Annotated in this window: 205 protein-coding genes, 5 tRNA genes and 12 pseudogenes (2 of these 222 only partly in view); 104 read left to right on the forward strand and 118 right to left on the reverse strand. The window is 59.5% G+C overall.

The annotated features are described in order from the left end of the window. From KI237_RS10560 to KI237_RS10585, 6 genes are all read left to right on the forward strand, one after another. Positions 1–636, forward strand: partial view of an O-succinylhomoserine sulfhydrylase gene (locus tag KI237_RS10560; RefSeq protein ID WP_212799762.1) — the 3' portion only. It extends 576 nt beyond the left edge of the window; 636 of the gene's 1,212 nt are visible here — the last part of the coding sequence; its start codon lies off the left edge, out of view; it ends in the stop codon at positions 634–636. Then, positions 633–1,406: an SDR family oxidoreductase gene (locus KI237_RS10565; protein WP_003203835.1), complete on the forward strand. Its 774-nt coding sequence runs from the start codon at positions 633–635 to the stop codon at positions 1,404–1,406. Before KI237_RS10560 ends, KI237_RS10565 begins: the two co-directional genes overlap by 4 nt. 103 nt (positions 1,407–1,509) lie before the next feature. Continuing rightward, positions 1,510–1,585: transfer RNA gene (locus KI237_RS10570), tRNA-Val, on the forward strand. A gap of 58 nt (positions 1,586–1,643) precedes the next feature. Beyond that, positions 1,644–1,720, forward strand: a tRNA-Asp gene (locus tag KI237_RS10575). Between the two features lie 89 nt (positions 1,721–1,809). Continuing rightward, positions 1,810–1,886 (forward strand) — tRNA-Asp (locus KI237_RS10580). A 128-nt stretch (positions 1,887–2,014) separates the two neighbouring features. Further along, on the forward strand, positions 2,015–2,173 hold the full coding sequence (locus KI237_RS10585; protein WP_249410717.1) for a CopG family transcriptional regulator: 159 nt from the start codon (positions 2,015–2,017) through the stop codon (positions 2,171–2,173). Between the two features lie 60 nt (positions 2,174–2,233). On the opposite strand, the gene KI237_RS10590 is transcribed toward KI237_RS10585, so the two are convergent. Beyond that, positions 2,234–3,517: an NAD(P)/FAD-dependent oxidoreductase gene (locus tag KI237_RS10590; RefSeq protein ID WP_212799763.1), complete on the reverse strand. Its 1,284-nt coding sequence runs from the start codon at positions 3,515–3,517 to the stop codon at positions 2,234–2,236. A gap of 183 nt (positions 3,518–3,700) precedes the next feature. Between KI237_RS10590 and KI237_RS10595 the strand changes: the two genes are divergently transcribed. Next, positions 3,701–3,777 (forward strand) — tRNA-Val (locus tag KI237_RS10595). A gap of 515 nt (positions 3,778–4,292) precedes the next feature. Further along, complete coding sequence (locus tag KI237_RS10600; protein WP_212799764.1) at positions 4,293–4,667, forward strand: DUF2513 domain-containing protein; 375 nt, start codon at positions 4,293–4,295, stop codon at positions 4,665–4,667. Between the two features lie 905 nt (positions 4,668–5,572). Here the strand turns inward: KI237_RS10600 and KI237_RS10605 are convergent. The 6 genes from KI237_RS10605 to KI237_RS10630 all read right to left on the reverse strand — a co-directional run bounded on the left by KI237_RS10605 (position 5,573) and on the right by KI237_RS10630 (position 10,221). Further along, a complete protein-coding gene (locus tag KI237_RS10605; RefSeq protein ID WP_212799765.1) occupies positions 5,573–5,923 on the reverse strand; it encodes a hypothetical protein in 351 nt (116 codons plus the stop codon). A gap of 612 nt (positions 5,924–6,535) precedes the next feature. Beyond that, positions 6,536–7,999: a DEAD/DEAH box helicase gene (locus tag KI237_RS10610; RefSeq protein ID WP_212799766.1), complete on the reverse strand. Its 1,464-nt coding sequence runs from the start codon at positions 7,997–7,999 to the stop codon at positions 6,536–6,538. Further along, complete coding sequence (locus KI237_RS10615) at positions 7,986–8,273, reverse strand: hypothetical protein (protein ID WP_212799767.1); 288 nt, start codon at positions 8,271–8,273, stop codon at positions 7,986–7,988. Before KI237_RS10615 ends, KI237_RS10610 begins: the two co-directional genes overlap by 14 nt. Continuing rightward, the gene (locus tag KI237_RS10620) at positions 8,273–8,683 is read right to left on the reverse strand and encodes a hypothetical protein (RefSeq protein ID WP_212799768.1); all 411 of its coding nucleotides are present in this window, start codon (positions 8,681–8,683) and stop codon (positions 8,273–8,275) included. Before KI237_RS10620 ends, KI237_RS10615 begins: the two co-directional genes overlap by 1 nt. A gap of 9 nt (positions 8,684–8,692) precedes the next feature. Next, positions 8,693–8,962, reverse strand: a complete 270-nt coding sequence (locus KI237_RS10625) for a hypothetical protein (RefSeq protein WP_103894148.1) — start codon at positions 8,960–8,962, stop codon at positions 8,693–8,695. 302 nt (positions 8,963–9,264) lie between these two features. Further along, complete coding sequence (locus KI237_RS10630; RefSeq protein ID WP_212799769.1) at positions 9,265–10,221, reverse strand: tyrosine-type recombinase/integrase; 957 nt, start codon at positions 10,219–10,221, stop codon at positions 9,265–9,267. Positions 10,222–10,425: 204 nt separating this feature from the next. Between KI237_RS10630 and KI237_RS10635 the strand changes: the two genes are divergently transcribed. Beyond that, the gene (locus KI237_RS10635) at positions 10,426–11,070 is read left to right on the forward strand and encodes a hypothetical protein (RefSeq protein ID WP_212799770.1); all 645 of its coding nucleotides are present in this window, start codon (positions 10,426–10,428) and stop codon (positions 11,068–11,070) included. Positions 11,071–11,245: 175 nt separating this feature from the next. Next, on the forward strand, positions 11,246–11,995 hold the full coding sequence (locus tag KI237_RS10640; protein ID WP_212799771.1) for a hypothetical protein: 750 nt from the start codon (positions 11,246–11,248) through the stop codon (positions 11,993–11,995). A 319-nt stretch (positions 11,996–12,314) separates the two neighbouring features. Here the strand turns inward: KI237_RS10640 and KI237_RS10645 are convergent, their stop codons facing one another. Next, the gene (locus KI237_RS10645) at positions 12,315–13,400 is read right to left on the reverse strand and encodes a type I restriction endonuclease (protein ID WP_212799772.1); all 1,086 of its coding nucleotides are present in this window, start codon (positions 13,398–13,400) and stop codon (positions 12,315–12,317) included. A 717-nt stretch (positions 13,401–14,117) separates the two neighbouring features. On the opposite strand from KI237_RS10645, the gene KI237_RS10650 reads away from it, so the two are divergent. Together KI237_RS10650 and KI237_RS10655 are read left to right on the forward strand one after the other, a co-directional pair. Further along, positions 14,118–14,735 carry a hypothetical protein gene (locus tag KI237_RS10650; protein ID WP_212799773.1) on the forward strand — a complete coding sequence of 206 codons (618 nt, stop codon included), beginning with the start codon at positions 14,118–14,120 and terminating at the stop codon, positions 14,733–14,735. 734 nt (positions 14,736–15,469) lie between these two features. Then, positions 15,470–16,015: a DUF4410 domain-containing protein gene (locus tag KI237_RS10655; RefSeq protein ID WP_212799774.1), complete on the forward strand. Its 546-nt coding sequence runs from the start codon at positions 15,470–15,472 to the stop codon at positions 16,013–16,015. Positions 16,016–16,106: 91 nt separating this feature from the next. On the opposite strand, the gene KI237_RS10660 is transcribed toward KI237_RS10655, so the two are convergent. Continuing rightward, entirely contained in the window at positions 16,107–16,445 is a 339-nt protein-coding gene (locus KI237_RS10660; protein WP_212799775.1) for a YceK/YidQ family lipoprotein, read from the reverse strand. A gap of 230 nt (positions 16,446–16,675) precedes the next feature. On the opposite strand from KI237_RS10660, the gene KI237_RS10665 reads away from it, so the two are divergent. Then, positions 16,676–16,876 carry a hypothetical protein gene (locus KI237_RS10665; RefSeq protein ID WP_013693816.1) on the forward strand — a complete coding sequence of 67 codons (201 nt, stop codon included), beginning with the start codon at positions 16,676–16,678 and terminating at the stop codon, positions 16,874–16,876. 593 nt (positions 16,877–17,469) lie between these two features. On the opposite strand, the gene KI237_RS10675 is transcribed toward KI237_RS10665, so the two are convergent. Together KI237_RS10675 and KI237_RS10680 are read right to left on the reverse strand one after the other, a co-directional pair. Next, complete coding sequence (locus KI237_RS10675) at positions 17,470–17,685, reverse strand: DUF6434 domain-containing protein (RefSeq protein ID WP_212799776.1); 216 nt, start codon at positions 17,683–17,685, stop codon at positions 17,470–17,472. A gap of 29 nt (positions 17,686–17,714) precedes the next feature. Next, on the reverse strand, positions 17,715–18,572 hold the full coding sequence (locus KI237_RS10680) for an AraC family transcriptional regulator (protein WP_212799777.1): 858 nt from the start codon (positions 18,570–18,572) through the stop codon (positions 17,715–17,717). Positions 18,573–18,855: 283 nt separating this feature from the next. Between KI237_RS10680 and KI237_RS10685 the strand changes: the two genes are divergently transcribed. Further along, positions 18,856–20,025, forward strand: coding sequence for an alpha/beta hydrolase (locus KI237_RS10685; RefSeq protein WP_249410718.1), 1,170 nt, complete (start codon positions 18,856–18,858; stop codon positions 20,023–20,025). Between the two features lie 145 nt (positions 20,026–20,170). Here the strand turns inward: KI237_RS10685 and KI237_RS10690 are convergent, their stop codons facing one another. Then, complete coding sequence (locus KI237_RS10690) at positions 20,171–21,055, reverse strand: LysR substrate-binding domain-containing protein (RefSeq protein WP_212799778.1); 885 nt, start codon at positions 21,053–21,055, stop codon at positions 20,171–20,173. 106 nt (positions 21,056–21,161) lie between these two features. Here KI237_RS10690 and KI237_RS10695 point away from each other — a divergent pair, with 106 nt between their 5' ends. The 6 genes from KI237_RS10695 (at position 21,162) to KI237_RS10720 (ending at position 24,762) form a co-directional block, all read left to right on the forward strand. Beyond that, positions 21,162–21,611 (forward strand): PACE efflux transporter, encoded by a 450-nt coding sequence (locus KI237_RS10695; RefSeq protein WP_212799779.1) that lies wholly within the window; start codon positions 21,162–21,164, stop codon positions 21,609–21,611. A gap of 116 nt (positions 21,612–21,727) precedes the next feature. After that, a complete protein-coding gene (locus KI237_RS10700; protein ID WP_212799780.1) occupies positions 21,728–22,096 on the forward strand; it encodes a hypothetical protein in 369 nt (122 codons plus the stop codon). Between the two features lie 217 nt (positions 22,097–22,313). Further along, on the forward strand, positions 22,314–22,985 hold the full coding sequence (locus KI237_RS10705) for a hypothetical protein (RefSeq protein WP_212799781.1): 672 nt from the start codon (positions 22,314–22,316) through the stop codon (positions 22,983–22,985). 8 nt (positions 22,986–22,993) lie between these two features. After that, a complete protein-coding gene (locus KI237_RS10710; protein WP_212799782.1) occupies positions 22,994–23,587 on the forward strand; it encodes a hypothetical protein in 594 nt (197 codons plus the stop codon). A 442-nt stretch (positions 23,588–24,029) separates the two neighbouring features. Continuing rightward, positions 24,030–24,173, forward strand: a complete 144-nt coding sequence (locus tag KI237_RS10715) for a hypothetical protein (RefSeq protein WP_212799783.1) — start codon at positions 24,030–24,032, stop codon at positions 24,171–24,173. Between the two features lie 319 nt (positions 24,174–24,492). After that, positions 24,493–24,762, forward strand: coding sequence for a YceK/YidQ family lipoprotein (locus tag KI237_RS10720; RefSeq protein ID WP_212799784.1), 270 nt, complete (start codon positions 24,493–24,495; stop codon positions 24,760–24,762). A 121-nt stretch (positions 24,763–24,883) separates the two neighbouring features. On the opposite strand, the gene KI237_RS10725 is transcribed toward KI237_RS10720, so the two are convergent. Together KI237_RS10725 and KI237_RS10730 are read right to left on the reverse strand one after the other, a co-directional pair. Continuing rightward, complete coding sequence (locus KI237_RS10725; RefSeq protein WP_204128282.1) at positions 24,884–25,312, reverse strand: DUF2628 domain-containing protein; 429 nt, start codon at positions 25,310–25,312, stop codon at positions 24,884–24,886. 226 nt (positions 25,313–25,538) lie between these two features. Further along, a complete protein-coding gene (locus KI237_RS10730) occupies positions 25,539–25,967 on the reverse strand; it encodes an HD domain-containing protein (protein ID WP_212799785.1) in 429 nt (142 codons plus the stop codon). Positions 25,968–26,125: 158 nt separating this feature from the next. Between KI237_RS10730 and KI237_RS10735 the strand changes: the two genes are divergently transcribed. The 3 genes from KI237_RS10735 to KI237_RS10745 all read left to right on the forward strand — a co-directional run bounded on the left by KI237_RS10735 (position 26,126) and on the right by KI237_RS10745 (position 28,089). Continuing rightward, positions 26,126–26,965: an FRG domain-containing protein gene (locus KI237_RS10735; RefSeq protein ID WP_212799786.1), complete on the forward strand. Its 840-nt coding sequence runs from the start codon at positions 26,126–26,128 to the stop codon at positions 26,963–26,965. 108 nt (positions 26,966–27,073) lie between these two features. Beyond that, on the forward strand, positions 27,074–27,784 hold the full coding sequence (locus KI237_RS10740; RefSeq protein WP_212799787.1) for an AzlC family ABC transporter permease: 711 nt from the start codon (positions 27,074–27,076) through the stop codon (positions 27,782–27,784). After that, positions 27,781–28,089 carry an AzlD family protein gene (locus KI237_RS10745; protein WP_024619494.1) on the forward strand — a complete coding sequence of 103 codons (309 nt, stop codon included), beginning with the start codon at positions 27,781–27,783 and terminating at the stop codon, positions 28,087–28,089. The genes KI237_RS10740 and KI237_RS10745 overlap by 4 nt, the downstream gene beginning before the upstream one ends. A 52-nt stretch (positions 28,090–28,141) precedes the next feature. Here the strand turns inward: KI237_RS10745 and KI237_RS10750 are convergent, their stop codons facing one another. Together KI237_RS10750 and KI237_RS10755 are read right to left on the reverse strand one after the other, a co-directional pair. Further along, complete coding sequence (locus KI237_RS10750; RefSeq protein ID WP_018610898.1) at positions 28,142–28,348, reverse strand: hypothetical protein; 207 nt, start codon at positions 28,346–28,348, stop codon at positions 28,142–28,144. Between the two features lie 233 nt (positions 28,349–28,581). Beyond that, on the reverse strand, positions 28,582–29,793 hold the full coding sequence (locus KI237_RS10755; RefSeq protein WP_212799788.1) for an MFS transporter: 1,212 nt from the start codon (positions 29,791–29,793) through the stop codon (positions 28,582–28,584). A gap of 129 nt (positions 29,794–29,922) precedes the next feature. Between KI237_RS10755 and KI237_RS10760 the strand changes: the two genes are divergently transcribed. Then, entirely contained in the window at positions 29,923–30,432 is a 510-nt protein-coding gene (locus KI237_RS10760; protein ID WP_212799789.1) for an anti-virulence regulator CigR family protein, read from the forward strand. On the opposite strand, the gene KI237_RS10765 is transcribed toward KI237_RS10760, so the two are convergent. Continuing rightward, complete coding sequence (locus KI237_RS10765; protein ID WP_212799790.1) at positions 30,429–31,082, reverse strand: hypothetical protein; 654 nt, start codon at positions 31,080–31,082, stop codon at positions 30,429–30,431. The genes KI237_RS10760 and KI237_RS10765 overlap by 4 nt on opposite strands. Before the next feature lie 431 nt (positions 31,083–31,513). Further along, a complete protein-coding gene (locus KI237_RS10770; RefSeq protein WP_212799791.1) occupies positions 31,514–33,358 on the reverse strand; it encodes a sigma-54-dependent Fis family transcriptional regulator in 1,845 nt (614 codons plus the stop codon). 419 nt (positions 33,359–33,777) lie between these two features. On the opposite strand from KI237_RS10770, the gene KI237_RS10775 reads away from it, so the two are divergent. Genes KI237_RS10775 through KI237_RS10800 form a run of 6 tightly spaced genes read left to right on the forward strand, consistent with a single transcriptional unit; the run spans position 33,778 to position 39,729 of the window. Continuing rightward, positions 33,778–34,872, forward strand: a complete 1,095-nt coding sequence (locus tag KI237_RS10775) for an ABC transporter ATP-binding protein (protein WP_212799792.1) — start codon at positions 33,778–33,780, stop codon at positions 34,870–34,872. Next, positions 34,872–35,981, forward strand: coding sequence for an ABC transporter ATP-binding protein (locus KI237_RS10780; protein ID WP_212799793.1), 1,110 nt, complete (start codon positions 34,872–34,874; stop codon positions 35,979–35,981). The genes KI237_RS10775 and KI237_RS10780 overlap by 1 nt, the downstream gene beginning before the upstream one ends. Further along, entirely contained in the window at positions 35,978–36,844 is an 867-nt protein-coding gene (locus KI237_RS10785; protein WP_030142069.1) for a carbohydrate ABC transporter permease, read from the forward strand. Before KI237_RS10780 ends, KI237_RS10785 begins: the two co-directional genes overlap by 4 nt. 10 nt (positions 36,845–36,854) lie before the next feature. Then, positions 36,855–37,655, forward strand: coding sequence for a carbohydrate ABC transporter permease (locus KI237_RS10790; RefSeq protein ID WP_134925077.1), 801 nt, complete (start codon positions 36,855–36,857; stop codon positions 37,653–37,655). Positions 37,656–37,665: 10 nt separating this feature from the next. Continuing rightward, complete coding sequence (locus tag KI237_RS10795; RefSeq protein WP_212799794.1) at positions 37,666–37,938, forward strand: DUF2160 domain-containing protein; 273 nt, start codon at positions 37,666–37,668, stop codon at positions 37,936–37,938. Positions 37,939–37,986: 48 nt separating this feature from the next. After that, positions 37,987–39,729 carry an ABC transporter substrate-binding protein gene (locus KI237_RS10800; RefSeq protein ID WP_212799795.1) on the forward strand — a complete coding sequence of 581 codons (1,743 nt, stop codon included), beginning with the start codon at positions 37,987–37,989 and terminating at the stop codon, positions 39,727–39,729. Between the two features lie 522 nt (positions 39,730–40,251). On the opposite strand, the gene KI237_RS10805 is transcribed toward KI237_RS10800, so the two are convergent. The 17 genes and pseudogenes from KI237_RS10805 to KI237_RS10885 form a co-directional block, all read right to left on the reverse strand. Beyond that, the gene (locus KI237_RS10805) at positions 40,252–41,190 is read right to left on the reverse strand and encodes an alpha/beta hydrolase (RefSeq protein ID WP_212799796.1); all 939 of its coding nucleotides are present in this window, start codon (positions 41,188–41,190) and stop codon (positions 40,252–40,254) included. Between the two features lie 125 nt (positions 41,191–41,315). After that, entirely contained in the window at positions 41,316–42,110 is a 795-nt protein-coding gene (locus KI237_RS10810; protein ID WP_212799797.1) for a ChbG/HpnK family deacetylase, read from the reverse strand. After that, positions 42,082–43,257, reverse strand: a complete 1,176-nt coding sequence (locus tag KI237_RS10815) for a GNAT family N-acetyltransferase (RefSeq protein ID WP_212799798.1) — start codon at positions 43,255–43,257, stop codon at positions 42,082–42,084. Before KI237_RS10815 ends, KI237_RS10810 begins: the two co-directional genes overlap by 29 nt. Positions 43,258–43,262: 5 nt before the next feature. Further along, a complete protein-coding gene (locus KI237_RS10820) occupies positions 43,263–43,952 on the reverse strand; it encodes a GNAT family N-acetyltransferase (protein WP_212799799.1) in 690 nt (229 codons plus the stop codon). Beyond that, the gene (locus tag KI237_RS10825; protein ID WP_212800585.1) at positions 43,949–45,898 is read right to left on the reverse strand and encodes a hypothetical protein; all 1,950 of its coding nucleotides are present in this window, start codon (positions 45,896–45,898) and stop codon (positions 43,949–43,951) included. The genes KI237_RS10820 and KI237_RS10825 overlap by 4 nt, the downstream gene beginning before the upstream one ends. A 140-nt stretch (positions 45,899–46,038) precedes the next feature. After that, positions 46,039–47,343: an oligosaccharide flippase family protein gene (locus KI237_RS10830; RefSeq protein ID WP_212799800.1), complete on the reverse strand. Its 1,305-nt coding sequence runs from the start codon at positions 47,341–47,343 to the stop codon at positions 46,039–46,041. Beyond that, entirely contained in the window at positions 47,340–48,344 is a 1,005-nt protein-coding gene (locus KI237_RS10835; protein ID WP_212799801.1) for a polysaccharide deacetylase family protein, read from the reverse strand. Before KI237_RS10835 ends, KI237_RS10830 begins: the two co-directional genes overlap by 4 nt. Before the next feature lie 12 nt (positions 48,345–48,356). Next, entirely contained in the window at positions 48,357–49,493 is a 1,137-nt protein-coding gene (locus KI237_RS10840) for a glycosyltransferase family 2 protein (protein ID WP_212799802.1), read from the reverse strand. After that, positions 49,486–50,445 carry a glycosyltransferase gene (locus KI237_RS10845; protein ID WP_212799803.1) on the reverse strand — a complete coding sequence of 320 codons (960 nt, stop codon included), beginning with the start codon at positions 50,443–50,445 and terminating at the stop codon, positions 49,486–49,488. The genes KI237_RS10840 and KI237_RS10845 overlap by 8 nt, the downstream gene beginning before the upstream one ends. After that, positions 50,442–51,811 (reverse strand): annotated as a pseudogene (locus KI237_RS10850) (O-antigen ligase family protein). Before KI237_RS10850 ends, KI237_RS10845 begins: the two are co-directional and overlap by 4 nt. Beyond that, a complete protein-coding gene (locus KI237_RS10855) occupies positions 51,808–52,821 on the reverse strand; it encodes a glycosyltransferase family 4 protein (protein ID WP_212799804.1) in 1,014 nt (337 codons plus the stop codon). The pseudogene KI237_RS10850 and the gene KI237_RS10855 overlap by 4 nt, the downstream one beginning before the upstream one ends. A gap of 85 nt (positions 52,822–52,906) precedes the next feature. Continuing rightward, positions 52,907–54,499 carry a GumC family protein gene (locus tag KI237_RS10860; protein WP_212799805.1) on the reverse strand — a complete coding sequence of 531 codons (1,593 nt, stop codon included), beginning with the start codon at positions 54,497–54,499 and terminating at the stop codon, positions 52,907–52,909. A gap of 15 nt (positions 54,500–54,514) precedes the next feature. Continuing rightward, entirely contained in the window at positions 54,515–55,540 is a 1,026-nt protein-coding gene (locus KI237_RS10865) for a polysaccharide biosynthesis/export family protein (RefSeq protein ID WP_212799806.1), read from the reverse strand. A gap of 20 nt (positions 55,541–55,560) precedes the next feature. After that, complete coding sequence (locus tag KI237_RS10870) at positions 55,561–56,205, reverse strand: CpsD/CapB family tyrosine-protein kinase (protein WP_212799807.1); 645 nt, start codon at positions 56,203–56,205, stop codon at positions 55,561–55,563. Further along, entirely contained in the window at positions 56,206–56,952 is a 747-nt protein-coding gene (locus KI237_RS10875; RefSeq protein WP_212799808.1) for a sugar transferase, read from the reverse strand. Next, on the reverse strand, positions 56,939–58,018 hold the full coding sequence (locus KI237_RS10880; RefSeq protein WP_212799809.1) for an NAD-dependent epimerase: 1,080 nt from the start codon (positions 58,016–58,018) through the stop codon (positions 56,939–56,941). The genes KI237_RS10875 and KI237_RS10880 overlap by 14 nt, the downstream gene beginning before the upstream one ends. After that, the gene (locus KI237_RS10885; protein ID WP_212799810.1) at positions 58,015–59,379 is read right to left on the reverse strand and encodes a UDP-glucose dehydrogenase family protein; all 1,365 of its coding nucleotides are present in this window, start codon (positions 59,377–59,379) and stop codon (positions 58,015–58,017) included. Before KI237_RS10885 ends, KI237_RS10880 begins: the two co-directional genes overlap by 4 nt. A 376-nt stretch (positions 59,380–59,755) precedes the next feature. On the opposite strand from KI237_RS10885, the pseudogene KI237_RS10890 reads away from it, so the two are divergent. Further along, positions 59,756–61,452: pseudogene (locus KI237_RS10890) on the forward strand (sulfatase-like hydrolase/transferase). Positions 61,453–61,845: 393 nt separating this feature from the next. On the opposite strand, the gene KI237_RS10895 reads toward KI237_RS10890, so the two are convergent. Further along, positions 61,846–62,993, reverse strand: a protein-coding gene (locus KI237_RS10895; RefSeq protein ID WP_212799811.1) for an IS3 family transposase whose coding sequence is annotated in 2 segments (ribosomal slippage) — positions 61,846–62,738 and positions 62,738–62,993 — 1,149 coding nt in all. Because the reading frame shifts where the segments join, the coding sequence is not laid out codon by codon here. A 570-nt stretch (positions 62,994–63,563) separates the two neighbouring features. Beyond that, positions 63,564–65,483: an acyltransferase family protein gene (locus KI237_RS10900; protein ID WP_212799812.1), complete on the reverse strand. Its 1,920-nt coding sequence runs from the start codon at positions 65,481–65,483 to the stop codon at positions 63,564–63,566. 244 nt (positions 65,484–65,727) lie between these two features. Here KI237_RS10900 and KI237_RS10905 point away from each other — a divergent pair. From KI237_RS10905 to KI237_RS10925, 5 genes and pseudogenes are all read left to right on the forward strand, one after another. Beyond that, a pseudogene (locus tag KI237_RS10905) lies at positions 65,728–66,395 on the forward strand (ABC transporter ATP-binding protein). After that, a complete protein-coding gene (locus KI237_RS10910) occupies positions 66,395–68,863 on the forward strand; it encodes an ABC transporter permease (RefSeq protein ID WP_212800586.1) in 2,469 nt (822 codons plus the stop codon). Before KI237_RS10905 ends, KI237_RS10910 begins: the two are co-directional and overlap by 1 nt. After that, entirely contained in the window at positions 68,853–69,923 is a 1,071-nt protein-coding gene (locus KI237_RS10915) for a lipocalin-like domain-containing protein (protein WP_212799813.1), read from the forward strand. Before KI237_RS10910 ends, KI237_RS10915 begins: the two co-directional genes overlap by 11 nt. A 65-nt stretch (positions 69,924–69,988) precedes the next feature. Beyond that, complete coding sequence (locus KI237_RS10920) at positions 69,989–70,231, forward strand: hypothetical protein (RefSeq protein WP_212799814.1); 243 nt, start codon at positions 69,989–69,991, stop codon at positions 70,229–70,231. A 31-nt stretch (positions 70,232–70,262) separates the two neighbouring features. Beyond that, positions 70,263–70,436 carry a hypothetical protein gene (locus tag KI237_RS10925; RefSeq protein ID WP_212799815.1) on the forward strand — a complete coding sequence of 58 codons (174 nt, stop codon included), beginning with the start codon at positions 70,263–70,265 and terminating at the stop codon, positions 70,434–70,436. Positions 70,437–70,845: 409 nt separating this feature from the next. Here KI237_RS10925 and KI237_RS10930 read toward each other — a convergent pair whose 3' ends face one another. From KI237_RS10930 to KI237_RS10955, 6 genes are all read right to left on the reverse strand, one after another. Next, a complete protein-coding gene (locus KI237_RS10930) occupies positions 70,846–71,364 on the reverse strand; it encodes an Hcp family type VI secretion system effector (RefSeq protein WP_212799816.1) in 519 nt (172 codons plus the stop codon). A gap of 273 nt (positions 71,365–71,637) precedes the next feature. Beyond that, complete coding sequence (gene hglS, locus KI237_RS10935) at positions 71,638–73,014, reverse strand: 2-oxoadipate dioxygenase/decarboxylase HglS (protein WP_212799817.1); 1,377 nt, start codon at positions 73,012–73,014, stop codon at positions 71,638–71,640. Positions 73,015–73,102: 88 nt separating this feature from the next. After that, on the reverse strand, positions 73,103–74,323 hold the full coding sequence (gene glcF / locus KI237_RS10940) for a glycolate oxidase subunit GlcF (RefSeq protein WP_212799818.1): 1,221 nt from the start codon (positions 74,321–74,323) through the stop codon (positions 73,103–73,105). Between the two features lie 15 nt (positions 74,324–74,338). After that, entirely contained in the window at positions 74,339–75,397 is a 1,059-nt protein-coding gene (gene glcE / locus KI237_RS10945) for a glycolate oxidase subunit GlcE (RefSeq protein ID WP_212799819.1), read from the reverse strand. After that, a complete protein-coding gene (gene glcD / locus KI237_RS10950) occupies positions 75,397–76,896 on the reverse strand; it encodes a glycolate oxidase subunit GlcD (RefSeq protein WP_212799820.1) in 1,500 nt (499 codons plus the stop codon). The genes glcE and glcD overlap by 1 nt, the downstream gene beginning before the upstream one ends. A 153-nt stretch (positions 76,897–77,049) precedes the next feature. Then, positions 77,050–77,979, reverse strand: coding sequence for an alpha/beta fold hydrolase (locus tag KI237_RS10955; RefSeq protein WP_212799821.1), 930 nt, complete (start codon positions 77,977–77,979; stop codon positions 77,050–77,052). A 259-nt stretch (positions 77,980–78,238) separates the two neighbouring features. Between KI237_RS10955 and KI237_RS10960 the strand changes: the two genes are divergently transcribed. Further along, positions 78,239–79,324, forward strand: coding sequence for a diguanylate cyclase (locus KI237_RS10960; RefSeq protein WP_212799822.1), 1,086 nt, complete (start codon positions 78,239–78,241; stop codon positions 79,322–79,324). Positions 79,325–79,409: 85 nt separating this feature from the next. Continuing rightward, positions 79,410–80,648: a M20/M25/M40 family metallo-hydrolase gene (locus tag KI237_RS10965; RefSeq protein ID WP_212799823.1), complete on the forward strand. Its 1,239-nt coding sequence runs from the start codon at positions 79,410–79,412 to the stop codon at positions 80,646–80,648. 185 nt (positions 80,649–80,833) lie between these two features. On the opposite strand, the gene KI237_RS10970 is transcribed toward KI237_RS10965, so the two are convergent. The 3 genes from KI237_RS10970 to xthA all read right to left on the reverse strand — a co-directional run bounded on the left by KI237_RS10970 (position 80,834) and on the right by xthA (position 83,639). Continuing rightward, a complete protein-coding gene (locus tag KI237_RS10970; RefSeq protein WP_212800720.1) occupies positions 80,834–81,130 on the reverse strand; it encodes a DUF6124 family protein in 297 nt (98 codons plus the stop codon). Between the two features lie 135 nt (positions 81,131–81,265). Then, positions 81,266–82,600: a substrate-binding domain-containing protein gene (locus tag KI237_RS10975; RefSeq protein ID WP_212799824.1), complete on the reverse strand. Its 1,335-nt coding sequence runs from the start codon at positions 82,598–82,600 to the stop codon at positions 81,266–81,268. Positions 82,601–82,826: 226 nt separating this feature from the next. Continuing rightward, positions 82,827–83,639 (reverse strand): exodeoxyribonuclease III, encoded by an 813-nt coding sequence (gene xthA / locus KI237_RS10980; protein ID WP_003203684.1) that lies wholly within the window; start codon positions 83,637–83,639, stop codon positions 82,827–82,829. A 177-nt stretch (positions 83,640–83,816) separates the two neighbouring features. On the opposite strand from xthA, the gene KI237_RS10985 reads away from it, so the two are divergent. The 7 genes from KI237_RS10985 to KI237_RS11015 all read left to right on the forward strand — a co-directional run bounded on the left by KI237_RS10985 (position 83,817) and on the right by KI237_RS11015 (position 95,049). After that, the gene (locus KI237_RS10985) at positions 83,817–84,467 is read left to right on the forward strand and encodes a GNAT family N-acetyltransferase (protein WP_212799825.1); all 651 of its coding nucleotides are present in this window, start codon (positions 83,817–83,819) and stop codon (positions 84,465–84,467) included. Between the two features lie 65 nt (positions 84,468–84,532). After that, positions 84,533–86,260, forward strand: a complete 1,728-nt coding sequence (locus KI237_RS10990) for an autotransporter assembly complex protein TamA (RefSeq protein ID WP_212799826.1) — start codon at positions 84,533–84,535, stop codon at positions 86,258–86,260. Continuing rightward, positions 86,257–89,943, forward strand: coding sequence for a translocation/assembly module TamB domain-containing protein (locus tag KI237_RS10995; RefSeq protein WP_212799827.1), 3,687 nt, complete (start codon positions 86,257–86,259; stop codon positions 89,941–89,943). Before KI237_RS10990 ends, KI237_RS10995 begins: the two co-directional genes overlap by 4 nt. Positions 89,944–90,168: 225 nt before the next feature. Further along, positions 90,169–90,651, forward strand: coding sequence for a MarR family winged helix-turn-helix transcriptional regulator (locus KI237_RS11000; RefSeq protein WP_212799828.1), 483 nt, complete (start codon positions 90,169–90,171; stop codon positions 90,649–90,651). Further along, complete coding sequence (locus KI237_RS11005; RefSeq protein ID WP_212799829.1) at positions 90,641–92,110, forward strand: efflux transporter outer membrane subunit; 1,470 nt, start codon at positions 90,641–90,643, stop codon at positions 92,108–92,110. The genes KI237_RS11000 and KI237_RS11005 overlap by 11 nt, the downstream gene beginning before the upstream one ends. 15 nt (positions 92,111–92,125) lie before the next feature. After that, positions 92,126–93,325 (forward strand): HlyD family secretion protein, encoded by a 1,200-nt coding sequence (locus tag KI237_RS11010; RefSeq protein ID WP_212799830.1) that lies wholly within the window; start codon positions 92,126–92,128, stop codon positions 93,323–93,325. A gap of 194 nt (positions 93,326–93,519) precedes the next feature. After that, positions 93,520–95,049: a DHA2 family efflux MFS transporter permease subunit gene (locus KI237_RS11015; RefSeq protein ID WP_212799831.1), complete on the forward strand. Its 1,530-nt coding sequence runs from the start codon at positions 93,520–93,522 to the stop codon at positions 95,047–95,049. Between the two features lie 120 nt (positions 95,050–95,169). On the opposite strand, the gene KI237_RS11020 is transcribed toward KI237_RS11015, so the two are convergent. Together KI237_RS11020 and KI237_RS11025 are read right to left on the reverse strand one after the other, a co-directional pair. Then, on the reverse strand, positions 95,170–95,934 hold the full coding sequence (locus KI237_RS11020; protein WP_212799832.1) for a UDP-2,3-diacylglucosamine diphosphatase: 765 nt from the start codon (positions 95,932–95,934) through the stop codon (positions 95,170–95,172). Then, positions 95,931–96,434, reverse strand: coding sequence for a peptidylprolyl isomerase (locus KI237_RS11025; protein WP_212799833.1), 504 nt, complete (start codon positions 96,432–96,434; stop codon positions 95,931–95,933). The genes KI237_RS11020 and KI237_RS11025 overlap by 4 nt, the downstream gene beginning before the upstream one ends. A gap of 249 nt (positions 96,435–96,683) precedes the next feature. Between KI237_RS11025 and KI237_RS11030 the strand changes: the two genes are divergently transcribed. From KI237_RS11030 to KI237_RS11040, 3 genes are all read left to right on the forward strand, one after another. Continuing rightward, positions 96,684–98,381, forward strand: coding sequence for a glutamine--tRNA ligase/YqeY domain fusion protein (locus tag KI237_RS11030; RefSeq protein ID WP_212799834.1), 1,698 nt, complete (start codon positions 96,684–96,686; stop codon positions 98,379–98,381). A 21-nt stretch (positions 98,382–98,402) separates the two neighbouring features. Further along, a complete protein-coding gene (gene cysS / locus KI237_RS11035; protein ID WP_212799835.1) occupies positions 98,403–99,785 on the forward strand; it encodes a cysteine--tRNA ligase in 1,383 nt (460 codons plus the stop codon). Positions 99,786–99,984: 199 nt separating this feature from the next. Next, entirely contained in the window at positions 99,985–100,440 is a 456-nt protein-coding gene (locus KI237_RS11040; protein ID WP_212799836.1) for a DUF2214 family protein, read from the forward strand. A 190-nt stretch (positions 100,441–100,630) separates the two neighbouring features. On the opposite strand, the gene csrA is transcribed toward KI237_RS11040, so the two are convergent. Beyond that, entirely contained in the window at positions 100,631–100,825 is a 195-nt protein-coding gene (gene csrA, locus KI237_RS11045; RefSeq protein WP_003179932.1) for a carbon storage regulator CsrA, read from the reverse strand. A gap of 248 nt (positions 100,826–101,073) precedes the next feature. On the opposite strand from csrA, the gene KI237_RS11050 reads away from it, so the two are divergent. Continuing rightward, positions 101,074–101,439, forward strand: a complete 366-nt coding sequence (locus KI237_RS11050; protein WP_212799837.1) for an SPOR domain-containing protein — start codon at positions 101,074–101,076, stop codon at positions 101,437–101,439. Positions 101,440–101,596: 157 nt separating this feature from the next. Here the strand turns inward: KI237_RS11050 and KI237_RS11055 are convergent, their stop codons facing one another. Both KI237_RS11055 and KI237_RS11060 read right to left on the reverse strand, forming a co-directional pair. Further along, positions 101,597–102,286, reverse strand: a complete 690-nt coding sequence (locus KI237_RS11055; protein ID WP_212799838.1) for an endonuclease — start codon at positions 102,284–102,286, stop codon at positions 101,597–101,599. A gap of 5 nt (positions 102,287–102,291) precedes the next feature. After that, positions 102,292–102,570, reverse strand: coding sequence for a DUF1654 domain-containing protein (locus KI237_RS11060; RefSeq protein ID WP_033033092.1), 279 nt, complete (start codon positions 102,568–102,570; stop codon positions 102,292–102,294). A 218-nt stretch (positions 102,571–102,788) separates the two neighbouring features. Here KI237_RS11060 and KI237_RS11065 point away from each other — a divergent pair, with 218 nt between their 5' ends. The 8 genes from KI237_RS11065 to KI237_RS11100 all read left to right on the forward strand — a co-directional run bounded on the left by KI237_RS11065 (position 102,789) and on the right by KI237_RS11100 (position 110,330). After that, the gene (locus tag KI237_RS11065; RefSeq protein ID WP_212799839.1) at positions 102,789–103,235 is read left to right on the forward strand and encodes a hypothetical protein; all 447 of its coding nucleotides are present in this window, start codon (positions 102,789–102,791) and stop codon (positions 103,233–103,235) included. Between the two features lie 133 nt (positions 103,236–103,368). Continuing rightward, on the forward strand, positions 103,369–104,325 hold the full coding sequence (locus tag KI237_RS11070) for a sugar ABC transporter substrate-binding protein (protein ID WP_092222647.1): 957 nt from the start codon (positions 103,369–103,371) through the stop codon (positions 104,323–104,325). A gap of 58 nt (positions 104,326–104,383) precedes the next feature. Then, on the forward strand, positions 104,384–105,937 hold the full coding sequence (locus KI237_RS11075; RefSeq protein WP_212799840.1) for a sugar ABC transporter ATP-binding protein: 1,554 nt from the start codon (positions 104,384–104,386) through the stop codon (positions 105,935–105,937). Then, entirely contained in the window at positions 105,934–106,911 is a 978-nt protein-coding gene (locus tag KI237_RS11080) for an ABC transporter permease (RefSeq protein ID WP_003203644.1), read from the forward strand. Before KI237_RS11075 ends, KI237_RS11080 begins: the two co-directional genes overlap by 4 nt. Before the next feature lie 3 nt (positions 106,912–106,914). Continuing rightward, on the forward strand, positions 106,915–107,934 hold the full coding sequence (locus tag KI237_RS11085; protein ID WP_212799841.1) for a LacI family DNA-binding transcriptional regulator: 1,020 nt from the start codon (positions 106,915–106,917) through the stop codon (positions 107,932–107,934). Between the two features lie 23 nt (positions 107,935–107,957). Next, a complete protein-coding gene (gene rbsK / locus KI237_RS11090; protein ID WP_212799842.1) occupies positions 107,958–108,872 on the forward strand; it encodes a ribokinase in 915 nt (304 codons plus the stop codon). Continuing rightward, positions 108,869–109,273 (forward strand): D-ribose pyranase, encoded by a 405-nt coding sequence (gene rbsD, locus KI237_RS11095; protein ID WP_212799843.1) that lies wholly within the window; start codon positions 108,869–108,871, stop codon positions 109,271–109,273. The genes rbsK and rbsD overlap by 4 nt, the downstream gene beginning before the upstream one ends. A 28-nt stretch (positions 109,274–109,301) precedes the next feature. After that, the gene (locus tag KI237_RS11100) at positions 109,302–110,330 is read left to right on the forward strand and encodes a nucleoside hydrolase (RefSeq protein ID WP_212799844.1); all 1,029 of its coding nucleotides are present in this window, start codon (positions 109,302–109,304) and stop codon (positions 110,328–110,330) included. A 54-nt stretch (positions 110,331–110,384) separates the two neighbouring features. On the opposite strand, the gene KI237_RS11105 is transcribed toward KI237_RS11100, so the two are convergent. Further along, positions 110,385–110,582 carry a hypothetical protein gene (locus KI237_RS11105; protein ID WP_212799845.1) on the reverse strand — a complete coding sequence of 66 codons (198 nt, stop codon included), beginning with the start codon at positions 110,580–110,582 and terminating at the stop codon, positions 110,385–110,387. A gap of 129 nt (positions 110,583–110,711) precedes the next feature. Here KI237_RS11105 and KI237_RS11110 point away from each other — a divergent pair, with 129 nt between their 5' ends. Continuing rightward, positions 110,712–111,017, forward strand: coding sequence for a hypothetical protein (locus KI237_RS11110; RefSeq protein ID WP_135846205.1), 306 nt, complete (start codon positions 110,712–110,714; stop codon positions 111,015–111,017). Between the two features lie 163 nt (positions 111,018–111,180). Next, positions 111,181–111,495, forward strand: coding sequence for an I78 family peptidase inhibitor (locus KI237_RS11115; protein ID WP_212799846.1), 315 nt, complete (start codon positions 111,181–111,183; stop codon positions 111,493–111,495). A 68-nt stretch (positions 111,496–111,563) separates the two neighbouring features. Here the strand turns inward: KI237_RS11115 and KI237_RS11120 are convergent, their stop codons facing one another. Further along, a complete protein-coding gene (locus KI237_RS11120; RefSeq protein ID WP_003179963.1) occupies positions 111,564–111,776 on the reverse strand; it encodes a cold-shock protein in 213 nt (70 codons plus the stop codon). 289 nt (positions 111,777–112,065) lie between these two features. Beyond that, positions 112,066–112,368 (reverse strand): hypothetical protein, encoded by a 303-nt coding sequence (locus KI237_RS11125; protein ID WP_212799847.1) that lies wholly within the window; start codon positions 112,366–112,368, stop codon positions 112,066–112,068. Between the two features lie 371 nt (positions 112,369–112,739). Between KI237_RS11125 and thrS the strand changes: the two genes are divergently transcribed. From thrS to KI237_RS11170, 9 genes are all read left to right on the forward strand, one after another. After that, complete coding sequence (gene thrS, locus KI237_RS11130; RefSeq protein ID WP_014337550.1) at positions 112,740–114,662, forward strand: threonine--tRNA ligase; 1,923 nt, start codon at positions 112,740–112,742, stop codon at positions 114,660–114,662. After that, entirely contained in the window at positions 114,662–115,213 is a 552-nt protein-coding gene (gene infC / locus KI237_RS11135; protein ID WP_178084319.1) for a translation initiation factor IF-3, read from the forward strand. The genes thrS and infC overlap by 1 nt, the downstream gene beginning before the upstream one ends. 60 nt (positions 115,214–115,273) lie before the next feature. Continuing rightward, complete coding sequence (rpmI, locus tag KI237_RS11140; RefSeq protein WP_002553160.1) at positions 115,274–115,468, forward strand: 50S ribosomal protein L35; 195 nt, start codon at positions 115,274–115,276, stop codon at positions 115,466–115,468. Positions 115,469–115,498: 30 nt separating this feature from the next. Next, the gene (gene rplT, locus KI237_RS11145; protein ID WP_002553161.1) at positions 115,499–115,855 is read left to right on the forward strand and encodes a 50S ribosomal protein L20; all 357 of its coding nucleotides are present in this window, start codon (positions 115,499–115,501) and stop codon (positions 115,853–115,855) included. 109 nt (positions 115,856–115,964) lie between these two features. Beyond that, positions 115,965–116,981, forward strand: a complete 1,017-nt coding sequence (gene pheS / locus KI237_RS11150) for a phenylalanine--tRNA ligase subunit alpha (protein ID WP_003203624.1) — start codon at positions 115,965–115,967, stop codon at positions 116,979–116,981. A gap of 36 nt (positions 116,982–117,017) precedes the next feature. Further along, entirely contained in the window at positions 117,018–119,396 is a 2,379-nt protein-coding gene (gene pheT, locus KI237_RS11155) for a phenylalanine--tRNA ligase subunit beta (RefSeq protein ID WP_212799848.1), read from the forward strand. 3 nt (positions 119,397–119,399) lie between these two features. After that, on the forward strand, positions 119,400–119,702 hold the full coding sequence (gene ihfA, locus KI237_RS11160; RefSeq protein ID WP_002553164.1) for an integration host factor subunit alpha: 303 nt from the start codon (positions 119,400–119,402) through the stop codon (positions 119,700–119,702). Continuing rightward, positions 119,683–120,039 carry a MerR family transcriptional regulator gene (locus tag KI237_RS11165; RefSeq protein ID WP_003179985.1) on the forward strand — a complete coding sequence of 119 codons (357 nt, stop codon included), beginning with the start codon at positions 119,683–119,685 and terminating at the stop codon, positions 120,037–120,039. Before ihfA ends, KI237_RS11165 begins: the two co-directional genes overlap by 20 nt. Positions 120,040–120,128: 89 nt before the next feature. Next, positions 120,129–120,205, forward strand: a tRNA-Pro gene (locus tag KI237_RS11170). 69 nt (positions 120,206–120,274) lie between these two features. Here the strand turns inward: KI237_RS11170 and KI237_RS11175 are convergent. Beyond that, positions 120,275–120,469, reverse strand: a pseudogene (locus KI237_RS11175) (tyrosine-type recombinase/integrase); the annotation flags it as partial. A 4-nt stretch (positions 120,470–120,473) separates the two neighbouring features. Between KI237_RS11175 and KI237_RS30425 the strand changes: the two are divergent. Then, a pseudogene (locus KI237_RS30425) lies at positions 120,474–120,578 on the forward strand (peptide ABC transporter ATP-binding protein); the annotation flags it as partial. A 32-nt stretch (positions 120,579–120,610) separates the two neighbouring features. On the opposite strand, the gene KI237_RS11180 reads toward KI237_RS30425, so the two are convergent. Then, a complete protein-coding gene (locus KI237_RS11180) occupies positions 120,611–121,189 on the reverse strand; it encodes a TetR/AcrR family transcriptional regulator (RefSeq protein WP_212799849.1) in 579 nt (192 codons plus the stop codon). A gap of 101 nt (positions 121,190–121,290) precedes the next feature. On the opposite strand from KI237_RS11180, the gene KI237_RS11185 reads away from it, so the two are divergent. Then, complete coding sequence (locus KI237_RS11185) at positions 121,291–122,727, forward strand: amidase (RefSeq protein ID WP_212799850.1); 1,437 nt, start codon at positions 121,291–121,293, stop codon at positions 122,725–122,727. A gap of 59 nt (positions 122,728–122,786) precedes the next feature. On the opposite strand, the pseudogene KI237_RS11190 reads toward KI237_RS11185, so the two are convergent. Both KI237_RS11190 and KI237_RS11195 read right to left on the reverse strand, forming a co-directional pair. Next, positions 122,787–123,055 (reverse strand): annotated as a pseudogene (locus KI237_RS11190) (urease accessory protein UreD); the annotation flags it as partial. Further along, positions 123,039–123,929: a LysR family transcriptional regulator gene (locus tag KI237_RS11195; RefSeq protein WP_212799851.1), complete on the reverse strand. Its 891-nt coding sequence runs from the start codon at positions 123,927–123,929 to the stop codon at positions 123,039–123,041. The pseudogene KI237_RS11190 and the gene KI237_RS11195, both read right to left, overlap by 17 nt. Positions 123,930–124,055: 126 nt before the next feature. Here KI237_RS11195 and KI237_RS11200 point away from each other — a divergent pair, with 126 nt between their 5' ends. The 3 genes from KI237_RS11200 (at position 124,056) to KI237_RS11210 (ending at position 127,174) form a co-directional block, all read left to right on the forward strand. Next, a complete protein-coding gene (locus KI237_RS11200) occupies positions 124,056–124,670 on the forward strand; it encodes a DUF1989 domain-containing protein (RefSeq protein WP_212799852.1) in 615 nt (204 codons plus the stop codon). A gap of 14 nt (positions 124,671–124,684) precedes the next feature. After that, entirely contained in the window at positions 124,685–125,587 is a 903-nt protein-coding gene (locus KI237_RS11205) for a LysR substrate-binding domain-containing protein (RefSeq protein ID WP_212799853.1), read from the forward strand. A 168-nt stretch (positions 125,588–125,755) separates the two neighbouring features. Further along, the gene (locus KI237_RS11210; RefSeq protein WP_212799854.1) at positions 125,756–127,174 is read left to right on the forward strand and encodes an APC family permease; all 1,419 of its coding nucleotides are present in this window, start codon (positions 125,756–125,758) and stop codon (positions 127,172–127,174) included. Between the two features lie 45 nt (positions 127,175–127,219). On the opposite strand, the gene KI237_RS11215 is transcribed toward KI237_RS11210, so the two are convergent. Beyond that, on the reverse strand, positions 127,220–128,554 hold the full coding sequence (locus KI237_RS11215) for an amidase family protein (RefSeq protein WP_212799855.1): 1,335 nt from the start codon (positions 128,552–128,554) through the stop codon (positions 127,220–127,222). A 13-nt stretch (positions 128,555–128,567) separates the two neighbouring features. After that, positions 128,568–129,218, reverse strand: a complete 651-nt coding sequence (locus tag KI237_RS11220; RefSeq protein WP_212799856.1) for an FMN-dependent NADH-azoreductase — start codon at positions 129,216–129,218, stop codon at positions 128,568–128,570. Positions 129,219–129,464: 246 nt separating this feature from the next. On the opposite strand from KI237_RS11220, the gene KI237_RS11225 reads away from it, so the two are divergent. Both KI237_RS11225 and KI237_RS11230 read left to right on the forward strand, forming a co-directional pair. After that, a complete protein-coding gene (locus tag KI237_RS11225) occupies positions 129,465–130,016 on the forward strand; it encodes a VOC family protein (protein WP_212799857.1) in 552 nt (183 codons plus the stop codon). A 61-nt stretch (positions 130,017–130,077) separates the two neighbouring features. Then, entirely contained in the window at positions 130,078–130,842 is a 765-nt protein-coding gene (locus tag KI237_RS11230) for a creatininase (RefSeq protein ID WP_212799858.1), read from the forward strand. 259 nt (positions 130,843–131,101) lie between these two features. Here the strand turns inward: KI237_RS11230 and KI237_RS11235 are convergent, their stop codons facing one another. The 4 genes from KI237_RS11235 to KI237_RS11250 form a co-directional block, all read right to left on the reverse strand. Then, positions 131,102–131,515 carry a nuclear transport factor 2 family protein gene (locus tag KI237_RS11235; protein WP_212799859.1) on the reverse strand — a complete coding sequence of 138 codons (414 nt, stop codon included), beginning with the start codon at positions 131,513–131,515 and terminating at the stop codon, positions 131,102–131,104. A 93-nt stretch (positions 131,516–131,608) separates the two neighbouring features. Beyond that, positions 131,609–132,421, reverse strand: a complete 813-nt coding sequence (locus tag KI237_RS11240) for an SDR family NAD(P)-dependent oxidoreductase (protein ID WP_212799860.1) — start codon at positions 132,419–132,421, stop codon at positions 131,609–131,611. Between the two features lie 102 nt (positions 132,422–132,523). After that, entirely contained in the window at positions 132,524–132,820 is a 297-nt protein-coding gene (locus KI237_RS11245; RefSeq protein WP_212799861.1) for a YciI family protein, read from the reverse strand. A 33-nt stretch (positions 132,821–132,853) separates the two neighbouring features. Continuing rightward, the gene (locus KI237_RS11250; protein ID WP_212799862.1) at positions 132,854–133,657 is read right to left on the reverse strand and encodes an SDR family NAD(P)-dependent oxidoreductase; all 804 of its coding nucleotides are present in this window, start codon (positions 133,655–133,657) and stop codon (positions 132,854–132,856) included. Positions 133,658–133,971: 314 nt separating this feature from the next. Between KI237_RS11250 and KI237_RS11255 the strand changes: the two genes are divergently transcribed. Both KI237_RS11255 and KI237_RS11260 read left to right on the forward strand, forming a co-directional pair. Further along, positions 133,972–134,406: a winged helix-turn-helix transcriptional regulator gene (locus KI237_RS11255; RefSeq protein WP_212799863.1), complete on the forward strand. Its 435-nt coding sequence runs from the start codon at positions 133,972–133,974 to the stop codon at positions 134,404–134,406. A gap of 77 nt (positions 134,407–134,483) precedes the next feature. Beyond that, entirely contained in the window at positions 134,484–135,161 is a 678-nt protein-coding gene (locus KI237_RS11260) for a type 1 glutamine amidotransferase domain-containing protein (protein ID WP_212799864.1), read from the forward strand. A gap of 77 nt (positions 135,162–135,238) precedes the next feature. Here the strand turns inward: KI237_RS11260 and KI237_RS11265 are convergent, their stop codons facing one another. Beyond that, positions 135,239–137,260, reverse strand: coding sequence for a DKNYY domain-containing protein (locus tag KI237_RS11265; RefSeq protein ID WP_212799865.1), 2,022 nt, complete (start codon positions 137,258–137,260; stop codon positions 135,239–135,241). A gap of 123 nt (positions 137,261–137,383) precedes the next feature. Here KI237_RS11265 and KI237_RS11270 point away from each other — a divergent pair, with 123 nt between their 5' ends. Next, a complete protein-coding gene (locus tag KI237_RS11270; RefSeq protein ID WP_024617907.1) occupies positions 137,384–137,614 on the forward strand; it encodes a type II toxin-antitoxin system ParD family antitoxin in 231 nt (76 codons plus the stop codon). Between the two features lie 157 nt (positions 137,615–137,771). Here KI237_RS11270 and KI237_RS30940 read toward each other — a convergent pair whose 3' ends face one another. The 12 genes from KI237_RS30940 to KI237_RS11325 form a co-directional block, all read right to left on the reverse strand. Further along, the gene (locus KI237_RS30940) at positions 137,772–137,858 is read right to left on the reverse strand and encodes a small membrane protein YohP (protein WP_442087941.1); all 87 of its coding nucleotides are present in this window, start codon (positions 137,856–137,858) and stop codon (positions 137,772–137,774) included. Between the two features lie 82 nt (positions 137,859–137,940). Beyond that, positions 137,941–138,204 carry a hypothetical protein gene (locus tag KI237_RS11275; RefSeq protein ID WP_212799866.1) on the reverse strand — a complete coding sequence of 88 codons (264 nt, stop codon included), beginning with the start codon at positions 138,202–138,204 and terminating at the stop codon, positions 137,941–137,943. 60 nt (positions 138,205–138,264) lie between these two features. After that, on the reverse strand, positions 138,265–139,371 hold the full coding sequence (locus tag KI237_RS11280) for a glycosyltransferase family protein (RefSeq protein ID WP_212799867.1): 1,107 nt from the start codon (positions 139,369–139,371) through the stop codon (positions 138,265–138,267). Further along, entirely contained in the window at positions 139,362–140,471 is a 1,110-nt protein-coding gene (gene wecB / locus KI237_RS11285; RefSeq protein WP_212799868.1) for a non-hydrolyzing UDP-N-acetylglucosamine 2-epimerase, read from the reverse strand. Before wecB ends, KI237_RS11280 begins: the two co-directional genes overlap by 10 nt. Next, the gene (locus KI237_RS11290) at positions 140,468–142,054 is read right to left on the reverse strand and encodes an FAD-dependent oxidoreductase (RefSeq protein ID WP_212799869.1); all 1,587 of its coding nucleotides are present in this window, start codon (positions 142,052–142,054) and stop codon (positions 140,468–140,470) included. The genes wecB and KI237_RS11290 overlap by 4 nt, the downstream gene beginning before the upstream one ends. Next, a complete protein-coding gene (locus tag KI237_RS11295) occupies positions 142,044–143,324 on the reverse strand; it encodes an NAD-dependent epimerase/dehydratase family protein (protein ID WP_212799870.1) in 1,281 nt (426 codons plus the stop codon). Before KI237_RS11295 ends, KI237_RS11290 begins: the two co-directional genes overlap by 11 nt. 2 nt (positions 143,325–143,326) lie before the next feature. Beyond that, positions 143,327–143,734 (reverse strand): GtrA family protein, encoded by a 408-nt coding sequence (locus KI237_RS11300; RefSeq protein ID WP_212799871.1) that lies wholly within the window; start codon positions 143,732–143,734, stop codon positions 143,327–143,329. Further along, the gene (locus KI237_RS11305; protein WP_249410719.1) at positions 143,731–144,435 is read right to left on the reverse strand and encodes a class I SAM-dependent methyltransferase; all 705 of its coding nucleotides are present in this window, start codon (positions 144,433–144,435) and stop codon (positions 143,731–143,733) included. Before KI237_RS11305 ends, KI237_RS11300 begins: the two co-directional genes overlap by 4 nt. A gap of 74 nt (positions 144,436–144,509) precedes the next feature. Next, positions 144,510–145,532, reverse strand: coding sequence for a glycosyltransferase family 2 protein (locus KI237_RS11310; RefSeq protein WP_212799873.1), 1,023 nt, complete (start codon positions 145,530–145,532; stop codon positions 144,510–144,512). Positions 145,533–145,544: 12 nt separating this feature from the next. Next, positions 145,545–147,953, reverse strand: coding sequence for a phospholipid carrier-dependent glycosyltransferase (locus tag KI237_RS11315; RefSeq protein ID WP_249410720.1), 2,409 nt, complete (start codon positions 147,951–147,953; stop codon positions 145,545–145,547). A 47-nt stretch (positions 147,954–148,000) separates the two neighbouring features. Continuing rightward, entirely contained in the window at positions 148,001–150,295 is a 2,295-nt protein-coding gene (locus KI237_RS11320; RefSeq protein WP_249410721.1) for a glycosyltransferase, read from the reverse strand. 303 nt (positions 150,296–150,598) lie between these two features. Further along, positions 150,599–151,417, reverse strand: a complete 819-nt coding sequence (locus tag KI237_RS11325; protein ID WP_212799876.1) for an ABC transporter permease — start codon at positions 151,415–151,417, stop codon at positions 150,599–150,601. Positions 151,418–151,601: 184 nt separating this feature from the next. On the opposite strand from KI237_RS11325, the pseudogene KI237_RS30430 reads away from it, so the two are divergent. From KI237_RS30430 to KI237_RS11340, 4 genes and pseudogenes are all read left to right on the forward strand, one after another. Then, positions 151,602–152,825: pseudogene (locus tag KI237_RS30430) on the forward strand (ABC transporter ATP-binding protein); the annotation flags it as partial. Between the two features lie 138 nt (positions 152,826–152,963). Then, positions 152,964–154,325 (forward strand): annotated as a pseudogene (locus KI237_RS30435) (polysaccharide pyruvyl transferase family protein); the annotation flags it as partial. Then, positions 154,319–155,005: a 2OG-Fe(II) oxygenase gene (locus KI237_RS11335; RefSeq protein WP_212799878.1), complete on the forward strand. Its 687-nt coding sequence runs from the start codon at positions 154,319–154,321 to the stop codon at positions 155,003–155,005. The pseudogene KI237_RS30435 and the gene KI237_RS11335, both read left to right, overlap by 7 nt. Then, positions 154,998–157,163, forward strand: coding sequence for a glycosyltransferase (locus tag KI237_RS11340; protein WP_212799879.1), 2,166 nt, complete (start codon positions 154,998–155,000; stop codon positions 157,161–157,163). Before KI237_RS11335 ends, KI237_RS11340 begins: the two co-directional genes overlap by 8 nt. A gap of 591 nt (positions 157,164–157,754) precedes the next feature. Here the strand turns inward: KI237_RS11340 and KI237_RS11345 are convergent. The 6 genes and pseudogenes from KI237_RS11345 to KI237_RS30950 form a co-directional block, all read right to left on the reverse strand. Next, positions 157,755–158,084, reverse strand: coding sequence for a hypothetical protein (locus KI237_RS11345; protein WP_212799880.1), 330 nt, complete (start codon positions 158,082–158,084; stop codon positions 157,755–157,757). Between the two features lie 1,105 nt (positions 158,085–159,189). Continuing rightward, positions 159,190–160,071 carry an NAD-dependent epimerase/dehydratase family protein gene (locus KI237_RS11350; protein ID WP_249410722.1) on the reverse strand — a complete coding sequence of 294 codons (882 nt, stop codon included), beginning with the start codon at positions 160,069–160,071 and terminating at the stop codon, positions 159,190–159,192. Beyond that, on the reverse strand, positions 160,052–160,996 hold the full coding sequence (locus tag KI237_RS11355) for a glycosyltransferase family 2 protein (RefSeq protein WP_212800587.1): 945 nt from the start codon (positions 160,994–160,996) through the stop codon (positions 160,052–160,054). The genes KI237_RS11350 and KI237_RS11355 overlap by 20 nt, the downstream gene beginning before the upstream one ends. A gap of 107 nt (positions 160,997–161,103) precedes the next feature. Then, a pseudogene (locus KI237_RS30800) lies at positions 161,104–161,323 on the reverse strand (BamA/TamA family outer membrane protein); the annotation flags it as partial. A 233-nt stretch (positions 161,324–161,556) separates the two neighbouring features. Beyond that, positions 161,557–162,411 carry a methyl-accepting chemotaxis protein gene (locus KI237_RS30945; RefSeq protein ID WP_502937109.1) on the reverse strand — a complete coding sequence of 285 codons (855 nt, stop codon included), beginning with the start codon at positions 162,409–162,411 and terminating at the stop codon, positions 161,557–161,559. Between the two features lie 6 nt (positions 162,412–162,417). Next, positions 162,418–163,500 (reverse strand): annotated as a pseudogene (locus tag KI237_RS30950) (HAMP domain-containing protein); the annotation flags it as partial. Positions 163,501–163,794: 294 nt separating this feature from the next. Between KI237_RS30950 and KI237_RS11370 the strand changes: the two are divergent. Then, positions 163,795–164,838, forward strand: coding sequence for a GlxA family transcriptional regulator (locus tag KI237_RS11370; protein ID WP_212799883.1), 1,044 nt, complete (start codon positions 163,795–163,797; stop codon positions 164,836–164,838). A 111-nt stretch (positions 164,839–164,949) separates the two neighbouring features. Here KI237_RS11370 and KI237_RS11375 read toward each other — a convergent pair whose 3' ends face one another. Continuing rightward, positions 164,950–166,140: a YbfB/YjiJ family MFS transporter gene (locus tag KI237_RS11375; protein ID WP_212799884.1), complete on the reverse strand. Its 1,191-nt coding sequence runs from the start codon at positions 166,138–166,140 to the stop codon at positions 164,950–164,952. Positions 166,141–166,250: 110 nt separating this feature from the next. Between KI237_RS11375 and KI237_RS11380 the strand changes: the two genes are divergently transcribed. Then, the gene (locus tag KI237_RS11380) at positions 166,251–167,126 is read left to right on the forward strand and encodes a LysR family transcriptional regulator (RefSeq protein WP_212799885.1); all 876 of its coding nucleotides are present in this window, start codon (positions 166,251–166,253) and stop codon (positions 167,124–167,126) included. 124 nt (positions 167,127–167,250) lie between these two features. Here KI237_RS11380 and KI237_RS11385 read toward each other — a convergent pair whose 3' ends face one another. Then, positions 167,251–167,973 carry a pirin family protein gene (locus tag KI237_RS11385; protein ID WP_212799886.1) on the reverse strand — a complete coding sequence of 241 codons (723 nt, stop codon included), beginning with the start codon at positions 167,971–167,973 and terminating at the stop codon, positions 167,251–167,253. 310 nt (positions 167,974–168,283) lie between these two features. Here KI237_RS11385 and KI237_RS11390 point away from each other — a divergent pair, with 310 nt between their 5' ends. Both KI237_RS11390 and KI237_RS11395 read left to right on the forward strand, forming a co-directional pair. After that, entirely contained in the window at positions 168,284–169,234 is a 951-nt protein-coding gene (locus tag KI237_RS11390) for a GlxA family transcriptional regulator (RefSeq protein ID WP_212799887.1), read from the forward strand. A gap of 183 nt (positions 169,235–169,417) precedes the next feature. After that, the gene (locus KI237_RS11395; RefSeq protein ID WP_212799888.1) at positions 169,418–170,908 is read left to right on the forward strand and encodes an ATP-binding protein; all 1,491 of its coding nucleotides are present in this window, start codon (positions 169,418–169,420) and stop codon (positions 170,906–170,908) included. Here the strand turns inward: KI237_RS11395 and KI237_RS11400 are convergent. Beyond that, positions 170,870–173,658, reverse strand: a pseudogene (locus KI237_RS11400) (ATP-binding protein). The gene KI237_RS11395 and the pseudogene KI237_RS11400 overlap by 39 nt on opposite strands. 375 nt (positions 173,659–174,033) lie before the next feature. Between KI237_RS11400 and KI237_RS11405 the strand changes: the two are divergent. The 7 genes from KI237_RS11405 to KI237_RS11435 all read left to right on the forward strand — a co-directional run bounded on the left by KI237_RS11405 (position 174,034) and on the right by KI237_RS11435 (position 180,756). Then, the gene (locus KI237_RS11405; RefSeq protein WP_212799889.1) at positions 174,034–174,855 is read left to right on the forward strand and encodes an alpha/beta fold hydrolase; all 822 of its coding nucleotides are present in this window, start codon (positions 174,034–174,036) and stop codon (positions 174,853–174,855) included. 131 nt (positions 174,856–174,986) lie between these two features. Beyond that, entirely contained in the window at positions 174,987–175,934 is a 948-nt protein-coding gene (locus KI237_RS11410) for a LysR family transcriptional regulator (protein ID WP_212799890.1), read from the forward strand. After that, positions 175,931–176,344 (forward strand): DoxX family protein, encoded by a 414-nt coding sequence (locus KI237_RS11415; protein WP_212799891.1) that lies wholly within the window; start codon positions 175,931–175,933, stop codon positions 176,342–176,344. The genes KI237_RS11410 and KI237_RS11415 overlap by 4 nt, the downstream gene beginning before the upstream one ends. Further along, positions 176,337–176,954: an antibiotic biosynthesis monooxygenase gene (locus KI237_RS11420; RefSeq protein ID WP_212799892.1), complete on the forward strand. Its 618-nt coding sequence runs from the start codon at positions 176,337–176,339 to the stop codon at positions 176,952–176,954. Before KI237_RS11415 ends, KI237_RS11420 begins: the two co-directional genes overlap by 8 nt. A 60-nt stretch (positions 176,955–177,014) precedes the next feature. After that, entirely contained in the window at positions 177,015–178,853 is a 1,839-nt protein-coding gene (locus KI237_RS11425) for an amidohydrolase (protein ID WP_212799893.1), read from the forward strand. A 145-nt stretch (positions 178,854–178,998) separates the two neighbouring features. Continuing rightward, the gene (ycaC, locus tag KI237_RS11430) at positions 178,999–179,628 is read left to right on the forward strand and encodes an isochorismate family cysteine hydrolase YcaC (RefSeq protein WP_030141308.1); all 630 of its coding nucleotides are present in this window, start codon (positions 178,999–179,001) and stop codon (positions 179,626–179,628) included. 249 nt (positions 179,629–179,877) lie between these two features. After that, on the forward strand, positions 179,878–180,756 hold the full coding sequence (locus KI237_RS11435) for a LysR family transcriptional regulator (RefSeq protein WP_212799894.1): 879 nt from the start codon (positions 179,878–179,880) through the stop codon (positions 180,754–180,756). A 56-nt stretch (positions 180,757–180,812) separates the two neighbouring features. Here the strand turns inward: KI237_RS11435 and KI237_RS11440 are convergent, their stop codons facing one another. The 4 genes from KI237_RS11440 to KI237_RS11455 all read right to left on the reverse strand — a co-directional run bounded on the left by KI237_RS11440 (position 180,813) and on the right by KI237_RS11455 (position 183,965). Continuing rightward, entirely contained in the window at positions 180,813–181,289 is a 477-nt protein-coding gene (locus tag KI237_RS11440) for a PA2171 family ribosome-binding persister protein (protein WP_109755564.1), read from the reverse strand. Between the two features lie 274 nt (positions 181,290–181,563). Beyond that, positions 181,564–182,673: an NAD(P)/FAD-dependent oxidoreductase gene (locus tag KI237_RS11445; RefSeq protein ID WP_212799895.1), complete on the reverse strand. Its 1,110-nt coding sequence runs from the start codon at positions 182,671–182,673 to the stop codon at positions 181,564–181,566. Between the two features lie 93 nt (positions 182,674–182,766). Beyond that, entirely contained in the window at positions 182,767–183,297 is a 531-nt protein-coding gene (locus KI237_RS11450) for a DUF2867 domain-containing protein (protein ID WP_212799896.1), read from the reverse strand. 23 nt (positions 183,298–183,320) lie between these two features. Next, a complete protein-coding gene (locus tag KI237_RS11455) occupies positions 183,321–183,965 on the reverse strand; it encodes a DJ-1/PfpI family protein (RefSeq protein ID WP_212799897.1) in 645 nt (214 codons plus the stop codon). 126 nt (positions 183,966–184,091) lie between these two features. Between KI237_RS11455 and KI237_RS11460 the strand changes: the two genes are divergently transcribed. Beyond that, positions 184,092–184,646, forward strand: a complete 555-nt coding sequence (locus tag KI237_RS11460) for a TetR/AcrR family transcriptional regulator (RefSeq protein ID WP_212799898.1) — start codon at positions 184,092–184,094, stop codon at positions 184,644–184,646. Between the two features lie 147 nt (positions 184,647–184,793). Here KI237_RS11460 and nuoN read toward each other — a convergent pair whose 3' ends face one another. The 13 genes from nuoN to KI237_RS11525 form a co-directional block, all read right to left on the reverse strand. Beyond that, positions 184,794–186,257 carry an NADH-quinone oxidoreductase subunit NuoN gene (gene nuoN / locus KI237_RS11465; protein ID WP_212799899.1) on the reverse strand — a complete coding sequence of 488 codons (1,464 nt, stop codon included), beginning with the start codon at positions 186,255–186,257 and terminating at the stop codon, positions 184,794–184,796. A 7-nt stretch (positions 186,258–186,264) separates the two neighbouring features. Continuing rightward, positions 186,265–187,797, reverse strand: coding sequence for an NADH-quinone oxidoreductase subunit M (gene nuoM, locus KI237_RS11470; protein WP_212799900.1), 1,533 nt, complete (start codon positions 187,795–187,797; stop codon positions 186,265–186,267). A 39-nt stretch (positions 187,798–187,836) separates the two neighbouring features. Continuing rightward, positions 187,837–189,690 carry an NADH-quinone oxidoreductase subunit L gene (nuoL, locus tag KI237_RS11475; RefSeq protein ID WP_212799901.1) on the reverse strand — a complete coding sequence of 618 codons (1,854 nt, stop codon included), beginning with the start codon at positions 189,688–189,690 and terminating at the stop codon, positions 187,837–187,839. Beyond that, positions 189,687–189,995 carry an NADH-quinone oxidoreductase subunit NuoK gene (gene nuoK / locus KI237_RS11480; protein WP_003180046.1) on the reverse strand — a complete coding sequence of 103 codons (309 nt, stop codon included), beginning with the start codon at positions 189,993–189,995 and terminating at the stop codon, positions 189,687–189,689. The genes nuoL and nuoK overlap by 4 nt, the downstream gene beginning before the upstream one ends. Positions 189,996–189,999: 4 nt before the next feature. After that, positions 190,000–190,500: an NADH-quinone oxidoreductase subunit J gene (gene nuoJ, locus KI237_RS11485; protein WP_212799902.1), complete on the reverse strand. Its 501-nt coding sequence runs from the start codon at positions 190,498–190,500 to the stop codon at positions 190,000–190,002. Positions 190,501–190,509: 9 nt separating this feature from the next. Further along, entirely contained in the window at positions 190,510–191,058 is a 549-nt protein-coding gene (gene nuoI / locus KI237_RS11490; RefSeq protein WP_003180051.1) for an NADH-quinone oxidoreductase subunit NuoI, read from the reverse strand. Between the two features lie 11 nt (positions 191,059–191,069). Further along, entirely contained in the window at positions 191,070–192,077 is a 1,008-nt protein-coding gene (gene nuoH / locus KI237_RS11495; RefSeq protein WP_003203379.1) for an NADH-quinone oxidoreductase subunit NuoH, read from the reverse strand. After that, on the reverse strand, positions 192,074–194,788 hold the full coding sequence (gene nuoG / locus KI237_RS11500) for an NADH-quinone oxidoreductase subunit NuoG (RefSeq protein ID WP_212799903.1): 2,715 nt from the start codon (positions 194,786–194,788) through the stop codon (positions 192,074–192,076). The genes nuoH and nuoG overlap by 4 nt, the downstream gene beginning before the upstream one ends. A 137-nt stretch (positions 194,789–194,925) precedes the next feature. Then, positions 194,926–196,281 carry an NADH-quinone oxidoreductase subunit NuoF gene (gene nuoF / locus KI237_RS11505; protein ID WP_003203373.1) on the reverse strand — a complete coding sequence of 452 codons (1,356 nt, stop codon included), beginning with the start codon at positions 196,279–196,281 and terminating at the stop codon, positions 194,926–194,928. Then, entirely contained in the window at positions 196,278–196,775 is a 498-nt protein-coding gene (gene nuoE, locus KI237_RS11510) for an NADH-quinone oxidoreductase subunit NuoE (RefSeq protein ID WP_018609201.1), read from the reverse strand. Before nuoE ends, nuoF begins: the two co-directional genes overlap by 4 nt. Before the next feature lie 2 nt (positions 196,776–196,777). Next, positions 196,778–198,562 (reverse strand): NADH-quinone oxidoreductase subunit C/D, encoded by a 1,785-nt coding sequence (gene nuoC, locus KI237_RS11515; RefSeq protein ID WP_018609203.1) that lies wholly within the window; start codon positions 198,560–198,562, stop codon positions 196,778–196,780. Positions 198,563–198,635: 73 nt separating this feature from the next. Beyond that, entirely contained in the window at positions 198,636–199,310 is a 675-nt protein-coding gene (locus tag KI237_RS11520) for a NuoB/complex I 20 kDa subunit family protein (protein WP_013693708.1), read from the reverse strand. Positions 199,311–199,320: 10 nt separating this feature from the next. Next, positions 199,321–199,734: an NADH-quinone oxidoreductase subunit A gene (locus KI237_RS11525; RefSeq protein ID WP_003203367.1), complete on the reverse strand. Its 414-nt coding sequence runs from the start codon at positions 199,732–199,734 to the stop codon at positions 199,321–199,323. Positions 199,735–200,739: 1,005 nt separating this feature from the next. On the opposite strand from KI237_RS11525, the pseudogene KI237_RS30955 reads away from it, so the two are divergent. Both KI237_RS30955 and KI237_RS30960 read left to right on the forward strand, forming a co-directional pair. Beyond that, positions 200,740–201,624, forward strand: a pseudogene (locus tag KI237_RS30955) (methyl-accepting chemotaxis protein); the annotation flags it as partial. A gap of 198 nt (positions 201,625–201,822) precedes the next feature. Further along, positions 201,823–202,527, forward strand: coding sequence for a methyl-accepting chemotaxis protein (locus KI237_RS30960; RefSeq protein ID WP_502937110.1), 705 nt, complete (start codon positions 201,823–201,825; stop codon positions 202,525–202,527). A 109-nt stretch (positions 202,528–202,636) separates the two neighbouring features. On the opposite strand, the gene aceA is transcribed toward KI237_RS30960, so the two are convergent. The 10 genes from aceA to KI237_RS11580 form a co-directional block, all read right to left on the reverse strand. Continuing rightward, positions 202,637–203,962, reverse strand: coding sequence for an isocitrate lyase (gene aceA / locus KI237_RS11535; protein ID WP_212799905.1), 1,326 nt, complete (start codon positions 203,960–203,962; stop codon positions 202,637–202,639). A 455-nt stretch (positions 203,963–204,417) separates the two neighbouring features. Next, a complete protein-coding gene (locus KI237_RS11540; RefSeq protein ID WP_212799906.1) occupies positions 204,418–205,179 on the reverse strand; it encodes a secretin N-terminal domain-containing protein in 762 nt (253 codons plus the stop codon). Between the two features lie 233 nt (positions 205,180–205,412). Beyond that, positions 205,413–205,838, reverse strand: a complete 426-nt coding sequence (locus KI237_RS11545; RefSeq protein ID WP_212799907.1) for a GNAT family N-acetyltransferase — start codon at positions 205,836–205,838, stop codon at positions 205,413–205,415. Further along, positions 205,831–206,997 (reverse strand): ribosomal protein uL16 3-hydroxylase, encoded by a 1,167-nt coding sequence (locus tag KI237_RS11550; RefSeq protein WP_212799908.1) that lies wholly within the window; start codon positions 206,995–206,997, stop codon positions 205,831–205,833. The genes KI237_RS11545 and KI237_RS11550 overlap by 8 nt, the downstream gene beginning before the upstream one ends. An 84-nt stretch (positions 206,998–207,081) precedes the next feature. After that, on the reverse strand, positions 207,082–208,452 hold the full coding sequence (gene purB, locus KI237_RS11555) for an adenylosuccinate lyase (RefSeq protein ID WP_212799909.1): 1,371 nt from the start codon (positions 208,450–208,452) through the stop codon (positions 207,082–207,084). A 124-nt stretch (positions 208,453–208,576) separates the two neighbouring features. Next, a complete protein-coding gene (gene hflD / locus KI237_RS11560) occupies positions 208,577–209,200 on the reverse strand; it encodes a high frequency lysogenization protein HflD (RefSeq protein WP_003203353.1) in 624 nt (207 codons plus the stop codon). Continuing rightward, positions 209,197–210,321 carry a tRNA 2-thiouridine(34) synthase MnmA gene (gene mnmA, locus KI237_RS11565; RefSeq protein ID WP_212799910.1) on the reverse strand — a complete coding sequence of 375 codons (1,125 nt, stop codon included), beginning with the start codon at positions 210,319–210,321 and terminating at the stop codon, positions 209,197–209,199. The genes hflD and mnmA overlap by 4 nt, the downstream gene beginning before the upstream one ends. A gap of 59 nt (positions 210,322–210,380) precedes the next feature. Further along, positions 210,381–210,827: an NUDIX hydrolase gene (locus KI237_RS11570; RefSeq protein ID WP_212799911.1), complete on the reverse strand. Its 447-nt coding sequence runs from the start codon at positions 210,825–210,827 to the stop codon at positions 210,381–210,383. A 210-nt stretch (positions 210,828–211,037) separates the two neighbouring features. Then, positions 211,038–211,910, reverse strand: coding sequence for a hypothetical protein (locus KI237_RS11575; RefSeq protein WP_212799912.1), 873 nt, complete (start codon positions 211,908–211,910; stop codon positions 211,038–211,040). Positions 211,911–212,418: 508 nt separating this feature from the next. After that, positions 212,419–214,644 carry an NADP-dependent isocitrate dehydrogenase gene (locus KI237_RS11580; RefSeq protein ID WP_212799913.1) on the reverse strand — a complete coding sequence of 742 codons (2,226 nt, stop codon included), beginning with the start codon at positions 214,642–214,644 and terminating at the stop codon, positions 212,419–212,421. Positions 214,645–215,126: 482 nt separating this feature from the next. Here KI237_RS11580 and icd point away from each other — a divergent pair, with 482 nt between their 5' ends. After that, positions 215,127–216,383 carry an NADP-dependent isocitrate dehydrogenase gene (icd, locus tag KI237_RS11585; protein WP_018609234.1) on the forward strand — a complete coding sequence of 419 codons (1,257 nt, stop codon included), beginning with the start codon at positions 215,127–215,129 and terminating at the stop codon, positions 216,381–216,383. 79 nt (positions 216,384–216,462) lie between these two features. Here the strand turns inward: icd and KI237_RS11590 are convergent, their stop codons facing one another. Then, entirely contained in the window at positions 216,463–216,732 is a 270-nt protein-coding gene (locus KI237_RS11590; RefSeq protein ID WP_249410724.1) for a cold shock domain-containing protein, read from the reverse strand. Between the two features lie 226 nt (positions 216,733–216,958). On the opposite strand from KI237_RS11590, the gene clpS reads away from it, so the two are divergent. Both clpS and clpA read left to right on the forward strand, forming a co-directional pair. Continuing rightward, positions 216,959–217,321 (forward strand): ATP-dependent Clp protease adapter ClpS, encoded by a 363-nt coding sequence (clpS, locus tag KI237_RS11595; protein ID WP_003180089.1) that lies wholly within the window; start codon positions 216,959–216,961, stop codon positions 217,319–217,321. 29 nt (positions 217,322–217,350) lie between these two features. Next, positions 217,351–219,621: an ATP-dependent Clp protease ATP-binding subunit ClpA gene (clpA, locus tag KI237_RS11600; protein WP_003203340.1), complete on the forward strand. Its 2,271-nt coding sequence runs from the start codon at positions 217,351–217,353 to the stop codon at positions 219,619–219,621. A gap of 248 nt (positions 219,622–219,869) precedes the next feature. Here the strand turns inward: clpA and infA are convergent, their stop codons facing one another. The 4 genes from infA to trxB form a co-directional block, all read right to left on the reverse strand. Further along, positions 219,870–220,088 carry a translation initiation factor IF-1 gene (infA, locus tag KI237_RS11605; protein WP_002553999.1) on the reverse strand — a complete coding sequence of 73 codons (219 nt, stop codon included), beginning with the start codon at positions 220,086–220,088 and terminating at the stop codon, positions 219,870–219,872. Positions 220,089–220,210: 122 nt separating this feature from the next. Next, positions 220,211–220,918, reverse strand: coding sequence for an arginyltransferase (locus KI237_RS11610; protein ID WP_212799914.1), 708 nt, complete (start codon positions 220,916–220,918; stop codon positions 220,211–220,213). 57 nt (positions 220,919–220,975) lie between these two features. Next, positions 220,976–221,656 carry a leucyl/phenylalanyl-tRNA--protein transferase gene (gene aat / locus KI237_RS11615; RefSeq protein ID WP_212799915.1) on the reverse strand — a complete coding sequence of 227 codons (681 nt, stop codon included), beginning with the start codon at positions 221,654–221,656 and terminating at the stop codon, positions 220,976–220,978. 96 nt (positions 221,657–221,752) lie between these two features. Beyond that, entirely contained in the window at positions 221,753–222,712 is a 960-nt protein-coding gene (gene trxB / locus KI237_RS11620; RefSeq protein ID WP_212799916.1) for a thioredoxin-disulfide reductase, read from the reverse strand. A gap of 308 nt (positions 222,713–223,020) precedes the next feature. On the opposite strand from trxB, the gene KI237_RS11625 reads away from it, so the two are divergent. From KI237_RS11625 to serS, 5 genes are all read left to right on the forward strand, one after another. Beyond that, positions 223,021–225,426: a DNA translocase FtsK gene (locus KI237_RS11625; RefSeq protein ID WP_212799917.1), complete on the forward strand. Its 2,406-nt coding sequence runs from the start codon at positions 223,021–223,023 to the stop codon at positions 225,424–225,426. A 57-nt stretch (positions 225,427–225,483) separates the two neighbouring features. Then, entirely contained in the window at positions 225,484–226,107 is a 624-nt protein-coding gene (gene lolA / locus KI237_RS11630) for an outer membrane lipoprotein periplasmic chaperone LolA (RefSeq protein ID WP_003203330.1), read from the forward strand. A gap of 202 nt (positions 226,108–226,309) precedes the next feature. Then, on the forward strand, positions 226,310–227,635 hold the full coding sequence (locus KI237_RS11635) for a replication-associated recombination protein A (RefSeq protein WP_212799918.1): 1,326 nt from the start codon (positions 226,310–226,312) through the stop codon (positions 227,633–227,635). Beyond that, on the forward strand, positions 227,632–228,009 hold the full coding sequence (gene crcB / locus KI237_RS11640) for a fluoride efflux transporter CrcB (RefSeq protein WP_212799919.1): 378 nt from the start codon (positions 227,632–227,634) through the stop codon (positions 228,007–228,009). Before KI237_RS11635 ends, crcB begins: the two co-directional genes overlap by 4 nt. Positions 228,010–228,022: 13 nt before the next feature. Continuing rightward, on the forward strand, positions 228,023–228,523 hold the start of the coding sequence (gene serS / locus KI237_RS11645; RefSeq protein ID WP_212799920.1) for a serine--tRNA ligase. Its footprint extends 780 nt past the window's final position; the window shows 501 of its 1,281 coding nt (coding positions 1–501); it begins with the start codon at positions 228,023–228,025; its stop codon lies beyond the right edge, outside the window.

Below are 228,523 nucleotides of genomic sequence, written 5' to 3' on the forward strand. Positions count from 1 at the left end.
GTCGATAACTGCTTCTGCACCCCGGCGCTGCAACAACCGCTGAAGTTGGGTGCGGATGTGGTGGTGCATTCGGCGACCAAGTTCATCGACGGCCAGGGCCGTTGCATGGGTGGCGTGGTAGCCGGTCGTAGCGAGCAGATGAAGGAAGTGGTGGGCTTTTTGCGCACCGCGGGCCCCACCCTCAGCCCGTTCAACGCCTGGATCTTCCTCAAGGGCCTGGAAACCCTCGGCCTGCGCATGAAAGCCCATTGCGCCAATGCCCAAGCCCTGGCCGAGTGGCTGGAGCAGCAGGACGGCATCGAGAAGGTGCATTACGCCGGCCTCAAGAGCCATCCGCAACATGACCTGGCCTTGCGTCAGCAGCGCGGTTTCGGCGCGGTGGTGAGCTTTGAGGTCAAGGGGGGCAAGGAGGGCGCCTGGCGCTTCATCGATGCGACCCGGTTGATTTCCATCACCGCCAACCTGGGCGACAGCAAGACCACCATCACCCATCCGAGCACCACGTCCCACGGTCGCCTGTCGCCCCAGGAGCGTGAATCGGCGGGTATTCGTGACAGCTTGATCCGCGTTGCGGTCGGGCTGGAAGACGTGGCCGATCTGCAAGCCGACCTGGCCCGCGGGTTGGCGGCCTTGTGATCGAGCTGGCTACGCCGCCGAGCGGCACTCATGGCCGGGTTGCCCTGGTTACGGGCGCCGCACGGGGTATCGGCCTGGGCATCGCTGCCTGGTTGATCTGTGAAGGCTGGCAGGTGGTGCTGACCGATCTGGACCGCGAACGCGGTTCCAAGGTGGCGAAGACCCTGGGTGACAATGCCTGGTTCATCGCCATGGATGTGGCGGACGAGGCGCAGGTCGCCACCGGTATTGCCGAGGTGCTTGGGCAGTTCGGGCGGCTCGACGCGCTGGTGTGCAACGCAGCCATCGCCGATCCGCACAACATCACCCTGGAAAGCCTGGACCTGGCTTATTGGAATCGGGTCCTGGCGGTGAACCTGGGTGGGCCGATGCTGCTGGCCAAGCACTGCGCGCCGTATCTGCGCGCCCACAACGGCGCCATCGTCAACCTGGCCTCGACCCGCGCCGCGCAATCGGAACCCGACACCGAAGCCTATGCTGCGAGCAAGGGCGGCTTGCTGGCCCTGACTCATGCCCTGGCAATCAGCCTCGGGCCGGAGATCCGGGTCAACGCCGTCAGCCCTGGCTGGATCGACGCGCGCGATCCCTCCCAGCGTCGTGCGCAGCCGCTGACCGACGCCGATCATGCCCAGCATCCAGCGGGCAGGGTAGGCACGGTAGAGGACGTGGCGGCGATGGTGGCGTGGCTGTTGTCGCGCAATGCCGGTTTTGTCACGGGGCAGGAGTTCGTCGTGGACGGCGGCATGACCAAGAAAATGATTTATACGTAAGTGCAGTTGTGGGTGCCGTTTGAAACTGTTTTGAAAAAACTTCAACCCTGCTATTGACTTAGCTTCGGTACCTGCGTAAATTTCGCGGCCTCAACGAAGCAAAGGGTGATTAGCTCAGCTGGGAGAGCGTCTGCCTTACAAGCAGAATGTCGGCGGTTCGATCCCGTCATCACCCACCATGTTTTACGAGAGTCTTGTGAAAGCAAGACGGAAGCTGTCAAAAGCCTCCACCGACGCGCAGCGGTAGTTCAGTCGGTTAGAATACCGGCCTGTCACGCCGGGGGTCGCGGGTTCGAGTCCCGTCCGCTGCGCCATATTTTCCGAAACAGGTTCGCCTGGTTCGAGATCCAAACCCAAGGGTTTTGATCAGACGAGTTAACTGGACGCAAGTCCATAGCGATACGCAGCGGTAGTTCAGTCGGTTAGAATACCGGCCTGTCACGCCGGGGGTCGCGGGTTCGAGTCCCGTCCGCTGCGCCATATCTGCTTCGAGGCCCACTGAACGCCTTGAAGCTAGGAAGAAGGCTGAAAAGCTATCTTCTAGTCGATAGCAAAAACCCTGGTCGAAAGACCGGGGTTTTTTGTTTTTGTGGTTTGGAGTTTTTCTGATGAATCGAGACGAGTTGGCCGAGACAGTCCCTGATGACATCAAAACTCAAGAGAAGCGGAGTCGTCTGACCCGCGAAGCATTGGCCGATGTTGGTGCTGGTCGCGTGATTGATCATCAGGCTGTTCAGGCCTGGGTTGAAAGTCTCGGATTGGAATAAGTCCGTGGCGAGGGAGCTTGCTCCCGCTGGGCTGCGTAGCAGCCCTTGTTGTTGGCGGCTTCAGAACCCCAATTTATCCCGCAACCCGTAATACCAAGCCCCCATCGCCGCAAACGGCGTACGCAACAACTGACCGCCAGGGAAAGGGTAGTGGGGCAGGTCGGCAAACGCATCAAAACGCTCTGCCTGGCCACGCAGCGCCTCAGCCAGCACCTTGCCCGCCAGGTGCGTATACGTCACGCCATGGCCGCTGCAGCCCTGGGAATAATAAATGTTATCCCCCAGCCGCCCGACCTGCGGAAGCCGCGACAGCGTCAGCAGGAAATTTCCGGTCCAGGCGTAATCGATCTTCACGTCCTTGAGCTGCGGGAAGGCCTTGAGCATCTTCGGACGAATGATCGCCTCAATGTTCGCCGGATCCCTCGCGCCATACACCACGCCGCCGCCGAAGATCAGGCGCTTGTCACCCGTCAGCCGGTAGTAATCGAGCAGATAGTTGCAGTCTTCGACGCAATAATCCTGAGGCAGCAGGCTATGAGCCAGTTCATCGCCCAGCGGCGCGGTGGCGATCACCTGCGTGCCGCAAGGCATCGACTTGGCCGCCAACTCCGGCACCAGATTGCCCAGGTAGGCATTGCCCGCGACGATAATGAACTTGGCCCTGACCTTGCCTTGCGGCGTATGCACAACGGGACTGGCGCCACGCTCGATGCGTACCGCCGGCGACTGCTCATAAATCACCCCGCCAAGGGACTCCACAGCCGCGGCTTCGCCCAAGGCCAGGTTGAGTGGATGAATATGCCCGCCGCTCATATCGAGCATGCCGCCCACATACTCATCGCAAGCCACCACCTCGCGAATACGCCGCTGATCGAGCAACTCCAACTGGGTATGCCCGAAACGCTCCCATAAACGCTTCTGCGACTCCAGGTGGCCCATCTGTTTAGCGGTGAGGGCGGCGAATACACCGCCGTCCTTCAAATCACATTGAATCTGATATTTCGCCACCCGCTCGCGAATGATCCGTCCACCCTCGAACGCCATGTTGCCCAGCAACTGCGCTTGCTGCGGGCCGACGCTACGCTCGATCACATCAATGTCGCGGCTATAACTGTTAACGATCTGCCCGCCGTTACGACCCGAAGCCCCAAAGCCGACCTTCGCCGCCTCAAGCACGGTGACCTTGAAACCGTTCTCCAGCAAAAACAACGCAGAGGACAGGCCGGTATAACCAGCGCCGATCACGCAAACATCCGTCTCGACGTCATCCTGCAGGGCAGGGCGCGGAGGAACCGGGTTGGCCGACGCGGCGTAATAGGACGCTGGATAGGATGTGTTCGCCATTCTGCAACCTCTGTTTTATATTTTTTACGAATGCAGCGATCCTACCCGAGATAAAAATCGGCCGCCAGCCACCCCCAAATCTTCGTTGCCTTGGCGAAATTAAATATTTTGCATATTCATAGGGTTAGGTGAAAAAAAGGTGTTGACACCCCTTTGGAATTCCGTAGAATGCCGCCTCACAGCAGGCACGTAGCTCAGTTGGTTAGAGCACCACCTTGACATGGTGGGGGTCGTTGGTTCGAGTCCAATCGCGCCTACCAAACAAAATCCGCTCTGCTGGGCGGTGTGAGGGGGAATCCGAAAGGGTTCCCCTTTTTCTTTGCCTAAGAAAACGTTCACAAATTATAGGCTTCGTTCACACAAGGCAATGTGAACGTGGATTCATGCCTGCCTCTGTTCACACTCAGAATCGTGAATGACCATACCTAACCTATTGATGCGTAAGGCTTGAGCCCTTTCTTGTCTAGGTGGTGGTACGTTCGCAAGCTCACTCCCTTGCCCGTTGTTCGTCCCTCACAAGGGCAGGCTTTCTAACCAACTGAGCTACGTGCCTGCTGTGAGGCGATAGACGCATATCGGCCACGCTCTACACCCCAACGCTATGTGTTGAATCATGAACGCCTTGAATGGGCCTGTAGGAATTCCTGTAAGGGTTTGTTTAACGGGGTGGGGAAGGGGGTTGGGGGTGGGGTGCTTATGTATGCAATGTGGCTCATCAATTTCTAGCAAAAATGCTGGCTTTCTGCTATCCATTTAGAAAATAGCAGAGGTTCCTATGAAACGTGATCTAGATCTTGTTCGTGAAATTCTTATCCATTACGAAGAAAAAGATAATGACGCTATGGATAAGGAGCTATCTTTAGACGGCCATGCTCAGTCTAAAATTAACTATCATTTATTGCTCATGGACGAAGCTGGATTGCTGCGCTGCGAAAAAACCTACTCTAGCACTACACCTACTAGAGTTATAAAGGTCTATCCATTTTCCATGACCTGGAAGGGGCACGAGTTTCTAGATGCTGCCAGAGATAATAAAGTTTGGGCTAAAGCTAAGTCTGTCTGCGTTGAAAAATCTGGTGTATTGACATTTGAGATAGTCAAAGACCTACTTATTCTAATGGCAAAAGATAAGCTTGGATTGCCGCAATAGCGTGTGTGTCGCGAGTGCGAATTCACTTATTCTCAGAGCGGGATAAATTTCAAATGAAATGGATTGCAGCTTCAATTGTTTTTTCTGCTTTGATTCTCTCATACGCTATTAGCATGCCGTTTCGTGATTGTGTAGCGGGCTATATAACCCAAGCAAAGAATGCTGGGGCATCAACACGAGCGTTGGCAGCTATGACATGTCAAGTTCAGCGAGGCTAGGTCTTGACTTTCAGTTATAGGCAAGCGTATAAATATGCTCTTAGGCAAACGGGCCTAGTAGATGCTGAACTGTACGTCTCAGAGAGTGAGACGCTTCAACGTCAGTAGCGTCATAGCGAACCTTCAATGGTGTAGTGATGGTGTGAACGCTCAGAAGACCGAGCCGGTGGTTAGTAGACAGGCCGAGGTGCCACCCTCATAGGTGGAGCGCTTACCCCTTCTGGCGTGGTTAGGAGGGCAGATTACTGGTAGCTGAACTATCAGGCACAGAAGGCGCTAGCCCCTGTGAAGAACGGCCAATGTGGTAACACATTGAGCACCCCTAAGGGGCACTAGGTGAGTACCTAGAACCGAGCGTAAGGCACTCTATGTCATAGCTATATCAAAATGGATGGCTGCAATGGATAGCGATCAGTCACGCTTGACCTCAATGATAAAAATGACTGCGTTGTATCACCCCATTGGTTTGCTATGTAATGTGCTCATGACTTCTGTCTTGATTTCTGCGTTGTGTATAGCGGTATTCAAGGGCAAGATCATAGGTGCTTTGATTCTTGTGGCTGTAGCTTTGATTGTCCGATTTATTATAATGGCGCTGCTAAGATTCTACCTTGCTAGAAAGTATCACTAATCTGGTCAGTAGCGTTGGGCACCATTACATCCCCTCTGTTTTAATAAATAATTATTCTATTTGCCGCTCACAAGACTGAGTCTTTGCACGTCAGCTTCATACTCGTCAGCAATCCGCTTGCTAATCGCTACTTCACGCTCTACGTCTGTTTTCCTTGGGCGTCCTACTGGTCTTGCGCTACCAGTTACCTTAAGCATCTCCTTAACCGCTGCTATATTCCCGTTGACAAGTTCCTGTTTTAATATCTCAATCGACTTATCATGCCAGTAAATACGGTGTTCCTCTTTCCATCCCTGCTCTTCAGCGTAAGTATCTAAGGTGAGCATGGTTACGCCTAAGCGTTTAGCCAGGTCACAGTGTGAGTTGGTCTCAATGTATTCGGTCTTGTCTTTCTCTGTAAGGTTCATGGTGCTCTCTGTCTTGTGTGTTTGATTGTGATTATTAAGGTGAGTGAATAGCAGATGATGTTTAGGGCTATGGCTAGAATGCTGTAGTTTTGCATTATCTGTAAGATTAATAGCTGAGTGTATTGAAGGCATAGCAGGAGGGTTAGAAGGTAAGTCACTGTCTGATTGCTGGCGCTTCCTGAATTTCTTTTAGGTCGCATCGCGAGATATAACCTACGGCTTGTAAGGTGAGGCGATTGTTAAGAGAAATATTGTATAGCGCTTGATGGTCATTGCGATTATGAACTATCTCTTTGGCTAAGCCTCTAGAAATAACTATATTTTTGATTGCGAATGAGGTGAAGCTAAGTATTCTGATTGTGTCTAAATCTGACATTCTTGTTATCCATTGGAATGTATGTCTTAATGTCACTGCGTGACAGGAGCAGAAGCAAAAGCAAGAGCACGCCACGTAGTGGCATACGCATAAAGAAGATCAAGAGCGATGCACTAATAGGCGCTTTGCTTTTGATTCTCTCTTTAATGCGTGCTCTTTGTCGGCTGTGCCGACGTTGCTCTTGAACTTCTAAGGCTAAAAGTGTGTAAAATCTCTTAGAGTATCTTTAAGGAAAATTACACAGTCTGCTTTAGCCACAAGCTCACGGTTCTATTGCTGACTCCCATTAAGCTAGCAATTTTCCTTGCTGATAAACCTTCTGATGACAATTCTTTAGCAATCAAAATGTTGTCTTCTTGCTTGCTTCTTGAACTTGTGAGTGGAGCTGGTCGAGTAAGGTCTTTTAGGATTAGATGGTTACCCCTAAGGTCAAATGCTAGGTGTCGTGCTGATTCCTCTGTAGGTACAAAGTGAACTGTAGGCCTATCGTTGCTGAAGGTCCTGATACTGCTACGTGTAGCAGCTTGAAATATCAGCTCTCTGTAGCGTTCATTACGCAAGGCTTGTTTACCTAAAATCGAAGAGATATCCATCTTCTCCAGCATCTCAGAGTTGTTCTGGTCATCAATAGGGTTAGGGTTACCATGAATCAACGAAAGTGTGTGGTGTACGTCTGAATAGCCATTCAAACCCCTTGCATCAAAGGGAATGCGTATTACATTAGGATGGTCGTCAAATGGGTACTTGCACCACTCATGAACTTGTACAAGGATGGGTTCGCCTTGCACGAACTCTATAGCATCACGTAACAGCGTATGCCCGTAGACACTATCGCTCCAGTCTTCAGCTACAGCCCCATCAGGGAGCGTAAGGAGCATGGTCTTGCTAACCTTGCTGCCCCCAATCAATGGGTAGATGTAGCTCTCAAATTTATAGCGTCTGTATTCTGGTGTGAATTTAGACTCTGCAATGGTATAGCCCTTGGTGAGGGCATGTTGATATGCAAGGGTGCCTGTAACGTTAGCTCCGAGGATGTGTGTCTCAGAGGCGTGCTCATAGATCCCACTCAAGTCAAAGTAATCAATCACTCTAACTTGCCACTTCCACTTGCTTTCCTTCTTGCTCAGATATTCCTTAATGAATACATCCGCTTTGCCCCTGAGCAATGCTCCTAAGCAAGTGGTGATTGTTGACATTCCCTTGTCATCGATTACATCTGAATAGATCGCTCGTGCTTCCTTGGTCATTCCTTGCTTGATAGATGCTTTTGTCGAGACGCTATCAATTTCAATGAATTTTTCTAGGAAGTTTGTATAGGCGTGGTCGCCAATATCTCGGGTGAGATTGTTAGCGACAGATGGGACTTCATCAATGACCACAATCCAATCTTGCAGGTAGCAAGGATCAAGGTCTAGTAAGGTCTTGTGCGTGATGATAAGAACCTTGGGGTCATCTTCTAGGAGCGTACATTCTACGGTGTCAGTGACATGCTTGTGGGTGTCACTATTGATTACGCAAATGTGATTGATGCCAATTGCTTGGATACGCTTAACGACATCTTTTGACAGTACCTTGGTAGGTACAGCATAGAGATAGCGTTTGTAGGGATCGTAGTCTAGCTCTCTGATGAATTGTTCTGTCTTGCCTGTACCCGGTGTGGCCTCTGCTACGTATATGACCCTTGACTCACTTAGGCTCAATCAGTTTTCCTTCTTTAAGTAGGCTGTCTACTAGTTTGATGATGTAACTCGGATGAGTGAAATTACCTGTTAGCTCGTGAGGTATTTTGTTTCCCTTGATTTTCAGAACCTGATAGTAGCCGTACTGGCTCATCCCATATTCGACAAACTTGTAGTCCCGTATACCTGTGATGAGTCGGTTCTTCTGTTCAATGCTACAGTCCATTGCTCCTAGCTCAGAGCGTCGTTCTTGTAGTGCTCGCTGTTCAGCTTCTGTTAGATAAGTATTGCCCATTAGTTCTCTCCTTGTTTGTAAGTGGCACGGATAGCGGCCATTAGCTCAGCTTGCTCTTTCATTGTGGCGCCTGTGAGCATGCTCTTAGAGGTGCCTGTCACGTTACCTTGTTCATCACGCTGAAGGATGCTTTTCTGGGATTGAGGAGCGAAGCTTTTAGACGCGTTGTCAGCGTCCATTAGCTGTCGAACCAAAGGGTCTCCCGCATACATTTCCTGAGCTACACGTTGCTTAGACTCTTTCCATTGTGAGAGTGCGTCTTTAGCAGAGCTAAGAGGTTTACCTTTTGTTTGAGGGGCTTCCTCTGTTAGTTGATAGCCTTGCTCAATCAATTCTGTGAGGACTCCCATAGGAGTGTTGCCTGTACGTCGAGCAAGCTCATTAACGTCTGTCATAGTGATGGTTTTCATAGGGTTTCCTTAAGCTTCGATTACACGATATTGGTAGGTGGCATTAACATGTTCTGCTGATTTGCGTCTTTCAATTAGGCCAACGCTCATTAGGTGCTTTGTTACGTAGTCAACGCTTCGGCGAGGTAGTGCAGTTGCGCTAGAGAATGAACCTCTAGAAATTGTGGCCCATCCTGTCGCGTCTTCACCATTACGGATCATCAGATAGATAATCTTTCGTGGTAGCGTATTTAATGCTTGGTGCTGGACAGCAATAATCTCTTCCAGTGTGATAGTCATAGTTTTCTCTCAATTGATTGCGTGTTGTGGCATTACTTTTCAAGAGACAGCACAGCCCATTCCCTCAGACTCAAGAAGTGGGTGTTTGTCAGGTGGAAATTTAACGCCTCTATATACTACTACTTAATTTTGAGAGGAAAGACTACAACGGTTCTCTAAATTATTTTCTAAGGGTAACTCTCGCTACTCATCATCCCATTACTCATTGTCGCCATAAGCCCCTGTGAAGGGGCTATTAGGCTGCATTGCTATGTTGATGGGAACTCGCTATGTATCGTCGCTCCAATGAGCTTGCAGGGCCTTTAATCAATAAGATGAAGCACATCCTTAGCATTCAAATGAGAGTATCTAGCGACAGACCTTGTATCCCTATGTCCCGACACAATCATTATCTGAGCATTGTTAAATCCTTTCTTGGCTACGTTGGTGATGCGTGTATGTCTTAACTGGTGAAGCCTGACGCTATTGTCTAAGCCTGCTTTGTTCCTTGCCAATCTGACAGCCTGAGAGACGCTATGAGGCGTGACAGTGAAGAGTCTTCCTTTATGTGCTCGGTCTGCTAATGCCAGACGCTGAGCCTCTTTCAATAACTCTATGGCTCTGATGGTTAGGGGCACAGATCTAGTGCCGTTCTTCCCATCAATCACATCCGCAATTCGTTCATCCAGGTGAAGACAGTGAGTTGTGAGCTTGAGTATTTCTGATCGTCTCATAGCGGTTTCATAGGCAAGCTCCACGATGAGAGCCATGGTAGGGGATAGCTTGTTGAGCAATTGTCTAAGCTCGCCAGCACTGATTACCTTGTCACTCGACTTGTCGGGCTTGGGTAGGGCTATGTCACTTACGGGGTTGTGTATGTCGATTAGCAGGCCACGCTTAGCGAACCTGAAGAAACGGGACATGAACGCTAACTGAATGCGACAGGTAGCAGGCTTGACCGTCTGTAGACGCTTCAGCTTGAAGTCATTGACTAGCTGAGGGGTGATGTCATGGATTGACTGAGGGAAGGCAGCATAGAGCTGGTCAACAATCTTGATTGCATGGTCATAGCTACCCTTACCCTTGAGTAAGGTTTCACAGTAGGTCATGCCCAAGGTGTAGAGCGTATGGGTTTGGTGTTCCTTGGTGACGGCTTCAAGCTGGTCAGCCCATGCTTGGGCCAGTGCTTGAGTAGGGAAGGTTTTGGACTGAGCAGGTTTCCCTTTCAGACGTACCTGAGCGTTCCAGTTACCAGAGGGAAGGGAGCGGATGTTAGCCATTGTTGACGCCTCATAATGTGAATGGGCGTTCTCTCAGGGCCTTGAGCTTCCTAGCTCTACGTCTAGCATGGTGGCTCTTGACATGGTGGGGGTCGTTGGTTCGAGTCCAATCGCGCCTACCAAACAAAATCCGCTCTGCTGGGCGGTCTAGAAGGGCTCACCGAAAGGTGGGCCCTTTTTTGTTGCGCACATAAGGACATGGTCATGCGGGTTGTCACTTTCCTAACTTTTCTTTCTATAGCACTGGCTGGTTGCTCTGGAATACCTTCAGTTCCATACGAAGAGCCTGCTCAATCAGAGGGAATGGCGCGTGTTCGCGTTATCACGAACTCCGATGTGTATGGCGATAGCATCGTTGGCAGTTGTGCTCCTGCTACCCGGCATAAGATGGCTGAAGCCGGACGTTTCGGGCGGGACGGGACAGCGAACATCAACTATCCGCAGTATCCCCTGAAGTCGGCGAGCATTGGCGTACCGAAAAGAGTCTGGCCCAGTCTTATCCAGTACATCCCTGCCATTCGGATGGGGGAAGGGGCTTACCAAGAGGTCGTAACCGAGTATCGCGTCAGGACGGATCTGCCATTCCAGATTGCGACCCGGGGCGCGACCATTGCGGGCAACGGCAGCTCTTATCGGACCTGTGGTGGCCAGGCGCTGGTTTACAAGCTGGAACCAGGGAAAGACTACGAAGCGGTGGTAGGGGTGGATGGCAGACCAAGCAAAGATGGCGAGCCAGCGCTAATTTGCATGTTGGCGGTTCTCGAACTTACCACTTTGCCTGGCACTTCGATTGTGATTCCCCAAAAGCTGACGCATGCTGCGGCTCCGCAGGTGGTCTGCAAGAACTAACTAAGCACAGCACGTCGTCGAGCGCAGGGAAAAGGGGATAGATTTATTTTTGCTTCGCTGCGCTGAGAGTTTTCATCGAATGGATTTGCTTGGATCAACTGGCAGCGGGCTAGAAAAATACACTGTCCCTTTTTCTCGTTACTACTTTTTAAAGTTTTTGAATGAGGGGGATTGAATGCGGCGAGGACCTGATTGGGTAGTGTGGTGTGTCAGTTTTGGACTGTTTATAGCAGGAGGTATTTTTTTTAAAATTATCCCTGGCAAAATAAGTATGACCGATTTTGTGGGAATAGTTTCTGCTATAGGAACATTTGCTGCGGCGGTAGCAGCTTGGCAAAGTGCAAAAATTTCGAAGGACGCAGCAATCCATAGCCGCAGTGCGACGAGATTTAACGAGTTGACCTCCCACAAAAAACACTTCGATGAGCTCCTTCAGCAGGTTGAGCGTGATTTGGGGGTTGTTTTCTATAATGGTGCAAAGCTCTATGATGATATTTTTCCCAATAATAGAGATTTAACTAAGCCATTCTCAATTATAGGTACTGGAGAGTGCTTGCATTCTTGGGAGAGTACTTATGTTGCTTTGGGTGATTTTTCTCATGGGGGTTATAAAAATTCAATAGGGATTCATCGGTGGGTCATAACTGCTATGCAGTTGTCAGGTAGTATGCAGATGCGTAATTTACAAGGCGATTGTAAGCAAATATATTTGGACGGTTTTACTCCTACGGGTTTTGATGAGGAACATCCTGCCAAATATATGATTAAAGTCTGTGATGTTTTGAATAGAATTTATCAATTCAGCTTTGTTGATATTTCTGTAAGTGTATTTCCTGTTTCAGGTGTTTTCGAAAAAGCATTCAAAGAGTATTTTTTATCCATCGTGAGTGGGGATGCAAATCATCAGTTTCGCGGGCCTCGATAAATTTTAGATGCCCTGTACTGTTTCAGCAGCGAAACAGGAAAAGCCGGGACAGACCACGATTGTGAGACGGGTCGATTACAGGTGAACTCAGAATTGCGGTGTTTCTCTATTCCCGGTAATTATGTCGAGTATGAAAACGAGCACTTGTTAATCGCTGTCGTGTCGTCGAAAAAAGGTCAACCAACGGAAACAGCTCGCTCGCGAGCTAGCCGCGTTTCTGGGCGAGGAAACAGGGGGCGGAGCACGATTATGGGTTCATCTGAAATTAGTGCATCCCATAATCGTGGTCTGTCCCCGGTTTTCCCCGGTTTTACTTATTTCAAACCTGCCCATGATAAAAAGTAATTGTCTCTTTTAAGGAATCTGAGAACTCATAAATTTCATCAAGCGAACTGATAGGGTGCCGAGTTTCGTTCTTGTCTTTATCAAAAACGCCCAGATATTTTTGGGTTCTATTGAAGTGAAGCCTTGCGATTGGCTTTCGATTGTTATCGTCTAATAAGATTCCAAAGTAGCTCTGGGTGTCTCGGTGTGCGATTCGTTTGGAGTCGATTACTGTACGCACTATCGCCTTTATGATATGGAAGCCTTCTAACTCTTCCATCGTAGTAAGGACTCTATCCTCTGGCGTTTCATTTGTATCGGGCTGGCTCTCGGATACAACCCGTTCAGCTGGAGTCGGTAGCGGAACGCCGCTAATTGCGGACTTCAAACGGTCGTTAATTTGATCGTTTAGGAACTGAGACGCGGCTTTTTTGGTGAGTAACGCGAACTGCTCTCTTACTTTTTGAGTGATCACACCTTCATAGATTCGAGAGGCAAAGAAACGTGCGAAGTCGTCGTCGGGCTGGGTGAACTGAGAGGCCATTTCCCTTTTTATTTGCCCTACGTACTTTAATTCACCTGCTGCGTTAATGATTGATTCAACATCAAATGCTGATTTTGTGAGCTTCTGCAGCTCTGGTATCACATGTTCGTCGATATCTAAAAGGTCTATCTCCAAAAATGGTTTTTCATCCATTTTGTTGGGGGCATCTAAGTCGGTGAAGAACCTGTAGAATCTGCCGTTAGTTAAGATTGATATTCTGGCGGTAGTGACATGGAAGTATCTGAATAACTGGCTAGCGTGATTTATATTCAACGACTCTCCAATTTTTTTGGTCTCGATAAGGATCTGAATCTGGCCATTCTTTAAGATGGCGTAGTCAATTTTTTCGCCTTTTTTTGTACCTATGTCACATATATATTCGGGCACGACTTCGGATGGGTCGAAAACGTCATAGCCAAGCACTGTGTGAATGAATGGCATTACAAAAGCGGTCTTAGTTGCTTCCTCAGTTTGGATTGTTGATGCTAACTGATTCACCTTCGCCGACATTGCGTTCAAGCGTTCTATAAATTCCATTTCCTAGCTCCGTAGCCATTTTCCCGAATGGGCCAATAGAGGCTTAACGCTACTACTTGTTAGCTACGCTCGATACTGGATTTTTGTCCACGCTGGATGCTCAAACAGCTTGAGCGAGATAGGGACATCCGAGGCAGGGTTTAAAATCAAGGTACGTAGAACGCTCCGATGCCATGCCTCAGCCGTCCTTATAGTCCTTGTGTAGGAAAGTTCTGAAAATTCTACCAAAATCACTATTCTGCTAAGCCCCTCGCCGGAGGTTTTTTGTGGCGTTACGCTATGAATGTCGCTGCACATTCAGCGGCTGGGCTTGGTAACCCGGTGGAATAAGGCGCGGAAAAACCGGGACAGACCACGATTGTGAGACGGGCCGATTACAGGTGAACTCAGAGTCGTGGTGTTTTTCTGGTTCCCGGTAATTATGTCGAGTATGAAAACGGGCGCTTGTTAATCGCTGTCGTGTCGTCGAAAAAAGGGTCAACCAACGGAAATAGCTCGCTCGCGAGCTAGCCGCGTTTCTGGGCGTATTTGCATACGTCGATGATGGCTCTGGAAGGCTGAAGAGATCAGCCGGCCAACGATGAGGTTCCCTGTGCAACCAAGCAAACGAGGCCCTGTTCATGGCGCGTACCCGCGCATTGCGGGCCAAGCCCTATAAGTTAGCGCTCTGTGAGTGATAACCTACGAGTTCTTCTCAAAATGGTCTTGGATGCAGTTATGAATAGCTGTTTGAGGACGCTCGGAGCTAGCCTCGTTAACAGTATCGTGATCCCCGCCGCTTGGGTATCGGGGCTTGCGACGATAGGATTCTTGTGGGGCATGATAGTGTTTTGGCCCGACAAGTTTACAGTCGAAGGACGTCAGCTCTTCCTGGCTTCTTTTTCTATTTTTTTCCTTACTATATGGCACTTGATACGGCGCAAGAGACGAGCAAAAGCGCTTGTAGCCTCCATCAACCTAAAAGAAGGCCTGAGCCTTGATGATACTCAACTGCTCGGTTTTCCAAATCCCATATTTTTTGTCTTTGACCTCTCCAGCAAAAAACTCGCTCAATGCCAAAGCGCCACCGGCGAATATCAAATTCGAGACTTCACGTGGGTAACAGGCTGGCAGTGTGAGTGGCTACAGATCGACCGCAGGGTGTCGGGCGGCGTTTTTCAAATAATCGGTGGGGCGGGCATGAGCGTTCCAGCCGACGAGATTCGGCGTCAATACACGAAATTCTCACTGGTGTTGACGGTTGCCGATACAAGTCATCCGCTCCTGCGTTTTCCCATGAACCGGAGCGCAGCTGATGGGTGGTGTACCCGGTGCAATGTGCTTTTCAAAGGCTAAACAGGAAGCATCGCAGCAGAGGATAATTATCTTTAGAGCTCGCGACAGCGCTGATGCTAACGGAATGAATGCAGGCGCCTATTGATGCGGAAGAGGGGAAACGGGGGCTGCGAATGGCCAAACCATGTGTGTTAGAAAATAAATCCGTCCGCTTTTCCCGCCTTTCCCGCTGCTGCCAAAGTGAACAGCCTAGGTTCTGTCACCGTCCGCGCGGCATGGGAGATCTACGAGTGTGTCCGCCGACCCCCTACAAATTGATTGGGATTTATATGAAAAAGGTGGTTTTGGCACTCTCGCTCGTCACACTGGTCGCTTGCATGCCTTATCAATCAGTGAGCTCGCCAGATCCAAATTGGATGCGTCTGGGTGGAGATGAGCCTGAAGGCTATCCGAGGACGTTCGTTGAGAACCTGAACGGCAATTGCTCCTTGGTTACCGAGTCATGGTCTGAGGGAAGAATCAACGGTCGTCTTCTGTGGACCAAGAAGCAGTCTCGAAAGGCTGTCGCCTGTCCGTAGGCGCCTCTGAAAGGGCTGATTGCGCGCCAACGAATATGAGACTGCCAAGTCGTTGTACGTAGTATCGTGGTGTGCCCCCAGTCTTTGCTGACCTACCCTTGGCTCGTCGCATCGAAGTAATGGTGCTAAATTCTGCGCGTCCAGCGTCTGGGCCCATCTGGCTCGACGGGGATATGCAACTCCTCTCTCAACCGATTTTGTGGATATGGAAATTCAATGAACACCTCCAAGCTTTCGATTGCGCTGTCCTGCGCTATTGCTGTTCTGATGTTGAGCGGATGCGCTGCCTCTGTAAAAAGCGGCGGGACTGAAACGCTCGCCATCCAGGAGTCAGCCAAGCAAAACCTGGTCGTAAACTTTCAAGGCAATAGCAAGGTTCAACAAAACGAGGACTGGCCTCGCTTGAAGCAAGAGTGGAATGACGCCCTGCGAGTCGAAGCGACTCGCGCCGGCTACAGCCTTACAGAGGCTCAGGCATCAAGCCTCGACGGCAAAGACGGTGTCGGTATCAAGATTAACGTGACCAATTTCCGTTACCTGACCCCCGGCGCACGCTATGGAGCCGGGGTCATGGTAGGGAATGCGTGGGTCAATTCCAGTGCAGATTACTCAGATTTGAAATCAGGCCGCCTGATTGGAACTCGCACCTATGACACCTCCTCGTCTGCTTGGGAAGGCGTTATGTCGGCTATGACTCAAGAGCAGGTTCAGGCTATTTCTCAGAAAATCATCAGTGACATCAAGAGCGCAAAGGCCAAGTAATGCAATCCGGCTAACCGGCGTCGGTGATCGAGGGGGGCGATCTAATGAACGCTGCTGTCAGATGAATTTAGAATCGTGGCCTATCCCCGGATTACTCGAAACTGGCTTTCTTGATATCGCCATGCTTGTTCTGCAAATAGAGGGTGTAAGGCAATAAAAGCGTATCTGTGGCCGCTGAGACTCCCATGTCCAGAACGATTAGGGTTGGAGCAGGGTGTCCGTCAAAACCTGTGCTTTGGCGTGGTTCCGCGTCCAGGGTGCAGTAATCAAAGACGGCACCGCTGTAAACCCGCGGTACCGTGTCACAGTGGGAGTGCCAGCGAGCCAGTTTATTGCTGGCCACGGCATCGTCCCGAAAGGTTGTAGTGATCGTTCCGCATCCCGACGCTGCAGCCGCTACGAGTATCAACAGAATGTCTCTGAAATTCATTGAGTCGACTCCTTTCGAAAAATGTGAAGTGTAGTCGAGGACGAAAACGGGGACAGGCTACGGTTAGGAAACGGTCAGCTTACAAGTGAATTCAACATGATCGTGACATGGCAAATCAGGGATTGGGGGGCATCGACAGTGGAAGGTGTATGGAACCCTGCATAGCGTTCTGCCGTGCGATGTATTCGCGTCGAAGCTGATGAAGCAACGCGCCCGAGGACAATTAATCAATGCCCAAGAAACTTCAGGAAAGCAAAGCAGCGACGGCTGCTGACATTGAGCGTTCCATCCAGGCACTGAACAAAATGGCTGAGCGCCTTTGGGGCGATGGTCGGGAGGCTGAGGCGAAAGCCCTGCTCGATGCCTTGGATGCTTTAAACAGGGCGCTCGACAGGATCAGGATTGGGGAGAGTCGCAGGGTTCTTCATTGAGGCGTGAGGATACATGGGCACACCCACGATATAAAACGGGCCGATTACAAGGGGCCAAAATCGTGGTCTTGTCCCTGGTTTCACTCGGCTACGGATTTAGAACTGGTGCAGCGCCACCATGATCGCAATCACCACAGCAGCAATTCCTAATCCCATCGTCCAGTTCGACTCGGGCGTATCCTTGAACCACATACCTTTACCTTTACTCGGGTAGCGACCCCAACTGATGAGCTTGACTATCGGCCAACCGATTGGATAAAAATTGCCCGCACCACAGGTTCGAGAACGAATTCCAATAATGAGTCCAGCATCGTAGCTCCACCTCGCGATCCTCGGTAAGCGTACCGCAAGCACGCCTTGCGTAGTTAAACGGATGCCGACTTATGAAACTGCAACTCCGCAATTTCAGTCGTCCACTGCGCCGGTAGACGAGTCAGGGGCAAACAGAGACAGACCACGATGGTGAGACGGGTTGATTACAGGTGAGCTCAAATCGTGGCCTGTTCCCGATTCAATCCCCGGTTCTAATCCTGCCGCACACGTGTACGCCCATTTGAATGTCCAGAGTGCTTGGCCTGATGCCCATGGGACGTTCAGTGGGTATCGCGATTGCGCAGCAGCCACTCATCGACGGCTTCTCCGAGCGTTTTAGGTACGCCATTACGTATCCAGGCCATAAAGCCTCTATCAAACTTAAAGTTCGCGCCGCAGTGCTCCACCATGAATCTGCGGACGTTTTGGGTGTTTCGGTAATTCTTGCAAACTGTCGTATTTCTTGTGAGCTGATCACTGTGCCAATTAAAACTCATGGTGTGGGCTCCATGCTTAGTGGTCTCATTTATACATTGATGGCATGGGATGCCCGGTGTCTTGCAAGCGGTATCCACACTTCCACATAACCCTTCCCTCGGGCGGGTTCGAAATCAGGACTGTACTCTTCGAACTCAGGCGCGTCGGCAAGCTCATATTCGGATTCAGGCAGCCAGTGATTGAAAATGGTGAAGAAAGTCTGATGGATCGTCGAGATGTGGCCTTGGTGCCGAAACACGACATAGTTTTGCTGCGGCACCCTGAAGTACCGAAAAGCCGGAGGAAGACCTTTTACGCAGGACACCTCGGTGCCGGCAATGTACTCAAAACTACCATCCGGTTCAGGATTACAGCACAGGCCATAGCTCCCGTTGTTTACCTGATTGGGTACCTGTCCCAGGTAGGGAGAGAACGCTTGCCACAAGCCGACGATGCCTTCGTTCTTCTCAAAGGTAAAACGATTCCCCAGACCGGCGATGAAAAACTCTGCTCTAGTTTCAAAGCGAGGTTCAGAGAGTGTTATGAGCTTCCTTTCTTTCATACGTAAAGGTTCCACCAGCGAGAGATGTTCATCTTCGTGCCCACGCACCTGCTTTGGAGTGAACCCAAACAGATCACAGAAGGCGCGTGTAAAGGCTTCATGGGAGCCGTAGCCAGCATCCAGCGCTACTTGCAGGATATCCGGCGCACCTCGACGCAAGGTCAATGCCGCTTGGCTCAAACGCCGTGCGCGGATGTAACGCATCACCGACCAGCCCGTCGACAGCGCAAACAAACGGGCCAAGGCAAAGGGAGACATGTTGCAATGGCGCGCGACACGTCCCAGATCGAGATGGGATCCCAGCTCCAGCTCGATATACCACAGGGCCCTTTCGATACTCAGCATGACGAATCTCCATGAATGCTGAAGCAACGTTATCAAATGGATGGGGCTAGGATTTGATCGTTCTTGCGGTTTGTGCTTTAGACTCCTTTTTGAAACCGCCGGTTACCGCATCCGCACCGTGACCCCAGTCCTGGAAAATTAGTCGCCAAATCACTTGGTTAATGGCAAATTGACGCTATTGGGTTTTGTGAGGTTTGAGGTGGGCGGTCTTTTTTACTGAAAAAATGTGGATTGCTTTCTGTTTTGGTGCTCGCGTTAAATGAAATCAAAGGATGGAAAAATAATGAAGTTTTCTTTGTTGGGTGGTATCTGGCTTCTATCATTTAGCGTGTTTTTTGCCGGGTGTGCATCTTCAGTTTCGTATCCGACTCCAACTTCCAGTTCTGAGCCGTTACCTTATCCCATGCCGGAATATACTGAAGCGGCACAGAGGGCTGAAATTTTTGCGCCAGTGAAGGTCAGCTATGCAACAAATAGAAAGAAAGCGCCGGATGGCAGTCTATTGCCTGAGTTGAATGTGTCCGGTGACCCCCTGTCTTACGGTCAGGAGACCGTTTTGATTCCTTCTAAAAGGGAGGTGGGGAGTTTTAAAGATTCACATGACTCCGCATTTAAAATATTAATGAAGTTTGGGCTCGTGGAAGAGCAGGATGACCCCATCATTACCTTGCTGAATGCTAAGTCAATAACGTTGTCAGAGGCTGACTTTTTTAAGCAGTTCAAGTCAGCGAAAGATCTTAAAAGCGGTGATGTGTTGCTTTTCGTACATGGCTTTAATGTGAAATTTGAAGACGCTGTGAAGCGTGCAGCTCAAGTTTCTTATGATATTAATCCTGATTTGCAACCGGTGGTGTTCAGCTGGCCTTCTATTGGGGATCCGTTAAAGTACAATCGCGATTTTGGTAGGGCGTTGGACTCCGTTGATGACTTCGAAAAGTTCATGTTAAAGCTGATGGCCTCTACGCAGGGAAAGAGAATTCATATCCTGGCGCATAGCATGGGGTCAAAAGTTGTCATTCCTGCACTGGCTAAGCTCTATACTACTCATTCAAAACTACTGGATAAGAAGCTGGGTAATATTATACTGGCTGCGCCTGATTTTCCCAGGGAGACGTTTATCTCGAAGTATAAGGCCGCGTTCAGTAAATTTGGTCGCGCAACCATTTATATGTCGTCGGAAGATAAGGCGCTCAAGTTATCCTCTGGCACCTATCTTGCCGATCGGGAAATGCTTGGCTTTAGTGGCTCTGAAGGTTTTTTCTCTCCCGGAATAGACTCTGTTGATATCACTCGTGCGGGGGGTGTTGATGATCTGCTTGGGCATTCAAAGTATGGTAGTTCGGCGCGTGTGCTAGTGGATATGCATGATATGATCGTCAGCAATTTGAGGGCCAACAAAAGAAAAGGATTTATCGTCGAACCCCCTTATAAGTATTTTTTTCTACAGCCGTAGTGCTTTTGGGTCCTGGAAAGTCTGGGTAGACGACATTGATGATAAATTCAAATGTCTGGACTCGCAGAGTCTAAACAGTGCACTGGCTAACGACGCACCCAAGGCTGCAAGTGTCCCGATTCGTCGGGACGTCGACAGAACCCTTTCAGCCAAGACGCTGTCCCAGCAACCACTCGCTAAAACACCGTACCAGCGCCTGCCGCTCCCGCCCCGGCACACACACCACCGTATACCGCGCACCCGCCAAGCGAATCTCAGGGCGATACTCAACCAGCTCCCCACGCCCGACAACCTCAGCAACCAGCACATTGCTGGCGAGCACCAGCCCGTGCCCGGCAACCGCTGCCTGCAGTGCATGCTGCTCCTCGTCATAACGCCGGAATCGCGCGCTATCGAGCCAGCCCAGAGTGCCGGCCTTGGCGCACCAGGCAGGCCAGTCAATCGCGACGCTCGCGCTACTCAGCCACGGCACGTCGATCAGTTCGATGGGCGAGCCTACTGCGGGCGGTTGCCAATCGGGACGGCAATAAACGCCAAAGTACTCGTCCAGCAAAGGCTGTTCGAACAGCAGTGGGTCAGGCGTGAACAGGGCGCGGATCGCCAGGTCGATGCTGGCGTCTCGCTGCAGGTCGACCACGTCGTTGCTGGTATGCAGCCTGACGCCGATCTCCGGGTACAACCGATGAAAGTCCCCGAGCCGAGGTATCAACCACAGGCTGGCGAACGCCGGCGTAGTACTCACCACCAGCGACTGCGCAGCACAAGGCGGCGACAACACCTGCAGGCCGTGCTGGATATCAAGCAGGGCACGGTGCATGAAAGGGTGAAGGCGCTCGCCGTCGGCGCTCAGGCGCACGTTTTGGCTGGAGCGTTCGAACAGAAGCACGCCAAGGAAGGCTTCAAGGCTTTTGACTTGATGGGAGATGGCCGCCGGGCTGATGTTCAGTTCCTGGGCTGCCGCTTTGAAGCTGCCCAGTCGTGCGGCGGACTCGAAGCCGCGCAGGGCGGTGAGGGGCAGTTTAGCGAACATGGGCGGGTAGGTTACTCAGGTTGAGCGTGGCTCAATTTAGCTCAATTGTGCGCGCTCGCTCAACTTGCCAGGCTGTGGTCTGCGATACCAACCCAGGAGCACAGCGATGCAAGGCACGCCCCGTAAAATCCTTCAGGCCATCCTCTACGAAGCTGGCGGTGTGCTGTTCGTGGCACCGGCGCTGGCGCTGACCTACGGCCAGGGTATGGGCTATTCAACCCTACTGTCGCTGGTGATTTCTGCTGTCGCGCTGGCCTGGAACATGCTTTTCAACGGCCTGTTCGAGTGGTGGGAGCGCCGCCAACCCAGTCGCCATCGCAACTGGCAGCGACGACTGCTCCATTCCCTGGGATTTGAAGGCGGCTTGACGCTGATTCTTACCCCTGTGATCGGGGCGTGGTTGGGCATCAGCCTCTGGCTGGCGCTGGTGACTAACCTGGGGCTGTTTGTGTTTTTCTTTTTTTACGCGCTGGTTTTTCAATGGGTGTTTGATCGGGTGTTTGATGTTCCGCTTTCGGCGCAGGCCGATCAGGGTTCTGTATCCAACGCCCGTTGAATCAGTTGCATGAATCAGGCGTCTACTCATTGGTTCGAGCCTGTTTGATCTTGCGTGAATAAATGATGCTGGTATGGTGGCGCCTCGTTTAAATCAGCATTCCAGAGGGATCTCTTATGCACTCATTTTTCGCCAAGACTTTTGGCGGTCTTACGACCAGTTACTACATCCGCCAGTTTCTTTTTGGGTTGGTGTTTACAGTGATGATCATCGCCCTGGCGGCTAACAGCCCCGCAGGAATCGGTGCGAAGCCTGGGTTGATCGTGTTGGCGATCATCAACACATTGCTTTATCCGTACTCTCGGTTCGTCTACGAAAGCGTTGTCGGCTACATCATGGGCAACAATGTTTTTTTCGTGAATGCGCTGTTCATGCTGATGGTGAAGGCTTTCACCATGGCCATGTGCTGGTCGTTCGCGATTTTCGTAGCGCCGGTGGGGTTGGCGTATCTGTTCTGGCGCAATAGCCGTTCGGTCGTTGAATAGATCAATAGCTCAACGCGTTTGCAATTGAAAATTGGCGTGAACAGGGCAAACCTGAACAGACCACGATTATAGGTCAACTTTAATTGTGGTTTTTGCGCATTTCCCTCTGGATGGTCTGTTCGAGTGGTAGGAACGCAAACAGCGCGACCGAAGGCCGCAGCTCTCCCAGATAGTGGCGATTAAATGGCATGATTAGCGCTCACCTAAGGAGCGACGCATGCAATTTTTACAAAAGGAAAAACGCCATTATCTGACTGACGAGTTCATCGGCACGGAGCAGGGGTGTGGCATATTCATACCGGCCAACAAAGCGCTCTACAGTTTCGTGCAAGAAAATCCCAGCCACACCGATCACGCGCAGGTGGCTTCAAAGGCGCTGATCATTGGTCGCAGTCTGGCGGCATCGGTCGAGCGTCGTACCAAGGATGAGGAGGATGGCTATGAGGGCTCCACAGGAGGCTTCTATTCGCGGTTGGCTAAATCTATTTGCAGCTCAGATGTAGGTTTGGAAGCGTCCCTTCTTCCAGTCGGGGAAAGGCTTACCGGATCTGTCTGTACCGCCGTGGATAAGGTGCATTCCCGGCTCTGCGAGGCCATCAGTGCCGTCACTAACAAGGACGCGAGTAGCTTCGCTTCGAAGTACCTGCACTTCCACTATCCGACTTTGTTTCCAATGGTTGATTCGCGAGCCAGGGAAGCGCTGAAGTGGATTGCGGATGAGGAGGGGCTGGTTTTTGCTCCGACCACGGCGGGCATGTCAAAAAACTACGCGACCTACGTAGATTTCTACATACGCGTTCGTAGTCTGTTTGAAGAAGAACTTGGCCGGGAAATCAGCCTTAGGCAGATGGATAATATTTTGCTTAATCGCTACGACAATTGGGTTTAGGGGACCGTATGAAATGGACTGTGATCGTTGCGATCGCAATCGCGATTCTGAGCGGGTGCACGACGGCGCCCGCCTGGAAGATATCCAGTGACAGTGATGTAGTCCCCAAAAGAACCAGTTTGATCGTCACGACTGGAAATTACACAGCGGGTAACTCGCTTCTTAATACGTTGAACGTATTTCCAGTTGTACGTAAAGAGGGCGAGGAGATCTACGTCGGACTGATGTCCAATGGAGATGTTCGGATTCCGATCGTAACGGCTCAAATATGGATTGATCAGAACGAGGTATGGACAATCTCGTCTCAGGAGACCCCCATGATCTTGGCGAAGCCATCTGTGGAATATATGTTGGGGCTACGTCCGGAGCTCACAAGGCAAGCCCAGGCGCAGGGTTTGAATATTCATAAAATATTGGGCGGTTACGCAGTGACTGGAGGGGACAAAGCCAAGGCGATTCTTAAACAGATGCTCAGGGGCAGCGTTTTAAGATTCAGGACGATTGGTATCGATAAAAGCGTGTCTGCGACCCAGGAAGTCGTCTTGGACGAGACGTTTTCTCAATCGCTCGGATGGAGTGGGATTGATCAGAAGAGTTTATAAACCTCTGCATTGCGTCTGGCGTGGGTTGTATCTAGCGTCAGCACTAGCGGTCCCGATGGTGATTAACCGATTCCAATCGAATGCGTAGACCGAGAGGGGATGGATTCTAGTGCTGTGCTGACGCTTTCCTGAAAGGGAGGGCGGTTTTGCTTGGATCAGTTGAGACTGCCTGGGAAATAAATCCCCCCTTGTTTCAGTGCTTGATTCGTCCTGGGTGTTCACCACCGCTCCTTGAAGGGGCTGGATCGACCGTTATGAAACCACACATTGGCCCGCCGGGCAGGGGGTCATGGGGCTTCGACTCGTCTAGACCGGGGCTTTATGCCGGGCTAAGGGTTGCCACACAGGTTGTTGGCGACTACCCTGAAAATGTTTGGATTGTTACTAGAAGTTTCAATCGTGGCGATTTTCGATCAACCCACTTAAGGATGAGGTGAATACAATGTTTTCTCATGAAGGTACTGCAATAGAGGTGTTGCTCTTCATCTTTGGCTTTGCCGGCTTTGCCCTGGCACTGTGGTTTGTTCATGCCTATTTTGAGCGAAAGACTAAGAATGGTGTAAAAAAACAACATTCTGGTCGTTAAGGCAGTTGAGCTTCGGCTGGTGTTTCTTTGTAGACGTCTGCCGAACCTGCCTCCCTGATGGCCATTCTCAGGGTGATGGAGATGAGTTGACCCTCGACGGACTGCCAGAGCGGACAAGAGACACCGATGCCCTTGCTGTCAGGCATCGGTGCCGTTACTTCCAGCGTAAGTATCCTCAGAGAGACTGACGTTCGGGTCGTTGTTTCTGACGGGAGTACGGCGCACTGATGCAAGACAGGTAACTTATGTCGCCCGTTTCACAGGGCTTGGAGTAGAGTGCGGATCTCTGTTCTTCCGGCCCGTATTCGTGAGTGATCGCATGAAATTGTTCCTAGGCATATTGGCCGTTGTGCTGCTGGCAGGTTGTTCGACGCTCTCTGAAACCTTCGATGATCGTCCACGTTGTGGTCCCCATCCGTATTGCGGGTCCTCCACCGATATTGAAGTGATCAAGGCCGCAACGGATGAAAACGCCGGAGTGTTTCGTGCCTTGGTGCCATTGGCGTTGATTGACCTGCCGTTCAGCTTGGTCGCCGATACGCTATTGCTGCCGTATACCGTGTTTGCTGAAGAACCGACTCGGAACTGATCGGACCCGCCCGAAGACTTCGCAGGTCCGTAGGCTGGGTTATCCAAATTCCCACGACTCAGAAACAACAAGCCCGCACACTCATGATCAGGTGCGGGCTCTTGATGACCTAAGCCTGCAATCAGAGACGCATGCCTTTGAACGGGTTCCAGCCTTGCTCGCCTTTCACTTCCTTGAGGTAGTAGGCGTAGTTGGCCATGAGTGCGTACATCATCGACAAGGCGATGCTCAGGCCCGTGCTCAAAGGCCGGGGAAACTCCATGCCGATGATTGCGAAAATCACGCTCAATGCGATATTGATCGCCAGGAAAATACCCAGTAGGGCGAGGTTTTTCTTCCAGAGCCCCAAGACGAACAGGTAGATAGGGCCGAAGAAAAACGCAATCACGTTGGCGTTGATCAGGATTTTCTTCTTGACGCCAGGCAGTGTCTTGACGGCTTCCTTGTAGCGCGGGTCGTTTGGTGCACCGTAGGTGTCAAAGAAGTCGAAGCGTTCCTGCCATTTGGCGCTGTATTTACCCGTGCTTTGTACTTGTTCAGTTGTGCTCATTTTGCAAGGCTCCTGCTTTCCATTAGTAATTTTTCTTTCTTCCAAGAAATCCTGTGCTCTGTTTCTAGCGCATTGATTGCTTTGATCTTTGACGAAGGGCGCGAGTGAATCGCCCGAGGTGCTTATTTTGCCGTTTTATGGCCGTTGGTGTGGAACATTGCGCACTGGCCGCTTGAGCGGTCGCTTGGTCTGTGACGTGCTTCACTCTATTTTTCCAATGGGGTTCCTATTGCTCCAAGGCCGTCAGATAGTCAGTCGCCTTGCGGTACTTTTCAATGCGGTCCAGGTCTTTCTGGCTTGGTTCGTTTATGCGAGATAAGTCGCTGTTTTCCGCAAGATCCGCCAGCTTCACTCGACGCGCTATCGGGTCGCGCGCAGCACGCTCGATGAAGGCCTGGTAAGTCTCACCCTCGCGCTTGGTGAGGGAGTCGACGGCGCCCAGCACCGCCTCGCTGAACCCCTCATTGCGCAGGTCGGTGAGGGTGATCGCGGTATCTTCGACTACGTCATGTAACACCGCCACTATGCGCTCTTCGTCTTGGGTTAGGCGCAGCATGACCTTCAGCGGGTGCAAAACATAAGGGGAGCCGCCCTTATCCACTTGCCCTTCATGAGCCAGCGCGCAAATCGATATTGCTCTTTCAAGGGTACTCATGACATTCACCTGTAGCGTAGTGGCAATTTGATGCTGTTTCGGGTTGAATGACGCCGTTTTGAATCGCAAATGGGCCAAGGTACGCGTTTGGCGCGGGCTTTACGATTATTTGCCTCTGGCAGGTGAGTGGTTGACTTTTATTCAGGGAGTGAAGTGTTGTGTATAAAACCACGGTTGTTGTGTCGAGTCTGACGGAGTACATCGACGCAGTTAAGAAACTCAATAAAGAATCCGGTACGGTCCACGGCTCGGTTTATCGAGGCCAAGGCAACGCGAACTGGGGATTGATGACTTCTCTGGCCCGCAGCCCCAAAACCAGGTCAGGGGATTTGATCTCCAGGGCCACCAAGGCCTTCAGAAAATTCAACGCTGAACGTCACGCCTATCATCAACTGTCCTCCCACAATGATTGGGATGTGCTCGCGCTTGCGCAGCACTACGGTATGCCCACTCGCTTACTGGATTGGTCGTTGTCACCCTTGGTTGCGCTTTTCTTCGCACTGGACGGCGTGAGGTACAAACGGATTCCATTGATCGAAAGCGTTGGCTTGATGGCTGATTACAATGAAAACGATACGATTCCTGTCGATACGGATGACAGGGTTGGGGTCGTTGAAAATGACGTGGCGGTGTATGTGGTGACACCTCGCGGACAAGGAGGTGAGCATACTTGGGTGGAAACCAACGCCTTGCCGGAAGACGTTTTTTCGACCGTCCCCGAGGCTCGTGAAGACGGGTTCTGTTTTTACACACCGAACTATATGAATGACCGGCTCCGGTCTCAAAGCGGGTTGTTTAGCATCGGCTATGAGGTAGAAGACAGTTTTCCAGCGTCTGAGGCGCACAAAATCATCATAAAGAAACAGAGCGTGGCAACGCTGTTTTCCGAGCTGTTGCTGATGAATGTTGGTTCAAAGCTCGTTTATGGCGACCTGGAAGGGCTGTGCAAGGATTTGACGTTTTCCAGTTTTGGCGGTTTTGCCACGCGCAATCTCTAGGGCTCGGCGGGTTGAGTTGCCCATTGACCCGCCAAACAGTTTTCGACATGCAGATTCAGCCTCATACTCTCGGTTTTTGCACCGTAGATATTCAGAAGAGGCCCTGTTTTGTCGAATGTTGAATCCCACCTGCACGCGCTGACGTTGAATCACATCTACGACGGTTTCAAACAGCTGATCCCAATCTCTCTTTTCGTCGTCGTGTTCGGCGTCGCTTTTGGCCTCGCGGCTGCGCAAACGGGCTTGAGTGATACGTCTGCCGTGCTCATGAGCACGCTGGTTTTTGCCGGCGCGTCTCAATTTGCCGCACTGGATCTGTGGGGACAGCAAGTGCCGGTCGTTCCGCTGATGATTACCGTCTTCGCCATCAACGCCCGGCACTTGTTGATGGGTGCGACGCTTTACCCGTGGCTGCGGGAGCTGCCCGTTGCCAAACGCTACGGTGTCATGCTGGTTGTTTCGGATGCGAACTGGGCCATGGCGATGCAGGCGTTGAGTCGTGGCAAGCCCGGGCTCGGGCTTTTGTTCGGCGGTGGCATTGCACTCTGGGTCGCGTGGATCCTGGGCAGTTGGCTGGGGCTTCATTTTGGCAGCGCCATCGAGAACCCGGTCAGTTTCGGGCTCGATATGGTGATGGGCTGTTTCTTGTTGGCGATGGTCGTGGGCGGGAAGAAAAACCTGCGCATGTTCATCATCTGGACCGTGGCGGCCTGCGCATCGCTGTTGGCCTACTGGTACTTGCCGGCGAACAGTCATGTTGTGGTCGGCGCTTTGGCGGGGGGCATTCTGGGCGCGCTGTGGATGGAGAAAAAACAATGAGTATTGAAACGGCGGGTTATGGCACCTTGGTGGTCATATTGATCATGGCCGCGGTGACATTGGCGACTCGGTGGGGCGGTGTTTTCGTGATGTCGTTCGTGCCGATCAACTATCGGGTACAGCAGTTCATCACGGCCATGTCCGGTTCGGTGTTGGTGGCGGTGTTGGCTCCGCTGGCGGTTAAAGGTGACAACGGCGCACGCCTGGCTTTGCTGGCCACGGCAATCGTCATGCTGACACTGAAAAAACCGCTGCCGGCCATTGCGGCTGGCATACTTGCAGCGGCTTTAGCCAGGCAGTTCTGAAGGTTTCGTCGCCCGCGAGCAAGCGGACGACGGAACTCCATCAGCACCCGGGTCAAAAACTCAGCGCCGCCGCTTCCCCGAACGAGTGGTCCTGTACCCCCGCCATAAAGTGCAGTGACATCTCCTGTGGCGCCTCGATGGGTGGAATTTCAAAACTCCCCACCACTTGACCCTGAAGCGCGCTCAGCCGCATCGACTCTTCTTCCTTTAACTTTGCCATTCTCGCGTGATTCGCTGCGATTTCGTTGAGAGTTGACACGGTACATCTCCGTTTGCTGACCAAGCATTGATTAATTTGCCGCCGCGTCAGAATTACGTCGTTCTGGGCTGCTGAGACTGGCCAGTGCAAACCCTGAGCCAGGCATGATCGCCCGTTGGCCCCGACCTTTAACAGGTGACGAATGGTGGGGCAGACGTGCATCGACATCGGCAACGTTTCAACCATGCCTCAATAATAAGTCACTGATAATACAAACCGACTCTCCGGCAGGGTCAGTCGGTATCGGTGTGGTAGACGCTTGCCCCGTGTGTTGAATGCCTGTTCACCACGACCACTGCCGCTCCGATTAGACTGGCGGCAACCGCCAGCAGCAGGATCACCGCCTGCGTTCCAATAGGCGCGGCCAGCACCGCGACCAACAGGCCCGCGAACGGTTGCGACAAGTTGTTGAGCAGCGTAATGACGCCGACAGTCTTGCCGAAGTCCTGTGGGGGAATGACTTGTTGACGGGTGCTGCGCATGTACACGTTGAACATCTTGTCGAAACCGACGATCAGCAGAAAGCCGACGACATAGCCCCAAATGTTCGGGCTGAATGCGGTGCTGAAGGCGCCGACGGTAATCAGGGTATAGGAGAGGGCGCCCAGTAGCTTCAAGGGCAAGGTCACCCGCGCGAGGAGGAACAAGATGAGGATGGTGGTCACGGCGCCGACCGCCTGTAAGCCTGCGTAGTCATCTTTGCCGGCGCCGTAGTGGCCGATGACCATGGCGGCCGAGGTGGCGAGGGTGACGCCGATGATCAGGTTGACGCCCACCGCCAGGCTGATGATCTTTTTCAGTTCCGCCAGGCTGCGAATGTGGCCGAAGGCAATGCGCAGCGGGTTCAGCCAGAGGTCGTGATGTTGCTCGAAGGTTTCCAGGGTGACCGAACTGATGCGTTGCCAATACAGCATCGCCAGGTCCGCCAGCAGGAACAGCCCGGCAATCGCCAGCACCACCCAATGCCATGCCCATGCCTCAAGCAGCAGTGCAGCGACCAGCGGGCCCAGTACCAAGCCGGTCTGGTCGGCGATTTGCGAGTAGGACAGGGTCTTGGTGTAGGTGTAGTGCTTGAAGATGTACGGCATCAGCACTTCGCGGGCCATGATGCCCTGGGTGGTCAGCACGCCGCACAGGGCCGAGAGCACGACGAGCCAATAGATACCGCCGAAGATGCCATAAAGCACGACTGCCACCCCGCAGGCCACGGCGCGGTAGACCTGGCTGATGTGCAGGATGCGAATCGGCGAGAACTTGTCGCACAGCGCGCCACAGATCGGGAACGACAGGTAACGTGGCAAGGACTCGACGAAGAAGGCCAGGCCTGCCCAGGAGACGCTGTTGGTGGTCTGGAAAACAATCAACGGGACGATGAACAGCAAAATCTGATCGGCCAACCGGGAGAGGAACATCGAGACGAAAAAAGCCAGGTAATCCTTGCGCATGAAGCTCCTTGATTGCCGTGTTCAGGTGGTATCCGGTCCAGGCAAGCGACGCGCAGCGTGATATGGAACTAATATCACCGCTAGTCTCTATATCTTTACAGGGACCATCCCTTTTTTGAGAGAACTGCCATGTTCAAGTCGCGCTCGTTGATTGCTGCAGTGACCTGTTTCGCTCTGGCGGCTGGCCCAGGCATTGTTGTCGCGGACCCGGGTAACGGCAAGGGAAATGCTCAATTCGATCAAGGCCCTGGCCACGGGCAGGGAGGCAAAGGCGGACAGGGCAACAAGGGTGGTCAAGGAAATCCCGGTAACAAGGGCAACCAGGGCGGCAAAGGCTACCAAGGTGGCGGTGGCGATTGGCATAACGGCCCGAGCCTCGACCGCGGCGGCATCCTGGGTGTGATTGGCGGCTATCGCGATTATTGGAACCCCGGCCCGGCGTTGCCGCCAGGCATCCAGAAAAATCTTGCCCGGGGCAAGCCGTTGCCACCCGGTATTGCCAAGAAGCTCGACGGTCGGTTGTTGGGGCGATTGCCGCACTATGACGGTTATGAGTGGCAACAGGTCGGCACGGACTTGATCCTGGTGGCGATCGCCACTGGCATCATCTATGAAGTGCTCAATGGCGCGTTCGACTAAGTCGGAGCAATGCCAGTCAGTTGAGCAAAACGCCGTGGGAGCGAGCTGCTCGCGAAAGCGGTGTGGCATTCAACATGGATGTTGGCTGATCCGACGTCTTCGCGAGCAAGCTCGCTCCCACAGTTTTTTCCGAGTTGTTCTCGGGTACCGCATTCGCCAAAAATCCCCCTGTGGGAGCGAGCCTGCTCGCGATGAACGATGACTCGGTCTTGCAGTTGAACCGTGTCGCCTGCATCGCGAGCAAGCTTTGCTCCCACAGTTTTTTCCGAGTTGTTCTCGGTATCGCATTCACCAAAAATCCCCCTGTGGGAGCGAGCCTGCTCGCGATGAACCATGACTCGGTCTTGCAGTTGAACCGTGTCGCCTGCATCGCGAGCAAGCTTTGCTCCCACAGTTTTTTCCGAGTTGTTCTCGGGTACCGCATTCGCCAAAAATCCCCCTGTGGGAGCGAGCCTGCTCGCGATGAACGATGACTCGGTCTTGCAGTTGAACCGTGTCGCCTGCATCGCGAGCAAGCTTTGCTCCCACAGTTTTTTCCGAGTTGTTCTCGGTATCGCATTCACCAAAAATCCCCCTGTGGGAGCGAGCCTGCTCGCGATGAACGATGACTCGGTCTTGCAGTTGAACCGTGTCGCCTGCATCGCGAGCAAGCTTTGCTCCCACAGTTTTTTCCGAGTTGTTCTCGGGTACCGCATTCGCCAAAAATCCCCCTGTGGGAGCGAGCCTGCTCGCGATGAACGATGACTCGGTCTTGCAGTTGAACCGTGTCGCCTGCATCGCGAGCAAGCTTTGCTCCCACAGTTTTTTCCGAGTTGTTCTCGGTATCGCATTCACCAAAAATCCCCCTGTGGGAGCGAGCCTGCTCGCGATGAACGATGACTCGGTCTTGCAGTTGAACCGTGTCGCCTGCATCGCGAGCAAGCGTTGCTCCCACAGTTTTTTCCGAGTTGTTCTCGGGTATCGCATTCGCCACAAATCCCCCTGTGGGAGCGAGCTTGCTCGCGATAGTGGTGTGTCATTCAACATGGATGTTGGCTGATCCGACGTCTTCGCGAGCAGGCTCGCTCCCACAGGTTTCGTATCAGCTTTCAAGTTGCCGCAGGCGTTTGTACAAGGTATTGCGGCTGACCCCCAGCCGTCGCGCCAGGTGTGAAATATTGCCGCCCACCGCCTGCAACTGACGGTTCAGGTCCTCGGCATCGTTCAGGTCCACCGTCAGCGGCTCAGGTGTTTCCACCGGTTCCATTTCAAGGTCGACAAAGAAGTCGTCGGGCAGGTGTTCCGGGCGGATCGGTTGTTCCTCGGCCATCGCCAGGGCCACTTGCAGCACGCTGCTGACCTGCCGCAGGTTGCCTGGCCATGGATGGCGTTCGAACAGGTCCAGTACCTCGCGGCTCAGGCCGGCCCATTGGGTCGGTTCGCGGTGGTGTTCCCAGAGACGTTTGAACAGGGCCTGTTTGTCGCTGCGTTCGCGCAGCGGTGGCAGTTCCAGGGTCAGGCCGCCGATGCGGTAGTACAAGTCTTCGCGAAACCGCCCCAGTTGCACCTGCTCGCGCAGCGAGCGGTTGGTGGCGGAGATGATGCGGATGTCCACCGGGAACAGCTCGGCGCTGCCCACCGGCTGTACGCAACGTTCCTGCAAGACCCTCAGCAACCGGGCCTGGGTTGGCAGGGGCATGTCGCCGATCTCGTCGAGGAACAGCGTGCCCCGGTCGGCCTTGCGGATCAGGCCGATGCTGCCTTTCTGGTTGGCGCCGGTGAAGGCACCTTTTTCATAACCGAACAGTTCCGACTCCACCAATTCGGCGGGGATCGCTGCGCAGTTGACGGCAATGAACGGCTGCTTGCAGCGCGAACTGGCCTGGTGCAGGGCTTTGACGAAGACTTCCTTGCCGACGCCGGTCTCGCCGTGGATCAGCAGTGGAATGTCCTTCTCCAGCAAACGCTCGGCCTGGCGCACGGCTTTCTCCACGCGGCTGTCACCGAAGTGCAGGGTATTGAGGCTGATAGCGTTGCTGGCGAGGGCCGGCGCAGGTGCTGTTTCGGTGAACACGCGAGCCTTGATCGACACTTGGCTCGGGCGCCTGAGCAAGCACTGGAAACGATTGCTGCCGGATGCTTGTAGGGCGAACGGCAAGCCGTCGGGTTGGTTCAGCAGTTCCAGCAGCGAGACCTTGAACAGGCTTTCGATGCTGACCCGCGACAGGCTCAGGCCCAGCAGGTTGTCGGCCCGGCGGTTGGCGGACAGGACCTGGCCGCTCTCATCGAAAATCAGCAGCCCGGCCCATTGGCTGTCGAGGTTGTTCAGGCCGGTGTTGAAGGTCAGTTGGAAGTGTTCACCGCGAAACAGGTTGAGGATCAGCCGGTTCTCCACGGTCTGGCTCATCATCTTGACCATGCCCAGTGTGTGGGAGGGCGGCAGATAGCTGTCGCTGGAGACGTCCAGCACCGCGATGACCTTGCGCTCGGCATCGAAGATCGGCGCTGCGGAGCCGGTCATGAAGCGATTGGCCTTGAGAAAGTGTTCATCGTGTTCGATGTGTACCGCTTGTTCGCAGGCCAGCGCGGTGCCGATGGCGTTGGTGCCGGTGCAGCGTTCCATCCAGCTCGCCCCGGCGCTGAAGCCATGGGCCAGTTTCGGTTCGATAAAGCGCTGGGTGCCCCAGGAGGTCAGCACTTGGCCCTGGTTGTCGGCCAGCATGATCAGGCAATTGGAGTTGCTCAGGATGTTTTCGTAGTACGGCAAGACTTCCTGGTGGGTGGTCTGCACCAGCGAATGCTGGCTCTCCAGCAACTGGGCGATGCCTTGGGCGGGCAACGGGTCGAAGGCCGGCACGCTTTGATGGTTCAGACCGAAGGCGCGGCAACGGGACCAGGAGGCCTGGATGATGGCCTCGTGGGACAAGGCTGGAGCAGGTGCGGCCATGGGGCACTCTCGCAGGAGCTGTTTTTATTGTTGTGGTGAGTTTCGCACAGACTCCTTGTGCCGTGGCAAGCCTGAATATCACTTAATACGCCACCCTTGTGGGAGCGAACTTGCTCGCGATAGCGGTGGATCAGCAGCATTGATGTGACTGACACACCGCAATCGCGAGCAAGCTCGCTCCCACAGGAGGCACGGCCGGGCTAGCCGAAAACGTTCTTTCAGTGTTGTTCAAAATTGTTCATTGTCAACCCGCTCGTTGTTCAGTTGTTCATTCCTGATTGTTCACTTGTGTTCATCAACGAACGTCTTTTTCCTGCATATAAATAGAAATTTCAAGCGGATCAAAGGCTTGTGATTTCTGGCACGGCTTTCGCTTTTAGCCTCGGGTCGCTTGACTCCAAAAATAAAAAGGCCGAGCCATGTCATTAACGCTTGAGCACATCTGTCGCACCGTCGAAGGCCAGACCTGGATCGACGATGCCAATCTGAGTTTCGAACCCGGATCCTTCAACGTCCTGTTGGGCCGCACGCTGTCCGGAAAGACCAGCCTCATGCGGCTGATGGCCGGTCTGGACAAACCCGACAGCGGCCGCATCCTGATGAACGGCGTCGACGTCACCAAGCGCCCGGTGCGGCTGCGCAACGTGTCGATGGTTTACCAGCAGTTCATCAACTACCCGACCATGACCGTTTTCGAAAACATCGCTTCGCCATTGCGCCAGGCCGGCGTGTCCGAGGAGATCATCCAAGGCAAGGTCCTGGAAACCGCCAAAATGCTGCGGATCGAGAAATTCCTCAAACGTCATCCGCTGGAGTTGTCCGGCGGTCAGCAGCAGCGCACCGCCATGGCCCGGGCGTTGGTCAAGGACGCCGAGCTGATTCTGTTCGACGAGCCGCTGGTGAACCTGGACTACAAACTGCGTGAAGAGCTTCGCCAGGAAATGCGCGAATTGTTCCAGGCGCGCCACACCATCGCCGTCTACGCCACCACCGAGCCCAACGAGGCGTTGGCCTTGGGCGGTACCACCACGATCCTGCATGAGGGCCGGGTAATCCAGAGCGGCAAATCGTCCTCGGTGTATCACCAGCCGCAAACCGTGTTGGCCGCCGAATTGTTCTCCGAACCTCCGATCAACCTCATGCCAGGGCGCATCGTCGGTAACGAGGTGAGCTTCGCCAATTTCGTGCATTTCCCGCTGAACGTCGACCTGCGCCCGGTGGGCGAGGGTGAGTTCCGTTTCGGCGTACGCCCCAGCCATATTTCCCTGGTGCCGAGCAACGACGACGACCTCGAACTGGCGGTGACCGTCGAGGTGGCCGAGATCAGTGGCTCGGAGACGTTCCTGCACGTGCGCAACGAACATTTCCTGCTGGTGCTGCACTTGTCGGGGGTGCATGAGTACGACGTGGATGCGCCGATCCGCATCTATATTCCGACCCATAAACTGTTTGTCTTCGATGCCCAGGGCAAGCTGGTCCAAGCCCCAGGGCAGCGTATCGCGAGGGTTGCCTGATGGCCGAAATTCGTTTGCAGAACCTCGCCCACAGCTACACCAGCACCCCGGCGGGCCCCGAGGACTACGCGATCCGCGAGATGAACCACATCTGGGAACAGGGTGGTGCCTATGCGCTACTCGGACCTTCGGGCTGCGGCAAGTCCACCTTGCTCAACATCATTTCCGGCTTGCTCAGCCCCTCCGAAGGGCAGGTGATGTTCGACAGCAAAGTCGTCAACGAGCTGACCCCGGAGCGGCGCAACATCGCCCAGGTGTTCCAGTTCCCGGTGGTGTACGACACCATGACCGTGTTCGACAACCTGGCGTTCCCGCTGCGTAACCAGGGCATGGCCGAGGCGAGAGTCCACACCAAGGTGCAGGAAATCGCCGAGGTCCTCGACCTGCAGAACCTGCTGGACAAAAAGGCCCGCAACCTCACCGCCGACGAAAAACAGAAAGTCTCCATGGGCCGCGGATTGGTGCGCGACGACGTGTCGGCGATTCTGTTCGACGAGCCGCTGACGGTGATCGACCCGCACCTGAAATGGAAGCTGCGGCGCAAGCTCAAGCAGATCCACGAGCAGTTCAACATCACCATGGTCTACGTCACCCACGACCAGTTGGAAGCCTCGACTTTCGCCGACAAGATCGCCGTGATGTATGGCGGCCAGATCGTGCAGTTCGGCACGCCCCGGGATTTGTTCGAGCGCCCCAGCCACACCTTTGTCGGCTACTTCATCGGCAGCCCGGGGATGAACCTGATCGAGGTCACGGCGCAGCCCGGTGGCGTCGGCTTCGGCTCGACCCACTTGCCCCTGTCCGACACCCTGCAACAACGCGTTGCCCAGGCCCAGGGCAAAACCCTGAAGGTTGGTATTCGTCCTGAATTCGTACATGTCTGGGACGGCCCTTACGACGACGCGATGCGGGCTGACGTGGTTCACGTCGAAGACCTGGGCACCTACAAGATCCTGACCCTCAACCTCGATGGCGTACCGCTGAAAGTGCGCCTGGCCGAAGACAAGCCCGTGCCCGAAGGCACTGCGTACATCAGTTTTCCGGGCCAATGGCTGATGGTCTATGCCGATGAATACCTGCTGGAACCATTAAGCGAGGTGCAGCCATGAACAAGGTGCAGAACAACAAGGCCTGGTGGCTGGTGTTGCCGGTGTTCCTGCTGGTGGCCTTCAGTGCCGTGATCCCGATGATGACCGTGGTCAACTATTCGGTGCAGGACATCTTCGACCAATCCAGCCGCTACTTCGTCGGCGCCGACTGGTACAAGCAGGTGCTGCTCGATCCACGGCTGCACGACTCGTTGCTGCGCCAGTTTATCTACTCGGCGTGCGTGCTGCTGATTGAAATTCCCCTGGGCATCGCCATCGCCCTGACCATGCCGACCAAGGGCAAATGGTCGTCCCTGGTGCTGATCATCCTGGCGATTCCGCTGCTGATTCCGTGGAACGTGGTGGGCACCATCTGGCAGATTTTCGGCCGGGCCGACATCGGCTTGCTGGGCTCCACCCTCAACGGCCTGGGCATCAACTATAACTATGCGGCCAACACCATGGACGCGTGGGTCACCGTGCTGGTGATGGACGTCTGGCACTGGACTTCATTGGTGGCGCTGCTGTGCTATTCGGGGCTGCGGGCGATTCCCGACGTGTACTACCAGGCCGCGCGGATCGACCGGGCCTCCAACTGGGCGGTGTTCCGGCACATCCAGTTGCCGAAGATGAAAAGCGTGCTGCTGATCGCCGTGATGCTGCGTTTCATGGACAGCTTCATGATCTACACCGAACCGTTCGTGCTCACCGGCGGCGGGCCGGGCAACGCCACCACGTTCCTCAGCCAGACCCTGACGCAAATGGCCATCGGCCAATTCGACCTGGGCCCGGCGGCGGCGTTTTCCCTGGTGTACTTCCTGATCATTCTGTTGGTGTCGTGGCTGTTCTATACCGCCATGACGCACTCCGACGCCAACCGTTGAGGCCCGCACGATGAGCAAGAGAAAGCTGATACCGCTGCTGATCTACATCCTGTTCCTGCTGGTGCCGATCTACTGGCTGCTGAACATGTCGTTCAAGAGCAACACCGAGATCCTCGGCAGCCTGACGCTGTGGCCCCAGGACTTTACCTTCCATAACTACAAGGTGATCTTCACCGACCCGAGTTGGTACACCGGTTACCTCAACTCGCTGTACTACGTGAGCCTGAACACGGTGATTTCCCTGACCGTCGCGCTGCCGGCGGCCTATGCGTTTTCCCGCTACCGCTTCCTCGGGGACAAGCACTTGTTCTTCTGGTTGCTGACCAACCGCATGGCACCGCCGGCGGTGTTCCTGTTGCCGTTTTTCCAGCTGTATTCGTCCATCGGCTTGTTCGACACCCACATTGCCGTGGCCTTGGCGCATTGCCTGTTCAACGTGCCGCTGGCGGTGTGGATCCTCGAAGGCTTCATGTCCGGGGTGCCGAAAGAAATTGACGAGACCGCCTACATTGACGGCTACAGTTTCCCCAAGTTCTTCGTCAAGATTTTCATTCCGTTGATTGGCTCGGGCATCGGTGTCACGGCGTTTTTCTGCTTCATGTTTTCCTGGGTCGAACTGCTGCTGGCGCGCACGCTCACCTCGGTGAATGCCAAGCCGATCGCGGCGGTCATGACCCGCACCGTGTCGGCGTCCGGCATCGATTGGGGCGTGCTGGCGGCGGCGGGGGTGTTGACCATCCTGCCGGGCATGCTGGTGATCTGGTTCGTTCGCAACCACGTGGCCAAGGGCTTTGCCCTGGGCCGGGTCTGAGGAGTCGATGATGGAATGGATGAACTGGACCGCCCCCACGGCGGCGTTCTTTGCGGTCATTGCCGTGCTGCTGGTAGGCATGACCACGTGGGAATTGCGTTCGCCGAGTATCCCTCGGCGTGGTTTCCTGCCGATTGCCACCACCCGTGGCGATCGGTTGTTTATCGGTCTTCTCGGTAGCGCCTACCTGCATATGCTGGTGATCGGTGCTACTGACTGGAGCATCTGGATAGCGTTCGCGTTGTCTTTGGTGTGGCTGTTGGCAGTGATGCGGTGGGGCTAGTCGCGAGCGTTCGACGATCAGGCTCTTAAACCCAAACAGGAGGTCTCTATGTTCAATAAAAACAATAAGCTGCGACATAGCGTTTCATTGGCAGCCATGCTGGCACTCAGCGGGTTGAGTGCTGCGGCCTGGGCCGACGCCTATGAAGACGCCGCTAAAAAATGGATCGGCAGTGAGTTCAAGCCGTCGACCCTGACGGACGCCCAGCAACTTGAAGAACTCAAATGGTTCATCAAGGCATCCGAGCCGTTTCGCGGTATGAAGATCAACGTGGTGTCGGAAACCCTCACCACTCACGAATACGAGTCCAAGGTACTGGCCAAGGCCTTCACCGAAATCACCGGGATCCAGTTGACCCATGACCTTCTGCAAGAAGGGGACGTGGTGGAGAAAATGCAGACGGTGATGCAGTCCGACAAGAACATCTACGACGGCTGGGTCAACGACTCGGACCTGATCGGCACGCACTTTCGCTACGGCAAGACCGAATCGATCACCGACCTGATGGCCAACGAAGGCAAGAACTTCACCTCGCCGACCCTGGACCTCAAGGATTTCATCGGGACGTCCTTCACCACCGCACCGGACGGCAAGCTCTACCAGTTGCCCGACCAGCAGTTCGCCAACCTGTACTGGTTCCGCGCCGACTGGTTCGAGCGTGCGGACCTGAAGGCCAAGTTCAAGGAGAAGTACGGTTACGAGCTGGGCGTACCGGTGAACTGGTCGGCCTATGAAGACATCGCCAAGTTCTTCAGCGAAGACGTCAAGGAAATCGACGGCAAGCGCGTCTACGGCCACATGGATTACGGCAAGAAAGACCCGTCCCTGGGCTGGCGCTTCACCGATGCCTGGTTCTCCATGGCCGGTGGCGGCGACAAGGGGTTGCCCAATGGTTTGCCGGTGGACGAGTGGGGCATCCGCGTCGAGGACTGCCATCCGGTGGGTTCCAGCGTGACCCGTGGCGGCGACACCAACGGTCCGGCGGCTGTGTTCGCGACCACCAAATACGTGGACTGGCTGAAGAAGTACGCGCCACCGGAAGCGGCGGGCATGACCTTCTCCGAGTCCGGCCCGGTGCCGTCCCAGGGCAACATCGCCCAGCAGATTTTCTGGTACACCGCTTTCACCGCCGACATGACCAAGCCGGGCCTGCCGGTGGTGAACGCCGATGGCACGCCGAAATGGCGCATGGCACCGTCGCCACGCGGTCCGTATTGGGAAGAGGGCATGAAGCTGGGCTATCAGGACGTGGGCTCTTGGACGTTCATGAAATCCACGCCTGAGAAGCAGAAACTCGCCGCCTGGCTCTATGCGCAGTTCGTGACGTCGAAAACCGTGTCGTTGAAGAAGACCATCGTCGGCCTGACACCGATTCGTGAGTCGGACATCAACTCCCAGGCGATGACCGACCTGGCGCCGAAACTCGGTGGCCTGGTGGAGTTCTACCGCAGCCCGGCCCGCGTGCAATGGACCCCGACCGGGACCAACGTGCCGGACTACCCGCGCCTGGCCCAGCTGTGGTGGAGCCACATCGCCGAAGCCGCCAGTGGCGAGAAGACTCCTCAGCAGGCGCTTGATGGATTGGCCAAGGACCAGGACGCGATCATGACTCGCCTGGAACGCTCCAAGGCCCAAGCCACCTGTGCCCCGAAAATGAACCCCGAGCGCGATGCGCAATACTGGTTCGACCAACCGGGCGCACCGAAGCCGAAACTGGCGAACGAGAAGCCTAAAGGTGAAACAGTGAGCTACGCCGAGCTGTTGAAATCATGGGAAGCGGCACGCAAGTAAAGCCCCCAAGCGTGATAACGAACGGCACCGAAAGGTGCCGTTTTTTTTGTATGCGCTTGTACCGCTATCGCGAGCAAGCTCGCTCCCACAGTTTTCCGGGTCGTTCACAGACCTCGCATATGCCACGAAATCCTCTGTGGGAGCGAGCCTGCTCGCGATAGTGGTGGGTCAGCTTGCATCGAGTTGACTGGGCTGACGCTATCGCGAGCAGGCTCGCTCCCACAGTTTTTTCGGGGCGCTCACAGACCTTGCATACGCCACGAAATCCTCTGTGGGAGCGAGCCTGCTCGCGATAACGGTGGGTCAGCTTGCATCGAGTTGACTGGGCTGACGCTATCGCGAGCAGGCTCGCTCCCACAGTTTTTTCGGGGCGCTCACAGACCTTGCATACGCCACGAAATCCTCTGTGGGAGCGAGCTTGCTCGCGATAGTGGTGGATCAGCTTGCATCGAGCTGACTGGGCTGACGCTATCGCGAGCAGGCTCGCACACAGGGGATTGTGGTGATCTGAAGGGAGAGTGATCAGCCCGCTTTGGCCGGGCTGGGTAAGGTGTTTCCGGCCATGGGCGATGGTGGGCTTTTCATCAGGGCATCCAATGCCTGCCGGTAGTTTTTGCCCGCCAGGCTCATGCTGTTGTTATGCGTCGCCCCCGGCACCAGCAGCAGGCGCTTGGGCTCGCGGGCTGCGTTGAACAGTTGCTCGCTGAAGCGCGGTGGGACGTAACGATCGGCGGAGCCATGCACCACCAGCAGCGGCATGTTGATCTCGCCGATTTTGTCGATGGAGTCGAATTTCTGCGACAACAACCAGCGCACCGGCAGTGACGTATTCGCCATCGCGGTGGCGACGTCGCCCAGGGAGGTGAACGTGGATTCGATGACCAGGCCTCGGACCTGGGCAGCGCCATTCTTCGCCGCCTCCTGGCCCAACTGCGCAGCAAGGTCCACCGCGACGGCACCGCCCAGTGAATGACCGTAGATCAGCCGCAGGGCCGGGTCCGGTTGCAGTACCTTGAGGCGTTCCCAAGCGATGCGTGCATCTTCATAGACGCTGGCTTCCGACGGCAGATCCCCACGGCTTTTGCCAAAACCCCGGTAGTCGATAGCCAGCACCGAATAGCCCAGCGCCCTCAGTTGCTGGATACGAAACAACTGGCCGGTCAAATTCCAACGCACACCGTGCAAGTACAAGATGGCCGGCGCATTCTTGCGTTCGGCCGGCCACCACCAGCCGTGGATATTTTCCCCGGCCTTGAAGCTCTTGGGTTTGAGATCGAATTCCTGCACGCCGCTGGGAAGCCCACTGAACCAGCTCGCCGTCCCCGGCTCGATGCGAAAGACCAGCTCGCGTTCCTTATGCTGCAGCACTGCACAGCCCACGGGCAGGCCAACCACCAATGCGCTCATGCACAGCCAGGCCAACCAGCGTCGTTTCAGGCCAGAAAGTAAGAGTGAAGGCATCGGTGCAGTTCGCTACTGGAAATGGAAGATGCCTTGTAGCAGATTCTCCGCAAGCGACGCAGGGATTTCGGACGGCCGTGGCGAGGTAGCAAACGCCCTCGCCATGGGTACACACCGTGCCCCTGTCAGTGCACATCCCCGTACTCAACCGGCGTCAATGCCTGCGCGGCCCGGCCGTACGCGACCTTGGGCACGCCCGCCAGGCGTTTGTGCAGTACTTGGGTCAACGACTCGCCTGGCCTCAGGCTGGCATCGCCAAAATCCCCGTCCAGTTGCATCGGATGCACGATGACCTCAAGCGAGCCATAGGCCGGTGGCGCGGCGTAGTCCAGGTCGGCTGGGGTGCAGACGTAGTCCGCTGTCGCACCGCACAGGCCGCGAATGCGCCGGTTGAACAGGGTTTTGAAAATGCGCTTGGGCGGGTTCAAGTTCGCCCCCAGGTTGCGCGCGAGGCGCATGGGCACGCCTTGCCTGGCGGCGAAGCGGGCCACCAGTTCGCCGATGGGCCAGATGTTGTGCACATGTTGATGGGAATCGAGATGGCTGGGTCGCAGGCCGTGGTCCAGGCAGTGTTGCCATTGCGCCTGCAGTTCATCTTCCACCGCCGCCAGATCCTTTGAACCCAGGCGCAGGCAATAGCGCGACAGGTTCAGGTCGAACTGGCCATTGGCGTCGCAAAAAACCGGTCGCGAGGTGATCGCCTGGCCCAGCGGCGGGCCGTAGCTAAGGTTGAAATGCAGGCCAACGTGGCCGTTGAGCAGCGGTTGCCGGGCCATTTCACACGCCTGCTCGAACCCCGGCATGTTGGCCATGGCCGTGGCCGAACTGATCACGCCGGTCTCGAAGGCCCGCAGGATCAGCGCGTTTTCACTGAGGCTGAGCCCGAAGTCGTCAGCGTTGACGATCACTTGACGAGGCATTCGTATTCTCCTGGTTCTTGGGGGAGGACGATGCCGTCGTCGCGGTCGGTTTGCTTCGGCGTTTGCCAAACCATGGCTTCAAGCTTTTCCATAGTCGCAGGGCAAACCCCAGGAGCAAGCCACCGGGCTGCCATGAATAAAAACTCCAGCGCCAGTGTTCCAGTTGGCCGGTCATGCGTTCGTGTAACTGATGGCTGGAGTTCTCCAGGCTGACCCGTGATGCGTCGATCCAGCGCCAGTTCTCGTCCAGCCCCCAGCGAATCCACTCATCGAGCAACACCCGGCCGCTGCCCAGGTCGGCATGTTGCGGCAGGAACGCCAGGTTGTAGTCGTACAGCCGTCCCTGGTCCAGCAGGCCGAGGCGATAGCTGATGCATTCGCCGTTCAGCTCCAGCATCACCACCCGCACCATGCCTTGGGCAGCGAGGGCGGTAAAGGCATGGGTCATCCATTGCCGGCGAATGGGGGTGGTGAAGATGCCGACACCTTCCTCGCCTTTCCAGCTGGCGTCCTCGACATAGGCCAGGGCTCGCAACAATGACCCCATGCTGATGGCGTCTGGGGTTATGCGGCGGATCTCGGCACCACAAGCAGCGATTCGCTTGCGTGCTCGACGCAGCTTGTAGCGGGGATCACCGGAGATCTCTTGATGATCGCTCTCGCTGATCAGGTGCACCGGAACCCGGCAACTGACTCGCCGCTCTCCGGTGGAACTCAGCGCCATCCAGGCGCTGAGGACGCTTTGCTCACCGACCGGCTCGATCACTTCATTCAATTGCAGTAACGCGTGAGGCAAGTGTTGACGGATCTGCGTCAGCGCCTGGCCCATGCCTTCGGCGTCCAGGCGTGCCAGCAGGGCGATGCGGTCGGCCATTGGAAAACCCAAGTGATGCAATACCCGGAACCGCAGCCCGCCGATACGTTCAAGTCCTGATATCAGGGGCAGGCAAAGGCACAAGGCCTGGTCCTGCCAGCCCAGCAGCACATGCAATTGCTGCTCGGGCAACAGCGCGAATTCCGCCGCTTGCAGCCAGGCCAGGGTGTTGAACGGTGTTGCGTCGGCCACCTGGGTTCGCAGCTGTTCATAAGCTGATACAGGAAAGTCCGCGGCGCCCAGGGAGCGACACCATTGGAACCGGATCGCCACGGGGGTCAGGTCGCCGAAGTCGAGGCAGCCGGCTGGGCCGGTTTACGAAAGGCCTCCAGTGCCGTGCCGGTGTATGACGTATTGCGCAGAAACCGCCAGCGACCGAACAAGCGGTACAGGTGGGTGATCTGCCCGCGCTCCTGGAAGCCCATGCGAATATGCATCTTGATCGCCTGGATGTTTTGCAAGTCGCAGACATCGACCATTGTGTTGCAACCGTGGTCCGCCATGACTTTCCACACCTCCAACTGCATGTCCGCCGAAATCCTGGAACCCCAGTACTCACGGATCGCCTCGCCACCGAACTGAAAGTACTCGCCAGGCTTGATCGCAAAGTTGCAATGATAGAAATGACGGTCGAAATAGTCCCGTGTACTGGCCCAGGCGAACCCGACGGTGTCGCCCTGATCATCCAGGTACATCAAGCCTGTGTAGCCTTCGGCCGCCAGCTCGCGCATGGTTTCGACACGGTCGCCGAAGTGCCGGGCAAAAGCATCGGCATTGCTGACCGTGATGTGTTCCAGGCGCATGGGTGGGTAGGGTTTGAGGTTATGTGGGGGGAGCGGGATCCGCACATCGTGCTCCAGCCACACCAGTCGGGTATGGGAAAATAGGTAGCGTCTGCATAGCTGCTTTAGAACGGCGTGCAGACCTTTTCTTTGAATGCGATCACGCAATTTTTCCAGAGCGTTCATGGTGCCTCCTGACGGGTGGCAGGGCTGGGGGAAAGGGGAGCCGTCCAACTGAGGGCGAACACGGTTTCCCCTGGCAGGAGAAACCCGACCTGACCGGCCTTGCAATCAAATGCGGCGCTTTGGCTACGGCTGTCCGGGCCGAAATACACCAGGGTCATGCCTGGTTGAGGGCAGGCCGTGCCGTCGAGGCTGACCTGATGGGCTCGCGTGCTTTTGTTTACACCCAGCAGATTGCGTTGCTTGCCGGTGGCCATCGCCAGTACATCGACTTCAAAAGCATCGTTGTCCAGGCGCAGTACTTGATTCAGCCAGTGCTGTTGAATGAACTGCTGAGCCAGGCCCACGGGCTTGAGCTCGAAGTGCTGATCGTCCAGCACCCGCACCATGCCTTTGGGATATTCAGGTTCGTCGGCGAGCATGAACCAGTTGAGCATGTCGAGCCAACCATCCGCGGAGGCGTTGATCGCCACCGATGTCCACCACAAGGCGGCGTAGTGGGTTTCCTGATCGTAAGGGCTCAGGCTCGAACCGCTGGATATGTTGGTCTGGTCCAACAGCAACGCTTTGCGGGGCCGGCCCTGGCGGTCCAGTCCAACCAGGTTGGCGGCCTGACGGACACTGTCGCGGTAGACCCGGGTCGCCAGCAGATCGCGGATCATCCATTGATGCCAGGCGAGGGCATCGATCTGGTCGTCGGACGTCGCGAGCAGGCGCCGTGCCCAATCGATCCCGCGCTTGTCAGCCGCATTTTCGGCGAAGGGGCCGTTGGTGAACTGGGAGCTGGCGGGTATGGCGATGCGCACACCCGCGCGTGCGTTGGCGGGATCGGCGCGGACCTGAGCAGCCATGCTCTGGAACAGTTGCTGGAAACTGGCGAAGTCTGGGTAGTTCCGGTTTGGCTCATCGGCAAAACTGAGGTAATGGATGCCGTTGTTGCCCGAAGCCCGGGTCGACTTGAGCCAGGCTTGCAAGCCGCTGAGACTGGTTCGGTCGGCCTGCAGATCCGCGCGGCGCTGGCTGGCGGCCAGCAGGGTGATATCTTGGCTGATGCCGAAGCGACCCCGGTACAAGCCTCGGAAGGCATCTTCATGATTGGCATTGGCCGCCATTACATCGACTAGGCTGTAGAGGCTGGCTGCCTGGGGTTTGAGGGCATCGAGCATCGCGTAGCTGGAGGGCGGCAGTAACTCATAGGGCAGGTATATGCCCAGCTTGGGGGTCGTGCCGAGCGCCTCGGGGTACAGCGTCAGGTGGGTCTGTCCCGGATCCTGGCGAAGTGGTTGCAGGTGCGCGGGGTCTTGGGCGAACAGGTTGGCGGTGCCGTCCAACCAGAACGCGGCCTTGCCGTTGCCTTGCAGATGCAGACGCCAGATTTGGTCCACGTCCGCTACCGGGAGGGCCACCTGATCGAATTGCCAATAGGCCTGGTATGGCTTGAGATTGAGTTGCAACTGCTTTGCGTCGTCGACGCGCCGGGCTTGCAGCGCACGTACGCCGCCGTGGAACTTGCCTGCCAGCACGGCCCGTTCGCCGGCTGCGACTTTGAAATACAGCTCATCGCCGTCGTGGGTCTCAGCACTGAAATGCACCTTGGCCGGGGCAAACAGGGCGCGGGTGCGCGCGTCGTGTTCAACGCTATAGCGCCGAAAACTGTAGCCGGGAATTTCCAGCCGATAACTGGCTGCCCCCGGCAGCAGCGGCCATTGCTGTTCGCCACGGGTCTGATCCGCCTTGACCAGGCGCTCTCCGGCCAATCGTCCCTGGCCGTCGAGCAGATACAGGTGTTCGGTATTGGCCTCGGCTATCCAGGCGGGCACCCAGCGCACGGTGACAGAGTCCGGGCGGTCGGTTTGCAGATATAGGCTGCCGTCACGGATACCGGTCCATTGCATGGATGCTGCTTGGGCCGAGGTTGCCAAGAGCAGGAAACACAGGCAGCCGCCCATTTTGAGTATGCGCCGCACTGGCCCCATCGCGAGCAAGCTCGCTCCCACAGTAGATCTGCGGTGGATGCAGATGCCATGTCCAACACCGGACCCTGTGGGAGCGAGCTTGCTCGCGATGGCGGTCAGACTGGCGACGGTATTCAAGCGGATTTCCCCAGTAGCATCAGCCGCATTGGCAGCAAATCGCTGGGCAGGATGATCAGCGTCTGCCACAGCGCCACGCCGCTGAGGCGGCAATACAATACAAGCATTGCCAGGGTGACACCCAGGTAGGCGATCGAGGACGCGGCGGCAGCACCGACGATGCCGTAGTGCGGGATCAAAATCAGGTTCAGCGCCAGGTTCAACAGCGCCCCCCCGCCCATCAGCAGCGAAACAGTGCCGGGGCGGTTCTTGCCCAGCAGGTCCAGGCGCAGGATGCTCGCAAAGCACAACCCGAACACCCCTGGCAGCAGCGCCAGCAGGGCCGGGTACGCCGGTTGATAGGCGATGCCGAACAGGGTGACGATCAGCCATTCGCCGACCAGTACCATGCCCAGGCAGGCGCCCAGCATGGCCGTGGAGGTCAGGCGCAAGGCCAGCGGGGTCAGGCGCTTCATATCTGTGTCTTGCTGCAGCAGGCGTTTCATCAGCGGCGTGGTGACCGCTTCCGGCACGATATGCAGCAGTTCGGCCGCCGCGCTGGCCATGGCGTAGTGCCCCAACGCCGTGCTGCCCAGCAGTGCGCCGATGAACAGGAAGTCCGAGCGCAGCATCAGTTGCTGGAACAACAGGTCCGGATGACTGCGGACACCATAACGCAACAGTTCGTTCTGGACGGTGCGATCCCACCGCAGAGTGAACGCATGATCCCGGCGCAACCACATCCAGCCCGCCAGTACTACCAGGCTCAGGCCCGCCAGCCAGCTGATCAGAGCCGCTTCCAGCGCCGCGTCTTTCCACATCCAGAACAGCACCACGAACAGCAGCAGTGGGACCAGGGACTCCATCAGCCGCAAGGCGTTGAACGCGCCGACACCGCCGGATGCATTGTGCAGCGTCAGCAGGCCGCTCTTGAGCACCGCCAGCGGCACGGCCAGCAACAGCAGCCAGGCCAGCAGTCCCAGTTGCGTGGTGACGTCCAGTTCGGCGCCGAACTCACGCACCAGCGCCACCACCAGCAGGGTCAGCAACCCCGCCAGCAGACAACCGAAGACCAGCACGTGGCTGAGCAACAAGCTCATCGAGCGGTGCTGCGCCGCCTGATAACCCACGGCGGAATTCAGGCCGCCACTGGTGATGGCGCTGATCAGGTCCGGCAGGGTGCTGAGTAGCGCCAGAAGCCCGCGTTCGCTGGGTCCCAGGATCCGTGCCAGCAACACGTTGCGCAACAGGCGCAAACCGATCATCGCCAGGCTCGTGCCCATGCTCAACGCCAAGAGCTTCAGATAATGTGCGCGGTTCATGAGCGGGCTCCTTGGCGAATGCGCCAGGCCAACAATTCAGGGTGACAGGCGTTGCGCTGGCTGACGCCAAAACGTGGCAGGTTCAGAGGGTCGCCGTCATGGCGATACAGTCCGGCCTCGGTGCCCAGTGCGAACGCAAAACCGTGGGCCGCCACCTGCTCGCGCACACGGACGTCATTGTCGCCGTTGGGGTAGCAATACACCGGCAGGGGTTGGGCGCAGCCATTTTCCAGGGCTGTCCAACTGCGGGTCAGTTCTTCATGCAGGCGCTGGTCGTCCAGCCTGGTCAGGATCGCGTGGCTGGCGCCATGGGGACCGAAGCGGACCAGGCCGGAATCTTCCAGCATGCGCACCTGGGGCCAGTCCAGCGCCTGGGGCTGGGAACCTTGCGGGCAGGCACTGGTGAGGTCGCTCAAGGTTTTTGGGTCGAGGGCCTTGAGACTCTGCAGATAGTGCAGCAGCGCCAGGCTGCGGCGCTCGTCATCGATGTCGTCGAGCAACACCGGCAACGGCCGACCGACGTGCTGCAACTGCTCGATCAGCGAGTGCCGTGCTACCTGCCCATGGCTGCCCCAGAGGGTTTCGCCGATGCTTTCCCACCAGAAATGCTGGCGACTGCCGACGAAATCGGTGGACAGGAAAATGCTCGCGGGCACCTGGTACTGGCGCAGCAGGGGAAAGGCGTTCATGGCGTTGTCGCGCCAGCCATCGTCGAAGGTCAGGGCTACCCGGGGACGGTTCGGAACGCTTTCAGGATCGGCCAGCAACAAGGTCATCAGGGGCACGCATTCAAAATACCGTTGCAGCCAGATCAACAAGTGTTCGAATGCCTCGGGCCCCACGCACAACTCGTTGCGATGGGGCAGCTCGGCGGCGCGGTCGTTGTTCAGCACACGGTGCAGCATCAGGATGACGCCGGCGCCACGCAAGGGATGGCGACCCAGGGACGTGTTCAGGTACAGCCAACCGCCGGTGCGCTTGAAGACGTATTTGATCGACATCAGCCGTGCTCCTTAGCGATTCTGCTCGGGGTTCCATTGGCTGTAGCGCTGGCCTCGCAGAAACTGCCAGAGCCCGATGCTCATGCCCGCCAGCGTCACCAGCACGAACGCGGCCAGGCGAAACGGTCGGGGCAGGCGGTGGCCAGCGTCCATCAACCCGATCAGCGCCATGGCATAGCCGAGCAGTTGCGCCATCAGGCTCAGGCGATAAAACACCTGCTCGTTCCACAACCAAACGTTGCTCAGCAGTAACGGCAGCAATAAAACCGGCGCCAGGCGGCGGATCAGCTTGTGGCTGATCAGCCCGATGGCATAGAGCCCGTGACGCAGCGGGTTGAGCAACTCACGGCGCTGGGCAAGGCTCTGCAACCCGCCGACGGTGACCCGCTGGCGACGGCGAAACTGCTTGTCGGCTTCATCCACGCCCTGGTCGGTCACCCGCGCCCGGGGGGCATAGACGATGGACTTGCCAGCCGCCGGCGCGCAGGTGCTGAGGAAAAAATCATCGTTGACTTGCGCCGGTATCGGTTGGAACAACGCCCGGCGCAAGGCCAGCAAGGCGCCGTCAGCCGAGACCATGCAGCCGGTACGACTTTCGACCCGGCGCAGCCAGCCTTCGTAGTGCCGATACAGGCTGTCTCCCAGGCTCAGGCCCTTGCCCGGTACGGGAATTTCCATATGGCCTGCGCAGGCACCGACTTCCGGATCTCCCAGCGGCGCCAGCAAATGGCCGAGCGTGTCCGGGAACCATTGGTTGTCGGCGTCGGTGAACACCAGAATTTCCCCGGTGCTGTGGGCCACGCCGGTATTGAGGGCGGCCGCCTTGCCCTGGCGTGGCAGGTCGAAAACGGTGACGCGCGGGTCGATCACTTTGCGCGCGCAGGCCACCGTATCATCGGTGGAACCGTCGCTGGCGAGGATGATTTGCAGCGAGCGTGCCGAGTAATCCTGGGCCAGCAGCGTGCGCAATTTCGCTTCGATGTGCCGCGCCTCGTTATGGGCGGCGATGACAATGCTGACGTTCATAGGCACTGCCGTGGTGTAGCGCCTCACCGGAAACAGGGGGGTGAGCAAGGTCAACAGCACGGGGTAGCCGAGGTAGGCGTACACCGGCAGCAATAGACAGGACCAGTAAAAGAACTCAGCCACGGGCAGGTCTCCTGACATTCCATTGAAAAAGATTGAGTAGCAGCGCGGCGCCCGTCAGGTGCAGGCGCACCCCGTGCAAGGCCCATAACTGCAAGGTCAAATGCGGGTCGCGCTGGCTCTGGCGCAGGCTCTGAACCAGGGCCGGCAACGTGCTGATCAACAGCAGGGTCAGGCCCAGGCGTGCCTGACCCTGGAGCAGGGCGATCAGCGCCAGGACGTCCAGGCCCCAGGCGCCAATTGAAAGCGCCGGGAAGCGCAACAGGCGCAGGCTCGGCCCATGGCTGCGCAACAACTGCCAGTGGCTGCCCTGGCGCCACAGCTCCTTGCTCATCCACTCGCGCCAGCTGGCTTCGTAGCCCCAATGCAGGGCCACGCTTTCGTTGACCAGCAACAATTGCGCGCCGGCTTGACGCAAGCGCAGGGAAAAATCCTTGTCTTCGCCAGTGCGCAGGGTTTCGTCGAAGCCGCCGACCTGTTCGAACCAGCTACGGCGCATCAGCAGGTTGGCGCTGGGCAGCCACTGCACCCGGTGCAAGGGGAGCGAACCCGGACGTTGGTTACGGCGCTGCCAGGCGCGGGCGAACCATGGCGCCGGTCCGGGCGTGTCCAGGTCGAGGCCCAGCACATCGCCTTGGCTGCCTTGCATTTCGATCAGCCGCTTGAACCCGTCGGCGGGCATTTCGATGTCGGCGTCGATGAACACCAGCCATTCACCACTGGCGAGCGCCGCGCCTCGGTTGCGCAGGGCGCCGATGTGCACGCCAGGTACGATCAGCACTCGCGCGCCCAGCTCGTTGGCGATGCGCGGGCCGTGGTCGTCCGAACCGTTGTCCACCACGATCAACTCGCAGTCCAGCTGCGCCTGCCGAGCGGCTTGCTGCGCCGCCCGCAGCGTGCGGCCGATGTGCCGGGCCTCGTTGTACATCGGGATGACGACGCTCAGGCGGCTCATGAGCGGGCCTCCTGCGGTTCGGCTTGTTCGGCGTCGTAGCGCAACAGGCTGGTCAAGGCGAGCATGATCCACAGCAATTTGTGGTTCGGCGCGCTGAGGAACATCAGGAACAACGCCAGCGACAGGAAACTCATGCCCAGGTGCGTCAACAGGTCCGCTTGGGCCCAGTCCCGGCGCTGGAGCCAGAGTTTGCGCGCGCGCATCAGGTTATAGAGGCCCAGCCCAATGGTACCGACAAACATCAAGCCGCCTGGCACGCCGATTTCGCTGAAGATTTCCAGGTAGGTGTTATGGGCCTGGCGGTACAGATCCCCGCGTTTACGATTGGCTGAGAATACCTTGGCGTAGCCGGTGGGCGCGTAGTGCTCCGGAAACGTTCCGGGGCCTGAACCGAGTATCGGTTTCTCGCGGATCATCTGGCTGCCCACCACAATGTACGAGGCGCGGCGACCCAAGGAGCCGTCCTGGTGGGCGTTGGTGCCGGAACTGAGGATGCTCAATGACTGGATGCGTGCCACGTAGCCAGCAGGCATCAAGGCGAATGTCGCCGGGACCATGAGTGCCAGGCCGAGCATCGCGAACCCCAGGTGCCGAGGACGTACGCGTGGCAGCTGCGCCCGATAGTGATACAACCCGATGATCAGACTGAGCGCCAGCACGACCAGCCCTGAACGCGATTCGGTCTTGGTCATGCCGCCCAGCAACAGGATGAGACCGCCCCCCAGAACAACCGGTGCAGCAGGTTTTGGCTGCGTATGGTCAACAACAATGCCAGCGGTATGGTAAACGCAATCAACAGCGCAAAGGCGTTCGGGTCTTCCAGCAAACCTGAGGCGCGGCCTTGATCCTGGTATTTGGCCGAAAACATCGCGAGCACGCAGGTGGTGGCGACGCTCACTGTCATCAGCCGGGCGAATATCTCCAGGTTCAGCTCGCGACCGATCAGCAACGTGATCACGAACAGGATCAGCCCTACTGTGAGTTCACGCAGCTGCGTCAGGGACAGGTCCATGTTTTCCGAAATCAACAAGCTCAGGCCATACAGCATCATGAAGCCGATCAGGGGCTTCCAGATATTGCTGCGCAAGCGTGTCGCGGGAATCTGGCGCAGGGCCAACTGCAAAATCAGGATCAGGATCAGCGCCAGGCCAAAGAACTTGGTGGCGGAAAACGCGCTGTCCTTGAACAGGCCTTCGAACGGCACCAGCGCGGCAATGCCCAGCAGGCCCCAGGCGGGCTTGCGGTACAGCATGGCGACGCCGACCAGGCCGAGCACCGCGCCCGGTGCCAGGAACGGATAAGGGCTGGCCAGCAATGCCAGGCAGACCAGCCCCAGCAGACTGACGATCGAGAGCGGGACGATCATGGCCGGGCCTCCCGTGCGGTGCGGATATAGAGCTGCGACCAGCGTTCGGCCAGCGTGCGCAGGTCGTAGCGGTCGCGTTGGGTGCGGCGTGCGTTGTCGGCGAGGATCTGCGCCAGGGGCGGTTCGCTGAACAGCGTTTCGATCTGGCGGGCCAACTCATCGGCGTCGGTTGGCGTGGCGAGCAGGCCGTTGTGACGATCCTGCAGCACATCGGGAATACCACCGACGCCGAACGCCACCACCGGTACGCCGGCCTGCATGGCTTCGAGCAGGATCATCGGCGTGCCTTCGGTGCGTGAGCTGATCACCAGGACATCGAGGCGGCTCCACCAGACGTTCATATCGGTCTGATAACCGGGCAGTTCGATGCGCGTGGGTAACCCGGCGTCGGCGATGCGCTTGAGCAAGGGCTGGCGTTCCGGGCCGTCGCCGAGCATCACCGCGTGCAGCGATGCATGGCGCTGGCACAGTGGGATCAAGGCGTCGAGGAACAGATCCGGGCCTTTCTCGCTGCTCAAGCGACCGACGTAGCCGACCCGCCAGTGTTGCCTGTCGTCGCGATGGGGCAGCGGCGTGGTGATGGCGGGCAGGCCGTTGGGGATTACGTCGAGCTTTTCCGCTTTCACGCTGGCCTGGCGGTGCAGCGCCGCGATGCTTTCGGCCACGCAAACCACTCGCTTGACCGGCGCGGTGCGGCACAGTTGAAGGCTCAACCACGTATAGAAGCGTTGCTTGGGGCTGCGTGGCGTGAAGCCGTGCTGGGTGATCACCAGCGGCAGGTGCAACAGGGTGGCCGCGGCCCAGCCGAACAACAGGCCCTTGAAATTGTGCGTATTGATCAGCGGGCGCTCGGCGCGCCGTTGCCGCAGATGCTGCAACAGTTCGGCCCAATTGGCGCAATGGTGGCAGTCGACCCCGGCCTGACGGAACCGCGTGATCAAGGTCGGCGGCGCCGCCAGGAACAGCACCTGATGCTGGCCGGGCGTCGCCACACAATGATCGAGCAGCATCCGCTCGGCTCCATAGAAGCCACCGCTGTCGAGCAGATGAATGATCGACAGGGGGGGCTGTGGTGGGACGGGCTGAACGGCGCGTTCAATTTTTCACCCAATGAACAAGACTGGGCACGCTCCAGTTGCGATGCGGGTTGATCTGATCGGGCGTTTGCTCGTTGATCACCAGCAGCACCGGCAGATCCAATTGGTGGCTGATTTGCGCAGGATGCTTGAAGCGATGGTCGAAGAACTCACGTACATAGACCAGGGCGATCGCCAACAGCAGGCCGCTGAACAAACCGAACGCGATGATCAGCATCGGCTTGGGAAACGCTGCGGCGGTCGGTTCGTATGGCGGGCTCAAGACGCGGGCGTTGGACAGGTCGTTGTCCAGTGAACGGACGGAGCTGGCTTCGGCGAACCGCTGCGCATAGGTGGAGAACGCCGCATGCAGGGCATTGATCTCGGTGTCCATCTGCCGCAGCTTGCTCTGGGTTTCCTGGAGCTGATGGATGCGCTCCTTGAAGGCGGCGATACGCTCGACCTTCTGATTGATCACCGAGCTGACCACCGCCAGGTCGGTGGTGCGTTCTTGAATGCGGTTGTTCACCACTTTCAGGAACTGCTGGCGGGTGCGCACGATCTGATCCCGGGCCAGCAGCATGGGTTCGCTGCCGGGCTGGAAGATCGCCAGGTCGTTCATGTAGCGGCTGACCTGGCTGGTCAGTTGCTCGCCCAGTTGCCTGATTTCCCGGTCTTCGAAGGCAATGTTGTCCACGGTGGTGGTGAAGGTGAACGGGAAGGTGTAGTCGTTGAACCGCGTGCTGTTCGCCGCCGCGAGACTGGTCTTCAGGTAATCGAGCCAGCGTTGGCTTTGCAGGAAACGGTCCTGAAACAAGTTCAAGGCCTGCTCTTCGGTGTTGATGGCGTTCAGGCGGAAGGTGATCTCCTCCTTGGGATCGGACGAACTGATGCCTTCAAGCAGTGCCAGGCGGTTGCCCTCCAAGCCATCGAGGCGCGTCTGGTACTGAAGCTTTTTCTGCTCATAGAACGTCTGCGGCAGCTCGATCGATTGCAGGTCCTGACGGCTGCCGAGGTAGTTCTGCAGCAGTTGCGCCACGAACCGGGTGCCCTGGGTCGGGTCACCGAAGCTGTAGACGATGGAGATGACATTGGAGCCGGGCAGGGTCTCGATCTTCAGGTTTTCGATGGCTTCGTCGGTCAACGTATCGAGCACGGTGTCGCGCATCGGATCGACCTCAAGTCCCAGGCTGTCGCGCACCGGGTTGATGACGTACTCGCGCAATGGCTGGGTGACGTAGCGCTTGAACGGTTCGCTCACCCATCTGTTGAGAATGCCTGGACTGGGGGTGTATTCGCCCTGTTCGCGCAGGGTCTTGATGGTTTCGCGAATCAACGCCGGCGAGCGCAGGATGTTGCTCTCGGTTTCCATGTCCGCCAGCGACGGTGGAACAAACGTCGCGTTTTCCTGGTTCAGCGAGGTCGTGGCGTCGCCCTGGGAGAGTTTTTTCGACTGGACGATCACCTGGGCGGTGATATCGAAGCTCTGCTTGAGCATCAACGGCAGCACCAGGGCGATCACGGCGAAAATCAGAAAGACGCGCTTCACCCACTGCTTGTTGGCGAAGAAGATCCTGAAGAACTCGTGCAGATAGTTTTCCTTGGGGTTCATGATCGATCACCTGGGTCAGTTGCTGTTGCTGCTTTTGTTGTCGAGGCGGTAGCCGAAGCTGACGCCAACGCCCTGGAACAACACCACGTCGGCCAGTTGCCTGGCCAGTTCGCCGGCGCTGGCTAGCTTGGTCTTGGGCACGAACAGCATGTCTTCCGGTTGCAGGTAGGCGATCTGCGATGCGTCGCCGCTCAAGGCCTTCTCCACGTCGTAGTGGCGAGCTTCGACCATATTGCCGTTGCGGCGCATGATGACCACCGAGTCGAGCCTTGCCTTGACGTTCGTGCCCCGGGCCAGGGTTAGCGCCTCGAGAACGGAGATCGGCCGGCGGATCGGGTAGGAACCGGGTTGAGCCACTTCACCGAGGACATAGATCTCGTTGCCGGCGGTGGACTTGAGCAGCACATCGACGGTCATGTGCCCGGGCAATTGGGTGTAGCGCTCATTGAGGAAGGCTTCCAGCTGGGTGACCGTCATGCCTTGCAGCGGCACGGAGCCGATTTCCGGAAAACTCGCGTAGCCGTCCCGGCCCACGGTGATTTCCCGGGTCATGCCGGTGCCGGGGTGGTTCAAGGTGTTGCGCAGGCTGTTCTCGCCGGCCAGCGGGCTGGTGACCAGCACCGTCAACTGGTTGCGATTGGGCTGGAAGAGCATCTTCTGGTCGTAGGCCCGTTGCACCGCGAGCCGGGCTTCGTCGGTGGTCAAGCCGCCGACCTTGACCGCGGTGTTGGCGCCCGGCAGTTCGATGCTGCCATCCGGCATGACTTGCTGCGTGCCATTGAGCTGGCTGGCGGCGGTGAAGTTCAGGGCCACCTGGTCGCCCGGCTGCACGCGATAGGTTTGGGGACCGGTGGTGCTGATGTGGAAGATCACATTGAGCACGTCCTGGGGCCGCAGGGTCTGTTCGACCTTGGGCATGTCGGTGGCCTGGGCGTTGGCCGGCTCAGCCGTGAGGATCTGCACCGGCATCGAGGTGGTATCACTGGTGCTGGAGCAACCGGCAAGCGGCAGCAACAGCAGGACAAGCATTCTGGCGTTCATCTCGTCATCCTTTTGCAGGCTTACAGGTTGTTGTAGAGCCACTTGGGCATGTAGTACTTGCGGCGGTTGAACACGCTGCCCACCACTTTCGCGCCGGCCTGGACCAGGCGCTGGCGTGTGGCCTGGGCCACTTCCCAGCGCGTGTCTTCACCGCGCACGACCAGCACCACGCCGTCTACCTGGGTACTGAGCACCAGCGTGTCGCTGGCCGAATACACCGCGTCGGCGTCGATCACCACAAAGCGGTATTGCGCCGCCAGTTGCTTGAACAGTGGGCGCAATCGCTCGGGGCTCAAGCGTTCTGCGTTGTGGCCCAGGCGCCCATGGGGCAATACGTCGAAGGGCAGGCTGGACGCCTGCACCACGCAGTCCTGCAACAGGGGCGGGGCGAGGCTGTTGAACAGCAGGTCGGTAAAACCGCGCTCCTTGTGCAACGCCAGTTGTTGGCTGAGGTTGCGCGGTGACTGGCTGGCATCCACCAGCAGTACGCGACCGTTGCTCATCTGCGCCAGTTGAGCGGCCAGCGCCATCGCGCTGGTGCTGGTTCCGGTGCCAGTGTTGGCGGCCGTCAAGAGCAGGATCCGCAGGGAAGGGTCGAGCACGGTCGAGGTCAGGTTGGTCTCGCTCGGGCTTGCGATGCTTAGGATATTCGTCGAACCGTCCATTTAACTCGCTCCGTGGCCGCTGAAAACTTTGAAGGGGGTAATCATCAGGATCTTCAAATCCAGCCACAGGCTCTGTTCAGCGATATAGCTGAGGTCCAATTCCACGCGCTGGTCGAAGTCGATATTGCTGCGCCCGGAGATCTGCCAAAGGCCGGTCATGCCGGGGTAGATGCTCAGGCGCACAAGATGGTTGTCCTTGTAGCGATAGGCGTTGAACGAGGTCGGCCGCGGGCCCACCAGGCGCATGTCGCCGGCCACTACATTGATCAGGTTCGGCAGTTCGTCGAGGCTGCTGCGGCGCAGGAACCGGCCGATAGGCGTGATGCGCGGATCATTGTCGATCTTGAAGTCGATGGCATCGGCGCCGTGTTTGTTGAGGTGGCGCAGCGACTCCTTGAGCGCCTCGGCGTCAGCAACCATGGTGCGGAACTTGTACATGCCGAAGACTCGGCCGCGATACCCGGTGCGCTTCTGCACGAACAGCACGGGACCGGGGCTGGAGAACTTGACCAGCAGCGCCAGGCCCAGCAGCAGCGGGCAGAACACCACCAGGATCGCCAGTGCGCCGAGGCAGGCCACTACGCGATTGGTGCGCGAGACTGTCCAGGGCCGGCCGCCGTCGCGACCGGTCAACCAGCCACGGCCCTGGCGGTGGATGGCCGCGTCCAGGCGCCTGCGGTGGTCGGGATCTACACGCTTGTCGCGTCCAGGGGCGTTGATCTCGATGACTTGCTCATGTCGGGTCATGGATTCCTCCGCTGAGGTTGGGCCGCAAGCGTTCAGTTGCGAGCGGTGCGTGGGCAGGCCGTGCGTAGTAATCGAGGAACCACTGGATGAAGCGGCCCAGGCCTTCGTCCAGTTCGATACCCGGCTTGAAACCGGTAGCCCGTGCCAGGTCGCTGGCATCGGCGCAGGTGTTGAGCACATCCCCCGCTTGCAGGGGCAGCAGTTCGATGCGGGCGGTTTGTCCCAGGTGCTTTTCCAAAAGTGCGACATAGGTGCGCAGCGCCACCGGGTGCTGCCCGCCGATGTTGTAGATCCGCCAGGGCGCGCGGCTGGTGGCCGGGTCCGGTTGTTCGTGATCCAACAGGGGCGTGACCTGGGGCGCACGGTCGATCAGGCGCGCGATGCTTTCGACGATGTCGTCGATGTAGGTGAAATCGCGTTGGTGCTCGCCGTGATTGAACAGCTGCAGCACACGGTCTTCGACGATGGCGCGGGCAAACTGGATCGGCGACATGTCTGGCCGGCCCCAAGGGCCGTACACCGTGAAGAAGCGCAGGCCGGTGCTGGGAATGCCGAACAGGTGGCTGTAGCTGTGGGCCATCAGTTCGTTGGCTTTTTTGCTGGCCGCGTACAGCGACAGTGGATGGTCGACGTTGTCCTGCACTGAATAAGGCGTGCGCGCGTTGGCGCCGTATACCGAGCTTGAGGAGGCGTAGATCAGGTGCTTGACCGGATAGCGTCGGCAGTTTTCCAGGATGTTCAGGAACCCGGTGATGTTGCTGTCGACATAGGCCTGCGGGTTTTCCAGGGAGTAGCGCACGCCCGCTTGGGCGGCAAGGTGAATCACGACGTCCGGACGCCGGGCCTGGAACAGTTCGTCGATGGCCGGTGCGTCGGCCAGATCGATCCGCGCGAGGGGAAATTCGCCGGCCTGGTCGTTCACCCAGGTCACGCGGTCGTGCTTGAGCTGCGGGTCGTAGTAGTTGTTGAAATTGTCCAGCCCGCACACCCGATGGCCGTCGCGCAGCAGTCGCAGCACGACGTGGGCGCCGATGAAGCCGGCCGCGCCGGTGACCAGGATGTTCACGCTTGTGGCCCTGATGCCGGGGTGCCCGGCACGGTGTGCCGCAGACCGATGCCGCGATACAACAGCCCGGCGGCGGCCAGCTGTTCGGGGTTGTACAGGTTGCGGCCATCGATGATTACCCGGGCGCGCAACTTGCTGGCCAACAGGTCGAAGTCCACCACGCGAAAATTCTTCCACTCGGTGCAGATCACCAGGGCGTCGGCGTCTTCCAGGGTGTCGTCGCGGGTGGCGCAGAGGTTCAGGTCCTTGCGATAGCCGTAAAGGCGCCGGCATTCGGACATGGCTTCCGGGTCATAGGCCTGCACCCGGGCGCCTTCGCGCCACAGCGCTTCCATCAGGTAGCGGCTGGGGGCTTCGCGCATGTCATCGGTGTTGGGCTTGAATGCCAGGCCCCAGATGGCAATCGATTTGCCGGCCAGGCCATCCTGGAACTGCGTCGTCAGTTTCTCGAAGAGGATGTGCCGCTGGCTGTCGTTGACGTCGGTGACGCTGCGCAACAAGCGCAGTGGCATGCCGTTTTGTTCGGCGGTGTGCAGCAAGGCCCGCAGGTCCTTGGGAAAGCACGAGCCGCCAAAACCGCAGCCGGGGTAGATGAAGTGGTAACCGATGCGTGGGTCCGAGCCGATGCCTTTGCGCACCGCTTCGATGTCGGCGCCCAGCCGCTCGGTGAGGTTGGCCAGTTCGTTCATGAAGCTGATGCGGGTGGCGAGCATGGCATTGGCGGCGTACTTGGTCAGTTCGGCGCTGCGGTTGTCCATGAACATCAGTTTTTCACGGTTGCGGCAAAAGGGCGCGTAGAGCTCCGTCATCTGGTCGCGGGCCAGCGGGTCGGCGGTGCCGACGATGATCCGGTCGGGGCGCATGCAATCGGCCAGCGCGCTGCCTTCCTTGAGAAACTCGGGGTTGGACACCACCCGCACGTTCAACTGTTTCAGGCCCCGCCGCGCCAATGCCTGGCGGGCGCATTCGGCGACTTTGTCGGCCGTGCCCACCGGCACCGTGGACTTGATGACCAGGGTGCGGTCGCTGTCCATGAAGTCGGCGATTTGCCGGGTGACGGCCAGCACATGGCTCAGGTCTGCCGAGCCGTCTTCATCGGCGGGAGTACCGACGGCGATGAAAATCAGCTCGCCATGGTTGACCGCGTCGCTGGCCTGGGAACTGAAGGACAGGCGTCCGGCCTTGATAGTGTCTTCGAGCAAACTGGACAGCCCCGGCTCGCTGATGGTCGGTACGGCCTGTTGCAGTTGCCGGATTTTGTTCGGGTCGATATCGACGCACAAAACGCGGTGTCCGACGTCGGCCATTGCGGCCGCCTGGATCAATCCGACATACCCCGTACCAAATACGCTCACGTCCATTTTTGGCGCGCCTCGCAGACCGAATGATGTAACTCGGATGAAACTGTTTAGAGGGGTATAGCGCAGCTTCAGGAAAGCGTGTCAGCAAAATGACAGTTGTCAGTGTTGGCAATTCAAGTGAAATCGGGCCTTTTGATATCAAGTCCTTGACTGTCTTAGTAAAGTGGCTGTTTTATTGGGTATTACGGGAATTTGACAAAGCGATAAACGGTAGTAATCCATAGGTTTTTACATTTTGTGACAGCATTTCGTGTCATTTTTGGGGTAACTTTTTTTTGACGCGTGCTTCGGATGAAGCATTTCTTGCGCTTTGAAAATCGGCTGCTACCGTGCAGGAACGAAGCGTTTTTGACACTGCGATCTGGTCGAGGAAAACATGGTCCGTTACCTCAAGGAACTGCTGCTGGTTCTGTACCTGTTCAAGGGGTACGACTATTACCTCGACCGTCTCAACGCGTTGGGCCTGGGGTTCGCAACGTTGCTGTTCGGCGTCATGTTCGCGGTGCTGGTGCTGGCGCTGTGGATGACTGCCTACATACGCCAGACCCTGGTGAGGCATATGTTTGCCTTGGCGATGTTTGTTTCAGCGGTGTTTTTCGAGGTCTACACCCGCGTCACGGACAGTTACCTGACCTATAGCCAGTTCGTTTCACTGGTGTACTCGGGGGATTTATCCAAGAGGCGGCCTATCAGTACCGTGGCGTGATTATCAGCGCGGCGATCAGCGGCTTGCTGCTGTTGTTCGGCATCGCCCTCAAGCCTCGGCGGGCGGTGCGGTTGCCCGGTTACCTGCCGATAGCGGCGCCCATGCTGGGGGTGTTGTTGCTCAGTGGCGTGTTGTTCGTGCGGGCGGGCGAGGGCGCGCGGGGCCTGCCGATGATGTACACGCCGTTGGTCTATTTGAATCTGTTTGCCTACGAGTCCTTGCACAGCACCATCGGTCCTCGGGAGCCCGTCACCCTGGTGCGACGGTCATCTTTGATCGAGCAGGATATTGTGCTGATCATTGATGAAAGCGTTGGCGGTAATTACCTGGATATCAACGCGCCATTCGGCGTCCACACCGGGCTGAAGGCGCCGCCCGAGGGCGTGGACATCGTCAATTTCGGCTATGCGGCCTCCATCGCCAATTGCAGCTCCGACACCAACGTCACCCTGCGCTATGGCGGCACGCGCGCCGACTACACGCGCATCAACAGCACCCGGCCGTCGATCTGGCAATATGCCAAGAAGGCTGGTTTGCGTACCGTCTACATCGACGCCCAGCGCACGGGTGGCTACCTGCAGAACCTGATGACCGATCTGGAAAAACAGGACATCGACGAATTCATCCAATTCGACCACGCCAGCGTGCGCGACCGCGACATGGCGGCGGCGGCGAAGTTGATCGAACTGCTGGGCGACAACCAGGCCGAACTGGTGGTGATCAACAAGGTGGGGGCGCATTTCCCGGTACACGACAAATACCCCGACGAGTTCATGAACTACCGCCCGGCATTGCCGCGAGGGCAGTTCCAGGAAGTATCCGACACCGGCAGCCGCGACGGCTTCAACGGCCAGAAAGATGACTGGTTGCTGTACCGCAACGCTTACCAGAACACCTTGCTGTGGAACGTCGGCGAGTTCTTCAAACGAATCTTCCAGCAGGGCGATTTGAGCCATGCTGTGTTGATCTACACCTCCGACCACGGCCAGGACCTGCACGAGCGCGGCAACCCCGGGCTCAACACCCATTGCGGCGGTGACCCGGTGGCCGAAGAAGGGTTGGTGCCGTTGGTCATCATCCAGGGCAGCCAATTGCACAGCCTCGATTGGCGCCAGGCCTGGGCTCGGAACAAGGACCGCTCAAGCCACTACAACATCTTCCCTACGCTGTTGCAGCTGATGGGGTACGAGCCGGCTGGGGTCGAAGCGATCTATGGCAAGTCCCTGGACCAACCGACCGATGACGACTTCACCTTCAACTACCGCTTCAACGCGCGGCTGGGGGCGAAACCGGCGTGGAAACACATTGACCTGGACCATATCGTCACACCGCAGCCTGGCCAGGCTGAAATGGCGGTGGGGCATTGATTGGCGGTCCCTATGCGCTGAGCTTTTTGTGGGAGCGAGCTTGCTCGCGATAGCTTCGGCACATCCAACATCACCGCGACTGATACACCGCCTTCGCGAGCAAGCTCGCTCCCACAGGTTTTTTTGTCGCCTGCAAATCCGCGGCCGAACGCCGATCCAATTGTGGGAGCGAGCCTGCTCGCGATAGCGTCGGCACATCCAACATCACCGCGACTGATACACCGCCTTCGCGAGCAAGCTCGCTCCCACAGGTTTTTTTGTCGCCTGCAAATCCGCGGCCGAACGCCGATCCAATTGTGGGAGCGAGCCTGCTCGCGATAGCGTCGGCACATCCAACATCACCGCGACTGATTGTAGTGGTCAACTTTTTCCGGACACCTCAATCGGTGTTTTTCAGGCTGCTTGCCGCTCATACTGATTGGGCGGCAAATAGCCCAAGGATGAGTGCATTCGCCTTTCGTTATAGAACCGCACAATGTAGTCCGTGATGTCCTTGATCGCTTCGCCATGGTTGGCGTAATCCTTCCTCCAAACACGCTCCATCTTCAGATTCAAGAAGAAGCGCTCCATGACCGCGTTGTCCCAGCAGTTACCCCGGCGACTCATGCTGCAGCGCATTCCATGCCGCGTCAGCAAGTCCTGGTAAGCAGTGCCCGCATATTGGCTGCCTCGATCCGAATGCGCGGTCAGACCCGGTTCAGGTTGTCTCTGCGCGATGGCCAGTTGCATCGCACTACACACTAACTCTGCCCGCATGTGCGGTGCCATGGCCCAGCCCACGATCTTGCGTGAGTACAAATCCATGACGGCCGCCAAGTACAACCAACCACTTCGGGTGCGGATGTAGGTGATGTCAGCGACCCATGCCTGGTTGATGCGCCCGGGGTTGAACTGGCGATTGAGTAGGTTCTCAGCCACCGGAAAATTGTGATTGCTGTCGGTGGTATGAACGAACTTACGCTTCCAGATCGGACGCAAATCCTGTTGTTTCATCAGGCGACGGACCTTGTGTCGTCCGATGGACACGCCATCGCCGCACAGTGCTTTCACCAAACGACGGCTGCCGTAACAGTGCTCATAGGACACGAATGCAGCCTTGACCTGGGCCGCAACCGAGCAGGCAGGTTTTGGCTTCAGGCGCCGCTGACGAGCTTCATAGAAGCCCGAACGACTAATCCGCAACACCCGGCAGACACGCGCCACCGGGTAGGCCTTGCATTGTATTTGGTGAACCAGACGATGGATCACTTCAACTCGCGGGCAAAGAAGGCCGTAGCTTTTTTTAATATTTCATTGTCCGTCTTCAGCTCGCGGACTTGCTGTTCAAGCTGGCGAATACGCTGTTGCTCGCTGGTCAATGGCTTACCAATCCCTGCACCGCCCAATTGCTCGGCTTGGTACTGCTGAACCCAGCGGCGCACGGCCGTGTCGCTCAAGCCTAAGTCTGTACAAACTGAATTCACACTGAGGCCTTGATCGACAATCATCTTGCAGACCTTCAGCTTGAAATCGGGGTCGAACTTTCTGTACTTCTTGGTCATGAAATATTCCTCAATAGGTGTAGTTTCACCTATTGAGGTGTCCGGGGTCATTAGACCAGCTCAGATACACCGCTTTCGCGAGCAAGCTCGCTCCCACAGGTTTTTTTGTCGCCTGCAAATCCGCGGCCGAACGCCGATCCAATTGTGGGAGCGAGCCTGCTCGCGATAGCGTCGGCACATCCAATATCACCGCGACTGATACACCGCCTTCGCGAGCAAGCTCGCTCCCACAGGTTTTTTTGTCGCCTGCAAATCCGCGGCCGGACGCCGATCAAATTGTGGGAGCGAGCTTGCTCGCGATAGCGTCGGCACATCCAACATCACCGCGACTGACACACCGCCTTCGCGAGCAAGCTCGCTCCCACAGGTTTTTTTGTCGCCTGCAAATCCGCGGCCGAACGCCGATCCAATTGTGGGAGCGAGCTTGCTCGCGATAGCGTCGGCACATTCAACATCACCACGACTGATACACCGCCTTCGCGAGCAAGCTCGCTCCCACAGGGAAAGTAGCCGTTGCCGCAGAATGGAATACACCCCACGCGACGAGCAAATACCAAGGCCCTGCGGCGCCTACCGGGTCGTGACGATCGGCTCAGGTCGGTCAGGGTCGTGCAGCAGCGTAAAGCCCCGATTCCGCAACGCACGACCAATGAAGCGCGAGCCGATGTCATTCAAGTGTGTGTCATCGCGGTACAGTAACTGCCCTTCAATGACCGGACTGCACAACCCTGCCGGGCAGATTACCTGGTTGGGGTCGATAAAGCGTACCTGGGGCAGCCTGGCGCGTATGCCGTCCCAATAGGGCGCCGTGATGTCCAGTGGGGCGGAGCAGGGACGCTGGGTGGCGAACATCAAGCGACGCACCGGACAGGTCGCGGCTTTATCGATGTTCTGGTTACTCAGGATTACGATGACCTGGCCGGTGTTCTGCGCCACGCGCTTGATGCTCGCTTCGATCGCGTTCCCAGCCGCTGCATCCTTCGGCCAGGCCCCGGCCAGCACGACATAGGGGTAGTGGTTCTGTTCGATCAACCCGAGCACCCGTTCATTACGTTTTCCACAATGGCTGACATACACCGTCGAGAGCCCGCCGGTGTAGTCGAAGATCGGCGGGCAACCGTCCAGGGTGTAGTCCATCAAGCTGATGCCATTGGGTTCGGCGAGGATGTCGACCATGCCCGTGAAATGATTGGCGAACGAATCACCCACCATGATCCCGTCGACTGGCTGCTTGCGCGCCCCAAGCCGGCAATCGGGGTTGGGATCGGCGCTGTACCGGGCATTGGGCATGTGGCAGCCGCTGCGAAGTTTGTTCGGCTCGGCCAGGGTCATTGCTTCGAGCGTCGCCACTTCAGGCGCAAAGCGCTGGGAAAATCCGCCTGATTGCAGGCTGGTCACCGCCAGCACGGCGAGCCCGAGGGCCGGTAGGGTGAATCGCCGCAGGAGCACGCGTGAAAACGGCAACTGCTTCCCGGTCCGTCGATAAGGGACCTCGACATAACGCCAGGACCACCAGGACAGCGCGATCGCCACCGCCACCAGCAAGGCTCCCACGGCAGGCGTAATGGCAATGTCCAGGTAATTCAGGAAAGCGATCAGGGGCCAGTGCCAAAGATAAAGCGAATACGAAATCAAGCCGATGAACACCATGGGCCGGTTGGTCAGCAGGCGCCAGCGAACCTCGCCACTGCCGGCCAGAATCAGCAGCGCCGCGCCCAGGCAGGGGATCAAGGCGTTGAGGCCAGGGAAGGGCGCCGCCGGGCTCAAGGCAAACATGGCAAAACCAATCAGCCCGGCCCCCGCCAGCCCATACCCCAACGCCGCTCTGCGGCCGAGCCTGCGTGGCTGATAGAGATAAATGCCCAGCGCACCGCCCAGCATTAACTCGAAAAACCGCGTGGGCAGCAAATAGTAGGAGGCAGTGGCGAAGACGTTCGTGGCGTACTCCGAAAACCCAACTGCCGCGACAATGCCGGCCCCCAGCACGGGCAGCAGGTAACGTGGCAGCAGGCGATAAAGCGCCAGGATGAGCAGCGGCCAGATCACATAGAACTGCTCTTCGATGCCCAGTGACCAGGTATGCAACAACGGCGCTTCGCTGGCGTCCGCCGCGAAGTAGTTGCCGTACTTCACCCAGATGTAGAAGTTCGAAACGCCCAGCAACGAGAACAGCGCGCTGATGTTGAGCCGGATCAGGTCGACGGGGGAAAGAATGAAGGCGCCGGCGACCACGCTTGCCAGCAAGACTGTGGTCAGTGCCGGCACGATGCGGTTGATGCGTCGCTGATAAAAACGCTTCAGTGAAAAGGTGTTCTGCCTGATCTCGGCAAACACCTGGGAAGTGATGAGAAATCCAGAAATGACGAAGAAAATGTCGACCCCCACGAATCCGCCCGGCAACAGACTGGCGTTGAGGTGATGAATGAACACGGCGATGACCGCAACGGCGCGAAGCCCGTCGATGTCGGGGCGATATTGGGTGTTAGGCATGGCGGCGATCGTCCTTTGATAGGAAGCAACCAGGTTCGTCACGTTTATGACGGTTGCGCCGACAGCCTGAAACGGCGGGTATGACTTATTGATTGATAGACGAAAAACCAAGCCAAGCAAGACTATTGGATCCAATTTATCTGGCAAGTGACAAACGGTAGATCCATTCCATAGGCTCATCCCGGGTGGGGCCGTCACTCAACTCCGCTATCCTGAGCCTCACGTTCATTCATTGAGCCTTTTCATGCTTGAAGTCCGCGATGTCTACAAAAGCTATCCCACCCCCAAGGCCCATTGCCGGTGTTGCAGGGTGTCGATCTGACCCTGATGCCAGGCAGCAGCCTGGCGCTGATGGGGGAGTCGGGCAGTGGCAAGAGCACCTTGCTGCACCTGGTCGCCGGGCTGGACAAGGTCGACCGCGGCAGCATTCGCAGTGGCGAGTCTCGGCTCGATGGCATGAGTGAAAGCCAGTTGGCGAATTGGCGACGCACGGAAATCGGCTTGGTGTTCCAGCAGTTCAACCTCATCAGCAGCTTGTCGGTGGAGGACAACCTGGCGTTCCAGGCGCGTCTGTGTGGCCGCTATGACGTGGCCTGGCAAGCTCACCTGGTGCAGCGGCTCGGGCTTTCTGGGCTGCTGCGGCGTTATCCCGAGCAGCTTTCCGGCGGCCAGCAACAGCGGGTGGCGCTGGGGCGGGCGTTGGCCTCGCGGCCGCCTTTGTTGCTGGCCGATGAACCCACCGGCAGCCTCGACGAAGCCACCAGCGACGAAGTGCTGCAACTGCTGCTGGAACTGCTGGAGGGTAGCCCCACCAGCCTGCTGATGGTGACCCACAGTCCACGGGTCGCGGCTCGCCTGGCCCAGCGCGTGGTGTTGCACGGTGGACAGTTGGCGCAGGTGGCCCAGGGGTGATGATTTTTCGCCAGACCCTCAAGGCCCTGCTCAGCCATTGGCGCCAACACCCGGTGCAATTCTTCAGCGTGCTGACCGGCCTGTGGCTGGCCACCAGCCTGCTCACTGGCGTGCAGGCGCTAAACAGTCAGGCCCGGGACAGCTACGCCCGGGCCAGCCAACTGATCGGCGGCCAACCCCAGGCCAGTCTTAGTGCACCCGGTGGCGGTACCTTCCCCCAGCAATGGTTTATCGAGCTGCGACGCCAGGGCTGGCCGGTGTCGCCAGTGTTGCAGGCTCGGGTGCTGCTCAAGGACCACGAGGATCAGCGCCTGCAACTGATGGGCATCGACCCGGTGTCGCTGCCGCCCGGTGCGGCACTGGCGGGGCAGGCGCGGGAGATGAGCGAGGTGGTGGAATTCTTTACCGACCCCGGTCGCACCTGGGTCGCTGCGCAGACCTTGCAGGCCCTGGGGCTGACCGAGGGCGACCGGCCTCGCACAGTCGATGGGCAATCCCTGCCGCCGCTGCATGCCCAGGTGGACATGGCGCCCGGCGTGTTGTTGATGGACATTGGTTTTGCCCAACAGGTACTCGGGTTGCCGGAGCAACTGTCGCGGCTACTGTTGCCCGCCACGTTCAACGCTGCGTTGCCGGAGGCGTTCAATGGTCGGCTTCAACTCAAGCACGCCGATGAAGAAAACAACCTGTCGCGCCTGACCGAAAGTTTTCACCTGAACCTCGATGCCTTGGGGTTCTTATCCTTCGTGGTGGGGCTGTTCATCGTTCACGCGGCCATCGGCCTGGCCCTGGAACAACGCCGCAGTCTGTTGCGAACCCTGCGCGCCTGTGGCGTCAGTGCGCGGGTACTGGTCACCAGCCTGACCTTCGAATTGGGCGCGTTGGCCTTGCTGGGTGGGATCGCCGGGGTGCTCAGCGGTTATTGGCTGGCGAGCCTGTTGTTGCCCGATGTCGCGGCGAGTTTGCGGGGTTTGTACGGCGCCGAAGTGGCCGGGCAGTTGAACCTCAGCCCGTGGTGGTGGCTCAGCGGCGTCGGCCTTAGCCTGCTCGGTGCGCTACTGGCCGGCGCCGACAGTCTGTTGCGGGCGGCGCGCCTGCCATTGCTGGCGCTGGCCAACCCCCAAGCCTGGCATCAGGCCCATTCGCGATGGCTGCGGCGCCAGGGTTGGGTGGCGACGGTGGCGGTGTTGATTGCCACATCGGCGTTGATCTGGGGCGACAGCCTGGCCAGCGGTTTTGTCCTGATGACCGCCTTGTTGCTGGGCGCGGCGCTGGCCTTGCCGGTGCTGCTCAACAGCGCGCTGAAGCGGCTGTTGAGCCGCAGCCGCTCGGTGCTCGGACAGTGGTTTCTGGCCGATTGCCGTCAGCAATTGCCAACGTTGAGCCTGGCGCTGATGGCCTTGTTGCTGGCGCTGGCGGCGAACATCGGCGCCGGCAGCATGACCGCCGGTTTCCGCCAGACCTTCAGCAACTGGCTCGAACAACGGCTGACCGCCGAGTTGTACATCAACCCGCAAACCCCGGCCCAGGCAGACGAACTGTACGCCTGGCTCAAGCAGCAAGCGGCGATCACTGCCGTCGTTCCCCTTTGGCAAGTCTCGGTCCCGTTGCAGGGCTGGCCGACGGATATCCACGGCATCATCGATCACCCCCACTATCGCCAGCATTGGCCGCTGCTGGAATCGGCCGGCGACAAGCCGTGGGAGCAACTGGCCGCCGCCGACACCCTCATGCTCAGCGAACAACTGGCCCGGCGCCTCAAGGTGAGCATCGGCGATCAGTTGACCCTGGCGACGCCGAAGGGGCCATGGGCACTGCGTATCGTTGGAATCTACGCCGACTACGGCAATCCCAAGGGCCATGTGCTGGTCAACGCCGAGCATTTGCTGGCGCACTGGCCGAACCTGACGCCGAACCGTTTCAACCTGCGCATCGAACCGCCCGCAATCCCGGCGCTACTGACCGCGTTGCAAGGCCGGTTCAGCCTGGACGACAGCCGCATCGTCGATCAGGCCCGGCTCAAGGGTTGGTCGACCCAGGTGTTCGAACGCACCTTCGCCGCCACCGCCGCCCTCAACAGCCTGACCCTGGCGGTGGCCGGGGTGGCGTTGTTCATCAGCCTGCTGACCCAGAGCCAGAGTCGCCTCGGCCAGTTGGCGCCGCTGTGGGCATTGGGCGTGACGCGCCGGCAGTTGATGTTGCTCAACCTCGGCCAGACCTGGCTGTTGGCGCTGCTGACCTTGGTCCTGGCGTTGCCGCTGGGCATCGCCCTGGCCTGGTGCCTGGACACGGTGATCAATGTGCAGGCCTTCGGTTGGCGCCTGCCGTTGCGGGTGTTTCCGTTGCAACTGGTGCAGTTGCTGGCCCTGGCGATGCTCGCCACGCTACTGGCGTCGGCCTGGCCGCTGTATGCGTTGTACCGCACCCAGCCGGCGGATTTGCTGAGGACCTTTGCCCATGAAAATTAAAGTGGGTGTGTTGTTGCTGGCGTTGCTCAGTGGTTGCGATGACTCAGCCCCAACGCAAAAGGGCTTTGCCGGCCTCGGCGACCAGGCTGCCGCGTTCACACCGGTTGTGCCTGGGCGGGTGTTCAGTTTCCCCGCCGACCATGGCCTTCATGAAGGTTTTCGCATCGAGTGGTGGTACGTCACCGCCAATCTCAAGGATGCCCAGGGGCATGAGTTCGGCGTGCAATGGACGCTGTTTCGCAGCGCCTTGAATGCCGCGCCCCAGGCCAGCGGCTGGCGCAACCAGACGATCTGGCTCGGCCACGCGGCGGTCACATCCGCCACGGTGCATCATGCTGCCGAGCGTTATGCCCGAGGCGGGGTGGGGCAGGCCGGGGTGCAGGCGGTGCCCTTCAATGCCTGGATCGACGACTGGCAATTCAATACCCAGGCTTCAGGCACCGAGCCGTTGGCAGAGATGCAATTGAAGGCGCGCGACCCACGCTTCAGCTATGCATTGCGGCTGACGTCGAGCCGACCGCTGGTGTTGCAGGGCGATCGAGGTTTCAGTCAAAAATCCGAACAGGGGCAGGCGTCGTATTACTACAGCCAGCCGTTCTTCCAGGCCAGCGGTGAATTGGAAATCGATGGCCAGCGTTACGCGGTCAGCGGTCCGGCCTGGCTCGACCGCGAATGGAGCAGCCAGCCCCTGACCGCCAGCCAGACCGGCTGGGACTGGTTTTCCCTGCACCTGGACAACGGCGAGCACCTGATGCTCTACCGCATGCGCCGCAAGGACGGCGCGCCTTATCTCACGGGCACTTGGATCGATGCCCAGGGCCGGGCGCAAACCCTGCGCGCCGAGGAAATCAGCCTTGTGCCCCAGGACACCACCAAGGTTGCCGGGCGCTCGATGCCGATAGGCTGGGCCATCAAGATCCCCAGCAAACAACTCGACATCACCCTCCACGCGCTCAATCCCAATGCCTGGATGAACCTGCGCATTCCCTATTGGGAAGGCCCGGTGCAGCTGCGTGGCAGCCAGGGCGGCAACGGTTACCTGGAGATGACCGGCTACTGAAAGTCGCCGGAACTCCCTGCGAACGCCGACCCTCATAGTTTATGAATGTCTCGCAGGAGCCCGTCATGAGCGATGACCTCAAACTTGCGTCGCTGGCCGATTGGCAGCGATTGTTCGACGACAAGGCCTACTGGCAGCAGTCACCGGATGCTCACTTCACCGAACTGATGCGGGTCGCCAATGATTTATTTGGCCTGGGGGCTATCGACCTGGCGCAGTGGCAGGACTTGAAAACCAAGGCTGAACAACTGCACCTGCGCTCCCCGGATGCCAACGTCGCTGAAGAAGTCGCTGACCCCGACGCCTGATCCCAGGCCTGAAAGATTCAAGGAGTTCGCCATGAAGCACAGTCCCGATCAAACACCGCAGAACCCCGACGAACCGGCGTTGCCCGGTGAAGTGGAGCGCGATAACGATGCCTTGCGGCCCAACGACCCGGCCAAACGTAAACAACGGCACGGCGACTCTGATGCGGGGGATACCGATGCGCAGAAAACCGCTCGGAGGGGCTGAAGTGCGACACCCCGACGGGTATTAAAAGAGTTTTTTAATGACTGTTTGTTTTTTATGCAGACAACTTTTGTACTTGTCCATGTTTTGTATAACTGTTTGTACAACTGTCGCATGAGTGCCATCCGGACACCGTGGCAAGCGGGCAGTCCTCAAAGCGTTCGAACAAGTGAGTAATGATCAGTCGTCGGCAGTTACAATAAAGATAAACAATTATTTAAACAGGCTCACGGACATATTCCAAAAGTTCGATTATTATCATGCCCGTTCGCCCAGTGTCAGGCTCTTTACCAGTGCACGGATTGCCGAGGCCATCGCACTGGGCGAACACCTCTCGGGGCCAAGCATAACCTTTTGCTTAAATGCACATCGGCCAGCAGACCTGGCCGGTGCATTGATGCTTGCTCTCGAATTAACTGACGACAGGCACGCGCCAGTCATCGGAACCCGAGGTGCCGCTGACTTCGTGGGTCCAGGTGATCTTGCGATACGAGAAGTGCACATCTTCCAGATGGGTAAAGTGTGCGTTTGCCGGGTCCTGGCAGTTGAACATGTAGTCCTTGATTTCGACGATGGTCGCGTCCCACAGCGTAGTGGTGAAGTAGTGTTGCTGGATCCCTGCGCTCGATGTCCGGAACCATTGGATCACCACTTCTTCCATGCACTCAGCGCTGGTCAGGGCCCCCAGCAGCAGCGGCGTGGACTTATCGAATACCTTGGTGATGATGAGCGGGTGATGAATGCGTTGGCCAGTTGGCTGGCCAGATTGGGGGTCACGCGGGACGCTCACTTGGTGTTGGAAGCCTTGGACCATGATTCTGTCTTCGCGACCTTCCTGATAGATATTGCCAACCGAGTCGGCTGTAAACGCGCCTTTAGTGATCAGACCTTGCTTGATGCCGGTGATGGTCATGTACGCTGGGGTAGCCAATGGATGCTCTCCTTCCTGGATAACTCAAGGGCCTGGGACAGTAGTTGTCCGAGGTGGCCTGAGGGCTATCAAGAGCTATGCCATTAATAAAAAAACTATGTATATCAATTGGTTGTGTTTTTATTTTGAATGTTCCTGCCGAGGGAGAAGCGGAATATGTGTAAGGCGCCGCCCAGTGCCGTGCACTCTCTTGCGCAGCGGGCTCGCGCTACCGGCCCCTCGGCTGTAACGGCTTGATCATTGTGCTTGGCGGCAGGTCCGTAGAGCAACTTCCTACATACCTATCTCAGCCCTGCATTCATCAATGGAGCGCTGTTGTGTCTCGGCGTACAGGCCCAACTCATCGATCGTCGCCCGTCCCAGTGCTTCTTCAAACGACTGGCGATTGGACTGCCCGGCATAGTGACTCTGGGCGGCATCGCCGAGGTTCGACTGGAAGATACCGGCGGCGCTGACCGGTAGGAAATCTTCGTACACCAAGGGTTCGGCGCGCAGGTATTGCTGCTCCAGCAAGTGTTCCAGCGAGGCCGTTTGCTCGACGGTGCCCTTGGCGGCGAGGCCTTTTGGCGTCACGAAGTAACGGAAGTACGCCAGGGCCTGTCTACGCAGTTCCTCGTGGGTGTCAGGGAATTGGGCAAAGTGTTCGCTCATCAGCGTGTTGTAGCGTGCGGCGTTGGCTTCGTTGGGAAACTCTCCCAGCGCGTCGCGCGCCGCGTTCAGCAATTGATCGTAGAGCGCGCGGCCCCTGGGCGTGAGGGCCGCGCCACGTTGTTCGATTTCGCCGAAGCGGGCGCTGTGGCTGCCTTGGGACTGCGACTGGTCGGTGAAGGCGACAGGTTCGTCGAGTGCCTTGAAGCTGGTCTGGCGCAGCAGGATCGGGCATTGGCGACGGGGTGGGCCTTCGATCACGGCTTTGGGGGTAATACCGTGCACGGGCATCCGGGCCTGGACGATGTCGATGTCCAGGGTGCGTGGCGTCAGGTGATTGATGTGCGGGCCCTTGAATGCCACTACATCGGCGATCAGGCGATGTTGGGTGCTCAGTTGCCGGTACTGCTCGGCGGTGACGGTGGCGCTGTGGTGCCAGCGAAAGGTTTCCAGGGCCTGCAGGACGAAGTCCTCAGCCTGGGACTCGCTCAGGCCACCCTGGTATTCGGCCAGCTCTATGAGCTCAAGGGCCCTGGGGGTGAAGATCTGCCGTTTGTCCAACACAGCCTCGGCAAAGGCCCGAAGCTCGGTGTTCTCGATCAGCTCCAGGCGCAGCAGCGAGGTAAACACCCGGAATGGGCTGATCTGCAGCGCGCTTTCGTGCACGGCGCGAAAGGCGGTGGAATGCACCGGCACCCCGGCAGGCGTGAGGTCGTAGTAGCCCACCGGCTGCATGCCCATGACCGCGAACAGACGCCCCAGGGTCGCCAGCTCGGTGGCGGTGCCGACGCGGATCGCACCGTGGCGTTCCAGGTCCAGGCGCTCCAGTTCGCCAGTGCTGCGCAGGTGTGCGGCCAGGACCGGATCTTCGGCCATCACTTGGGCGTTGGTGTGTTCCACCAGCTTCATCAGGGTCCCATACAGCGGCACCTCGTCGCGGTACATGTCGGACATCGCCCTGGAGAAGCGTTGGCGGATCAGGTCGGGGCTGACGAAGCTCATCGTAAGAATTCCTGGCGAGGGCTGTGGGAAAGTTGGACGAAAGATCGCAGCCTTCGCCAGCCCCGGCAAACGAAGAATCTTCAGGACTTCATTCTGCCAGGGACTGATCCACTAGCTCGATCCAGTGCCGCACGGGCGTGCGACCAGCGCCGTCGAGGTGGTTCTGGCAGCCGACGTTGGCGGTGACGATCAGCTCCGGCTGGCCACTTTCCAGCGCGTTTAGGCGGTTGTCGCGTAGCTGCCGCGCCAGGGCCGGCTGGGTCAGCGAATAGGTGCCGGCCGAGCCGCAACACAAATGGCCGTCGGGCACCTCGGTGAGGTTGAAACCCAGCCGCGTCAACAATGCTTCGATGCTGCCACCGAGTTTCTGTGCGTGTTGCAAGGTGCAGGGGCAATGCACGGCGATACGCTGGTTCCTGGCTGCGCAGATCTGTTCCAGCGGTTCCTTGCCGAGCACTTGCACCAGGTCCAGTGCCCGTTCACTCACCTGTTTGGCCTTGGCGGCGTAGGCACGGTCATGTTCCAGCAGATGCCCGTAGTCCTTGATGAATGCGCCGCAGCCGCTGGCTGTCTGGACGATGGCTTCAGCGCCGTTTTCCAGGTGTGGCCACCAGGCGTCGATGTTCTGGCGGGCGCGGTCCAGCCCGGTGGCCTGGGCGTCGAGGTGATAATCCAGCGCGCCGCAGCATCCGGCTTGCGCACAGGGGATCACGCTGATGCCGAGTCGATCCAGTACCCGCGCTGCCGAGGTATTGGTGTTGGGCGACAGGCCCGGTTGCACGCAACCTTCGAGCATCAACACCGTACGCCGATGCCGCAGAGGCGGGCGCTCGCCGTGAGGCGGGGAAGGGCGGGGCAACTTGGCGATCAGGTTCGCCGGCAGCAACGGACGCAAGACCGTCCCAAGACGCAGCAGGGCCTTGAACCGCTCGGGGCTGGCGGCCAGGCTGCGCAACCCCAGGCGCAGCGCGCGTTGGCCGGCGGGGCGCGGCACGGCACGATCGACCACCGCCCGGCCGATGTCCAGCAGGTTGTGATAATCCACGCCGGATGGACAGGTGGTCTCGCAGTTGCGACACGACAGGCAGCGATCCAGGTGCAGTTGGGTGCTGGCCGTCGCCGGCTGGCCTTCGAGCACTTGCTTGATCAGGTAGATGCGTCCGCGCGGGCCGTCCAGTTCATCGCCGAGCAATTGGTAAGTGGGGCAGGTGGCATTGCAGAAACCGCAATGCACGCAACTGCGCAGGATCCGCTCGGCTTCTTCGGCGCGGGGCAGATTTTTGCTTTCCTCACTGAACCGAGTCTGCATAGTTAGCGTCCTGAACTAAAGCTCCGGGTACATCCGCCCAGGGTTGAACAGCCCCAGGGGATCGAGCTGGGCCTTGAGTTGCCGGTGATAGCGCAGCAGTGCCGGGGCCAGCGGTTGGAACGGTGTATCGCAGGCACCCTGACGATAGCAGGTGGCATGGCCGCCCACTTCATGGGCCAGGGTTTGCACGGTATTGGCATCGGTTTTCAACCAGCGTTGCGCGCCGCCCCAGTCGATCAGTTGCGTGCCGGGCAGGGCGAGGGGGCCGGTGTGGTTGGGCAATGACAGGCGCCACAGCGGCAAGCCTTCATCGAAGAATGCCAGCCGGTGCTCATTGAGTGCCGTCCAGTACTGATCGTCGATCACCTCACCACCGAAACGTTGATGAGCGGCGCTGACCGAGCCTTCGCCACCCTCCAGGCGCAGGTGCAGGCAGCCGTCGTCATGGCTGGCGGCGCTGATGGGCAACGGCTGGCGGCCCCATTCGGCGAGTTTCTCCAACGCCTCAGTGCTGTCCAGTTCCAGGCGAATGCTCAGGCTGTGACGGGGCTTGGGCAGGACCTTCAAGGAGACTTCGGTGATCATCCCCAGGCAGCCGAAACTGCCGGTCAACAGGCGCGAGAGGTCGTAGCCGGCGACGTTCTTCATCACCTCGCCGCCGAAACGCAGCAACGTGCCGTGGCCGCTGATCAGGCGCGTGCCCAGGACGAAGTCGCGCACCGAGCCGGCCCACGGGCGACGTGGTCCCGATAGTCCGGCAGCGACCATGCCGCCGACCGTGGCGTCGTCGCCGAACGCCGGCGGTTCGCAGGGCAGCCGCTGCCCGGCGGCGTCGAGGGCGCTGAGCAGCTCGCGCAATGGCGTGCCGGCCCGGGCCGTGATGACCAATTCGGTGGGGTCGTAGTGGACGATGCCACGGTGCACGCGGGTGTCCAGCACTTCGCCGGCCACTTCGTGCCCCAGGAAAGCCTTGCTGTTAGAACCCTGGATGCGCAGCGGCGTGGCGTCGGCCCGGGCGCGATTGACCTGTTCGAGCAGCAGGGCGCTGGCGTCCTGGTCGGCTTGGCGGTTCATCAGAAACGCTCCAGTTCAGGAAACGGCAACTGCCCGCCATGGATGTGCATGGCACCGAACTCGGCGCAGCGGTGCAGGGTGGGAATGTTCTTGCCGGGGTTGAGCAGGCCTCGGGGATCGAACGCTGCTTTTACCGCGTGGAACAGGTTCAGTTCGTCGCTGTTGAACTGCGTGCACATCTGATTGATTTTTTCCCGGCCGACGCCGTGCTCGCCGGTGATGCTACCGCCCACGTGCACGCACAGTTCGAGGATTTTCCCGCCCAGGGTTTCGGCACGCTCAAGTTCGCCAGGCTGGTTGGCATCGAACAGGATCAGGGGGTGCATGTTGCCGTCACCGGCGTGAAAGACGTTGGCGACGCGCAGGCCATGCTCGGCACCGAGGCTGGCGATGCGCTGCAGGACCTCGGGCAAGGCGCGTCGCGGGATGGTGCCGTCCATGCAGTAATAATCCGGCGCCAGGCGCCCCACCGCCGGGAAGGCGTTCTTGCGCCCGGCCCAGAACCGCAGCCGTTCAGCCTCGTCCCGCGCCTGGCGCACCTCGGTGGCACCGGCCTGTTGCAGCACCTGGCGGACCCGTTCGCAATCGTCATGGACATCGGCTTCGACTCCGTCCAGTTCACACAGCAGGATCGCTTCGGCGTCCACCGGATAGCCGGCGTGGATGAAGTCTTCGGCGGCACGGATCGCCAGGTTGTCCATCATTTCCAGGCCGCCGGGGATGATCCCGGCGGCGATGATGTCGGCCACCGCCCGCCCGGCCTTGTCCACCGAATCGAAACTGGCCAGCAGCACCTTGGCGACCTGGGGCCGGGGCAACAGTTTGACCGTCACTTCGGTGATCACCCCCAGCAAGCCTTCGGAACCGGTGAACAGTGCCAGCAGGTCCAGGCCCGGCGAATCCAGGGCTTCGCTGCCCAGGGTCAGGCGTTCGCCTTCGACGGTGAGGATTTCCAGCTGCAACAGGTTATGCACGGTCAGACCGTACTTTAGGCAATGCACGCCACCGGCGTTTTCCGCGACATTGCCGCCGATGGAACAGGCGATCTGCGACGACGGATCCGGTGCGTAATACAGCCCGAACGGCGCCGCCGCCTGGGAGATCGCCAGGTTGCGCACACCTGGCTGAAGCCGTGCGGTGCGGGCGTTGGGGTCGATGTGCAGGATCTGGTTGAACCGCGCCATCACCAGTAACACGCCGCTTGCCAGAGGCAGGGCGCCGCCGGACAGACCGGTCCCGGCGCCCCTGGCGACCACCGGCACATTCTGCCCGTGGCAGAGCTTAAGCAACGCTTGCGCCTGCTCGACGCGCCTGGGCAATACCACCAGCAGGGGCGTGGTGCGATAGGCTGACAAGCCGTCGCATTCGTAGGGCTTGAGGTCTTCCTCGCGGTGCAGGATGTCCAGGTCTGGAATCTGTGCTTGCAAGGCTTGAAGCAGGACCTGCTTGTCCACCTTGGGCAAGGGGCCGTCGAGGTGTTCGTCGTAGAGGATGTTCATGCAGTCGATACCCCTCTGCCGCCACTAATCCCTGTGGGAGCGAGCTTGCTCGCGATGGCGGTGTGTCAGCTTGCATTCATGTTGAATGTGTCATCCCTATCGCGAGCAAGCTCGCTCCCACAGGGGGTTCATTCTGTTATTTTTGCATCGCCGTCACTGCCCCAACCCCTTGAGAAATTCCCGGTACAGCGCCGCGGTTTTTCCCGGTCGTTCGACCATGGGCATATGGCCGATACCGTCCCAGATTTCCACCCGCAAATCGGCGATGCCCTTGCTCCACACCGGCACGCTGCTGACGTCGATCAGCCGGTCCTTGCGCCCCCAGAGTAGCAGCGACGGGGCACGGATGTCGGCCAGGCGCGGTTCCATCGGCGGACTGGCGCGAAAATCGACGAAGATCTCCGCCAGTTCATCGCGGCGCTGTTCGTAACGTTCGGCCATGGCCGCCAGCACCACGCTGGGCACCCAGGGTGGGGAGGCCATGGTCATTGCGTAGAACGGCGCGAAATCGTCCCGCGAGTCGACGAGGAACGGGTTATGCCCGGCGGCCAGGTGGCGTTCCATGTCGCTGGCCTGGGGTGCGGTGACACCGGCCGGATCGATCAGCGCCAGGGTCAGCACGCGCTCGGGCGACGTGGCCGCCAGCCATGCGGCGAGGTAGCCGCCCATGGAATTGCCAATCACATGGACCTTGTCCAGGCCACAGGCGTCGAGCAATTCGATGACCCGCCGGGCCTGGGTCGGGATGTCATAGCCGCCACCGGCCTTGAAGCCGGTTTCGCCGTGGCCGGCCAGGTCGGGCACCACCACCCGGTAGTCGCCGACAAAATGCCGGGCAAAGCGTAGCCAGAGATTCTTGTCGGCGCTGTAGCCATGCAGCATCAGGATGCTGCCGGACGCTTCATAAGGCCCACCTTGCCAGGTCGAGACGGTCATCTCGCTGATGGGGACGATGATCTTGTGCAACCGGTAGAGACGTGCCTCCAGCGCCATGCCCATGTCGTACAGCACATGGCCGATGCCTGGATACGTCAACCAGCTCCAGGCGATAAACACGGCAAGGACTACCCACAACACCAGCATGTTTTGCCCTCCATGGGTCAGATACCGTTAAGTGAAGCTGAAACCCGAGCACATCGCGATGAGATGGCCGCATTTGCTTTGCTACTGGCTATGACAGCCCCCGGATGACTCATGTATAGCCAAAATTCGCGGCAGGGCCCGACATTTAGAAGAGAATAAATACCCCTTCATTCAGTGGTGGCTATTTGATGCTGCCCTGATAGACTCCAAGCGACCCCCCGTCCCAATGACCTGGGAAACCCGCAGTGCAGAGGCTTCTATGCAAAAAACGGGAAAAAAGGGACGGACGTTGGCCAGGAGGCTGTATATATCGCGCATTCTGGGCCTGACGCTGGGGTTGCTGTTGGTGAGTGCTGCCGTCTTTCCCCTCGAGCCGGCGCCGTGGGTCTGGGGTTTCATGCTATTCAACGGCCTGCTCTGGCCGCATCTGTCTTATTGGTGGGCTCGCCGATGCGCGGTGCCGTATCACGCCGAATACCGAAATTTGTTGATCGACGCTTTTCTTGGCGGCTTCTGGGTCGCGGCGATGCAGTTCAATCCGCTGCCCACGGCCGTCACGTTGGCGATGATGGCGATGAACAACGTTGCCATCGGCGGCCTGCGTTTCCTGCTTATCGGGGCGCTGGCCCAAGTGGCAGGCATTGTCGTGGGTGAGCTGATCTTCCCGTTGACCAGCGTGCCCATGACCAGCCCGGCGCAGATCTACGCCTGTTTGCCGTTGCTGTGCCTGTATCCGATGGCACTGGGTTGGTTTTGCTTTCGCCAGGCCTACACCCTGGGCCGGCAAAAGCGCGAGTTGCTGGCCCTGAGTCGTACCGACAGCCTGACCGGGTTGCTGAACCATGGCGCCTGGAAAGATCGCCTCGACGAGGAGTTCCAGCGTTGCTTGCGTCAGCCACCGGAGCAGCTACCCCATGGCGCGATTGCGCTGATCGACATTGACCATTTCAAGGTCATCAATGACACCTACGGCCATGGGGCCGGCGATGTCGTGCTGCGCCAGCTTGGCAAGCTGCTCAGGCAAAACCTGCGCGCCGCCGACGTGGTCGGGCGTTATGGTGGCGATGAGTTCTGCGTGATTCTGCCGGACCTGACGCTGCACAACGCCGTGCAGGCCATGGACGGTTTGCGCGAGCGTTTCGCGACCCTCAGCTACGAGCAGGACCCGGCGCTGAAGGTGAGCTTGAGCATTGGCCTGGCGGCGTTCAACCCGGCCTATGGCGACGCGAGCCTCTGGCTTAGCGATGCGGACCAGGCGCTGTACGCAGCCAAGACCACCGGACGCAACCGGGTCACTTGCCACCGGCATCGGCAGGTGTCGGCGGAGGCCGTCATTTCCCTCTGAGATGGCCACCTGCTGTCTAGAGCCTTGGTTCATTGTCGGGTAGGGTGCCTGTGGCACTCTTTCGATACGGAACAAGGATGAAATCATGACGATGACCGCTCTTCGCACTCGCCTGGCCGTCAGTCTCGGCCTGAGCCTGGCCCTTGGCGCCTTCGCCCCCATGGCCTTTGCGCAGCCCCACCAGCAAGTCCTGACCGACGCCGAACAATACAAGGGCGAAGCCCTCAAACTGTTGGAACGGCTGGTGAATGTCGACTCCGGTTCCGGTTATGTAGCGGGGCTGACCCAGGTCGGTGACATTGCCATCGACGAATTGAAGACGCTGGGCGCCACCATTGAAAAGGTGCCGAATTCAGACGGTACCCAACACATCCTGGCGACCCTCAAGGGCACTGGCAAGGCGAAGATCCTGCTGATGGCCCACATGGACACGGTGTTCAAGGAAGGCTCGGCCGCCGAGCGTCCATTCCACATCAAGGACGGTCGCGCTTATGGGCCGGGGGTGATGGACGACAAGGGTGGCATCGTCGCCGGGATCTATGCGTTGAAGATCCTCAAGAACCTCGATTTCAAGAATTACGCGCAGATCACCTTCCTGCTCGATGCCAGCGAAGAAACCGGCTCGGACCTGGCCACCGACCTGATCAAGAGAACCGCCAAGGCCCATGACGTGACCCTCAACCTCGAGCCGGGGCGCCCGGCCGATGGCTTGGTGGTGTGGCGCAAGGGCAGTGCCACGGCGTTGGTGGAGGTCAAGGGCAAGGTATCCCACGCCGGTGTCGCGCCGGAACTGGGGCGCAATGCGGCGATGGAAGCGGCGCATCAGATTCTGCAACTGGGCAAGCTCGGCGACGCGCAAAAGAAAACCACCATCAACTTCACGGTGCTCCAGGCGGGCGACCGGACCAACGTGATCCCCGACCGGGCCAGCGCCAAGGCTGACGTGCGGGCGGCGGTGCCGGAGGAATTCGACCGCATCGAAAAAGACCTGGCCCGGGTGTCGCAGGACAAATTGATCGCCGACACCGAAGTCACCACCAGCCTCAAGCGCGGCCTGCCGCCGATGCCGCAGACGGCGGAGTCGGACCGGTTGATGGCCATGGCCCAAGGTATCTACGGCGAACTGGGGCGCAAACTCACCGAAGAAGGCAGCGGTGGGGCGGCGGATGCCAGCCTGTCGGCCGGGGTGGGCACACCGACGCTGGATGGCTTTGGCATTGTTGGCGGCAACATTCATACGCCGGAGGAATACGCCGAAGTTGAGAGCGTGGTGCCGCGGATTTATCTGTTGTCGCGGATGATCATGGAGTTGGCGGGGCGGTAACGCGCTGCCCGTTCTTTAAGGATACGCAGGCTCTTGTGGCGAGGGAGCTTGCTCCCGCTCGGCTGCGCAGCAGTCGTAGAGCCGGCTGATGCGGTCTGCCTGAAAGAGCGCGTCAACCCATTTGGGGCTGCTGCGCAGCCCAGCGGGAGCAAGCTCCCTCGCCACAGGGTTTTTGGGTGAGCCAGCTAGCGCGCTTCGACGTTGTCCAGCGCGCGGTTTGCCATCTGCCCACTCAACTCGATCAATTGCTGGATACCCAGCGCAATGTGGCGCCTTGAGCCTTCCAGATCGAAAGCCAGGTCGCTGGGCATGGCATTGGCCGAGGCCAGGGTTTCGCTGAGGTTGGCGAGCAGGGATTCGGTGTGTGGCGAGGGAGCTTGCTCCCGCTCGGCTGCGCAGCAGTCGTAAAACCGGCGGCTGCGGTGTCGCTGGAATACCGGGTCAATCCGTTTTGGGGCGGCTTCGCCACCCAGCGGGAGCAAGCTCCCGCACCGTCCCGCTGTGGGAGCAAGGCTTGCCCGCGATGAAGATGACGCGGTCTCCTGGCGAACTGAGGTGCCTGCATCGCGAGCAAGCTTTGCTCCCACAGGAATTTGTGTTGCGCCGCTTGACCAGGTTCAGTAGACCCAAACCTCCACCCGCCGATTCCGGATCCGCCCTTCGTCTTCATTATTGGCCGCCACCGGCATCAGCGCGCCGAACCCTCGCACTTCGCGCAGCGCCACGCCGTATCTGACCAGTTCACGCCGCACCGCCATGGCCCGTAGTTTGGACAGAAGGTCGGCCCGCGCCGGATCGTCCTTGGCGTCGCCAAACCCCACCAGTGTCACGCGCCGGTCGGTTTTGCCGTGCTGCTTTATATAGTCGAGCACGCGGCCCAGGTCCTGGTGGGCCTTGTTGTCCAGGCTGGCGCTGCCTTCTTCGAAGCGGAAGTTCACGGTCAAGCGTTGGGCGTGGCGGCTCAAGGCCTGGTAACCCTCGGGCATCAGTGCATTCGGCGTGACGGCCATGGCCTGGACGGTCTGGGCGATGAACCCATTGGCCGCGACGATGGCCTGGCCCTGGTCGCTTTGGGTGAACTCAACCAGCGCCGTGGCCCACGGGTTGGTTTCCCGAGGGGGCAAGTAGAAGAACAGCCGACGAGACAAGGGATAGTCTTCGGTGGCGATCAGGTTGTTCAACGGCAACATGGGTTGGGAATCACCGTCGACAATCGCCAGTGCCTTGGCCTGGCGAATGTAGGGCAAACCGATGAAACCGATGCCCTGAGGGTCCTGGCTGACCGCGTCGGACAACTGTTCGCTGGATTCGAAGCGCCGTGCTGAAGGATCCAGCCGTTTGCCCTGTCGGCTGAGGACCAGTTCCTTGAAGGTATCGTAGGTGCCGGATTGTTCATCCCGGGCATAGAGATGAATGGGGCCGCCGAGACTGCCCACGGTTTCCCAGGTTTTCGCCTCGCCACTGAATATTCGCGCCAGTTGCACGGTATCAAGCTGACGCAGCGGGTTCTGCGGATGAAGAATAATCGCCACGCCATCAATGGCGATGACCTGCTCGGCGGTAGGACTTTTCAGGTCGCCCAGGGACGACAGTTCCTTCAGCTCGCTGTCCTTGATTGGTCGCGAAGAGGCGGCCAGGTCGGCGTTGCCCTGCTTGAGGGCGGCGAAACCGGTGCTGGAGCCGTGGGCCGCGATGTCCACTTCCACCCGCCGGCCGTCTACGGTCTGGCCGACGATGCGCTGCTCGTTGTCGCGACCGGTGATTTCGCTGCTGACCCTGAGCAGCCCCTGATCTTCCATCAAGCCCCTGACCAGGGCCGGCCCGAGCGCTGCGCCGATGGTGTTGGAGCCCTGGAGGCGCAGGGCCGGGCCCTGTTCGGGAACGGGCAAACTGCCGGCCGATACCATGAACGGCAGCCAGAGGCCGATGAAAAAGACAACGCGCAGCCGCATGCCGGCACCTTCTGAACCCGAGGAAGTGCCGGAAGATTAAGTCAGTCAGGTTACTGAAAGGTGACAGGGTTGCGACTTGTCAGGCGCAGCAGAGTGGTGCGGGAGCAGTGTGTTGTGGGAGCAAAGCTTGCTCGCGATGAACGATGACACGGTCCCGCCGTTAAACCGGGGCGTCTGTATCGCGAGCAAGCTTTGCTCCCACAGGGTTGGTGTGGATGCCCCGGATTTAGCTCAACTGCAACCAGATCGGCGCATGGTCCGACGGTTTTTCCATGCCGCGCAGCTCATAGTCCACCCCGGCATCCTTGACCCGTGGCAGCAGGCCGTGGGAGGTGAGGATCAGGTCGATGCGCAGGCCGCGCTTGGGCTCGTCTTCAAAACCGCGACTGCGGTAGTCGAACCAGCTGAAGCGGTCGGTGACGTCCGGGTTCAGGTGACGGAAGCTGTCTACCAGGCCCCAGTTCTTCAGGCGGGCCATCCATTCGCGTTCTTCCGGCAGGAAGCTGCATTTGCCGGTTTTCAGCCAGCGCTTCATGTTGTCCGGGCCGATGCCGATGTCGCAGTCTTCCGGGGAAATGTTCACGTCACCCATTACCACCACCGGTTGATCGTTACTGAAGCGGCTTTCCAGCAGTTGCTGCAAATCGCTGTAGAAACGTTCCTTGGCCGGGAATTTGGTCGGGTGGTCGCGGCTTTCACCTTGTGGGAAATAACCGTTCATGATGGTCACCGGCACGCCGTTGGCATCGGCGAAGGTGCCCCAGATGAAGCGCCGCTGAGCGTCTTCGTCATCGCCTTCGAAGCCTTTGTACAGGCTCAGCGGCGCCTGGCGGGAGAGCAGGGCGACGCCGTAGTGACCTTTTTGCCCATGGTAATGAACGTGGTAACCCAGGGCCTGCACCTCGGCCAGGGGGAATTGTTCGTCGTGGACCTTGGTTTCCTGCAGCCCGATCACATCCGGCTGGTGCTTTTCGATCAGCGCCGCCAACTGATGGGGACGAGCGCGCAGCCCGTTGATGTTGAAGGAGACGATCTTCATGGTCGACTGTCCTGGCAAAACTGCGATGCTAGCTGACATGTGGGAAGGGAGCCAGCGTGGCAGTAGGACAAATGCGCTGCTAATGTCCTTTGCATGTAGGAACGATCACGACCCTCTCGGGTTCGTACTCAATAAGAGCAGGGCCTCACCGAGCCTCGCCCCAGGAGAACCAACGCCATGCCTGAAACCGCCACCGCCATCGCCGACATCCATATGCTCGACAGTGGTTATTCCCGTGAAGCCCGTTCGTTGCTGTACCAGGCCTATCGCCACGAGCCGACCTTCAGCTACCTGTTCGAATCCGAGCGCCCCGGCTATGAACAGCGGGTACGGGCCACGGTGCGTGAGCTGGTCAAGCAGCATTTTCTCCAGGATTTGCCGGCCATCGGCTTGCTGGTCAACGACCGCCTGATCGGAATCGCCCTGATCGCCCCGCCGCAGCGGCGCCTGGGCATCACCGAAAGCTGGGCCTGGCGCCTGCGTATGGTCTTGAGCACTGGTTTTCGTTGCACCCGGCGCTACCTGGATTATCACGCGGCGGTGGTGGCTTGCCTGCCGTCGGATGCGGTCCATGTATTGCCTCTACTGGGGGTGCACCCACAGTTTCAGGGCAAGCATTTTGGCGAACAGTTGCTTGAGGCGGTGCATAACTGGTGTGCGGTGGATGAGCACTCCCAAGGCGTGGTACTGGACACCGGCAACCCACGTTACCTTGAGTTTTATAAGCGCCAGGGTTACGAGGAAATCGGCGAAGTGGCGGTAGGACCGATCCGCGAGCATGTGTTCTTCCACGCCAACCCGCAGGTTCTGCAAAGCGCAACGGCATAGTCGGCCGAACTTTTGCGAAATGTCCGGCTCTATCAAGCACCTACGCTCGTGATAGCATCCGCGCCATGAACCTCTCAGGAAGAATGACCAGTGGCGCGCTCTTGCTGTCCCTCAGCTGCGTGGCGCTGGCAAACAGTGAATTGGAAGTACGGGTCAAGCCGTCCAACGATGAACTCAAGGCCAACGTAGAAGGTTACATCGGTGGCGTGGGGGATCGTGACGAGGAGGCCTTGCTGCGCTTCAGCCGTGGCGCCGAGGAGCAGGCGCGCAAGGCTGCCCAGGCGCTGGGCTACTACCAGCCGCAGATCGACAGTGAGGTCAAGGGCGGCAAGGACCCACGCCTGGTGCTGACCATCGACCCCGGCGAGCCTGTGCATTTGCGCAACGTCACCGTGCGCATTGATGGCCCGGCGGCATCGCTCAAAGCCTTTCGCGTACCCAGCAACGCCGCCCTCAAGCCCGGCGCGGTGCTCAATCATGGGCGCTACGAAGACGCCAAGCGAGTCATCCAGAACCAGGCCTCGCGCTATGGTTTTTTCAGCGGGCATTTCACCCGGCAGAAACTCTTGGTGGACCCCCAGGCGGGCATCGCCGACATCGAGCTGATCTACGACAGCGGTCCGCGCTATGCCCTCGGCCCGGTGAGTTTTGAGGGCGACACGCCGTTCGACGAAGACCTGCTGCAGCGCATGGTGCCGTTCAAGGCCGGCACGGCGTACGACTCCGAACTCATTGCAGAGCTCAACCAGGCCCTGCAATCGAGCGGCTATTTCGAAGGCGTGCGCGTGGATGCCGCACCCACCGCCGCCACCGATAACGTGATCCCGGTGGCGGTCAAGCTCGATACGCGCAAGCCGCGCACCATGGGCCTGGGCCTGGGCTTTTCCACCGACGTCGGGCCCAGGGCCAAAGCCAACTGGACGCGCCACTGGGTCAACCCCCAGGGCCACAGCTATGGCTGGGAAGCGGAAGTGTCGGCGCCTCGACAGAACGTCGGCCTGTGGTACGACGTGCCACTGGACCCGCCGCTGACCGACAAGATGCGCTACGCCGGTGGTTATCAATATGAAGAACTGGCCGGCACCGACAGTCTCAGCAAACTGCTCACCCTGGGCCCGGAATGGCACAGCAAGTTGCCCAGCGGCTGGCAGCGGGTGGTGTCGCTCAAATGGCAGCGCGAGGAGTACCGCCTCGGTGATGATGCGGGCTTGAGCACGCTGCTGATGCCGGGCGTGAGTTATTCCTACCTGCGCAGCGACAACCGCATCGACCCGCACAACGGCTACCGTTTGCAGTTCGACACCAAGGTTGCCAAGGAAGGGCTGGGTTCGGACAACAACCTTATCTATGGCACCGCCATGGTCAAGGGCCTGACCACGGTGTTCGACAAGCATCGCTTGCTGGCGCGGGCGCAGATCGGCGGCAGCGCCACCAATGGCTACAAATCCGTCCCGCCGTCCCTGCGTTTTTTTGCCGGTGGTGACCAGAGCGTGCGGGGCTATGACTATCAGAGCCTGTCACCGGAGAACGCCGAGGGCGACCGTATCGGTGGTCGTTACATGGTCGCCGGCAGCCTCGAGTATCAATATTCAATCGCGGAAAAATGGCGGGTGGCGACGTTCATCGACCAGGGCAACTCGTTTAACCGCCTCGAGCTGCCGAGCCTCAAGACCGGCGTGGGCGTCGGCGTGCGCTGGGTTTCGCCGGTGGGTCCGATCCGCCTCGACCTGGCCCATGCGATGGACGACGACGGTGGCATCCGATTGCACTTTTCCATGGGGCCTGAGCTGTGACGCGTGGTTTGAAGATAACGCTGCTGGCGTTCGCCGGGGTGCTGGCGGCGGTCGTGCTGGCCTTGAGCGTTGTGCTGGGCACGGGATTCGGCAGTCGCTGGGCGCTCGGCCTGGTGCCGGGGCTGACCGTGGAGAATTTCCAGGGCCGGTTGGGCGGGCAGTGGAGCGCCGATCGCCTGCTGTGGCAGCAGGACGCCAGTCGGGTGGAGGTGGATCGGCTGATATTCGCCTGGTCGCCAATGTGCCTGGCACGCATGACCTTGTGCATCGAACAGCTCAAGGCCGACCAGGTCGCCTTGCAATTGCCAGCCTCTGCCGATGAACCGAGCAGCGGCCCGATCAGCTTGCCGGACCTGGATTTGCCATTCGCCATCGAACTGGGCGACGTGCAGGTCGGCAGCCTGTCGTTCAACGGCAGCGAGCAGCTCAAGGGCCTGCAATTGGTTGCCCACTGGACCGCCGAGGGCATGCAGATCGATTCGGTGCAATTGCAGCGCGATGAGCTGAGCCTGAAACTGTCCGGCCTGCTGAAGCCGGGCGGCGACTGGCCGTTGAATGCCGAGGGCCGGTTGACCTTGCCGGCGCCGGGCGCCACGCCCTGGGCGCTGGACCTGAAAGTCGACGGCAACCTGCTCAAGACCCTCAACCTCAAGGCCGACAGCAGTGGTTACCTGCAAGGCCAGTTGAGCGGTGAACTGCAACCGCTGGCGGACAACCTGCCCGCCAAGGTGCGCATCAGCGCCGACGGCTTCAAGGCCAGTGCCGAGCTGCCCGACACGTTGTTGCTCAATCAGCTGGAATTGACCGGCGAAGGTGATCTGAAGAACGGCTATCAACTGCTCGGCAAGGCGACGCTGCCCGCCGAAAAAGGGCCGGTGGCGTTGTTGCTGCAAGGCACGGTGGACGCCAATGGCGCTCAGATCGCCGGCCTGGATCTGGATGCCGGCGATCAGCAAAGCCTGAAACTCAGCGGCCAATTGGACTGGCGCGAAGGCCTGCACGCCGAAGCGAAAGTCGCCTGGCTGGATTTCCCCTGGCATCGCCTCTATCCGCTGATCGACGAGCCACAGGTGACGTTGCGCAGCTTCAACGGCGAAGTCTCCTACACCGATGGCCAATACCTGGGTAACTTCCAGGCTGCGCTGGACGGACCCGCCGGAGCCTTCAGCCTGGAGAGCCCGTTCAGCGGCGACCTGACGCAAATCCACTTACCGCAGCTCAGGCTCGCGGCGGGGCAGGGCAAGGCCGAAGGGCACCTGAGCCTGCAATTTGCCGAGGGCATTGCCTGGGACACGGCGCTGCAACTGTCGGCCATCAACCCGGCGTATTGGCTTGGCGAGCTGCCCGGGACCCTCGCCGGGCCGTTGCGCAGCCAAGGGGCGATGAAGAACGACCGCCTCGAGCTCGACGCGGACCTGGACCTCAAGGGCAAACTGCGTGGCCAACCCGCGGTGTTCCAGGCCAAGGCCAGCGGCGCTGGCGAGCAGTGGAAGCTCAGCTCGCTGGATATTCGCCTGGGGGATAACCGCATCAACGGCAGTGCCAGCCTGCAAGAGAAACTGATCGGCCAGATCGACATCAAGCTCGCCCGCCTGGCTCAGCTCTGGCCGCAATTGCGCGGCCAAGTCGTCGGCCGTGTCGATGTGGCCGGCACGCTCAAGGCCCCCCAAGGCAAGCTTGGCCTGCAAGGTACGCAACTGGCCTTCCAGGACAACCGCCTGCAAAGCCTGAACCTGGACGCGACCCTCGACAGCGCCCAGCGCGGCAAGCTCGACCTCAAGGCCAGCGGCATCCGCGTCGGCGAAACGTCGCTGGGCGTGTTGACCGTCAGCGGGCAGGGCGACATCAAGCAGCAAAAAATCAACCTGGACCTGCAAGGGCCGCAGCTCGACACGACCCTGGCCCTCGATGGCGCGCTCGACCAGGGCAATTGGCGCGGGCGCCTGGCCACCGGCGACGTGCAGGCCGGCGGTCAAGCCTGGCGCCTGCAAGCCCCGGCGAAACTGGAGCGCCTGGCCGATGGCACGCTTAATGTCGGCGCTCATTGCTGGCGTTCCTTTGATGCCAGCCTGTGCGGTGAAGACCAACGGCTGATGCCGGAGCCGAAGCTGCGCTATCACCTCAAGCAATTCCCCATCGAAAGCCTGGCCCAGTGGATGCCCAAGGATTTTGCCTGGCAGGGTCGGCTCAACGCGGACCTGCAACTGGACCTGCCGGCCAGCGGCCCGAATGGCCGGGTCCTGGTGGACGCCAGCGGCGGTACTTTGCGGGTTCGGGACAAGGAGGGCGATAAGGCGCAATGGCTGGACTTTCCCTACCAGACCCTCACGCTCAACAGTCGCCTGACCCCCAAGCGCATCGACACCGACCTGAACTTCGTCGGCGCCAAGCTCGGCGAACTGATGCTGCAGGCGCAGATCAACCCGCTACCGGCCAGCAAACCCTTGAGCGGCTCGTTCCGCCTGACCGGCCTGGACCTGTCCGTGGCCCGGCCATTCGTGCCGATGGTGGAAACCCTCACCGGTCATCTGAACGGCAGCGGGACCTTGTCCGGTGGTTTGCTCGCGCCCCAGGTCAACGGCAACCTGGTGCTCAGCGACGGCGAAGTGTCTGGCCCGGAACTGCCGGTCAGCCTCGAAGCCTTGCAGATGCGGGCAACGATTACCGGCGAAGCGGTGCAGCTCAATGGCAATTGGAAAAGTGGCAAGAACGGGCAAGGCAGCCTGAACGGCAACATCGGCTGGGGCGATGCCCTGACCATGAACCTGGCCCTCAAGGGCTCGCAACTGCCGGTCACCGTCGAGCCTTATGCGGTGCTCGACGTGGCGCCCGACCTCAACATCACCCTGCAGGGTGAGCGGCTTTCCATTGCCGGCAAGGTCCTGGTGCCCAAAGGCGAGATCACCATCCGCGAGCTGCCGCCGTCCACGGTCAAGGTCTCGGATGACACGGTGATCGTCGGCCACCAGACCGAAGAGGGCAAGGCGCCGGTGGCCATGGCGATGGACGTCGACGTGATCGTTGGCCAGGACAAACTCGCGTTCTCGGGTTTCGGTCTGACCGCCAACGTGCAGGGCCAGGTTCACATCGGCGACAACATGGACACCCGCGGCGAGCTCTGGCTCAACGACGGTCGCTATCGGGCCTACGGGCAACGGCTGACGGTGCGACGGGCCCGGCTGCTGTTCGCCGGGCCCATCGACCAGCCCTACCTGGACATCGAAGCGATCCGCCAGACCGATGACGTGATCGCCGGCATCCGCTTGAGCGGCAGCGCCGAGCAACCGACCACGCAAATCTTCTCGGAACCGGCCATGAGCCAGGAGCAGGCCTTGTCCTACCTGGTGCTGGGCCGACCGCTGAGCACCACCGGCGAGGACAACAACATGCTCGCGCAGGCGGCGCTGGGCCTGGGCTTGATGGGCAGTTCGGGCGTGACCACCAGCCTGGCCAATAACCTGGGGATCGAGGATTTCCAGCTCGACACCCAGGGCAGCGGTAACGCCACCAGCGTGGTCGCCAGCGGCAACCTGTCGGAAAAACTCAGCCTGCGCTACGGCGTCGGCGTGTTCGAACCGGCCAACACCATCGCCCTGCGCTACAAGCTCAGCAAGAAGGTCTACCTCGAAGCCGCCAGCGGCGTCGCCAGCTCGCTGGACATCTTCTACAAGCGCGATTTCTAGCCCCCCTTCCCCGAATCCCCTGAGAGCTAAGTCTGTGTGGGAGCAAGGCTTGCCCGCGATATAGGCAACCCGGTCTATCAGTCGAACCGGGGTGATGCTATCGCGGGCAAGCCCAGCTCCCACACAACCTATGTGCATAGCAAGCTAACTATTCGATTGACATTTGCTGCCTAAGCAGTAATATCTCGACATACATTCACTGCCTAGGCAGCAAACGGTGGTCAGATGAAGCATTTCACCCCAGACAACTTTCGCAATTGCCATCTCGGCATGCTGCTCGGCCGTACCGCGCTGCTCAAGGACCGGATCATCGACACCCACATGGAACCCGTCGGCATCACCGCCGCGCAGTTCAAGGTGTTGATCATCATGGCCCAGTACGGCATCGAGACGCCGGCCGAGCTGTGTCGTTACCTGTCTTTGGACAGCGGCTCGATGACGCGGATGCTCGATCGCCTGGAGCAGAAAGGTTTCCTGGCCCGTGAACGCTCCGCCCAGGATCGCCGGCAAGTGCGCCTGGTGTTGACCGACGCCGGCCAGGCCCTCGCCGATCGCCTGCCGTTTATCGGTGCCGAGGCCATGAACCAGTTGGCCGGCGCCATCAGCCCCGAGGAGCTGCAAACCCTCGAACAGATCCTCAAGAAAATTCTGCTCGCCGCCGGTGACCCTATCACCGTGTCGCGAATGGGGGAAAAAAGTGAAGCGTAAAACCTTGCGTACCCGATTAAGCCTGGTGGTCCTGGCCATGAGCCTGGCGGGCTGTGCCAGCTACAGCGGCCTGAAGACCGAAGGCGTCAGCCTGGAGGCCCAAAGCCTCAAGGCCGGGCAATCCCTGAACGGCGTGACGCTGTCGCAGGCAGCGTGGCCGAAAAGCGATTGGTGGAAGAGCCTCGGCGACCCGCAACTCGATGGGCTGATCCGGGAAGCCTTGCGCGATAGCCCTGACATGCAGATTGCCAGCGCCCGGGTGCATCAGGCCAGTGCCGCTGCCTATGCCGCCAACGCGGCGCGCCTGCCGACCCTCGATGCCAGCGGCGGCGCCAGCCGTTCGCGCCTGTCCCGTGACCAGGACCCGCAAGGGCAGGGCGGGGCGTACAGCACCCTGCGCACGCTGGGTGTGAATTTCAATTACAACTTCGACCTCTGGGGCGGCCAGCGTGCCGCCTGGGAAGCCGCCCTGGGCCAGGCCCGCGCCGCCGAGATCGATCGCCAGGCCGCGCAACTGACCCTGGCCGCCGACGTGGCCCGGGCCTACAGCGACCTGGGCCAGGCCCACATCATTCATGATCTGGCGGCGGAAGACCTCAAGCGCACCCGGCAAATGCTCGACCTGAGCAAACGCCGCCTCAGCGCCGGGATCGACAGCGAGTACCAGTTCCAGCAGACCGAAAGCCTGGAAGCCAGCGCCGATGCAACGTTGATCGACGCCGAAAAACGCCTGCAAAGCGCCAAGATCGCCCTGGCGGTGCTGTTGGGCAAGGGCCCGGACCGTGGCAGTGAAATCGCCCGGCCCAACGTGCTGCAGTCGAGCGCGGTTGCCTTGCCGTCGAACCTGCCGGCCGAGTTGCTGGGCCGTCGTCCGGACCTCGTGGCAGCCCGTTGGCGGGTCGAGGCGGCGAGCAAGGACATCGAGGCCGGCAAGACCAATTTCTACCCCAACCTCAACCTGAGCGCGGCGGCGGGGGTACGGTCGCTACTGGGCGATGCGATGTTCGGCTCGCCCAGCCGTTTCTTCAACGTGGCGCCGACGGTGTCGCTGCCGATCTTCGATGGCGGCCGCTTGCGGGCGGACCTGGATGCCCGGGACGCCGATTACGACCTGGCGGTGGCGCAATACAACAAGAGCCTGGTCACGGCCCTTGGGGATGTCAGCGACACCATCAACCAATTGCGTGACATCGCTCGCCAGATCGGCGCCCAGCAACATGCCACTGATATCGCACAGAGCTCCTACGACACGGTGGTCCAGCGCTACGGCTCGGGCATCGGTAATTACCTGGACGTGCTGAGCATCGAGCAGCAATTGCTCCAGGCCCAGCGTCAACTGGCGAACCTGAATGCCGAGCAGATCGATTTGTCGATCCAACTGATGCAGGCCCTGGGCGGTGGTTTCGAAGCCCAAACCCTGGCGGCGGCCACGCCGGCCCCAGCCACGCCGAATAACTGATTCGAGGTACTTGTCATGGCGACTGCCGAAACGACTCAATCCGAACAAGCGCAAGACAACGGTAATCCACGCAAGCGCAAGGTCATGCTGTTGGCTCTGGCGCTGATCGTCATTCTCGCGGGCCTGGGTGTGTGGGGTTGGCATGAACTGTACGGCCGCTGGAACGAAAGCACCGACGATGCCTATGTGAACGGTAACGTGGTGGAAATCACGCCGCTGGTCACCGGCACCGTGGTGAGCATCGGGGCCGACGACGGCGACCTGGTGCGTGAAGGCCAGGTGCTGGTGCAGTTCGACCCGAACGACGCCGAAGTCGGGCTGCAAAGTGCCCAGGCCAACCTGGCCCGGACCGTGCGCCAGGTGCGTGGCTTGTACAGCAACGTCGATGGCATGCGGGCGCAGGTCAATGCGCAAGAGGCCGAAGTGCAAAAGGCCCAGGAAAACTACAGCCGACGCAAGAACCTGGCGGACGGTGGGGCGATTTCCAAGGAGGAACTGTCTCACGCCCGGGATGACCTGACCTCGGCGCAGAACGCCTTGGCCAATGCCCGGCAACAGCTCAAGACCACCAGCGCCCTGGTGGACGATACCGTGGTGTCGTCCCATCCCGACGTGCAGTCCGCCGCCGCACAGTTGCGCCAGGCCTTCCTGGCCAACGCCCGCAGTACCTTGATCGCCCCGGTCACCGGGTATGTCGCCAAGCGCACCGTGCAACTGGGCCAACGGGTGCAGCCTGGCGCAGCGTTGATGGCGGTGATCCCGCTGGATCAGCTGTGGATCGACGCCAACTTCAAGGAAACCCAACTGCGCGACATGCGCATCGGCCAGCCGGTGGACATCGAAGCCGACCTGTACGGCAGCGATGTGAAGTACAGCGGCACCATCGACAGCCTTGGCGCCGGGACCGGCAGCGCGTTTGCCTTGCTGCCGGCGCAGAACGCCACCGGTAACTGGATCAAGATCGTCCAGCGGGTGCCGGTGCGCATTCATATCAATGCCCAGGAGCTGACCAAGCATCCGCTGCGCATTGGCCTGTCGACCCTGGTCAACGTCGACCTGCACGACCAGAGCGGCCCGGTACTGGCCCAACAGCCACCGCAGAAAGCCTCGTTCAGCACCCAGGTCTACGACCGGCAACTGGCCGATGCCGACGCGATGATCACGCGCCTGATTCACGACAACAGCGCCGTGGCGAGCAAGACTGCCCAGCGCTGATCACCCTGTGGGAGCCGAGCTTGCTCGCGATAGCGGCATGACAGGCAACAAAGATATTGGCCGTAAGGGCCCCCATCGCGAGCAAGCTCGGCTCCCACGGATTTTGTGTTTTGTTCAATGGTTCAGGTAGTCCTGGAACCTGTGGGAGCAAGGCTTGGCCGCGATTCACCATCGTCGCTTCATAGGATTTCGCAATGAGCAATAACGCGTCTTTCACGCCGCCCAGCCTGTTGCTCAGCACCATCGGGCTGTCGCTGGCGACGTTCATGCAAGTGCTCGACACCACCATCGCCAACGTCGCCTTGCCGACCATTTCCGGCAACCTGGGCGTCAGCTCGGAGCAGGGCACTTGGGTGATCACCTCGTTCGCCGTGAGCAACGCCATCGCCTTGCCGCTCACCGGCTGGCTGAGCCGACGGTTTGGCGAGGTGAAGCTGTTTTTGTGGGCGACGATGCTGTTCGTACTCGCTTCGTTCTTGTGCGGTATTTCCACCTCGATGCCGGAGCTGATTGGCTTTCGCGTACTCCAGGGGCTGGTGGCCGGGCCGTTGTACCCGATGACCCAGACCTTGCTGATAGCCGTGTACCCGCCGGCCAGGCGCGGCATGGCCCTGGCGTTGCTGGCGATGGTCACGGTGGTGGCGCCGATTGCCGGGCCGATCCTCGGTGGCTGGATCACCGACAGCTACAGCTGGCCGTGGATCTTCTTCATCAACGTGCCCATCGGCGTCTTCGCGGCGCTGGTGGTGCAACAGCAGCTCAAGGCGCGGCCGGTGGTCACCAGCCATCAACCGATGGATTACGTGGGGCTGATCACGCTGATCATCGGCGTCGGCGCGCTCCAGGTGATCCTCGACAAAGGCAACGACCTGGACTGGTTCGAATCGAACTTCATTATCATCGGCGCGTTGATTTCGGTGGTTGCCCTGGCTGTGTTCGTGATCTGGGAAATGACCGACCGCCATCCGGTGGTCAATCTCCGGTTGTTCGCCTATCGCAATTTTCGCATCGGCACCATTGTGCTGGTGGGCGGTTACGCCGGGTTCTTCGGCATCAACCTGATCCTGCCGCAGTGGTTGCAGACCCAGATGGGCTACACCGCGACCTGGGCCGGGCTGGCGGTGGCGCCCATCGGTATCCTGCCGGTGCTGATGTCGCCCTTCGTCGGCAAGTACGCCCACAAGTTCGACCTGCGCCTGTTGGCCGGGCTGGCGTTCCTGGCCATCGGCCTGAGCTGCTTCATGCGCGCCGGGTTCACCAACGAGGTGGATTTCCAGCACATTGCGATGGTGCAGTTGTTCATGGGTATCGGCGTGGCGCTGTTCTTCATGCCGACCCTGAGCATCCTGATGTCGGACCTGCCGCCGCACCAGATTGCCGACGGCGCGGGGCTGGCGACGTTCCTGCGGACCCTGGGCGGCAGCTTTGCCGCGTCGTTGACCACCTGGATCTGGATCCGTCGAGCCGATCAGCATCATGCCTACCTGAGCGAAAGCATCAGCACTTTCGAGCCCGCCACCCGCGAAGCGCTCAACCAGCTCGGCGGCGCGAGTGCACCGGCCTATGCCCAGCTCGACCGGATCCTCACCAGCCAGGCGTACATGCTCTCCACCGTGGATTACTTCACGTTGCTGGGTTGGGCGTTCATGGGGTTGATCGTGCTGGTGTGGCTGGCCAAACCGCCGTTTGCGGCGAAGGCGGGGCCGGCTTCTGCGGGGCATTGATCCAACGGTTGAAGGTAATCCAATGTGGGAGCGAGCTTGCTCGCGATGGCGCCGGGTCAGCCAGTATTGATGTCGACTGATACACCGCTATCGCGAGCAAGCTCGCTCCCACAGGGGAATTCAGGTTGGGTTGCAGAGGGTATCGGGCGCCGGTAGCGGCGGCGGGGCAAACCCAAACGGCGCCAACGCAAACCCCTGCTCATCCACCTGCAACGCCCAGCCTTGCTTGTCCCAATCCCCCAGCACGATGCGTCTCGCTGCGTGTTCGCCCAGTTGCAACTTGTGGATGGCGGGACGATGGGTGTGGCCGTGGATCAAGGTCTTCACGCCGTATTGCTGCATGATCCGCGGGATCTCTTCGGGCGTGACGTCGACGATGTCATTGGCTTTCATCCGCGTCTGCGTGCGGCTTTCGCTGCGCAGTTTGCGCGCCAGTTTCTGGCGACTGCCCAGTGGCAGATGCCGCAGGACGAACAGCGTGACCGGGTTGCGCAGCCAGCGCCGCAGCTTCATGTAGCCTTCGTCGCGGGTGCAGAGGCTGTCGCCGTGCATCAGCAGCACGGGTTCGCCGTTGAACTGCACGACACTCGGATCCTTGAGCAGGGTGCAACCGGCCGCTTTGCAAAAGGCCTGCCCCAGCATGAAGTCGCGATTGCCGTGCATCAGGAAGATGGCCGTGCCGCTGTCGCTCAATTCGCGCAGGGCCTGGCAGATGGAACGCTGGAACGGCGTCATGGCATCGTCGCCGATCCAGGCTTCGAAAAAATCGCCCAGAATATACAACGCTTGCGCCGAGCGGGCGCGTGTGGCGAGTAAATCCAGAAACGCCCGGGTAATGTCCGGGCGCTCCTCTTCCAGATGCAAGTCTGAAATCAGCAATATCACTCAACGATCTCGGCTTTCTCGATGATCACGTCTTCTGCCGGGACGTCCTGGTGGCCAGCCTTGGACGTGGTGGAAACGCCTTTGATCTTGTCGACCACGTCGGTGCCTTCAACCACTTTGCCAAACACTGCATAACCCCAGCCCTGGGTGGTCTTGCTGCTGTGGTTCAGGAAGCTGTTGTCGGCCACGTTGATGAAGAACTGTGCCGAGGCCGAATGCGGCTCCATGGTACGGGCCATGGCGACGCTGTATTTTTCGTTCGGCAGGCCGTTGTCCGCTTCGTTCTGGATGCTTGGGCGCTTGTCTTTCTTTTCCTTCATGCCTGGCTCGAAACCGCCGCCCTGGATCATGAAGTTACCGATGACGCGGTGGAACACGGTGTTTTCGTAATGGCCGGCGTTGACGTATTCGATGAAGTTGGCCACGGTCAGCGGCGCTTTCTCGGCGTTCAGTTCCAGGACGATGTCACCGTGGTTGGTGGTCAGTTTGACTTTGCTCATGATCGGTACTCTTTCAATGAATTCGTGGGTTTCGGGGCTTCACTGCCCGCAACCGGTCTGGCTGTAATCGGCCAGGCTGGGCAGTTTAGCGTGCCGGGCACGAATTTCGAGGCTGTTTTTCATCGGGTCGTCGATTAAATTCAATCGTTTGCCGGCCTGGCCTGTCAGGTGCTTGACAGCATCGGCTATGATACGGGCTTTGATTTATCAGGCCGCACCCGGCCGCGCACTTGTCTGTTCAAGGATCCTATGAGCAAGCCCACTGTCGACCCTACCTCGAATTCCAAGACCGGCCCGGCCGTGCCGGTCAATTTCCTGCGCCCGATCATCCAGGCGGACCTGGACTCGGGTAAGCACACACAGATCGTCACTCGCTTCCCACCAGAACCCAACGGCTACCTGCACATTGGCCATGCCAAGTCGATCTGCGTGAATTTCGGCCTGGCCCAGGAGTTCGGCGGCGTCACGCACTTGCGTTTCGACGACACCAACCCGGCCAAGGAAGACCAGGAATACATCGACGCGATCGAAAGCGACGTCAAGTGGCTGGGTTTCCAATGGTCCGGTGAGGTGCGCTATGCCTCGCAATATTTCGACCAGTTGCACGACTGGGCAGTGGAACTGATCAAGGCCGGCAACGCCTACGTCTGCGACCTGACTCCCGAGCAGGCCAAGGAATACCGTGGCAGCCTGACTGAACCTGGCAAGAACAGCCCGTTCCGTGACCGCAGCGTGGAAGAGAACCTGGACCTGTTCGCCCGCATGCGCGCCGGTGAGTTCCCGGACGGCGCTCGGGTGCTGCGCGCCAAGATCGACATGGCTTCGCCGAACATGAACCTGCGCGACCCGATCATGTACCGCATCCGTCATGCCCATCACCACCAGACCGGCGACAAGTGGTGCATCTACCCCAACTATGACTTCACCCACGGCCAGTCGGACGCCATCGAAGGCATCACGCATTCGATCTGCACCCTGGAGTTCGAAAGCCATCGTCCGCTGTACGAGTGGTTCCTCGAGCACCTGCCCGTGCCGGCCAATCCGCGCCAGTACGAGTTCAGCCGCCTGAACCTGAACTACACCATCACCAGCAAGCGCAAGCTCAAGCAACTGGTGGACGAGAAGCACGTCAACGGCTGGGACGACCCGCGCATGTCGACGCTGTCGGGCTTCCGTCGTCGCGGCTATACACCCAAGTCGATCCGCAATTTCTGCGAAATGGTCGGCACCAACCGTTCCGACGGCGTGGTGGACTTCGGCATGCTGGAGTTCAGCATCCGTGATGACCTGGACCACAGCGCCCCGCGCGCCATGTGCGTGCTGCGTCCGCTGAAAGTGGTGATCACCAATTACCCGGAAGGCCAGGTCGAGAACCTCGAACTGCCGCGCCACCCGAAAGAAGACATGGGCGTGCGCGTCCTGCCGTTCGCCCGGGAAATCTACATCGACCGTGATGACTTCATGGAAGAGCCGCCAAAAGGCTACAAGCGCCTGGAGCCTGCCGGTGAAGTGCGCCTGCGTGGCAGCTACGTGATCCGCGCCGACGAGGCCATCAAGGATGCCGATGGCAACATCGTCGAACTCCGTTGCTCGTACGATCCCGACACCCTGGGCAAGAACCCGGAAGGTCGCAAGGTCAAGGGCGTGATCCACTGGGTGCCGGCCGCCGCCAGCGTCGAGTGCGAAGTGCGCCTGTACGATCGCCTGTTCCGTTCGCCGAACCCGGAGAAGGCCGAAGACAGCGCCAGCTTCCTGGACAACATCAACCCAGACTCCCTGCAAGTACTCACGGGTTGTCGTGCCGAGCCTTCGCTGGGCAACGCACAGCCGGAGGACCGTTTCCAGTTCGAGCGCGAAGGTTACTTCTGCGCGGATATCAAGGACTCGAAACCCGGTGCTCCGGTATTCAACCGTACCGTGACCTTGCGCGACTCCTGGGGTCAGTGATCAAGTCTTAAGGGAAACCCTGTGCTTACGATCTACAACACGCTCACCAAGAGCAAAGAAGTCTTCAAGCCGCTGGATGGCAACAAGGTCCGCATGTACGTCTGCGGCATGACCGTGTACGACTACTGCCACATTGGTCACGGTCGCAGTATGGTCGCCTTCGACCTGGTGACCCGCTGGTTGCGGTTCAGCGGTTATGACCTGACCTACGTGCGCAACATCACCGACATCGAAGACAAGATCATCAACCGTGCCCGCGAAAACGGCGAGCCTTACGATGCCCTGACCGAGCGCATGATCAAGGCCATGCACGAGGACGAGGCGCGCCTCAATATCCTCAAGCCGGACCTGGAACCCCGTGCCACGGACCACATCCCTGGCATGCTGGGCATGATCCAGACCTTGATCGACAAGGGCTACGCCTACGCACCGGGCAATGGCGACGTGTACTACCGCGTCGCCAAGTTCATGGGCTACGGCAAGCTGTCGCGCAAGAAGATCGAAGACCTGCGCATCGGCGCGCGCATCGAAGTCGACGAGTCGAAAGAAGACCCGCTGGACTTCGTGCTGTGGAAAGCCGCCAAGCCGGGTGAGCCGAGCTGGGAGTCGCCATGGGGCGCCGGGCGTCCGGGCTGGCACATCGAATGCTCGGTGATGTCCACCTGCTGCCTGGGCGAGACCTTCGATATTCATGGCGGCGGCAGCGACCTGGAGTTCCCGCACCACGAAAACGAAATCGCCCAGAGCGAGGCGGCCACCGGCAAGACCTACGCCAATGCGTGGATGCATTGCGGCATGATCCGGATCAACGGCGAGAAGATGTCCAAGTCCTTGAACAACTTCTTCACCATCCGCGACGTGCTGGAGAAGTACCACCCGGAAGTCATTCGTTACCTGCTGGTGTCGAGCCACTACCGCAGCGCCATCAACTACTCGGAAGACAACCTCAAGGACGCCAAGGGCGCCCTGGAGCGTTTCTACCACGCGTTGAAAGGCCTGCCGAATGTGCCTGCCGCCGGTGGCGAAGCGTTTGTGGCACGTTTTACCGAAGTGATGAACGACGACTTCGGCACGCCGGAAGCCTGCGCGGTGCTGTTTGAGATGGTGCGCGAGATCAACCGCCTGCGCGAGAGCGATCTCAATGCGGCGGCGGGTCTGGCGGCCCGCCTGAAAGAACTGGCCAGCGTGCTGGGTGTGTTGCAGCTCCAAGCCGATGACTTCCTGCAGGCCGGTGCTGAAGGCCGGGTGGACGCCGCCGAAGTAGAGGCGTTGATCCAGGCGCGCCTGACTGCGCGCGCGAACAAGGATTGGGCCGAATCCGACCGCATCCGCGACCAGCTCACCGCCATGGGCGTGGTGCTGGAAGATGGCAAGGGCGGCACGACCTGGCGTCTGGCGGACTAAAATCTTTCAAAGCTCGCCGTACCCCTGTGGGGGCGAGCTTGCTCGCGATAGCGGAATGTCAGGCAACATTGTTGTCGACGGATACACCGCCATCGCGAGCAAGCTCGCTCCCACTTTTTTTTGGGCCCGCCTGGCAATCATTGTTTTATGAGCTAGTACTGTCAGGTCGATTCGACGTTCCCTCTGTCAGGAGTCTTCCATGTTGGCTCATTGGTCGCTTGCGGCGATTCATCTGCTGGCGTTCGCCCTCGGGTTCTGGGCAGTGCTGACACGCGGCACGGCGCTGCGGCGCCTGGCGGGCGGCGTGGATGCGGTTCGCAGTGTCTTGATCGCTGACAACCTGTGGGGCCTGTCGGCGCTGGTGTTGCTGGTGACGGGTGGGATGCGGGCGTTTGGCGGGTACGAAAAAGGCACGGATTATTACCTGCACCAACCGCTGTTTCACCTGAAGATGACGTTGCTCCTGCTGATCCTGTTGCTTGAGATCGCGCCAATGATCGCCCTGGTCAAATGGCGGATGGCGCTGGGCAAAGGGGCTGCGATCGATCCTTCGAAAGCTGGCCGGTTTGCACGCATCAGCCACATCGAAGCCTTGTTGCTGATCTTGATGGTGGTCGCCGCCACGGGCATGGCGCGCGGCGTGAACCTGGGTTGACCGGCGGCGAACGCCTGCTTCGTCATCATTAAAACGAAACGTCTGACAGCCATGCCAAGCGCCATGTCATTAGTATCGGTTCAACGGGCTGGACGAAAAGGTGGGGTGGGCAGGGTAAGGCACGGTCGATCGGAATCTTTAGCCAGCCATTGCGGTGATGCAAACGGGCTGGCTACGGACTGCGCAAGGCTCAGGGAGTTTGCGGCTTGTCGGGGGCAGTGAGGCCCGCCTGAATGCGCTGGTAAATCTCTTCGCGATGCACCGCAACGTTTTTCGGGGCGTTGATACCGATCCGGACCTGTTGGCCGCTAACGCCCAGAATGGTGATCGTGATGTCGTCACCAATGTTTATGCTTTCACCGACTTTGCGGGTGAGTATCAGCATGGTGTTCTCCTTGATTGCTTTATAGGGCACCTGATTCAGACAGTGCAGATGTCGGTACTGCTTATAGATTAGTGCTAAGTGTCACAATGTGGGTGCCTCTTTCTGACGTGCAGATGCAGCATTAATTCCCAGGGTGCGACTATACAGAGACGCCGGGCAGGATTCTCGTGTTTTGAGCACTGTTTGCGGCGATCTTGAGGGGGCACGGGTGCTAAAATCCGTGCCTCATGTCTTCCGGGGGAAACGTTGTGCGCAAATTGGCTTGGGTTATTGCGGTATTGGCGCTGGCAGGATGCGGTGAAGGGCGTGACGTCGAAGCACCGAAGCCCAAACCCGTAGCGACCTCCGCACCGGCCGCTGCTGCCGCGCCGCAGTGGGCCGTCGAGGTTCGCGGCGAAACACCGCAGGCGGTCAGCGACCTGACCGGCTGGCTCATCGAACACAGCTTCATGTCGAACGTGGTGCGGGAAAACGGCAAGGAGCGCGTCCTGGTCGGTCCTTTCAGCTCCAAGGCTGAGGCCGAGGCCAAGCAGGAACAGGTGACGGCTGCCCTGGTCCGGGCGAAAAAACGCAACATCGAGACGTTGGTGGTGGATTACCCGACGGCCCCGTAATCGGGCAGTGCAAACAAGTCAGTCAAGCCACAAGACCTGTGGGAGCGAGCTTGCTCGCGATAGCGCTGGATCAGCCAATGTTGATGTTGACTGACATGCCCCTATCGCCAGCAAGCTCGCTCCCACAGTGGGTTTTGTGCTGTTCACAAATGCCAGGTCAGCCGCAGGCCTTCATGTCCACCGGCCCCACGAACTCGTTGCCACGGCCCATGACGCACGCCACGCTCTGGTTGCGCTGACGCTCCCAGCTTTCGACCGGGTAGGTCTTGTCCCAGGCTTCGTACAGGCGCCGGTCCTGTTTGGAGAGGCGCAGGCCATATTGCTTGCTCATGTAGAAATAGGTCCGGGCGATCATGCCCCGGATAGAAGGGCGGGGCATGACCTTCTTGGCCTTGAAGTCCACTTGGGTCAGGCATGAACCGTACTGGCCCTTTTGCACCGGCAACCAACCGAAACTGAAATTGCTGCGATCACCATTCACTTCCCCGATGCTCGGCACCAGGTTATGCAGGTCGGCCTCGGCCCGTTGATAGACCGGGTCATAGCGGGTGCATTGTTTGCGACCGCCTTCCTGCCAGCATTGGCGCTGATGGCCGATCTGCCACGCCGGTACAATATGCTCCCACTCGATGCGAGCGGCGCGGCTGGCATTCTTGCGTGGTACATAACCGCAGGCGGCCAGGTTCACGCGATTTCCGGTGTATTTGCAGCCACAGTAAAACTCGGTGGATTGTGGTGCGTAGAGTTTCCAGGCGACTTTCTTGGCTTCGTTGAAGGTGCGCGGAGCACCGGCCTGTGCGCCCATGGCGATAAACACAAGCAAAAAAGCTAAACAGCGAACACTCATCAGGCTCAATCTTCCTTCGGCACAACCCAGAAAACCTGCACACCACCATCGTCGCGATAGGCGAGGGTCACGTTGTCGTTCTCGTCGATTTCTTCCAGCAGGCGCTCCCACTCATCCACCGGCTCGTCGGGAAGACGGAAGATCAGGGCGGCCTTGGCTTTTTGTGCGGTGGGGGCGTTGATGATTTTCGAGACGCGCAGGCCGAGTCGTGTATAGGAATCTAAGGGGGTAGTTGCAGCGGAGGGCGGGGCCACAGGATTATCCTTATTAAGCTGTACGTGCATACAGTATTTAACCGTAGGCGTTTACGCAACTACTTAAAATTCAAGAAAATCGTCTGACAGCACTTTTTTCGTTTTGGTGTGGGAGAAAGGAATTTTTTATTGGATGGCATAAACAGCTGGAACAACCGCTTTGGCCTATGACGGATTTGCGCGAGCGCTAACGAAATGGCTTCGGCGGCCGATGTCCTGCGTAGGAATCCCATCCATGGAGTTTTGTCATGTCGTTTTCTGTCGGCTTTCCCAATGCGGCGGCCGTGACCATCGGCGGTCAGTCCGCAGCTACCCTGAAGGCCTTGAACGAGGCGAGTACCGAGGCCGCCGATGACGCCCGGGGCGAGACGCAAACGCCCGGCAAGGTCCGTACGGGTACGGGCGCGCAAGCGACCGATCAGGCGCAAGAGAGCGGCAGCACCCAGAGCATTGCCGTGCAGGTATTGCTCAAGCGGATGCAGGAGCTTCAGCAGCGGCTGCGCGAGCAGCGGCAGCAACTGGCCGTCGCACAGGCACGCGACTATCCCACCGAGGAGGCCAAGGCTTCAGCGGTCATGGCGATCCAGGGACAGATCGCCGACACCAGTGGCGCGTTGCTGGAAGTCACCGGCCACTTGGTCACGGAGCTGGCAAAGGGCGCCAGTTCGGGTACGGTGGTCAATACAACAGCCTGAGCTACGATGTTGCGGTTGAAACCGCAACGTTGACAAATCCCTGAACCCTTACCATAGTTCACTTCACGCAAACGTTTGCGCGGCGTTCCGTGCACTGATTTGCTCACAATAATCATAAGATCGGAGTGAACCCATGAAGTTGCCATTCGCTGGACGCCTTCTCGCTGTTGCCATGCTCGCGGCCGCATCCGCTGCGCTGCCTATCTCCTCGGCATTCGCCCAGACCGCTGAAAAACCCAAGGTCGCCCTGGTCATGAAATCCCTGGCCAATGAATTCTTCCTGACCATGGAAGACGGCGCCAAGGCTTATCAGAAGGAACACTCCGCCGATTTCGACCTGATCTCCAACGGGATCAAGGATGAAACCGACACCGCCAACCAGATCCGTATCGTCGAGCAGATGATCGTGTCCAAGGTCGATGCCCTGATTATCGCGCCTGCGGACTCCAAGGCCATGGTGCCGGTGATCAAGAAAGCCGTCGACGCTGGCATCACGGTGATCAACATCGATAACCAGCTCGACCCGGCCGTGGTCAAGAGCAAGAACATCAACGTACCGTTCGTAGGCCCGGACAACCGCAAAGGGGCGCGTTTGGTGGGTGAGTACCTGGCCAAGCAGCTCAAGGCCGGTGATGAAGTCGGCATCATCGAAGGCGTGTCCACTACCACCAATGCCCAGGCACGTACCGCAGGCTTCAAGGACGCGATGGAGGCGGCGCAGGTCAAGGTCGTTTCCCTGCAATCGGGTGACTGGGAAATCAACAAGGGCAACCAGGTTGCCGCGTCGATGCTCAGCGAATACCCGAACATCAAGGCGCTGCTGGCCGGCAATGACAGCATGGCGGTCGGCGCTGTGTCGGCCGTGCGCGCGGCGGGCAAGGCGGGCAAGGTGCAGGTGGTCGGCTACGACAACATCAATGCCATCAAGCCGATGCTCAAGGACGGTCGTGTCCTGGCGACGGCCGATCAGTTTGCCGCCAAGCAGGCCGTGTTCGGCATCGAGACGGCGCTGAAGATCCTCAAGGGCGAAAAAGTCGACAGCGGTACCAACGGCGTTATCGAAACTCCGGTCGAGCTGGTGACCAAGTAGTTATCCTGGCGACACAACGGTGCTCGCCCATCCGGGCGAGCGCATTGGAGAGTTTGTTATGTCCGTTCGCGACCCGAACGCTGTCCTGTGCGTCAGCGGTATCGGCAAGACCTATGCCCAGCCGGTACTGACCGATATCAACTTGACGTTGATGCGCGGTGAAGTGCTGGCGCTGACCGGCGAAAATGGCGCCGGTAAAAGTACCTTGTCCAAGATCATCGGCGGGCTGGTGACGCCGACGACCGGGCAGATGCAATTTCAAGGTCAGGATTATCGTCCTGGCAGCCGTACCCAGGCGGAAGAGCTGGGCGTGCGCATGGTCATGCAGGAGCTCAACCTGCTGCCGACCCTTTCCGTGGCCGAAAACCTGTTTCTCGACAACCTGCCCAACCACGGCGGCTGGATCAGTCGCAAGCAATTGCGCAAGGCGGCCATCGAGGCGATGGCCCAGGTGGGACTCGATGCAATCGATCCCGACACGTTGGTCGGCGAACTGGGGATCGGTCACCAGCAGATGGTCGAGATCGCCCGCAACCTGATCGGCGATTGCCATGTGCTGATTCTCGATGAGCCGACGGCCATGCTGACGGCCCGTGAAGTCGAGATGCTCTTTGAACAGATCACTCGTCTGCAGGCTCGCGGCGTGTCGATCATCTACATTTCCCATCGCCTCGAAGAACTGGCGCGGGTCGCCCAGCGCATTGCCGTGCTGCGCGATGGCAACCTGGTCTGCGTCGAGCCGATGGCCAACTACGACAGCGAGCAACTGGTGACCCTGATGGTCGGCCGGGAGCTGGGCGAGCATATCGACCTGGGCCCGCGCCAGATCGGCGCGCCGGCGCTCACGGTTAAAGGCCTGACGCGCTCCGACAAGGTCCGCGACGTGTCCTTCGAAGTGCGCAGTGGCGAGATCTTCGGTATCTCCGGCCTGATCGGGGCAGGGCGCACCGAACTGTTGCGGCTGATCTTTGGTGCCGATACCGCTGACAGCGGTACGGTGGCGCTGGGTTCGCCGGCCCAGGTCGTGAGCATTCGCTCCCCGTCCGATGCGGTGGCCCATGGCATTGCATTGATCACCGAAGACCGCAAGGGTGAAGGCCTGCTGCTGACCCAATCCATCGCCGCCAACATTGCCCTGGGCAACATGCCAGAGATTTCCAGCGCCGGCCTGGTCAACGGCAGCGCCGAACTGGCCTTGGCACAGCGGCAGGTCGATGCCATGCGCATCCGCAGTTCCAGCCCGACACAGTTGGTGTCCGAACTGTCGGGCGGTAACCAGCAGAAAGTCGTGATCGGGCGTTGGCTCGAACGCGATTGCGCGGTCATGTTGTTCGATGAGCCGACCCGTGGCATCGACGTCGGCGCCAAATTCGACATTTATGCGTTGCTCGGCGAGCTGACTCGCCAGGGCAAGGCGCTGGTCGTGGTGTCCAGTGACCTGCGGGAGTTGATGTTGATCTGTGACCGGATCGGCGTGCTGTCCGCCGGACGCCTGATCGACACCTTCGAGCGCGACAGCTGGACCCAGGATGACTTGCTTGCCGCCGCATTCGCCGGCTACCAGAAACGTGATGCGTTGCTCAACGAAGCAGCGCCTAGGGATTTTTCATGAAAACCGCACCTGCCGTCGGCAAATCGAGTGGCAATTTCTATGGCCTCGGGACCTACCTGGGCCTGGCTGGCGCGCTGCTGGCCATGGTCGCGCTGTTCTCGGCGCTGAGCAGCCATTTCCTGTCCTATGACACCTTCAGCACCTTGGCCAACCAGATTCCGGACCTCATGGTGCTGGCGGTTGGCATGACGTTTATCTTGATCATCGGTGGTATCGACCTGTCGGTGGGGTCGGTGCTGGCGCTTGCGGCATCGACGGTCAGCGTGGCCGTGCTCGGTTGGGGCTGGAGCGTCTGGCCATCGGCCTTGCTCGGCATGGCCGTGGCGGCGCTGGCGGGTACGGTCACCGGTTCGATCACCGTGGCGTGGCGGATTCCATCGTTCATCGTCTCCCTCGGCGTGCTGGAAATGGCCCGGGGCCTGGCGTACCAGATGACCGGCTCCCGGACGGCCTACATCGGCGACTCGTTCGCCTGGCTGTCCAACCCCATTGCCTTTGGCATCTCACCGTCGTTCATCATCGCCTTGCTGGTGATCTTCATTGCCCAGGCGGTGTTGACCCGTACCGTGTTCGGTCGCTACTTGATCGGCATCGGCACCAATGAAGAAGCTGTGCGTCTGGCCGGTATCAATCCAAAGCCCTACAAGATCCTGGTGTTCAGCCTGATGGGCTTGCTGGCCGGTGTGGCCGCGCTGTTCCAGATTTCGCGCCTGGAAGCGGCGGATCCGAACGCCGGTTCAGGGCTTGAGCTGCAAGTCATCGCGGCCGTGGTCATCGGTGGCACCAGCCTGATGGGTGGGCGCGGTTCGGTCATCAGCACCTTTTTTGGCGTGTTGATCATCTCCGTGCTGGCGGCGGGGCTGGCGCAAATCGGCGCCACTGAACCGACCAAGCGCATCATTACCGGTGCGGTGATCGTGGTCGCGGTCGTGCTTGATACCTATCGCAGCCAGCGCGCCAGTCGGCGGGGCTGAACCATGGCGACGATCAAGGATGTAGCAGCGCTCGCCGGGATTTCCTACACCACCGTGTCCCACGTGGTGAACAAGACGCGGCCGGTCAGCGAGGAAGTGCGGCTCAAGGTCGAGGCGGCCATCGAGCGCCTGGACTACGTGCCCAGCGCCGTGGCCCGGTCGCTCAAGGCCAAGACCACGGCGACCATCGGCCTGCTGGTGCCCAACAGCCTCAACCCTTACTTCGCCGAACTGGCCCGGGGTATCGAGGATTACTGTGAGCGCAACGGCTATTGCGTGATCCTGTGCAATTCCGACGACAACGCGGACAAGCAGCGCAGCTACCTGCGGGTGCTGCTGGAAAAACGCATCGACGGCCTGATTTTCGCGTCTGCCGGCGGTGATGTCGGCCTGGCCGAGGGGCTGACCAACGTGCGCACGCCCATGGTGATCGTCGACCGGGGGCTTGATGGTGTCGACGCCGACCTGGTGCGCATCGACCATGAATACGGTGCCTACCTGGCGACCCGGCACTTGCTGGAGCTTGGCCACCACGACATCGCCTTCATCGGTGGTCCGGCCGATACCAGCGTGGCGCAGATGCGCCTGGCCGGTTACTGCCGGGCGCTGAAAGAGGCCGGGATCGAGCTGTCCGTCGAGCGCATGCTCGAGAGCGATTTCACCAGTACCGGCGGTTACCGCGCTGCCGCGCAACTGCTTGAACAACTGCCGCCCAGCGCGATCTTTGCGGCCAACGACATGATCGGCATCGGTGTGCTGCGCGCTGCGGCTGAACGCAACGTGCGCGTGCCCAGCGAGCTGTCGGTCATCGGTTTCGATGACATCCAGATGAGCCGTTATGTCTACCCGGCGTTGACCACGGTAGGGCAGTCGATCCTGCAGCTCGGCGAGATGGCGGCCGAAGTGCTGCTGCGACGTATCGCGACGCCGGGCCTTGCCACCGAGCAGCGGATCGTGACGCCGAGTATTGTCCTGCGAGAGTCGACTGCACCGCTGTCCGGTGCATTCGCCCAATACCGCTGAACCGAATTGATGAGTAGTGATGTATGCCAGCAAAAGTAGTGGTAATAGGCAGCCTGAACATGGACCTGGTGACCCGGGCGCCGCGTCTGCCGCGTGGTGGTGAAACACTGATCGGCGAATCCTTCTCCACCATCCCGGGCGGCAAGGGAGCCAACCAGGCAGTGGCCGCCGCGCGCCTGGGGGCGCAGGTATCGATGGTCGGTTGCGTGGGCAATGATGCCTACGGCGAACAATTGCTTGGCGGGCTGTTGGCCGAGGGCATCGACTGCCAGGCGGTCAGCGTGGTGGAGGGGCCCAGCGGTGTGGCGCTGATTGTCGTCGACGACAACAGCCAGAATGCGATCGTGATCGTCGCCGGTGCCAACGGTGCGCTCACTGCCGAGGTCCTGGACAGTGTCGATGAAGTGCTGCAAAGCGCCGATGTCATCATCTGTCAGCTCGAAGTGCCGGATGCCACCGTTGGCCATGCCCTCAAGCGCGCTCGGGAGTTGGGCAAGATCGTTATCCTCAACCCGGCGCCGGCCTCCCGGACATTGCCGGCCGACTGGTACGCCTGCATCGACTACCTGATTCCCAATGAAAGCGAAGCGGCGATCTTGAGCGGGCTGGCGGTGGATTCCCTGGAAACCGCCGAAGCCGCCGCTGCGCATCTGCTCGCCGCCGGCGCCGGCAAGGTGATTGTGACCCTGGGCGCCCAGGGCTTGATGTTCGCCAACGGTGCCAGCTTCGAGCACTTCCCGGCACCGCGGGTCAAGGCAGTGGACACCACTGCGGCCGGAGACACCTTTGTCGGCGGCTTCGCGGCAGCCCTGGCCAGCGGCAAAAGCGAGGTCGACGCGATTCGTTTCGGCCAGGCCGCTGCCGCGCTGTCGGTCACCCGCGCGGGCGCGCAGCCTTCAATCCCCACGTTGCTGGAAGTACAGGCTTTCAAATCATGAAAAAGACGCCGTTGTTGAATGTGGCACTGTCACGACTGATCGCTTCCCTGGGCCATGGCGACAAGGTGGTCATCGGTGATGCCGGCCTGCCCGTGCCGCCCCAGGTCGAATTGATCGACCTGGCCCTGACCCAGGGTATTCCTGATTTCGTCAGCACCTTGAAGGTGGTGCTCAGCGAGATGCAGGTAGAAAGCCATGTGCTGGCCGAGGAGATCCTCGATAAGCAACCGTCGGCCTTGATGACGCTGGAGGCGCTGCATGCCGAGGGCGCGTTGGGCGAACGGGCGCTGGTCAGCCATGAGCAATTCAAGATCATCAGCCGACAGGCGCGGGCGATCATTCGCACAGGCGAGTGCTCTCCGTACTGCAACATCGTGCTGATCGCAGGAGTCACGTTCTAATCTGTCAACCTTGCACAAGGAGTGCGCCATGCGCCGCTATGCTCAGAAGATGCATCAACTGTTCTGGAGTCTGCTGCTTTTGTCATTGATCACCGCTACAAGCGCCCAGGCGGCGGAAAAGATCGACCTGATCATCGACACCGACCCAGGGGCCGATGACGTGGTGGCGCTGCTGTTCGCCCTGGCGTCACCCGAGGAGCTGCATATCCGTGCGCTGACCACCGTCGCCGGCAATGTGCGCCTGGACAAGACCTCTCGCAATGCGCGCCTGGCACGCGAGTGGGCGGGGCGCGAAGACGTGCCGGTGTATGCCGGGGCGCCGAAACCGCTGATGCGCACGCCGATCTACGCGGAAAACATCCATGGCAAGGAAGGCCTGTCGGGTGTCACCGTGCACGAGCCAAAGAAGGGGTTGGCCGAAGGCAATGCCGTCAACTATTTGATCGACACGCTCAAGGCCGCCAAGCCCCACAGCATCACCATTGCCATGCTCGGCCCGCAGACCAACCTGGCCCTGGCGCTGGTGCAGGAGCCGGACATTGTCCAGGGCATCAAGGAAGTGGTGATCATGGGCGGTGCGCATTTCAACGGTGGCAATATCACGCCGGTGGCTGAATTCAATCTGTTCGCCGACCCGCAGGCGGCCGAGGTGGTGGCCAAGAGCGGCGTGAAGCTGACGTACCTGCCGCTGGACGTGACCCACAAAATCCTCACCAGCGAAGCGCGCCTGAAGCAGATCGCGGCGCTGAACAACAATGCCAGCAAGCTGGTGGGCGATATCCTCAACGAATACGTCAAGGGCGACATGGAGCACTACGGGATGACGGGCGGGCCGGTGCATGACGCGACGGTGATTGCCTACCTGCTCAAGCCGCAACTGTTCACCGGCCGTTCGGTCAATGTCGTCGTGGACAGTCGCGAGGGCCCGACGTTCGGGCAGACCATCGTTGATTGGTACGACGGCCTGAAAGCGCCAAAGAACGCGTTCTGGGTGGAAAACGGTGATGCCCAAGGCTTCTTCGACCTGCTGACCGAGCGCCTGGCGCGTCTCAAGTAACCGGCCTGGCTGTGCGCCCGCAGGCTTCGGTCTGCGGGCGCGTAAGCGTGAGCTTCAGTCCGCAGCGTCAATGGCGCTCGGGTAGCGTTCGAATGCCTGCTGGATGAAGTGGCGGGCAACCTCCGTCCCTAACTCCCTGACCAACAGTTCTATGCCGATGATTGCCAATTCCTCCGGGCTGCTCGGGCTATAGGAACTGTGGCCCTCTGACCATTTGGCATTGATGGTGGCTTCGATGCTGACGGTGCTCATGGCAGGGCTCGCGAGTTGGGAGGTCTGTAGGTTGAGTAAACCATTTTTGCTGCGGGTTGGCACTGCGACTTAGGCATCGGGGGAGGGCTGTGCGACACTTGTTTTTTTGATTTCCGAAGGAGCCCTGCCGTGCAGATCGATTTGAACGCGCCTGACGGGCTGACCCTGGACGCGGTTCGTCAGTTACTGGCCTCTGCGAGTGATGACGAGCACACCCAATTGCGCGTGACGAAGGGGGGTATCGCCTATTTGTCTTCGGGCGTGGTGGGCGGCGTCGACATCGATGGCTTGCTGTTTCGGCTTGAGACGTGGGCCAAAGGTTCGGGCTATGTCGGACGGGTCGCTGCCAGCGACGAGGTCTGGGTCATGCAGATCTACAATGCACTGAAAGACAACTGGCCAAATCCACCCTTCGATTACATTGACGTTTACTGAACGTCGTTCATATCCAGTCACGATTCATGTCTGACCAGGGCGGCTGGGGTCAGGCAAACTGCCGGTTTTCCGGATGAGGGCAGGCTGGAAGCCATGGTCTTGAAACCAAGTACCGTTTGGGCTGTCGCACGCTCTCTGTTTATTTATCGAAAAAGGAGGCTTCATGCCTTGGAAGCTCGCGTCATTGAGTACTTTGCTGGCCGCCGCGTTCTTGAGCGGTTGCAGCAGCACCTCTGAATCGACCCCTGACCCCGTGGCCGCGGAGAGTGGTAGCGGCCGCTGCGAAGCAAAGGCTGCCGAGTTCGCCATCGGTAAACAGGCTTCGCCGCAACTACTGGAGCAGGCCCGTACTCGCGCTGGCGCGCAGATTGCCCGGATCCTCAAGCCTAACGACATGGTGACGCTTGAGTACCGCTCTGATCGCCTGAACCTCAATACCGATGCCAACCTGGTGGTCAACCGGGTGAACTGCGGCTGACAGGCGCTTTTCAAGCGCCCATAAAAAACCCCGTCACATGGACGGGGTTTTTTTAGTGCGCCGAGAAATTACTCTGGGCGAACCTGTGCAGCTTGCATACCCTTTTGGCCTTTCTCAGCCACGAAGGAAACGGTTTGGCCTTCTTTCAGGCTTTTGAAACCGTCGCTTTCGATAGCTTTGAAGTGTACGAACAGGTCGTCACCGCCACCTTGAGGAGTGATGAAGCCGAAGCCTTTTTCATCGTTGAACCATTTAACGGTGCCGGTTTGGCGATTAGACATGGTGTATCTCCAAGAAACATATATTTTCAGTGTACTGTGCTGCTCAGGCCAACTGGGCACACCCGGGTATCATAGTCGAAATGTTCGATTTGGGAGCCCCCCGGACGCGCTGTTTGCCAATCAGTCGTGTTTACTTTACCGCCTTTATCCTCTGAAAGGCCCGGTTTTAAAGGCTTTCAGCCGAAAGTAAAGACGATAAAAAAAGCTGTAAAACCTGAATAAATCGTAAAAAAAAGCCCGAAATCAGTGTTTTTCAACCCTGCCGGGCCCGTTCAGGAGGCTTGTTTTCTCACTTTTTTGCTTTGTTGTCGGCCTTGCATTTTGCGATCTGGCCCAGTGCCTTCTGTTGCAGTTCCGGGGTGGCTTTGTTGTCCATCAGGGCCTGGATGTCCGAGGCTGGATAGGACTTGATCGCATCGGCGCCGCAGGCGCAATGAGCCTTGGCCGCGGCCGCGCCGATCTGGGGCGTTGCCGCCTCCGTGCATTGAGCCATGTATTTTTCGCGCTCGCCTTTGGGCCAGTCGGCATGGGCGGTTAGAGGAAGCAGCAGGGCGAGGGGGGCGACTACTGCAAACAAGGTATTGAGACGCATGCGAAGATGCTCCTTTCGGGTCGATGTCTTGATATCTGAGGCGTTGCGCTCGGTTCAGTTCAGCACTTTGGCATAAAAACCCTGGATTTACGCCTGCTTCAATTCCAGCACGGTGATGACCGTTCATCTGTGCTAGCATGCCGGGCTCGGGTATTTCCAGGCTGTGGACGACAACTCGTCCCAGCGGCAAATGCTCGAAATAACCCTGATTTGAATCCCAGTCACTCTGGTTCGGTTTTCCCGGTTGGCCGCAAGGCTCCTGCCGCTGTAAGGCAGGCGTTCGTCATTGAATGGCCTGGACTGGATCTTGTACTGGCTCATCCCAACCCACGTGACCTTTGGTAGGGGTCACCACTAGGAGAGGAGGCGCCATGCCAACTATTACTCTTCCCGACGGCAGTCAACGTTCATTCGATCACCCGGTTTCCGTAGCCGAGGTCGCCGCCTCCATTGGTGCGGGCCTGGCCAAGGCCACCCTGGCCGGCAAGGTCAACGGCAAGCTGGTCGACGCCAGTGACGTCATCGACAGCGACGCCACGCTGCAAATCATCACGCCAAAGGATGAAGAGGGGCTGGAGATCATTCGCCACTCTTGCGCACACCTGGTCGGCCATGCGGTCAAGCAGCTGTACCCGAGCGCGAAGATGGTCATCGGGCCGGTCATCGACGAAGGCTTCTATTACGACATCGCCTTCGAGCGTCCTTTCACGCCGGACGACATGGCTGCCATCGAGCAGCGCATGCAGCAGCTGATCGAGAAAGATTACGACGTCATCAAGAAAGTCACCCCGCGCGCCGAAGTCATCGAAGTCTTCAAGGCCCGTGGCGAGGACTACAAGCTGCGTCTGGTGGAAGACATGCCGGACGAACAGGCCATGGGCCTGTACTACCACGAAGAATACGTCGACATGTGCCGTGGCCCGCATGTGCCGAACACGCGTTTCCTGAAATCCTTCAAGCTGACCAAGCTGTCCGGCGCCTACTGGCGTGGCGACGCCAAGAACGAGCAGTTGCAGCGCGTCTATGGCACGGCCTGGGCGGACAAGAAGCAGCTGGCGGCCTACATCCAGCGTATTGAAGAAGCCGAGAAGCGCGATCACCGCAAGATCGGCAAGCGCCTGGGCCTGTTCCATACCCAGGAAGAGTCCCCGGGCATGGTGTTCTGGCACCCGAACGGCTGGACCCTGTACCAGGTGCTCGAGCAGTACATGCGCCAGGTCCAGCGTGAGAACGGCTATCTGGAAATCAAGACGCCGCAAGTGGTGGACCGCAGCCTGTGGGAGAAATCCGGGCACTGGGCCAACTACGCCGACAACATGTTCACCACTCAGTCGGAAAACCGCGACTACGCCATCAAGCCGATGAACTGCCCTTGCCACGTGCAGGTGTTCAACCAGGGCTTGAAGAGCTACCGCGAGTTGCCGATGCGCCTGGCCGAGTTTGGTGCCTGCCACCGCAACGAGCCGTCGGGTGCGCTGCACGGCATCATGCGCGTGCGTGCGTTTACCCAGGACGATGCGCACATCTTCTGCACCGAGGAGCAGATGCAGGCCGAATCCGCCGCCTTCATCAAGCTGACCATGGACGTCTATCGGGACTTCGGCTTCACCGAGGTCGAGATGAAGCTGTCCACTCGTCCGGAAAAACGCGTGGGCTCCGACGAATTGTGGGATCGCGCCGAAGCGGCGCTGGCCGCTGCACTCGATAGCGCGGGCCTTGCGTACGACCTGCAACCGGGCGAGGGGGCTTTCTACGGTCCGAAGATCGAGTTCTCGTTGAAAGATTGCCTTGGTCGCGTGTGGCAGTGTGGTACCCTGCAGCTCGATTTTAACCTGCCGATCCGTCTGGGCGCCGAATACGTGTCCGAAGACAACAGTCGCAAGCACCCGGTCATGCTTCACCGCGCGATCCTCGGTTCCTTCGAGCGCTTCGTCGGTATCCTGATCGAACACTACGAGGGGGCATTCCCCGCGTGGTTGGCGCCGACCCAGGCAGTGATCATGAATATCACTGATAAACAGGCAGATTTTGCCGCTGAAGTCGAAAAAACTCTCAACCAAAGCGGATTTCGTGCCAAGTCCGACTTGAGAAATGAAAAGATCGGCTTTAAAATCCGCGAGCATACTTTGCTCAAGGTTCCCTTTCTCTTGGTTATTGGAGATCGGGAGGTCGAGATGCAGACTGTCGCTGTGCGTACTCGTGAAGGTGCTGACCTGGGCTCGATGCCCGTCGCCGAATTCGCTGAGTTTCTCGCGCAAGCGGTTTCCCGGCGTGGTCGCCCAGATTTGGAGTAATTATTATTAAGCGTGAAATGAGACAAGATAAACGAGCTGCACCGAAAGCCCCGATCAACGAGAATATCTCGGCACGCGAGGTTCGGTTAATTGGCGCTGACGGCGAGCAGATTGGCATCGTCTCGATTGATGAAGCGCTTCGTATTGCTGAAGAAGCCAAGCTTGATCTGGTAGAAATCTCCGCAGACGCAGTCCCGCCCGTATGCCGGGTGATGGACTACGGCAAGTCGATCTTCGAAAAGAAGAAACAGGTTGCCGCGGCGAAGAAAAACCAGAAGCAGATTCAGGTAAAAGAAATCAAGTTTCGTCCAGGGACGGAGGAAGGGGATTACCAGGTAAAACTGCGCAACCTGGTACGTTTCCTGAGTGATGGGGACAGGGCCAAGGTATCCTTGCGATTCCGCGGCCGTGAGATGGCCCACCAGGAGCTGGGGATGGAACTCCTCAAGCGGGTTGAACAAGACCTGCTCGAGTACGGTTCGGTCGAACAGCATCCTAAGATGGAAGGACGCCAGCTGATCATGGTCATCGCCCCGAAAAAGAAGAAGTAATCACCAGGGCACGGCAGGCCTTGCGATTATGTTTATCAACTGAATGCGGAGTATCCGAACATGCCAAAGATGAAGACTAAAAGTGGTGCTGCTAAGCGGTTTCTGAAAACTGCTAACGGTATCAAGCACAAGCACGCTTTCAAGAGCCACATCCTGACCAAAATGTCGACCAAGCGTAAGCGTCAACTGCGCGGTAGCAGCTTGCTGCATCCGTCTGACGTGGCAAAAGTCGAGCGCATGCTGCGCCTTCGTTAATTTTTGGATCAAGAATAGAGGAAGTAACTCATGGCTCGTGTAAAGCGTGGCGTCATTGCCCGTAAGCGTCACAAAAAAATTCTGAAACTTGCTAAAGGCTACTACGGCGCGCGTTCCCGCGTATTCCGTGTTGCCAAGCAAGCGGTAATCAAGGCAGGCCAATACGCCTACCGTGACCGTCGTCAGAAAAAACGTCAGTTCCGCGCTCTGTGGATCGCTCGTATCAATGCTGGTGCTCGTGTTAACGGTCTGTCCTACAGCCGTTTCATCGCTGGCCTGAAAAAAGCGTCCATCGAGATCGACCGTAAGGTTCTGGCTGATCTGGCAGTGAACGAAAAAGCGGCGTTTGCTGCGATTGTCGAGAAAGCTAAAGCCACCTTGGCTTAAGTACCCCCGGCAGTCACCGGGGCCTACATCTGTGGGCCCAGGTGTCAAACGTCATAAATAGGGGAAGAGCCTTAAAGCTCTTCCCCTATTTCGTATCTGGAGTCTGTACATGGAAAACCTGGACGCGCTGGTCGCTCAAGCACTAGAGGCTGTGCAAAGCGCTGAAGATATCAATGCCCTGGAGCAAATCCGGGTTCACTACCTTGGCAAGAAGGGCGAGTTGACTCAGGTGATGAAGACCCTGGGGAACCTGCCAGCCGAAGAGCGTCCGCAGGTCGGTGCGCTGATCAACGTTGCCAAGGAGCGTGTCACAGAGGTCCTCAATGCGCGCAAGGCGTTGTTCGAGGAGGCGGATCTGGCTGCCAAGCTCGCCGCCGAGTCCATCGACGTGACCCTGCCTGGCCGTGGCCAGACTTCCGGTGGCCTGCATCCGGTGACCCGGACCCTGGAACGCATCGAGCAGTTCTTCACCCACATCGGCTACGGCATTGCCGAAGGCCCTGAGGTCGAAGACGACTACCACAACTTCGAAGCGCTCAACATCCCAGGCCATCACCCGGCCCGGTCGATGCATGACACCTTCTATTTCAATGCGAACATGCTGTTGCGCACCCATACCTCGCCGGTACAGGTCCGCACCATGGAATCGCAACAGCCGCCGATCCGCATCGTCTGCCCAGGCCGTGTGTACCGCAGCGACTCCGATATCACCCACTCGCCGATGTTCCACCAGGTCGAAGGCCTGCTGGTTGATCGCGACATCAATTTCGCCGACCTGAAAGGAACGATCGAAGAGTTCCTGCGGGTGTTCTTCGAAAAAGAACTGGCCGTGCGTTTCCGCCCTTCGTACTTCCCATTCACCGAGCCATCGGCTGAAGTCGACATGGAATGCGTGATGTGCAGCGGTAAAGGCTGCCGCGTCTGCAAGCAGACTGGCTGGCTGGAAGTCATGGGCTGCGGCATGGTTCATCCGAACGTGCTGCGTATGTCCGGGATCGATCCGGAAGAATTCTCGGGTTTTGCTTTCGGCATGGGCGTCGAGCGCCTGGCCATGCTGCGTTACGGTGTGAATGACTTGCGCCTGTTCTTCGACAACGACTTGCGGTTCCTTGCGCAATTTCGCTAGGTCGCCGGCCCGTAACGAATCTATTAGGAGAGCAGGATGAAATTCAGTGAACAATGGCTGCGCGGCTGGGTAAGCCCGCAGGTAAGCCGGGACGAGCTGGTTGCTCGCCTGTCGATGGCCGGCCTTGAGGTCGATAGCGTCACGCCGGCCGCCGGTGATTTCAGCGGTGTGGTAGTGGGCGAGGTGCTGGGCACCGAGCAGCACCCGGACGCTGACAAACTGCGGGTTTGCCAGGTCAGCAATGGCACGGAAACCTTCCAGGTGGTCTGCGGCGCGCCCAACGTGCGCCCGGGCTTGAAGATCCCGTTCGCCATGATCGGTGCCGAACTGCCGGGCGACTTCAAGATCAAGAAAGCCAAGCTGCGCGGCGTCGAGTCCAACGGCATGTTGTGCTCTCAGGCCGAGCTGCAGATTGGCGAAGGCAACGATGGCCTGATGGAACTTCCGGCTGACGCGCCGGTTGGCCAGGACATCCGTGAATACCTGGGCCTGGACGATGCGAGCATTGAGGTCGACCTGACGCCGAACCGTGGCGACTGCTTGTCCCTGGCCGGCCTGGCCCGTGAAGTCGGCGCGTTGTATGCCGCTCCCGTGACGCGTCCTGTGGTCGCGAATGTGCCAGCCGTGCACGACGAAGTACGTTCGATTGAAGTCCTCGCGCCGGCCGCGTGCCCGCGTTACCTGGGTCGTGTGATCCGTAACGTCGACCTGTCCAAGCCGACGCCACTGTGGATGGTCGAGCGCCTGCGTCGCGCCGACGTGCGCAGCATCGACGCCGCCGTCGACATCACCAACTATGTGATGCTGGAGCTGGGTCAGCCGCTGCATGCGTTCGATCTCGCCGAAATCAACGGTGGCATTCGCGTACGCATGGCCGAAGAGGGTGAGAAGCTGGTACTGCTCGACGGCCAGGAAGTGACGCTGCGCAGCGACACCCTGGTGATTGCCGACCACGCCCGCGCCCTGGCGATTGCCGGCGTGATGGGCGGCGAGCACAGTGGTGTATCCGCCACGACCCGCGATGTATTCCTGGAAAGCGCGTTCTTCGACCAGATCGCCGTCGCTGGCAAGGCCCGCTCCTATGGCCTGCACACCGACGCCTCGCACCGTTACGAGCGTGGTGTGGACTGGCAACTGGCCCGTGAAGCTATGGAGCGAGCCACTGGCCTGCTGCTGGACATCACGGGCGGTGAAGCCGGCCCGATCATCGAGACTGTCAGCGAACAGCACCTGCCCAAGATTGCCCCGGTCACCCTGCGTGCCCAGCGCATCACCCAGATGCTGGGCATGGAAATGGCCCCGGCCGAAGTCGAACGCCTGCTCAGCGCCCTGGGCCTGAACATCAGCGCCGATGGGGCAGGGCAGTGGCGCGTCGAAGTGCCAAGCCATCGCTTCGATATCAGCCTGGAAGTCGACCTGATCGAAGAACTGGCCCGCTTGTACGGCTACAACCGCCTGCCGGTTCGCTACCCGCAAGCACGCCTGGCTCCACAGGCCAAGGCTGAAGCGCGAAGCGACCTGCCGGAGCTGCGCCGCCTGCTGGTGGCCCGTGGGTATCAGGAAGCGATCACCTACAGCTTCATCGATCCACGCCAGTTCGAACTGTTCAATCCGGGTGTCGAGCCGCTGTTGCTGGCCAACCCGATCTCCAACGACATGGCCGCCATGCGCTCGTCCCTGTGGCCGGGCCTGGTCAAGTCGCTCCAGCACAACCTGAACCGCCAGCAGGATCGTGTGCGGCTGTTCGAAAGCGGCCTGCGCTTTGTCGGTCAACTGGAAGGCTTGAAGCAAGAACCGATGCTGGCCGGTGTCGTCTGCGGCAGTCGCCTGCCAGAAGGCTGGGCGCAAGGTCGCGATGTCGTCGACTTCTTCGACGTCAAGGCTGACGTGGAAGCGGTGCTGGGCTTCGCGGGTGCGCTCGACGCATTCACTTTCGTCCCGGGCAAGCATCCGGCGCTGCACCCGGGGCAGACCGCACGCATCGAGCGAGACGGGCGTGAAGTCGGCTATGTCGGTGCGATTCACCCGGAACTGTCGAAAACCCTAGGCCTTGATCGTCCGGTCTTCGTTTTCGAGCTGGTTCTGGCCGAAGTGGCATTGGGGAAAATGCCGAAATTCCAGGAGTTATCGCGCTTTCCTGAAGTGCGTCGTGACCTTGCACTGCTGGCCGATCGTGACGTTGCTTCCAGTGCCGTACTGGACGTAATTCGTGAAAATGCAGGCGAATGGCTGACGGACCTCAGGCTATTTGACGTGTATCAGGGTAAAGGCATTGATCCGCATAGAAAAAGCCTTGCAGTCGGCTTGACCTGGCAGCATCCATCGCGCACTCTTAATGACGATGAGGTGAATACCGCAACGCAGAATATCCTCACCTCGCTCGAAACCAGGTTGAACGCCACGTTAAGGAAGTGACGTATGGGGGCTCTGACGAAAGCTGAGATGGCGGAACGTCTGTATGAGGAGCTGGGCCTGAATAAACGGGAGGCCAAAGAATTGGTCGAACTGTTTTTCGAAGAAATCAGGCACGCTCTGGAAGACAACGAACAGGTCAAATTGTCCGGTTTCGGCAATTTTGACCTGCGGGACAAACGCCAGCGGCCTGGCCGCAATCCGAAAACGGGAGAAGAAATCCCGATCACGGCTCGCCGTGTGGTCACCTTTCGTCCAGGGCAGAAGTTGAAGGCCCGAGTTGAGGCTTATGCTGGAACCAAGTCATAACGACGAACTACCCGTCATCCCGGGCAAACGCTACTTCACCATTGGTGAAGTCAGCGAGCTGTGTGCGGTAAAACCGCACGTGCTGCGCTATTGGGAGCAGGAGTTTCCTCAACTCAACCCGGTCAAGCGCCGCGGAAACCGCCGGTATTATCAGCGCCAAGACGTGCTGATGATCCGGCAGATCCGCGCGTTGCTGTACGATCAGGGGTTCACCATCGGCGGCGCGCGTCTGCGCCTCTCCGGTGATGAGGCCAAAGACGATACAACCCAGTACAAACAGATGATCCGCCAGATGATCGCCGAGCTTGAAGATGTGCTGGTGGTGCTCAAGAAATAAATTTCTGCTTTTAAATCTTCCAGTTTTCAAAAGCTTGCGATATATTCTTGAGCGTTCCGTTGAGAAACGGAACAAGATTCACGCCTAGTCGGGGCGTAGCGCAGTCCGGTAGCGCACTAGCATGGGGTGCTAGGGGTCGAGTGTTCGAATCACTCCGTCCCGACCATATTTTTCAATGACTTAGCCCAGCTTTAGCGAGTTGGGCTTTTTCATGCGTAGGGACTTTTGCGGGGGTTCATCCCGTTTTTCTCCTCAAGATGGTGAGCGCCGGTCCTCGCGAATCGGTTGCCGACACTTTGTTCGCCTCCGTAATCAACTGCTCCAGCTCTGCGGTAGAATAGTGGCTCGTAACGCTGCCATTCTTATGCCCCAAGAGCGCCTTCCGATCTTCCAGCGTCACGCCCGCTGCACGAAGCCTTCTGCCAAAGGTCTGCGAGGTGCAGGATGTCATGCGCGAGCTGGCACGCACTGGGATGACCATGATTATCATCACTCATGAAATGAACTTCACCCGTGATGTGGCCGACCGAGCATTTTTCTCCAGTATGCTGAAACAAGCGTAAGGCACCTGTCACCCAGGGCTATCGATTCGGCGCAGCACCATGCGGGTCAGGCGTTCGCCGACGTGTTCGATGCCTTTGTTCTGCGCCACAACCTGGGCGCCTTCCATCAGTAAGGTTAGTTCTTCGGCCATTTGCTGCGGATCGCTCAGGTCCAATTGCGCGCACAGCGTGGCCAACCGCTGGAACTGCCGCTGCTTGTGTGCATGGATCAGTGCACGGGCAGGGTGGTCGGCATCCGGCAACTCGGCGAGGGTGTTGGTGAACGGGCAGCCACGGTAACCCGAGCGACTCAGGTCCTCGACGATGAAGCTGAGAAATCCAAGCAATTGCTCGCGAGGCGCGTCGGGATGCTCTGCCGACAGACGATCAAGCACTTCGCTGTAGCTTTCAGTCAGGCGTTCAAGCCATTCCAGCACCAGCGCGTCCTTGTTTTCGAAGTGCCGGTAGAGGGTCATTTTCGTCGAGGCCGCCAGTGCGGCGATGGCGTCGACGCTGACGCGGGTGATGCCTTGCTCAAGAAACAATGCCTGGGCGGCATCGACGATGCGCTCACGAGGCGGCAGTTGGGGTGTCCGTTCCGGACGCATGATCACTCTCCGCTTGACAGCGATACCATATAGTATCGCATGATACTCATCGGTATCGATCGATACCGATGAGTATCCATCATACCGATTTGGAGAATTTCATGCACATGTCCGATTACGCCGATCAGGATGCGACTGGCCTCGCAGCGCTTATCGAAGCCCGTCAGATCAGTGCCGGGGAAGTACGCAGTGCCGCTTTACAGGCTATTGCTGCCCTGAATCCGCAGGTCAACGCCGTGGTAGAAACTTGGGGCGATGAACCAGAGCCTCAACGTGGCAGCTTTCACGGGGTGCCGCTGCTGATCAAGGATTTGGGCATCACCGCCGCCGGGCGCCGAAACGAATTGGGCAGCGCATTGGCTGCGGATTGTACAGCCGACGCTGATTCAGAGCTGATGAGTCGCCTGCGTCGCGCAGGCTTGCTAGCGCTGGGCAGAACTACCACCCCCGAGTTTGCCGCCAGCACCACCACCGAGAGTCGTGTCTGCGGCCCGACACGTAACCCTTGGGATGTTGAGCGCAGCGCTGGCGGTTCCAGTGGTGGATCCGCGGCGGCCGTCGCCGCGGGGATGGTGCCGGTGGCGCACGCCACCGATGGCGGTGGCTCGATTCGGGTCCCGGCCTCGTTGTGCGGGCTGTTCGGTTTGAAACCCAGCCGTGGTCGGGTGCCCATGGGACCGGATATTGATGAGGTGTGGAGCGGCCTTGCTGTGCATGGCGTACTGACACGGTCGGTGCGTGACAGTGCCGCATTGCTGGATGCTGTCCACGGTTTTGCAGCGGGTGATCCGTTTTGCATCGCGGCCCCCGACAGCACCTTTGTGCAGCAAGCTGCCAGTCAGCCCGGTGGATTACGCATTGCCGTACAAACGCGGCCACTGAACGGTCAGCCACTGCACCCGGCGGTTGAAAAAGCCCTGATGCAGACGATCCAGCGCCTTGAGGAATTGGGGCATGAGGTCGAGGACGTCACCCCTGATATCGGCCTGAGTTGGGAGGCGTTCGTCGAACTCAACGGGCGTTTCTGGTCGTCGAATACTGCGGCCTGGATCGACGCCATTGCAGCTGCCACCGGGCGCAGTATTGACAGCGAATATCTGGAGCCGGCCACGCTTGCGCTCTATCGCCAAGGCAAGACGTTACGTGCCACCGAACTGCTCGGGGCATTGTTCGAGCGCAACATGGTTGCTCGCAAAATGGGGCTGTTCTTTGAGCATCACGACCTGTTGCTGTCGCCCACATTGCCGGGGTTGGCGCCGCTGATTGGCAGCTATAACGCCGAGCAGGAGCATCTCGATGGACGCGGCTGGATGAGCCGGGTGTTCAATCAGTCGCCGTTCACCGCGCTGGCCAATGTCATTGGCGCCCCGGCGATGTCGGTGCCATTGGCCCATTACCCGCAGAGCGGCTTGCCAATTGGCATGCAGTTCATGGGCAACGTCGGTGCGGAAGGCCAGATGCTCGCGCTGGCCGGACAACTGGAAAGTGCTTATCCATGGATTGATCGTCGCCCTGCGGTGTGGGCCGGCAACCTCTAATCCGTTGAGTGTGTGAAACGCAGCAAAACGCCGCCGCCATTGGCTCGGCGTCTTGCCCGTTATTTACGGCGTACACGAGGTGTGATCCCGGTCAGATGCACGCGTGCGCAGGCCCATGCTGCGTGTAATCCACTGCGCAACGCCACGGCATCAAGGCCCATGATGCGCACCGACACGCCACAATCGTTGGGCAGCGCACTGACCCCGACATAGCTGTCCGGTAACGTATGCAATGCATCACGCAGTGCCTGTTTCAGCGCATCGACCGCCAGGTCTTGGCCAAACGCGATCATCGCTGCTGGCTGGATAGCTCAGCGGATAGAGCGGGGCGGGGTCAGATGTTCTTTCAGCAGGTCAACGAAGTCCAGAGCGACGCTTGAAAGCGCCTCATGGGTCGGGTAGAGCAATGCAATGTCGTAACGGATCGTCGGCAGGAACGGTTTGAGGACCAGTTTCTCGGTGAACGGCCGGCTGACCACCGGATCGACAATGCCCACACCGCAGCCCGCTGCGACTAATTCGCACGCCGTTGAGAAGAACTCGGTCTCGGCAATCACGTTCCACACCGCCCCTTGCTCAGAGAAGGCTTTCGCCAGCTGCTGGTAGATGGGATCGCCTTTGAACAGCGAAACAAACGGCACGCCATCTAGGTCCGAGGGCGTGATCACGTCGAGCGCGGTCAAGGGATGCTCGGCGGGCAGCATGCACATGCATTCGTAGGAAAACACTTCGATGTTGGCCGTCGGGTAATCGAGTGGCAGTTCCGCGATGGCGATGTCGAATTGCTGGGTGGACATCAATTCCTGAACCGATTGGGAATTGCGGGTGATGATCTTCAACTGCAGGCCCGGCCGCTCCTTGCTGAACTGCGCCATCAGTCGCGGCAACAGACTGATCGATACGCTGGCATAAGCGGCGACGGCGAGGTGACCGCGCTTGCCGGTACGAATTTCCTGGGCCACACGGCTGGTTTTTTCCACGGCCTCCAATGCGCGTTCGGCCTCGACGTAAAACAGGCGCGCTTCCGGCGTCGGTTGCAACCGACCACCCCGGCGCACGAAAAGTGTGAGCCCGGTCTCGTGTTCGAGGTTGGCAATGGTCGAGCTGATCGCTGGCTGTGAAATCCCCAGTAGTTCAGCGGCGCGGGTCATGGTCCCGTGGAGCATCAACGTGCGAAAACATTCAAGCTGACGGATACGCATACCCACTACCTATAGATTTAACTTATACAGAGGCGAACTTATATTATTGGATATGGGGTGTCATCCCATGATTTCCTGTTCACCAGCGCTATCGAGTCGATTGCGTGATGAGTAAGGAGGCAACAGGTGAACGCCATCACTGAAATAACCACTGCACCGCTGCAGCGACTGGCCGCTCGCAGAGGCGTTGCGATCAAGCTGGAAAAGCACCAGACCCTCAGGGTGATCAATACCCACGGCAAACAAGTGGTCGATACTTGGGCATTCAACGCCGAAGACCTGACCGAGACCATGTCGATGGAGCATTGCCGGGCCAGTTGGTTGAGGGTTAACCCGCAGGTCGGCGATAGCCTGATCAGCAACCAGCGCCAGCCGTTGTTGACCCTTGTAGAAGACACCAGTCCGGGTGTGCATGACACGCTGGTCGCCGCCTGCGACGCTTCCCGCTATCGGCAGCTGGGCGTTCTGGGGCATCACGACAACTGCCACGAGAATCTGACCTCAGCCCTTGCCGCGCTGGATCTCCAAGTAGACGGCGTCCCCAGTCCGCTCAACCTGTTTATGAATGTGCCGATCACCGCAGGCGGCGACATCCAGTTTGCAGAACCCGTCAGTCAGCCCGGGCAATACGTGTCTCTGCGCGCGGAAATGCAATTGATCATCGTGCTTTCGGCATGCCCGCAGGACATCACCGCCGTCAACGGGTTGATGCCGATGGACGTGCATTTCGCGGTTATGTGAGCGGAGCCCTAATCATGCGCCATTTACCTGCACTCAACTCCATCCGCGCCTTCGAGTCTGCAGCGCGGCACCAGAGTTTTACCCTCGCTGCCGCCGAATTGTCGGTCACGGTGACAGCGATCAGTCATCAGGTTCGGCAACTGGAGGCATGCATCGGCCACAAGCTGTTCGAACGTCAGGGCCGGGTGGTGGTGCTGACCACGGTAGGGAACGCTTTATACCCCTCGCTGCGACAGGGGTTCGATCAGATCGCCGAAGCCTTTTCGCTGGTCACAGGGCCAGGGGACGCCCAGGCCATCCACCTGTCGACCACCCGGGCATTTGCCGAGCGCTGGCTGGTGCCGCGCTTGGGCAAATTCAATGATCTGTTTCCAGACCTGATGGTGCACCTGCACGGCTCGGAAAAAGTCGAGGACCTGAGTGCCGAAGGCTATGACCTGGCCATTCGTTACGGGCCCAGGGACCGCGGCGAACCCGATGCCATCGTACTGGAAGACTGTTACATCGCCGTCGCCGATCAAGGGCTGTTCGGCAGCGCACAGGGCAGCACCATTGACGACTTTTACCAGCGACCATTGCTGGCTTACAAATGGAACAGCCCTGCGATGGTTGCGCCCAGTTGGTCAGCCTGGCTGCAGGGCCATCATCGAGGCAGCGACAAGGATTTCCGGATTTCCTGGTACAGCGACGAGACCCTGGCACTGCACGCCGCCAGGCGTGGACTGGGGCCGTTGCTGTGCAGCGATGTGTTGATCGACGAGGAACTGCGCAGCGGGCAAATGCGCAGGATCGAGGGACCGTCACTTCCAGGATTCGCCTACCGGCTGATCGAACGTTCCACCCACAAGCGCAGCGTCCGGCGCTTTATCGACTGGCTCAGACAGGAGGCACTGGAGCAGAGCAGTCACGCCCATTGACGCCACCAAAACAATAATCACCGAGCCTGACTCGACGATTTGATTTCTCGACGGCGCCGTTTTCGGCATTCGTACCGTACTGCTGAGCTGGACCATAAAAAACTGTGCGTGTGCGGCCTTGCCGTGGGCGTAACACTCCCTCTTTGCGCAGAATCAGAGTCTCGAAACATGAACCTTTCGCAGCTGATAGATTACGACCGTGATGGCACGATCCGTGAGTTGAACACCGCCCTCAACAAGGGCACCTTGACCACCCGGGATGTGACGTTTTCGGCACTGGGTTTCAATGCCCCAGGCTGGATCGCAGCCTCGTCGATGTCGATCCTGTATTCGATCTCGGGCCATCAGGCGCCATTGGCGATTCTCATCGCGTACTTTTTCCCCATGCTGGTGATGGCGCTGTGCATGGTCTCACTGACTCGGCATGCGCCTTCCGCCGGTGGCATCTTCACCTTTACCAGTCGCTTCCTGCACCCCCATGTCGGCAGTGTGCTGGGCTGGGCCTACGCGGTGGCGTGCATGGCAGTGACGCCGATGTGCGCGGTGATCGGTACTGAATACGTTCAGGCGCTGTTCCCGTCACTGGCGGGTGCTTTCATTGCCAAATGCATAGGCAGTGGGCTGGTGCTGTTGTTCCTGGCGATTTCCTGCAGGGGCGTGGGCATGACGACCAAAGTCGCGAGCGTGCTGCTGGTGTTTGAAATCACCGTGGTAGCGGGGCTGGGCTTGCTGGGCTGGATCAACCCGCAGGTTTCGGATCTCTCGGTGCTCTCGATGTATTCACTTGAGGGCGCGGGAGGTTGGTCTGCCATCGGCCCCGGCGTGTTGTTCGGCGTGTGGATGCTGGCGAACTTCGACTCTGCCATCAATTACATCGAAGAGGCGCGGGTTCCCGTGCGTACCGTGCAACGTTCCTTGTTGCTGGTGCTCACGGCAGCGTTCGTGATCTACAGCGTGGCGGCGATTGGCTGGCAATTCGCGGTCCCGGTGGACAAGCTTGCGGCCATTGTCGAGGACGGCAATGGGGGGCCGATTGCGGCCGTAGCCAATGTTTACCTACCGCATTCCATGGCGTGGATCGCGTTGTTCGTTGTCATCACCTCGGCGTGCGCAGGTTTGCAGATATCGTCCAGCGCCGCTGCGCGTACGTTGTATCGGATGAGCGAAGAAGGGCGCCTGCCGCATGCCTTGAGCGCGGTCAACGCTGCGAAGTCGCCATGGCTTGCCAACGTTATCGTTTCGATGGTCGCCATCGGGTTGCTGTGGTGGAAGCCTTTGGACAAAATCGTCTGGTATTACGACGTGGTCACCATCACGTTGGTGATGTCGTACATGGCGGCCATCGGCGCATTCATCGCCATGACCTGGAAGAAGAGGCCGCCGACGCTTGCCTTCTTGCTCAGCGTGCCAGCGATGCTGGCGATCCTGGTATTGGGTTACATCGGTTACACCGCCGGCGCCAACCCGGTCTCACCCGAAGATCAATACACCGCGTGGTATCTGGGCGGCCTGACGCTGATCTCCGGTGTGCTGCTGATCGTGGTGCAGGCCCGGCCACGTCGCACCGCGTTACCGTTGAAGTCTTAATGTAGAAATTGATCTGCGCGCCATCGGGATGACGCGCAGATATACTCAGAGCGCCTGTTCGATTGCGCAGCAGATATCGAGCAGGCGATCATCCTGGCCGGTCAGGCTAGAGAACAGCACAGAGGTCGGCAGTCCAGATTCATCGATGCCCGAAGGCATGGCCACACCCGGCATGTCGAGCAGGCTGCCCACCATGGTGATTGCCAGGGTGTCGAGGTTTACCTGGGCAAACACATCGTCGTCCGCCTCAAGCGCTGCCAACGCCGGTGCAACATGTAGCACCGTCGGCAACAGCAGAATCCTGTCACCCAACTCCTGCGCCATCTCTCCTTGCAGCCTTCGCCGCGCGTCCCGCAACAAGCTATGCGTGTGGATCGAGATGTCCTTGGCCTTTAGCAGTCTGGATCTGACGCGAGGGTCCATCCGACCAGCATCTGCGTCTTCTACGACCGTGTGCAGCAGGGCCCAGGCTTCTATCGCGCCGAGCCAACCTGAGGTGGATATCAGCGCACGCGTGCGTCGGACCGTGTTCACGCTTCGCCATTCCACCTGCGCACCTCGTTGCTTCAACTGATCGACGAAAAGCCGAAGATTGGCGGCGACTGCGGATTGGATTTTCGAATCGTTCAGCACCTCGCTGTCGACCACGAAGCAATGTTCATCCAGAGCGACCGGCTTTGCCTGCGTCGGCAAACAGCCGCGCATCGCGCTATCAAGCAACCGGCAATCCTCGACTGTCCTGGCAATCGGCCCAAGGCTGTCGAGGGTCACCGCCAACGGGTGGACGCCGCGCAAGTCATACCGTGCGGTCGAAGATTTGAACCCTGCCAGCCCGTTGAACGCGGCGGGCACGCGAATCGATCCCGCGGTGTCCGTGCCTAATGCGGCGGTGACAATCCCGCGCTGTACGGCAATCGCCGAACCTGATGAGGAGCCTCCGGGTGCTCGCACGTAGGCGCTGTCAGACTGCGCAACCGGCGTGCCGAAACCGGGGTTAAGCCCCAGTCCGGAATAGGCAAACTCGCTGAGGTTGGTTTTGCCGATCACGATCATCCCCAAGCGCCGAAGGTTTTGGATAACGGCCGCGTCTTTGGTTGCCGGGGCGATGGCCGAGCGCATGAGCGATCCGGCGGTGGTAACGCTGCCTTTGACATCGAACAGGTCTTTGACAGCGATCGGAACCCCGTCGAAAGGACTCAAAGGCTGTCTATGCAGGCGCCGAAGATCGGTTTGATGTGCCTGTTCCAATGCCGAAGCTTCCAGCAACGAGATAAACGTCGCGCCTGCTTCTTTAGCCTGGATCAACGCCAACTGCACTAACTGTGTGGCGCTGACACGGCCTGCGTGCAGGTCGTGCAAGGTATCGGTAAGGTTTTTCATATTGCCCCCGTGCTCACGCATCGCAAGACGTCAAGTCCATGACCAGTTGCTCAATAGCCTCGAATGCCTCAGCTATGGAAGCCTCATGGCGCGCATCGGCAAACTCTTGGTAGTCGATGGTAATGACATGGGTCTGTTCCACGCCAAGGTAGTGGGCGCAGGTTTGAATATGGGTTTCCAGATGGTTCATCGTCTCGCGGACGCCTCCGATACCAAACCCGAACTCTCCACGCGAACTCAGTATCACCAAGGTCTTACCGCTCATGATCGGCTCCAGAGGAAAGTCTCCACGAGCCAGATCAAAGGTGAACGTCTTGCCAATCCTTATGACCTGATCGAACCAGGATTTCAGTGCAGCAGGCATTCCATAGTTGTACATGGGGCTGCCGATGACAATGACGTCAGCCCGTTCAATTTCGTCGATCAGGGTGTCGGAGAGCCGGATTCGGGCGGACTGTTCTGTGCTGAGTTGCTCCACTGGCGTGAACACCGCCCTTATCCAGTCCTCGGTCACGAAGGGCGGTGGATGGGTACCGACATCGCGGACAATCACCTCAGCGCTCACCTCAGCAGCGATCCAGGACTGGATGAAGCCTGCGGACAGTTTGCGGCTCAGCGACCGCTCGCCTCGGGCGCTGGCATCTATGTGCAAAAGAGTGGTCATGATCTGTTCCTCGTGAGGCAGCAGGCATCAGTGCCCGTGCACAAGCCCATTGGGCCATGGCCGGCGAGGGGGACACATTCGAGCATTTTTTTCCTAGGGTGAAGTAAAACTCAACCGAGGGACGGGTTGTATCGGTCTATGTGAGGTGCATGGTTTTTCTCAACCCGGCTTGAGAAATGCTCTATTTCGCTGTGTTCAAGCAGTGGTTTTAATGGTCAGGCTTCTTATCTGACATTGAGGTTTCCCATGTCCAGCCTGTTACAGAACAACGTGCTCAATGCACTCACCGCCGGAGCCGAGGTCGATCCTTTTTTGGGCAACGTCGTCGAAATAGCTATTGTCACGGCCGACCACAAGCGCACCATGGATGGCCTGCTGAAGCTGGGTATTGGTCCGTGGCGCGTCTACACCTTCAGCCCTGCAAACACTGAAAACCAGACCTACCACGGCCAGCCAGCAGAGTTCGTGCTCAAGGTCTGCTTCGCGCAGAGCGGCAATATGGTCTGGGAATTGATGGAGCCGGTTTCCGGACCGACCATCTTCGCTGACTTTCTCGAAAAACACGGCGAGGGCATTCAACACGTTGCCTACGACTGCAACAATATTCCGTTCGAGGACCGCCTAGCCGAACTCGAACGCCGGGGTTTCAAGTGTGTGCAGTCCGGGTCGTGGCTGGGCCGCAATCACTTCGCGTTCTTCGGCACCGAAGCTGACACCACCACTGTGTTTGAAACCTATGCATTCCCGGATGACTGGGAATACCCAGAGCCGGACGAGTGGTATCCACCACGCGCCTGATAGCCGTGCCCGGCGCACCTGCGGGTGTGCCGAATTACCCGTATCCGATGGAGATTTCGCCATGAACAACGTGCGCATGGACAACATGAGCTGGGTTGACTATCAACGCAGGGTCGAGGAGGGCGCGGTGGTGTTTCTGCCCTGTGGCGCGACGGAGCAACATGGCCCTCACCTGCCCCTAGGGACGGACGCACTGCTGGCCAGTGCGATTAGTGAAGATGTCGCCCGCAACATCAATGGCATCGTCGCTCCAGCACTATCCTATGGCTATAAATCCCAGCCCAAATGCGGAGGTGGCCAGCACTTCTGCGGCACCACCAGCGTTGACGGTGCGACACTCATGGCCATGATCCGCGATGCGGTTAGGGAGTTTCATCGCCATGGCGTTAAACGCTTGGTGGTGGTTATCGGTCATTACGAGAACCAGTGGTTCGCTACCGAGGGTATTGAACTGGCGCTGCGTGATATCGGTAAGGAGGGCAGGCTTGAAGTGATGCGCCTGGAGCACTGGGAATTTGTTAAGACAACGACCCTGGACCGAATATTTCCCGATGGCTTTCCGGGAATCGCCCTGGAGCACGCAGCGGTCATCGAGACATCAATGATGCTGCATTACCATCCGGACATGGTGGCATTGGACAAGATCCCCAGTCACGGTCCAGCCGAGTTTCCTGTGTACGACATGTACCCGACACGAGTCGAGTGGGTTCCCGAGAGTGGTGTTTTATCTTCGGCGAAAGGTTCGACCTCAGAGATCGGTCAAATGTTGGTAACCGATGTTACTGACGGGATTGCGGCGGCGATACGGTTTGAATGGTTTAAATAAGACTAATAGTCAGGAAGCTCGTCGAGCTTTTTTATTCACAAAATTAGATGCAGATAGATCGTATCGGGGCCGATCACGATGAGTGCCAGATTACCGGGTCGATTACCCAGCATCCATGTGGCCGACCCGTGTTCTGTTAAAAAAGCCGGGCATGGTTTTCACGGCAGAAAAGTACGCCTCTGAGCTTGAAATCTAGAATTGGCGCAGAGGTGTTCGGACCCGGATTTCGCGTGCCACCTCCGGGGCCGTGCCGAAATCCTTAGCTCGCCATCCGGCGACCAATTTCTTCCCCTAGCTTCATGATGGCTCCAACCGGCCGGATCATGACGACCAGATCAATTATCTTTCCCTCGTCATCAAAGCGAACGATGTCGATGCCGGTGAATGGGACGTCGCAGACCCTGCCACGAAACTCCAACACGTGGCCTTCATCACCCGTGAAACTTCTGGTGTATTCAAAATCTTCGAAGACTCCAAACACGAGCCTCAAGGTCCCGACAAAGGCGTCTTTACCACGCAGTGGCTCAAGCTGGGCAGGGTTGTGATAGGTCACATCATCAGCCAGCAGGTTTGGCAAGGCGTCCCAGTCGAGGTTCGTGACAATGCGGTGCCATTCATCAAGGCTGGTCTTATCGCGAGCGGCATTCACTGTATTTGTGGTTGTATTGGTCATGGACAATCCTCATGTCAAAAGTGGGATAAACAACATTGGCACCTGACGGCGTCACGTTAGAGGCGGTTCCTGCGCCTGTCGTTTGCCCATCTCTTAGCCTTTGTGCGAGCCTGTAGATCCCGGTCGTCGGCAATCAGGCCCGATAACGCGCGGCGGGCTCAGCATCGAGAAGCCCTGGGCAAGAGCCCCACGTGCTTGCTCGAACGCCTCCCAAGCGGACGCCTCCGGTACTGGCGGAATCGTCACGAGTTCTTTGCGGTCAAAACCTACCAACGCCGCATCGACAAGGTCCTCGACCTCCATCACGTCGGGCACCTTGCTGATGTCTGCGCCAGACCGCTCGTAAATTTCGGTGCGTGTCGCTGCTGGCAAAACTGCCTGGATGTACACGCCTTTGGCGTTGACTTCGGCGGCCAGACTTTGCGAGAACGTGAGTACATAGGATTTAGTGGCAGCATAAATGCCTGGCGAATACTCAGGCAGAAGCGCCAATACCGACGCGATGTTGATGATGGAGCCGCTACCGCGTTTGATCATTTCGCCGATGGCCGCCGATGCAAGCATCGTGGGGGCCTGAACGTTCAATTGCAGCAGCTTGTTCATGTCTGTGGCGCTAGCCTGCTCAAAGCTGCTGTTCAAGCCTGCCCCTGCGTTGTTGACGAGAATGTCGATGGTCGGCTGCGTGCGCAGGCGCTCGGCGACCTTGCCGAGTTGAACGGCATCGGTCAGATCGGCCGTGAGAACCTCGACCGCCACGCCATGCTGCTCGCGAAGTTGATCAGCCAGAACATTGAGACGATCGGTGGCACGGGCGACGAGTACGAGATTATGGCCGCGAGCTGCGAAACGGCGCGCGTAGACAGCACCGATGCCGCTGGAGGCACCGGTAATCAGAGTGGTAGTCATATCGAAATTACCCTGGTGAATGTCCAGCGGCTCTGTAGCCGGCTGTAGACATTGAAAATATGCATCGCAAGTCGAGATCTTCGGCTGCATGCAGGAAAGCGGTTAGCCGCGCGCGGTCAAGCTGAGCATCTTGAAGTGTTCGTAATGACCTACGCCGTTTTTCACGATGGGATCTTGCGATGTAAAAGAGGCGATATCTTCATCGTCGGCGATTTGGTACAGCGAAACACCGTATCCGCCGCCATCGTCGATCACCGGCCCGTGGGCCACGATCAGGCCTTTGGCAAGCAGTCCGTTCATATAGGCGCCATGTTGTGTCATCCATGTCTTCTCATCAGCGGACAGGGTGGTCAGAAAATTTGCGCGGGGCGGGACGAACTTGCACAGGTAATATTTCATGGCGGTTCCTTTGGCAGTTTGTGAGTGCTTGGCTCAAGCTGTTTTAACGCTCTTCAGAATCGAGCCTTCAAACATCTTCGGGAGGTAGCTCTGCAGGAAGAGGATCATGCCGGTCATCTTTCCAACCGGATTGCTGAACTTCGGCTTTTTGGTCTCAATGAGCTGGGTGATGGTGTTGATCACAGCGTCTGGCGCCTCTGCCCCATCAATCCCCTTTTGTGTCGCAGCGTCTGCCTGCTTGCGGTATGCGTTGTAGTCCGCTATTCGGCCGTTTGTTTGAGTCACGGCGTTGTGAGCAAGGTTGGTCTTGAACCATACCGGCTCAACCATGCTGACTTGAATATTGAATTGATCGAGCTCGAAGCGCAGAGACTTGAAGTAGCCTTGTACCGCATGTTTTGAGGCTGTGTAGTACGACAGATTCGGCGGGCCGATCAGGGCGACGATAGAACTGACGGTGATGATTTTTCCGTGCTTCTGCGCCCGCATACGAGGCAGCAGGGCATTGGTTACTTTGACCGTCCCCCAGAAATTGGTTTCAAACTGCTGCCTGCCCAATTCGACAGGCGTTTCTTCTGCTAAGCCCGTCACCATGTAGCCGGCGTTATTCACCAGCACATCCAATTGTTTGATGTTGCGAAACAGCTCGTCGGTAAAGGCGCTGATGGAAGTGTCGTCGCCGATGTCCAGGCGCAGCAGTTTGAACGGAACCTTGCCTGCATGTTTTTCAGGCTCGCGGCTGGTACCGATGACCTCGAAACCTTGCTTATGCAAGCTGTTGGCGAGCAGCAGCCCGAAGCCTGAGGAGGCGCCTGTGATTAAAACTGTCTTTTTCATTGATAGGTTCTCTGGGACATGGAAATTTTTGGAGATGGCTAAAGCTGCACACGTCTGCAAGGGGTCGTTGATCAGAGCCTTTTGCCTCATGACGCCTTCGAAGGAGGCGGCACTGGGCTAGACGTTGAGTGCATGTTGGTACTGTTTAAGTACTAAGTCAATACTCAAATGATATTTACTCGAGAGAGTCCATCAATGGAGCAGGTGCTCTACGAAATCACGTCCATGCGCCAGGGCATCTGCACGTGCTCGCGTGGACTAACCATGATGCAGGTGTTAGTATCTTTTCGGTATTAAGTGGATGCGGAAGTGATATGAGCCTTAAAGATTCTCCTCCAGGCATCTGCCCAATCGCACGGAGCCTTGCGGTGCTGGGCGATACCTGGTCGATGTTGATTTTGCGCGATGCGAACTCAGGATTGACGCGCTTCGATCAATTCAAGAAGAGCCTCGGCATTGCCCCGACCATGCTGACCAAACGGCTTGAAATGCTGACGGAAGAGAAGCTGCTCGAAAAGCGCCGGTACTCCGAGCGTCCGCCGCGTGATGAGTACGTGCTGACGCAGGCCGGGCGCGACTACTGGCCTGTGCTCTTTGCCATCGCCGCATGGGGTAGAAAGCATCGCGGAGACGGCGACCTGATTTGGTTTAAAGATGCTGAGAAGGGAACTGACGTAAAACCGGTCGTGATCGACGCGCAAACCGGGGCAGAGATCGGCACGCGTGCAATTCAAATGATTGTGCCTTGAAGCCGTTAGTGACGTTCATGAATGCTTGAGGCAGACCGTGTCGCCAAGGGCTAAACCGCAGCAATGAGGGATATGAAATGAAAGTATTGATGGTTCTGACGTCTCACGATCAACTGGGTAACACCGGCTTGAAAACAGGCTTTTGGCTTGAAGAGTTTGCTGCCCCTTACTTCGTTTTCAAAGATGCCGGCGCCGAGGTGGTTCTGGCCTCGCCAGCAGGTGGTCAGCCACCTCTGGATCCTAAGAGTGAGCTACCCGATTTCCAAACCGAGATGACCCACCGGTTCAATGCTGACCCTGCTGCACAGAAGGCCTTGGCAACGACCGTCAAGCTCGACACGGTTAGCGAGGAAGATTTTGATACTGTGTTCTACCCAGGTGGTCATGGCCCGCTGTGGGATCTTGCTGAATCAAAGACCTCTATCGGTCTGATCGAAGCCTTTGAGCGCGCCGGTAAACCCATTGGCTTCGTTTGCCACGCTCCTGGCGCATTGCGACATGTCAAGTCTGCTGACGGCGCGCCGCTCATCAAAGGACGCCGAGTCACGGGTTTCACAAACGGTGAGGAAGCGGCGGTAGAACTGACCGATGTCGTGCCGTTTCTGATCGAGGATGAGTTCCAGCGCCTGGGTGGGCTCTACGAGAAAGGGCCGGACTGGGCACCGTTCGTGGTCGAAGATGGCAAGTTGATTACGGGCCAGAACCCTGCCAGCTCTGAGGCCGTAGCTAAAGCCCTCATCGCCCAACTGAATTAAATTCAGAGCCCGGCCATCGATGCGCTCATGAACGTTGATCGGTTCGACACGGCAGGGGTTACAGTTGTAACGCAGTTCTAGGCGTTCGCCGCCGGCTGGCCGAGGGATTCGCGATAATGCGCTTCGTCGACTTCGGTCAAGGTTGCATAACCGTCGTAGTGATAGATTCGATGTTGGTCACGGGCGTAGCGGTCATTGAGGAATTGGAGGGTTGCCAGGTCGATCCGCTTGGCGCTCAGCGGGCGTCGGTGGCAGAACAACTTACGCGTGCCCAGTTGCAGGAAGTCGGGATGGGGCACGCGGACTTCATCAGGGTCGAATGCCACATCCAGCGGCTTGCCTTCCGAGAGAATCAGGGTAGGGCTGATGGCATAGGTGCCGAGAATGCGGGTATCGGAGGGGTGTAGTCGTTTTTTTGCCTCGCCGTAGTAATACACCGCATCCCGATCCTTGGCCCAACCATGTCCGCAGGACTCGAACGTGGCCGCTTGCGCCTTGCGAATCGGCTCCGGGGGTTGGTAAAAAATCCGGTGACAGAACACGGTCTTACCGTCAGTCAGGTAGGGCGCGCCCAGTGAGCGGAAGTGCTCCGCTGGCTCCCGGGAAAACCGTTCAGGTACCGCGGATTGGGCGTTATGGAACGGGATCAGATACAAGCCCTGGGCATCACCGCACAGGTGCGTGTCCAGCAGTTTGAAACTCGCCGCGTCCAGCCCGTTGATCACGCGACCATGGAAATACACCTGGCGGCCCAGCTCGAAACCGAGACCGATGGCCCGTAAGGGCAGTGTTTCTGCTGGCGTTTGCGATGCTTCAGGCAGGGCCTGCAGGCGGTGCCACCAATAGTCCTTCAACTGTGGATGGGCCTTGAAGTAGGGAGCCCATGTCTCTTGCATGGCCGCATCGATGATGCCGCCAGAGCCCAGCGGGCCGTGCTTGTCACCGACCAGCACGGGCGAGTAATCCTGGTCATTGCGATAGAGCTGGGTCACTACGAAGCTTTCTACGTCGACGTCAAGGCGCTTCTGGCGCCTGTAGACGTGCTGATGATCACGGTAATACTCGAACCCCAAGTGGCGAAAACTCGGACCATGGGCATCACGCAAGCGGGTTCCGGCGGCGTAGACGAACGTGTCGTCCACGGCAAAATAGTCATCCTCGTGTTCGCTGGCGCTGACCACGCGGCCGCACTCATCAAACTCGGGCTGCCAGCTGTTGAGCAGGTGGAAATCGCCAACGTAGCGAATGCTCTTGCCGGTCAGGTAATAGGCGCGGTGTTGGTCTTTGGCATAGCGTTCGTTAAGCACGGTGAAGGTCGCCAGATCGGCATTGTCGATGCGATAGAAATATTCATATGAAATGCTCGAACCTTGCTGTGCTTGCACGATGATCGACTGCCCGTCGGTGCCCCAGCGATGGGCGAGCATCTGGAAGTCGTCCGGGTTGGCGATCGGCAGCGGCGTGCCGTCTTTCTGGTGCAGGGGCTTGAAGCCCTTGTAGACCTGACCGTCGATCACTCGATAGGACGGGTGGTTGCAGTACCGCACCCGCGTCGTGGCGCGGGCGATAAATTGCCCTTGCAGAAAGAGATGCACACCATCGCTGAACAGGGCAGACGCTGAAGTCACCGAGGAAGGCGAGGCTGGCAACAAGGCCAGGCTGTCGGGTCGTGCTTGCGGGATTTGGCTGATCGCGTAGTCACCGAACCAATAGGCGCCCGTTGCGTCACGCCAGTACTGGTGGCCGAGGCTTTCCAGGTCGCTGTCGAAGCGAAACGGCAGGGCCTGCAGCGCGTGGTAGCCATGGCGCTCCCGGTAGGCTGGAAGCAGGTAGTAATCGCGCAGCATGTCGCGCAAGACCCAAGGGTTGCGTCGATGTCGCCAAACCGGCTGACCGGCCAGCAAGGGCGAGGGCGGATAATGCCCAGCGCTGGCAGACTGTGCTATCGCGCCGGGGTATGCACCTTCGGGGTTGAGCATGATGTACACATCAGGCACTTGCCCATCGCCCAGCAGCACACCGTCCATGAACGCGAAGCCTTGATGCCATTCAAGCTGCAGCGGCTCCCAGTCAGCAATAGCCGTCTCTATGTCTGTCATGTTATTGCGTCTTGAGCGTCTGATGGTTAGCCAAGGTCTACAAGTTTTGCACCGAGCTCGGCCCCTGGCGAAGCAGGCTCAGGGTGTATACCTTGGCAAATTTTGTCAAAAATAGGCGAAGTCATGAGTACTATGAACATCTCCCTGCCGGACGCTCTCAAATCGTTCATAGATGATCAGGTTAGCCTGCGAGGCTACAGCACCAGTAGCGAATATGTGCGGGAGCTGATTCGCAAGGATCAGGATCGGCAGCACCTGCGCGGCCTGGTACTGGCCGGGGCAGAGTCGGCTCCCACTGCTCCTGTGAATGGCGACTACTTCGAATCTCTACGGGCCAAGGTTCGCAAGGGGTAAGGATGAAGGCGAAACTCGTCATTGCGCGCCTATACGCACATCAGTCGTCATCCGGCATCGGGTATCTCCCGGTACGTAACGTAGCCCAATCTGTAAAGATTGGGCTTTTTTACGTCTGGAAAATGGAACACCAAGCCAATGGTCTACGCCGCCACGCTCAGAAAATGAACTTGAACAGCGCAATCACCACGATCAGGCCAATCAGGAAAATGATGCCTACGGTACCGCCAAGGAATTTCAACATAAAAACGCTCTCATTCGGATGGGCTTAATCGTCTAGACCACTACCGATAACGCTCGTTTCGTTGAATATTCATGCGGGGTGATCAATGAACCGCAAAGGACCTCGGCACCGATACATGCTCGAATTTTGCAATGGTCTTGATCCAGTAGCGGCGATAGTCCGTCTGGTCCGGTGCCAGCGGTTTGTGGCTCGACCATGGGTGCTTCGTCTTCAGGCTGGCGCGGTAGGCTTCCCATTCTTTCTGCTCGGCCACTTCCCGGGCTTTGCTCCGGTCATCGAACCAGCCCAGAACGTAAGCTTCGCCCTGATCCGTTGCGTGCGCTATCAGCAAATAAATCTCTGTCATGACTGACCTACCGTTCTGTCCTGCACCCCAGTCGCGGGGTCTTATCCTGGGTATCGGCCGTTACTTGACGTTTTTGAGATTTAACGCAGAAAAACGGCGCGCCCAAAGGTGCGCCTCACGAAATTGATGAACAGTCGCACAATCACTTTGACTGGCGAGCGCTTCCACGGCGGTTTTGCGCAAGTCGGCGACTTCATCCACGATCCAGACGCCAGGCTCCTGGTCGCGCAGGGCCATTTCGCCGAAGCGGGTGGAGATGACGGGCAGGCCGAGGGCGCGGTACTCGTAGTATTTGATCGGGTCGACCGAAGCGGTCAGGCGGTTGAGCTTGAACGGGATCAAGCCCACCGAAAACGTTGCCATGGCGGCGATTGCACTGGCGTGGGAGCATTCGGCGAGCAGCTCGATGTTGTCGGGCAATACGCAAGGCGGCGGTGTGAAGAGGGGGCCGATCAGCCGGATGCGGTTTCCAGAATTGGCCTGCGCCAGCGCGATGACCAACTCCCAATCGAACCAACGCCCCAGCGTGCCAACGTAGCCGAGTACCTGTTGCTTGGCACCGAAATCCAGGCTTTCGACTGGCGCCAGTGCGTGCATGTCACAGGCATTGAGGACCAGTTCTACCGGGTCGGTTGTGCCCAGTAGTTTGTCGCGAAGGGGGTTGGAGGACGCCAGTACTTTGCCGACTTGTCGAATGAGCTGTGCCTGGCGGCGCTCCATGGACCTGCGTGACAGGCCCTGATAAAAGGCCGGGAAATCATCCATGGCATCGTAGACGGCATGGCTTGCAGGGATGAAGGCCAGCAGTTGCAGGGCCAGTTCGGAAGGTTTTCCGACACAGATCATGCAAGGCCCTTCTGCGGAAAATGCCGCAGCCTCTTTGAACAGGTTGCGCCACAATCGCTTGAGGAGCATGGCCGAGCCCGGAATGGGCTCGATGGGTAAGCTCCGGGGTTTGCAGACCTGCAACCAAGGTGCAACGGCGACGCTTTGCTGGTCGGCAACAGGCGGCTTGCGCCTGAAATCGTTCAGCGTGGGTAAGCGCGTCGGGTACGGATCGATCCAGAGTACCGGCGCCCCGGTCTGGTTGTGATACCAGTTGACGAAGTGATGTGGGCGTTGGCTGAAGCTGGCCCATGGCACCGGGGACAGGTAGATCATGCGCATGGCTGGAAGTGCTGCCTTAAAACGTCGACGATGCGCGCGGCGGCCTTGCCGTCGCCATAGGGGGAACCCCCTCGTGCCATGTCCTGATAAGCCTGTGGGTCATCGAGCAGCCGCTGTGCTGCTTCGACGATGGTGTCCCGGTTGGCGCCGACCAGCTTGACCACGCCGAGGTCGACCGCCTCCGGGCGTTCGGTTTCCTCCCGCAGAACCAGCACCGGTTTGCCCAGGGCCGGGGCTTCTTCCTGTATGCCCCCGGAGTCACTGATGATCAGGTACGAGCGCTTCATTGCCGCGATGAACGGCGCGTAATCCAGCGGCGCGCAGAGGATGATGTTCGGAGTCTGGCCGAGCAGTTGATGCACGACATCCTTGACGTTCGGGTTGGGATGGACAGGATAGAGGATCTGGATGTCCGGGTTGCGCTCGGCCAGGTGCTTGAATGCCTGGCAGATATTCTGGAACGGTTCGCCGAAGTTTTCCCGGCGATGGGCGGTCACCAGCACCAGGCGTTTGCCGGCGTCCAGTGGGATAGCCAAGGCGCAGTCTTGTGCGGCAGTCATCAGCAAGGCATCGATCACGGTATTGCCGGTCAGGGTGATATCGCTGGTGGCGACACCCTCGCGCAGCAAGTTGTCCACGGCCTGCTGGGTGGGCGCGAAATGCCAGCGGGTCAGCTTGCCGGCGATCACCCGGTTGGCTTCTTCGGGGAACGGATTACCGAGATCCCCAGTACGCAGGCCCGCTTCGACATGGCCAAAGGGAATGTGCCGGTAGAAACACGCCAGTGCCGCACTCATGACCGTGGTCGTGTCGCCTTGAGCCAGCACGACATCCGGTTTCTCGGCTTGCAGTACGCCGTCGAGCCCAAGCAGCAAGCGTGAGGTCAGCGCCGCCAATGACTGGTTGGGGCGCATGATGTCCAGGTCCAGGTCGGCGGTGATTGCGAAGCCTTCGAGCACCTGGTCCAGCAAGCCTCGGTGCTGGGCGGTGGCCAGTACCCGACAAACGATAGTGTCTTGGGCCTGGAGCGCCTTGATCACGGGGGCCATTTTGATGGCCTCCGGACGCGTACCGACGATGCAGAGTACCTTGCGGGTCATGCCTGGTGATGTCCTATCGTTGTGACGAGTGAGCGGGCTATCCGGTCCGCGTTGGCCATGAGCGTCAGCGTGTGGGATTTCTCGGTAAGGCTGGGCAGGCAGGCGCCGTCGACAATATGCACGCCGCCAAGGCCGGCGACTTCGCCAAGGTGATCGGTCTGCCCGATCCTGGGCGTCGAGTGCATGGGCAGGGTCCCCGCATAATGGATATCCGCCCCCGGCCTGCCGATGGTGAAGCTCATGGGCATCAACAGCGCGCCCATTTTCCAATAGACCCGGCGCAGCGTTGCCTCGACAGTTTTCATGAGCCCGGGGAGCTCGGGATGCACGTGGCCGTTGATGCGCAATGAGCCGTCAGGGCGCAAGACCGCGGTGTTGTTGGACAGGTGCCCGGGAAGGAAGATGTTCCCGACGAGGCAAGCGCTGAGCAGGTTTTTCAGCAGTTCGATGCTGTAGCGTTTGCTCATGGGGATCCGGTTGACAAACTCGGTCATCGGCAAGCCTGTGGTACTGAATGTCGAACCGAAAGCGCTGGTCCTGGCCGTCAGCGCCAGGGCGAACGATAGCTGGCCCAGGCCGAATGTCGACACCCTGGGGGTTGCGAGCATTTTTGGCAGCCACAGCAGGAAGGCGGCCGTCGGTGATGACAACAGCGGGAGCGGGGCCGAATGGTTCAGGCCCTTGAGGGCGAGCCGGGTCGTGGCCAGGGTCCCCGCCGCCAGCAGCAGGCGCGTGGCGCAGAAGCGTCGGGCGGAGCGGCGATCGGTGATCGCCCATGCACCGTCCAGTTTCTGCAGTTCCTCCACGAGAAAGTCCTGGACGTGCTGGAACCCTGGGTATTGCTTGAGTTTTTGCAGCTCTTGCGAGGCGCTATACAAGGCCTGGTTCTGACAGCCCCACAAGCAGTTTCCAGACAGGTCGCAGGCCTTGCGCTCGTCCAGAGGCTGGCTCAAGACGGCTACCCTGGAGCGGCCAAGGCGAAACCCCAGCTCGGGAAACGCCGATTGGCGCCGGGTGTACTGATCGAGCAGGCGCTGGTGCAGTGCGTCCAACGGCAGAGGCGGTTGCGACCATTGATCGAGACCGAAGTAGCTTGAGAGGTCGTCGTCGGCCCGGCCACTGATACCAATCCGGCGAGATACCGTTTCATAGGACGCCTGCATTTCGGAGAAATCGATGGGCAGCCCGGCAAAGTCGCTGGCCCCGAGCGTTGCCACGCCGCAGCCCCAGGCATTGGACAGGCCTCCGGTTGCCAGTGAGCCGATGCCGATAAAGTTGTCGGTCTCGATGCGATTGCGGGCGCTGAACCCTTCGAAAACATGGGCGTGGGTCGGCGTCTTCAGCTTGGGCGATACCGCGTCCAGCTGGTTCAAAGCGTGGAAGTTTGCGCCGAGCATCCATTTCCATTGATGCTCATCGTTTGCCCTGGCGCTGAGAAATGGACGCGTCGGCGGCGTCGCCGAGCCTGTATCGGCCTGGGCATCGACCATCAGGACTTTCAGGCCCGCCTTGACCAGCGGGTAGGCTGCCGAAGTCCCGGCCGGGCCGCTGCCGACAATGATCACATCAAATTCAGGCTTCACGGTGGGCTTCACTTCCAAGCAACAACTGGCGGGCAAAGGGGCGGCCTATCAGCGCCGCTATCTTCCACGCCAGCGCTTTGACCGAGGTAAGACCCAGCGCAACCAGCGTGGCGACGAGGCGGCGAGGCTGTTGGGCGCCGAGAAACACCTGCGCCCCCTGGGGGCTGGCTTCGGCAATACCGAGTGCAACCTGCAGGCGCCAGGACAGTTCCTGGCCGTCGGGCTTGTGCAGGACACCGGGATTGTCCAGAAGCGCCAGGAGTATCGGCCAGCGCATCATCCAGCGTGAATGAAGGATGGCTCGGGTTTTACCCGCACGTTCCAATGCCCTGGCGTAACGACTGACCAGGCTTCTTTGCGGCGGGCGTTTGAGCAGGTAGTTCAAGAGGATTGCGGCTTCTTGCAGAAGTCCTCGACGTTGCCCATGGCCGGAGCGATGCATGCCGTGGGCAAGCGGGCGCAACTGGATGCCGAGTTTTTGCAGGGAGCGTTCGCTGTCCATGGGCGGCAGGTGGATGAGGGAAAAAATTCGCTCCAGGCCCAATTTAGCGCTCAAGGATTGTCCGAGTGACAGGCGCAATAGCCTGAGCAAGGCCACCGGCAGAGGGACGGGCAGACGAGCGGCACGCACCCGGTGCGCGGCGATCGACATCAGGAAGCGATCAAAGGCAATCGGCTGTACGGCGCCCAGATTGAGTATCTCGGCATGAATGTCGTTGCGCTCGACGACCGCTAATATCGAGGTTGCCAAGTCGTCGACATGAATGGGTTGCACGCCAGGCGCCGGCATCAGGATCGGAATGAACGGGCTTCGGCGCACCAGCCCTGACAACAGGCCAAAGAGCCCGCGTTCGGGGCCGCCATACACTTGGCCGGGACGGATCACGGTGCCCCCGGCGGCCAGCACGTGCTGTTCGATACGCCACTTTGTCCGGCCATACACGCCAGGGGCCGTGGCCTCGGCGGTTTGACTGGAGATGAAGATGAACCTGGCCGAGCCTTGTTGGGCACACTGGATCAGCGCCTGGGCCGCCTTGACTTCGTCGTCTGCGCCGAGGGCTGCTGTCGATGTGTCGGCCGCCAAATGGATCAACACCTGGGTGCCCGTCGGGCACTCGGGCGCCGGGCCCCGCAGGTCATAAGGGAGCCAGGCATAGGTGGCGGGGCACGGCTGGCGCGTGGCGCACATGACCTCGTGTCCGCTTGCCGCCGCGAGCGCTGACAAACGTTGTCCGATGTAGCCTGTCGCGCCGGTAATCAGTAGCTTCATCGTCATGCGCCTTCGGCGGGGTCAGCGGGAACAGGCGGGCGCGTATCTGAATGAAACACGAACAGTTTGCTGATCCAGTAGGTCAGGGCCACGCAGACCACGTCGCTGACGAATTTCACCGGGGCAGGACTGTTGACGAAATACAGCCCCACGCTGAACAGCGCCGAAGCGAGCGGAATATTGATGGCAAGCAACGAGAAATAGCGCACCGCTTGAACCTTGCTGCTGCCCCCCGTCGACTGGAACGTGAAGTGCCGGTGCAAAAAAAACGCGAACACACCGGCTACGCCTTTACCCGCGATGTTGGCCAGGACGGGTTGATCGTTGAACAAGGCCATCAACAGCAAAAAGGTCCCCATGTCCAGCGCATAGGCCACGAGTTGGATGGTGCCGTACCTGATAAAGGTCAAGACTTCCTCCGGATGACCACGATGTGGTGCAGCGCCAATACCCGTCTCAACGGATACAACAGTTTTTCCACGACCTTGAGCACGGGAATCAGTGCGTCGGGCAGCAACTGACGAAAGTTCAAGCCACCGGAAATCAGGTAGCGCAGATAATTGCCGCAGATTTCCTGGTGGACGATTTCCAGGCCCGGGTGCTTGCGCTCGAACGCCTGTCTGTCGCGAACGAAGACGATGTAGCTGAGGGCCTGGTTGGCCCCGTTCATGGGCCCGGTCGTGGGGGTTTCCCAAGACGGGAAGTGCATGTCGAAGCCTTCGGACTTGAACAGGCGCTTGTAAAGAAAAGCGGCAAAGGGGCCGTGGAAGGGTTCGATCAAAATGGCGCCGCCGCCGGTCTTGAGTGTTCTTTCCAGCTCTGTGAAGAACCGATCGGGATGAGGGAAGTGGTGAAAACAGTTCTGGCCATAAAACGCCCTGACCGAGTGATCGTCCAGGCTCATTGCCTCGGCATTGAGCGCCATGTCCAGTTTCTCGGTCGCGACAATGTCCGTCGCCAATACATCAGGGTACGAATTGCGCATGGGCGCGATGCCCGCCCCCAACTCCACCTCAAGACCTTCGACCTTGAAATAGCGGTCCGCCAGGCGATGAAACGCATGGTGAAACTCTACGAAGACTTCCCGAAGCATTCGCTTGCGTTCAAGCACTTTGCCGTGAAGCTCCAGGCGTTCGCTGCCATCGACATCCAATGCCTTGAGCGACGGGTCCGATAAAAAATCTCTCAGCGCTTTAATGAGTTTTCTTCCCGTAAAGAGGTTGCTCTACCACGCCTGGATTGCCGTGGCCTGCTGGGTACGGAAGCGATGTCATAACCGAGGAACGCCATGATCAGTTGCAACCCCATGAGCATGGGCAGTGCGCTGAGCATCACGGTTCCGGCTGGCGTCGCGATGCCATTCTGCGCCGATTCATACCAGTGATAACTGCCGAAAAGGGTGCCGAACAAGAACATGAGAATCCCGATCGGCAGCTCGATCGAGGCCAGGGACATGTCGCGCAGGTAATAGTTGTAGAGCACGCGCTTGGTGAAATTGCGCAGGTGTTTGAACAGGAATTCCCCCACGATTTTCGAGATCTTGAGGTGACTGACCTCATCGCCGTATCGGGCTTGCATCGCAATATCCACCACGACGGCGCGCACGGTATTCAGGCGGAACAGAATGTCGGTCTCGAAAAAGTAGCGTTGGCTGACCTTGTCCAGGGGTAACAGCCGGGCGACGTCGCGGTGGATCGCCGTGTAGCCGTTGGTGGGGTCGAACAGATCCCAATAACCGGTCGACAGTTTCGCCATCAGCGACAACACGGCGTTGCCGAACAGGCGAATGCGCGGCATCGATTGGACTTCTTCCAGATCGAAAAACCGATTGCCCTTGGTGTAGTCGGCTTCGCCCGCCAGGATCGGTTCGATGAACAGCGGGATCAGGGTGGGGTCCATCTGGCCGTCCCCATCGACTTTGACGATGATACTCGCGCCGTCGTCGAGAGCGGCTCGATAGCCGGTCATGACCGCACCGCCCACGCCTTTGTTGACGTCATGGGGCAGCACCTTGACCCGGGGGTCGTTACAGGAGGCCAGGACATGCCCGCCTGAGCCGTCCGGACAGGCGTCGTCGATGACATAGATGCGCCAGACCTCCGGCCCTATGGCCGCTATGACGGCGCCTATATGAGCGGTGACCCGATAGCTGGGGATGACGACGGCGACGCGTTGCTCGTCCGTGAAAAGCGCTGTTTTTGAGTTCATCGATATCGCCCACTATTGCCTGAATGAAAGTGACTTGAACGCCAGGGGAGTGTCGGTATGCCCGGATGCATAAATGATCACGGACGTGGCATTGGCAGGGGCAACGACGTTCATCTCATGGGTCTCCCATTGCGTGGTGCAGTCAAACGTCTCGATGCTGGTGGTAATGAAGTCGCCTTGTTCGTCCATCCAATTGGCCTGGATTCTTCCGGTCGTGGCTGTCGTTGCGCAGCGTGCCGAGACGCTGTTGGTGTACGTCTGCCCCGGCGTCACGTCGACACGCTGGGTTGCCGGTGTCTTGACACTGACGGTCAGGATCTTGCGCGCCGCGTCATAAGTCGCGGGTGACGTCAGGCTCCAGCCTTCGAGGCTGGACAGTTCTGGGTTGAGCAGGTGTTCGTAGTGCGTGTCATTGAGCTTGCGCAGCTCCACGTCACCCAGTCTGGCATACGACGTGGACACATTGAGCAGTAGGTCCAGTCGCGCCTGGGGAACGGACTTGAGGTCGATTACCAGCCAGCTCACCTGGCGCTGGCGCAAGCGTTGGGCAAGCTCCGGTGGCGAGGTCGCCGCGTCGAATTCGCTTTTCCACTTCAGGTTGTACCACGACGCGTAAAGGGCATCGCCATGCAAACCCGCCATCAGGGGCGACGCAAAGACCGCCACGGGCTGATGCCCGGTATTCAAGGCGTTGACGGCGTCGACCATTTTTCGAATGGGCAGGCGTTCCACCAGATAGGCATCCCGAGCTGCCGTGCTCAACAGTGCAGAGAATCTTATTTCGCCATAGTAAGTCGCGGCCTGGATGAAGCGGGTATTGGTCAGGATCAACACGGCGCCGGCCACGATGGCGAGGCTGCGCGGGAAGATCCTGGCGTCGGAAAAAGGCAGGGCCAGGATCACTGAGAACAGCGCGAAGGAGGGGAACACATAACGCAGGTAGGCGGTTGAGTGGAATGTCATGAACATCGCGCCGGCGCCGACCAGGAGGATGCACAGGGCTTTTCTGTTGCCGCTCAACAGCGCCGCGACGCCGGCGGTGGGCAGCAATAGCCATTGAAAGCCTGCCGCGCCAACCCGCCCTTCGATGAACTGAGGTGACTTGAAGACCATTCGATAAAGGGTGTCCCAGGTCATCCCGGTACCGAAAGTGGCCGGTGGTTCGAAGTTGATATTCGGCCAGAGCGGCGAATGGAAAATGGCATTGAAAAACGGGAACACGGGGTTGCCGGTCAAGTACCCGGCAGAGACATAAGGGGTAGCACCGGCCAGTATCAGGGCGACACTGCCCAGCAGGAGCGTCTTGACGATCCCTTGGACGGCCCAGGCCTTGTAGTGCAGCAAGAGGATCACCAGCAAGACCGGCAGTACGCTCAGGGTCACCGCCTTGGTCGCCATGGCGAAGCCCAGCAGGAGGCCGGCCAGGACCAGTTGCGACAGGCGCTCCCTGGGCTCCGGCGTGAAGCTTGAGACCTTCAGGATCGCCAGCGTTCCGGCCATCATGAACGCGGTCCACGCCGATTCTATGTGCAGGCTGCTGCTTTCAGCGAAGGCGAGGGGGGTCGACACAAAGATCAGGCTGGCCCAGCGGGCGCTGGTGGCAGAGCCCCCGGCCCAGAGGGTCATGTTGCGGATTTGCCACGCCAGCAACAAGGTGAATGCACTGTTGCTCAGGCGCGAGGCTGTTTCACCGGCCAGCATATAGACAATGCTGTAGATCCAGTCGGCCAGCATGGGCATGACCGCCCACACATAGGTGGTTGCATCGAACTTCCATTGATGCTGTTGGGCCAGGTGTGACGGAACAAAGAGGTGCATGGCCAACGCGTCATGCCCGACCTCCGGCATGAAGGCGACCAACACATAGAGGCAGGCAAAGCTGCAGATCAATACGTCGAGCCCCGTCTGGAGGGGTGTTTGCGCTGAGCGGCTGGCGCGGATTTGCCGCAACAGTTCACGGCCTATCAAGGTGACGTGTCTACGCCCTAGTACCAGCGGCAACAACAGCAGCGCGGCATACAGCCAGGGGTAGTTGATCGGCCAGTAGGCCGCCAGGCCTGTCAGTGTGCCGAACGTACCGGCTCCCACCAGCAGGTGGACGCTCCAGTCGGCCAGGGCGTCCTGCCTGAGCATCCACCTGCCGAGCACGGTCGAAGACAGTGCGAACACCGCGACGACCATCACCGGCCAAATCTGGGCGCAGGCAATGGACAGGCACGCCAGCAAACCCAGGCAAAGAACGATCGGCGGCTTGCCAGTGAAGACGGTGAGGGCGGCCAGGCCTGTCAGGGACAGCAATATCGTCCAGGTGCCGCTGTTCATGGACACCAGTTCAAGCGTCGAAAAACCGTATGCGCCGACCACCGCACTCGCCAGTAAAACCAACAACACCACTGCGTATTTCAGGCTGAATCTGGGCAAAATATCGTCTCGGCTGTTCAGCACCTCGGTGCCATGCAAAAGGGTGCTTATACGTCTCGGTACGTGTGCGGGACCCAGGATCCCCACTTGCTCTCGTAGATCGCCCGGTTCTTTTCGAAAAGCGCCTGTTTTTTCTTGGCACCCAAGGTGTCGAACGAGGCGGACAGGTGGTGGTGCACGAAGACGTCTTCGGCGCAGGCCGCGCGCATGCCACGACGCTGCACGCGACGGCAGTAATCGTCATCCTCGAAGAACCCCAGGCCATACTCCTCGCACAGGCCACCAATTTGCTCGTAGGTCGAACGCGGGAACATCACGCAGAAAAAGGCCAGGGTGTTGATTTCGAACCACTCACCCATGCGAGCGCGGGTCATTTGCGCGGCTTCGGCGGGCATGTCTTCCATGCGTTCATAGCCGGTGCTGACTTTGGCCTCATTGCCGATGTTGTTGGTGATCGGGCCAATGATGCCGATTTCCTTGTTGTCCTGCAGATGACGGATCAAGCCTTTGATCCAACCGGCGGTGACGACCGTGTCGTTGTTCAGGACAACCAGATAGTCGCCACTGGCCGCCGCGAGGCCCAGGTTGTTGCCCGCGGCAAAACCCTTGTTGTCCGGGTTGAGGATGACGAGCCGGTCTGGATGCCCCTTGGCCCAGGCGGTGAGGTAGGCCGGGGTCTGGTCGCTGGAGTGGTTATCGACGGCGATGATTTCAAGGTTCGGGTATTGGCTCTGGGTCAACAGACTGTCGAGGCAGGCCTTGGTCAGTTCGAGGTTGTTGTAGGTCAACACCACGACGCTGACTTTGGGCAGGGGCAGTGTCGCGATGGCCTTGCGCAAGCTGGCGGCCCGATGCTGCCAGGTCTGGCCCCGGGCGAACGATTGGCGCGCCTTTAGCGTGGCGCTGGCCTCTGGCACTGCGTTCAGCACATCGCCAATGGCCGAGATGAACTCAGTCGGCTCCTCAACCGCCCAGACCAGTTTGCCAAACTGGCTCAGTTCCGGCAGTTTCACCGCGACCACCGGTTTTCCCGCGCTCAGGTATTCATAGACCTTGACCGGATTGGTGGCGAGGGTCAGCGGCATGACCTTGAACGGAAGCAGGCAAACGTCCATGGCATAGAGATAGTAAGGCAGGGTGGCATACGGGACTTCGCCCTCCAGGACCACATTCGGGCAGGCCTTGAAGTATTTTTTTGCCTGGACGGTATCGCTGCCGATCAACAGTATCAGGTGCTTTGGGAAGGCCTGGGCGACTTGCTTGACCAGGTCCAGGTCGAACCATTGGGCAATGACGCCGTAGTAGCCGATGATTTTTCTGTTGGCGGGGTCCCGATAGACCTTGTCGGGACGTTGGCTGAAGAAGCTGAACTCGCAGGCGTTGCGGATCACCTCGACGTTGCGGTTTTCCCGCTTGCCGTGTTGTTCGATCCAGTCGGATGTCGCCACCAGCAAATCCGCCCTGCGCATCAGGGCAATTTCAAGGTCGAGCAACTCCTGGGCAACGTTGCCAAAGCCTTCATGGTGATCCATGCAGTCATAAACCAGCGTGGCGTTGGGGACACGCCTTGCCAGCGGGAACCAGTAGGCATGCTGGACGATGCAATCCACGGCACCGACGTTCGCCCATTGCAGAAGCATGGCCAGGCCTTGGCATAGCTGGTGGATTGCGGCCGCTGACGGTGGAGCATGATAAATGGCCGGTGCGCCGAGCACCTTGAACCGGATCTGGAACAGCCGGTTGGAGCCTTCCAAGGGTTCCACTTCGAAGCCGGGGGCCTCATCGTCGATAAAGTGGTTCGAGACATAAAATGTCGTTTGTCCTGCCCGTGCCAACTCTTTGGCCAGGTTCTGTGGGCGCTGGATGCGGAAGTGCCAGTCAATCACGCCGAACATCAGGATCATGGGTTGTCCGGAGCAAGGCGGTACTTCAAGGTTTACGGGCGGTGGCAGGTGTTGCAACGGGGTAAGGTTCGTTGGCGCCGCAGATTCGCCCGGTGTTGCCTTGCGCTGTTTCAACCAGCTTCGAAGCCGACGCGCCAGTTGGCTTTTCTGCTGGGTGGTGAGTGGCAGCCAGGCGTAGACCCGGCGCGATAACCGATACAGCTGCTTGCGTATCGAATAACGCAGCGGTGCGCGTTCGATGGCGTTGCCCCAGTCCGAAAGCTTGAACAGTTCAGCCTGCTTCGCCGCCAGTTGGGCGCGTAAATCCACAGCCCAATCGGACAGCGCGACAGCTTCGCTTTCTTTTGTCTGGAGTAGTGTTTCGACCTCTTTGAGGCGCTCTTCAGTCGCCCGCAATTGCTCGCGCAGGCGCCGGGTCTCATCTTCTTGAAGTGACACCTGAGTGCGAAACGCTTTTGAATCAAGGTTCAGTTGTTTGATAAGCCGATCTCGATTCTCGATTTCCTTGACCAGTTGCAAGGCTTCAATGGATCTGGATTGTGTTGAGCGAGTCAGTCTGTCAATGCAATCAACAAGACGGTTGATCTGGTCCATGCGGTTTTCTGGTCCTTTGGTCAATACGGCAACGCATACCCGGTCTTTCAGGATCGATGTTGGCTTCAATCAACAGACAGGCCCAGGCGCCAGTCGTGCCATAAAGCATCATAGCGGCTGCGGGACGGGGCGCCATGCATACACACGTCATATGACGTCGGCGAAGCCTTTGCGTGTCCGCTGGAACCAGGCGAACCCTGCGCAGGCAATCAGCACGGAGATCGCCGAATAAGCGGCCAGGTGCTCCCATTGTGGCGCCTTGCCCCAAAACATGACATCGCGAACCATTTCCACCGGCAGCGTCAGGGGGTTTGCCTGCAGGGCGACCTGGTAACTTTGGGGCAGGGTCGAGAGTGGATAGAAAATCGGTGAGAGAAACAGCATCGCCGTGATGATAATGCCGATGAACTGGCCTATATCGCGCAGGTAGACGCTTATCGAGGCGAGAAACCAGGAGATACCCAGCGTCAGCAACACCAATGGGAACAGCACCACCGGTAGCAGAAGAGCGGTTACCGGAGGGGTACCGAACAGGACGATATAGAAGACCAGCCAGGCCAGGACGCTGACACCCATGTGGAACAGCGCTGCGCCGAGCGACACCAGGGGCAGGGTTTCCAGTGGGAACACAATCTTCTTGACGTAGTTGGTATTGGCCAGCACCAGGCCCGGCGCACGGTTCACGCATTCGGAAAACAGGTTGAACACCAGCAGGCCAGCGAACAGCACCAGGGCGAATTCGCTCTTGGATTCTCCGCCGCCAGACCAGCGAGCCTTGAAGACCACGCTGAACACGAACGTGTAGACCACCAGCATGAAAACCGGCGTGAAGAACGACCATAGAATACCGAGCATCGAGCCTTTGTAGCGACCGATGACTTCTCTGCGGATCAACACGTAGATCAATATTCGATTGACCAGGACACTCTTGACCATGGCGGCAGGGGTGGTGCTGAACGACTGCATCGGTGCTTGATCCTTAAGACAATATCGGATGCTCCTTGAGTCGCATCCTCATGGAGGGTAGGCCAAGTGTAGATTCATTCGGAGTTTTTTATCCCATCTGTGCTTAACTCATCCGCAGCACCCAGCGAAGGACTGATTCAGTAACGCCGCAATAATGGCCGTGATTCATGGAAGGGTTTTACCGATGTCGTTTGAAGTGGCCATCTGCGCCGAAAACCTGAGCAAGTGTTATCAGATTTACGATGCCCCCAAGGATCGCCTGTTGCAGATGCTGGTACGCGGCAGGAAGCGTTTCTATCGCGAGTTCTGGGCCCTGGACGATGTTTCCCTGACCATCGCAAGGGGGGAGACTGTCGGTATCATCGGCCGTAATGGCAGTGGTAAATCCACCCTGTTGCAACTGATCTGCGGAACGTTGATGCCAACCCGGGGCAGTGTCCAGGGGCATGGCCGGATTGCGGCGTTGCTGGAGCTGGGGTCCGGTTTCAATCCGGAGTTCACCGGCCGGGAAAACGTCTATGTGAATGCGGCGGTGCTGGGCTTGAGTCGCTCGGAAATCGACGCTCGCTTCGATGACATCCTCGCCTTTGCCAATATCGGCGACTTTATCGACCAGCCCACCAAAATCTATTCCAGCGGCATGCTGGTACGGCTGGCCTTCGCCGTTTCGGTCTGTGTCGAACCCGAGATCCTGATCGTCGATGAAGCCCTTTCCGTCGGCGATGCCTCGTTTCAATTCAAATGCTTGAATCGGCTGGAAGAACTGGCGGCCAAAGGCACGACCCTGCTGTTCGTCTCCCATGACATGAGCATGGTCAAGCGTTTTTGCCACAGGGTCATCTATCTGCGCGCAGGCCGGGTTGTTGCCAGCGGTTCGCCCGATGAAATGGCCGAGCTGCATTTGCTCGACATGCGCGACGAGCAACGCCGCTGGGCCAGTGGCGGGGTCATACCGGTTACGCGCAAGTCATTCATGGGCGGGCAGGAGGGGATGGCCTTTGGGACCGAAGAGGGGCATATCAGTGCTGCCTGCTTCACCAACACCCAGCAGCTTTGCTCCAGTTACCTGTATGGCGACGACATCGAGATTCGCGTCGAGGCGTTGCTGCATGAGTCGATCACCCAACCCAACATCAGCTTCACCATTCAGGAAGCCAGGTTGCTGGTGATTGGTGGCGGCAACTTCGCACTGCAACCGGGGCCCGTTGAAAACGGCTGGCGACGTGCGTCAATCACGGTGCGCTTCCCGGCCAATCTCGCCGAGGGGCGCTACCATGTCACGCTCAAGCTGTTGCATGGCGCGACGGAAGACACCTCGCAACTGATCGAGAAGCAGGTGGCGCCCTTGGCGTTCGACATGTTGCCCAACCACAAGCATTTCCTGGGCATGGTCGACCTGGGGTTGCAGAGGCTCGACCCTCGCCCGGCCGAGTCGCTGGCCAAGGCCTGCGGGCCCCAAGGGGAGAAGGTTTTGACGCAACACCTGGAGGAGCAGCCGTGGCAGGTCGCTATATTCGGCACCTTTGATGTCGAAAACTATGGTGACCTGCTGTTCCCGATCATTGCCGAGGCGGAGTTGTCCCGGCGCTTGGGTTCAGTCAACCTGCATCGGTTTTCCTATCACGCTAAAAAACCACCTCAATGGCCCTATGCGGTGACGTCGCTGACAGAGTTGCCTCATGTGGCGGCCAGCCTGGATGGTGTTTTGATCGGCGGTGGCTTCCTGATCCGATTCGATAAAGTCGTTGCCCACGGCTATGGTCCGACAACCGCCACTATTCATCACCCCACCGGTTATTGGTTGACCCCGGCGCTTATCGCGCAGCAGCACGGGGTACCGGTCATGTGGAATGCCCCCGGGATGCATTGCAACGGTATCCCTGACTGGGCCAGGCCGTTGTTGACGATGGCTCTTGAGCAAAGCCAGTACGTGCGAGTCCGTGATGCACTGTCGCGCGATGCCCTCGGCGCGCTCACCCAGCAGGTCGAGATCGAAGTGCTGCCCGACACCGCGTTCGGCTTGCCCCGCCTGATCGATGAGCAGCAGCCCTCCACCGAGTTCGTTCGCCTGCGCGAGCAGGCCGGGCTGACCGGGCCCTACATCGTGATCCACGCCATTCATGTGGTGGAATCTTTTATAAAACTGTTCGAAGACCACGCCGAGGCGTTTCAGGAGTATCAGTTCCTGGTGGTGCCAATTGGTCCTGTCCTGGGTGACGATCCGTCGGTCATTGCGGCGCGCCTGCCCCAGGCCATCACCTTGTCGTTCTGGCCGCAACCGTTGCTGATGGCGGAAATTCTCAGTCAGGCCCAAGCGGTGATCGGCCACAGCTACCACCTGGCAATCACCGCCCTGGCGTTTGGCGTCCCGGTGTTTTGCTCGGCGGATCTGACGACGGGCAAGTACACGGCATTGGCAGGGTTTGACTCACTCCACGCGTTGCCGGACGTGGCGACGGTCGATCCGCAATGGTTTATCGCACGCGTGGGCAAGGTCCGGCCATCGCCAGCGGCTTGTGCGGCGGCGGATCGGTTGGTCGAGCACTGGGACCGTGTCGCTGCGATCATTCGTCAGGGTAAAACGTCGTCCCAGCCCGTATTGGGAGCATTCCTACAGCATCTACCCAACCTGCTCGAAGCCGCGGCCGAGGGGCGTGATCCATTGCCGGCTGAATGGCCGGTAAGCCCGGTCGTGCCGGAGCCTGAGGTCATCGAGCCGGCGCCGGAGCCGGTAGTCGAGGCGCTTGCCCAGCAGCAACGGATTGCCCAGCTCAGTCAGCAACTGGCCCTCAGTGACGCCAGGATGCTTGAGTTGCAGAACTCCAATTCATTTCGAATGACCGCACCACTGCGTTCCATCGCCCGTGGTATCAGAAACCTGACAGCGAACAAGAACAGACAATGCTAGATCTCTCTCGTCTCACGCCAGCGGCGCTAAAGTCTCACCCGTTCTCATGGGCTGAAATTGGCGGTCTGTATTCGGCCGAGGATGCCGCCGCGTTGGCAGCGTCCTTCCCCCATGATCACTTCAAGACGGTGAGTGGTTATGGTGGTGAAAAAAATTATGACTATGAGGCCCGCGCCCTGGTAGACATGGGCACCCATACCATTGCTTTCCCCGAAGAACTGAGCGAGGCGTGGTTGAGGCTGGCGCAGGATCTTGTTTCGGCCGGCTATCGAGAGGCCATGTCGGAGCTGACCGGGATTGATCTGCGCAGCGTGCCGATGGAGGTCAACGTTTTTCATTACGGCCCTGGCGCGAGCCTGGGTGCCCACCCGGACCTGCCCGATAAACTGGTCACCCATATCCTGTATTTCAATGAGTCCTGGGACCGCAACGACGGCGGTTGCCTGAACATCCTGCACCGCAACGATCCCACTGCCGTGGCGGCCGAGATCGAGCCCCTGGTGGGTAACTCGGCGATCCTGGTGCGTTCGGATAACTCCTGGCATGCTGTCACGCCCGTGGTGAGCGGTTGCCATTCCTCCCGCCGCAGCCTGACGGCAACGTTCTACCGACCGGGGTCCCTCAGTTCCATGTGGCCACCGGGCGACAGCACTCCACTGCATGGATACCCACGTGCTTAAGCTCGACAGCACCTTGATCGACCGCGACGCCGCCTTGGCTCAAAGAGATGCGGCCATCAATGAGCGCGATATTGCCTTGGCAAAAGTCGACTTCCTGCAAAACACCCGTTCGTGGCGTTTCACCCGACCACTGCGCTCGCTTTTCCGGTGGATGCGTTATGGTTTCAGCGCCACGCAGGAATTCCCCGAGACGGCCGCTGCAATCGTCTACCCGGCCGCACCGCAGCCGTTGCCCAACCCTGACGTGGCCCCGGATTTCGCCACAAAAGGGCACCTGGATATTCTCTGCTTCGCCAACATTGAGTGGGCTGCACGCTTCCAGCGACCGCAGCAGTTGATGAACCAGTTTGCGAGCAATGGTTACCGGGTGTTTTATATCGTCCCCTCCAGTGTGCCGGAACAGGGACAGCTCTATCGGTTGACCTCAGTGGCGCCCAATGTTTTTGAAGTGGCGCTGCAGCGTGATGTGCAGGAGGCGTATTACGAAAAAGTAGTGACGCCTGAGAATCATCAGGCTTTGCTACTCGCCATGGCCGCCTTGGTCGCCGATATGCAGATAAGAACCGCCCTCTCGGTGGTGCATATTGCTTACTGGAGCCCTGTGGCACTCAGCCTGCGAGCCACGCATGGCTGGCGCATTCTCTATGACTGCATGGATGACTGGGATGGTTTCCCGAACATCGGCGAACAGCTGCTGAGCGAGGAACAGACCCTGATTGCCCAGGCCGACCTGGTGACCGTTTCCGCTGCGTTGCTTTACCACAAGTGGTGCGCCCATAACCCACGCTGCGTACTGGTCCGAAACGCGGTGGATTTCGCTTTTTTCCGGCAGCACTGTTTTACCAATGATGTGCTTAGCGGGCTTGTCGGCCCAGTGATTGGCTACTACGGCGCCTTGGCGCAATGGCTCGACTATCCTTTGCTGGCGGCGTTGGCGGACAGGCGGCCAGAGTGGAATTTCATCCTGGTGGGGGATGTTTTCGTCGACGATCTGGCGGGCCTTGAGCACAAGCCCAATGTGCAATTGCTGGGCAGGAAGCCTTACTCGCAAATGCCGCTTTACCTGGATCATTTCGATGCCTGCTTGATTCCCTTCAGGCTCTACAACGTGACCCATGCGGTCGATCCGGTGAAGTTCTACGAGTACATCAGTGCAGGCAAACCGGTGATCTCCACCCCACTGGCGGAGATGAGCATCTATAAAGACTTGCTGTACTTCGCAACCGGGGTCGATGAGTTCATCGAGCAGATCGAACGTGCCTTGGCCGAGCGCGACCTGGCCCTGTACAAACGACGCGTGGAACTGGCCCGGGCCAATGATTGGAAAGATCGCTTCAATAGCATGCAACTGGCTCTCGTCGGGCTGTATGAAAAAGTCTCCATCGTGCTGGTGACGTATAACAACCTCAATCTGACTGTTCAGTGTGTAAACAGCATTCTGCGCAATACCACCTGGCCCAACTACCAGCTCATTGTCGTCGACAACGGCTCGCAGGATGGTACGGGCGATTATCTTGAGCGCCTGCGCCAAGAGGTGCCGGCCGCGAAGGTCATCCTCAACCCGGACAACCGGGGCTTCGCTGCGGCCAATAACCAGGGCTTGCGAGAAGCCGACGGTGACATCCTGCTGTTGCTCAATAACGACACGGTAGTGCCTGGTGGCTGGCTGGATCCACTGGTCAGGCATTTGAGAGACCCGAGTATCGGCTTGGTCGGACCGGTCACGAATGCGGTAGGAAACGAAGCGAAAATTGAAGTTTCCTACACCGATATTCCACAGATGCAAGATTTTGCCGACCGCTACACCGAAGCCCGCAAGGGACAGTCGTTTGATATCTCGATGCTCGCCATGTTTTGCGTCGCCTTTCGCCGAGACATTCTCGAAGCGGTGGGGTATCTGGATGAAGCATTCGGTATCGGGATGTTCGAGGACGACGACTACAGCCGTCGCGTGCAGGCCGCTGGCTACCGGACTGTCTGCGCCGAAGACGCGTTTATCCATCATTACGGGCAAGCTTCGTTCAGGAAGCTGATCGCCAGTGGTGAGTACCAGGCCCTCTGGGACAAGAACCAGGCGTACTTCGAAAGCAAATGGGGCGCGTGGCAAGCCCACGTTCATCGCGATAAGCCTGGCCTGGAGACGGCGGACAAGGGCTAGGTCGCGACAAAGGCCATCGCGAGCAGGCTCGCTCCCACATGGATTTTTTGGCAGCCACAAAACGCATACACACCGCAGAACCCTGTGGGAGCTGAGCTTGCTCGCGATAGCGGTGGGGCTGCTTGCATCGATGTTGAATGTGCCGCCGCCATCGCGAGCAAGCTCGGCTCCCACAGGGGTTCTGGGGTTTTCACGATCCTGCATTCACCACACCCAAGCAACCGGCTTTCAGTACCACCGCGCCTCGCCTGGCGGGGGTTTCTCCCACAGGGATTGGGGATTGATGCGATGCCTGTGAACAACCCGAAAAAAACGCTGGGAGCGAGCTTGCTCGCGAATAGGCCGGCACATCCAACATCACCAGAAACTGATACACCGCCATCGCGAGCAAGCTCGCTCCCACATGGATTTTTTGGCAGCCACAAAACGCATACACACCGCAGAACCCTGTGGGAGCTGAGCTTGCTCGCGATAGCGGTGGGGCTGCTTGCATCGATGTTGAATGTGCCGCCGCATCGCGAGCAAGCTCGGCTCCCACAGGGGTTCTTGGGTTTTCACGATCCTGCATCACCACACCCAAGCAACAGCTTTTCAGTACCACCGCGCCTCGCCTGGGGGGTGTTTCTCCCACAGGGATTGGGGATGGGTGCGATGCCTGTGAACAACCTGAAAAAACGCTGGGAGCGAGCTTGCTCGCGAATAGGCCGGCACATCCAACATCACCAGAAACTGATACACCGCCATCGCGAGCAGGCTCAGCTCCCACATGGATTTTTTGGCAGCCACAAAACGCATACACACCGCAGAACCCTGTGGGAGCTGAGCTTGCTCGCGATAGCGGAGGGGCTGCTTGCATCGATGTTGAATGTGCCGCCGCATCGCGAGCAGGCTCGGCTCCCACAGGGGTTCTTGGGTTTTCACGATCCTGCATTCACCACACCCAAGCAACAGGCTTTCAGTACCGCCGCGCCTCGCCTGGCGGGGGTTTCTCCCACAGGGATTGGGGATGGATGCGATGCCTGTGAACAACCCGAAAAAACGCTGGGAGCGAGCCTGCTCGCGAATAGGCCGGCACATCCAACATCACCAGAAACTGATACACCGCCATCGCGAGCAGGCTCGCTCCCACATGGATTTTCCGGCAGCCACAAAACGCATGCACACCGCAGATCCCTGTGGGAGCTGAGCTTGCTCGCGATAGCGGTGGGGCTGCTTGCATCGATGTTGAATGTGCCGCCGCCATCGCGAGCAAGCTCGGCTCCCACAGGGGTTCTTGGGTTTTCACGATCCTGCATTCACCACACCCAAACAACAGGCTTTCAGTACCACCGCGCCTCGCCTGGCGGGGGTTTCTCCCACAGGGATTGGGGATGGATGCGATGCCTGTGAACAACCCGAAAAAACGCTGGGAGCGAGCTTGCTCGCGAATAGGCCGGCAGATCCAACATCACCAGAAACTGATACACCGCCATCGCGAGCAGGCTCGCTCCCACATGGATTTTTTGGTAGCCACAAAACGCATGCACGCCGCAGAACCCTGTGGGAGCTGAGCTTGCTCGCGATAGCGGTGGGGCTGCTTGCATCGATGTTGAATGTGCCGCCGCCATCGCGAGCAAGCTCGGCTCCCACAGGGGTTCTGGGGTTTTCACGATCCTGCATTCACCACACCCAAGCAACAGGCTTTCAGTACCACCGCGCCTCGCCTGGCGGGGGTTTCTCCCACAGGGATTGGGGATGGATGCGATGCCTGTGAACAACCCGAAAAAACGCTGGGAGCGAGCTTGCTCGCGAATAGGCCGGCAGATCCAACATCACCAGAAACTGATACACCGCCATCGCGAGCAGGCTCGCTCCCACATGGATTTTTCGGCAGCCACAAAACGCATGCACGCCGCAGAACCCTGTGGGAGCTGAGCTTGCTCGCGATAGCGGTGGGGCTGCTTGCATCGATGTTGAATGTGCCGCCGCCATCGCGAGCAAGCGCGGTCCCACCAAGAACCATCCCGCCTATTCGCCCAGGACTCTCTCAGCGCCCAGGCAAATCCTCAGCCATCAGGTGAAACGCCCTGGGCGCAAAACCAAGCCGATCGCTGGCGGGTGAATGGTCAAACACCAAGTCCTCGTTCATCCGCGCCACCAGCGCACTTGAAAGATGTCGATAGCGCGGCAGGCACCGCATGATCGAAACGCCCCGGCTTAAGACCTGGGCGGGGAGGGGCAGCGTTCGCTCCGGACGTCCCATGGCCTGGAATATTCGCCTCACCATTGCGTGATAAGGCAACACTTCCCCGCCTGAAAGGTTGTAGCCGCCACTGGGCAGGCCAGGCGTGCTCATCGCCGACAGGCACGCCTGGATCACGTCATCAGCATGCACCGGTTGGCGCAGTCCGGTTCCGCCGCCGATGAGCGGGAAAAAACCGAAGCGTTGAATGAAACGGGCAATTTGCGCGATGTTCTTGTCGCGGCCAAAGCCATAGATCATGGTCGGTCGCAGGATCACCCATTCGATTTGCCGTTCGATCGCCCACTGCTCGAACTGTTCTTCTGCGCGTATCAAGCGTTGCGCCACCTCCCGTTCCCGAGCGTCCGGCGATGTTTGTTTGGTAACACGGCTGGTGGAGGACAGCGCGACGACGCGTTTGACGTGAGTGTTGGCAAGGTGCTCCAGATAATCGGGTAACACCCAAATGGGGGCAAATGACAGGAAGGTGTCCAGCGTCAGTCCGTGCCAGTTGTCAGCGTTTCGCCACGTCACGCCCAGGCCGGACACCTTGGGCAGACTTCGAGTGAAGGCGCTCGTTGCGTGACCGGTTTGTGCCAGCAATGGCAGGGCGCGTTCGCCCAGGAGGCTGGAACCGCCCAATATTCCTATTCGCAATTGAAGTCTCTTATCGAAGGTTCCATGCATGTTTAAGCCGGGTAGTCGCGTGGCGAAGGACCATCAGGCTGAATCGGAACCAGACGCCGATCACCACGCTGACCCATAGCGCTGTGGGGTATTTGCGGCGGAAAAACTTGCGATAGAAACGCAGGATCCCCAGGTGTTTGTGCCATTCGACGAAATAGGGACGCTGGCGACTGCAGCCGCCGAATACATGCATCACCTGGGCATCTGGCACGAACAGCACGCGCCAGCCGGCCTGATGGAAGCGCATGCACCAGTCCAGGTCCTCGCAGTGAAGGAAATAGTTTTCGTCCCATAACCCGACATTGTCGATTGCTTCGCGCTTGACCAGCATGCACGCCCCGGAGATGGCCTCCACGACAATGGGGGTGCCGGGTAGCGGCTCCTTGTGCAATAAAAAGTCGGACAACAGCGATGGGAAAAAGGCTGATAGCCGCGAAAGTCCGAAAGCCCGCATGAAGGCGCGTCTGGGCGTTGGAAATACCCGGCGCCCACCGGCTTGCTCGCTGCCGTCCGGGTTGCACAGGAGCCCTCCGACCATGCCAATCTCCGGCGCGCTATGCAGCGCCAGCAGCAAGTGGTCTATGGCATCGGCGGCCAGCACGGTGTCCGGGTTCAAGAAAAATAAATTGGGAGCCGCTGACAGGCGGGCACCTTGGTTGCACGCCACGGCGAAGCCGAGGTTGGCGGCATTGCGTACGACTTTAAGCGAGTCGCCGGCAGCGTAGGTTCGCTCCACCAGCATCAGGCTATCGTCGTGGGAGTCGTTATCCACCACGATCACGCTGGAAGCGCCGGCGGCAAACGCCGACCTTACACACGCCAACAAAAGTTCACCGGCATTGTAATTGACGATGATCACATCACACTCGCCACGTAGAGATGATGTACTCCATTCATCAATAGCGAGCAGTTCCACTGCTTCCAACTTCATCACTCCATGGTTCAAACCTGGATACGTATGGGATCGCAACTACTCAGGTCTGTATCCAAGATAGCAGGTCCGTGCCCTACGACCAGTTCCGGCCAGGACTTTCAGAAGGTTTGCCCCAAGGAAAACTGGAATACTTGCGTATCAGCGTTATCCGGGATTCGGACCGCAAAGGCGAGGTTGGCGCTCAATGGACCGGCGGGCTATACCCAGTCACCCCGACGCCTACCGAACTGGCCACCTGGCGGAGGTCGAGCCCGTCGCATCCCTGGTATTCAGGTAGCACATGTCGGAGCAGACGCTGCTGACGTCCCAGAACACGTCGCTATTGTCGTTAGCCGAGTCTGGTGTGCAACAGTATTTGGGTTGTGACGTTTTGCTGGAAATGGGCTTGCGGCCCATGAAGGCGCTCGGCTGACCATCCGATCGAAATGCGCGACGCCGCACTTTCATAGACAGTGACCTCTTGCGCAGCCACGTCATCAGTTGGCTCAGGGAGCAGTAGATTGGTCGAGGTAATGGGTTTCGAGCCGTCCGTGGCTCGTAACCCAGCGAAGCTAGAACTTGAACCGCCCCACCAAACCCTTGAGCTGACCGGAAATATCCGTCAGACGCCCCGAGCCGGTCTGCGCCGAATGGGCGAATTCCTCGACCAACTGGGCATCGGCATGGATCTGCGCGATGTGCCGGTTGATGTCTTCGGCTACCTGGTGCTGCTCCTCTGCCGCTGTGGCGATCTGCGTATTCTGGTCGCGAATCGAGTCCACCGAGTTGCGGATCTTGTCGAAACTGTCGCGGGCCTTCTGGATGCGTTCCACGCTGGTCTGCGACACCTGCAGGCTGCCTTGCATCTGCAGGGTGACTTCCTGGGTGCGCCGCGCGAGGTTGCCCAGCAGGCTGTCGATCTCGCCGGTGGAGTCGGCGGTACGCCGGGCCAGCGCCCGGACTTCGTCGGCCACCACGGCGAACCCGCGACCTTGATCGCCGGCCCGTGCGGCTTCGATGGCGGCGTTCAGAGCCAACAGGTTGGTCTGTTCGGCGATCGAGCGGATGGTGTCGAGGATGGTGTTGATGTTCTTGCTGTCCTGTTCCAGCGCCTGCATGGTCTGGGTCGACTGTTGCAGGTCCGCGCTCAGCTTCAGCACGCTGCCGGTGGCTTCGCCGATGTGATGCTGGCCATCGTGTACATCGCGATAGCCTTCATCCGCACTGGAGGCGGCCTGGCTGCAAGAGCGGGCCACTTCGTTAGCGGTGGCGACCATTTCGTTGAATGCGGTGCTCACCAGTTCCACGGCCTGGCGTTGGCGCCCGGCAGCGTCGTTCATGTTCTGGGCCACGTGGCTGGTATCGGCTGCGGCAGTTTGCAGGTCGGAAGAGGCGCTGCCGATGCGCTGCATCAGTTGCGCGATCATGGCCAGGAACTGGTTGAACCAGCCCGCCAGGGTGGCCGTTTCGTCCTTGCCTTGCACGATGAGTTTGCGGGTGAGATCGCCTTCACCTTCGGCGATTTCCTGCAGGCCGTTGGCAACACCGCGAATCGGCCGCACGATCACGCTGGCGAAACTGGCTCCCACCGCGGCGAAGATCACAGCCAGTACGGCAGCAATGGCGGCGATCAGCCAAGTCAGGCTCGAAGCCTCGGCCATCACTTCATCGCGTTTGATCAGGCCGATGAAGCGCCAGCCCAGGCCTTTGGAACTGACCACGTTGGCCATGTAGGGCACGCCGTCGATCTCGATCTGGGTCACGCCATCGCTGCTTTTGGCCAGCTCGGCATAGTTGGGGCCCAGGTCGGCCAGTGGCTTGAAGTTGTGCTTGGCATCGGCGGCGTCCACCAGGACGTTGCCGTTGGCTTCGACCAGCATCAGGTAGCCGCTTTCACCCAGCTTGATGTTCTTGACCAGTTCGGTCAGTTGCTTGAGCGACACGTCCAGGCAAACAACACCCACCAATTTACCGCTGGCGTCAGCGACAGTTTGTACGGTGCCAATCAGCGACACATCATCCGGCGCCCAGTAATAGGCGTCTGTGCGCACAGTCGTGCCCGGTGCGGCCATGGCAGCCTTGTACCACGGGCGCACACGCGGATCGTACTTGGCCATTTTGGGATCGTCCGGCCAGCTCGCGTAGCCACCGTCATCCATGCCCACGGAAAGATAGGCGGTGGTCGGATGGCTCTTGGCGAATCTTTCGAAGATCTCCAGAAGCTGCTGATTGATCTCAGGGAAGGGGGCTTGTGCGGCGTCGGCGCTGGAATAGTTTTTCAAGCCCTTGGCGGCGATGACCCGCGGATCCCTGGCAAAGAGTTCGACGTTCTGGCTGATGCCATCGAAGAACTGCTTCATGCCGTTGTCGATCTGGCGGATTTCACGGCCGCTGCTGTCCAGGAAGTTGGCTTTTGCGGCGTCGCGCAGGTTCAGCACGACAAGCACCGCCACCAGGATAACCGGAAGGCAGGCGATGGCCGCGAACGCCCACGTCAGCTTCTGTTTGATATTCATGACTTCTCCCGCGGATTATTTTTAAGTGTTGGAACGGCGGAAACAGCAGTGGTTGGCGTTGCGAGTCTCTGAAAGGGAAAAGCGCCCATGCCTACGACCAATGTATCGACCAAAGTCGTAGGCACTTGAGTTCATCCATTTTGGCGCGGGTCGACCAGTAGAGGGCGTTGGCGCGATTGCACCCGGTTTGACTTGTCTGGAAGATGGCGTGGTTTGCTCTGCCCTTTCGTCCTGTGGTCAAGGGTGCCCATGTGCAGCAAACCCTCATCGTCTTTAAGGTATTAACGAGGCCCTATGCCAAGCGCATTCGAGAGCGTACTTAAAAACAAGAACATGGCTTATCGACCACTCGGGTCGGCGCCCGCCCGCCAGGCACCGATCCGCGTCGCGTTTGTATTGATGGACAACTTCTCGATGATGTCCTTTACCGGTGCGGTGGATGCGCTGGTGACCGCCAATCTGATGAGCGACATGCCCCTCTATGAAGTGCTGACGGTGGGGGTTTCAGGAGGGCAGGTCACGAGCGACCTGGGCATTGTCATCTCGACCGACATCGAACTGGCGCAGATGCCGGAAAACCAGGACGTGCTGATTGTCGCCGGGGGCTTTCGCGTGAAGTTGCAAGGCCACCCCTTGCTGCGACGCAAGCTACGCGCCAATGCAGCGTGCGGGGCGATACTGGGAGGGCTGTGGAACGGCGTCTTCTTTGTGGCCGATGCCAATCTGCTGGACGGTTTCGAATGCGCTGTCCACCCGGAAAGCCGTGCCATGATGGCGGAGGTGTTTCCCCATGTGAAGGTGTCCAGCCGGGCCTATGTCTTTGATCGAGAGCGGGTCAGTTGCGCGGGCGCCAGCAGTTCGCTGCGCATGATGCTCCAGTTGATTCGCCAGACGGGTGGCGCGGCGCTGGTGGGGGCCATCGAGGAAATTCTTCGCTGTGATGAGTCGGGCGACGATGCGACGGACTTGCCGCCGGTTTTCGTCGAGACCGACCCGACGCTGCCGGAAAGCCTCAAGCTGGCTCTGGAACTGATGTGGCAAAACGTAGAAGAGCCGTTGACCATTGATGAGCTGGCGGCGTGCGTCAAGATTTCCAAGCGGCAGTTGGAGCGGCGGTTCTGCAGCTTTCTTGGTGCGACTCCCACACGCTATTACCTGGAACTGCGCTTGACGCGTGCCCGCCAGCTTATCCAGCAAACCAATCGGTCCGTGACTGAAATAGCCGTGGCGACGGGCTTCGTCAGCTCCCCGCACTTCCAGCGTCGTTTCCGGGATTTTTTTGGCATGCCGCCTGGCAGCTATCGCTCGAAATCTGAGCGCAAACAAACCGTGCGTTAAAATCGCTGCGGGTAGGGGATGGCTTTTGTGAGGGGAGGAGCGTTGTAGCCAGCCAGGAGAGTTGGTGGCAACGTGAAATCACTCTGCCTTGGCGCCTGCATGGGGTCAATTTCACGAGTTGAGGCCTTTCGCATCATCTTTGCCCCAGGGTGTGAAGTCGAGCATCAGCGCTACAAGAATGGCCCCTGCGGAAATCAGGAAAAGCACAGTGTGATGTCCGCCACTGGCATTGAACAGTGCTGTGTAGGAAAACCCGGCCAACGCCTGGAAGGTTGCGAACGAAACAGTGGCACGGCTCCAGGCGAGTTGTTGGCGGTGTGGGTTGGGTACCAGTTCATGCACCCGGGCCAGGGCCAAGGGCACAATGCCCGGTGGGAACGAACCGATGATTACCGCCAGTAGCGCCAACGCCATGAAGGTGTGTGAAATAGCCAGCAAGCCGAGGGCAATCGCTTGCACGAGTAGCACCAGTCGAATACTCCTGCGCGCACCCAGGTGATCGGCGAGAAAACCATAGCTCACCGGCCCGATAATCGCCCCGAGACCGTACATTACCCACACCAGTGCCCCGACGCGAGCACCGGCCCCGAGGCCGCGGGCCACGTAATCCACCAGAAAAACCATCGCAGGCACGAGCCCGGCGGCCATGAAGGCGTACTGGGCGAACAACTGCAAGACAGCAGGAGGCGTGGGTTCGTCTGGCGCAGCGCTGGCTGTCACATGCACCGTTTCCTGGGGCCAGCCAAACCAGCTCAGCCCGGTCAGTACCAGTGACAGAGCGCCGAGCCCCAGCCAGGTGGCCTGCAGCCCCAGGCTCAAGAGCGGCGGCACAAGCGTTCCCGAACCGGCGATGCCAAGGCCGATGCCAAGGAAAATCGCACCACTGGCCAAACCTTTGCGTGCCGCCGGTACGTGGGGCAGCACCGTCGCCGCCACCAGCACCATGATCGCGCCGCCGGCGATTCCCGACAGCAGCCGCCAGGCGAAATACCAGGTGACCGACAGTGGGAAAGCACAGGCGAAAAACGCGCCGGTCACGACCAGCATCATCAGCCGCAAGGCGTTCTTGTTTGTCAGTCGGTGGGCCATGGGACGGCCGATCAGGTAACCGACCAGATTCGCCGCCCCCAGGTAGACCACGTCATTGGCCGAAAACCAATGGGCCTCGATCAACGAAGGGATCAGCGGTGTGTAGGCGAAACGCGCCAGGCCGATGCTGACGAGGCTGGCACAGAGGCCGGCGAAGATGGGCAACCAGATGCCCGTGGGCGCGGAGTCGAGCGCAGCGGATGGGGTGGTCATGACAGCGATCCTGTGAAGGGTTTATGGCGTTCAGCATATCGACTATCGTTGCTGCGTTTATGCAGCGATTTCGCGCCAAAGCGATGCAGATTTGCATCATGGGGAAGCAGATGAATTGGGATGATGCGCGGGTGTTTCTTGCTGTCAGTCGGGCGTCGACCTTGCGTGGTGCTGCGCGGGCATTGGGGGTGGATCAGGCGACTGTGGGGCGGCGCATCACGGCGTTGGAGAAATCCCTGAGTGCCGCGTTGTTCCTGCGCACCTCCGACGGTTACGCACTGACCGCCGTCGGCGAGGCGGCGCTCAAGGCGGTGGAGAAGATGGAGCATTCGGCGTTGGAGCTGGAGCGCCGGATACAGGGCCTGGATGATCGCCTGATCGGCAATGTGCGGGTTGCCACTACCGACTCATTGGCCATCGACTTTCTGATTCCGGCCATTGCTCGCTTGCATGGGCGGCACCCCGATGTGCGCGTGCAGCTGGACGCTTCCACGCAGATACTCAGCCTGGTCAAGCGGGAGACGGACATTGCCGTGCGCAACACCCGGCCCGACAACCCCGACCTGATCGCCCGGCGGATCGCGCGTTGGCCGGTGGGGCTGTTCGCATCCCAGGCCTATGTCGATGCCCATGGCCGACCGTCGCCCGGCAGCGAGTTCGAAGGCCACGACCTGGTGGTCTACCAACCCTACTTGCAGGGCAACAAGGACTTTACCCTGGTCTGCGAGCCGATCAACCGCGGGCGGATCGTGGCAAGCCTGAGTTCGAGCCTGTTGGTGCGCCGTTCGATTGCCGCGGGCATCGGTGTGGGGGAAATTCCGGTGTATATGGGTGAGCGTGACGGTTTGCTGAGGATCTGGCCGGAACGCACGCGCCCGCTGCCTTACGAGGTCTGGCTGGTCACCCACGCGGACCTGCGTCATACCGCACGGGTGCGGGCGGTGATCGATGAGATTGTCGAGGTGTTTGCGCTGGAAAATGAGTAAAGCGCCAGCGCCAACCAAAAGGGAAAGCGAGCTTGCTCGCGATGGCGCAATGTCAGCCACATGAAGGCGGGCTGATCCGACGCTATCGCGAGCAAGCTCGCTCCTACAGGGGTTACGGGTTGCTTCATGGCATCTGCGGCAGTTCCTGCGGCCGCAGATCGAACACCAGCACCTCGGCATCCTGGCCATTACTCAACGTCAGGACCTGCTCTTCGCGCACCCGTACGCCATCACCTTCCTGTAACGGTACGCCGTTGAGCTCGACAGCGCCTCGGGCCACGTGCACGTAGGCATAGCGATCCGGGGCCAGGGTCAGGGTGGCGCGTTGCTCGCCATCGAACAACCCGGCATAGACGCGTGCATCCTGGCGCACCTGGAGCGAGCCGTCGGCCCCGTCGGGGGAGATGATCAATTGCAGGCGACCGCGTTTCTGCTCGCTGCTGAAATGCTCCTGTTGGTAGCGTGGCGTGGCGCCGCTGACGTTGGGCACGATCCAGATTTGCAGGAAGTGCACCGACTCGTCCGCGCTATGGTTGAACTCGCTGTGGGCCACGCCGCTGCCGGCGCTCATCAACTGCACGTCACCCGGGCGAATGACCGAACCTGTGCCCAAGGTGTCCTTGTGTTCCAGCGCCCCTTCGAGCACATAGGAAAAGATCTCCATGTCCCGGTGGGGATGCTGGCCAAAACCCTTGGCGGCGGCGACCCGGTCATCGTTGATAACCAGCAGGTCGGAGAAGCCCTGTTCGTTGAGGTCACGGTAGCTGGCGAACGAGAAGGTGTGGAATGAGGTCAGCCAGCCGTGACGGGCAATGCCGCGGTCCGAAGCTTTGCGAAGGGTCAGCATGATCAATTCTCCTGATGTCTGTGGGCGAAGGCTGGACCGTTCGCCGGGTTCAGAAGAAGGTTAATGGTTATCCACATGTTCAATAAGTAGGTGTAAAACGAAAGACTGTCCGTTCTTAGTGGACAATCGAGAATGCCTACCGGCGGGTGCTTCGCTTCGACATAATGCTAGCGATAAACCCTGTGGGAGCGAGCTTGCTCGCGATAGCGGTGGGTCAGTCGCATCAAGGCCAACTGATCCGACGCTATCGCGAGCAAGCTCGCTCCCACAGAGGCATTTATAGTTTCTGGATTTATTGGTGTCTTTCCCGATGAAAACCGTTGCAATGGTGCTGTTCCCGGATTTTTTGCTGCTCGACATGGCCGGGCCTCTCGAGGTGTTTTCCATCGCCAATCGTTACCTGGCAGCGGACCAGCGTTATCAATTGCTGACCCTGGGGACCGAGCGCGGGGCTTTGCGGGCCTCCAACGGCGTAACGGTACAGGCCGATATTCATATCGACCAGGCATGGGCGGCCTATGACGTGCTGCTGGTGCCGGGCGGGCCGGGGGCCTATAACGACCAGCATCCAGGATTGCACACCTGGTTGCGGGCCGCGGCGCAACGAGCTACGCGCTACGGCTCCATTTGCACCGGGGCCTTTGTGCTCGGTGAAGCGGGCTTGCTCAATGGTTATCGCGTCACCACCCACTGGCATTACACCGAGCGCCTGATCCAACGATTCCCCAAGGCCCTGGTGGAAACCGACAAGATTTTCCTGCAGGACCGGCGCCTGATCACCTCCGGCGGCGTCACCGCCGGGATCGACCTGGCCCTGTCCATCGTCGCCCAGGATCACGGCCGCAAAGTCGCGTTGGACGTGGCCAAGGTGTTGCTGGTGGTGATGAAACGCCAGGGTGGACAGGCGCAGTTCAGCCCCTCGGTGGCGGCGGTGTCGACGCAGGAATCGGCCATTACCCGGGTGCAGAATCATGTAATGGAACATCTGGAAGAAGCCTTCACCATTGAGCGCATGGCCGCGTTGGCCGCCATGAGCGCGCGGCATTTCGCCCGCGTCTTCGCCCGTGAAGTGAAGATGACACCCATGGAGTTCCTGCAAGGCGCACGCATCGACCGGGCGCGTCAGTTGCTGGAAACCACCGACCTGCCGCTCAAGACCGTGGCGTTTCGCAGTGGCTTCGGCAGTGTGCGGCATATGCGCTTTTTGTTCAGTGAAAAGCTCGGCCTGACCCCGGTGCAGTATCGCCAGCAGTTCAGTTGAGCCATCGGTGTCCGTCCAGGGCACCGTGATGTCCGTGGCGCTCCCTGTGCCAGCATTGTCCTGAGGGCTGCGCCTGCCAAGATAACGGCGAACCCTTTGGAAAGGATGCGCTGGAGCCAGGGCAGACGTGTTCGGCGATCCGCACGCTGACGCCCGCACCGGTTATCCAGCGCTGGATCGCCCATGAACAGTTTCGTCAAACCCGATAGCGAGCAGGCGGTGAGCTTCGGTCCGTTTGCCTTCTACCGGCAGCAGCGGCTGGTCACCCGTGACGGCCAGCCCCTCGCACTGGGCGGCCGTGCCCTGGATGTCCTGCAGGTGTTGGTGGAGCACGCCGGCCACTATGTCAGCAAGCAAACACTCACCGCCCACGTCTGGCCGGACAGCGTCGTGGAGGCCATCAACCTGCGGGTGCATATCGCGGCGCTGCGGCGGGCCTTCGGTGAAGGGCGGGGCGGCGCTCGCTATATCCTCAATCATCCTCGACAAGGCTATTGCCTTGCGGTGCCCCTGGTGGCGCAAGAGCGCGTTGCGTTGCCTTTCAGTCCCCGAACCGAGCGGCACAACCTGCCCACGCGCTTGAGCCCGGTGGTGGGGCGCGACAAAGTCCTGGGGCGGTTACTGGCGCAAGTACCCCGTCAAGCCCTGACCACCGTGAGCGGCCCGGGCGGGGTCGGCAAGACCACCGTGGTGTTGCGGGTGGCGGAGCTGCTGCTCGAGCACTTTGAGGACGGTGCCTGGTTCGTTGACCTGGCGGCCGTCAGCGATCCTTCACAAGTGATGGCGCAGGTGGCCGGCGTGCTGGGCGTGCAGCAAAGTTCCCTGGCTCGCTCCCTCGAACTCTGTCGGATGTTGTTGGTGCTCGACGGTTGCGAGCATGTGCTCGATGCCTGTCGCGAACTGGTCCAGACACTGGCTGCGGCGGCGCCCGGGATGGCGCTGCTGCTTAGCAGTCGCGAACCCTTGGACTTGCCGGGTGAAAGAATTGTGTCACTGCCGGGCCTGGCTGTGGCGTCGCCCTTGGAACCGGAGCACCAGATCGAGGCATGTCCGGCGGTGCAGTTGCTGATGGAGCGGGTTGGCGCCCGGCAGGAGGGGTTCAAGGCGGGTGGCCGCGACTGGCCGACGCTCGCACAGATCTGCCAGCGCCTGGACGGATTGCCGCTGGCGTTGGAACTGGCGGCGGCCCAGGTTGATGCCTTGGGAGTGGCTGGCGTCCTGGAACAACTGGATCACGGTTTATCACACTTGAGCCACGGACGGCGCACAGCGGTGGCCCGGCACCGCAGCCTGGGGGCGATGCTGGACTCGAGTTTCGAGCGGTTGAGCGCTGACGAACAAACCGCATTCCAGCGCCTGGCAGTGTTCGAAGGGCCGTTTACGCTCAAGGCGGCGCTGGCCGTGATCAGTTGCGCTGAACTGAGTGTCGGGAAATTACCCTCGCTGCTGTCGCGGCTGTTGAGCGTGTCACTGCTGATGGTCGAGCCGCTTGCCGAAGGGGGGCGCTTGCATCTGCTCCACACCACTCGCGCCTATGCCATGGACAAACTGCGACGCAGCGGTCAATGGCCTGTGTTTCATCGGCGTTACGTGCTGCAAGGTGCTTGGGGAGTCCGGCGTTCAAGGCCCCAACCGTCAAGTCAGCGCTTGGAGCAGCACGCCGGCTTCCAATAGGTCGGGGGTCTCGAAACCTTCGGTGAAGCGTCGATAGATGGGCTCGAGCAGCGCCTGCGCGGCATGCACCTGCCCCTGGCGCTGCCACAAACGGGCCAGGGACGTGGCGCTGCGCAGTTCCCAAGCCAGGGCCTGGTGACGACGTGCCACGTCCAGGGCGGCCAGCAGTTGCGCTTCGGCGGCTTCTTCCAGGGACGGTTCATTGCGCCCCAGCAAGGTCTCGGCGCTGGCCCGCAGGATCTCCGCCGAACACCAGCCCGCGGCGCCACTGCGGGCCCGTTCGATTTGCGCCGGGCTGACGAAGTCGCTGCGCAGGGTGACGGCGATGTCCTGGATCAAGCCGTTTGTCGGGCGCGTTGCCAAGGGCTGGCCATCGAATGCGTCGTCGTAATGGCAAGCCCAGTCATGGAACAGTATCACCGAATGTTTTCTGGCCTGCTGTTTCAACAACTCGAGCCTTTCTCGGGCGCTCGGATAATCGCCGTTGTAGTGGGCGATCACGCAACCGGCCAGCGCCAAGGTGTAGCAGATCGAAATACCGTGGTTGATTTGTACGGCGATCTGCAGCGCCAGGTTGGCGGTGCGCCGGGCTTTCTCGGCAAAACCTTGCAGCCAGAGGATGCGCGCCAGGACCGTCAACGCGGCCACGCTCTGATCGTATTGCACGCCGAAGCCGTGGTTGAAGCGGCTGAGGTGACCGCTCTGGGCCAGGCGCTGGATCACCTGTTCGGCTTCGCGCCGCGCCGCGCGCTGGTCGCCGATGAAGTGCAACGCCAGCACCCGCAGGCGTTGTGTGCTCAAGGACAGGGTTGGGTCGCCCTGCACGCCCAACCGGTCGAAATCCCGGCTGTGTGCCAGGGCCTGTTGGTAGTCACCGCAACTGAGCTCGACGGTCATTTGCCCGGACACGGCCCGCAGCTCGCCGGCCAAGTCCTGGCATTGCCGGGCCAGTTGCCGGGCCGTGGCGAAGGCGCGAACAGTGGCCGGCGTTCCGCCCTCGGTGTGGTAGTTGAAACTGGCGTGGGCCAGTTCCAGAGCCAGGGTCAAGCGGGGGCATGGCGCGGGGCTGGCCCGCAACAATTGCAGCGCTTTGTTGACGTAGAGACCGTGTTCCTTGAGCAGGGACAGCTCCTGCCAGAGGGGCAGGGTACGGGCGGTCAGGCGGATCGCTACGGCATGTGACCCCTGCGGGCCCAAGCCTCGGTCGAGCGCTGCGCGGATGTCGTCGCGATAGTCGGCGTAGCGGGCGATCCACAGTCGGGTGGGGGTGTTTTCCCAATCGCTTTCCGCTTGTCCCATGAGCGCCAGGCAGCGCTCGGCGTGGCGTTCCTGACTGGCCGCCAGTTCCCCGGCCTCGGCCAGTTGCTCCAAGGCATAGCGGCGGGTGGTGTCCAGCAGGCGATAGCGCACCTCTTCATCGCCGATCTCTACATTGAGCAACGATTTGGCGACCAACTGGCTGACCGACACCAGCACCTGCTCGGGCGCGACATGCTGGCCGACGATCACTGCGGCGGCGGAGGCCAGGTTGAAGCTGCCCATGAACACCGCCAGCCGCCGCAGGCAGGTCTGCTCGCAGGCCGTGAGCAACGCGAAGCTCCAGTCCAGCGTGGCGCGCAGGGTTTGCTGGCGCGGTGCGACTTCGGTGTCGTTGTGGAGCAGGGCGACGCTGTCTTGCAGTTGCCGGTGAAGCTCCTCCAGGGTGAAACGGCCAATTTGTGCGGCAGCCAGCTCGATGGCCAGGGGAATGCCGTCCAGCCGTCGGCAGATGTCGATGACCAACGGCATCTCGTGGTCGTTCAGCTCGAAGTCGTCACGGCTGGCCATCGCCCGTTCGGCAAACAGTTGCAGCGCCGGGTATTGCAGGGCGGGGTAGCCTTCGATGGGCATTTCCCGGGGCGGGAACGCCAGGGCGTCCAGGCGCTGCACGTGTTCGCCTTCGGCGCGCAGGCCTTCGCGACTGGTGGCCAGGATATGCAGGTGAGGGGCGCCGCGCAGCAGGGTTTCGCTGAGCTGGGCGATGGCGTCGATCAGGTGTTCGCAGTTGTCGATCACCAGCAGCAGATGCCGCTCCCTGAGTTGTCGGGCGATGGCGTCCAACGGATCACCGTCCTGCAATGGCAGGTCGAGCAACGCGCACAGGTTGGGGGCGATCATGGCCGCGTCGTTGAGCGATGCCAGGTCCAGCAAATGAGTGCCGTCACGGTACTGGCCGATCAGCCGTTCCGCGACCCGCAGGGCAACGGTGGTCTTGCCGATGCCGCCGGTACCGACCAGGGTGATGAAGCGTTTTCGCGGTAGCTGGGCCACCAGGCTTTCCACCAGGGCCTGGCGTCCGATCATGCGCGTGCGCTGCAGCGGCAGGTTGCGCGCCAACGATGGATGGGGGATGCGCGCCAATTGGTCGAGGGGGCGAATGACAGCGGCGCGACAAAGCTGTAGCCGCGCTGCGCCACGGTGACGATATAGCGCTGCCCGGCCTGGCCATCCCCGAGGGCCTTGCGCAGTGCCGCGACGTGCACGCGCAGGTTGGTGTCTTCCACCACGCTCCTGGGCCAGACCTGGGCGATCAATTGCTGCTTGCTCACCACCTCGCCAGCGTGTTCGAGCAGCACCAGCAGAATCTCCACGGCCCGCCGTCCCAGGCGCAACGGCTGCCCACCCTCAAGCACCAGACGCTGGCGAGGATGGACCCGATAAGGGCCGAAATGCACCGTCTGTTCGACGGGCAGGCTGAGGTATTGGCTCATGGTGCTCTCAATGTTCTGGTCCCGGTGCCTGGGCTTTACCCGAGTATATTCCTCAGGTTTTGTCTCAAGCGCAACGGTGAACAGCCTTATCCAGAGCCATCGGCAGACACAAATCCTTGTGGCGAGGGGATTTATCCCCGCTGGGCCGCGAAGCGGCCCCCAAAGCCCAATCCTCAAATAAGTCTGGCACCCCGAAGTGACAGTCCTGGGGCGGCTTCGCCGTCCAGCGGGGATAAATCCCCTCGCCACAAAAGCAAGCAATCCCCATCGGGTTCTTAACACCGGCGTCCCGAAAAAATTAACAACGTTTAACTCACGCAGGTGCCCCCCACGGCCGGACCATAAAGCGATCCACCCACCTCAAGGAGTCACGTCATGAGCACCTTCATTACCCGCGATGGCACAGAGATTTACTACAAGGACTGGGGCAGTGGTCAACCGGTGGTCTTCAGCCATGGCTGGCCGTTGAACTCGGACAGTTGGGAGGCACAGATGATGTTCCTGGCGTCCAACGGCTACCGGGTGATCGCCCATGACCGTCGTGGGCACGGGCGCTCCAGCCAGCCGTGGGACGGCAATGACATGGACACCTACGCCGATGATCTGGCCGAACTGATCGAGCGCCTGGATCTGAAGAATGCGGTGCTGCTCGGCTTCTCCACCGGCGGCGGTGAAGTAGCGCGTTACATCGGTCGTCATGGCGCCGCGCGTGTCGCCAAGCTCGGCCTGATCTCGGCGGTGACGCCGTTGATGGTCAGGACCGCGACCAACCCTGGCGGATTGCCCATCGAAGTGTTCGACGGTTTCCGCCAGGCCTCCCTGGCCGACCGTTCTCAGCTATACAAAGATGTGGCCAGCGCGTTTTTCGGCGCCAACCGTCCGGGGGCAAAAGTCTCCCAGGGCATGATCGACTGGTTCTGGATGCAAGGCATGCTCGCCGGCCACAAAAACACCTACGACTGCATCAAGGCGTTCTCGGAGACCGATCTTTCCGAAGACCTGCGCAACATCGACGTGCCGACCTTGGTGGTGCATGGCGATGATGACCAGGTGGTCCCTATCGAAACCGCCGGCATTGCCGCCGCCAAGTTGCTCAAGAACTCGCAGCTGCTGATCTACCCCGGCGCGCCTCACGGCCTGACCGACACCCACAAGGACCAGTTGAACGCGGACCTGCTGGCGTTCATCCAGGGCTGATAAGCCACACACCTGTGGGAGCGAGCCTGCTCGCGAAAGCGGTGGGTCAACTGGCACTTATGTCGACTGTGCCACCGCATTCGCGAGCAGGCTCGCTCCCACAGGATTGGCATTCAACAGGAACAACACCCATGAACCGCAATGACTTGCGCCGTCTCGACATGAACCTGCTGGTGATCTTCGAGGCGCTGATGTTCGAGAAAAACCTGACCCGCGTCGCCGAAAAGCTGTTCATGGGCCAGCCGGCGGTGAGCGCGGCGTTGGGGCGGTTGCGGGATCTTTTCGATGACCCGTTGCTGATCCGCCACGGTCGCGGCATGGAGCCGACGCCACGGGCGATGGCTATTCTGCAAGAGCTGCAACCGGCCATGGACACGATTTCCGGCGCCGTCAGCCGGGCCAAGGCCTTTGATCCGTCCACCAGTTGCGACGTGTTTCGCATCGGTCTGTCCGACGATGCCGAGTTCGGCCTGTTTCCCCCCTTGCTCAGCCAACTGCGTGAAGAGGCACCGGGCATCATCGTGGTGGTGCGCCGGGCCAACTATCTGCTGATGTCGTCGCTGCTGGCCAGCGGTGAAATCAGCGTCGGCGTCAGCTACACCACCGACCTGCCGGCCAACGCCAAGCGCAAGAAGCTGCGGGACATCCCTTGCAAGGTCTTGCGCGGCGACAAGCGCCCGGGGCCTTTGACCCTGGATGAATACTGTTCGCGGCCACACGCCATGGTCTCGTTCTCGGGTGACCTGAGCGGCAACATCGACCTGGACCTGGCCCGCATCGGCCGCAGCCGCAAAGTGGTGCTCGGGGTGCCGCAGTTCAGTGGCTTGCGGGCCTTGCTGGCGGGCACCGAGCTGATCGCCACCGTGCCCGATTACGCCGCCTGCGCGCTGGTGGAAGGCTGCGCGCTGCGCGCCGAGGACCCGCCGTTCGAGATCAACGCGGCAGAGCTGTCGATGGTCTGGAGCGGTGTGCATGACAACGACCCGGCCGAGCGCTGGCTGCGCTCGCGCATTGCCACCCACATGTCCCAATCGTTGCCGGCTGCGGCCTACGCGGATTCGGACGGAGCTCACCGATGAACATGACCGACGAACGCCCGCTGCAAGACCTGGGCTTGCTGTTCCTGCGCCTCAGTGGCGCGCTGTTTTTACTCTGGGTCCACGGGTTGCCAAAGCTGTTGCACTACAGCGACGAACTGACCCGCATCGAAGACCCGTTTCACCTGGGCGCGGCGCCTACGCTGATCCTGGCGATCTTCGCCGAAGTGCTGTGTCCATTGCTGATCATGGCCGGCGTGTTGGTACGCCTGGCGTGCCTGCCCATCCTGTTCCTGCTGGCGGTGGCACTGTTGGTGGTGCACCCGCAATGGAGTCTGGAGCAAGGGCAGTTCGGTTGGCTGTTGTTGATCATCTTTACCAGCGTATTCATCGCCGGCCCTGGTCGCCTGGCGCTGAACACGCGCTTTGTTGGAGTACTTCGTCATGCCTGAATTGCAAACCGTTGAGTCCCAGGCCAAGCCTGGCGTTGACGAAATTGTCACCCTGGTGGTCAAGCACCGGATCAAGGCCGGCCAGGATGCAGCCTACGAGGCCTGGTTGCGGCGCATCGTGCGCGTTGCCGGTGGCTGGCCAGGGCACCTGGGCGTGGACGTGGTGCGGGGCAAGCAGGACGGCTTGTCGCTGTTCACCTGCGTGTTGCGTTTCTGTTCCACCGAGGCCCTGCAACGCTGGCTGGATTCGCCCGAGCGCCGCGAGCTGGTGGAGGAGGCTACGCCGTTGCTGGCTGACGGTGACCAGACCGAAGTCGGCGCGCACAAGGAATTCTGGTTCACCCCGCTGGCCGATGCGGCCACACCGCCGCCGCGTTGGAAACAGGCCGTGGTGACGTTGCTGGTGATCCTGCCACACACCTTGCTGGTGCCACTGATCTGGGGACCGGTGCTGCAACTCAACGCCTTTCTCTCCAACTACCTGGTGGCCACGTTCCTGATCACTCTGACCATCGTCCTCTCGGTCTGCTACGTGTGCATGCCGCTGGCGACCCGTTTGTTCGCCCCCTGGATGGAAGCCTCGAAGGCCCACGAACACCTGGAACCGTAGGCGTAACCCCAGAAAACGCTTCGCCACGCAATCATTTTTTGATAGTTGAAGGAAAACCCTATGAACGCCGATCTGATTCTGTTCAATGGCCAGTTCCACACCGTCGACCGGGAAAACCCCCGGGCCAGCGCCGTGGCGATCAGCCAAGGCAAATTCGTTGCCGTGGGCACCGACGCCGAGGCCATGGCCCTGCGTGGCAGCGGCACCCAGGTCATTGACCTCAAGGGCCGCACCGTTATCCCCGGGCTCAACGACTCGCACCTGCACCTGATCCGTGGTGGCCTGAACTACAACCTGGAGCTGCGCTGGGAAGGCGTGCCATCCCTGGCCGATGCCTTGCGCATGCTCAAGGATCAGGCCGACCGCACGCCGACGCCTCAATGGGTACGCGTGGTGGGCGGCTGGAACGAATTCCAGTTTGCCGAAAAGCGCATGCCGACTCTGGAAGAACTCAACCAGGCGGCCCCGGATACCCCGGTGTTCCTCCTTCACTTGTATGACCGCGCCTTGCTCAACCGCGCCGCGCTGCGTGTCGCCGGCTACACCCGCGACACGCCGAACCCGCCAGGTGGCGAGATCGTGCGTGATAGCAAAGGCGAGCCCACCGGCATGCTGGTGGCGCGGCCTAATGCAATGATCCTTTACTCGACGCTGGCCAAGGGACCGAAACTGCCGTTGGAGTACCAGGTCAACTCCACCCGCCAGTTCATGCGTGAACTCAATCGCTTGGGCCTGACCAGCGCTATCGACGCCGGCGGCGGCTTCCAGAACTACCCGGACGACTACGCGGTGATCGAGCAGTTGGCCCGCGAGCAGCAGTTGACGGTGCGGATCGCCTACAACCTGTTCACCCAAAAGCCCAAGGAAGAACTCAGCGACTTCAAGAACTGGACCGGCAGCGTCAAGTTGCACCAGGGCGATGACTTCCTGCGGCACAACGGCGCCGGGGAAATGCTGGTGTTCTCGGCGGCGGATTTCGAGGACTTCCTGGAACCGCGCCCCGACCTGCCTCCTGGCATGGAGCAGGACCTGGAGCCGGTGGTCCGGCACCTGGTGGAGCAGCGCTGGCCGTTCCGCCTGCATGCCACCTACGACGAATCCATCAGTCGCATGCTCGATGTGTTCGAGAAGGTCAACCGCGACATTCCGTTCAACGGCCTGCCGTGGTTCTTCGACCACGCCGAGACCATCACGCCGAAGAACATCGAGCGCGTACGGGCGCTGGGTGGCGGCATCGCGATCCAGGACCGCATGGCCTTCCAGGGTGAATACTTCGTCGACCGCTACGGCGCCAAGGCTGCCGAAGCCACGCCGCCGATCAAGCGCATGCTCGCCGAAGGCGTGCCGGTGGGCGCCGGTACCGACGCCACCCGCGTCTCCAGCTACAACCCTTGGACTTCGCTGTACTGGATGGTCAGCGGCCGCACGGTCGGCGGCCTTTCGTTGCACGAAGAAGGCCTGCCGCGCCTGACCGCGTTGGAACTGTTCACCCACGGCAGCGCCTGGTTCTCCTCGGAGCAGGGCAAGAAAGGCCAGATCAAGGTGGGGCAACTGGCGGACCTGGCGGCCCTGAGCGCGGACTTCTTCAGCGTCGAGGAAGAAGCCATCAAGTGGATCGAGTCGGTGCTGACCGTGGTCGACGGCAAGGTCGTGTACGCCGCCGGTGATTTCGAAAAACTCGGCCCGGCCAGCGTCCCGGTGCTGCCGGACTGGTCGCCGGTGGTCAAGGTCCCCGGTCACTGGCGCCCGACTTCACCGTTGCAGGCCCAAGTCCACCAGTGCAGCGGTCCGTGCACGGTGCATTCCCACAGCCATGAACGGGCGCGATTGTCGAACGTCCCGGTCAGCGATTTCCAAGGTTTCTGGGGCGCGTTTGGCTGTTCCTGCTTTGCGTTCTGACTGAGCACAAACACCTAGCCCTTGTGGGAGCGAGCTTGCTCGCGATAGCGATGTATCAGGCAATGACTCTGTTGATGGGTCCGCCGCCATCGCGAGCAAGCTCGCTCCCACAGTTTGCACTTCATCCATCCAAAGGAGTCATCCCATGAGCAACGTTCCCGCCTACAACCGCCTGAACAAAGACGATGCGGTCGTCCTGCTGGTCGATCACCAGACCGGCCTGATCTCCCTGGTCCAGGACTTTTCGCCCAACGAGTTCAAGAACAACGTGCTGGCCCTGGCTGACCTGGCGAAGTTCTTCGGGCTGCCGACCATCCTGACCACCAGCTTCGAACAAGGCCCCAACGGCCCGATCGTGCCGGAGCTCAAGGAAATGTTCCCGGATGCGCCGTACATCCCGCGTCCAGGCCAGATCAATGCCTGGGACAACGAAGATTTCGTCAAGGCGATCAAGGCCACCGGCCGCAAGCAACTGATCATCGCTGGCGTGGTCACCGATGTTTGCGTGGCGTTCCCGACCCTGTCGGCACTGGCTGAAGGTTTCGACGTGTTCGTCGTCACCGACGCTTCGGGCACCTTCAACGAAACCGTGCAACAAGCCGCCTGGGTCCGCATGACCGCTGCCGGCGCGCAGATGATGAACTGGTTCTCGGTGGCCTGTGAGCTGCACCGCGACTGGCGCAACGACATCGAAGGCCTGGGCAACCTGCTGTCCCAGCGCATTCCGAACTACCGCAACCTGATGAACAGCTACTCGGCGCTGACGGCCAAGTAAGCTCAGTGATTGCTGCTGGACGACGCCCGCCTTGTGCGGGCGTTTTTGTGCCAGGCATTAACGCTTCGCTAGCTGTGCCACCGCTATCGCGAGCAAGCTCGCTCCCACACGATTCTTGTAATTACCAGGGTCCCCTGTGGGAGCGAGCTCGCTCGCGATAGCGTCGGTACATTCAACAGCTGGTCAATCTGACTCACCAAGATCACAATGCCCAGAAAAACCCCATGACTGTCCACCCTAGGGATGACAATGAACCCCTTCGAAGAAATGCGCATCTTTGCCCAGGTCATGGAGTCGGGCAGTTTCACCGCTGCGGCGGACAAGCTGGGGCTGTCCAAGCAGTTCGTCAGCCGCAAGCTGATGGAACTGGAACAGCGCCTGGGCGTGCGCCTGCTCAATCGCTCGACCCGGCGGTTGGATGTCACACCCCTGGGCCAGCGCTATTACGAAGCGGCGCTGCGCCTGCTCAATGAAGTCGAACAGGTGGAGCAGGGCATCAGCGGCCAGACCCGCGAGCCCCGCGGCACCATTCGCCTCAGCGCACCGCTGTCCTTCGCCGTGGCGCACCTGGGCAGCCTGCTGCCGCTGTTCCTGCAGCGCTATCCGGGCGTCAGCGTCGAGGTAGACCTGAGCGACCGCTCGGTGGATCTGCTGGGGGAGGGCTATGACCTGGCGCTGCGCATCGGCGTGCTGGAGGATTCGACGCTGATTGCCCGGCGCATCGCGACCATCGAGCGGGTGTACTGCGCCAGCCCCACCTACTTGGCGCAAAAAGGCACGCCCGCGCGGCCTGAAGACCTGCGCAATCACGACTGCTTGCCCTACGGGCACAGCCGCCAGGTGCAGTGGCGTTTTGCGGGGACTGGCAAACCGTTGACCCTGGAGGTCACGGGACGCATGCGCGCCAATAACGGGGATTTGCTCAGGGACGCGGCCATTGCCGGCATGGGCATCACCTATCTGCCCGGCTTCATCCTCGGCGATGCCTTGAAGGATGGGCGGCTGATCAAGGTCCTGGAAGGCTTTGAGACCGAACCGCTGGCGCTGTCGGCGGTGTATCCCCAGCATCGGCAAAGTGCACGCCCAGTGCAGGCGTTGGTGGAATTCTTGCGCGAACACATGCAGTAAAGCGCCGCAACGCATTCAGCCGTCACATGACGGCTGAAGCATCTGCGGCGCCTTGATCAGGCGGCGAGATTGGCGCTGCTCAGTTCTTTTTTGTACTGCGCTTTCATGGTCTCCATGTCGGCACCCAAGGCGTCGAGTTTTGCCTTGCCCAGCAGTTTTTTCGCGAGAGGGAACATTTCCTTTTCTTCTTCCTCGATGTGGTGCTCAAGCAGTTCCTTGACCACTTTCACCCGACCGGCGAATTCCGGCTGGGTTGGATCGGTGGTTTTCAGGTCCGGCAGCACCAGCGAGTCGACGGTGCGGTGTTCTTCCTTGGCTTCGTAGTACATCTCGGCCTCGTCCTTGCCGCCTGCCTGCTTGAAAGCCGGATAAAGAATTTCTTCTTCCAGGCGGGTGTGGATGGAAATTTCCATTTCCAGTTTCGCCAACAGGTCAGTGCGTTTTTTCACGGCGCGGTCGGTCGACTCGCTCAGCTGAGTCAGGATGGCTTTGACGCGTTCGTGGTCGGCTTTCAACAGATCGATGGCATTCATAGGTAGCTCCTTGGCAATACACGGATGCGGGCAGGCTTCAAGCGCCGACGCCGCGTAGGAGCTGAATTGCATCAGTTGTGCCAGTCGAAGAGCGATTTAAAATCCTTTAAAAACAATAAGTTGAAACGAAGAAGGTTTCTGGCATCGTGCAGGCTGCATGAGTGGGGTGCAAAACGCGTTGCACTTTGCGCTGGTGGCTAGTGGCCTATGTGGCTAATTCGTGCACTCAACTTCGGCGCCAGAATTTGAGTACCCGAATTAACCGTACAGGCCACTAGACATCTTCGATCCGTTGTCGGACCCGGCTGGCGATTGCCAGGCAGGACGTCAGCCCGGGCGACTCGATGCCGAACAGGTTGATCAACCCTGGCACCTGGTGTTCGGCCTCGCTGCTGATGACAAAGTCGCGGGTCGCTTCGCCGGGCGCGGAGATCTTCGGGCGGATGCCGCTGTAGGCCGGTTGCAGGCTCTGGCCCGGCAGGCCCGGCCAGTAATTTCGAATGGCCTGGTAAAACGCTTCGGCCCGAACCGGATCCACTCGGTAATCTTCCACTTCGACCCATTCGGTGTCCGGGCCGAAACGCGCCTGGCCCGCTAAGTCGAGCGTCATGTGGATGCCCAGGCCGGCGGCTTCCGGGGCGGGGTAGATCAAGTGCCGGAACGGCGCCCGTCCGGCCAGGCTGAAGTAGTTGCCCTTGCACAAAAAATCCTGGGGCACCGATTGCGCGGCCAGGCCCTCGATGCGGCGGGCGAGGGCCGGCGCCTGGAGACCCGCGGCATTGATCAGCAGGCGACAGGACAGGCTCATCTGCGCCGTGCCGCCCAATTCCAGCGTGAACCCCCCAGTGATGACGCGAGCACCCAGCAACGGCGTGTGGAAGACAATGTTCGCCCCGGCCGCTTCGGCGTCACCCAGCAAGGCCAGCATCAGGGCGTGGGAATCGACGATGCCGGTGGAAGGCGAATACAGCGCGGCGACACAGGCCAGGGCCGGTTCCAATGCCTGCGCCTGTGTTTGATCAAGCAGACGCAGGTCGTCCACGCCGTTCAGCAAGCCTCGTTCAAGCAATGTTTCGAGTCCGCCCACCTGCGCCTGATCCGTGGCAACGATCAGCTTGCCGAGCCGGCGGGTGGCGACGCCGTGGCTTTCACAATAGGTGTACAGCCGGTGCCGGCCTTCGACGCACAGCCGCGCCTTCAGACTGCCCGGCGAATAATAAATGCCCGCGTGGATGACTTCGGAGTTGCGCGAGCTGATGCCCATGCCGATGGCTTCGGCGGCTTCGATCACCAGCACTTCATGACCGGCCCGGGCCATTTCCCGTGCCACGGCGAGCCCGACGACCCCCGCGCCTACGACGACGCACTCGATATCGACATTCAACGTTGTTTCTCCTTCACGGCTTGCAGGTTGCGGCTTGAGGATAGCCCTGCTTGGGAAGGGGAAGTAGCGCGGGGGCACACAGCGCTCTGAGCCTCAGGGGCCAGTCGCCACAGGCCAACCGACGCGTGCTGCACGCAGGAGGCTGGCCTTGACAACCTGGCGGTGAAAGGGGGCAATAACGAAAATGTAGGCCCGGCCTAGACGGTTGTGGCACTGGACCACGGTTGAGAAGACGAGCTGGCGACGGCTTTCTGGTTCTGTCTCTTCAGAACATAGGATCGATATCCGGAAGTCGAGGTGCTTGTCGTCCTCTCCCAGCACGATTTCAGTCTGGTTCGTGCTGTAGACCTTGAAGATCCCAACCCGATCAGCAAGTGATGCTAAATGTTTGGCTGTCTTGAGACCAAAGCAGGCAACGACAGTGTCTCGGACTTTCATGAGCCTTCCGATCCAGGATGGCTGGTGGGAAAGGATGAATCGAGCGAGCACATCTGGATTGCGGGATGCGCCCGCAGGAAGCCGAATCGCAAAAGCGTCCGCCAGGTTCATCGACTTGTAAAGGTGGGTGATGCCGGACCTAGAGGGGACTGGCACGGACATAATGAGCTCAAATTCTCGAGGCATCGGGGGGCTCTCCTGAGTCCTGACTACCAATTGGACGACATGCCATGTCGCGTTTCTGGTTGGGAGGTGCCAACTTTTCCTTGTCGGATACTAAGCCCGATCAAGGCATCATAGAGCGCTTGCTGCCCCGCCGGTAGAACAGGGAGCAACGTCGCACGGCGCTTGTCGACATCGAACCAGGATTCAACCAACCATCCCACCAGATAGAGCGCCGAAAGGCATCCGCCAGCGGTTGCAACGTTCCCCTGGCATACAAGAGGCTGGTCCATGGACTCAAGTCCCAGCGCTTGCAGGCTCGATCGTGCATCCGGATGGGTAGTGGCTTGGCCGCCGAGCAGCCCAAGCCGTTCGAGAATGAACGCTCCGGCGCATATGGAGCCGATTCGCTGGCGCCTGGCGTCAAGTTCAAACGACGGCAGGAAATCCGGGGCGGCCAATGCAGCGGGTACTCCTTCCTTGCCGCTGACGAACAATACCGCGTCGGCACTGTTGGCCTCGCACAGTGGACCGTGCACCGAAACCGGCAGGCCGTGCGCCGATCGCACGATAGCGCTGGAACCCAATATTCGGACGTGCCAGTCCTCAGTGTTGCGGCCTAAGATGTCCCACATCAGAAAGAGGTCGATGTCAGTGAATTGGTCGAAAGCAACCAGAACGATTTTCTTCAAGGCGAGCTCCATGAAAAGTGCTGGCGTGCAAAACGCAACGGCCATCTTGGCTGGTGTTCGCAGCGTACCAATCGGTTACGCGCCATACACAGTCTGTATGGCGCTGAATAGGGAGCGAAATGACCGGTGAAAAAACTAACGCGTCACCATTGGATCGCGGCTGGTTTTGAGGCCCTCGACCAAACAGGGCATATCGGCGTTTCGGCCGAGAGCCTATCGCGCCGACTGAATGTGACCCGCGGATCCTTCTATCACCATTTCCGCAATCGCGAAGATTTCGTCCGAACCTTGCTGGCCGCTTGGGAGGAAGACTACACGGAGCGCATGCTCGCTTATGCGGCGCAGGGTCGTAGCGCGGGCGAAATCCTGAAACGCTACTTGAGTATTGCCGCTGAGAAACACCCTGGGCGGGAAGTATCCATCCGAGCCTGGTCGCTGCACGATCCGTTGGTAGGCGAGTTTCAGCAGCGTGTTGACACCCGGCGACTGGACTTTGCGATACGGGCGTGCCGCCGCTTGGTCCATATACCGGGTGAAGCAGAAGTGATGGGGCAGGTGGCCCATCTGTGCCTGATTGGTGGTCAACAGGCAGGGCTGCGGCATGATGCCGCTCGCTTCAACCGTTTCCTGAATCGAGCCTTTTCACTTTTCGAAGGGGCGCTTGCACCGTGGCGGGCCTGAGTCATGAGCTAAATCGGGTAACTGAATAAATAGCGCTCCAGGGCTAACGTTCACGCCACTGGCCTACGGTAAAGGTGTTTCCCTTACGCATGAAAAAACGGCACCCAAAGGTGCCGTTTCTGTTTTCTACGAACTACCGTTACACGATCAGCCCGTCAAGCCAGCCTGCTGAACCAGGGTCAGCAACGGCTGCGGGTAAACGCCAAGGAAGAACGCCAGCAAGGCGATGGCCAGCAGCATCACGCCGCCTGCCTTTTGCTCCCAGTGCAACTCGGCATCGTGGCGACGCAGATTCGGTTCCATCAGGTACAGGGTGACCATGACGCGCAGGTAGTAGAACACGCCGATGGCACTGCCCAGCACCAGGGAGCCGACCAGCCACCATTGGTGGGCCTCGACGCCGGTAGCAATGATGTAGAACTTGCCGATGAAGCCGGCGGTCAGCGGGATGCCAGCCAGGGACAGCATCATCACGGTCAGCACGGCGGTCAGGTACGGACGGCGCCAGAACAGGCCGCGGTATTCGTACAGGGCGTCGGCGTCGCGGCCGTTGTACGGCGAGGACATCAGGGTGATCACGCCGAACGCGCCGAGGCTGGTGATCACGTAGGTGACCAGGTACACGCCGATGGCTTCCACGGCCAGGCCCTTGCTGGCGATCAAGGCGATCAGCAGGTAGCCGAAGTGGGCGATGGACGAGTAACCCAGCAGACGCTTGAGGTTGCTCTGGGTCAGTGCCAGCAGGTTACCGAACAGGATCGACGCGATGGCGATGATGGTCAGCACGTTGCTCAGCACACCGCTGCTGGCCACGGGCGAGATCTGGAACAGTCGCACCATGACCGCGAACACGGCCACTTTCGAAGCGGTGGCCAGGAACGCCGCTACGGGCGCCGGGGCGCCTTCATAGACGTCCGGGGTCCAGAGGTGGAACGGTACCAGCGACAGCTTGAACGCCAGGCCGATCAGCATCATGCCCAGGCCCAGTTGCGCGATCGGGCTAGGCAGGCCGGTGGCCGCCAGGGCCTGGCCGATGCCGACGAAGCTCAGGGTGCCGGCTTCGGCGTAGAGCAGGGCCATGCCGAACAACAGGAACGCGGAACCGGCCGCCGACAGCACCATGTACTTGATGCCGGCTTCCAGGGAGCGCTTGTTGAAGAAGGCGTAGGCCACCAGGCCGTAGACCGGTACCGACAGCAGTTCCAGGCCGATGAACAGGCTGGCCAGGTGCTGCGCGCTGACCAGGACCAGGCCACCGGCGGCGGCCATCAGGATCAGCAGGTACAGCTCTTCGCGGTTGCCCGGGTAACCCGAACCGCCATCGCCGAGGTAGGCGTGGGCGAGGGTGACGCAGGCCAGGGTGGCGACCAGGATCAACGCCATGTACAGGCAGGCGAAGCTGTCGATCTGGATCAGCGGGGTGACCGCCAGGGGCGCGACTTTCAGGGCCGGCAGGATCGACAGCAAGGCCAGGTTCAGCCCCGCCACCGACAGCAGGAAGGTCTGTGAGTGATTGCGCCGCCAGGCGATCGCCAGCATCACCACGATGATCGTGGCGCTGGTGATCAACAGCGGCGCAAGCGCGATAAAGTGTTGAATCGTGAATTCCATAGCGCTCTTACCGGGCCGAAGCGAGTTGAGAGAAGGCGGTGCCGAGCCACTGCTGCACGCCATGCATCGTGGCGGCAGAAGTGTCGAGGAACGGTTGCGGGTAGACGCCGAGGTAAACCAGCAGCATCGCAAGGCCGAGCACCATGATCAGTTCGCGACCGTCCATGCCACGCAACACTTCATCCGACTTGGCCGGACCGAAGTAGGCGCGGTGGATCATGATCAGCGAGTAGACCGAGCCGAACACCAGGCCGGAGGTGGCAATGGCCGTGATCCATGGCGAGCTGACGAAGGAGCCGATCAGGATCAGGAACTCGCCGACGAAGTTGCCAGTACCTGGCAGGCCCAGGGAAGCGGCTGCGAAGAACAGGCTGATGGCCGGCAGGTAGGCGATGCGCGACCAGATGCCGCCCATCTCACGCATGTCCCGGGTGTGCAGGCGCTCGTACAACTGGCCACTGAGGATAAACAGTGCCGCCGCCGACAGGCCGTGAGCCAACATCTGGATCACCGCGCCTTGCAGCGCGAGCTGGCTGCCGGAGTAGATCCCGATCAGCACGAAGCCCATGTGCGAGACGCTGGAGAACGCGATCAGGCGCTTGATGTCGGTCTGGGCGAAGGCCAGGAACGCACCGTAGAAAATCCCGATCAGGCCCAGGGTCATGGCAATCGGCGCGAACTCGGCCGAAGCGTTGGGGAACAGCGGCAGGGCAAAGCGCAGCAGGCCGTAGGCCGCCGTCTTCAGCAAGATACCCGCCAGGTCCACGGAACCTGCGGTCGGCGCCTGGGCGTGGGCGTCGGGCAGCCAGGAGTGGAACGGCACCACCGGCAGCTTCACCGCGAAGGCGATGAAGAAGCCGAGCATCAGCACGTACTCGGTGGTCTTGGACATCTGCACTTTCAACAGATCGGCGTAGTTGAAGGTAATCACGCCGGTGTTGTTGAAGTTGACCAGCACCAGGCCAAGGATCGCCACCAACATGATCAGGCCGGACGCCTGGGTGAAGATGAAGAACTTGGTCGCCGCGTAGATCCGGGTTTTCTTGCCGTCCGAAGAACTGTGACCCCAGAGCGCGATGAGGAAGTACATCGGCACCAGCATCATTTCCCAGAAGAAGAAGAACATGAACAGGTCCAGCGCCAGGAACACGCCGATGACACCGCCCAGGATCCACATCAGGTTCAGGTGGAAGAAACCCACGTGACGCTGGATCTCTTTCCAGGAGCAGAGTACCGAGAGGATACCCAGCAGGCCGGTCAGCAGGATCATCAGCAGCGACAGGCCATCGAGGGCCAGGTGCACGCTGATGCCGAAGCGCGCGATCCAGGCATGCTTGAATTCAAGCGCCCAGGTCGGATCGGCGCCAGGCGCCGGTGCAAATGAATAGTCGCCGGTCGCCCACAGCCAGAGGCCGAGCGCGAGTTCCAGGGACATGGTCAGCAGCGCAATCCAGCGCGGGAGCGTGGAGCTGGAGCGCTCCGCGATCCAGCACAGCAGGCCGCCGATGAAGGGGATCAGGATTAGCCAGGGCAGAATCATGACGGGCTCGTTTCCTTTCGCAAGTTCGCAAGGTTCATATCAGACCGCTACCAGCACGATGGCGCCGATAACCAGTACGGCGCCAGCCGCCATGGAAGCCGCATACCAACGCAGTTGACCGGTCTCGGTACGGCTCAGGGCAGTGTGGCCGCCCTTGGCCATGCGCGGGATCAGGCCAATGGTCTGGTCGAGCGGGTCTTTGCGCAGAATGTGGCTGATCGCAAGGTATGGCTTGACGAACAGTTTGTCGTAGATCCAGTCGAAGCCCCAGGCGGCGAACCACCAGGCCGAAAGGAATCGCCCGATGCCGCTGTTGGCGATCGCCGTGACGAAACGACGCTTGCCCAGGAACAGCAGGGCGGCCAGCAGGATACCCGCCAGGGCGATGGCACCCGAGGCGATTTCCAGGCTGTGCTTGGCTTCGCCGCCGGCATGGCCGACGCTTTGCGGCAGCACATCGGCCAGCGGTGGGGTGATCATGGCGCCGACGAAGGTCGACAGCACGATCAGCACCGACAGGGGCAGCCAATGGGCAATGCCGTGGCCCGCGTGGGCTTCGGTCTTGGCTTCACCATGGAACGCGATGAAGATCAGGCGGAAGGTGTACAGCGAGGTCATGAACGCACCCACAAGGCCTGCATAGAGCAGTGCCTGGTTACCGCTGGCGAACGCTTCCCAGAGGATCTCGTCCTTGGAGTAGAAACCGGCGGTCACCAGTGGCAGGGCCGCCAGGGCCGCGCCGCCGACGATGAAGCTGGCATAGGCCAGCGGCAGTTTCTTCCACAGGCCGCCCATCTTGAAGATGTTCTGCTCGTGGTGGCAGGCAACGATCACCGCACCGGAAGCAAGGAACAGCAGGGCCTTGAAGAAGGCGTGGGTCATCAGGTGGAAGATCGCGCCTTCCCAGGCACCGACGCCCAGGGCCAGGAACATGTAGCCGATCTGGCTCATGGTCGAGTAGGCGAGGATGCGCTTGATGTCGGTTTGTACCAGGGCGGCGAAACCGGCCAGTACCAGGGTCACGCCGCCGACGATGCCGACCAGGTGCAGGATGTCCGGCGCCAGGGCGAACAGGCCGTGGGTACGGGCGATCAGGTAGACACCGGCGGTCACCATGGTTGCGGCGTGGATCAGTGCCGAGACCGGGGTAGGGCCAGCCATCGCGTCCGCCAGCCAGGTTTGCAGCGGCAGTTGCGCGGATTTACCGACGGCGCCGCCCAGCAGCATCAGGGTCGCCAGGACGATCCAGAAGTCACCGACCTTGAAGTGCTCGGGCGCCTTGACCAGCAGTTCCTGGATGTTCAGCGTACCCAGTTGCTGGAACAGGATGAACAGGCCGATGGCCATGAACACGTCGCCGATCCGGGTGACGATAAACGCCTTGAGTGCGGCATTCCCGTTGTTGCGGTTGCTGTAGTAGAAACCGATCAACAGGTACGAGCACAGGCCCACGCCTTCCCAGCCGAAGTACAGGAACAACAGGTTATCGCCGAGCACCAGGAACAGCATGCTGGCGATGAACAGGTTGGTGTAGGCGAAGAAGCGCGAATAACCGGCTTCACCGCGCATGTACCAGGAGGCGAACAGGTGGATCAGGAAACCCACGCCGACCACCACGCCAAGCATGGTGATCGACAGGCCGTCGACGTACAGGGCGAAGTTCGGCGTGAAGCCTTCCACCGCCATCCATTGCCACAGCACCAGGGTGTAGTGCCCACCCTCGGGTGGTGCGACGTTGAATTGCCAGATCACGTAGGCGGCGACAATCGCCGACAGGCCGATGGAGCCGACACCGATCAGTGCCGAGCCGTTTTCCGAGAGGCGTCCCCGGGAGAACGACAGCAGCAGGAAACCGATCAGGGGAAATACGAAAGTCAGAAAGATCATGTTCATCCGCGCATCTCACTGGCAGCGTCGATATCGAGCGTGTGGAAGCGGCGATACAGTTGCAGCAGGATCGCCAGGCCGATACTGGCCTCGGCGGCTGCCAGGCTGATCACCAGGATGAACATGATCTGTCCATCCGGCTGTGCCCAGCGAGCGCCCGCCACGATGAAGGCCAGGGCGGAGGCATTCATCATGACCTCCAGGCTCATCAGTACGAACAGGATGTTGCGGCGGACCATCAGGCCAACCAGGCCGAGGCAGAACAGGATGCCGGCAACCGCCAGACCATGCTCGAGAGGGATAGCAGGCATGTGATTACTCCTTCGCCTCGTTACGGCCCAAATGGAACGCCGTGACGGCTGCGGCAAGCAGCAGCATCGAGGCGAGTTCGACCACCAGCAGGTACGGACCGAACAGGCTGATGCCCACGGCCTTGGCGCCTACGGTGGTGTGACCGATGGCCTGACCGCTCTGGTGAGCGAACAGCACATACAGCAGTTCACCCAGCAGCAGGGTGGACAGGATCACCGGTCCCGCCCAGATGCCGGGCTTGAGCCAGGAGCGTTCCTGCTGGACCGCGGCCGGGCCGAGGTTGAGCATCATCACCACGAACACGAACAGCACCATGATGGCGCCGGCGTAGGCGATCACTTCCAGGGCACCGGCGAACGGCGCGCCGAGGGCGAAGAAGGTCATGGCCACGGCGATCAGCGAAATGATCAGGTAGAGCAGGGCGTGCACGGGGTTGGTGTTGGTGACCACACGAAGCGTGGACACCACCGCGATACCCGATGCGAAATAGAAAGCGAATTCCATCTTTCTTCCTTAAGGCAGCAAGCTCTTCACGTTGATCGGTTCGGCTTCGTTTTGCGCGGCGCCTTTTGGCTTACCGGCAATGGCCATACCTGCAACACGATAGAAGTTGTAATCAGGGTTTTTACCGGGACCGGAAATCAGCAAATCTTCTTTCTCGTACACCAGGTCCTGACGTTTGAACTCGGCCATTTCGAAATCCGGCGTGAGCTGGATGGCGGTGGTCGGGCACGCTTCCTCGCAGAGGCCGCAGAAAATGCAGCGCGAGAAGTTGATGCGGAAGAAGTCCGGGTACCAGCGACCGTCTTCGGTTTCAGCTTTCTGCAGCGAGATGCAACCCACCGGGCACGCCACGGCGCACAGGTTGCAGGCCACGCAGCGCTCTTCGCCGTCGGGGTCGCGGGTCAGGACAATGCGGCCACGATAGCGCGGTGCCAGGTAGACCGGCTCTTCCGGGTATTGCAGGGTGTCACGCTTGCGAAAGCCATGGCCGAAGATCATGACCAGGCTTCGCAGTTGGGTACCGGTACCCTTAACGATGTCGCCAATATATTTGAACATGGGTCAAATCCTCACTGAACCGCGGCCGCAGGCGCGTTCATCAAAACGATCGCAGCGGTCACCAGCATGTTGATCAGGGTCAGCGGCAGGCAGAATTTCCAGCTGAAGTCCATCACCTGGTCGTAGCGTGGGCGCGGGATCGAGGCGCGCAGCAGGACGAACAGCATGATGAAGAACGCGGTCTTCAGGGCGAACCAGACGAAGGACAGTTGCGGCAGGATGTCGAACGGACCGTGCCAGCCACCGAAGAACAGCGTGACCAGCAGCGCCGAGATCAGGATGATGCCGATGTATTCACCGACGAAGAACATGCCCCATTTCATGCCGGCATATTCAATGTGGTAACCGTCGGCCAGTTCCTGCTCCGCTTCCGGCTGGTCGAAGGGGTGACGGTGAGTCACGGCCACGCCAGCGATGAAGAAGGTACAGAAACCGAAGAACTGCGGAATGATGAACCACAGGTTCTGGGCCTGGTACTCGACGATGTCGCGCATGTTGAACGAGCCGGCCTGGATCACGATGCCCATGAGCGACAGGCCCATGAACACTTCGTAGGACACGGTCTGGGCCGAGGCCCGCAGGCTGCCCAGCAGGGCGAACTTGTTGTTGCTCGACCAACCGGCGAACAGCACCGCATACACCGACAGGCCAGCCATGGCAAAGAAGAACAGCAGGCCGATGTTCAGGTCCGCCACGCCCCAGGTCGGGGTGATCGGGATGATCGCGAAGGCGATCAGCAAGGCGCTCATGGCGACCACCGGTGCCAGGGTGAAGATCACCTTGTCGGCAAACGGCGGCGTCCAGTCTTCCTTGAAGAACATCTTGATCATGTCGGCGGCGATCTGGAACATGCCGAACGGGCCGACGCGGTTCGGACCGTAGCGGTCCTGCCACCAGCCCAGCAGGCGACGTTCGACGAAGCTCAACAGTGCGCCTGCGACCACCACGGCCAGCAGGATCACGATGGCCTTGAGGACCGTCAGGATCACAGCGATCACTTCAGGGGTGAACCAGCTCATTGCGCTGCCTCCTGCAGACCGTCGACGGTTTTGCCGAAAATCGCTGGCGGGATGCCTGCCAGGCCGGCCGGCAGGGCCACCAGGCCGGCGCCCAGTTCTTCATTGATGCGCAGCGGCAGACGCAAGGTCTGGCCGGCCACGTTCAGGCTCAGCAGGGCACCGTCGTTGACGCCCAGGCGGTCGGCTTCGGACTTGGCCAGCGACACGTAGGCGGCTGGGATGCGTTCCTGCACCGGAGCGGCCTTGGAAGAGTTCTCTTCGCTGCCGAACAGGTGATGGAACGGCACGACCTGCCAGGTGCCTGGTGCAGGATTGAAGGCGCGCGGCACGCTGGCGAACCAGCTCAGGCCATCGCCTTGGCTTTCGATCAGGCGGGTGCCCGGGTCGCCTGCACGTAGGTGACCACCGACTTCGTCCTGGAACTTGTTCCAGGCTTGCGGCGAGTTCCAGCCCGGCGACCAGGCAAATGGCACCTGGGAACGCGGTTCGGTCGAGCCCGAGTAGCCTTCCATGGAGAACGAGAACGCGGTGTCGTTGTCCTGGGAGGTGCGCGGTTCGTGAACGCTGATGTCGGCGCGCATGGCGGTGCGACCGGAGTAGCGCAGCGGTTCGCGCGCCAGCTTCAGGCCTTTGATGCGGAACGAGGCGGACGGTGCGGCGTCGACGATGGCGGCCAGTTGCGGGCTGCTCGAAGCGACGGCGGCGGTAACGTGGTCCAGTTGCGTCCAGTCGATCGGCTGGTCCAGCAGGGTGGCGCGCAGGGCGTGCAGCCAGCGCCAGCCTTCATGAACCAGGATGCTGGCGTCCAGGTATTGCGGGTCGAAGACCTGGAAGAAGCGCTGGGCGCGACCTTCCTGGCTGACCAGCGTACCGTCGCCTTCGGCGAAGCTCGCCGCCGGCAGCACCAGGTGGGCGCGGTCGGTGGTGGCGGTTTTCTGATGGTCGGCGACGATCACGGTTTTCGCGGCGTTCAGCGCAGCGTCCACCCGGGCCTTGTCGGTACGGGTGTAGAGGTCGTTTTCCAGCACGACGATGGCATCGGCGCTGCCGTCGATCACCACTTGCAGGGCTGCGTCCACCGATTCGCCACCGAGCATGGCCAGGCCGAGGCTGTTGGCTTCCGGCACGATCAGGCTGATGGAACCGTTCTTCTCGCGCAGCTTCAACGCCTTGGCGATGTTGGCGGCGGCTTCGATCAAGGCCTTGGAACCCAGGGAGGTACCGGCGATGATCAATGGGCGCTTGGCCGCCAGCAGGGCGTCGGCGATGCGTTGGGCCAGGGCGGCCGCTTCGCTGTCCAGGCCTTCGACGGCCGGGGCGCTGGCGTCCAGGGCGTGGGCCACGGCGAAACCGATGCGCGCCAGGTCGTCGGGAGCGGCGTGGACGCACTCTTCGGCCACGTCGTCGAGCTTGGTTTCAGCGAGGCTGGCGATGAACAGCGGGTTCAGCGCGTGCTGGCCGATGTTCTTCACGGCGGCGTCGAGCCATGGCTGCACGCGCATGGCGTCGGCCATGTCTTCGGCCTTGCCCTTGACCGACTGGCGCAGGGCCAGGGCCATGCGGGCGGCGGTCTGGGTCAGGTCTTCGCCAAGGACGAATACCGCGTCGTGGTCTTCGATGTCGCGCATCGTCGGCACGGGCAGCGGGCTGTCCTTGAGCACTTGCAGCACCAGGCGGATGCGTTCCAGCTCGCCGGCTTCGATGCCACTGTAGAAGTGCTCGGCGCCGACCAGTTCACGCAGCGCGTAGTTGCTTTCCAGGCTGGCCCGTGGCGAACCGATGCCGACGATGTTGCGACCGCGCAGCAGGTCGGCGGCCTTGTCCAGGGCTTGGTCCAGGCTCAGCTTGGCGCCGTCTGCCAGCAGCGGCTGGCGCGGACGGTCGGTGCGGTTGACGTAGCCGTAGCCGAAACGGCCACGGTCGCAGAGGAAATACTGGTTCACCGAACCGTTGTAGCGGTTTTCGATGCGACGCAGTTCGCCGTAGCGCTCGCCCGGGGAAATGTTGCAGCCGCTGGAGCAGCCATGGCAGATGCTCGGCGAGAACTGCATGTCCCACTTGCGGTTGTAGCGCTCGGAGTGAGTCTTGTCGGTGAACACACCGGTCGGGCAGACCTCGGTGAGGTTGCCGGAGAACTCGCTTTCCAGGGTGCCGTCTTCAACGCGACCGAAGTACACGTTGTCGTGGGCACCGAACACGCCCAGGTCGGTGCCGCCGGCGTAGTCCTTGTAGAAACGCACGCAGCGATAGCAGGCGATGCAGCGGTTCATCTCGTGGGAGATGAACGGGCCGAGGTCCTGGTTCTGGTGGGTGCGCTTGGTGAACCGATAACGGCGCTCGTTGTGGCCGGTCATCACCGTCATGTCTTGCAGGTGGCAGTGGCCGCCTTCCTCACAGACCGGGCAGTCGTGAGGGTGGTTGGTCATCAGCCATTCGACGACGCTGGCGCGAAACACTTTCGCTTCTTCGTCGTCGATGGAGATCCAGCTGCCGTCGGTGGCAGGGGTCATGCAGGACATGACGATCCGACCACGCTTGTCGTTTTCGTCGGTGTACTGCTTGACCGCGCACTGGCGACAAGCGCCAACGCTGCCAAGGGCGGGGTGCCAGCAGAAATAAGGAATGTCGAGGCCCAGCGACAGACATGCCTGTAACAGGTTGTCTGCGCCATCGACTTCGAGCTCTTTGCCGTCTACGTGGATAGTGGCCATGGTTCAAAGTTCTTCGTTGGCCCGGTGTCAGCGGGCGTGGCTAATGGAATCTTGTTATTCGCGTGAATCAACACAGCCGTTTACGGCGTCATCACACGAGAAGACGAAGGGCACGGACCCTTCGCCTTTTTAAGCGTTTACGCGCCGACTACGATCGGCTTTGCCAGAGGCGGGACGACGGCGCTGGTGGGCGCGATGCCGGCTTCGAACTCTGGACGGAAGTATTTGATCGCGCTGCCCAATGGTTCCACGGCACCCGGTGCGTGAGCACAGAAGGTCTTGCCTGGGCCGAGGAAACCCACCAGACCCAGCAGGGTCTCGATGTCGCCGGCCTGGCCTTCGCCGTTTTCAAGGGCCCGCAGCAGCTTGACGCTCCAGGGCAGGCCATCGCGGCAAGGGGTGCAGAAACCGCACGACTCACGGGAGAAGAACTCTTCCATGTTGCGCAGCAGCGACACCATGTTGACGCTGTCGTCCACCGCCATGGCCAGGCCGGTGCCCATGCGGGTGCCGACCTTGGCGATGCCGCCGGCGTACATTTGGGCGTCCAGGTGTTCCGGCAACAGGAACCCGGTACCGGCGCCGCCAGGCTGCCAGCACTTGAGCTTGTAGCCGTCACGCATGCCGCCGGCGTAGTCTTCGAACAGCTCGCGGCCGGTGACGCCGAACGGCAGTTCCCACAGGCCAGGGTTCTTGACCTTGCCGGAGAAGCCCATGAGCTTGGTGCCCATGTCTTCGCTGCCGTCGCGGGCCAGGGATTTGTACCAGTCCACGCCGTCGGCGATGATCGCCGGCACGTTGCACAGGGTCTCGACGTTGTTCACGCAGGTCGGCTTGCCCCACACGCCAACGGCGGCAGGGAAGGGCGGCTTGGAACGCGGGTTGGCGCGACGGCCTTCCAGGGAGTTGATCAGCGCGGTTTCTTCACCGCAGATGTAGCGCCCGGCACCGGTGTGGACAAACAGCTCGAAATCAAAACCGGAACCCAGGATGTTCTTGCCCAAGAGGCCCGCGGCCTTGGCTTCTTCCACGGCACGGTTCAGGTGCTTGGCGGCGGTGGTGTACTCACCGCGCAGGAAGATATAGCCACGGTAGGTTTTCAGCGCGCGGGCGCTGATCAGCATGCCTTCGATCAGCAGATGGGGCAGTTGCTCCATCAACATGCGGTCCTTCCAGGTGTTGGGCTCCATTTCATCCGCGTTGCACAGCAGGTAGCGGATGTTGATGGACTCGTCCTTGGGCATCAGGCCCCATTTCACACCCGTGGGGAAGCCCGCGCCGCCACGGCCCTTGAGGCCGGAGTCTTTCACGGTCTGGACGATGTCGTCCTGGGCCATGTCGCTGAACGCCTTGCGCGCAGCGGCGTAGCCATTCTTGGCCTGGTACTCGTCCAGCCATACGGCTTCGCCGTCGTCGCGCAGGCGCCAGGTCAGGGGGTGGGTTTCGGCCGAACGCTGGATGCGGTTGGCGGGCCCGAAGGAAGTCAGGGTCATACGTAGCCCTCCAGCAGTTTGGCGACGCCGTCAGGCTGGACGTCACCGAAGGTGTCGTCGTCGATCATCAGCGCTGGCGCCTTGTCGCAGTTACCCAGGCAGCACACCGGCAGCAGGGTGAAGCGACCGTCGGCGGTGGTCTGGCCCAGGCCGATGCCCAGCTTGCCCTGGATCTCGCTGACCACCGATTCGTGGCCACCGATGTAGCAGACCATGCTGTCGCAGACCCGAATGATGTGACGGCCTACTGGCTGGCGGAAAATCTGGCTGTAGAAGGTGGCCACGCCTTCGACGTCGCTGGCCGGGATGCCGAGGATCTCGCCGATGGCGTAGAGCGCGCCATCGGGCACCCAGCCACGTTCCTTCTGGACGATCTTCAGGGCTTCGATCGACGCCGCGCGCGGGTCTTCGTAGTGATGCAGCTCGTGCTCGATGGCCGAGCGCTCGGTTTCGCTCAGGGCGAAACGGTCTGTCTGGATAAGCGTGCTGTTCATGCTTAGCGGTCCACGTCGGCCATAACGAAATCGATACTACCCAGGTACGCAATCATGTCCGCGACCATGCTGCCTTTGATCACCGAAGGGATCTGCTGCAGGTGTGGGAAGCTTGGGGTGCGAATCCGGGTGCGGTAGCTCATGGTGCCGCCGTCGCTCGTCAGGTAATAACTGTTGATGCCCTTGGTCGCTTCGATCATCTGGAAGGATTCGTTGGCCGGCATGACCGGGCCCCACGAAACCTGCAGGAAGTGCGTGATCAGGGTCTCGATGTGTTGCAGCGTGCGCTCTTTGGGCGGCGGCGTGGTCAGCGGGTGATCCGCCTTGTACGGGCCTTCCGGCATGTTGCGCATGCACTGGTCGATGATCTTGATGCTCTGGCGCATTTCCTCGACGCGAACCATGCAGCGGTCGTAGGCATCGCCATTGGCCGCCAGCGGGACTTCGAATTCGAAGTTTTCATAGCCGGAGTAAGGGCGTGCCTTGCGCAGGTCGAAGTCGCAACCGGTGGAACGCAGGCCGGCACCGGTGACGCCCCATTCCAGGGCCTCTTTGGTATTGTAGGCGGCGACCCCGATGGTACGACCCTTGAGGATGCTGTTCTGCAGGGCGGCCTTGGTGTATTCGTCCAGGCGCTTGGGCATCCACTCGACGAAATCCTTGACCAGCTTTTCCCAGCCGCGCGGCAGGTCGTGGGCAACGCCACCGATGCGGTACCAGGCCGGGTGCAGGCGGAAACCGGTGATGGCTTCGATCACCGTGTAGGCCTTCTGGCGGTCGGTGAAGGTGAAGAATACCGGCGTCATGGCGCCCACGTCCTGGATATAGGTCCCCAGGAACAGCAGGTGGCTGGTGATGCGGAAGAACTCGGCCATCATGATGCGGATGACGTCGACCTTCTCCGGCACCTTGATCCCGGCCAGTTTCTCGACCGAAAGCACGTAAGGCAGGTTGTTCATCACGCCGCCGAGGTAGTCGATACGGTCGGTGTACGGGATGAAACTGTGCCAGGACTGGCGCTCGGCCATTTTCTCGGCACCACGGTGGTGGTAGCCGATGTCCGGGACGCAGTCGACGATTTCTTCGCCGTCCAACTGCAGGATGATGCGGAACGCGCCGTGGGCCGAAGGGTGGTTCGGGCCGAGGTTGAGGAACATGTAGTCCTCGTTGGCGCCCGAGCGCTTCATGCCCCAGTCTTCTGGCTTGAAGCGCGCGGCTTCTTCCTCGAGCTGTTGCTTGGCCAGGGACAGGCTGAACGGGTCGAACTCGGTGGCGCGGGCTGGGAAGTCCTTGCGCAGCGGGTGACCTTCCCAGGTCGGCGGCATCATGATGCGGGTCAGGTGCGGGTGGCCGGGGAAGTCGATCCCGTACATGTCCCACACTTCACGCTCGTACCAGTTGGCGTTCGGCCAGATGCCGGTCACGGTCGGCACGCTAAGGTCGCTCTCGGACAAGGCGACTTTGATCATGACGTCACTATTACGCTCGATCGACATCAAGTGATAGAACACGGTGAAGTCGACGCCGTCGGGCAGCCCTTGACGCTTGGTGCGCAGGCGCTCGTCCACGCCGTGCAGGTCATAGAGCATGACGTACGGCTTGGGCAGGTTGCGCAGGAACGTCAGGACTTCGACGAGTTTGGCCCGGGCAACCCAAAGCACCGGCATGCCGGTGCGGGTCGGCTGGGCGGTGAACGCCTCGGGGCCAAAACGGTTGTTCAGTTCGACGACCACATCCTGGTCGTCTGCCTTGTAAGGCGGGATGTACAGAGCACTGCCTGTAGTCATGGTTATTTATCGCTTTCGGTCAACGTAAAGAATGAAGCCAGGTTCTCGTTTCTTGTAGAGGAACAGAGCTGGATCAGACTTCGTCGGGGCTGCGCAGGTTGGTGACTGCGATACGCTGTTCGCGGCGCTGTTCCTTTTGCGATGGCATGTCGGCGCGATAGACGCCTTGATCGCCAACGACCCAGGACAGTGGGCGACGCTCCTGGCCAATCGACTCCTGCAACAGCATCAGGCCTTGCAGGAAAGCTTCAGGGCGAGGCGGGCAGCCGGGCACGTAGACGTCCACGGGCAGGAACTTGTCCACCCCTTGAACGACGGAGTAGATGTCGTACATGCCACCGGAGTTGGCGCACGAACCCATGGAGATCACCCACTTGGGCTCGAGCATTTGCTCGTAGAGACGCTGGATGATCGGCGCCATCTTGATGAAGCAGGTACCGGCGATAACCATGAAATCCGCCTGGCGTGGCGATGCCCGGATCACCTCGGCGCCAAAGCGCGCGATGTCGTGGGGCGCCGTGAAGGCGGTGGTCATTTCCACGTAGCAGCACGAAAGGCCGAAGTTGTACGGCCAAAGGGAGTTCTTGCGACCCCAGTTGACCGTGCTGTTCAGCACGTCTTCGAGCTTGCCCATGAAGATGTTTTTGTGGACTTGATCTTCTAACGGATCGGCGACGGTTTCCCGTTCGCCAATCGGATACTGCTCGTTAGGAGCATCGGGGTCGATCCTGGTGAGATTGTATTGCATTGCCAAAGCCTCATTGTTTCAGCTTCGCTTGCCGCTTGCGCCGAGCTTCCGGAGCCCAATCAAGCGCCCCCACTCGGTAAAGGTAGACAAGACCTGCCAACAGAATTGCTATGAAAACGAGAGCTTCGACGAATCCGGTCCAGCCGCTTTCGCGGACGGACACAGACCATGCAAAGAGAAAGAGGGCTTCGATATCGAAGATCACGAAGAGCATCGCGACCAGATAGAATTTGGCTGAGAGCCGCAAGCGGGCGCCACCGGTGGGTAGCATGCCGGACTCGAACGGTTCATTTTTGCTGCGGCCCCAGGCTTTTGACCCAAGCAGGCTCGACACACCGAGCATGAAAGCACACAGGCCAACAACGCCCAGAAGGAAAATGGCAAAGCCCCAATTGTGGGCCATGAGTCCTGTCGCTTCGGACATGCTGGAAATCCTTAACAGAGAGCAAAGGTCTCTGAGCTTGAATGAAATAACGCAGTGACGATATGTCGCAGCAATCAATCGCGGTGATTTTATGGCTAAACACCGGGCAAGTAAAATTCCTATAGCGAAATTATTTATTGGAATAAGGACATAGCGCACCTCCAGGACCCTGCGGCCCAGACCTGGTGGGCGTTGGCCGGCTATTGATCAATAATATTTCGTGTGGAATGTAACAATGATAATGACTTCCAAATGATAATTATTATTATCTGTAGCGGCCTTTCTACGGTGCACTTAGTATTGTGCCTGAAAGACTGTCTTACATGGCCGCTACTGCAATTGTCAGCGCCGCACGTTTTACTCCTTTTCGGACTGCCCAATACTGCGTTCGATCAATTTTTCTACCCGTGCGCCGAAGTTTTGTGGGGGAGGGGGTTGGTGAAGGTTGGATCTGGGTGGGGGACTGCTCCTGTGGGAGCCAGGCTTGCTCGCGATGCCGACAACGCGGTCCCGAGGCAGACAGCGTAATCGTTCAGCGCGGGCAAGCCTGACTCCCACAGATGCAGGCTTGCTCTTACAGCGTAGGTCGCTTCAAAAAAAACGGGTGAAAAAACCAGCCTTATCAGATCAATTCGCCCAGTTGACCCCGCGCAGAACCTGTGGCCAGGGGAAATTGCACGTCAAGCGACAACGTTTTGCGAGCAAAAATCGGCGCGAGGTCTGGCTTAAGGTCTTGAAGGAGTGATATCAAATGGCTATCTTTGTGCTTCATTCGTCTAATCATCTATATCAATATTGGTTGGATTTACACCCCCTTCTTAGATAGTCGCGTCAGTTTTCATCGTTCGCGGCTGAGACCAAAGGAACCTCATGACCTCTCGGATCGCGAATATGAGCGTTATGCTCAAGCTGGCTTTGGGCTTTGCTGTTGTGCTGCTTCTGACCGCTATTCTTGCCGCGGCCGGCTGGTTCAGCCTGGGAAAAATGATCGAGCGTACCGATCGAATGACCAGCATTACCGAGCTTGGCAACCGTCTCGATCACCTGCGCAGGGCTCGCTTGCAATACCAGGTGGACAGGGGCGATGAACAAAAGGGTGCGTTTATCCAGGTGTCGCTGGAGCAGTTTGTCGCCAAGCAGAAAAGCCTGGCAAAAGAGCTGAAGAAACCTGGAAACCTGAAAAAACTTGCGCTGATCGAGCAGGCCAGCACGCAATACCAAGTGGCACTGAATACGATGCGCGAGGCTTATCGCAATGACGTTGCCATGCGCAAGGAGATGGGCGTCAATGCGGTCAAGGGCGCGGCGCTGATTGCTCAGGTCATCACTGACGTAGAGGCAATGCCCGCCTCGGATGAGCGCCGCTTTGGCCTTTACAAGCTCATCCTCAAGGCCAAAGAGGACGTAGCGCTGGTGCGTTATGAAGTGCGCGGCTATACCGGTAACCCCAACAGCACCACCGAGCAAGCGGCCACCCGCCAGCTCGAAAATGCGATCAAGAACATTGAAACGCTCAACAGCGCTTTCGGCCCCACCTATGCCGAGACCTTCAAGCAGCTGGAATCTGCGCTGATTGCTTACCGCCGCTCGGTACAGAACTTCACCGCCAGTAATCAGGCCATTGACAAGGCCGTGCAGGAGACCATCGATTTGGGTGACACCATCACCCGTCTGACGGATGAAATGTATGCCAGCCAACTGGTCTCCCGTGACGAAGACAGCGCCCAGGCGCGCATCCTGCAGTTGAGCTGCACTGCCTTGGCGATGCTGTTGGGGATTTTGGCCGCCCTGATCATCACCCGCCAGATTACACGGCCGTTGCAGGACACACTGGTTGTGGTCGATCGAATTGCGGCGGGCGACCTCACACAGCACATGATCGTGACCCGTCGTGATGAACTGGGTGTCTTGCAGCAAGGTATTCAGCGTATGGGCAGCACCTTGCGCGACCTGATCGGTGGCATCCGCGATGGCGTCACCCAAATCGCCAGTGCCGCTGAAGAGCTATCAGCCGTCACCGAGCAGACCAGTGCCGGGGTCAATAGTCAGAAGACCGAGACCGATCAGGTGGCTACCGCCATGCACGAGATGTCGACCACCGTGCATGAAGTCGCGCGTAATGCCGAACAAGCTTGCGCAGCCGCATCAGAGGCTAATGAACACGCCCGTATTGGCGACCAAGTGGTCGCGCAAGCCATCGTTCAGATTGATCGCTTGGCCAGCGAGGTCGGACGCTCAGTCGAAGCCATGAACGAGCTGGAGCAAGAGAGCGGGCGCATCGGCAAGATCATGGACGTGATCCGGGCGGTGGCTGAACAGACCAACTTGTTGGCCCTTAACGCCGCCATCGAGGCCGCTCGCGCGGGTGACGCCGGGCGCGGCTTTGCCGTGGTCGCCGATGAAGTCCGTGGGCTGGCCCAGCGTACCCAGCATTCCACCGAGGAGATTGAAAGCCTGGTGGCGGGCTTGCAGAACGGCACGCGCCAGGTATCGAGCATCATGCAAAATAGCCGCGAACTGACCGACAGCAGCGTGGAATTGGCACGCAAAGCCGGCTCCTCCCTGGGCAACATTACCCAAGCGGTTTCTGGCATCCAGGCGATGAACCAACAGATTGCCGCCGCCGCGGTGCAACAAAGCTCGGTGGCCGAGGGAATCAGCCGGAGTGTCCTGAGCGTGCGCGATGTATCCGAGCAGACCGCCTCAGCCAGTGAAGAAACCGCAGCCTCCAGCATCGAACTGGCGCGCCTGGGTAATCAGTTGCAGCAGTTGGTCAGTCATTTCAAGGTGTGAAAATCGGGGGGGGAACCGGCAAAAAAAAGCCCCGAACCAGTCGGGGCGTTAGATCGTCGGCTTTGCGGTTAGCTTTTATTCGGTCCGCAAGGGCCGTTTACGGCGTGGATCAGTGGAACTGCTCTTCTTCGGTGGAGCCGGTCAGTGCGGTGACCGACGAAGTGCCGCCCTGGATCACGGTGGTCATGTCGTCGAAGTAGCCGGTGCCCACTTCCTGCTGGTGAGCCACGAAGGTGTAGCCCTTGGCGGCGTCAGCGAATTCCTGCTCCTGCAGTTTCACGTAGGCGGTCATGTCGTTGCGGGCGTAGTCGTGCGCCAGGTTGAACATGCTGTGCCACATGTTGTGAATGCCGGCCAGGGTGATGAACTGGTGCTTGTAGCCCATGGCGGACAGTTCGCGCTGGAACTTGGCGATGGTCGCGTCGTCCAGGTTTTTCTTCCAGTTGAAGGAAGGCGAGCAGTTGTACGACAGCAGTTGGTCGGGGTATTCCTTCTTGATCGCTTCGGCGAAGCGACGGGCTTCGTCCAGGTCCGGCTTGGCGGTTTCGCACCAGATCAAGTCGGCGTACGGCGCGTAGGCCAGGCCACGGGAGATGGCCTGGTCGAGGCCGGCGCGCACCTTGTAGAAGCCTTCCTGGGTGCGGGTACCGGTCACGAACGGCTGGTCGTACGGGTCGCAGTCGGAGGTCAGCAGGTCAGCGGCGTTGGCGTCGGTACGGGCCAGGATGATGGTCGGTACACCGGCAACGTCGGCAGCCAGGCGGGCAGCGGTCAGCTTCTGCACGGCTTCCTGGGTTGGAACCAGCACCTTGCCGCCCATGTGGCCGCATTTCTTCACCGAAGCCAATTGGTCTTCGAAGTGAACGCCAGCGGCGCCTGCCTCGATCATGCTCTTCATCAGCTCGTAGGCGTTCAGGACGCCGCCGAAACCGGCTTCGGCGTCAGCCACGATCGGCGCGAAGTAGTCGATGTAGCCTTCGTCGCCCGGGTTCTTGCCGGCTTTCCACTGGATCTGGTCGGCGCGACGGAACGAGTTGTTGATGCGCTTGACCACGGTTGGAACCGAGTCCACCGGGTACAGCGACTGGTCGGGGTACATCGACTCGGCGGAGTTGTTGTCCGCGGCCACTTGCCAGCCCGACAGGTAGATCGCCTGGATGCCGGCCTTGACTTGCTGCACAGCCTGGCCGCCGGTCAGGGCACCCATGCAGTTGACGAAATCTTTCTCGGGACGGAAGGCTGGCTTGGCGCCCTGGGTCACCAGGTTCCAAAGCTTCTCGGCGCCCATTTTCGCAAAGGTGTGCTCAGGTTGAACCGAGCCACGCAGACGGACGACGTCAGCAGCGGAATAATTGCGCTTCACGCCTTTCCAGCGCGGGTTTTCAGCCCAGTCTTTTTCAAGGGCTGCAATTTGCTGTTTGCGTGTCAGTGCCATGGAGATAAACCTCGTCGCATAGGTCTTGGTGGAAAATTCCTTGCTCCTGCCGACCAGGGGTGGCGTACAAGTCGGTTCAGGCGGGGAGGCGACGGGATGAACGATGGGCTCGAGGGGAAAGTGAGCAGGTAGGGGCGAACTGCGGGCGCATTCGGGCGTCGTGGGCCTCCATACGAACTCAGAGTGATGCCGGGTTACCTAGTTACGCTTCCGTCCCTCGGGACAACTTCGTTCCAGTCGCAACCTCGTCAAACACACCTTGTGGGCGGTACAGACACGAATCGGCTCGCAGGGTAGTTGCAAGCGTCGACCCGAAGGCCCTTGCCAGGGCCCCTGATTAGCGGGAGCGAGGCCATCATGCCTTCGGTTTTTTGGCTCGTCAAACGTTTTGTAGTGCTTTTTTTATGGCACTACATCTTTGGTCTAATACGACTCATCAGTCAGTTTTTGGTGCTTCAGTTCAGGGTGTCGACCTTGACCCGCAGAATCATGTCGTCGCGGCCCTGAGTAGAGTAGCTGCGGGTCAGGCCCTGCTTGTCGGCTTGAGTCTGGCGATTGACCCCGGCCAGGGTGATCCATTCGCCCAGGCGGCCGCTGACAGTTGTGTCGGTACTCTGAACGTTCACTACATCGGGACGTTCCTGGCTCATGCGGTCACGGTTGGTACTGATGCTGAGATGAACGGTCTCGCCGGTGACGCTCGCCGTGACATAAAAACCCTGGGTGACGTTGCGGTATTCGGTCTGGCTTTGCATGCGGCCGTAATTGTCGGTCTGGTTGCTGGTGAACGGCACGCTCTGGCCCACCTGGATCAGCGCTGGCTGGCCCTCACTGGCTTGCACCTGCTGCACGCCGCCGTCACGGCTGGCAGTGCTGCGGTTGATGATGCGGGTCTGGCTGGGGGCGGCGCCGTTGATCGAGTAACCCTGGTCGCCCTGCAGGTTGTTTTCGTTGGTGTCGACCGTGATCAGCAGGCGCTTGGGGGCAGTGTCCAATTGGGCGAGGAATTGCCGGAGTTCGTCGATCTTGCCGGGCTCGGCGTTGACGATCAGTTGGTTGCCGTAGGCGCTGACCTGGCCGTCCTTGCCGATGAAGTTCTGTGCCACCGGCAGCAGGTCGGCGCTGGTGCGGTAGTTCAGTGGCACGATTTGCGTGTCCGCCATGACCGAGAGGCTGCAGCCGAGCAGCAGGGTGGTCAGCAGGGTGCGTAAGGACATGTCCATTTCTCCGCGAGACAAAGGCTTGATATTGCCAGTTTGTCGGCCTGGGGTGGGGCAAGTTGAATGATAGACAGCAAAACGCCCCGGCATCGGTGGATGGCGGGGCGTTTTGTGGTGTTCTTCAGGGCCTCATCGCGAGCAAGCTCGCTCCCACACTGGAACACCCGAAATCTCTGTTCGTTGCAGATCCCTGTGGGAGCGAGCTTGCTCGCGATGGCCGCGCCGCGGTTTCAAGTGGAATGGCGAACCATGTCCACATGCGGAATCCCGGCTTCCAGGAACTCCTCACTGACCACCGCAAAGCCCAGTCGCTCATAGAACGGCGTGGCATGCACCTGGGCGCTGAGCATCTGTTGCTTGAGCCCACGTTTCTCCGCTTCGGCGATCACGGCGTGCATCAGCGCATCGCCCACCTTCAGGCCGCGCCAGTCCTTGAGGACCGAGACACGGCCGATATGGCCGTCGGTCAACAGGCGCGCGGTGCCGATGGGAAAGTCGCCTTCATGCGCCAAAAAATGCACCGCGCTCTGGTCGTCGGCATCCCATTCCAGCTCAGGTGGAACGCACTGCTCGGCAATGAACACGGTCTCACGAATGCGCCGGATCTCGGCGTTATCCTTTTGCCAGTCTGCGACACGAACGTGAATTTTATTCATCGGCGAACCCCAGGCTGCCTTGCTTGACCAGCTCGCAGACCAGGCCGCGACCGTCTTCGTCGGCCAACCACGGGCCGAGGTTCTCGATGTGCAGGGCGTCGGCGGCGCAGATCATTTTCAGCAGCTCGCGCAGCTTGCCCGGCAGGTAACGGCTCTGGCCGCTGGCGAACAGCAGCAGGTCGTCGTCGACTTCCGACCAGGCCAGGCGCGCGCTCGGGTTGCGAATGATCACGGCGCCTTGTTCCAGGCTGGCCAGCAGGTCGTCTTCTTCCAGTTCAGGGCCCACCACCAGTTCCGGGTAGCGCGGCTCGGTCATGAACTGGCCGAACCAGGTCAGCAGCAGGCGTTCGTCGCTCATGTGCTCGGCCAGCAAGCCCTTGAGACGGTCGAGGGCGTCGTGCTGGATCTGGTGCGGATCGCTCACGGGGCGCGCGTCGGCGTCGGTATAGCGTTCTTCGTCCGGCAGGAACTGGCTGAGGAAGTCGGTGAAGTGGGTCAGCACTTCAGCGGCGCTCGGCGCCCGGAAACCCACCGAGTAGGTCATGCAGTCGTCTACGGCCACGCCACAGTGGGCCAGGCGCGGCGGCAGGTAGAGCATGTCGCCCGGTTCCAGGGTCCACTCGTCGGTGGCTTCGAATTCGGCGAGGATGCGCAGGTCGGCGTGTTGCAGCAGCGGGCTTTCGGAGTCGCACATCTGGCCGATTTTCCAGTTGCGCTGGCCATGGCCCTGCAGCAGGAACACGTCGTAGTTATCGAAATGCGGACCCACGCTGCCGCCCGGGGCGGCGAAGCTGATCATCACATCGTCGATGCGCCAGCTTGGCAGGAAGCGGAAGTGCTCCAGCAGCTCGCTGACTTCCGGTACGAACTGATCGACCGCCTGTACGAGCAAGGTCCACTCGCGCTCTGGCAGCTTGCTGAATTCGTCTTCGGCGAACGGGCCGCGACGTAGCTCCCAAGGGCGCTCGCCGTGCTCGATCACCAGGCGCGATTCGACTTCTTCTTCCAGGGCCAGGCCGGCCAGTTCGTCGGCGTCGATCGGGCTTTGGAAGTCAGGAATCGCCTGACGGATCAGCAGCGGTTTTTTCTGCCAGTAGTCGCGCAGGAACTCCCGTGCCGTGATGCCGCCCAGAAGTTGCAGAGGAATATCAGGATTCATGTGTAACCTATTGAAAAAATATACTTTTCAGACGCGAATAAAAACGCCCGGCGCGGCCGGGCGTCTCAAAGGTAAAGCGGTGGATCAGATTCGCTTGGCTTGTGCCGCTGCGTTGCCGATGTAATTGGCCGGCGTGAGCTTCTTCAGCTCGGCGCGGGCCTCGGCAGGCATGTCCAGGCCATCGATGAAAGTCTGCAACGCTTCAGGGCTGATGCCCTTGCCACGGGTCAGTTCTTTCAGCTTTTCATACGGGTTTTCGATGTTGTAGCGACGCATCACGGTCTGGATCGGCTCGGCCAGGACTTCCCAGCAGGCGTCCAGGTCGGCGGCGATTTTCTGCTCGTTCAGTTCAAGCTTGCTGATGCCCTTGAGGCTGGCTTCGTAGGCAATGACGCTGTGGGCAAAACCCACGCCCAGGTTGCGCAGCACGGTGGAGTCGGTCAGGTCGCGCTGCCAGCGGGAGATCGGCAGTTTGCTCGCCAGGTGCTGGAACAGTGCGTTGGCGATGCCCAGGTTGCCTTCGGAGTTTTCGAAGTCGATTGGGTTGACCTTGTGCGGCATGGTCGAGGAACCGATTTCGCCGGCGATGGTGCGCTGCTTGAAGTAGCCCAGGGAAATGTAGCCCCAGATATCACGGTCGAAGTCGATCAGGATGGTGTTGAAACGGGCAATGGCGTCGAACAGTTCGGCGATGTAGTCGTGTGGTTCGATCTGGGTGGTGTACGGGTTGAAGCTCAGGCCCAGCTCGTCTTCGATGAAGGCGCGGGCGTTGGCTTCCCAGTCGATGTCCGGGTAGGCCGACAGGTGGGCGTTGTAGTTGCCCACGGCGCCATTGATCTTGCCCAGCAGTGGCACGGCGGCCACCTGGGCGATCTGACGCTCCAGACGGTACACCACGTTCGCCAGTTCCTTGCCCAGGGTGGTCGGCGAAGCCGGTTGGCCGTGGGTGCGCGACAGCATTGGCACATCGGCGAAGCGGATCGCCAGTTCGCGGATAGCCTGGGCGGTCTGGCGCATCAGTGGCAGCATCACCTCATCGCGGCCTTCGCGCAGCATCAGGGCGTGGGACAGGTTGTTGATGTCCTCGCTGGTGCAGGCGAAGTGGATGAACTCGCTGACATTGGCCAGTTCCGGCAGCTTGGCCGCCTGCTCCTTGAGCAGGTATTCGATGGCCTTGACGTCGTGGTTGGTGGTGCGCTCGATCTCTTTGACGCGCTCGGCGTGCTCCAGCACAAAATTTTCTGCCAGGGCATTCAGCACCGCGTTGGCTTCGGCGGAAAACACCGGCACTTCGCTGATGGCAGGGTGGGCGGCCAGGCGCTGGAGCCAGCGCACTTCAACCAGGACGCGGGCACGGATCAGGCCGTACTCGCTGAAAATCGGGCGCAGGGCCTGGGTTTTGCCGGCGTAGCGGCCGTCAACAGGGGAAACCGCAGTGAGCGAAGAGAGCTGCATGGGGTGTTCTCGGACAGTCGGGCAACGAAATGGGGCGCGTATCATACATGAAAACAATCGCCGGTCCGTCGCCAACTGACCGGCGTATTACGCGTAACGAACTACAAAAACAGGTTGAGGCGACTTATTCGTTGCGCATCAACGGGTAAAGCTCTTTAAGCAATTTGCGCCGGCTGATCACCAGTTGCCAGCGATGGCCGCCCAACTGCCGCCACAGCCTTGCCGAACGAATCCCTGCCAGCAACAGGGCGCGGATCTTCGAGGCATTGCTCGGTTGCTGCAGGTTGCGCATGTCGCCATGCACCTGGATGCGCTGGCGCAAGGTGCTCAGGGTGTCCTGGTAAAGCGCGCCGCAGGCCGCGACGACGTTTTCGTGGGACGGGCCGAAATGCTCGACCTGGGACTGGATCTGCGGCAAGCGTTTGCCGATGGTCTCCAGCAGGTCGTCGCGCTTGGCCAGCTGGCGCTCAAGACCCAGCATCGACAAGGCGTAGCGCAACGGTTCACGTTGCAGGGCGCTGGGGTCGCGTTCCAGGGCGCCGATCAGCGCACGATAGCCTTCGCGCAGGTTCAGGTCGTCACCGCCGTAGACTTCAAGGGTGTCCTTGGGGTCGCGAACCAGCAGGCTACCGAGCATGCAGGCTACGCCCGCTTCGGTGGCCTGGCCGGTCTTGGCGATCCGGTCCACCAGCACGGCGGCGAGAAACACACCGCCCAATGCTGTCAGTTGCTCCTGGATGGGGGTCATGCCTTGCTGCTCCAGGGCTCTGCGATTTCGATCACGCCGCCGCCCAGGCAGATTTCGCCGTCATAGAACACCACGGACTGGCCTGGGGTGACCGCCCGCTGCGGGTCATCGAAGGTGGCACGGTAACCCGTGGCGGTTTTTTCCAGGGTGCAGGGCTGGTCGCCCTGGCGGTAGCGAACCTTGGCCGTCAGGCGACGAGGTTCGCTGAGGTCGATCGGGTTGACCCAATAGATGTCGGAAGCGAGCAGGGCGCGGGAAAACAACCATGGATGGTCGTTGCCCTGGCCGACGATCAGCTCGTTGTGCTCCAGGTCCTTGACCAGCACGTACCACGGCTCTTCCCCGGCGTCTTTCAGCCCGCCGATGCCCAAGCCCTGGCGCTGGCCGATGGTGTGGTACATCAGGCCATGGTGACGGCCGATGACTTCGCCTTCGGTCGTCTTGATCTCACCCGGCTGGGCCGGCAGGTATTGCTTGAGGAAGTCGCTGAAACGGCGCTCACCGATAAAGCAGATCCCGGTGGAATCCTTTTTCTTGGCGGTGGCGAGCTGGTGTTTTTCGGCGATCGCGCGCACTTCGGGTTTTTCCAGTTCGCCTACCGGGAACAGGGTCTTGGCGATCTGCTCGCCACCGACGGCATGCAGGAAGTAGCTCTGGTCCTTGTTCGGGTCCAGGCCCTTGAGCAGTTCGGTACGGCCGTCGATGTCACGGCGGCGCACGTAGTGGCCGGTGGCGATCAGGTCGGCGCCGAGCATCATGGCGTAGTCGAGGAACGCCTTGAACTTGATCTCGCGGTTGCAGAGGATGTCCGGGTTTGGCGTGCGGCCGGCCTTGTATTCGGCCAGGAAGTGCTCGAACACGTTGTCCCAGTACTCGGCGGCGAAGTTGGCGGTGTGCAGCTTGATGCCGATCTTGTCGCACACGGCCTGGGCGTCCGCCAGGTCGTCCATGGCGGTGCAGTATTCGGTTCCGTCGTCTTCTTCCCAGTTCTTCATGAACAGGCCTTCCACCTCATAACCCTGCTCGATCAGCAGAAGGGCGGAAACGGAAGAGTCCACGCCGCCGGACATGCCGACAATGACGCGCTTCTTGGTGGTGTCAGAAGGGGCTGGATCACGCATAGGAATTCAATGAGTGTCTTGAAAAAGGACGCGATTCTATCAGGCCCGGGCGCGCAAGGCTAAAGAGAAGGACGGATCAGCGTCAGGCTGTGGCAGTGGCCGGCCAGATAATCGTCGATGCAACGGATGATCAGCTCGCTACGCCAGTGCTCGCGCTGCTCGAGCAGTTCGTCGCGGGTCAGCCATTTGGCGCCGAGGATGCCGTCGTCCAGTTGATACCCGGGATGGTGTTTCAAGGCCTTGGCGGCGAAACAGACCCGTTGGTAGGTCACGCCGTTGCTGGGGGCGGTGTACAGGTAAATGCCTACCACGCTGGTGGGTTCGACGTCCCAGCCGGTTTCCTCCAGGGTTTCGCGCACGGCGGCTTCTATCAGGGTTTCGTCCGGGTCCAGATGGCCGGCGGGCTGGTTGAGCACCGCCCGTCCGCCCTTGGATTCTTCCACCATCAGGAAGCGGCCGTTATCTTCGACGATGGTGGCGACGGTGATGTGGGGTTGCCAATCCATGAAGTTTCCTCGAATTTCTGCAGGGTGAACACAACACCCTGTGGGAGCGAGCTTGCTCGCAATAGCAGTGGGCCAGTCATGTTAAATGAATGACCCGTCGAAGTCCCGAGCAAGCGCTCACACTTGTAATGATGTTCTCCTTGTCAGCGATGCTGGCCTTGAATGTCAATGGCGATGGCCTTGGAGGGGCTATGCAAGATCCGGGTGTTCTTAAAGAGCAATGCATATCGTATTGGGAAAGGTTTTTTCGAGGTATGAAAAGTCTCGGATATCACACAGTGTGCTGGTAAACGATTTGATTGTCATGGTGACCCGTTTATTGGAGGTGTCATGATCAAATTCGACGACAGTCTTTGCTTCCGAGAATCCGTCCTTGATCGTCAGGGTTGTGACGCCGGCTGGATAACTTTTGTCCTGTGTGAGGTAGTACTCGGTGGCCACCCTTGGATTGCCCTCGCCGTGTCGGTCAACCTTATGTATTTGTCCCGGAGGAAAGTCCTGGTATACGTCGCAGCCCGAAAAATAGATGTTGACGTTGGATAAAAAAGAAAATTTATCCGTATCTGCAATAACGACTTGGGACACTTTTTTTTCAGGGGCAGGGTGCACAGGGTCACTTGGAGAGTATTGGATGGGCTGGTCGTCGACCTGGAACTCGCACCCCGTGTGAGCCTTGCGGTCGGCGGGTGTGGCGGGTTTTTTTATCTCAAGTTCAATGCTGGCTATGAAATCCTCAAAGATCCAACTGTGAGCCAGGACGGCGGCACCCGGTGAGGGGGTTGAGTAAGTTACTTGGTTGCCGAACTTGTATGCATTGAATCTGTATTCGGTAGATGAGCTTTTAAATAGCAACTCATGAGACGCGGTGACGTAGCTGTATCTCTGTCCATGGTCATTGGTGCGAACACCTGTAGAGTATCTTCCGCCCGCACTGCTGAACTCGGCTACCTCATAGTATTCATAAGGTTCACCGTCGCCATTTCTGGCGTACAGGGTAGGGGATACTGTCAGGTCGAGAAAACTCCAATTGCCAATAGAGAAATGTCTTTGAGCGGGTATGGTCACTTGCGCTTTTTTTTTCATGGTGCATTTCCTCAATGTAGGCGAGTTAGGTGATGAGTTTCCAGCGCGTCGTGTTCGCTGAAACAAACTCAAGCCTTGTACAGGAAGGATTGCTATCGCTACGCAGGCGATTTCAGCAACCTGGTTTCGCTCTACTTGAGGTTGATACGGCGGTAAGCCATTCCAGTTTTCAGAATGGCGCCCGATCTAACTCTCTCTCTCGTTCTCTTGCCGAGACATCCCGCATCCAGAAAAGTTGAAAGGTGGGATTTGGATCATGCCGTGGCTTTCAACGCTTATGGTTTACTTCATGCGCCTTCAGTGAAGAGGGCGTACTTAGAACGATGTTCTTAAGCCTAGGCTGTCACCTGATGCTGTCAAGCAACCTCCCGGCGCCGCCAGCGCTTTCGACTCAGGATGCCGCGCACAAAAATGCCCGTATCTTGCGATACGGGCATTGTTTAACCAGCCGGAAGATGGCTGGGTTTACACCGTCCGACAGGGGGGCGGTGAATGCTTCCTTTCAACCTTACACCAGCGCAGCAATCGCCGCGTTGAAGGTTGCGCTCGGACGCATGGCCTTGCTGGTCAGCTGCGGATTGGCGAAGTAGTAACCGCCAATATCCACGGGCTTGCCTTGGACTGCATTGAGCTCGGCAACGATTTTTTCTTCGTTGTCGGTCAATGTCTTGGCCAGGGAAGCGAACTGAGCCTTGAGGGCTGCGTCGTCGTCCTGGGCGGCCAGTGCCTGGGCCCAGAACAGGGTCAGGTAGAAGTGGCTGCCGCGGTTGTCGATGCCGCCGACCTTGCGCGAAGGCGATTTGTTACGGTCCAGGAACTCACCGGTAGCCTGGTCCAGGGTCTTGGCCAGCACCAGTGCCTTAGGGTTGTTGTAGGTCACGCCCAGGTGTTCCAAGGACGCGGCCAGGGCCAGGAACTCGCCCAGGGAATCCCAGCGCAGGAAGTTTTCTTCCAGCAACTGCTGAACGTGCTTGGGGGCCGAGCCGCCAGCGCCGGTTTCGAACAGGCCGCCGCCGTTCATCAGCGGCACGATCGACAGCATCTTGGCGCTGGTGCCCAGTTCCATGATCGGGAACAGGTCGGTCAGGTAGTCGCGCAGCACGTTGCCGGTCACCGAGATGGTGTCCTTGCCTTCGCGGGTGCGGGCCAGGGTGAACTTCATCGCGTCGACCGGCGACATGATGCGGATGTCCAGGCCGGCAGTGTCGTAGTCCTTCAGGTACGTCTGGACTTTCTCGATCACGACGCCGTCATGGGCGCGCATAGGGTCCAGCCAGAAGATCGCCGGGGTGCTGCTGGCGCGGGCGCGGTTGACGGCCAGTTTGACCCAGTCCTGGATCGGCGCGTCTTTGGTCTGGCACATGCGGAAGATGTCGCCAGCCTCGACGTTCTGCTCCAGCAGGGTGCGACCGTTGCTGTCCGAAACACGGACCACGCCGTCGACCTTGATCTGGAAGGTCTTGTCGTGGGAACCGTACTCTTCGGCTTTCTTGGCCATCAGGCCAACGTTTGGCACGCTGCCCATGGTGGTTGGGTCGAAGGCGCCGTGTTGCTTGCAGTCTTCGATCACCGCCTGGTAGATGGTGGCGTAGCAGCGATCCGGGATCACGGCCTTGGTGTCGTGCAACTGGCCGTCGGTGCCCCACATTTTGCCGGAGTCACGGATCATGGCCGGCATCGAGGCGTCGACGATGACGTCGCTCGGCACGTGCAGGTTGGTGATGCCTTTGTCGGAGTTGACCATCGCCAGGGATGGGCGCGCTGCGTAGACCGCCTGGATGTCGGCTTCGATCTGCGCCTGCTGCTCGGCCGGCAGGGCCTTGATGCGAGCGTACAGGTCGCCGATGCCGTTGTTCAGGTTGAAGCCGATCTGCTCCAGCACTTGGGCGTGCTTGGCCAGGGCGTCTTTATAGAACTCGGCAACGATCTGGCCGAACATGATCGGGTCGGAGACCTTCATCATGGTGGCCTTGAGGTGAACCGACAACAGGACGCCTTTTTGCTTGGCGTCTTCGATTTCGGCGGCGATGAAGTCGCGCAGGGCGTTCTTGCTCAGCACGGCGCAGTCGAGGATCTCACCGGCTTGTACGGTGGTTTTTTCCTTCAGGACAGTGGCAGTGCCGTCCTGGGCGATCAGCTCGATTTTCACGCTGCCGGCGGCGTCGATCAGGGCGGCTTTTTCGCTGCCGTAGAAATCGCCGGTGCTCATGTGAGCCACGTGGGACTTGGAGTCAGCTGCCCAGGCGCCCATTTTGTGTGGGTGCTTGCGTGCGTAGTTCTTGACCGACAGCGGCGCGCGACGGTCGGAGTTGCCTTCGCGCAGGACCGGGTTCACGGCACTGCCCTTGATCTTGTCGTAGCGGGCGCGCGCGTCTTTGTCGGCGTCGCTGGTCACGGTCTCCGGGTAGTCCGGCAGCGCGTAGCCCTGGGCCTGCAATTCCTTGATCGCGGCCTGCAGTTGCGGCACCGAGGCGCTGATGTTCGGCAGCTTGATGATGTTGGCTTCCGGCGTAACGGCCAGGTCGCCCAGTTCGGCGAGGTGGTCGGCTACGGCTTTGTCACCCAGTTGCTCGGGGAAGCTGGCCAGGATGCGCCCTGCGAGGGAGATATCGCGGGTTTCCACGGCGATATCGGCCGAAGCGGTAAAGGCTTCGACGATCGGCAGCAGCGAATAGGTGGCGAGGGCGGGGGCTTCGTCGGTGAAGGTATAGATGATCTTCGAGCGGGTGGGCATATTCGGATTAACTCTCTTCTTTGCTAAAGCATGCGCAGAAACTCGAGGGGCGCCGGGTAAGCGCGTTCGTTCAAAGTCATCCGTGAACCGAATGTCGAGGTTTCTTCGCGGTGATGTTGGGTGCATCAGTCGAGCGTCAAGCGGTTGGGCCGCGGTAACGGTCCGGCTTTTAAACTGGCGAAAAGTCCTGTGATAGAGCGCTCAGCCAGCGTGACCCTGTGGTCAGCGGCGGCATTATACATAGGTAGCTGGCAATCTGCCGATGGTTCATGGACTTCCGTACACGTCCATTGGTCTAAACGTCGCACTACCCAGGGAGCAGGCTATGCTCATGTTTGGCGCTTTTCCCTTGGTTTTCAGGGTTGTACACCGCGAACTGCAACGCTTTGCCCCGGATGGGCCTAACGTAGGGTTTGCGCGCCGATTCAAGTGGGGTACGCTCGAACGCAGCCAGATGTTCAATCCAAGCAATGGAGTTCAGCATGGGGTATCAAAAGATTCAGGTTCCAGCCGTCGGTGACAAAATCACCGTCAATGCAGACCATTCTCTTAATGTTCCCGACAACCCGATCATCCCCTTCATCGAAGGCGACGGCATTGGCGTCGATATCAGTCCGGTCATGATCAAGGTTGTGGACGCTGCGGTTCAGAAGGCCTATGGCGGCAAGCGCAAGATTTCCTGGATGGAAGTCTATGCCGGCGAGAAGGCGACTCAAGTCTACGACCAGGACACCTGGCTGCCCCAGGAAACCCTGGATGCGGTCAAGGATTACGTGGTTTCCATCAAGGGCCCGCTGACCACGCCGGTGGGCGGTGGTATCCGTTCGCTGAACGTCGCCCTGCGCCAGCAGCTCGACCTGTACGTGTGCCTGCGTCCGGTGCGCTGGTTCGAAGGCGTGCCAAGCCCGGTCAAGAAGCCTGGCGACGTGGACATGACGATCTTTCGCGAGAACTCCGAGGACATCTACGCTGGCATCGAGTGGAAGGCCGGTTCGGCCGAAGCCACCAAGGTCATCAAGTTCCTGAAAGAAGAAATGGGCGTGACCAAGATCCGTTTCGACGAGGACTGCGGCATCGGCGTCAAGCCGGTTTCCAAGCAGGGCACCCAGCGCCTGGCGCGCAAGGCCTTGCAATATGTTGTCGACAACGATCGCGATTCGCTGACCATCGTGCATAAAGGCAACATCATGAAGTTCACCGAAGGTGCCTTCAAGGAATGGGCCTACGAAGTGGCGGCCGAGGAGTTCGGCGCGACCCTGCTCGACGGCGGGCCGTGGATGCAGTTCAAGAACCCGAAGACTGGCAAGAATGTTGTCGTCAAGGACGCCATCGCCGACGCTATGTTGCAGCAAATCCTGCTGCGTCCGGCGGAATATGACGTGATCGCGACCCTGAACCTGAACGGTGACTACCTGTCCGACGCCCTGGCGGCGGAAGTGGGTGGTATCGGTATTGCGCCAGGCGCCAACCTGTCCGACACCGTGGCGATGTTCGAAGCCACCCACGGTACCGCGCCCAAGTATGCCGGCAAGGACCAGGTCAACCCGGGCTCGCTGATCCTGTCGGCGGAAATGATGCTGCGCCACATGGGGTGGACCGAAGCGGCCGACCTGATCATCAAGGGCACCAACGGCGCGATTTCGGCCAAGACCGTGACCTATGACTTCGAACGTCTGATGGAGGGCGCCAAGCTGGTGTCGTCCTCGGGCTTCGGTGATGCCCTGATCTCGCACATGTAAGCGAATCGGCGCTCAGCGCGAATGCCCGGTTCGAGTGATCGAGCCGGGCATTTTCATTTGCATGGGCGGCGACCGCCGGTCAGTGGGTCTCGGTGACCCTGACATTGACAGGGGCGGGTGTCTCTTCGGCGGTGACTAGCCTGATGTTGACCGCGTGCAGGCCCTTGGGTCCCTGGATGACGTCGAACGTCACAGGCTGTCCGGCCTTCAGGGTTTTATAGCCTTCCATGTTGATGGCCGAGTAGTGGGCGAAAAGGTCTTCATCATCCCTGCCGGCCGCGATAATGAAACCGTAGCCCTTGGCATTGTTGAACCATTTCACCTTGCCATTCATCTTGACGACCGACATAACCCATTTCCCTCTGCAACGGACTCCATCACTGGAGTATCATCCAGTCCATCCGCAGGCTAATCTTGAAGTAAGGATAGATTCCACGGACCTTTTTAACCCGCGATGGGCTCTATTGGTTGTAACACCGTTTTGCCGATAGTCAAGGTGGCCGGGTGGTCGTGGTTGAAATCGCCCACACGCGCCCCCATCACTGTATTCGCCAACTAAACGAACCTTTCTTTCCATGCATGCAGTCAGCCAGATTCGACTAACATTCAATCAGGATCGCCCGGATCTACACGACGACGATTCCGCAGGCATTGCTGTTCAGGAAGCAAAGCCTGCACTACAGGCGCCACCGATGTACAAGGTGGTTTTGTTCAACGATGACTACACACCGATGGATTTCGTCGTCGAAGTGCTCGAGGTGTTTTTTAACCTGAATCGGGAGCTGGCGACCAAGGTCATGCTGGCCGTCCATACAGAGGGACGGGCAGTATGTGGAGTGTTTACCCGCGACATCGCCGAGACGAAGGCCATGCAGGTCAACCAGTACGCCCGGGAAAGCCAGCATCCGCTACTCTGTGAAATCGAGAAGGACGGTTAACGCCGACCACTTGGGTATGAGGTGAAGCTATGTTAAACCGCGAGCTCGAAGTCACCCTCAATCTTGCCTTCAAGGAGGCTCGTTCGAAGCGTCATGAATTCATGACCGTCGAACACCTGCTGCTGGCCCTATTGGATAACGAGGCTGCCGCCACCGTTTTGCGTGCCTGCGGCGCGAACCTCGATAAACTCAAGCATGATCTGCAGGAGTTCATCGACTCCACCACGCCACTGATCCCCGTTCATGACGAGGATCGGGAAACCCAGCCAACCCTGGGCTTCCAGCGTGTACTGCAGCGTGCTGTCTTCCATGTACAGAGCTCGGGCAAGCGTGAAGTCACCGGCGCCAACGTGCTGGTTGCCATCTTCAGCGAGCAGGAAAGCCAGGCGGTGTTCCTGCTCAAGCAGCAGAGCGTTGCGCGTATCGATGTCGTCAACTACATCGCCCATGGCATCTCCAAGGTGCCGGGGCACGGCGATCATTCCGAGGGTGAGCAGGATATGCAGGACGACGAGGGCGGTGAGTCTTCTTCTTCAGGCAACCCATTGGATGCCTATGCCAGCAACCTGAACGAACTGGCGCGCCAGGGACGTATCGACCCATTGGTCGGGCGCGAGGCGGAAGTCGAGCGTGTCGCACAGATCCTGGCTCGGCGTCGCAAGAACAACCCATTGCTGGTGGGCGAGGCGGGTGTGGGCAAGACGGCGATTGCCGAAGGCTTGGCCAAACGCATCGTCGACAATCAAGTGCCGGACCTGCTGGCCAACAGCGTGGTGTACTCCCTCGACCTGGGTGCCTTGCTGGCCGGTACCAAGTACCGCGGCGATTTCGAGAAACGCTTCAAGGCGTTGCTCGGCGAGTTGAAGAAACGTCCGCAAGCGATCCTGTTCATCGACGAAATCCACACCATTATTGGTGCCGGGGCGGCGTCGGGTGGGGTCATGGATGCGTCGAACCTGCTCAAGCCGTTGCTGTCCTCGGGTGATATCCGTTGCATCGGTTCGACCACGTTCCAGGAATTTCGCGGGATCTTCGAGAAAGACCGTGCCCTGGCCCGACGCTTCCAGAAGGTCGATGTGTCGGAGCCTTCGGTGGAAGACACCATTGGCATTCTGCGCGGCCTGAAAGGGCGTTTCGAGCTGCACCACAACATCGAGTACAGCGATGAAGCCCTGCGCGCGGCGGCTGAACTGGCCTCGCGCTACATCAACGACCGGCACATGCCGGACAAGGCCATCGACGTCATCGACGAGGCGGGTGCCTACCAGCGCCTGCAACCTGTGGAGAAACGCGTCAAGCGCATCGAAGTGCCTCAGGTCGAGGACATCGTGGCGAAAATCGCGCGTATTCCGCCTAAGCACGTCACCAGTTCCGACAAGGAGTTGCTGCGTAACCTGGAGCGTGACCTCAAGCTCACGGTGTTCGGTCAGGATGCGGCCATCGACTCGCTGTCGACCGCCATCAAGCTGTCCCGCGCCGGTCTCAAGTCGCCGGACAAGCCAGTGGGTTCGTTCCTGTTCGCCGGTCCGACCGGTGTCGGCAAGACCGAGGCCGCGCGGCAACTGGCCAAGGCAATGGGTATCGAGCTGGTTCGCTTCGACATGTCCGAGTACATGGAGCGCCACACCGTATCGCGTCTGATCGGTGCACCTCCAGGCTATGTCGGTTTCGACCAGGGCGGCCTGCTGACCGAAGCCATCACCAAGCAGCCACACTGCGTATTGTTGCTCGATGAAATCGAGAAGGCGCATCCGGAAGTCTTCAACTTGCTCCTGCAGGTCATGGACCACGGTACGCTCACCGATAACAACGGGCGCAAGGCGGACTTCCGCAACGTGATCATCATCATGACCACGAACGCCGGTGCCGAAACCGCAGCTCGCGCTTCGATCGGTTTCACCCATCAGGACCATTCGTCCGATGCGATGGAAGTGATCAAAAAGAGCTTCACGCCTGAATTCCGCAACCGCCTGGACACCATTATCCAGTTTGGTCGCCTCAGCCATGAGGTCATCAAGAGCGTGGTGGACAAGTTCCTTACCGAACTTCAGGCGCAGCTCGAAGACAAGCGTGTGCTGCTGGAAGTCACCGATGCGGCTCGCAGCTGGCTGGCCGAAGGTGGTTACGATGTAACGATGGGGGCACGACCAATGGCACGCCTGATCCAGGACAAGATCAAGCGTCCGCTGGCCGAGGAAATCCTCTTTGGCGAGCTGGCCGAACATGGCGGTGTGGTGCACATCGACATCAAGGACGGCGAACTGACCTTCGACTTCGAAACCACGGCCGAAATGGCCTGACCGTTCGTTGCAACACAGCAAAAGGCGCCGAAAGGCGCCTTTTTGCTATTTAAGGCTCACGCCAATCCCCTGTGGGAGCGAGCTTGCTCGCGATAGCGGTGGGTCAGCTGTATCAATGCTGAATGTGCTGACGCCATCGCGAGCAAGCTCGCTCCCACAGGGGGGGGGGCTGTGTGTTTCGGAAGAGTGAGGCAAATCGCAGGCAAACAAAAACGCCCGGCATCAGCCGGGCGTTTTGTATTGACTTGTTAGCGAGCGCGGTAAGTGATGCGCCCTTTGCTCAAGTCATAGGGCGTCAGCTCGACGCGCACTTTGTCACCGGTAAGAATACGAATGTAGTTCTTGCGCATCTTGCCGGAGATATGCGCGGTTACGACGTGCCCATTTTCCAACTCCACACGAAACATGGTGTTGGGCAGGGTGTCGACGACAGTGCCTTCCATTTCGAAGCTGTCTTCTTTCGACATGCAGTAAAGCCCTCGGTATCCAGTGAATGGCCCGGTGCAACTGCGCCAGGCAAAAGCGGCGTGCATTGTGCCCGAAAAAGGGGGGGCAAGCCAAGAGGTTCTAGTTTTTAAGCCGAAGGGATCTAACTCAGGACAACCCACCGCTGGTTAATCAGCAGTTCAATGGGGCGATATTGGGTCTTGTAGTTCATTTTCTTGCAGTTCTTGATCCAGTAGCCCAGGTACACCGCTTCCAGCGCAAGGCGACGTGCTTCGTTGATTTGCCAGAGGATGGCAAACCGCCCCAGGCTGCGCCGTTCTTCGTTTGGCTCGTAGAAGGTGTACACCGCCGAAAGGCCGTTGGGCAGCAGGTCCGTAACGGCGATGGCGACCAGCCGTCCGTCCAGCCGGAACTCATAGAAACGGGAAAACGGCAGGTCACGCACCAGGAAGGTCGAGAATTGATCCCGGCTGGGCGGGTACATGTCGCCATCGGCATGGCGTTGTTCGATGTAGCGCTGGTACAGGTCGAAATATTCTTCGGTGAACTGCGGCTTGACCGGGCGGACCTGAAGGTCGGCGTTGCGCTTGAAAATACGTTTCTGTTGGCGATTGGGCAAAAATTGCGCGACAGGGATGCGCGCCGGGACGCAGGCGTTGCAGTGTTGGCAGTGGGGCCGATAGAGGTGGTCGCCGCTACGACGGAAGCCCATTTCCGACAGGTCTGCGTAGACATGCACATCCATGGGCTGGCTAGGGTCGAGGAACAGCGTCGTCGCCTGCTCCTCGGGCAGATAACTGCAAGAGTGGGGCTGAGTGGCATAGAACTTCAAACGCGCCAACTCGGTCATGATCGACCCTCGGGATAAGCTTTGAATTTAATTGTAAGCCAGGAGCGCGAATGTCGCTCAGCAAACCCATGTTGCCTGATTGGGTTGGTCCAGATGCGCCTTTAGATAACCAGCAAACTCAGTCCGTGGAATCGAGCGGGCGCCCAGGCTGTGCAGGTGTTCGGTGGGCATCTGGCAGTCGATCAGTACGAAACCGGCGGCCTTGAGGTGCTGGACCAGGGTGGCGAAGCCGAATTTCGACGCATTGTCGGCCCGGCTGAACATGGACTCGCCAAAAAACAGCTGGCCCATGGCCAAGCCATACAGGCCGCCCACCAACGCCCCTTGGTCCCACACTTCCACCGAATGGGCAAAGCCGCGTCGGTGCAGTTCCAGATAAGCGGTTTGCATGGCGTCGGTGATCCAGGTGCCCTCGGTATAGTCCCGTGGCGCGGCGCACGCCTGGATGACCGCCGCAAAATCCCGATCGAACGTCACTTCATAGCGCTGCTTGCGCAGCAGTTTGCCCAGGCTGCGGGATATGTGCAGTTCGTCGGGAAACAGTACCGTGCGCGGGTCCGGCGACCACCAGAGGATCGGCTGCCCCTCGGAAAACCATGGGAAGCAACCATGGCGATAGGCCTGGATCAGCCTGTCGGCGGAGAGATCGCCGCCGGCGGCCAATAACCCGTTGGGGTCGCGCATGGCTTTTGCCAGTGGCGGGAACTCGAAGGTGTTGCGTTGTAACCAGGTCAGCATCGTTATCCGATCTTGAAGAAGGGGAGGGTGGACATGTTCTGTGGCGAGGGGATGAGTCCCCTCGCCACAGGTGCGCATCCGCCCCAAGGTTAACCGTCAAGCGGCAGGGATGTCATCGAGATACTTCTCTGCGTCGAGTGCGGCCATGCAGCCGGCGCCGGCGGAGGTAATTGCCTGGCGATAGACGTGGTCGGCTACATCGCCGGCGGCGAACACGCCTGCGATATCGGTCGCGGTGGCGTTGCCTTCGCTGCCGCCGTGTACGAGCAGGTAGCCGTCACGCATCTTCAACTGGCCCTGGAACAGTTCGGTATTGGGTTTATGGCCGATGGCAATGAATACGCCGGCCAGGGACAGGGTGCTGGTTTCGCCGGTCTCGCTGTGGCGCAGGCGCGCGCCAGTCACGCCGCTGGCGTCGCCCAGGACTTCATCCAGGTTCTGGTTCCAATGCAGCTTGATATTGCCGCTGGCGGCCTTTTCGAAGAGTTTGTCCTGCAGGATTTTCTCTGAACGCAGCTTGTCGCGACGGTGGATCAGGTGCACTTCTTTGGCGATGTTCGACAGGTACAGGGCTTCCTCCACTGCGGTATTGCCGCCGCCGACCACGGCCACCACCTGGTTGCGATAGAAAAAGCCGTCGCAGGTCGCACACGCGCTAACCCCTTTGCCGGCGAAGGTTTCCTCCGATGGCAGGCCTAGGTACTGGGCCGAAGCGCCAGTGGCAATGATCAGTGCATCGCAGGTGTAGGTGCCGCTGTCGCCGATCAATTCGAACGGGCGCTGTTGCAACTTGGCGGTGTGGACATGGTCGTAGACGATCTGCGTGTCGAAGCGCTCGGCGTGCCGTTGCATGCGCTCCATCAATACCGGGCCCGTCAGGCCTTCGACATCGCCGGGCCAGTTATCGACTTCCACGGTGGTGGTGAGCTGGCCACCGGCCTGCAGCCCGGTAATGACAACCGGTTTGAGGTTGGCGCGGGCGGCATAGACGGCGGCGCTGTACCCGGCAGGGCCGGAACCGAGAATGATCAGGCGTGAATGCTTCACTTCGCTCATAAAAAACACCTCATAAGCCTTTGTCACAAAAGAGAATGCATGGTCCAATTAGCGCGTGCGCACCTTGTATCCGGCTATGCTGTCAGGCAATGCCTTGACGCTGACAAACCCGTACAATGCTTGAGTTTTGAACGCAGGATGGGCTAAAGATCAAACTCTTCGGCCACAGCTGCGGTTTTCTGGATGCACCTCACAGTGGTAAAAGTAGTACCGGTTGTGCACATTCACTTTTTTACCTGCTCGTCATGGGCAGTTTTTTATAGTCATTCAACAGATGGACGCGCCGTTGGCGCAGGAAAAGAAGCGTTTTGAAGAAATCCACCGCAGCACCTAAACCAGTCGTTCCGCTCTGGCGCCAGCAATTGCACTACCGGCTCAAGGAAGGTGCGTTGATCGCCATCGGTGCCCTGTGCCTGTTCCTGATGATGGCCCTGCTGACCTACGGCAAGGACGATCCGGGCTGGAGCCATAACAGCAAGATCGACGACGTGCAGAATTTCGGCGGTCCGGCCGGTTCCTACAGCGCCGACATCCTGTTCATGGTGCTGGGTTATTTTGCCTACATCTTCCCACTGCTGCTGGCGATCAAGGCCTACCAGATCTTCCGCCAGCGCCACGAGCCCTGGCAGTGGAGCGGCTGGCTGTTCTCCTGGCGCCTGATCGGCCTGGTGTTCCTGGTGTTGTCGGGGGCTGCGCTGGCCCATATCCATTTCCACGCGCCCACCGGCTTGCCGGCCGGGGCGGGCGGGGCGCTGGGGGAAAGCCTCGGCGACCTGGCCAGGAACGGCCTGAACATCCAGGGCAGCACGCTGCTGTTTATCGCACTGTTCCTGTTCGGCCTCACGGTGTTCACCGACCTGTCATGGTTCAAGGTCATGGACGTCACCGGCAAGATCACCCTCGACCTGATCGAACTGATCCAGGGCGCCATGAACCGCTGGTGGGCGGCGCGCACCGAGCGCAAGCAACTGGTGGCGCAACTGCGTGAAGTCGACGACCGTGTCCACGACGTGGTAGCCCCTACGACGCCGGACAAGCGCGAGCAGGCCAAGGTCAAGGAACGCTTGATCGAGCGTGAGCAGGCGTTGAGCAAGCACATGTCCGATCGCGAGAAGCAGGTGCCGCCGGTCATCACCATGGCCCCGGCCAAGGCACCGGAGCAAAGCAAGCGCGTGCAGAAAGAGAAACAGGCGCCGCTGTTCGTCGACAGCGCGGTGGAAGGCACCTTGCCGCCGATCTCGATCCTGGACCCGGCTGAAAAGAAACAGCTCAACTATTCCCCCGAATCCCTGGCGGCCGTCGGTCACTTGCTGGAGATCAAGCTCAAGGAGTTCGGGGTCGAGGTGTCGGTGGACTCGATCCACCCGGGCCCGGTCATCACCCGCTACGAAATCCAGCCGGCCGCCGGTGTGAAGGTCAGCCGCATCTCCAACCTTGCCAAGGACCTGGCGCGCTCCCTGGCCGTGACCAGCGTGCGGGTGGTGGAAGTGATTCCCGGCAAGACCACCGTGGGCATCGAGATTCCCAACGAAGACCGGCAGATCGTGCGCTTCTCCGAAGTGCTGTCCACGCCTGAGTACGACAACCACAAGTCGCCTGTCACCCTGGCCCTGGGCCACGACATCGGCGGCAAGCCGGTCATCACTGACTTGGCGAAAATGCCCCACCTGCTGGTGGCCGGTACCACCGGTTCCGGTAAGTCGGTGGGGGTGAACGCAATGATCCTGTCGATTCTGTTCAAGTCCGGCCCGGAAGACGCCAAGTTGATCATGATCGACCCGAAAATGCTCGAGCTGTCGATCTACGAAGGCATCCCGCACCTGCTCTGCCCGGTGGTCACCGACATGAAGGACGCCGCCAACGCCTTGCGCTGGAGCGTCGCCGAGATGGAGCGCCGCTACAAGCTGATGGCGAAGATGGGCGTGCGTAACCTGTCCGGCTTCAACGCCAAGGTCAAGGAAGCCGAAGAGGCCGGCACGCCGTTGAGCGACCCGCTGTATCACCGCGAAAATATCCACGACGAAGCACCGCTGCTGCACAAGCTGCCGACCATCGTGGTGGTGGTGGACGAATTCGCCGACATGATGATGATCGTCGGCAAGAAGGTCGAAGAACTGATCGCCCGTATTGCCCAGAAGGCCCGTGCGGCCGGTATCCACCTGATCCTCGCCACACAGCGGCCGTCGGTGGACGTGATCACCGGCCTGATCAAGGCCAACATCCCGACCCGCATGGCGTTCCAGGTGTCGAGCAAGATCGACTCGCGGACCATCATCGACCAGGGCGGCGCCGAGCAACTGCTTGGCCACGGTGACATGCTCTACATGCCGCCGGGCACTAGCCTGCCGATTCGTGTGCATGGCGCGTTCGTCTCCGACGACGAAGTGCACCGCGTGGTGGAGGCCTGGAAACTGCGTGGCGCTCCTGAGTACAACGACGACATCCTCAACGGTGTCGAAGAAGCCGGCAGCGGTTTCGAGGGCGGCAGTGGCGGCGGTGACGACGATGCTGAAACCGATGCGCTCTACGACGAAGCGGTGCAGTTCGTCCTGGAAAGCCGCCGGGCCTCGATTTCTGCCGTTCAGCGCAAGCTGAAGATTGGCTACAACCGCGCCGCCCGCATGATCGAAGCCATGGAAATGGCCGGGGTGGTGACGGCCATGAACACCAACGGCTCGCGCGAAGTACTGGCGCCGGGCCCGATGCGCGACTAACGACCCGGGCGGCCTGCTGACACGCCGCTCGACCCCCACGACTTCATGAGGACTCCCATGCGCCTGATTCGCATGTTGCTGTTGCCCGTACTGGCCTTGTCTACTTTGTCGGCCCACGCCGGCGAAAAGGACGTGGCTCGCCTGACCCAATTGCTGGGAGGCTCGCAGACCCTGACGGCACGTTTCTCCCAGTTGACCCTCGATGGCAGTGGTACCCAGTTGCAGGAAACCGCTGGCGACATGGCCCTGCAGCGTCCAGGCCTGTTCTACTGGCACACCGATGCGCCAGCCGAGCAACTGATGGTCTCCGACGGCAAGAAAGTCTCCCTGTGGGACCCGGACCTGGAGCAGGTGACCATCAAGACCCTCGACCAGCGCCTGACCCAGACCCCGGCACTGCTGCTCTCCGGTGACATTTCCGAGATCAGCCAGAGCTTCGAGATCACCTCCAAGGAGGCCGGTGGCGTGATTGACTTCACCCTCAAGCCCAAGACCAAGGACAGCCTGTTCGACAGCCTGCGCCTGTCGTTCCGTAACGGCCTGGTCAACGACATGCAGCTGATCGACAGTGTCGGCCAGCGCACCAATATCCTGTTCACTGGGGTCAAGGCCAACGAGCCGATCGCCGCGTCCAAGTTCAAGTTCGACATCCCCAAGGGTGCCGATGTGATCCAGGAATAACCCGGTAAGCCCTGTGGGAAAATGGCCTGTGGGAGCAAGGCTTGCCCGCGATTGCATCGCCTCGGTCTACCAGATGCACCGAGGTGTCTGTATCGCGGGCAAGCCTTGCTCCCACAGGTCTGCTCCCACAAACCTGTTTCCACGGATCTGCTCTGGCAGAGACGATCGGCAACAGGACCCAGCGGAGGTTTTGTAAGTAATCATGGACCTGTTTCGAAGCGCCCCGATTGCCCAGCCATTGGCCGCCCGCCTGCGTGCGACCAACCTGGATGAGTACGTCGGCCAGGAGCATGTACTCGCCCGCGGCAAGCCTCTGCGCGAGGCCTTGGAGCAGGGTGCGTTGCACTCGATGATCTTCTGGGGCCCGCCGGGCGTGGGCAAGACCACCCTGGCGCGACTGCTGGCGGAAGTCTCGGACGCCCATTTCGAAACGGTGTCGGCGGTGCTGGCCGGGGTCAAGGAGATCCGCCAGGCGGTGGAAGTGGCCAAGCAGCAGGCCGGGCAATACGGCAAGCGCACGATCCTGTTCGTCGACGAAGTGCACCGGTTCAACAAGTCCCAGCAGGACGCGTTCCTGCCCTACGTCGAAGACGGCACGCTGATTTTCATCGGTGCCACCACCGAAAACCCCTCGTTCGAACTCAATAACGCTTTGCTGTCCCGGGCGCGGGTTTATGTGCTCAAGAGCCTCGACGAGGCGGCGATGCGCAAGCTGGTGCATCGCGCGCTGACCGAGGAGCGCGGCCTGGGCAAGCGGCATTTGAGCCTCAGCGATGAAGGCTTCCAGATCCTGTTTTCGGCCGCTGATGGCGATGGTCGGCGCTTGCTCAACCTGCTGGAAAACGCCTCGGACCTGGCCGAAGACGATAGCGAGATCGACGTCGAGTTGCTGCAAAGCCTGCTGGGCGATACCCGCCGGCGCTTTGACAAGGGCGGTGAAGCGTTCTACGACCAGATTTCGGCGCTGCACAAGTCCATCCGTGGCTCCAACCCCGACGCCGCCTTGTACTGGTTTGCGCGCATGATCGACGGCGGTTGCGATCCGCTGTACCTGGCGCGACGGGTGGTGCGCATGGCCAGCGAAGACATCGGCAACGCCGACCCGCGGGCCCTGAGCCTGTGCCTGGCGGCGTGGGATGTGCAGGAACGCCTCGGCAGCCCGGAAGGCGAGCTCGCCGTGGCGCAGGCCATTACCTACCTGGCCTGCGCGCCGAAAAGCAACGCCGTGTACATGGGCTTCAAGGCGGCGATGCGCAGTGCCACCGAGCACGGTTCTCTCGAAGTGCCGCTGCACCTGCGCAACGCGCCGACCAAGCTCATGAAGCAATTGGGCTATGGCGAAGAATACCGTTATGCCCATGACGAACCGGACGCCTATGCCGCCGGTGAAGATTATTTTCCCGACGAACTCGACCCCCAAAGGTTCTATCAGCCGGTGCCCCGCGGCCTGGAGCTGAAGATTGGCGAGAAGCTTAACCACTTGGCGCAACTGGACCGCTTGAGTCCACGGCAGCGGAGAAAACTGTGATCCCCCTGATACTTGCAGTCTCCGCTGGCGGCATTGCCGGCACCCTGGCGCGTTTCGCCGCCAGCAACTGGGTCAGTGCAAATTGGCCGCGGTACTTCTATAGCGCGACGCTGGCCGTTAATATCGTGGGCTGTCTGCTGATCGGCGTCTTGTACGGCCTGTTTTTGATTCGCCCGGAGGTGCCTGTCGAAGTGCGCGCCGGGCTCATCGTCGGCTTCCTCGGCGGCCTGACGACCTTTTCATCCTTTTCACTGGATACGGTGCGCCTGCTGGAAAGCGGGCAGGTGCCGCTGGCCCTCGGCTATGCGGCTGCCAGCGTATTCGGCGGGCTGCTCGCCACCTGGGCCGGCCTGTCCCTGACCAAACTTATCTAAACGAGAGACCGACATGCTCGATTCCAAACTGTTACGTAGCAACCTTCAGGACGTAGCGGACCGCCTGGCTTCCCGTGGCTTTGCCCTGGACGTCGCGCGCATCGAAGCGCTGGAAGAACAGCGCAAGACCGTCCAGACCCGCACCGAAGCCCTGCAGGCTGAACGTAACGCGCGCTCCAAGTCCATCGGCCAGGCCAAGCAGCGCGGTGAAGACATCGCGCCGCTGATGGCTGATGTCGAGCGCATGGCGGGCGAATTGAGCGCTGGCAAGGTCGAGTTGGACGCGATCCAGACCGAACTGGATTCGATCCTGCTGGGCATCCCCAACCTGCCGCACGAATCGGTACCGGTCGGTGAAGACGAAGAAGGCAACGTCGAAGTGCGTCGCTGGGGCACGCCGAAAGCCTTTGATTTCCCGGTGCAGGACCACGTGGCCCTGGGCGAGAAGTTCGGCTGGCTGGACTTCGAAACCGCCGCCAAGCTGTCGGGCGCCCGTTTCGCCTTGCTGCGCGGG

Origin of the sequence: Pseudomonas sp. St316 (assembly GCF_018325905.1) — a bacterium.
In the GTDB taxonomy this organism is placed as follows: Bacteria; Pseudomonadota; Gammaproteobacteria; order Pseudomonadales; family Pseudomonadaceae; genus Aquipseudomonas.

What these genes read in the sequence shown, in the direction of transcription:
- KI237_RS10585 (WP_249410717.1), top strand. Translation starts at nt 2,015, where the DNA reads ATGAATCGAGACGAGTTGGCCGAGACAGTCCCTGATGACATCAAAACT.
- KI237_RS10590 (WP_212799763.1), bottom strand. Translation starts at nt 3,517, where the DNA reads ATGGCGAACACATCCTATCCAGCGTCCTATTACGCCGCGTCGGCCAAC.
- KI237_RS10600 (WP_212799764.1), top strand. Translation starts at nt 4,293, where the DNA reads ATGAAACGTGATCTAGATCTTGTTCGTGAAATTCTTATCCATTACGAA.
- KI237_RS10605 (WP_212799765.1), bottom strand. Translation starts at nt 5,923, where the DNA reads ATGAACCTTACAGAGAAAGACAAGACCGAATACATTGAGACCAACTCA.
- KI237_RS10615 (WP_212799767.1), bottom strand. Translation starts at nt 8,273, where the DNA reads ATGGGCAATACTTATCTAACAGAAGCTGAACAGCGAGCACTACAAGAA.
- KI237_RS10620 (WP_212799768.1), bottom strand. Translation starts at nt 8,683, where the DNA reads ATGAAAACCATCACTATGACAGACGTTAATGAGCTTGCTCGACGTACA.
- KI237_RS10625 (WP_103894148.1), bottom strand. Translation starts at nt 8,962, where the DNA reads ATGACTATCACACTGGAAGAGATTATTGCTGTCCAGCACCAAGCATTA.
- KI237_RS10630 (WP_212799769.1), bottom strand. Translation starts at nt 10,221, where the DNA reads ATGGCTAACATCCGCTCCCTTCCCTCTGGTAACTGGAACGCTCAGGTA.
- KI237_RS10635 (WP_212799770.1), top strand. Translation starts at nt 10,426, where the DNA reads ATGCGGGTTGTCACTTTCCTAACTTTTCTTTCTATAGCACTGGCTGGT.
- KI237_RS10640 (WP_212799771.1), top strand. Translation starts at nt 11,246, where the DNA reads ATGCGGCGAGGACCTGATTGGGTAGTGTGGTGTGTCAGTTTTGGACTG.
- KI237_RS10645 (WP_212799772.1), bottom strand. Translation starts at nt 13,400, where the DNA reads ATGGAATTTATAGAACGCTTGAACGCAATGTCGGCGAAGGTGAATCAG.
- KI237_RS10650 (WP_212799773.1), top strand. Translation starts at nt 14,118, where the DNA reads ATGAATAGCTGTTTGAGGACGCTCGGAGCTAGCCTCGTTAACAGTATC.
- KI237_RS10655 (WP_212799774.1), top strand. Translation starts at nt 15,470, where the DNA reads ATGAACACCTCCAAGCTTTCGATTGCGCTGTCCTGCGCTATTGCTGTT.
- KI237_RS10660 (WP_212799775.1), bottom strand. Translation starts at nt 16,445, where the DNA reads ATGAATTTCAGAGACATTCTGTTGATACTCGTAGCGGCTGCAGCGTCG.
- KI237_RS10665 (WP_013693816.1), top strand. Translation starts at nt 16,676, where the DNA reads ATGCCCAAGAAACTTCAGGAAAGCAAAGCAGCGACGGCTGCTGACATT.
- KI237_RS10675 (WP_212799776.1), bottom strand. Translation starts at nt 17,685, where the DNA reads ATGAGTTTTAATTGGCACAGTGATCAGCTCACAAGAAATACGACAGTT.
- KI237_RS10680 (WP_212799777.1), bottom strand. Translation starts at nt 18,572, where the DNA reads ATGCTGAGTATCGAAAGGGCCCTGTGGTATATCGAGCTGGAGCTGGGA.
- KI237_RS10685 (WP_249410718.1), top strand. Translation starts at nt 18,856, where the DNA reads ATGAAGTTTTCTTTGTTGGGTGGTATCTGGCTTCTATCATTTAGCGTG.
- KI237_RS10690 (WP_212799778.1), bottom strand. Translation starts at nt 21,055, where the DNA reads ATGTTCGCTAAACTGCCCCTCACCGCCCTGCGCGGCTTCGAGTCCGCC.
- KI237_RS10695 (WP_212799779.1), top strand. Translation starts at nt 21,162, where the DNA reads ATGCAAGGCACGCCCCGTAAAATCCTTCAGGCCATCCTCTACGAAGCT.
- KI237_RS10700 (WP_212799780.1), top strand. Translation starts at nt 21,728, where the DNA reads ATGCACTCATTTTTCGCCAAGACTTTTGGCGGTCTTACGACCAGTTAC.
- KI237_RS10705 (WP_212799781.1), top strand. Translation starts at nt 22,314, where the DNA reads ATGCAATTTTTACAAAAGGAAAAACGCCATTATCTGACTGACGAGTTC.
- KI237_RS10710 (WP_212799782.1), top strand. Translation starts at nt 22,994, where the DNA reads ATGAAATGGACTGTGATCGTTGCGATCGCAATCGCGATTCTGAGCGGG.
- KI237_RS10715 (WP_212799783.1), top strand. Translation starts at nt 24,030, where the DNA reads ATGTTTTCTCATGAAGGTACTGCAATAGAGGTGTTGCTCTTCATCTTT.
- KI237_RS10720 (WP_212799784.1), top strand. Translation starts at nt 24,493, where the DNA reads ATGAAATTGTTCCTAGGCATATTGGCCGTTGTGCTGCTGGCAGGTTGT.
- KI237_RS10725 (WP_204128282.1), bottom strand. Translation starts at nt 25,312, where the DNA reads ATGAGCACAACTGAACAAGTACAAAGCACGGGTAAATACAGCGCCAAA.
- KI237_RS10730 (WP_212799785.1), bottom strand. Translation starts at nt 25,967, where the DNA reads ATGAGTACCCTTGAAAGAGCAATATCGATTTGCGCGCTGGCTCATGAA.
- KI237_RS10745 (WP_024619494.1), top strand. Translation starts at nt 27,781, where the DNA reads ATGAGTATTGAAACGGCGGGTTATGGCACCTTGGTGGTCATATTGATC.
- KI237_RS10755 (WP_212799788.1), bottom strand. Translation starts at nt 29,793, where the DNA reads ATGCGCAAGGATTACCTGGCTTTTTTCGTCTCGATGTTCCTCTCCCGG.
- KI237_RS10760 (WP_212799789.1), top strand. Translation starts at nt 29,923, where the DNA reads ATGTTCAAGTCGCGCTCGTTGATTGCTGCAGTGACCTGTTTCGCTCTG.
- KI237_RS10770 (WP_212799791.1), bottom strand. Translation starts at nt 33,358, where the DNA reads ATGGCCGCACCTGCTCCAGCCTTGTCCCACGAGGCCATCATCCAGGCC.
- KI237_RS10775 (WP_212799792.1), top strand. Translation starts at nt 33,778, where the DNA reads ATGTCATTAACGCTTGAGCACATCTGTCGCACCGTCGAAGGCCAGACC.
- KI237_RS10780 (WP_212799793.1), top strand. Translation starts at nt 34,872, where the DNA reads ATGGCCGAAATTCGTTTGCAGAACCTCGCCCACAGCTACACCAGCACC.
- KI237_RS10785 (WP_030142069.1), top strand. Translation starts at nt 35,978, where the DNA reads ATGAACAAGGTGCAGAACAACAAGGCCTGGTGGCTGGTGTTGCCGGTG.
- KI237_RS10790 (WP_134925077.1), top strand. Translation starts at nt 36,855, where the DNA reads ATGAGCAAGAGAAAGCTGATACCGCTGCTGATCTACATCCTGTTCCTG.
- KI237_RS10795 (WP_212799794.1), top strand. Translation starts at nt 37,666, where the DNA reads ATGGAATGGATGAACTGGACCGCCCCCACGGCGGCGTTCTTTGCGGTC.
- KI237_RS10800 (WP_212799795.1), top strand. Translation starts at nt 37,987, where the DNA reads ATGTTCAATAAAAACAATAAGCTGCGACATAGCGTTTCATTGGCAGCC.
- KI237_RS10805 (WP_212799796.1), bottom strand. Translation starts at nt 41,190, where the DNA reads ATGCCTTCACTCTTACTTTCTGGCCTGAAACGACGCTGGTTGGCCTGG.
- KI237_RS10810 (WP_212799797.1), bottom strand. Translation starts at nt 42,110, where the DNA reads ATGCCTCGTCAAGTGATCGTCAACGCTGACGACTTCGGGCTCAGCCTC.
- KI237_RS10820 (WP_212799799.1), bottom strand. Translation starts at nt 43,952, where the DNA reads ATGAACGCTCTGGAAAAATTGCGTGATCGCATTCAAAGAAAAGGTCTG.
- KI237_RS10825 (WP_212800585.1), bottom strand. Translation starts at nt 45,898, where the DNA reads ATGGGCGGCTGCCTGTGTTTCCTGCTCTTGGCAACCTCGGCCCAAGCA.
- KI237_RS10830 (WP_212799800.1), bottom strand. Translation starts at nt 47,343, where the DNA reads ATGAACCGCGCACATTATCTGAAGCTCTTGGCGTTGAGCATGGGCACG.
- KI237_RS10835 (WP_212799801.1), bottom strand. Translation starts at nt 48,344, where the DNA reads ATGTCGATCAAATACGTCTTCAAGCGCACCGGCGGTTGGCTGTACCTG.
- KI237_RS10845 (WP_212799803.1), bottom strand. Translation starts at nt 50,445, where the DNA reads ATGAGCCGCCTGAGCGTCGTCATCCCGATGTACAACGAGGCCCGGCAC.
- KI237_RS10855 (WP_212799804.1), bottom strand. Translation starts at nt 52,821, where the DNA reads ATGCTGCTCGATCATTGTGTGGCGACGCCCGGCCAGCATCAGGTGCTG.
- KI237_RS10860 (WP_212799805.1), bottom strand. Translation starts at nt 54,499, where the DNA reads ATGAACCCCAAGGAAAACTATCTGCACGAGTTCTTCAGGATCTTCTTC.
- KI237_RS10865 (WP_212799806.1), bottom strand. Translation starts at nt 55,540, where the DNA reads ATGAACGCCAGAATGCTTGTCCTGCTGTTGCTGCCGCTTGCCGGTTGC.
- KI237_RS10870 (WP_212799807.1), bottom strand. Translation starts at nt 56,205, where the DNA reads ATGGACGGTTCGACGAATATCCTAAGCATCGCAAGCCCGAGCGAGACC.
- KI237_RS10875 (WP_212799808.1), bottom strand. Translation starts at nt 56,952, where the DNA reads ATGACCCGACATGAGCAAGTCATCGAGATCAACGCCCCTGGACGCGAC.
- KI237_RS10885 (WP_212799810.1), bottom strand. Translation starts at nt 59,379, where the DNA reads ATGGACGTGAGCGTATTTGGTACGGGGTATGTCGGATTGATCCAGGCG.
- KI237_RS10900 (WP_212799812.1), bottom strand. Translation starts at nt 65,483, where the DNA reads ATGCCTAACACCCAATATCGCCCCGACATCGACGGGCTTCGCGCCGTT.
- KI237_RS10910 (WP_212800586.1), top strand. Translation starts at nt 66,395, where the DNA reads ATGATTTTTCGCCAGACCCTCAAGGCCCTGCTCAGCCATTGGCGCCAA.
- KI237_RS10915 (WP_212799813.1), top strand. Translation starts at nt 68,853, where the DNA reads ATGAAAATTAAAGTGGGTGTGTTGTTGCTGGCGTTGCTCAGTGGTTGC.
- KI237_RS10920 (WP_212799814.1), top strand. Translation starts at nt 69,989, where the DNA reads ATGAGCGATGACCTCAAACTTGCGTCGCTGGCCGATTGGCAGCGATTG.
- KI237_RS10925 (WP_212799815.1), top strand. Translation starts at nt 70,263, where the DNA reads ATGAAGCACAGTCCCGATCAAACACCGCAGAACCCCGACGAACCGGCG.
- hglS (WP_212799817.1), bottom strand. Translation starts at nt 73,014, where the DNA reads ATGAGCTTCGTCAGCCCCGACCTGATCCGCCAACGCTTCTCCAGGGCG.
- glcF (WP_212799818.1), bottom strand. Translation starts at nt 74,323, where the DNA reads ATGCAGACTCGGTTCAGTGAGGAAAGCAAAAATCTGCCCCGCGCCGAA.
- glcE (WP_212799819.1), bottom strand. Translation starts at nt 75,397, where the DNA reads ATGAACCGCCAAGCCGACCAGGACGCCAGCGCCCTGCTGCTCGAACAG.
- glcD (WP_212799820.1), bottom strand. Translation starts at nt 76,896, where the DNA reads ATGAACATCCTCTACGACGAACACCTCGACGGCCCCTTGCCCAAGGTG.
- KI237_RS10955 (WP_212799821.1), bottom strand. Translation starts at nt 77,979, where the DNA reads ATGCTGGTGTTGTGGGTAGTCCTTGCCGTGTTTATCGCCTGGAGCTGG.
- KI237_RS10960 (WP_212799822.1), top strand. Translation starts at nt 78,239, where the DNA reads ATGCAAAAAACGGGAAAAAAGGGACGGACGTTGGCCAGGAGGCTGTAT.
- KI237_RS10965 (WP_212799823.1), top strand. Translation starts at nt 79,410, where the DNA reads ATGACGATGACCGCTCTTCGCACTCGCCTGGCCGTCAGTCTCGGCCTG.
- KI237_RS10975 (WP_212799824.1), bottom strand. Translation starts at nt 82,600, where the DNA reads ATGCGGCTGCGCGTTGTCTTTTTCATCGGCCTCTGGCTGCCGTTCATG.
- xthA (WP_003203684.1), bottom strand. Translation starts at nt 83,639, where the DNA reads ATGAAGATCGTCTCCTTCAACATCAACGGGCTGCGCGCTCGTCCCCAT.
- KI237_RS10985 (WP_212799825.1), top strand. Translation starts at nt 83,817, where the DNA reads ATGCCTGAAACCGCCACCGCCATCGCCGACATCCATATGCTCGACAGT.
- KI237_RS10990 (WP_212799826.1), top strand. Translation starts at nt 84,533, where the DNA reads ATGAACCTCTCAGGAAGAATGACCAGTGGCGCGCTCTTGCTGTCCCTC.
- KI237_RS11000 (WP_212799828.1), top strand. Translation starts at nt 90,169, where the DNA reads ATGAAGCATTTCACCCCAGACAACTTTCGCAATTGCCATCTCGGCATG.
- KI237_RS11010 (WP_212799830.1), top strand. Translation starts at nt 92,126, where the DNA reads ATGGCGACTGCCGAAACGACTCAATCCGAACAAGCGCAAGACAACGGT.
- KI237_RS11015 (WP_212799831.1), top strand. Translation starts at nt 93,520, where the DNA reads ATGAGCAATAACGCGTCTTTCACGCCGCCCAGCCTGTTGCTCAGCACC.
- KI237_RS11025 (WP_212799833.1), bottom strand. Translation starts at nt 96,434, where the DNA reads ATGAGCAAAGTCAAACTGACCACCAACCACGGTGACATCGTCCTGGAA.
- KI237_RS11030 (WP_212799834.1), top strand. Translation starts at nt 96,684, where the DNA reads ATGAGCAAGCCCACTGTCGACCCTACCTCGAATTCCAAGACCGGCCCG.
- KI237_RS11040 (WP_212799836.1), top strand. Translation starts at nt 99,985, where the DNA reads ATGTTGGCTCATTGGTCGCTTGCGGCGATTCATCTGCTGGCGTTCGCC.
- csrA (WP_003179932.1), bottom strand. Translation starts at nt 100,825, where the DNA reads ATGCTGATACTCACCCGCAAAGTCGGTGAAAGCATAAACATTGGTGAC.
- KI237_RS11055 (WP_212799838.1), bottom strand. Translation starts at nt 102,286, where the DNA reads ATGAGTGTTCGCTGTTTAGCTTTTTTGCTTGTGTTTATCGCCATGGGC.
- KI237_RS11060 (WP_033033092.1), bottom strand. Translation starts at nt 102,570, where the DNA reads ATGCACGTACAGCTTAATAAGGATAATCCTGTGGCCCCGCCCTCCGCT.
- KI237_RS11065 (WP_212799839.1), top strand. Translation starts at nt 102,789, where the DNA reads ATGTCGTTTTCTGTCGGCTTTCCCAATGCGGCGGCCGTGACCATCGGC.
- KI237_RS11070 (WP_092222647.1), top strand. Translation starts at nt 103,369, where the DNA reads ATGAAGTTGCCATTCGCTGGACGCCTTCTCGCTGTTGCCATGCTCGCG.
- KI237_RS11075 (WP_212799840.1), top strand. Translation starts at nt 104,384, where the DNA reads ATGTCCGTTCGCGACCCGAACGCTGTCCTGTGCGTCAGCGGTATCGGC.
- KI237_RS11080 (WP_003203644.1), top strand. Translation starts at nt 105,934, where the DNA reads ATGAAAACCGCACCTGCCGTCGGCAAATCGAGTGGCAATTTCTATGGC.
- KI237_RS11085 (WP_212799841.1), top strand. Translation starts at nt 106,915, where the DNA reads ATGGCGACGATCAAGGATGTAGCAGCGCTCGCCGGGATTTCCTACACC.
- rbsK (WP_212799842.1), top strand. Translation starts at nt 107,958, where the DNA reads ATGCCAGCAAAAGTAGTGGTAATAGGCAGCCTGAACATGGACCTGGTG.
- rbsD (WP_212799843.1), top strand. Translation starts at nt 108,869, where the DNA reads ATGAAAAAGACGCCGTTGTTGAATGTGGCACTGTCACGACTGATCGCT.
- KI237_RS11100 (WP_212799844.1), top strand. Translation starts at nt 109,302, where the DNA reads ATGCGCCGCTATGCTCAGAAGATGCATCAACTGTTCTGGAGTCTGCTG.
- KI237_RS11105 (WP_212799845.1), bottom strand. Translation starts at nt 110,582, where the DNA reads ATGAGCACCGTCAGCATCGAAGCCACCATCAATGCCAAATGGTCAGAG.
- KI237_RS11115 (WP_212799846.1), top strand. Translation starts at nt 111,181, where the DNA reads ATGCCTTGGAAGCTCGCGTCATTGAGTACTTTGCTGGCCGCCGCGTTC.
- KI237_RS11120 (WP_003179963.1), bottom strand. Translation starts at nt 111,776, where the DNA reads ATGTCTAATCGCCAAACCGGCACCGTTAAATGGTTCAACGATGAAAAA.
- KI237_RS11125 (WP_212799847.1), bottom strand. Translation starts at nt 112,368, where the DNA reads ATGCGTCTCAATACCTTGTTTGCAGTAGTCGCCCCCCTCGCCCTGCTG.
- thrS (WP_014337550.1), top strand. Translation starts at nt 112,740, where the DNA reads ATGCCAACTATTACTCTTCCCGACGGCAGTCAACGTTCATTCGATCAC.
- rpmI (WP_002553160.1), top strand. Translation starts at nt 115,274, where the DNA reads ATGCCAAAGATGAAGACTAAAAGTGGTGCTGCTAAGCGGTTTCTGAAA.
- rplT (WP_002553161.1), top strand. Translation starts at nt 115,499, where the DNA reads ATGGCTCGTGTAAAGCGTGGCGTCATTGCCCGTAAGCGTCACAAAAAA.
- pheS (WP_003203624.1), top strand. Translation starts at nt 115,965, where the DNA reads ATGGAAAACCTGGACGCGCTGGTCGCTCAAGCACTAGAGGCTGTGCAA.
- pheT (WP_212799848.1), top strand. Translation starts at nt 117,018, where the DNA reads ATGAAATTCAGTGAACAATGGCTGCGCGGCTGGGTAAGCCCGCAGGTA.
- ihfA (WP_002553164.1), top strand. Translation starts at nt 119,400, where the DNA reads ATGGGGGCTCTGACGAAAGCTGAGATGGCGGAACGTCTGTATGAGGAG.
- KI237_RS11165 (WP_003179985.1), top strand. Translation starts at nt 119,683, where the DNA reads ATGCTGGAACCAAGTCATAACGACGAACTACCCGTCATCCCGGGCAAA.
- KI237_RS11180 (WP_212799849.1), bottom strand. Translation starts at nt 121,189, where the DNA reads ATGCGTCCGGAACGGACACCCCAACTGCCGCCTCGTGAGCGCATCGTC.
- KI237_RS11185 (WP_212799850.1), top strand. Translation starts at nt 121,291, where the DNA reads ATGCACATGTCCGATTACGCCGATCAGGATGCGACTGGCCTCGCAGCG.
- KI237_RS11195 (WP_212799851.1), bottom strand. Translation starts at nt 123,929, where the DNA reads ATGCGTATCCGTCAGCTTGAATGTTTTCGCACGTTGATGCTCCACGGG.
- KI237_RS11205 (WP_212799853.1), top strand. Translation starts at nt 124,685, where the DNA reads ATGCGCCATTTACCTGCACTCAACTCCATCCGCGCCTTCGAGTCTGCA.
- KI237_RS11210 (WP_212799854.1), top strand. Translation starts at nt 125,756, where the DNA reads ATGAACCTTTCGCAGCTGATAGATTACGACCGTGATGGCACGATCCGT.
- KI237_RS11215 (WP_212799855.1), bottom strand. Translation starts at nt 128,554, where the DNA reads ATGAAAAACCTTACCGATACCTTGCACGACCTGCACGCAGGCCGTGTC.
- KI237_RS11220 (WP_212799856.1), bottom strand. Translation starts at nt 129,218, where the DNA reads ATGACCACTCTTTTGCACATAGATGCCAGCGCCCGAGGCGAGCGGTCG.
- KI237_RS11225 (WP_212799857.1), top strand. Translation starts at nt 129,465, where the DNA reads ATGTCCAGCCTGTTACAGAACAACGTGCTCAATGCACTCACCGCCGGA.
- KI237_RS11230 (WP_212799858.1), top strand. Translation starts at nt 130,078, where the DNA reads ATGAACAACGTGCGCATGGACAACATGAGCTGGGTTGACTATCAACGC.
- KI237_RS11235 (WP_212799859.1), bottom strand. Translation starts at nt 131,515, where the DNA reads ATGACCAATACAACCACAAATACAGTGAATGCCGCTCGCGATAAGACC.
- KI237_RS11240 (WP_212799860.1), bottom strand. Translation starts at nt 132,421, where the DNA reads ATGACTACCACTCTGATTACCGGTGCCTCCAGCGGCATCGGTGCTGTC.
- KI237_RS11245 (WP_212799861.1), bottom strand. Translation starts at nt 132,820, where the DNA reads ATGAAATATTACCTGTGCAAGTTCGTCCCGCCCCGCGCAAATTTTCTG.
- KI237_RS11250 (WP_212799862.1), bottom strand. Translation starts at nt 133,657, where the DNA reads ATGAAAAAGACAGTTTTAATCACAGGCGCCTCCTCAGGCTTCGGGCTG.
- KI237_RS11255 (WP_212799863.1), top strand. Translation starts at nt 133,972, where the DNA reads ATGAGCCTTAAAGATTCTCCTCCAGGCATCTGCCCAATCGCACGGAGC.
- KI237_RS11260 (WP_212799864.1), top strand. Translation starts at nt 134,484, where the DNA reads ATGAAAGTATTGATGGTTCTGACGTCTCACGATCAACTGGGTAACACC.
- KI237_RS11265 (WP_212799865.1), bottom strand. Translation starts at nt 137,260, where the DNA reads ATGACAGACATAGAGACGGCTATTGCTGACTGGGAGCCGCTGCAGCTT.
- KI237_RS11270 (WP_024617907.1), top strand. Translation starts at nt 137,384, where the DNA reads ATGAGTACTATGAACATCTCCCTGCCGGACGCTCTCAAATCGTTCATA.
- KI237_RS30940 (WP_442087941.1), bottom strand. Translation starts at nt 137,858, where the DNA reads ATGTTGAAATTCCTTGGCGGTACCGTAGGCATCATTTTCCTGATTGGC.
- KI237_RS11275 (WP_212799866.1), bottom strand. Translation starts at nt 138,204, where the DNA reads ATGACAGAGATTTATTTGCTGATAGCGCACGCAACGGATCAGGGCGAA.
- KI237_RS11280 (WP_212799867.1), bottom strand. Translation starts at nt 139,371, where the DNA reads ATGCGCATGATCTACCTGTCCCCGGTGCCATGGGCCAGCTTCAGCCAA.
- wecB (WP_212799868.1), bottom strand. Translation starts at nt 140,471, where the DNA reads ATGACCCGCAAGGTACTCTGCATCGTCGGTACGCGTCCGGAGGCCATC.
- KI237_RS11295 (WP_212799870.1), bottom strand. Translation starts at nt 143,324, where the DNA reads ATGAAGCTACTGATTACCGGCGCGACAGGCTACATCGGACAACGTTTG.
- KI237_RS11310 (WP_212799873.1), bottom strand. Translation starts at nt 145,532, where the DNA reads ATGAACTCAAAAACAGCGCTTTTCACGGACGAGCAACGCGTCGCCGTC.
- KI237_RS11325 (WP_212799876.1), bottom strand. Translation starts at nt 151,417, where the DNA reads ATGCAGTCGTTCAGCACCACCCCTGCCGCCATGGTCAAGAGTGTCCTG.
- KI237_RS11335 (WP_212799878.1), top strand. Translation starts at nt 154,319, where the DNA reads ATGCTAGATCTCTCTCGTCTCACGCCAGCGGCGCTAAAGTCTCACCCG.
- KI237_RS11350 (WP_249410722.1), bottom strand. Translation starts at nt 160,071, where the DNA reads ATGCATGGAACCTTCGATAAGAGACTTCAATTGCGAATAGGAATATTG.
- KI237_RS30945 (WP_502937109.1), bottom strand. Translation starts at nt 162,411, where the DNA reads ATGATCGCGCAACTGATGCAGCGCATCGGCAGCGCCTCTTCCGACCTG.
- KI237_RS11370 (WP_212799883.1), top strand. Translation starts at nt 163,795, where the DNA reads ATGCCAAGCGCATTCGAGAGCGTACTTAAAAACAAGAACATGGCTTAT.
- KI237_RS11375 (WP_212799884.1), bottom strand. Translation starts at nt 166,140, where the DNA reads ATGACCACCCCATCCGCTGCGCTCGACTCCGCGCCCACGGGCATCTGG.
- KI237_RS11380 (WP_212799885.1), top strand. Translation starts at nt 166,251, where the DNA reads ATGAATTGGGATGATGCGCGGGTGTTTCTTGCTGTCAGTCGGGCGTCG.
- KI237_RS11385 (WP_212799886.1), bottom strand. Translation starts at nt 167,973, where the DNA reads ATGCTGACCCTTCGCAAAGCTTCGGACCGCGGCATTGCCCGTCACGGC.
- KI237_RS11390 (WP_212799887.1), top strand. Translation starts at nt 168,284, where the DNA reads ATGAAAACCGTTGCAATGGTGCTGTTCCCGGATTTTTTGCTGCTCGAC.
- KI237_RS11395 (WP_212799888.1), top strand. Translation starts at nt 169,418, where the DNA reads ATGAACAGTTTCGTCAAACCCGATAGCGAGCAGGCGGTGAGCTTCGGT.
- KI237_RS11405 (WP_212799889.1), top strand. Translation starts at nt 174,034, where the DNA reads ATGAGCACCTTCATTACCCGCGATGGCACAGAGATTTACTACAAGGAC.
- KI237_RS11410 (WP_212799890.1), top strand. Translation starts at nt 174,987, where the DNA reads ATGAACCGCAATGACTTGCGCCGTCTCGACATGAACCTGCTGGTGATC.
- KI237_RS11415 (WP_212799891.1), top strand. Translation starts at nt 175,931, where the DNA reads ATGAACATGACCGACGAACGCCCGCTGCAAGACCTGGGCTTGCTGTTC.
- KI237_RS11420 (WP_212799892.1), top strand. Translation starts at nt 176,337, where the DNA reads ATGCCTGAATTGCAAACCGTTGAGTCCCAGGCCAAGCCTGGCGTTGAC.
- KI237_RS11425 (WP_212799893.1), top strand. Translation starts at nt 177,015, where the DNA reads ATGAACGCCGATCTGATTCTGTTCAATGGCCAGTTCCACACCGTCGAC.
- ycaC (WP_030141308.1), top strand. Translation starts at nt 178,999, where the DNA reads ATGAGCAACGTTCCCGCCTACAACCGCCTGAACAAAGACGATGCGGTC.
- KI237_RS11435 (WP_212799894.1), top strand. Translation starts at nt 179,878, where the DNA reads ATGAACCCCTTCGAAGAAATGCGCATCTTTGCCCAGGTCATGGAGTCG.
- KI237_RS11440 (WP_109755564.1), bottom strand. Translation starts at nt 181,289, where the DNA reads ATGAATGCCATCGATCTGTTGAAAGCCGACCACGAACGCGTCAAAGCC.
- KI237_RS11450 (WP_212799896.1), bottom strand. Translation starts at nt 183,297, where the DNA reads ATGCCTCGAGAATTTGAGCTCATTATGTCCGTGCCAGTCCCCTCTAGG.
- nuoN (WP_212799899.1), bottom strand. Translation starts at nt 186,257, where the DNA reads ATGGAATTCACGATTCAACACTTTATCGCGCTTGCGCCGCTGTTGATC.
- nuoM (WP_212799900.1), bottom strand. Translation starts at nt 187,797, where the DNA reads ATGATTCTGCCCTGGCTAATCCTGATCCCCTTCATCGGCGGCCTGCTG.
- nuoL (WP_212799901.1), bottom strand. Translation starts at nt 189,690, where the DNA reads ATGAACATGATCTTTCTGACTTTCGTATTTCCCCTGATCGGTTTCCTG.
- nuoK (WP_003180046.1), bottom strand. Translation starts at nt 189,995, where the DNA reads ATGCCTGCTATCCCTCTCGAGCATGGTCTGGCGGTTGCCGGCATCCTG.
- nuoJ (WP_212799902.1), bottom strand. Translation starts at nt 190,500, where the DNA reads ATGGAATTCGCTTTCTATTTCGCATCGGGTATCGCGGTGGTGTCCACG.
- nuoI (WP_003180051.1), bottom strand. Translation starts at nt 191,058, where the DNA reads ATGTTCAAATATATTGGCGACATCGTTAAGGGTACCGGTACCCAACTG.
- nuoH (WP_003203379.1), bottom strand. Translation starts at nt 192,077, where the DNA reads ATGAGCTGGTTCACCCCTGAAGTGATCGCTGTGATCCTGACGGTCCTC.
- nuoG (WP_212799903.1), bottom strand. Translation starts at nt 194,788, where the DNA reads ATGGCCACTATCCACGTAGACGGCAAAGAGCTCGAAGTCGATGGCGCA.
- nuoF (WP_003203373.1), bottom strand. Translation starts at nt 196,281, where the DNA reads ATGACCCTGACTTCCTTCGGGCCCGCCAACCGCATCCAGCGTTCGGCC.
- nuoE (WP_018609201.1), bottom strand. Translation starts at nt 196,775, where the DNA reads ATGAACAGCACGCTTATCCAGACAGACCGTTTCGCCCTGAGCGAAACC.
- nuoC (WP_018609203.1), bottom strand. Translation starts at nt 198,562, where the DNA reads ATGACTACAGGCAGTGCTCTGTACATCCCGCCTTACAAGGCAGACGAC.
- KI237_RS11520 (WP_013693708.1), bottom strand. Translation starts at nt 199,310, where the DNA reads ATGCAATACAATCTCACCAGGATCGACCCCGATGCTCCTAACGAGCAG.
- KI237_RS11525 (WP_003203367.1), bottom strand. Translation starts at nt 199,734, where the DNA reads ATGTCCGAAGCGACAGGACTCATGGCCCACAATTGGGGCTTTGCCATT.
- KI237_RS30960 (WP_502937110.1), top strand. Translation starts at nt 201,823, where the DNA reads ATGTCGACCACCGTGCATGAAGTCGCGCGTAATGCCGAACAAGCTTGC.
- aceA (WP_212799905.1), bottom strand. Translation starts at nt 203,962, where the DNA reads ATGGCACTGACACGCAAACAGCAAATTGCAGCCCTTGAAAAAGACTGG.
- KI237_RS11540 (WP_212799906.1), bottom strand. Translation starts at nt 205,179, where the DNA reads ATGTCCTTACGCACCCTGCTGACCACCCTGCTGCTCGGCTGCAGCCTC.
- KI237_RS11545 (WP_212799907.1), bottom strand. Translation starts at nt 205,838, where the DNA reads ATGAATAAAATTCACGTTCGTGTCGCAGACTGGCAAAAGGATAACGCC.
- KI237_RS11550 (WP_212799908.1), bottom strand. Translation starts at nt 206,997, where the DNA reads ATGAATCCTGATATTCCTCTGCAACTTCTGGGCGGCATCACGGCACGG.
- purB (WP_212799909.1), bottom strand. Translation starts at nt 208,452, where the DNA reads ATGCAGCTCTCTTCGCTCACTGCGGTTTCCCCTGTTGACGGCCGCTAC.
- hflD (WP_003203353.1), bottom strand. Translation starts at nt 209,200, where the DNA reads ATGACCCCCATCCAGGAGCAACTGACAGCATTGGGCGGTGTGTTTCTC.
- mnmA (WP_212799910.1), bottom strand. Translation starts at nt 210,321, where the DNA reads ATGCGTGATCCAGCCCCTTCTGACACCACCAAGAAGCGCGTCATTGTC.
- KI237_RS11570 (WP_212799911.1), bottom strand. Translation starts at nt 210,827, where the DNA reads ATGGATTGGCAACCCCACATCACCGTCGCCACCATCGTCGAAGATAAC.
- KI237_RS11575 (WP_212799912.1), bottom strand. Translation starts at nt 211,910, where the DNA reads ATGAAAAAAAAAGCGCAAGTGACCATACCCGCTCAAAGACATTTCTCT.
- KI237_RS11580 (WP_212799913.1), bottom strand. Translation starts at nt 214,644, where the DNA reads ATGCCCACCCGCTCGAAGATCATCTATACCTTCACCGACGAAGCCCCC.
- icd (WP_018609234.1), top strand. Translation starts at nt 215,127, where the DNA reads ATGGGGTATCAAAAGATTCAGGTTCCAGCCGTCGGTGACAAAATCACC.
- KI237_RS11590 (WP_249410724.1), bottom strand. Translation starts at nt 216,732, where the DNA reads ATGTCGGTCGTCAAGATGAATGGCAAGGTGAAATGGTTCAACAATGCC.
- clpS (WP_003180089.1), top strand. Translation starts at nt 216,959, where the DNA reads ATGCATGCAGTCAGCCAGATTCGACTAACATTCAATCAGGATCGCCCG.
- clpA (WP_003203340.1), top strand. Translation starts at nt 217,351, where the DNA reads ATGTTAAACCGCGAGCTCGAAGTCACCCTCAATCTTGCCTTCAAGGAG.
- infA (WP_002553999.1), bottom strand. Translation starts at nt 220,088, where the DNA reads ATGTCGAAAGAAGACAGCTTCGAAATGGAAGGCACTGTCGTCGACACC.
- KI237_RS11610 (WP_212799914.1), bottom strand. Translation starts at nt 220,918, where the DNA reads ATGACCGAGTTGGCGCGTTTGAAGTTCTATGCCACTCAGCCCCACTCT.
- aat (WP_212799915.1), bottom strand. Translation starts at nt 221,656, where the DNA reads ATGCTGACCTGGTTACAACGCAACACCTTCGAGTTCCCGCCACTGGCA.
- trxB (WP_212799916.1), bottom strand. Translation starts at nt 222,712, where the DNA reads ATGAGCGAAGTGAAGCATTCACGCCTGATCATTCTCGGTTCCGGCCCT.
- lolA (WP_003203330.1), top strand. Translation starts at nt 225,484, where the DNA reads ATGCGCCTGATTCGCATGTTGCTGTTGCCCGTACTGGCCTTGTCTACT.
- KI237_RS11635 (WP_212799918.1), top strand. Translation starts at nt 226,310, where the DNA reads ATGGACCTGTTTCGAAGCGCCCCGATTGCCCAGCCATTGGCCGCCCGC.